The sequence below is a fragment of the Microbacterium sp. genome (assembly GCF_031178445.1).
Classification (GTDB): Bacteria; Actinomycetota; Actinomycetes; order Actinomycetales; family Microbacteriaceae; genus Microbacterium.
Map to the genome: position 1 here is coordinate 446,580 of NZ_JAPSIY010000001.1, position 166,639 is coordinate 613,218.

Sequence of the window (166,639 nt, forward strand, 5' to 3'; positions counted from 1 at the left end):
CCGTGTGCATGCGGGTCGCCTTGGTGCGCTTGATCAGCGGCGAGCCGTGCTTGGCGGTGGCCTTCCAGTCGATGTCGCGCACCTGGTCGCCGTACTCGTACGGGCGCAGGTCCTCGAAGTCGAGGCTGCGGCCGCGCAGCAGCGACGCGTATGCGCCGTCGAGCGCGTGCATCGACTTCTGTGACGAGCGGATGAAGAGTCGGCTCTTCACCTGTGTGACGAGACTGGGCATGTTCGCGGGGGTTATGGGGTGGGCACCGAGGCGAAGATCTGGTCGATGATCTCCTCGCTTCGGATCCCCTCGGCATCTGCCTCGAAGGTGAGCAGCACGCGGTGGCGCAGCACCAGGTGGCGCAGCGAGCGGACGTCCTCGGGCAGCACATGGGTGCGCCCGTTCAACAGGGCGAGTGCCCGCGACGCCTGCAGGAAGGCGATGCTCGCCCGAGGGCTGGCCCCGTATTTGATGAAGCGGGCGCGCTCTTCGCCGATGTACGGTGCGGGGTTGCGGGTGACATAGGCGAGCTGCACGATGTAGTTGCGGATCGCCGGGTCGACGTACACCCGCGAGGCGATGTCCTGCAGGTGCTGCACGTCTTCGAGGCTGATGGCGCCCGGCACGTGGCGGTCGGGATTGAGCACGCCGGAGTCGATGCGGTTCAGGATCTCGAACTCCTCGGCGGGGCTCGGGTACTCCACGATCTCCTTGAGCAGGAAGCGGTCCATCTGCGCCTCGGGCAGTTCGTAGGTGCCCTCCTGCTCGATCGGGTTCTGCGTGGCGATGACGAGGAAGGGCTTCGGCAGGTGGTGCACCTCGCCGCCGATGGTCGTCTGACGCTCCTGCATCGCCTCGAGCATGGCCGACTGGGTCTTGGCGCTGGAGCGGTTGATCTCGTCGAGCAGCACGAAGTTGGCGTGCACGGGGCCGAGCACGGTGCGGAACGTACCCGACGCGGCGTCGTAGATCTGGTTGCCGGTGATGTCGCTGGGCAGTAGATCGGGGGTGCACTGGATGCGTTTGAAGCTCGCCTTGACCGTGTCGGCGAGGGTGGAGGCCGCGGTCGTTTTCGCCAGGCCCGGCACGGACTCGAGCAGGATGTGGCCGCCGGCGATCAGCGCGACGAGCAGACTGGTGCGCAGCCGCTCCTGGCCGACCATCTTGGTCGAGTAGGAGTCGGAGATGATCTTGAGGATGCGCTGCGCCTGGGCGAGATCGTCGCGGGTGAGCGGGTCCTTCGTGTCGCCGGAGAGTGCGGCCGGGTGCGCTGGAGCGGATGCGGCAACCGTCGGAGCGGGTGCCGCAGGCGCCTGCAGTCCTGGTGCGGGCGGCGGAGGCGGCGCCGAGGGTGCGGAACCGGGAACCGGGAAATCGGACATCGCTCTCCTCTTCGTCGGGGGATCGACGCCGTCCGCAGATCCCCCCGCTACAGGGTAACGGGCGCAGTGCTGGTGCAGCCGAGGGTGCTGGACGCCGTCGCACGATTCAGATCGAGTCGCGGGGTGCCTCGATCGCGGCGCCGTTCGTGCCGTCGGAGTATGTCGCGCGGACCATCGGGTCGGACAGGTCGAGGAGGTCACCGCCGATGTTGAGCGACGCGTGCCCGTCACCGCCGAACGTCACCGAGCCCGCGGAGCGGCCGCCGTAGGTGACGGATGCCGTGGCGCCGGGCTCGCCTGACAGGGAGAGCGTGTAGCTCGAGAGCAGTCTCACGCCGAGCAGGCTGAGTGCGTAGTTCGCGGTGAGGCCGGTGAAGCGGAGCGGGGCCGGAGTCGCCGTAGGCGGCGGAGGCGCCGGCGCGGGTGCGGGCGCGGAGGGGGAGGGAGCGGGGGTGTCAGGCGACGAGGGGCTGGATGGGCCGGGAACAGCAGAGCCGCGCGGGGGCGCTGCCCCATTCGTGACCGGCACAGACCCGCCCGGGTCCTGCCTCAGCGGCGGCACCGCGTCGGATGTCTCATCCGAACGCTCCTGGCGCGGGGGAGCGAGGCCCTCCCCATCGTCGATGATCGGCGCCTCGTCGGCATCCACGCGCCGCTCGGGCACGCGAAGTCCCTCGGCTCGGCTGCCCGCTTCCCCCGTCAGGGACGCAGCGGACACCGGACCGCTCGATGCCGGCTCGGAGGTGCCGGCCGCGCTCGGAGACCGGTGATCTGCGGATGTGCCGGCCAGTAGCCCAGCGGTCACCGACACCACGCCGATCACGGCCACTGTGGTGAACCCGGCGATCAGCCGGCCGCGGTGCACGGGCGGGGCGCTCGCCGCATGGGCGACGGGCGCCGCGGCGGGCAGGCCCCCGCTCGGCTGTGGATGCCTGCGCAGCGCGGGAGGAGGCGCATCCCACAGGCTCGAGGGCACCTTGAGCGGCTCGTGCGTCACTTCGGCTCACCCCCGGTCGGCAGCTCACCGGGCGGCGAGGCCTCTATCCAGTATGAACCGTGCACCCGAATCGCGGGAGCGCGCGGATGCTCGCGTGCGTCAGGCCGTCACGACCGCCGGCTGCACGGAGTCGACGGATGCCGCGCGCTTGCGCGCGACCCACACGACGGCGGCTCCGACGACGAGGATGACGGCGGCGATGCCGATGACGTACCCGGTCACGCCGAGGTAGCCGCCCGGCGTGGTGTGCGGGTTGAGGAACGGATACGGATACCAGTACGGAGTGCCGAGGGCAGGGGAGATGATCAGGTTCGCACGGACGAGGGTGTACACCGCCCAGGCGATCGGGAACGCCGCGACGACGAGCACAGTGCTCCAGGTCAGCATCCGCCGCTTCGGCGCGAGCAGCACGTCCGCGAGCAGGAACAGCGGGATCACGACGTGCAGCACCTCGTTCGACCATCCCACGGTCGAACCCTGCGGCAGCTCGATGCCGCGCAGCAGCACGTTGTAGACGATGCCGGTGACGATCATGTACGTCGCGACGCAGGTGAGCGTGACGGCGAGCCAGCGAGGCTCGCGAGCCGCATCCTTTCCCTTCGTCCACGCCCAGATCGCGCCGATGGCGAGCGCGACGGCCGCCCCCAGGTTCGAAAGGACGGTGAAGAAGCTGAAGAAGTTCACACCCACCGTCGGCAGATGCGCACCCCACGGGGTCGTCGCGTGGAGCGCGACCTCGAACGTGCGAGCGAGCTGGGCAATGAGCGCGGCGAATCCGAGCACGGATGCCGCGAGCCGGGCGTAGGGCCACCAGATGTTCATGCTGCCTCCGGTGGTCACAATAACGGAGCGGGTGCCGATCGTGGGGAGTGGTCTGTCCGGTCGCCGGCAGCATCCCGTCGGCCACCGTGGCGGGTTTCCGACAATGCCGTTCACCCGCCGCTCCGAATCCTTGTCGCTTCGAGCACGCGACTGGTGACATATGCGAAGCGGCTCGCCGACGAGGGCGGGCCCTCATCCCCAGGAGGAATTCGTGACCTATTCACGCCTGCGCGTGGCTCTGGGCGCAACCGCGAGTATGGTGCTGGCCAGCTGTCTGCTGGTCGCGCCTGCCGCGATGGCCGTTCAGAGCAGCAACGCACAACCCAGCCCCATCGCCGAGAAGGTGCTCGCCGCCAAGGGCTCGAAGGCCCCCGCGATGACGCGGGATCTCGAGAACACACAACGCAAGGGCAAGCCGGCCGACGTCGTCAGAGCCCACATGTCGGCGAACGCCTCCGTCTACAACATCGACGGCGCCGAGCTGAAGGAGCTCGACACGACCGCGTCGGCGGATGGCAGGGGACAGGCGGTCAGATTCCAGCAGGTGCACAAGGGCGTGCCGGTGTACGGGGCACAGTACGTGGCGCACACCGAGGGCGACGCGTCGGCGCGCACGGTCGAGAGCGTCACGGGTCGCGTCTTCTCCGAGCTCTCGCTCGAGACCGAGCCGGCTGTCAGCGAGGCCGATGCTCGCAACCGCCTGTGGACCGACAAGACGGTCGCCCGCATCGCCGAGCCCACGATCACCGAGCACGGCCTGACCATCCTGCCCATGGGGAAGGGCGCGCTGGCATGGCACTTCGAGGTGACCGGCGTCGACGACGCGGGCAACCCCGTGCGCCAGACCGTGATGATGGATGCCTCCGTGGGCGCCGTGCTGCTCTCGTTCAACCAGCTGCACACGGCCGAGGGCGTGGAGGGCACGGGCGTGACGTTCGACGGCGACGAGGTACCTCTGGCGATCAGCGCGACGGACGACGGCCGCTTCGAGCTGCGCGACCGCAGCCGGTCGATGTACGCCGAGACGGGCGGTGAGATCCACACGCTCGACGCACTCGGAGGCGACTACCGCGACTACTCCGGAGCCATGCCCGAGGGGACCGTGCTGTTCAGCTCCGACACCGAGCGCTTCGAGGGCACGGCGACGAGCCTCGGAGCGGTCGACGCGCACCTGAACGCGGGCGTCGTCTACGAGTACTTCCTCGAGCAGTTCGACCGCGACGGCGTCGACGGCAAGGGCGGCACCATGCTGTCGGTCGTGAACGTCACGATGAACGGCAGGGAGTACCCCAACGCCTTCTGGGACGGCACCAAGATGGTGTACGGCTCGAACAAGGGCGTGCCGTTCGCGAAGGCGCTCGATGTGGTCGGTCACGAGATGAGCCACGCGATCACCGAGCACAGCGCCAACCTGCTGTACATCAACCAGAGCGGTGCCCTCAACGAGGCGATCTCGGACTACTTCGGCAACGCCATGGAGGTCGACGCCGCCGGCATCTCGATGGACGATCCGCGCGCGGGGCTGATCGGCGAGAACCTCTGCGCTGCGGGAACGGCACCCGAGGAGTGCGCGATCCGCGACATGAACGACGGTCGCGTGGCCGGCGAGGACTACGAGCTGCTGTCGGTCGACTACGACAACGGCGGGGTGCACTACAACTCCACCATCGTCGGGGGCGCGTTGTGGAACATCCGCGAGCACCTCGACCCCGCTGTCGCCGACCGGCTGATGTACACGGCGCTCACCGAGTACCTGACACCGCTGTCGGACTTCACCGACATGCGTGTCGCCGTCGAGCTGGCCGCCAAGCGGGCGAAGCTGTCGGACGCCGACCGCGAGGCGATCGCCGCGGCCTTCGACGAGCACGGCATCTTCGCCGACTGGGAGGCCACGGCGCACCCGGAGGACGCCGACCTGCTGCTGCAGGGATCGATCTCGGCGTACGAGGGCTATGCCGCGCACGATGACATCGCGGCCGTGACCAGCGGTGACCGCTGGGCGACGTCGGAGCTCGACCTCGAGGGCTTCTTCGCCGGCGCACCGGCGTACTCGCTGATCGTCGGCGGCTACGGGCCCGGAAAGCCCCGCACCATTCACACGGAGGGGGCCTGGGACATCCAGCCGGCGCTCTCGGGAGACCGCCTGCTCTGGACGCGAGTCGACGGCGAGTCGATGCAGGTCGTCGAGCAGGTCGGCAACGGAGTCGGCAAGACGCGCGTGGTGTCCACCAACCCCGGCGAGAGCTTCCAGCCGTCCGTCGACGGCGCATCCGCTGCCTGGCTGTCGAAGCTCGACGGCGAGACGGACGTGTGGGTCAGTCGCGACGGCGCAGAGCCCGTCAACCTGACTCCCGAGGAAGGTACCGATGCGTCGCAGGTGGAGATCGACGGCGACATCGTCGCCTGGATCAGCGGTTCCGACATCGTGCGTGTCGATCTGGCGACGAACGAGCGCACCGCGACCCGCGCCCAGGCGAACATCTTCGCCTCCGTGAACGCCCTCGAACTGACGAATGACGGCCTGTTCTGGCGTTCCGCCGGCCTGTTCGGCGATTCGGTGTTCTACACGTCGCACGAGATGGAGAAGCCGCGCAAGCTGCCGCTCGGTTCGATCTATGGGGCGCAGTACGACGTGAACGACGACTACCTGGTCTTCAACTCGACCACGGCGTGGGCGAGCCTGTCCCGCCCGCAGGGCGAGGCGGACGCGCACAAGCTGAAGATCGCGCCGATCGCCGACGTGCTCGCCGGTACGGGCGTCTTCGAGCGGGTGTCGTGCAGTGCCGGATCGCAGATCTCGCCGTCGTTCGGCGAGGGAGAGCGGCTCGTGTACCTGAGCACCTCACAGGCCCGCACCGACCTGGTGACCCGCGAGGAGCCGGTCGGCACCTGCTGATCGTTCTTCGACAGGATGCCCCCGTCGCCGTATGGCGGCGGGGGCATCCCGCGTTCCGCCGTGTAGCCACCGGTCCGTCAGACCCAGCCGAGTCGCACCGCGGCGGCGCCGAGCTGGATCCGGGTCGAGACGCCGGCCCGCTCCATGAGCTCCGCGACCCGCCGCTGCACCGTGCGTACCGAGACGCCCAACTGGTTGGACACCGCACCATCCGTCATCCCGAGCAGCAGCAGCCGGAGCAGATCGTTGTCGGCGGCGTCGTCTTCGTCGGTCGACGCATCGAGCAGGGATGTCGCCGCTCGCCAACTCTGCTCGAACGCAGAGATCACCAGGTCCAGCAGGCCACTCGGATGCACGAGCAGAGCCCCGGACACGCTGCGCTCGCCGTTGGACCGCAGAGGAAGCAGTGCCAGCTCGCGGTCGACCATGATGAGGCGGGTCGGCAGGCTCGGCAGGACGCGCACTTCCTCGCCCTGCTCGTGTGCCAGCCGTGCGGTGTCGAAGAAGCCCGGGCGCTCCATCACGCCTGTCTCCACGATCGTGCGGTAGCGCACGCCGCGGGCGAGTGCCCGCTCCTCGTGGATGTTGTGCGGCGACGCCATCAGGATCGGCTCGGTGAGCACGAACACCTCGACGCTCTCGTCCGCGGCATCCTGCAGCTGTCCGATGCGTTGGCGCACCGCATCCCCGCCGAGCACCATGTCGAGCACGTCGGGGGCGTGGCGTGACGTCGCTCCCTCGCGATACAGGGCGCTGAGCTGGTCGAGCGCGTCGTGTGCGAGCGAGAGGCGGCGCTCCTGCTCCGCCAGGCGAGGGCGCAGCACCAGCGCCGGCGGCGATGCGACGAGGCGGGCCTGGTCGGACACGCTTCGGGCGGCGAATCCGCTGCTCTCGAGGCCGTCGAGGATGCGCTCCACGTGCGCGCCCGGCAATCCCGACATCCTCGCGAGCTCGGCGGCATCGGCCGAAGGCATCGTGAGCAGCATCCGGTAGATGCTCACATGAGGGTCATCGAGACCGACGTCCTCGAGCATCTGGATCCTTCCGCGGGCGTTCTCGGCACCGGGCGTACGCGGGCGCGGGATGGCATCGATGGGGTTCTCCGCTGTCATCCGCTGCGAGCGGCCTGCCCGGTGGCACCAACGCTACTCATCTACGGACGGGCCGTGCAATCGCCTGCCCGCGGCGGGCGGCGCCCGGCTCGAGGGGTCCGGAAGGGCCCTCCGATAGGATGGTCTCGCCCGATCGGGCCAGCTCATCGGCCGGTGCAAACCCGGCGAACAGCGGCAGTACCAGGGGGTTCACCCATGCCAGGAATCGTGATCGTCGGCGTCCAGTGGGGCGATGAGGGCAAGGGCAAGGCGACAGACCTGCTCGGCGACCGCACCGACTGGGTCGTCAAGTTCAACGGCGGCAACAACGCCGGACACACCGTCGTCGTCGGCGACGAGAAGTACGCGCTGCACCTGCTCCCCTCCGGCATCCTGACACCGGGCGTCACGCCTGTCATCGGCAACGGCGTCGTCATCGATCTCGAGGTGCTCTTCGACGAGCTCGAAGCCCTCTCCGCCCGCGGCGTCGACGTCTCCAAGCTCAAGGTCAGCGCGAACGCGCACATCATCACCCAGTACCACCGCACGCTCGACAAGGTCACGGAGCGCTTCCTGGGCAAACGCAACATCGGCACGACCGGCCGTGGCATCGGCCCGGCGTACGCCGACAAGATCAACCGCGTCGGCATCCGGGTGCAGGATCTGTTCGACGAGAACATCCTGCGCCAGAAGGTCGAGGGCGCGCTCGACCAGAAGAACCATCTGCTGGTGAAGGTGTTCAACCGCCGCTCCATCACCTGTGACGAGATCGTGGAGGAGCTGCTGTCGTACGCCGAGCGGCTGCGCCCGATGGTGGCGGACACCGGCCACCTTCTCGACGAGGCGCTGCAGCGCGGCGAGGTCGTCGTCTTCGAAGGCGGCCAGGCCACGATGCTCGACGTCGACCACGGCACCTACCCGTTCGTGACCTCGTCGTCGGCGACCGCCGGCGGAGCATCCACCGGTTCGGGAGTCGGCCCCGGCCGCCTCGACCGCATCGTCGGCATCGTGAAGGCGTACACCACCCGAGTCGGCTCTGGGCCCTTCCCCACCGAGCTGCTCGACGAGCAGGGAGAGTGGCTGCGCAAGACCGGCTTCGAATACGGCACCACGACCGGGCGCGTGCGCCGCACGGGCTGGTACGACGCGCCGATCACCCGCTACGCGACGCGTGTGAACGGCATCACCGACCTGGTGCTCACCAAGCTCGACATCCTGACCGGCCTCGAGCAGATCCCGGTGTGCGTGGCGTACGACGTCGACGGGAAGCGCTTCGACGAGGTGCCGGTGAACCAGACCGAGTTCCATCACGCCAAGCCGATCTACGAGTACTTCCCCGGGTGGTCGGATGACATCTCCACCGCCCGCACCTTCGAGGACCTCCCGCAGAACGCGCAGGACTACGTGCTGGCGCTGGAGGGGATGAGCAACACGCGCATCTCGGTGGTCGGCGTCGGTCCCGAGCGCGACGAGGTCATCGTCCGGCACGGCCTGCTGGACTGACCGGGGCGGTCGTGACGCGGTTCTGGGTCGGCGGCTACGGCGCCGACATGGAGGGGCACGCCGACGGCATCGGCTTCCTCTCGGCCGACGCCGGGCGGGGACCGTCGAGCCTGGCGCACCGCGGCCTCGCCGTCCGGGCGGCGTCGCCGTCATGGCTGGTGAACCACCCGACCCTCGACGTCGTCTACGCAGCACTGGAGGGCGAGGGCGTCGTGCAGGCTTTCGCGCGCTCGGGTGAGGAGACGCTGCGCCCCCTCGCACCGCCGGTCGCCGCCGGGGAGTCGGTGTGTCACGTGGCGGTCTCGGCCGACGGCCGGATGCTGATCGCCAGCTGCTACGGCGATGGGAAGGTGCTGCGCTTCGGCCTCGACGGTGCAGGACGCCTCATGGAGCCCGCCGCCGACAAGGCCGCCGCCCTGCGCGCTGCGCTGTTCGGCGACGCCGGCGACGCGGCTCGGGAACCTGCTTCGGCCGACAGGCGGACAGCATCCGACCCGTACCCGACGCCCGCGGGAGAGGAGGCCAGAGCCTCGCATGCGCACTCGGCCGTCTTCCTCCCCGACGGGCGCATCGCGACGACGGATCTGGGGTTCGATCTGGTGCGCATCTGGCGCCGCGATGCGACCCTCGACCACGAGGTGGTGCTGCCCCGCGGCACGGGACCCCGGCACATGGTGCTGCATCCCAGCGGTCATCTGCATGTCGTGACCGAGTACTCCTGCGAGGTGTTCACCCTCGCAGCCGGGCCGGACGGGCACTGGGGTCTCGTCGCCGGGACCGGGGTCGGGGCGATGACGGATGCGGATGCCGCCGCCGAGCTGGCGGTCTCCCGTGACGGGCAGACGCTGTACACGGCGCTGCGCGGCAGCAACACGATCGCGGCCCTGCGGGTGCGCGGTGCCGGCGATGTCGTCGAGCCGCTGGCGCTGGCCGATTCCGGCGTGGACTGGCCGCGTCATCACCTCGTGCATGAGGGGGTGCTGCTGGTCGCAGGGCAGAAGTCGAGCACGATCTCCGCCATCGACCTCGACGAACGGACGGGTGCGCCGCGCGGCATCCGGCACCGCGCCTCCGTGCCGAGCCCCACCGTCATCATTCCTGCGCGCTGAGCCGCCCCGCTCGCAGGCCGCGCCGGGGGACACGACTCCCCGTCGCACGCCCGGCGTAGGCTCGGCGGCATGACCGACGAATACGACCTCATCGTGCTGGGCGGCGGACCTGTGGGCGAGAACGTGGCCGACAGGGCCGTGCAGGGCGGGCTGACTGCCGTGATCGTGGAGAGCGAGCTCGTCGGCGGCGAATGCACCTACTGGGCGTGCATGCCGTCGAAGGCGCTGCTGCGCTCGCCGCAGGCGCTTCGCGCCGCACGCGCCGTGAAGGGCGTCACCGGCGGCGCGCTGGATGCCGCGGCGGTGCTCTCGCGCCGCGACTCCTTCGCCGCCGACTGGTCGGATGCCGGTCAGGTCGACTGGCTGCGCAGCGCAGGGATCGACCTGGTGCGCGGGCACGGGCGGCTCACCGCCGAGCGCGAGGTCACCGTCGCGACCGGCGGAGACGTGCGAGTGCTGCGCGCTCGCCACGCGGTCGCGATCAGCACCGGGTCGGATGCGGCGATGCCCCCCATCCCCGGCCTGGCCGACGCCGCGCCGTGGACGAGCCGCGAGGCCACGTCAGCGCAGGAAGTGCCACAGTCACTGGCGATCATCGGCGGAGGCGTCGTCGCGGTCGAGATGGCCACCGCGTACGCCGGCCTGGGCTCGAAGGTCACCGTGATCGCGCGCAGCGGCCTGCTCGGCGGCATGGAGCCCTTCGCGGGCGAGCGTGTGGTCGACGGTCTGCGCGAGCTCGGCGTCGACGTGCAGCTGAACACCGGCACCCGGTCAGTGCAGCGTGACGACGCCGGAGTGCATGTGACGACGGACGACGGCGAACGCATCACCGCTGCCGAGGTGCTCGTCGCGACGGGACGCCGCCCGCGCAGCGGCGATATCGGCGTCGAGGTCGCCGGCCTCGAGCCGGGCAGGCCGATCGCCGTCGACGACACGCTCCGCGTGCCCGGCACCGACTGGCTGTACGCGGTGGGCGACGTCAACGGCCGTGTGCTGCTCACACATCAGGGCAAATACCAGGCGCGCGCCGCCGGAGACGTGATCGCCGCGCGGTCGCGGGGCGAGGTGATCGCGGACCAGCCGTGGGGCCGGCACGTCGCGACTGCGGATCACGCCGCGGTTCCGCAGGTCGTGTTCTCCGAGCCCGAGGTCGTGTCGGTGGGATACACCGCGGATGCGGCCCGCGCCGACGGCCGTGCGATCGAGGTCGTCGACTACGACCTCGGGGCCGTGGCCGGCTCGGGGCTGCACCGTGACGACTATCGGGGTCAGGCCCGCATGATCGTCGACACCGAGCGCGAGGTGCTGCTCGGCGCGACGTTCGTCGGGCCGGACGTCGCCGAGCTGCTGCACGCCGCCACGATCGCGGTGACCGGCGAGGTGCCCATCAGCCGGCTGTGGCACGCGGTGCCGTCGTATCCCACCATGAGCGAAGTCTGGCTGCGGCTGCTCGAGGCCTACGGTCGCCAATCCGCTTGAGCATCGGCGCCGAACCCCTGTCGAACCGTTCGCCATGTCGGATGGTTCCCTTACGCTCGTAGAGACGCCAGGAGGTACGTGCATGAGAGCTGTACTCGCAGGAACCGTGATCGCCGAGGCCGACGACGCCGAGACGATCATGATCGAAGGCAACCACTACTTCCCGCCCTCCGCGGTGCGGGAAGGCGTGCTGGTCGACAGTCCCACGCCGTACACCTGCCCGTGGAAGGGCGTGTGCCAGTACTACTCGGTCGTGCTCGACGGTGCGTCGCACGCCGACTACGCGTGGGCGTACCCCGACCCCAAGCCGTCCGCGATCGACCGGGTCGGCCGCGACTTCTCGGGCTATGTGGCATTCGACCCGCGCGTGCGGGTGGGTGCGTGATCCGCGCCGCGCGATGATCGAGTTCTCCTCCGTATCCAAGCGCTTCCCCGACGGCACCGTCGCCGTCGAGGACTTCAGCCTGGTGCTTCCTTCGCACAAGACGACGGTGCTCGTCGGCTCGTCGGGGTCCGGCAAGACCACGCTGCTGCGCATGATCAACCGGATGGTCGAGCCGACCACGGGCGACGTGACGATCGACGGCGAGAGCGTGCGCGGCCGCGACCCCGTGGCCCTGCGACGCAGCATCGGCTACGTCATGCAGAACTCCGGCCTGATGCCGCACTTCACCGTGATCGACAACGTGTCGACCGTGCTGCGGCTCGCCGGCGTGGGCCGCCGCAAGGCGCACGGCCGCGCCCGCGAGCTCCTCGACACGGTCGGGCTCGACCAATCGCTCGCCGACCGCTATCCCAGCCAGCTCTCGGGAGGCCAGCAGCAACGCGTCGGCGTGGCCCGCGGCCTCGCGGCCGACCCGAACATCCTGCTCATGGACGAGCCGTTCGGCGCCGTCGATCCGATCGTGCGGGCCGATCTGCAGCAGGAGCTCATCCGCCTGCAGTCCGAGCTCGGCAAGACCGTGGTCTTCGTCACGCACGACATCGACGAGGCCTTCCTGCTCGGCGACCAGGTGGTCATCCTCGACCGGAGCGCACGGATGGTGCAGGTCGGCACCCCGAGCGAGATCATCGAGAACCCGGCAGACGACTTCGTCTCGGCGTTCATCGGCGCCGAGCGAGGGAGACGCGCGCTCAGCCTGAAGCGCACGCCGCGAGGCACGGTCGTGGTCGACTCCGAGGGGCGCACGCAGGGCGTGCTCTCCGGTGCGGATGCCGAGGTCGAGGAGCTGACGTGACCTGGGTCGTCGAGAACCTCGACCTCATCTTCCGGCTGACGCTCGTGCACCTGCGGCAGAGCGCCGTGCCGATCCTGCTCGGGCTCGTGCTGTCCATTCCACTGGGCTGGGTCGCCTGGCGTTACAGACTTGTGCGCGGTCCGGTCATCGTGCTCACCGGACTGCTCTACACGATCCCCTCCCTCGCCCTGCTGATCCTGCTGCCGGCGGCGCTGGGGTACTCGGCGATCAGCGAGCCCAACCTGGTGATCGCGCTGACCATCTACGCCGTGGCCATCCTGGTGCGCGCGGTGGCCGACGGACTCGATTCGGTCGACTCCGGCGTGAGGCAGGCGGCGACGGCCATGGGATACGCCGCCCCTCGACGGTTCTTCACCGTCGAGCTGCCCTTGGCCGGTCCTGTGATCCTCGCCGGACTCCGAGTCGCCGCCGTGAGCACCATCTCGCTCGCCACGGTCGGCATCCTCATCGGCGTGGAGAACCTCGGTTACCTGTTCACGAACGGGCTGCAGCGCCGTATCGTTCCCGAGGTACTCGCCGGCGTCGTCGCCGTGGTCGTCATGGCGCTGATCGTCGATGCGCTCCTGGTGCTGGCGGGCCGGATGCTGATGCCGTGGACGAGGGCGCGTGCAGGCCTGAACGGTCGATCACAGGGCGCGACCGAGCAGACCGCACCGGTCCTGAGAGCGGCCGCATGAATCTCTTCGCCGAAGCACTCGCCTGGCTGTTCTCTCCCGAGCGGCTGCACGGACCGTACGCGCTGCAGACCCTGCTCGGCCAGCATCTGCTCTACACGCTGATCTCAGTGGCGGTCGCCGCGGCGATCGCCCTGCCCGCCGGCTGGCTCATCGGCCACACCGGCAAGGGGCGCGAGGTCGCGGTCGCGATCTCGGGCGCGGCGCGGGCGGTGCCCTCCTTCGGTCTGCTCGTGCTGCTGGTGCTCGTGCTCGGTGTGGTGCGCACCCCGCTTGCCGCCGTCATCACCTTCGTGCTCCTGGCCATTCCGTCGCTGCTCGCCGGCGCGTACACGGGCCTCGAGGCCATCGACCGCCGCGTCATCGACGCGGCGAGGGCGATGGGCATGACCGAGTGGCAGATCTTCCTCAAGGTCGAGCTTCCGCTCGGGCTGCCTCTGCTCATCGGCGGCATCCGCTCCGCACTGCTGCAGGTGATCGCCACCGTCACGATCGGCGCATACGTGAATCTCGGTGGTCTGGGATGGCCCATCATCCAGGGCATCCCGCTGCGCCGCTTCGACCAGGTGCTCGGTGGTGCGATCCTCGTCGCTCTGCTCGCCCTGATCGTCGATCTGCTTCTCGCACTCGCCCAACGAGCTGCTGTGCAGTCGGGCGTGCGCGTGCAGCAGCATCCATCCGTCCGCGAGGGAGCGCGCGCCGTCCGGCGTGCGGCATCCGCCTCCGCCTGACGGACACGCGACCTGAACTACGAGACCCGAAACCCAAAGAGAGGCCCCTCATGATCACAGCACGGAAGAACCGGATCGCCCTCACCGCAGGGTTCGTCCTCACAGCGACGCTGGCGCTCGCCGGCTGCGGCAGCTCGAACCCGCTCGACGAGCCCGGCGGCCAGGGCGGCGAAGGCGGCGAGCAGGGCGGCGGCGACACGATCGTCGTCGGCTCGCAGGCGTACTACTCCAACGAGATCATCGCCGAGATCTACGCGCAGGCACTCGAGAACGCCGGGTTCACGGTCGAGAAGCAGTTCAACGTCGGCCAGCGTGACGCATACATGCCCGAAGTCGAGTCGGGCGCGATCGATCTGTTCCCCGAGTACACCGGCAACCTGCTGGAGTACCTCGACAAGGACGCCACCGCCACCAGCCCCGAGGATGTGTACACCGCGTTGCAGGAGGCGCTGCCTGAGGGTCTCACCGCGCTCGACTACGCCGAGGCGAGCGATCAGGACACGTACACGGTGCTGAAGTCGTTCGCGGAGGAGAACGGCCTCACCTCGATTGCCGACCTGGCGAAGCTCGACGAGCCCGCGACCCTCGGAGGTGCACCCGAGCTCGAGCAGCGCCCGTACGGACCGGGTGGCGCCAAGGACATCTACGGCGTCGACCTCGGCTTCTCGGCGACGGCTCAGAGCACTCTCGAGTCGCTCCTCGCCGGCGAGATCCAGGTCGCCGACATCTACACGGCCGACCCGGCGTTCCAGACCGAGGACATCGTCGCGCTCGAGGACCCGAAGAACATGATCCTCGCCTCGAACGTGGTGCCGATCGCCTCGAGCGACGTCGCCGAAGACATCGCCGACGTGATCAACGCGGTCAGCGCGGCACTGGGCGCCGACGACCTGGTCGCCATGAACGTGCAGAGCACGGTCGACCAGAAGTCGGCGGACGACATCGCCACGCAGTGGCTGAAGGACAACGACCTGCTCTGATGCGGTCGCAGCCCGCCGGGGCGCTCAGACCCGGGCGTCCTGGCGGGGCAGCCACAGCCGGTTGATGATGATGAGGATCGACGCCGTCACCGGCACGGCGACCAGTGCGCCGAGCAGGCCGAGCAGCGTGCCGCCAGCCAGTGCGCCGATCACGACCAGAGGGCCCGGCACCGAGACCGCCTTGTTCATCACCCGCGGGGTGAGGAAGTACGCCTCGACCTGCATGTAGACCAGGTAGATCACCGCGAACAGCAGCGCGTGCATCGGGTCGGCGAACAGGGCGATCAGCGAGCCGATCGCCCAGAACAGCACTGATCCGACCAGTGGGATCAGCGTGATGAGGAACGCGACCGTGGCCATCAGCGGCGGGAACGGCAGCTGCAGCGCCAGGTACAGCACGAGCGTGACGATGGCGTTCGCGAACGCCAGGATCACCATTCCCTGCACGTATCCGCCGACCGAGTCGGTGATCTGGTCGGTGATCTCGCGTGCCCGGCCGCGGTCGCGCGCGGGGGCGAACCGCAGCAGGGCGGTCTTGATGGTCGGCAGCCCGGCCACGAAGTAGAGCGTGAGCACCAGCACGACGATGAAGCCGGAGATGCCGGCTGCGATGGACGAGCCGACCTGCAGCGCACCTCCGCCGATGGCCTGCCAGGTCTTCCCGTCGGTGAGGAAGTCCTGCGCGTCGGCGACCAGCTGCTCGAACTGGCTGCCGAACTGCCCTTCGAGGAACGCGTACACATCACTGCCCATGAAGTCGGTGATGAGTCCTGGCACCGACTTCACGAACGAGGTGATCTGCTCGACCACGACCGGCACGATCATCAGCAGCACGAGGGCGAGGGCCACGACGAGTCCGAGGATCACCGACAGCACGCTGACGCCGCGGGAGAGGCCGCGCCGCTCCAGGAAACGCACGGCCGGGTCGAGTCCCAGCGCGGCGAACAGTGCGAACGCGATGTAGATGAGCACGGTCGACAGGCTCGACAGCGTGATGGCGAGCAGGAACGCAGTGAGCCCGCCGATCGTCACCAGGAACCCGAACACGAAGGGCTTGTCGATACGCGTCCAGAACGACCTGCTCGGCGTGGGCGGCTCGGCGATCGACGCGATCGCCGAGGACTCGCGGTCGGCATCCAGGTGGCGCGCGCCGGAATCCGTCCTCAGATCCTCCAGCGTTTCGGACGTCTCGGACTGGTCAGTGCTCATGCGCAACACTCTATGGGCCGGGCGACGGCTATCGTCGAACTGTCCCGAATCGAGGAGGAGCATGTCCGACGACGCCGCCCGTTCCGAGCTGCTGCGCCTGCGGGCCAGCATCGACAACATCGACGCCGCGCTCATCTACATGCTGGCCGAGCGCTTCCGTGCCACCCAGCAGGTCGGCCGTCTGAAGGCGGAGCACAGCATGCCGGCGTCCGATCCCGGTCGTGAGGAGCAGCAGGTCGCTCGCCTGCGCGCGCTCGCCGAGGAGGCGCATCTCGATCCGGAGTTCGCCGAGAAGTGGTTCAACTTCGTCGTCGCCGAAGTGATCCGCCATCACACCGAGGCCGCCGGGGGGCGCTGACGGTTAAGCGCGTCTCGCCGCATGATTCGGCGGAGATCGCACGGTCTACCGGATGCGTCACGGCATCAGACTCCGGTAATCCGTGCCATCTCCGGCATTCCGTGCGCGGACGGCCGACAGCGAATGGTTCGCGGACCGTGGCTGAAATCTCTTGTGCCTGAAGCGGCCGGTCGGCTAGATTCACAGGCAACATATGGACGGATTCCTAACAAATTAGGTGTCACCCGAGGGCCACCCGTTCGCATCGACGTCGATTCGACGTGCCGGCCCGAAAGCACGACGTTGTGTGAAACGGAGAACCCGATGTCCTTTCCTGCCCGAACCGGCATCGCGCCGCCCGCCCGATCGAGAACGCGTGCAGCGATTGCTGCCGCCGTGTCGGCGGTGCTCGCTGTGACGTTCATCGCATCCCAAGCCCAGTCGTCCGAGGCTGCGGAGAGCATCGATCTCGCGCGCACCGGCACGGCGACGGCGAAGTCGACGTATCTTCACACCGGTGATCCGGCGGGTTACGCGCCCGCCAACGCGATCGACGGCGACGACACCACCCGCTGGGGTTCGCGCTACACCCGTACCAACCCTGCCGACACCTATGACCCGAGGAATGACTGGCTCCAGGTCGACTTGCCGACATCCGCGACGATTGAGCGCGTGGTCGTCAAGTGGGAGGCGGCTGCATCCGTCGACTACTTCGTGCAGGTCAGCACTGACGGGGGCGAATGGGTCACGGTCGCCAACCCGAAGGGCAGCGGCGCACGCACCGACGATGTCGCGGTGCAGCCCGATGGTCCGGTCGACGCCGTGCGCATCCTGAGCAACGACAACGCGACCAGATGGGGGCTGTCGGTCTTCACCTTCCAGATCTGGGGCAACGCTGTCGACGCCGATCAGCCCGCCGACCTGACCGAGGCGGACTCGAGGATCGCCGATGCACGCGCGCTGCTCGCCACCACGCCCGTCGGCACGGAGATCGGCTCAGCGCCGCAATCAGCGCACACCGATCTGCAGAACGCGCTGAACGCCGCAGAGGCGGCCCGGGAGTCCGCCGTGACACAGGCCGACGCGGACGCCATCGTCTCCGACCTCGACTCCGCCATCGCGACCTTCGAGCAGCTCGTCTCGGTCGTCAACGAGCCCGACCCCACGGATCCCGAGGTGACCTACCCGGATCCGGGTCGTGATGTCGCCAGCGACGGCATCGCGACAGCCAAGTCGACGTACCTCTTCACGGGCGACCCGGCCGGCTACTCGGCGTCCAACGCGATCGACGGCGACTCCCTGACTCGGTGGGGTTCGCGGTACACCCGCACGAACCCCACCGACAGTTATGACGCCACGAGCGACTGGCTGCAGGTGCAGCTCGCCGAGCCGACAGTCCTCCACCACGTCGTAGTCGTGTGGGAGGGCGCCGCATCCACCGACTACTTCATCCAGGGCAGCAGCGACGGAAGCACCTGGAAGACGCTCGCCAACCCCAAGGGAACAGGGGCGCGCACCGACGAGGTCATGATCACCGACACCGCGGCGTACTCCTACGTGCGCGTGCTCACCAACGGCAATGCCAGCAAGTGGGGCCTCTCCATCTTCAGCTTCGAGGTCTGGAACGGACCTGCGCCGATCGTGCCCGTGGACGCCTCCGCGATCGTTCCGACCCCCGTCACGCAGATCGATGTCGAGGCCGAGCCGTACGCCCTCGGCGCTGACGCACGCATCGCGGTCTCGGATGCCGCCCTCTCGACAGTGGCCGACATCCTGGCGGCGCAGCTTCGGCGCTCGACGGGATTCCAGCTGCCGATCGTGACGGGCTCGGCACGCGCAGGCGACATCGCCCTGGTGCTCGGAGACCCGGCGACGACCGCGGCAGCCGGCTTCCAGAAGGGGCAGGCGTACCGGCTCCGGGCGGACGCCGGCGGAGTCACCCTGACCGCATCGACTCCCCGTGGCGCGTTCAACGGAAGTCGTTCGCTGCTGCAGCTGCTGCCGCCGTTCGTGTTCTCCGCCGAGCCTGTGATCCAGGACTGGATCATTCCGGCGACAGAGGTCGAGGACTTCCCGCGCATCGCGCAGCGCGGTCTGATGATCGATCCGGCACGCTCCTTCGTGACGGTGGACGAGATGAAGAGCATCATCGACCGTCTCGCGCAGATCAAGGGCAACCGCCTGCACCTGCACCTCACGGATGACGAAGGATGGCGCCTCGAGATCCCCGGCTATCCGCGGCTCACGGAGTACGGCGCGACGTCGTCGTGGGCCGGCCCGTACTCCGATGGCAGACCGCGCTACTACTCGCTGGACGACTTCCGCGAGATCGTCAGGTACGCCAACGATCGCTTCATCGAGGTCATCCCCGAGATCGACATCCCCGGCCACAGCGATGCCGCCACCGCGTCGTACCCGGAGTTCGTCTGCGACGAGTTGGTCGATGAGTGGCAGCAGAAGCAGAACGGCATCCCGATCCGCGACCACCGTCGGAACGCGACGTTCATCCCGCTGTACACCACCAAGCCCGAGGTGATCGAGTTCCTCGGCACGGTCTTCGACACCCTCGATGAGGTGTCGACGAGTGACTACGTGCACATCGGTGCCGACGAGGTCGACACGAAGTACATCAGCAAGGCGGACTTCGGGGCGTTCATCCAGAAGATGGAGGCCATGCTGGCCGAGCGCGGCAAGAGGATGATCGGCTGGACGCCGGTGCCCGCGTATGCGCAGCTCGACTCCTCGGTGCATCAGTACTGGGCGGACCGGAAGAACGAGATCCCGACGCCGGCGCAGGACACGGGCAAGCGCTGGTACTCGCGCGACACGGAGGTGGTCGTGTCGCCGACCAATCACGCGTACCTGGACTATGGATTCGAGTCGAACTCGTGGAGCTGGAAAGGCACGCGCTGGACCACGCAGAACGCGTACAGCTGGGATCCGTCTTCGATCGTCGACGAGACCACCCGCGAGAACCAGAACAGCCTGCTCGGCCTGAAGGAGTCGCAGATCACAGCCGTGGAGGGAGCGTACTGGGGCGAGCGGGCCGCCGCCGGACTGCCGGCGATCGACTACCAGGTCTGGGTGCGCGAGACGGCCTTGAGCGAGAAGGGCTGGACGCCCAAGGAGAACGATGACTGGGAGACCTTCCGCTCGACCCTCGGAACGATGGGGTCTCGGTGGGCGGTGCAGGGGGTCAACTTCTACGCCGATCCCGCCGTCAGCTGGGCTCCGGCCGGTGCGGGTAAGAAGGTCGTGTCGGATGACCTCGTCATCGACGACGTGATCGGACTACTCTCGCACGCGGGTTCGGGGGTCGCGAACGTGACCGCTCAGATCGAGTGGGGTGACGGCACACAGAGCACGGCGACGCTGCGGGGAACGGATGCCGTGAAGCAGAAGGCGGCCGAGCTGACCTCGGTCAGCGGTCAGCACACCTACTCCGCCGCGGGTGTGTACCGGGGTTCCATCACCGCGAAGGTCGGCAGTAGCCAGCTGATGGTGCCGTTCATCGCAGAGGTCGGACCGCCGCCGTCGCTCGTGCTCTCAGCCGCCTCGGTGACAGTCGGGGACGATCTGACCATCACCGCGACGGGCCTCCGGGCATCGGAGTCGGTCACCGTCTCGCTGCAGCCGGGTGACGTGCACATCGGAAGTGCCGATGCCGACGCGTCGGGCGCGGCGACCCTCACGTGGGCGGTGCCGGCGACCACCCGGCCGGGCGATCACCAGGTCGTGCTGACCCGTGCGGACGGCTCGACGCTGACTGTGCCGGTGACGATTCTGGCCGCAGAGGAGCCTCCGGCCGACTGCTGGCGTCCTCCTGGCAAGGCGCACGGCTGGGGTGACGGCGTTCCCCAGGGCCTCGAGCGAGGCAGAGGACCGGCCACGCCTCCGCCGGGTTGGGTGCCCTGCACCTGAGCATCGACCGGCGCGGGTCGCTCCTGACGGGGCGGCCCGCGCCGATGCTCGTCACACGCACGCACGATCCGCCGGAGATCGCACGGTCTGCCGGATGCTTCACGGCATCCGATCCGGTAAACCGTGCGATCTCCGGCATCCTGGTCGGAGGCCGGTCGACAGAACCGCACGGATGATGCAATACTTTGAGTGTTCTCGACAAGAACGCTCAAAACAAAGCATTCAAGGAGCCTGAGATGACCGAAGCCGCCGGCGCGCACATGCGCGAAGAGCTGAACTCCCAGCCGCAGACCTGGGCCAGGGCGGCTGACATGCGGGCGGAGCAGGCGCTGCTTCCGGTCTCCGGTGCGCGTATCGCCGTCGTGGGCTGCGGCACGTCCTGGTTCATGGCTCAGTCCTACGCGAGCCTCCGCGAGGCCGCCGGCCACGGCGAGACCGACGCCTTCACCGCATCCGAGTTCCCGCTCGGCCGTGAGTACGACGCCATCGTCGCGCTCACGCGCTCGGGCACCACCACCGAGGTGCTCGAGCTGACCGAGCGGATCAAGGGGCGCACGCCCGTCGTCGCAGTCCTCGGCGATGACACGTCGCCCCTGGTCGACCTGGCCGACACGGTCATCGCTATGCCCTTCGCCGACGAGAAGTCGGTCGTGCAGACCCGCTTCGCCACCACGGCGCTCGCACTGTTCCGCGCCTCGCTCGGCGAGGACCTGACCGGCGCGATCACCGACGCGCAGGCGGTGCTCGACGGCACCGACGACGCTGAGCTTCAGGATGCCGAGCAGTACAGCTTCCTCGGCATGGGCTGGACCTTCGGCCTCGCCCACGAGGCGGCGCTCAAGATGCGCGAGTCGTCGCAGTCGTGGACCGAGTCGTACAGCTCGATGGAGTACCGTCACGGCCCGATCGCGATCGCCGCTCCCGGTCGCATCACCTGGCAGTTCGGCGCCGCCCCCGAGGGTCTCCGTTCGCAGGTGGAGGCCACCGGCGCGCGGTTCGTGCAGCACGACATCGATCCGCTGGCCGACCTGGTGCGTCTGCACCGCGTCGCCCTCGACCGTGCCGTGGGCAAGGGTCTCGACCCCGACCAGCCGCGCAACCTGACCCGCTCGGTCATCCTCGACGCCTGACGCCATGGCCGAGCACCGCGGGATCCCCGACGTCGTCACCGACGCATCCGGCGAACGGCTCGTTCATGCTGCCACGATCGGCGCCGGCGTGCCGGTGCTCGCCTTCGACGTGGGAGGCACCGACATCAAATCGGCGCTGTTCGACGCCGATGGCAACGCGCGCGGCCTTCGCCGCACACCCACGCCTCCCGGCGGCGCCGACAGCCCGACACGGCTGATCGATCGCCTGCAGGAGCTCGCGGGAGAGCTGCGAGCGCAGCATCCCGATGTCGTGCCGGAGGCCGTGGGTCTCGTCGTGCCCGGCATCGTCGACGCCGAGAACGGCCTGGGCGTGTTCAGCAGCAATCTGGGCTGGCGGGATGCTCCGCTGCGCGACCTGGCCGCCGAACGATTCGGTCTGCCGGTCGGATTCGATCATGACGTGCGCTCGGCGAGCTGGGCCGAACACGTGCTGGGCGGGGCACGCTCCTACGAGAACGCGGTCGTGCTGATCATCGGAACCGGCATCGCCGGCGCGCTGCTCGTCGACGGCCGGCCGTACACCGCGGGCGGCTATGCCGGCGAGATCGGCCATTCTCCGATCGGCGAGTGGCCCTGCCCGTGCGGTGCGCGCGGCTGCCTCGAGGCGATCGCCTCCGCCGGGGCCATCGCCCGCAGGTATACGGAGGCGACGGGAGAGCCGATCGACGGCGCCCGCGAGGTGATCGCCCGCGCCGCAGCGGGCGATACGACGGCGGCCGGCATCTGGGAGGACGCCCTCGAGGCGCTCACCCTCTCGATCGCACAGCTCACCGCGGTGATCGCGCCGGAGGCCGTCGTCATCGGCGGAGGGCTGTCGCGTGCAGGTGGTGCGCTCTTCGGCGAACTGCGCGAACGACTCACCGCGCGGCTGAGCTTCCACCGCATCCCTGCGCTGGTGCCGGCCGAGCTGTCCGGCAACGCCGGCATCCTGGGATCAGCCCTGCACGCGCGAGAGTCGGTTGGCGCCGCCGCATCCGGAGCGGGCGCATGATCGTCACCGTCACCCCCAACCCCGCGCTCGATCTCACGTGGCACGTCGAGAGGATCGTGCCGGGCGGTGTGCATCGCGCTGACTCCGGCCGCGCCCGCGCCGGAGGCAAGGGCCTGAACGTCGCCCGTGTCGCGCACGCCGAGGGCGCGCAGACCGTCGCCGTCGCAACGGTTGGCGGCGCCACCGGCGACGAGTTCGCCGCCGAGCTGCGCGAGTCGGGGATGCCGCACACCCTGGTGCCGGTCGCTGCAGCCACACGCCGCAGCATCGCGCTCGTCGACGAGAGCCTCGGCGACACCACCATCGTGAACGAGCGGGGCATCGCTCCGTCGCCGAAGGAGTGGGACGCCCTGCGGGATGCGGTGCGCGCCGCGCTCGCCGCCTCCGCCGGACGGAACGCCGGAAACGGTCCGACGAGTGGCGTGTCGGCCGGCGCCATGGATGCGGATGCGGGTGCGGGCGGGCGGGGTGACCGTCGCCCGAGCGTGCTCGTCGTCTCAGGCAGCCTCCCGCCCGGGACGCCAGAGGACGTGCTGCCCTCCCTCATCGCGCTGGGCCGCTCGGCCGGTGCGACGGTGATCGTCGACACATCGGGGCCCTCGCTCCTTCAGGCGGCGGATGCCGGAGCATCCGTGCTCAAGCCCAACGCCGCCGAACTGGCCGAAGCGACCGGCCTCGACGACCCCCTGGCCGGCGCGCGTGAACTGCTGCGTCGCGGCACCGAGCTCGTGCTGCTCTCGCGCGGCGCGGACGGGATGCTGGCTGTCACGTCGGCCGACGGCCATGCCACGTCGGCCGGCGAGGTGGAACCCGCCCTGCAGGTTCTCTCCGCCCGCCTGCCCGCTCCCCTCGCAGGCAACCCGACGGGCGCGGGCGATGCGGCCGTCGCCGCGTGTGCGGTGCTGCTCGAAGCCGGTGTCCGGGATCCGGAGACCATGCTGCGTCGCGCCACCGCATGGTCGGCGGCGGCGGTGCTCATGCCGCTGGCCGGCGACATCCATCCTTCGTGGACGGAGCTGGAAGACTCCGTCACCGTTCAGAAAGAGGACCCCCGATGACCCTCGCCTCCGCTCGCGACCTGATGCGCAGCGCCGCCGCCGCCGGCACCGGAATCGGCGCGTTCAACGTGATCCACCTCGAGACGGCCGAAGCCCTGGTCGCCGCGTCCGAGCGCGCGCAGCTGCCGGTGATCCTGCAGATCTCGCAGAACTGCGCGGACTACCACGGCGGCCTCGAGCCCATCGGCTGGGCCACGCTCGCCGTCGCCCGCCGCGCCGCCACTCCCGTCGCAGTGCATCTTGACCACGCCGAGCGGCCCGAACTGGTCGACGAGGCCATCGAGCTCGGGTTCGGCTCCGTCATGTTCGACGGCGGCAGGCTCGACTACGACGAGAACGTCGAGACCACGGCCGACGTGGCACGCCGTGCGCGTGCTGCCGGCGTGTACATCGAGGCCGAGCTCGGCGAGGTCGGCGGCAAGGACGGCGCCCATGCGCCTGGCGTGCGCACCGACCCAGACGAGGCGCGCGCCTTCGTCGAGGCGACCGGCGTGGACTCGCTGGCCGTCGCGGTGGGGTCATCGCACGCGATGCTCGACCGCTCGGCATCCCTCGACATCGAGCTGATCGGTCGCCTGCGTGATGCGCTGCGGGGCACCGGGCGCAACGGCGGCGACGTGCCGCTCGTGCTGCACGGCTCGTCCGGCGTGTCCGATGAGGTGATCGCGCAGGCGGTGCGCGCGGGCATGACGAAGATCAACGTCTCCACCCACCTGAACGGCTTCTTCACCCGCGCGATCCGCGAGACCCTCGCCGCGGATGAGAGGCTCGTCGACTCGCGCAAGTACATCAGGCCGGCGCGCGAGGCGGTGGCGGAAGAGGCGGCCAGGATGCTGCGCCTGTTCGCGCTCGACGCAGGCCAGAATTGATGCCGTGAACCGCGCCGCCCGCCTCACCGCCATCCTCGATCTCCTCGCAGAGCAGGGCGAGGTCAGCGTCGAGCAGCTCGTCGAGCGCTTCGGAGCATCCGCCGCGACGACCCGCCGCGACCTCGACAGCCTCGCCGAGCGGCGCCTGCTGACGCGCACGCACGGCGGCGCCGTCGCGCAGTCCGTGGCGTACGAGCTGCCCATCCGCTACAAGAGCCACCACGCGACCGGCGCGAAGGAGCGCATCGCCGCCGCGGCATCGGCGCTCGTCTCGCCGGGACAGGTCGTCGGCCTCTCGGGCGGTACGACCACGAACGCCATCGCGACCGCGCTCGCCGCCCGCGACGATCTGACAGGACTCGGACTGACCGTCGTCACGAACGCGGTGAACATCGCCGCCCAGCTGGCCATGCGTCCCGAGTTCAAGGTCGTCGTCACCGGCGGGGTCATCCATCCGCGCAGCTTCGAGCTGGTGGGGCCGTTCGTCGATCAGCTGCTCGGGGGCGTGCGGCTCGACATCGCCTTCATCGGCGTGAACGGGCTGGATGCCGCATCCGGCGCGAGCACCCACGACGAAGCCGAGGCCGCGGTGAACCGCATGATGGCCGAGCGCGCTGAGCGCGCCGTCGTGGTGGCCGACGCATCCAAACTCGGTCGCGCGGCGTTCGCGCACGTGGGAGGTCCGCAGCTCTTCCCCGTCGTGCTCACGGATGCCGGAGCTCCGGATGCTGCGCGCGCCGCACTCGTCGACGCCGGCTACGAGGTACGCGTCGCGGGCTGAGCCATCTGGCTTCCTCTTCCGGTCGCGATTCCGGGATGAGACGCGACCTGAAGGCGCGCCGACTGCCGGGGCGCGCCTGGGAATGCCTCGGGCCTGGACGCCTGTGGTAACGTTGCCACAATCCACGCAAGGTCAACGCACGAAGGAGTGCCCGCGTGACACAGCAGCCCATCGGCGTCGGAGTGGCCGGATTCTGGCACGTGCACGCCGACGACTACGCCCGCGACGCCACCGAGCATCCCGGCACCAGGGTCGCCGCCGCCTGGGACCCCGACCCGGCCCGCCGCCGGGACGGCGCCGACCGGCTGGGCGTCCCTGCCGCCGATGACCTCGACGCCCTGCTCGCCCATCCCGACGTCGAGGCCATCACGGTCACGACGGCGACGAACGAGCACACCGAGGTCATCGGCCGCGCACTCGCGGCAGGCATGCCGGTGTTCACCGAGAAGCTCCTCGCGCCCACCGTCGCGGAGTGCGAGGCGCTGATCGAAGCCTCACGGGTTCATGCCACACCGCTCGTCGTGTCGCTGCCGCGGCTGTCGGAGCCGCTTATGACCACCATCGCGCGGCTGGTCGACGACGGCGCCCTCGGCGAGCTGACCTACGTGCGTGTGCGGATGGCGCACGACGGCTGGCTCGGAGGCTGGCTTCCCGAGCGGTTCGCCGACCCGGCTGCGGCCATCGGCGGAGCGTTCGCCGACCTCGGCTGCCACCCCGCCTACCTCGTACAGCGCATGCTGGGGGCCACTCCCGAAGCGATCACCGCGGCTTACGGTCACATCACCGGACGCGCCGTCGAGGACAACGCCGTCGTCACCGCCCGCTACGAGAACGGCGCGGTCGGCGTCGCCGAGGCGAGCTTCACGACGACGCCTGGCGCGTTCGCCGTCGAGGTGCGCGGCACCGAGGGCTCGCTGTTGCACGGCTTCGGCCGCGACGAGCTGATCGCCAAGGGCGGGCGGTTCGGTACGGACTGGACACCGGTGCCGCTGGAGCCGGCCGCGCCGTCGCCGTTCGACCTCTGGGTGTCTGCCATCCGCGGAGAGGCTCACAACGCAGACACCTCCGCCAACCTGCAGGCGGCCCTCGATCTGACCAGATTCGTCGTCGCGGCGAACCTCGCCGCCGCCGAGGGGGCGGCGGTGCCCATCGACCAGGAAGGAACGCCATGACCTCGCAGACTCAGCCGGTGCGCATCGGCCTCATCGGAGCGGGCGGCATCGCCGGAGCGCACGTGGCCGGATACCGTCTCAACCCCGAATCGGTGGTCTTCGCCGCCATCGCCGATCCCGTGCGCGAGAACGCCGAGAAGCGTCGTGGCGATGACCCCGGGGTGCGCATCTACGACGACTACCGCGACATGATCGCAGCCGGTGGGTTGGACGCCGTGGACATCTGCCTGCCCCACCACCTGCACGCCGAGGCCGTGATCGCCGCGGCCGACGCCGGGCTGCACGTGCTGTGCGAGAAGCCCCTGTGCCTCACACAGGAGGAGGCCGCTGCCATCGACGCCGCGGTGCGCCGCAGCGGGATCACCGTGATGTGCGCGCACAACCAGCTCTTCCAGCCGGCGGTGGCCGCAGCCAGAGAGATGATCGAGAGCGGTGTGCTCGGCCGGGTGTACGAGGTGCGCACCACCGACAGCTTCTACAACGACTTCACTCCCGAGAGCATGGGCTGGCGTGCGGTCGCGGCGACCGCGGGAGGCGGAGAGCTGATCGACACCGGCTACCACCCCCTGTATCTGCTGCAGTACCTCGCCGGCGGAACGCCGGTTTCGGTGACGGCCATGCTGTCACGGCACCGGCTGGACTTCATGGAGGGCGAGGACTCGGCGCAGGTGCTGGTGCGCTACGACAACGGCGTGGTCGGTCACGTGACCACCAGCTGGGCCTACCAGCCGGCGGTCGGCACCGAGAAGTTCTCGCTCGTCGGCGAGAAGGGCTCGCTCAGCTCCGACGGCACGACCCTCGTCTCCCGCATCCGCGGCGAGGAGCCCGTGAGCGTGACGTTCGAGCCCGTGCACGAGTTCGCCGCCGAGATCGCCCACTTCGCCGAGAGCATCCGCCGCGGGACCAGGCCGATCCAGACGCACGAGGAGGGGATCGACGTGCTGGGCGTCATCCTGGCCGCGTACGAGTCGGAGCGTTCCGGCCGGATCGTCGACGTCGGGCGCGTCGCGGTCACCGACGTCCGGGAGGCCGTCCCGGATTCGCTGCCCGTCGGCTGAGCCGCATCCCGCACGCCGCGCACAGCACGGATGTGGGGCTCGTGACGCCCCGCGTCGCGCGGTCAGGCCGTTGCCGCGGGCAGCTGCGGCAGGGGCAGCGCGTCCAGGAGCAGCTGCGCCAGCGCTTCGCCCTGTTCGATCTGCGGCCACCGCCCCGATGGCAGGTCGACCAGTGTGACGTCGCGGATGCGGCGCAGTTCGCGGGCCGGATCGATGTCTGCGTCGATCCAGCGCCTGACGTCGTCGGAGTGGAACTGAGTGGCGACGACCGTGGCCGGAACCTCGAACCGGCGCTCGTCCGTCAGATGCTGCGGGGTGTCGATGCCACGCAGCCCCGCCGCGCGTCGGCGCCCACGCAGCGCGGCGAGTGCATCGTCCTGCTTCTCACCCTCGGCAGGTTCTGCCGGGGCGCCGTGCGGGTCGGCACGGAATCCGCTGAGCACGTGCGTGCCGTCGGCACTGGGGAACCCTCCGACGTGGAAAGCGCGAGCGACGCGATCGGGTCGCCGGTTGACCGCTGCGTGCACAAGTCCGCAAGCCTCAGCATGGCCGACGAGTGCCACGGCGCCGCCCATCTGATCGATCGTCCTGGCGATGTGCGCCACGTGGTCGGCCAGCATGAGACCCGTACGGTCGGACGCGCGCTCGGTCAGCCCGCGAAGTGTGAGCGGATGCGGCACGTGGCCCGCTGCGCGCAGCTTCGACGCCACCGTCTGCCAGGACGAACCGTCCAACCACAGCCCCGGCACCAGAATGACGTCCATCGCACCTCCTCAGGGCTGCCATCCTCTGCGCGGGCGGCGGCAGCAGACGAGGGGCTTGCCAGTTCTGCAGTCCTGTGCAGTTCGCCGGAAGGACGCGGGTGCGCTGCGGCGCCTCAGTCGCGGATGCCGGCGGCGATCGCGTCCTCGCAGCCCAGCAGGAGGACGCCGGCGCTCCAGGCATGCGAGAGGGTGAGCAGCATCCCCTTCGGCTGGAAGCACTCCGTCTGGTAGTACCGCTCGGTGACCATGCCCCGGTACGCGTTGAAGTCACCGTCGAATCGGGAGACGAACTGACGGAAGCAGGCGAGCGCCTCGACCGCCCGCTCGCGGTAGTGCGCATCGCCGGTCGCCTCGGCGAGCTGCAGCATCTCGCGAGTCATCACGAGCCCGTATGCATGCAGATGCTGGTTCGACGGCGATGCCTGGTCTGCGCCTCGGGTGCCGAAGTCGTAGACGCCGAGCATGGATGAGGGTGGGAACGAGACGTCGTAGCAGTAGCGGAAGCTCAGGGCGAAGTCGGCGGCGCGCCCGGCGAGGCCGAGCCAGACATCGTCCCGGGTGGCGCGGTACAGGGCCATGTACGCCATGACGGCGACGTAGCCGTCTTCGCTGCTCGGCGCCAGGTCGACGTCCTCGGGGGCGCCGTGCAGGTTCTCGTCGAGCACCGCGGCGGCGTAGCACTCGCCGGCGCGCTCGGCGGCGGCGAGGTAGCGCGGATCCCATTGGGCGGCCTCGGCGAGGGCGCCCACCCAGGCCAGGCCGGCGGTTCCCCGCCAGGAGAGCACCTCGCCGGTCTCGGCGTGGTGGATGCTGCCCAGCGCGCCGTCATCGCGCTGCCTGGCGACGACGGCGTCGAGGTTCGAGATGGCGATCTCGCGCCAGGCCTGATCGCCGGTGAGATCGACAGCGCGCACCAGGAACTGGGTCGCTTCGCCGAGCGTTCGACTGTGCAGACCGCGGCGATGATGCGTCCAGCTCTGCGTCCAGCCTCTGTTCCTATACCAGACGCCCCAGAGCGTGCCGCTGGGAGACAGCTCGGCGGTGCAGAAATCGATCACCCGGTGTGCCGCTGCCCGCAGGTTCTCGTCGTCGGTGCGCGCAGCATGACGCAGCATGGCGTAGGCCCACGGGATGCCTGAGACCCAGCCGACATGCATGGCCTGACGATCGACCGGCCGTCCATCCTGACCGGACACCTCTCGATCGAAGCCGGCTGTCTCGAGCAGCACGCCGGGATCGGGGTCGTAGTGCCAGCGCAGCAGTCCCTCCGCCGCCAGTGTCGCCGCCGTGGACACGTCGACCCAGGGTCGCAGCGGTGCCGCGGCAGAGTGCTCCGCATGGAGCTCGCGCAGCACTCGTGCGTAGTCGTGGCGGTCCGGCAGCAGCTCGATCACCCGCACCGGCAGCTCGACCGTCTCGCCCGGAGCGAAGCGGTGCCTCAGCACCTGGGCGCGTCGTGGCTCGGCGTCGCCGTAGTAGGTGACGGGGTGCTCGCGTGCCGGGAAAGTGGCGGACAGCACCGCCTGCTCGCCGTGCAGCGCGAAGCCGAGACCCGTCAGGCCGAGAGCGGTCTCGGGTGCCGTCGACAGTGCCGCACCGTGGCGACCGGCGCCCGGCCAGACCATGACGGCCGGGGAGGCGGCCCGATCGGAGCGGAAGTGCCACTCGTCGCTCACGAACGGGTCGTGCGGGCCATCGGCATCCACGGCGGCCTGGAAGCGCGGGAAGAGCCGATCGTTCTGGGCCGGCCGGTTCTCGCCGTAGAACAGGCCCGGGATCATCCACCACGGGTCGGATGCGCCCGGCAGGGTGATCGACACCCGCACGGCGGCATCCACGGGGGCCGGTCCGTCGAAGCGCACGCGCACGAGATGCCCGCCTGTACCGTCGTCGCGGATGTCGATGGCGAAGCCGGTCGGATCGGCGTCGAGCACTTCGGCCGTCGGACGCAGCTGCGGCCGCAGCCCGACTGCGTCGGCGTCCGTCACACCGGGCCGCCGTCCAGAGGCCACTCGAGCAGATCCACCTCGACGATCTCTTCCTGCGGATCGAGCGGAACCCGGAACGTGCGCACCTGATGCGGGCGGAAATCGGCTTCCAGCGTGCGGCCGGCGACGGGAATCGCGATCCGTGCCGACCCCTCGCGTCCATGGGTCTCGACGGCGCGGAGGATGAGATCGGCCGGACCGCTCTCGGGAGCATCCTCGCTGCCCTTCACCGCCGTGACCATGACCTGCCCGTCGCCGTCGTCGACGAAGCTGTGCTGCGGCGCCAGATCACCGGTGTGGAACGACTCCTGCTGTGCGCGCACCGGCGCGCCCAGCACGGCCGCCCGCCGGGTCGGCTGCGCACGGCGCCAGTCGCCGCCGTGCGGGATGAGCTCCAGGCCGAACCGCTGCACGCCCTGATCCTGAAAGGAGTACACGCCATCGGGATCGAGCAGTCGCGGGTCGTGCCAGGAATACACCGGGCTGCGCACCGCGGTGATCCCGATGCTCGGCGCGTCGTCGTGTGCATCGCCGGCCGGAGAGACGTCCCAGCCGTGCTTCGAGGTGCAGACGACGGTGAGCCCGGCCGGTCTGCCGTCCAGTTCGCCGGTCAGGTCGACCCAGGACTGCGCCGGTTCCTCGGCGCCGTCGACCGGTCGCTCGATCGTGCCATACGGGATCTCGTAGGTCGCCCGAGGGTCGTCGAGGCCCACCGGGAAGCGCAGCTTGAGCAGGTGCGCCTTCTCGCGCCAGTCGAGCGCGACGTCGACTCGTACGGCACTGGCGTCGTGGGCGAGCAGATACTCCTCCACCAGCGTGCTGCCTCCCCACGAACGCTCCACCCGAACCCGCGAGCGCAGCGGGCCGCGCTCGCGCACCACGATGCGGTCGAGTGTCATCGCCGCCCCCGGCCACGCGTAGGAGATCACACGATGGCCCCAGGTGTCGGTCGGATCATCGCAGATCGCCGTGCGCGCCGAGCCACGCGTGCCCTGCAGCGGATCGATGCCGGTGGACTTGTCGAGCAGCGAGACGAGATCGCCGGTGGCGGGATCAAGCTCGAGACGCAGGTGCTCGTTCTCGATCACCGTGCCGTCGTCGGACACCGCCAGCGACGACCGCGCAGGCAGCGCGGGACCGGGCAGCAGACGGTAGAGCGCGTACCCGAGCGCGGGGACGTCGGCGCGGAAGGTGACAGCGCCGCGGCTGCGGTCGCCGGTCGTCGCAGTCGACTGGGTGGCCTGAGACAGCACCGGCGCACCGGTGTGGTCGACCACGCGCACGCCGTGCGGCTGTGCCCCGTACTGCATGTCGACGTCGACTGCGACGGGCCACGGATGCGGATTGAACACGACCACCGGCTGCGTCGCCTCGTCCATCGGGATGTCGATGCGACGGGCGATGCGGTTGTGCGCGGCGGTGATGATGCGCTTGGAGATGGCGATCGCCTCGCCGAGTTGATCGCGCGCGTCGTCGTATGACGGTTCGATGGCCGAGCCCGGGAGGATGTCGTGGAACTGGTTGAACAGCACCTGCTTCCAAGCGCGCTCCAGGTCATCGCGGGGGTAGGTCTCGGCCCCCATGGCCACTTCGACCGCCGCCCAGCGCTCTGCCGACAGCACGGCATGCTGGGCCCGCCGCTGCCACGCCTTGATGCCGGAGTGGGCGGAGTAGCATCCGGGTGCGTGGTGCTGAAGGTCGTCACGACGCGTGGTGAGCCCGCCGAGGAACGCGTCCCCCCTCGCGAGCATCTCGTCGAAGTAGGCGCGCGGCGACGACATCGTCATCCTCCCGAAAGTGCCCATCCGGTCGTACCGGTGGATCGAATCGATGTTGGCCTTCGTGGGTCCGCCGCCGTGGTTGCCGACGCCGTAGAACACCATCATCTCGCCGAGTGAGCGGTCGAGCTGGCCGAGCGACTTCTCGGTCTGCCCTGCCACGTCGCCTGGCGGGCTGCAGTACTCGAACGGGATGCGGTACGCGAGCACCCTGGACCCGTCGGCCGACTCCCAGTGGAACAGGGTCTCGTCGAGATCCCCCTCGTGGGGTCCGGGGCGCAGGAAGCAATAGGAGTCCATCCGGTGCCCGCGCAGTATCTGCGGCAGGCTCGCGCTGTGCCCGAACGGGTCGACGTTCATCCCGACGGAGGCGATGCGGCCGAAGCGCGACTGCAGATAGCGCTGCCCGTACAGGCCCTGACGCGCGAAGGACTCGCCCATCGGCATATTGCAGTCCGGTTCGACCCACCACCCGCCGACGTTCACCCAGCGGCCTTCCTCGACGCGCTCGGCGATGCGCGCGAACAGCTCCGGGTCCTGCTCCTCGACCCACGACAGCAGCACGATCTGGTCGCAGGTGAAGATGAAGTCGGGGTACTCGTCCATGCGGTCCAGGGCGCTGGCGAACGTGGCGCGCGCCTCCTGGTACCCCTCCTGCCACGGCCACAGCCACACCGGATCCAGGTGAGCGTTGCCGATCATGTGCAGAGTGCGATCGGGCGTCGCCGCCGGCCGCGGAGCAGGGGTCATGTCGGCCGGCTGCGCGCCGGACGGCGCGTTCGAGACGGGTGCGCGGTCGTCGCGACTCACGGCAGGTCCTCTCCTGCGGCCCAGGCGTCCAGCATCTCGGACAGAGCGTGCAGAAGGAAGGTGTGGAGCTCTTGGATGCGCGGCGTCTCGCTGCTCGGGGCGAGAAGCACGTGATCGGCGAGCGCCAGGGAGGCACCGCCGTCGCCTCCGGCGAACAGGAGCGTCGTGGCACCGTTGGCGCGTGCGGCGGTCAGACCTCGCACGATGTTCGCCGAACGGCCGGAGGTGGTGAACGCCGCCACCACGTCGCCGGGGCGTGCGAGCGCCTCGACCTGGCGCGAGAAGACGTCCTCGAAGGAGTAGTCGTTGGCGATGCAGGTCGACACCGTCGCATCGGTGGTGAGCGTGACGGCGGGCAGCGGCCTGCGATCGCGCCGGTAATGGCCGATGAGCTCGCCCGTGAAGTGCTGGGCGTCGGCCGCACTGCCGCCGTTTCCGAAGGTGTACAGCGTGCCGCCGCGCTCGAAGGCGTCGATGAGCACGCCGCCGACGGCGCGCACGTCGTCGAGCAGCCCGGTCGCTTCTTCGGCGGTGCGGATGTGCGCCTCGAGTTGGGCGGTGAGCAGATCAGACAAGCGGGGCCTCCTTGGCCAGGTCGAGGGCGAGAGCGCCGGCACCGATCACGCACACCTCGTCGCCGAGACCGGCGAGCGAGACCTGGGCGCGTGCCGCGGGCGGCATGGCGGTCGTGCGCACGATCTCGCGCACGGGGTCGAGCAGCATGGCGCCGGAGCGGGTGACGCCTCCGCCGAGGATGACCACGTGCGGTTCGAAGACGTTGACGAGGTCGGTCACGGCCTGGCCGAGCAGAGCGGTCGTCTCGTGCCACACCTGTGTCGCCAGCGGGTCGCCGTCGGATGCCGCGCGCGAGACATGCTCGGCCCGCACCTCCGGCAGATCGCGCAGCACGGAGGGCTGGTCGCCGGCGGCGATCAGCTCGTTCGCCCGCGCGGCGATGTTGGTGCCGGAGGCGTACGCCTCGAGGCATCCGCGGCGGCCGCATTCGCAGAGCCGCCCTCCCGGGCGCACGGTGAGATGACCGAACTCGCCGCCGTTGCCGGCCGCTCCCCGGTGCAGCCTGCCGTCGATCACCGATCCGCCTCCGACGCCGGTGGAGAGCGTGAGGTACAGCGCGATGCCGGCACCGCGCGCGGCGCCGAAGCGGTGCTCGCCCAGCACGGCGGCGGTCGCGTCGTTCTCGACGACGGCGGGCACGCCGAACGCCTCGCTCGCCATGGCCACGATCGGCACGTCGATCCAGCCCGGCAGGTGCAGCGGATTGGTGAGCACCCCGGCATCCGCGTCGAGAGGCCCGCCGCAGCTGATGCCGACCGCCGTCGGCTCGCCGAGCCCGGCCGTGCGGATGCTGCGCCGGCCCATGTCGAAGAGGTGCGCGATGACGGCATCGGGGCCGCGGTGCTTGTCGGTGGGCTCGGTGAGCAGGCCGTGGCTTCGTCCGTCGGACGTCACGACCGCGACGGCGAGCTTCGTGCCGCCGATGTCCAGCGCGAGCACGGGCTGCTGCGTTGCCATTCTCTCCTCCGGCCTGCACGCTCGGCGTGCACATGTGACATCGTTCCCACATCATAGCAACGCAATCGCCCGTGACAAGAGGTGCGCTCGTGGCAAGGGGCGGCGGACGTCAACCGTGCGGCCAGCCGCGCAGCGTGGCTGTCGGCCGCGCGGGTACCCCGGTGGGGCCGCCTCCCCGGAAATCGCGGCGGCGTCGGTCAGGCTGGCGGGGCCGCGATCGACCCGCGGTCGAGGAACCGGGTCGGCAGCACCATGGTGCGCACCGGCGCATCCGGCATGTCGATGCGCTCGAGAAGCGCGCGAAGTGCGGTGGCGCCGAGGGAGCCGGCATCCTGCACGCGGGAGGATACCCCGGGTCGCACCATGCTCATCCACGGGGCGTCGTCGAAGCCGACCACGCTGACATCTTCGGGGATGCGCAGGCCGAGTTCCGCGGCCGCGCGCCACGTGCCCTCGGTGAGCACGTTGTTCGCCGCGAACACGGCGGTGGGCCGGTCGGGCAGGGAGAGGATGCGGCGCGCAGCGGCGGTCGCCTCTTCGGCATCCCAGCCGGCCTGTACGATCAGCGAGTCGTCGTAGCGCACCTTGCGGGCGGCCAGGGCGTCGAGATAGCCGCGCTGACGCTCCTCACCGGTGGTCCATTCGGTCTCGTCGATCAGCAGCGCGATGCGGCGGTGCCCGGCCGACAGCAGCCGTTCGGTCGTGTCGCGGGCGGCCGCGCGGTTGTCGACCACCACGGCATCCGTGCCCTCGGCGTCGAAGCGCCGGTCGACCTCGATCAGCGGCACGCCGATGCGGCTCAGATACTCGCTGAGCTGACCGGACACGGGAGTGGCGATCACGCCGGAGACGCGCGAGGCGACCAGCGCCTCCGCCGCGTCGAGCTCCCCCTCGCCGTCGCCGTGCAGATCGACCAGCACCAGCGTGCGGCCGTGCTTCTTGGCCTCCTCGCCGATGCCGGATGCGAGTTCGGCGTAGAAGACGTTGCGCAGGTCGGACACGAGCACGCCGACCGACCGGCTGGTGCGCTGCTTGAGGCTGCGGGCGGTCGCGTCGACGACGTAGCCGATCTCTTTCGCGACCGCACGCACGCGGTCGCGCACCTCGGGCGCCGCGTACCCGTTGCCCGAGAGCGCCCGCGAAGCCGTGGAGCGCGACACCCCGGCCGCTTCGGCGACTTCGCGGATCGTGGGTCGTGCCACCGGTGGGCGACGCTGATCGCTCATGCGCGTCGCTCCGCCGTGAGCGGGGAGTCTTCGATCTCGTGCACATCGACGAGTGCCTCGGCGTGCTGACCGAAGCGCACCTCACCCATCGTGACGTCGACCGCGATGCGCTGCCGGCGACCGGCGGACGCGGGGGTGACGGTCAGCTGCACGGAGGTCTCCTCTCTGACGTCGAGGTCGATGACGACCTCGCGCCGGGACGAGCGCCAGCCTATCGGCAAGACCGGCGCGAGCCGCACAGTGGCGGGCGAGGGCAGCGGGTTGCGCACGCGCACCACGTAGTCGAGCTCCTCGTCGACGACAGCGCGGCGGCGGTACGGGAGCAGACGCGCCGTCTGGCCGTCGGGCCCGATCACCAGATCGTCGAGCGGCAGCAGCCGCTCGTGCAGGTCGTCCACCAGTCTGGCCGACTCGGTGAGGTGGTCGAGGTAGTCCTCGTCGACCCAGCGCGGCTCCCAGTGCCCGCTGGCCATCAGGCCGGGCGCGATGCGCCGGTACAGGGCTGCGCTCTGCGCGTAGTCGCCCAGCCGGAACAGGTTCCGGTACTGGTAGTTCATGATGTCGCGCCGGCCTTCCCTGCCGCCCAGGCCCTCCTGCTGATCGCCGGTGAAGACCACCTTCGTGCCGTCGACCTCGAGCGAGTAGGCCACGGCGTAGAGGGTGTGGCCGGGCTGCGCGTGCGCGGTGAGCGTGTACTCGTTCCAGGTGAAGGGCTCCTCGAGCGGCAGCACGCGGTCCGCGACGATCGGGTCGTACCACTGGCAGGGGAGATCCTCGCGCCAGGGGTCGGCCATCGTCGGCGCGACGTTCTCCGGTATCCAGATCTCTGTGCCCTCGACGTCGCGCAGCAGCGGCATGCCGGCGATGTGGTCGTCGTGGTAGTGCGTGGGCAGTGCCACCGAGATGCGCGTCACCGCGTGGTCGCGACGCAGCGCCGGCAGCGACGCGAGCCACGGCCTCCTGGCCGCGCGTTCCTGCCCCGGAACCAGGCCCGTGGTCATGTCGTAGCCGTAGTCGATGACGAGCGCCTCGCCGGTCTCGGAGAGCAGGACGTAAGAGCACGACATCGACGTGCGATTGAGCAGCAGGTGCGGGGTGAGCGCCAGGAACGGATCGTCGAGCCTGGCCAGAAGATCCCACGGATACGAGCGGCGCGAGTCCACGTACTCCTGCATGATCGCGGCGAGCGACTCCAGGGCGCCCTGCGCGTCGTCCATGACGTCTCCGTGCGACGGCGCCAACCTGGTGACGCCCTCGCGCGCCAGCATCCGTGCGCTCAGCACCGTCATCGCCGGGCCCTCGTTCTGCGTGTACGACCACTGGGTCGCCGCGAGTGACCAGACCTTGCCCGGCGCGTAGATCAGGTCGCCCGAGAACGCGAGCAGCTCGCCGTCGCGTTCGAGCAGGTACGACACCGAGCCGATCGTGTGTCCGGGGGTCGGCAGCACCCGCAGGCGCACGCCCGCGAGTGTGAGCTCGCGATACTCGGGAACGGTCGCGTGCACCGGCACGGACGAGAGCAGTGAGAAGCGGTCCTGCCGCAGGTTGTAGTCGTTGTCGAGCTGCCGTCCGGTCCACATCTCCTCGACCCGGTCGAACAGTTCGCGCTCCACGGGCGGCACGTGGATGCGGGCGCCGTGCGCGACGGCCAGCGGCAGACCCTGAGCCTGGTCGCGGTGATGATGCGTCATCACCACGTCTGCGATGCGGCGGATGCCGAGGCGTTCGAGGTGCTGCAGTGCGAGGCCCGATCCGAAGTCGACGGCCACCGCATCACGCTCGCCCTCCGGCGCATCGGGATCGACGAGCAGGTAGACGTGGCAGGTGTCGGCGATACGCCACACGCCGCGCGCGACCTCGATGGCGGTCATGCCCGACCTGCGCGGTACTCGTCCCAGGTGCGTGCGATCTCGGCGAGATGCTCGACGTCGATCGGCTCCTCGTGGCGCATCTGCTCGAGGTAGTACAGCGCCGGCACGCCCAGTTTCGCCTGCGTACGCGCGTAGTCGAGCCACTCGTCGCGGTTCGGCATCGGCCATTGGTCGGTGTCGACCGGATGCTCGGGCAGCACCGCCGCGATGATCTCGTGCCTGGCCTTCAGCTGAGCGGCGACCGGCACGGGCCGCCCGTCGCGGTCGTGCTCGAGCACGTCGTTCGTGCGGATCATGTCGGCGATGTCGCCGAACGACGGATGCACGGTGTGGGTGATCACGAGCGCGTCGGGCTTGATGCGCGTCGCCGCGGCGTGCAGACGAGCGACCAGACGGTGCACGGCGGCTATCCCCCAGACGCCGTCGCTGTCGGGCGCGGAGCGGAGGGCAGCGCCGCTGGGGGTGCGCTGGGTGAAGTCGACCTTGAAGCCGTCGGCGTTCAGGCCGTCGGCCGAGAGCAGGCGTTCGACCATCCGGTCGAGCCGGGAGAGATAGGCGCGGCTCCCGGGATCGGCGGCGACAGGGCGTCCGGCGGCATCCGTGATGCACTCGCTGGGCGGCAGCCCCGCCGGATCCCATGCCTTCCACCACAGCAGCACCCGGCGCCCCTCGGCATGCCGGTCGGCGATCCACCCGCCCATGTCGGGCCAGGCGTCGGCATCGGGTTCCGCCGTGCCGTACTCGGCCTGCCAGCGATCGTCGATCACGATCGTCCCGGGGTCGAGCGACACCTCCGCCAGCCTCGTGAGGAACTCGTCGTAGATCTCCTGCCTGCAGAGGTCCGGTGCGGGCGCCCCTCCTCGCGCGACCTGTGCGCCCCACCCGCAGAAGATCGGTTCGAGCCACCACGGCCTGACCGTCTTGGTGGGAGACGGTGCGCAACCGGTGCGGACCAGGTCGTCGCGGTACTCCGCCAGCGCCGCCGCAGGTGAGGCCGTCGGACGCAGTACCAGTGCGGGTGATCGCCAGCGCCCGTCGACCGCCGTGTGCCCCTCATGGGCGAGTCGCACGAGGGCGCCGTCGTCCACGGGGTCGTAGCGCATCGTGGTGAAACGCAGCGTCTCCACCGGTCCGCGCAACCAGGCAGCGAGCCACGGTCCTTCCCCCGGCGTGAGGGGGTCGGTGACCGGTGCCCGGCCGAACGCGAGAGCGAGAGGGGGAGGGGAGAAGATGCCGTTGAGCCGCCCGGGATCGGCGTCGCCGACCACGCCCAGCGAGGCGGCCGACCAGACGGGCCGCACGAAAGCGACCGGCTCAGTGGGGCTCGGCACGTACAGCGAGTGCGCGTCGAAGCCCGAACGGAACGTGCCCGCGGCGCCGGTGGTCAGCACGCCGTCCCCGCCGAGCAGGGTGACATCGGTGATGTCGCCAACGCCTTCGGCCTCGAGCACGATCTCGATGGTGTCGGAGGTGCAGCGCAGTTCGAGCGTCCGCTCGCGCCAGGCCGTGGATTCGGTGCGCACTGTCACCACGATCGCATCGTCTTCGTTGCGCACCTCGGGTTCGGTGTGGCGCATGCTCTCGTCGCGGTTCTGCCGCGTGTGGATGCTGGAGAGCGCGCACAGCCGCATCCAGCGGGCGCCTTCGGTGTCGGACAGCTCGAAGTAGGGAGAGCGCGCCAGGCCCGTGCTTCCGGTCTTCCACGACAGTGAGTAGCTCGCCGCCTCGATGGTGCTCCGATGCGGTCCTGAGGTCAGTGAGGGCGTGGCGCTCATGCGGTCATTGTATGTGATAACGTTCCCACGTGCTCGAAGACGACACCGCCTTCCCCATGCTCCCCCGTCCGCGCAGCATCGACATCCGCTTGGGACGGCATCCGCTCGTCGAAGTGCTCGGCGCCCTCGCCGAGATACGCGATGCGGACGTACCGGCGGAGGCCTATCGCCTCGACGTCCGCGACGGACGTGCCGAGACGCACGCCTCGGACGACAGAGGGTTCCGGTACGCGCGGACGACTCTCGAGGAACTCGCCGCCGTGCACGGCGGCTCGGTGCCGGACGTCACCGTCGACGACCGCCCGGCGCTCGCCAGGCGCGGCATCATCGAGGGGTTCTACGGTGAGCCGTGGTCGCATGACGAGCGAATGGCGGCGCTGCGGCTGGCGGGGCGCCTGAAACTCAACTCCTACGTCTACGCACCCAAGGACGACCCGTACCATCGCGTCCGCTGGCGCGAGCCGTACCCCGACGATGAGCTCGCGCTGCTCGCCGAACTCGCCGGCGAGGGGGCGAGGCACGGTGTCGATGTGGTGGTCGCGCTGCACCCGGCGGGGTCGATGGTGTTCTCGGATGACGCCGAGCACCGACTGCTCGCCTCGAAGGCCCGCCAGCTGCTCGACGCCGGTGTGCCCGACGTCGCGCTGCTGTTCGACGACGTGCCGCCGAAGCCGGTGCACGACAAGGACAGGGAGCGGTTCGGGGAGGACGGACGCGCACTCGGCGAGGCGCATGCGCTGACCGTGCGCCGGTTCGGCCAGGCTCTCGCCGGCCTGCGAGCGGCATCCGACCTGCTCGTGGTGCCGATGGACTACGCCGGCGTCGCCGACTCGGACTATCGCTCCGCCTTCGCCGCGGGACTGCCCGACGAAGCGCTGGTGTGGTGGACCGGACGCGACATCGTGGTGGGGGAGGTCAGCAGAGACGACATCGACGCGGCGGCGGAGGTGTTCGGTGACCGGCTGCTGCTGTGGGACAACTTCCCCGTGAACGACTTCGACCGCGGCAGGGCGTTCCTCGGGCCCCTGCAGGGGCGCACCTCTGACGTGGAGGGCTCCGCCCTGCGCGGGGCGTGGTCGAACCCGATGGTCGAGTACGCTCCCGGCGGGTTCGGCATCGCCGCCTTCGCCGACTGGGCGTGGAACCCGCAGGGCTACGAACCGGCACGCGCCGCCCGGGCCGCGCTCCGGATCATCGGCGGCGACCTGGCACCGCAGATCGGCCCACTGGTGCAGGCGCTGTCATCGTGGCCGCCCTCCGCGCCGATGGACGCAGAGCTGGGACGGCTGGCCGATGAGGCGCTCGCCGGATCCGCCGATGCCGCGGGTGACCTGCGCGTCCGGCTGGAGCGCCTGCAGGGTCTCGGCGATGTCGCGACCGATCAGGAACCGGCTCGCTCGCTCGCGCCGTGGCTGCGCGCGGCGGCCGACATGGGCTCGGCGGGTCTCGCGGCTCTGGATGTGCAGCAGGGGCGCCAAGGCGCCGCTGTCGCCTCGGTCGAGGCTGCACTGGCGAGAGCCGAGGAGCACAAGGCCAAGGTCGCCGTCGACGTCGTCCCCCGCTTCGCGCGCGCCGTCGCGGGGCTCGCAGACCGCGCCGGCGAGGCCGGCCCCGGCTGACCGCCCGTTCAGCGCAGGGCGGAGACGAACGCGTCGGCGCCGGTCTCGGGCGACGTCATCGCGCGGGGATCGTCGCCGGCCCCGGCGGCCATCGAGGCCTGCGCCAGCACGATGGCGTCGGTATCGCCTGCCTGTGCGACGGCGTCGGCGATGAGCGCGTCATGACGTGCCTGATCCCCGGCTGCTCTGGCGGCGGCGGCGCCTGCGACGACCAGCGAGGAGATGTCGATATCGAGCCCGGAGCGCCGTGCACGGGCTTCGACCAGCCTCGTCGTCGGTCCGAGCGTCGCCTCGAGCGTCGCGAGCACGAGGATCCTGCCCGCACCGGCGCCCGCACGCTGCACAGCAGCCTCCGCCATCGCCGCATCGACGCGCGTGAGCGGCACTCCCGCCGCCTCGGCCGCCTCGACGGCAGCCTCGCCGATGGACGAGCAGGTGACCAGCACGGCGGCGGCACCCGCATCGCGCAGACCAGCGAGGTGGCCATGCAGTGTGGAGCGCACATCGTCTGTCACGCCGCCCGCGACGACGCGCGAGAGCAGTGAGGCGTCGGCGGTGTGCACGATATCGAGGTCGCCGCGGCGGGCGAGCAGGAGCTGATCGAACACCGGGACCAGTGCGGGCACGGTGTGCAGCACACCGACGCGCAGAGTCATGCCGATCCTCCGTCGCCACCGGCGTAGCCAGGGCCGGATGCCGATTCACGCCACGGTCGTGCGTGCTCGTCGACGATGTCGCCGAGGGCCTTCAGCCGGTCGACAGATCGGCGGCGCAACTCGCCGCGCAGATCCTTCTCGCCGACCACGTCGCTCCACAGCGCCCGTCCCGCCAGGAAGCCGCTGGCGCCCTCGATGCACGCCGCGCGCACCGCATCGGCGAACCGCTCGCGCTCGACCCCCTGCGACAACACGACCCACGGCCCGAGCATGCACTCGTTCAGCGCCGCGCTCGCAAGACGCTGGTCCTTCTCGTCGCCGGAACCGGCGAGCGGTACCTGCGCCTTGTACAGGTCGGGCCGAAGCGCCGACAGCTCGCGTGCCGCCTCGCGGATCGCGGCGTCCGCATCGAAGCCCTGCTCGCCCGGCGCGGCGCGCACGACCGGTTCGAGCACCGAGAGCACCCCGCGGCTGCGGGCCTCCTCGATGAACCGGGCCGCCAGGCGGACGCGCTCCTCGCGGCGAGTGTCGCGACGCCAGATCAGCAGCAGTTTCAGTGCGTCGACCTGATCGGGGATGCCTGACAGCGCCTCATCGTCGATGTCGGTGTCCCCGACGGGGCCGCCGTCGACCTGGTCGAGGGCGTCGACGGCGAGGATGAGGCCGGTCGGCTCGGCAAGAGCGGCGCGCACCTCGTCGAAGCCGTACGTCCGGTCGGCCAGGAACGCGGAGGCGTGGGGTCCCAGCGTCTCGGCGACGGCGACCTTGAAGTCGATGAGCACCTCGTCGGCCGGCCTGCCGTGACCGGCCTGATCGAACATGTGCCGCAGGCTCTCCCGCTGGTCCATGGCGACCATGGCGAAGGCGCCGGTCGGTCGGGCGAGGGCGTCGAGCGTTGTCATCGTTCTCCTTGAGGTGTGCGTGCCGTGCGGGTTGAGAGCTGATCGTGCACGGCGGCGAGGAACCGGTCGTGCGCCTCGTCGAGGCCGGGTGCGGCGGAGGGCGCTACGGCGCTGGAGGGGAGGGTCGCATCCGGCGACGCGACGTGCTCGCGCACTGCGGCGAGCAGCGCGGCACCGGCGGCGACCGGTTCGTCGTGGGCCACGAGCCGGACGGGGAGCCCGGTCGCTGCGGTCAGCGCCGGCCACGCCGGGATGCGGTGGGCCAGGGAGCCGAGCAGCACCAGCGACGTGCACGGCCCTCCGGCGAGCTCGTCGGCGGTCTCGCGCATCCAGCGAGCGTGCGAGACGAGCGACTGCAGCAGTCCCCGGGCGAGAGCGTCGTCCTCTCCGACTCCGAGCACCTGCAGTTCGGCGTCGGCATCGGGGCGAGGGCACTGGCGGCCGGCCGGATAGGGCAGCACCGTCACCGGGCTGGTGCTCCAGTCGGCGGGATCCTGTTCCGAGAGCAGCGCGATGGTGCCGGGATGCCGCGATTCCCAGAGCGCCAGCAGCGCACCACACGAGCGGCTGCCGCCGAGCACCGTGACGGCGGCGCCGTCGACGGTGCGCGACACCGCAAATCCCGCCGCCACCGCCCCCGCACGATCGACATCGGCTGCCACCCTGACCACGGCCTCGGCGGTGCCGAGCGAGTCGGCCGCGTCGCCGGGCACACGGGCGCCGGCAGCCCACGCGCCGACCGCGTGATCGTGTCCGGCGATGTGCAGGGGGATGCCGGGACGCAGCCCGAAGGTCGCGGCGGCGCCGGTCGTGAACCCGACTCGCCGGCCGGGCGCCCGCAACGCCGGGAGCACGTGCAGCGGGATGCCGAGATCCGTCAGGAGCCCTTCGTCCCACCGGTCGCCGTCGGCACCGGCCAGCATGGTGCGCGCCGCGAGCGTGTGGTCCACTGCCCGCACGCCGGTGAGAGCGTGCCCGATCAGGTCGGCGGCGCCCGACCAGTGGCGCAGAGCGCGGAGCGCTTCGGGCTGCGCGGTCGCCAGCGCGATGAGCGCGACGGCGGCGGGTTTGGTGGTGGCGGGAACTCCGGTCCGAGCGGGCAGCCCAGGGCGCAGAGTGAGCAGGTGATCGAGGTGCGCACGGTCGACGGCGCGATCCCATCGCAGCATCCCGGTCAGCGGTGTGCCGTAGGCGGCGAGGGCGGTGCCGCTCTCGGCCATGGAGGCGACGCCGATCGCGGCGATCGGCGACCCGGCCCGCGCGCCGCAGGAGCGCGTCACCTCGGCTGCGCCGGCGAGCAGTTGGTGCGGATCGGACGATGTCGGGCGGCGCTCGACGTGCACGACGCGCACGCCGTCGGTCACGTCGACGAGGGCGGCCTTCGTCGACGTGCTTCCGATGTCCAGACCGAGGACGAGCGTCACGCCGCCAAGTTTGTTACATTTTGAACAGAAAGTGCAAGTGTGTCCGAAATTCGACATCTGGGAGTGGCCATGCGGTACACGGATGCACCCGAGCGCCGCGCGCAGCTCGAGCGCCAGGTCGAGACCGAGGGCTATGTCTCCTCTGCCGTCGCCGCGGCGCGGCTGGGCGTATCGGAGATGACGGTGCGCCGCGATCTGCGGATGCTCGAGGAGCGGGGACTGGTGCGCAGGGTGGCCGGCGGCGCGACCACCGCATCCACCGGAGCGCCGTTCGAGAATCGCAGCGCCGTCGGCGCCGCACAGAAGCGCGCGATCGCCGAACTCGCTGCCGAGGAGGCGTCGACCGCACGCACCATCGCCCTCGACGCGGGCACCACGGTCGCTGCGACCCTTCCTCTGCTGCCGGAGGCGACGATCGTGACGCACTCCCAGCCCGTCATCGACGAGCTGGCCCGTTCCGCCTCGCCGCGGCTCATAGCGGCGGGCGGGCATTACCAGCCAGATACCCGCAGCTTCGCCGGCCCTCTGACCGAGCAGCTCCTGCGCGGCGTGCGCTGTGATCTCGCACTGCTGTCGGCGACCGCCGTCGGCGTCGACGGGCTCTGGGGTGCCAACGCCCTCGACGCCGCCATAAAGCGCGTGCTGGCCGAGCAGTCGACGCGCGTCGTGCTGCTCGCCGATGCCGGGAAGCTCGGCGCATCCGCCCCCGTGCGCATCATGGGCATCGAAGCGATCGACGTGCTCATCACCGATGCGCGCGTCGGTTCCGCCGCATTGGCGCCGTTCCGTGATGCGGGCGTCGAGGTGAGGGTCGCAGGATGAGCACGCCACTCGGCATCATCGCCGACGATCTCACCGGCGCCTGCGATGTGGCGGCCGGGCTCAGTGCGATGGGGGTGTCGTCCGAGATCCGACTGGGTGTGCCCGACGCCGACGACCGGCCGCGGGCCGAGTGCGTCGTCGTCGCGCTCAAGTCGCGAACGGCGCCTGCGTCGGCTGCGGCGGCCGAGAGCGTCTCGGCGGCGAAGGTGCTGCGGGGCTGGGGAGCCGGTCTGATCTATCAGAAGTACTGTTCGACTTTCGACTCCACCGACGGCGGGAACATCGGTCCCGTCGCCGATGCCCTGCTCGACCGGATGCCGCAGGGTGCGATCTCGGTCGGCACCCCTGCCACCCCGCCGGTCGGCCGCACGATGCACAGGGGGCACCTGTTCGTCGGAGATCGGCTGCTGTCGGAGTCCTCGCTGGCGCGGCATCCGCTCACGCCTATGCACGACCCCGATCTGGTGCGCGTGCTGGCGCGCCAGACGCGGCACCGGGTGGGGCTCGTCCCGATCGAGGACGTGCGCGCCGGCAGCGCCGCGATCGTAGCGGCCGTCGACGCGCTGCGCAGAGAAGGCGTGCGCCACGTGCTCGTCGACGCCGTGCTGGATGACGACCTCGACGCCCTGGCGGCGGCGCTCGCCGTCTTCCCGGACGTGCTCGCGGGCGGAGCAGCCGGCCTGATCACGGCCATCGCCCGCTCGCTCGCGCCCGCGCACCCCGCGCCACCGCATCCCGCCCCGCAGGGGGCGCCCTGATCCTGTCGGGAAGTGCCTCGGAGCGCACCCGTCAGCAGGTGGCAGCGCACCGCGGAGCGCGTTTCGCGCTGGACGTCGACAGGCTCATGACCGACGCCGAAACGGTCACCTCGGAGGCGCTCGCGTTCCTCGAAGCCGAGACCGGGGCCGACACCGTGCCGCTCATCACGGCGACAGCCGGCCCTGACGACGTCGCGCGCGTTCAGCGCCGCTGGGGTCGTGCGCGATCGGCCGACGTCGTCGAGACCGCCCTCTCCCGGATCGCGATCGTGGCGGTGGAGCGTCACGGTGTCCGCAGGATCCTGGTAGCGGGAGGGGAGTCCTCGGGCGCGGTGGTCGCGGCGCTCGGCGTGAACTCACTTCGGGTGCGTCGCGTCGCCGCACCCGGCGTCGCATGGACCACCGGCGTCGACGACGCGGGTCGCGTTCTGGATCTGTGCCTGAAGTCGGGCAACTTCGGCGACGCCGACTTCTTCGCCGCGGCCTGGAAGGAGCCGGAATGAGCGCGGACGAACTGGTCGCCGCCTGCCGGGCGCTCGCCGCAGCTGGACTCTCGCCGGGCAGCTCGGGCAACGTCAGCATCCGTGACGGCGACCGCATCGTCATCACGCCGACCGGATCGTCGCTGCGCCGGGTGACGACCGCCGATCTCGCAGTGCTCGACGCTGACGGCATCCATGTCTCAGGACCCGCGCCGACGAAGGAGTGGGCGATGCACGTCGCCGCCTACCGTGCGCGGCCCGAGGCGGGTGCGGTCGCGCACCTGCATTCGCACGCGGCGACCGCCGTGTCGTGCCTGCCTGTCGGAGACGGCGACGACCCGCTGCCGCACTACACGCCTTACCGGATGCGGATGCTGGGCAGTGTCTCGCTCGTCGGTTACGCCCCTCCGGGCTCCGACGCGCTCGCCGCGGCCGTCGGAGAGCGCGCGCGGCACAGTGCCTGCATGCTCCTCGCGAACCACGGCAGCGTCGTGTGCGCGCCCGACGCGCTGCGCGCAGTCGATCTGTGCGAAGAGCTCGAGGCGGCGGCCGAGTTGACGCTCACGCTGCACGGGCGCGGCGCGCGCACTCTCGACCCGACGGCGTGGGGCTGACCGGCCCCTCAGACCGAGAGCACAGCACCCGCGTCGCGCAGACGATCCTGCAGCTGTGACACATCCACGTCCTGCACCGCGGCGTCCCGTCTCGCAGCCGACGCCGCGGCCGTGCCGGCGGCCTGCCCGAGCATCTGGTACTGCGGCTCCATCCTGATCGACGAGAACGCGACGTGTGATGCCGAGACGCAGACGGCGGCCAGCACGTTCACACACTCGTCGCGTCGCGGGGTCAGCGCACCGTAGCCGATGCCGTAGACGGGGACGCGAACCGAGAGGTACCCCTCCGTGACCACCATCGCGATGGGGTCGGGATGCTCGTGAACCCAGCGCCAGGTGCGCTGCACCTCGCGGATGTCGAGATGGTACGAGCCGAGGGCGATCACATCGTGCGGGATGCGGCCCGCGCGCAGATCGTGCTCCGTGAGCACTGTGTCGGCGACCATGCGGCGCGCCTCGCGTACGTAGAGCTGATGCGGCAGGTGGCCGGTGTCGGTGAACTCGTCGGCGGGCAGACCCCAGCGCTGCATGCCGTGGCGGATGCTCGCGGGGACGCCGGGATCGTTGGACAGGAACCACAGGAGATCCTCGGCGTGGTGCAGATGATGCAGGCGGATCCGCTCGCGGCCGGCGGCGTCGGCCAGCGGATACTCCCAGGCGCTGCCGTCGAGGACGCTCAGAGAGAACGGCCCGAGGGAGTTGCCGTCGGCCTTTCCGCCGGGAAGGTTGGGTTCGAGTCCGATGTAGCGGCCGGCGGGATGCACGTCTCCCCGCCGCTGCGCATCCGCGAAGATGCGGCGGCCGAGCTCCCAGTGCTCGTCGTCGTACCCGTCGCGGCGGCGGAACGGGATGCGGTCGGCCGCCTGCGAGAGGCACACCCGATAGCCGTACGACATCACCCCGCCGTCGCCTTCGCCGACGTCGGCCATAGGGCCCGGCTTGATCTGCGGCAGCAGCCGACCCGCCACCAGCCCGCGCGGGTCGTCGCGGAACGGTGAGATCCATGGCGGTGTCGCATGCCTTCCCGGTGCGATCTCCTGCCGGCCGGCGAAGAGCTCGCCGTGCAGCGTGCGCGGTTCCCGCCCGACGGTGCAGGTGACCCCCGCGGCCGCGAGCAGGTCGCCCTCGTATCCGCCGTCCACGAACACCCCGGCCTCCACCCTGGTGCCGTCCGACAGCGCGATCGCGCCGATCCGCTCGCCCCGCTTCTCCACCGAACAGAGTCCGGCGTGCAGCAGCACATCGACGCCGGCATCCTCGAGAAGCCCGCGCAGGATCTGCTCGGCGACGTGCGGCTCAGGGCCCGCGAAGTGCCCCACGGCGACGCCGTAGTGCCGGGCCACGGCGGCGCGGAACTCGGCGGCCATGCCCCCCAGTGCCCGTACGTCTCCGACGTCGGTGTAGCCGAGGCCGCCACTGGTCATGCCCCCGACGTGGCCGCCCGGTTCGATGAGCGCCGTGCGCGCACCGGCCCGCGCGGCGGCCAGCGCCGCACAGACACCGGCGGAGGTCGCGCCGTACACGGCGACGTCGACCGAGATCATCGCATCCTCGCCGTAGGTGTCCGCCGCCCGGCTTGCACGCGTCGCACTGCGGGCGCAAGGCCCGCCCGCAACCGTGGATGCCGTCCTAGGCTCTGCGCGTGGGGCAGGGGCGCGATGTGTGCGCCGCGAGAGGGCGGTTGCATCCGGGTGCTGTCGCCCCGTATAGTCACAGCCATGTGGTAACGATGCCACACTTCGACGGGAGCTGCGTGATGAGACACACGAACCGCCTGATCCCCTGGCGAACCGAGATGCTGCCATGAGCGTGACGACGACGCCGGAGGCGCTCGCCCCTGCGCAGCAGGAGGTCACGCAGACGCGCCGGTGGTTCCGCCGCGGCCCACGGCCCGTCCGGGACCGCTACAACAAGCGCGAGGCGATCGCCGGCTACCTCTTCATCACCCCGTGGATCATCGGATTCCTGGTGTTCACCGCAGGGGCGATGATCTACAGCCTCTACATCTCGTTCAGCAACTACAACCTGGCGACGAACACCGCCCGCCCGGTCGGTATAGACAACTACGCGCGGCTCTTCGAGGACCCGCGCGTCATGGTCTCATTGGGCAACACGCTGTTCTACGTCGTCATGGCCGTGCCGTTCGAGATCGTCTTCGCGCTCTTCCTCGCGATGCTGCTGAACCGCGTCGGCCGTGGGGCGGGCGTCTTCCGCACTCTCTACTACCTGCCGAAGATGACACCGGCCGTTGCGACCGCCGCGGTCTTCTTCATGCTTCTCAACGGCAACACAGGCGTGATCAACGAGTTCCTGAGGCTGTTCGGCATCGCGGGACCGCAATGGCTGGTCGACCCGGCCTGGGTCAAGCCCAGCATCGTGATCATGACGCTGTGGACGGTCGCAGGCACCATGGTGATCTTCCTCGCGGCGCTCAAGAACGTGCCGGTCGAACTGTACGAGGTCGCCTCGCTCGACGGGGCGGGCGCGGTGCGCAAGTTCTTCTCGATCACGCTGCCGATGATCTCGGGGGCGATGTTCTTCAACGTCATCGTGCTCTCGATCGCGGCCTTCCAGATCTTCGACCAGGCGTACCTGCTGTTCTGGCGAGATCAGAGCAACTCCTCACCAGAGGCGTCGCTGTTCTACGCCATCTATCTGTTCCAACAGGCGTTCCGCCAGTTCAACTTCGGCTTCGCGGCGGCCATGGCATGGCTGCTGTTCGTGATCATCATGCTCATCACGGTGATCCAGGTGAAGTTCGGCAACCGCTTCGTCTACTACGAGGGAGACCGCTGATGTCGGCACCGCTGCAGCACGCGCCCCGTCCGCGCCACCGCGAGAGCCGCGAGCTCGAGACGGTTCTCGTCACCGTGCCGAAGAGGTCTCGCTGGCGCCGCAACCTCGCGCAGCCGCGCAGCTTCGCGTCGCGCATCGTGCTCACGCTGGTGCTGATCGTGTTCGGACTGCTCTTCCTCTACCCGTTCGTGTGGCTCATCGCCGCGAGCCTCAAGCCGCGCGGCGAGGTGTTCGACAACGCGCTGTTCCCGAAGACGATCGTCTTCGAGAACTACGTCGAAGTGTGGAACCAGCTGCCGCTGATGAGCTGGCTGTGGAACAGCGTGGCGATCGCCGTCCTCGCCGCGACCGCAGTCGCCGTCTCGAGCTCGGTCGTCGCATTCGGATTCGCGTACTTCAAGTTCCCCGGGCGCGGTCTGCTGTTCGGTTTGGTGCTGGCGACGATGATGCTGCCAGGAGCCGTGACGATGATCCCGATCTATCTGATCTGGAAGGAGACCGGGCTGCTCGGCACGTGGGTGCCGCTGTGGGGCATGAACCTCTTCGGCTCCGCGTTCTACATCTTCCTGCAACGGCAGTTCTTCCTCGGTCTGCCACGGGAGCTCTTCGAAGCCGCTCGGCTGGACGGCGCGAGCTACTGGGGACTGTTCTGGCGGATCGCGATGCCGCTGTCGATCCCGTCGTTCGTGATCGTCTTCCTGTTCGAGTTCCAGGCCAGCTGGAACAACCTGTACGCCGCGCTCATCTACCTGAACGCGGGATCGATCGACGACTTCACCGCTCCGCTGGGTATCGCGTATGCCATGACCAAGTACAGCCCGACGGCCGGCGGCCACGGCGACTATCAGTACGTCATGGTGGCATCGCTCATCGTCACCCTGCCCATGCTCATCCTCTTCGCCTTCGGGCAGCGATATTTCATCGAGGGTGTCGCGACGCAGGGCCGCAAGGGATGACCCGCATGGGATCGATTCCACAAATGAACATCACGAAGCAGTAAATTCCGCGGCAAAGGCATTGCCCCTCCAAAACAAGTCGCCTACCGTGATGTGGGAAGGTTCCCATATTCGGGAAGGTTCCCCGATGACGGGATGCGGACCGGCGGAGGCGATGGAGCCGCCCAATCGAAAGGGAAAGAGATGCGCAAGCGCATTCTGGGAATCGCCGCAGTGATCGCGGCATCCGCTGTGGTGCTGACCGGTTGCGGCGGCGGCGGAGACGACCCTGCCGCCGACGTGGACTTCGGAGCCGAGCCCACTGGGACGCTCAAGGCGTGGGGTTTCGAGAACGCCGACGACGTCGGCCAGTCGCGACTGGACTACGCGGAAGAGCAGCTGGGCGACCTCGAGATCGAACTCGACGCCACCGCGTTCGACGCGCAGAAGTTCACCACCCGTATCGCGAGCGGCGATGTGCCCGACGTGGTGCAGATGGACAGGCGCTATGTGACCACCTATGCGGCGCAGGGGCTGATCATGCCGCTCGACCAGTGCTTCGCAGACCAGGACGTCTCGCCCCGCGACCACTGGTATCCGTTCGTGGTCGATGACGTGACCTACGACGACCAGATCTGGGCGGTGCCGCAGTTCTACCAGCCGCCGGCGATCATGGTGAACAAGAAGGTGCTCGACGAGGCTGGGGTCACCGCCGACCAGATCGACACGTCCAAGCCGGAGGTGCTGCTCGAGGCGATCGGCAAGATGTACCAGGAGTCCGGCGGCGTGCCGACGCGACTCGGCTTCGACCCGCAGGCGACGGGCCAGAGCGGCCTGTGGATCCTCGGCATGGGCGGGCAGCTCAACGATGAGGACGGTGCGCCGACGCTCGACGACCCGAGCAACATCGCCGGCATCGAGATGCTCAAGCAGATCACCGACGCCCAGGGCGGCTTCGCCAAGGTGAAGAGCTTCACCGACTCCTTCGACACCTTCGGCGACAACAACCAGTACGTCGCCGAACAGGTCGGCGCACAGGTGAACGCGCAGTGGTACCCGAACGTGCTCTCGCCGTACATGGATCAGATCGAGCTCGAGGCGGTGCCGTTCCGCGGCGCAGACGGCGAGCCCTTCTCCGTGGCGTCCGGAACGTCGTTCGTCGTGCCGGTCGGCGCGGAGAACCCGGCAGCGGCCTGCGCCTGGATGATCAACCTCACCTCCGACGAGGCCTGGATGGCGGCGGGCGAGGCGCGCGCTGCGACGCGTGAGGCGGACGGCGGCGTGAACACCGGCCTCTTCACCGGCTCACCGGCCGCCGACAAGGCGATCCGCGACGAGTGGGTCGTCGAGAGCGGCAACGCCGGTTTCGACCAGGTGATCTCGGCGTACTACGACGTCGTCGACTACGGGCAGTCGTTCGGATCCTCGCCTGCAGGCCAGGAGATCCAGAACGAACTGAACAACGCCATCACCGCGGCGCTGCTCGGCGACAAGACGCCCGAAGAGGCGCTCGCCGACGCGCAGCAGGCGGCGATGCGCGCCTACGAGAACATCACCGCAGGCTGATCGATCAGGGGGCGAGCCGGTGAGGGGCCCGGCTCGCCCTCTTCTTTCCGCAGACCGTAGATCGTCGACCTTCGAAACGGATGCTGATCCGCGATGCCGATTCGCCAGATCCTTCTCCTCGGCCACACCCATCACGACGTCGGATACACGAACAGCCCGCGCCTGATCGACGGTATGCACGCACGGATCGTCGACCACGTGCTGGACCTCGTCCGACAGCATCCGCCGGACGGTCCCGACGGCTTCAGGTGGACCTTCGAGGCCGCCAGGCCCGTGCTGCGCTTCCTGCGCACGGCGACCGCCGAGCAGAAGGCGCAGCTGGCCGCGCTCGTGCAGGCGGGCGCGCTGTCGGTCACCGGCGGCTTCCTCAACATGACGCAGCTGCCCAGCGCGTTCGAGTTCGACGCGGCGTACCGGCTGCTCGACGGCATCCGCGAGATCGGCATCCCGATCCGCACCCAGCAGCATGGCGACGTGAACGGCCTGTCGTGGGGCGCCGTGGATCAGATGGCGGATGCCGGCATCGAACGGCTGCTGATGGCGCTCAACCCCGACCACGGACGAGCCCCCTTCCGCCAGCCGAGCGGTTTCCGATGGGAGGGGCCGTCGGGGCGAAGCGTGTTCGTGTGGCTGTCGACGCACTACGGATTCGGCGAGGAGTGGGGCATCGTCGACGGCGACACCGTCCTCGCCGACGAACGCATCGCGGAGTTCGTGCGGGAACTGGACGGACGTGACGACTACCCGTGGAGCACGGCGATCGTGCACGCCGGCAACGACAACCGCTGGCCGACCGCGCGGTTCCTCGACATCGTACGGGCGTGGAACGAACGGCATCCCGATCTTCCGATGCGCACCGCGACCGTCGATGAGGCGCTCGACGAGATCCAGGCCGAGGATGCCGAGGTACCCGTCGTGCGAGGCGAGTGGGCCGACTGGTGGTCGCACGGGCACGGCTCCACCGCGCGTGAGGTCGCGGTGTATCGGGAGGCGCGCAGCTTCGCCCGCGCCGCGCAGAGCTCGCTCTCCCTGGCACGGCTCGCCGGGGATCGCGCCCTGCCCCGGTTCGACGTGCTCGGCTACCGTCGTGGGCCGGTGCGGCACCGTTCGGCCGCTGAGATAGAGGAGGTGCTCTCGCACGTCGACGAACAGCTGCTGCTGTACGGGGAGCACACCTGGGGCAGCTGGGAGACGTACTCCAAACCGCACTCCACCTTCAGCCACTCGCACCACAACGCCAAGTCCGCCTTCGCGTACGACGCGTACGACCACGCCCGCGACGTCGCGATCGAAGGCTGGTTCCGGTACGTGCACGCGGCGGACGCCGCGCACACAGGAGCCGAGGGCATCGTGGTCGTCAATCCGACCGAGCACGCTCGCCACGAGACGGTGGACGTCGAGGTCGGCGGCGCGCGCCGCGCCAGGGTCGCGGCACAGGTCGAGGCATTCGGCATCGCCGTGCTGCCGGTGCCGGAGCCGGCCGACGACGCGGTCGCCAACGGCGTGATCCGTGCCGGCCAGTACCTGATCGAGGTCGATCCGGCCCGCGGCGGTGTCGTCTCGATGATCGACACGCGAGAGGGGCGCGAGCTGGTCGACGCGGATGCGGACGTGCCGCTCGGCGCGATCATCGACGAGCAGGTCGAGCCCGGCTCTCGGCATCCGATGGTCACCATCTCGCCCAAGCTCTTCCATCCCGACCATCCGGGGCCCGCGTTTCTTCGACGGATCGCCACCGGCGACGGAGACGTGCTGGTGCGCAGGGGCGACGGCGTCACCGAGATCCGCTGGCAGAGCGCCGCCCCCGGCGTCCCGCACATCGAGACGACCATCGTCGTGACGGACGGCAGCGCTGACGTCGACCTCGACGTGCGGCTCAGCAAACCCGAGCGATTCGAGCCCGAGAGCGTGTTCGTGTCGTTCCCGTTCTCCGTCGCGGACCCCGACTTCCTCGTCGAGACGGCGGGCGCCGTGTTCGCCGCGGGGCGGGAGCAGCTGCCCGACACGAGCCGCGACTGGTACTCGATCCAGCACGCTGTGGGCGTCTCCGGCGGTGACGGCGGCATCCTGTGGGGATCGGCAGACGCCCCCCTCGTGCAGTTGGGCGGTTTCCACACCGGCAAGTGGGCGCGGGAACTCGACGCTCCTGCCGGCCACGTGCACAGCTGGCTGGCGAACAACCTGCACTTCACGAACTTCCAGGCCAGGCAGGAGATCACGCGGCGGTTCCGGTACCGATTCCGGCCGGTCGCCGCGGTGACGCCGGCCGATGTGCGCCGCTTCGGGCGGGACCTGCTCGAACCACTGCAGGTACGCCATGTCGCATCTGCGCCGTCGACGATCGCGCCGCCGCTCACGATCGAGCCGGCCGAGCCCGTGCTCGCCGAACTGCGGCCCACACCGGAAGGAGTGCGGGTGCGCCTGCGGAACATCACCGATATGGCCGTCGAGGCGCACGTGACCGCGCCAGGGCAGCCCGCCCGCTCGGTCGTCGTCCCCGCGCAGCGGGTGGCCGACCTGACGCTGTCGACGCCATGACATCGCAGCGCGCCGTGGATCGCCGCTCGTCGTGCCGTGAGCGGGGTGCATCGGCGTGAGCATCCCGCGGCCTCCCACCGCGTCGCCGTTGCGTCTGCTGCTGTGGCAGGCGGGGCGGCAGCCGCTGACCCTGATCGGCGGCGTGGTGTTCGGGGTGCTCTGGATGCTGTGCCAGGTGGTGTGGCCGTACCTTCTGGGCGGAGCCGTGGACGGCGGGTTGGATGCCGGTCTTCGTGGAGTCGTGCCCTGGTGCGCCGGGCTGCTGGTGGTCGCCGTCGCCCAGGCGCTGTTCGCCGTGCTTCGCCATCGGATGGCGGTCTCGAACTGGCTGAGGTCGTCGCTGGGGGTCTCGCGACTGGTCGGCTACCACAGCGCAGAGACCGGCACGGCGATCGCCACCGAGACCTCGGCCGGCGAGGTCGCCTCGACCGTCGCCAACGACGCGCTGCGGGTGGGCGAGATGTTCGACGTGACCGCCCGCTTCTCGGGCGGGGTCGTCGCCTACGCCGCGGTCGGCGTGGTGACCATGCTCACCTCTCCCGCACTCGGGCTGTTCGTGCTGATCGGCATGCCGGTGCTCGTGGCCGTGCTGACCCTGTTCGTGCGCCCGCTCGCCAGGCGCCAGGCGGCATGGCGCGCCGAACAGGGTGCGCTCACCGAGTTGGCTGCTGACACCGTCGTGGGGCTCAGGGTTCTGCGCGGCATCGGCGGCGAAGAGCAGTTCGTACGGCGCTACGCCGAGCGATCGTCGGCGCTGCGCGGCAAGGCCGTGGATGTCGCCAGGCTCGGATCATGGCTCGACGGTCTGCAGATCCTGCTGCCGGGCCTGTTCGTGGCGGTGGTGGTCTGGTTCGGCGCGCGGCTCGTGCTGTCCGGCGAGATCACCCCGGGTCAGCTGGTGACCTTCTACGGCTATTCGGTGTTCCTCATCGTGCCGCTGCGCACGACGGTGGAGGCGAGCCAGGCCTTCGCCCGCGGGTTCGTGGCCACCTCGCGAGTGCTCGAGGTGCTGCGGGTGCAGCGTGCGGTGAGCGATCCCGAGCATCCTCAGCCGGCTCCGGGGCTTGGCGCCGATCTCGTGGACGTCGCATCCGGCGTGGTGGTCGCGCCCGGCCGGCTCACCGCGCTGGTGGGCGAGGACGCCGATGAGTCGGCACGCATCGCCACGCGGCTCGGCCGGTTCGACGACCGTGAGCAGTCCCCGGTGCTGTGGGGCGGCATCGACCTGCGGCGCATCCCGGTGCGGGAGCTGCGTCGACGGATCGTCGTGAGTGATGCCACCCCGCACATCTTCACCGGCCGTCTTCGGGACAGCCTCTACACCCCTGGCATCCGGGGCCCGGAGCGCTCCGCCTCGCCGTCGGCGCGCCGTTCGCGCATCGATCATGCGCTCGGCGTGGCTGCCGCCGGCGACGCGGTCGACGCCCTCCCCGCAGGGCTCGAGCAACACGTCCCCGAGAGGGCGTCGGTGCTCTCGGGCGGCCAGCGACAGCGGCTGAGCCTGGCGCGCGCCCTACTCACGGATGCGGAGGTGCTCGTGCTCATCGAGCCGACCAGCGCCCTCGACGCCAACACCGAAGCGATCATCGCAGCCCGCCTCGCTCGCGCCCGCGAACGCCGCACGACCGTCGTCGTGACGGCGAGCCCGCTGCTGCTCGATCACGCCGACGTGGTACACGTGCTGCACGACGGAGAGGTGATCGGCTCCGGCACGCACGAGGAGCTGCTGCGCCGCACGGATGCTGTCGGCGCCCGCTACCGTCGCGTCGTCGCGCGCACCACCAGCAGCGCGGAGCCGGGCGCGGGCGACGACCTCGAAGCGGCGTGGACCGGCTCCATCGAGACACTGTGGACGCAAGCCACCGAGACCGGAGCCATTCCGGTGATCAGGCGGGACGACGAGGATGTCTGAAGCAGCGCTGCCGGTCGCCGACGGAGCCACGGTGCGACGGATCGGCGTCGACCTCGTGCGCACCCACCGGGGCGAGCTGTCCCTGGTGGTGGGACTGCACGCCGCCGCGGCGTTGTCGGGTCTGGTCGCGCCGTGGGTGATCGGCCGGATGATCGACGGGCTCTCCTCAGGCGGCATCGACCTCGCAGGAGTCGACCTGCTGCTTCTGCTGCTCGCCCTCGCGGTGGCGGTGCAGGCCATCGCCACGCGCTTCGCGCAGTTCGCCTCGCTGCGCCTGGGCGAGTCGGTCTTCGCGCGGCTGCGTGAGGACTTCCTGGCGACGGTGACGGCCCTGCCCCTCTCGGTCGTCGAGCGCGCCGGCACCGGCGATCTGCTCTCGCGCACCACGAGCGACATCGACGCGGTGGCGCAGACCGTGCGATTCGGCGTGCCCCGTCTGATGGTGACCGGCATGACGATCCTGCTCACGCTGGGCGCGGCGTTCCTGACGAACCCGCTGGTCGCGGTCGGCATGCTGGCGGCCGTTCCGCTTATCGTGCTGAGCACCCGCTGGTACCTGCGGCGCTCGGGCCCGGGCTATCGCCGCCAGCTCGCCTCGTACGGCCGAATGGTGGGAGTCATCAACGAGACGGTCGAGGGCGCTCGCACGATCGATGCGCTCGCGCTCGCACCGGTGCAGCGACTCAAGATCGATCGCGCGCTGGCGGAGCGGAGCGCGGCGGAGCGGTACACGCTCGGCCTGCGCAGCATCTGGTACCCGCTGACGACGCTCGGCTTCCTGCTGCCGGTCATCGTCGTGCTGCTGTGGGGCGGGTACCTGCTCGACAGCGGCCTCGCCGCGTTGGGGGCTGTGACGACGATCGCCCTCTACGCCATGCAGCTCACCGGCCCTGTGGAGGAGCTGGTCAACTGGATGGACCGGCTGCAGGTGGGCACCACGGCGCTCGCGCGCATCGTCGGCGTCGACCTGGTCCCCTCCGACCGTCCCGGCGCCGACGCGCGGCCTCAGGGCGAGCAGCTGACCGCCCGCGGCATCCGCTTCGCCTACCGCGAAGGCGCAGACGTGCTGCGCGGCGTCGACCTCGTCCCCGAGGTGGGCGAGCGTGTCGCGATCGTGGGCCCGTCGGGATCGGGCAAGTCGACGCTCGCCCGACTGCTCACCGGCGTGAACGCGCCGAGGGAGGGCACGGTGGAGCTCGGCGGGGTCGACGTGATGCGCATCCCGCTGGCCGATCTGCGCAGGCACGTCGCGCTGGTGACGCAGGAGCACCACGTCTTCGTCGGGACGCTGGCCGACAACCTGCGCCTGGCGGCGCCCGCTGCTCGTGACGGGGAGCTCGAGGAGGCGCTGTCGGTGGTGGGGGCGCTGCGCTGGATCCGTTCGATGCCGCACGGAATGGAGACGCTCGTCGGATCGGGAGGGGTGGTCCTGACCCCGGCGCAGGCGCAGCAGCTCGCGCTCGCGCGGCTGGTGCTGCTCGACCCGCACACGCTGGTGCTCGACGAGGCCACCTCGTTGCTCGATCCGCGTGCGGCGAGGGGCTTGGAGCAGTCACTCGATCGCGTGCTCGCGGGGCGAACGGTGATAGCGATCGCGCACCGGCTGCACACCGCGCGCGATGCCGACCGCATCATCGTCATGCGGGACGGCGAGATCGTGGAGTCCGGGTCGCACGAGGAGCTGGTCGCCCTCGACGGCGAGTACGCCGCGCTGTGGCGATCGTGGCAGGCCGAGCCCGGCGGTGATGGCTGAGCGGATCAGCCCTCACCGCCGGGACTGTCGAGCAGCAGCGGCGGCGATCAGCCGAACGCGCCCAGGCTGTCGACCAGCGGCGCCTCGGCGGTGACGGGCCCGAGGTCGGAGGCCGGTAGTCCGCCGGACCGCACGATCTGGGCGTAATGCAGCGCGCTGTCCTTCACGATGCGCTCGCCAGAGCGGAAGTCGACGTAGACCAGCCCGAAACGCGGCCGGTACCCGAGCGCCCATTCGAAGTTGTCGAGCAGCGACCAATGCGTGTAGCCGACGAGGGGCACGCCGGCTGCGAGCGCCTCGGCCATCGCAGCGACGTGTGCACGCAGATATCGGGTGCGGCGCACATCGTGCACGCGGCCGTCGTGGGTGGGCGAGTCGCCGTAGATCGCTCCGTTCTCGGTGATCATCAGCGGCACGCCCGGGTAGTCGCGATGCAGTCGCAGGAGAAGGTCGCGCAGCGCGTTCGGCACGATCTCGGTTCCTTCGTCTGTGCGGTCGACCTCGCCTGTGGACCCGACCACCTGCCACGGGAAGGGCCGATCGGGGCCGGTCTCTGCCGCGGCCATCACGCGGTGCGTGTAGAAGTTCAGCGCGAGGAAGTCGCTGCGCTCGCCGATGGCGGCCTCATCGCCTTCGCGGATGATGTCGTCGAGCGAGCCGCCCAAGGCACGCTCCCAGTGCTCCTGCATGTCGTCGGGGTAGCCGCCGGCCAGCAGCGGGTCGAGGAACCAGCGGTTCACGTAGCCGTCCGAGCCGTGTGCCGCGGCGGCATCCTCGGGACTGTCACTCGCCGGTACGCACGGAAGCAGGTTGAGCGCGGCGCCGATGCGCCCCTTCGTCGTGGAGCGCATGGCATCGACTGCGGCCCCGTGACCGAGCAGCACGTGATGCCCGGCTGCGACGGCGGCGTGCAGGTCGCGGATGCCGGGGGCGTGCAGTCCGAGCTGGTAGCCGAGCAGCTGGATGATCCACGGCTCGTTCTGCGTGATCCACCGGTCGACCCGATCTCCGAGCCTGGCGGATGCGGCTGCCGCGTACTCCGCGAAGGCGCCGACGCTCTCCCGCCCGGCCCAGCCGCGATGCGCCATGAGCGCCTCGGGCATGTCCCAGTGGTTCAGCGTGACGATCGGCTCGATCCCTTTCTCCCGAAGGGCGTCGACGATGCGCTCGTAGTGGTCGAGCCCGCGTTCGTTCGGTCGTCCTCGCCCGTCGGGCATGATGCGCGACCAGGCGAGCGAGAACCGATACGCGCGCAGGCCGAGGTCGGCCAGAATCTCGATGTCCTCCTGCCAGCGGCGGTAGGAGTCGCAGGCGATGCGCGCGTCGCCGCCGCCCTCGATGGCGCCGGGCTGCTCGGCGAACGAGTCCCAGATGGAGCGCCCCCGCCCGTCGACGTCGAGTGATCCCTCGATCTGGTACGCGCTGGTCGCCGCGCCCCAGAGGAAGTCGGCGGGGAAGGGTGTCGTGGTCACGACATCGAGTCTGCCGCAAATGTGGGATCGTTGCCACACCGGTTTCCCCTGCCCCGCCGTCGCCGCCGCCGTCGGCCGGCGACCTGCATGCGGGTCAGCCGCGGGTGACCGGCTGCTGAAGCTCGGTGACCCAGTCCGCCTGGTCGTCGGACACGGCGCGCACGTACAGCTCTCGGCAGGGGGCGGACGGTACGAACCCGCGCGCGATGATCTCTTCGTGCAACGCCATCCAGCTGCGCTGGATCGTGTCCATCGAACCGAGATGCACGCCGCAGATCGCAGTTTCGGACGCGGGGAGCTCGACAATCTCGACACCCTGAACGGCGGGCCCGGAGTACTCGTAGCCGACTGTGAGATGCATGCCGTGCTCGCCGGACGCGTACTGGGCGATCGGGGTGGACAACGATGCGCCTACGGCGTCGAGCGCCTCGGCGACGTCGTCGAACGACGGGCCGACGATCGGTGCGATCTCGGCCTGCTCCGACACGACCGCGGTACGCGCGGCGAGGCGCACTGCAGGCAGGGGCTTCTGGACGATCTCGATGCGGGACATGTGATTCTCCTTCTGGATGAGATGGAGCCGCCGTTCCACGTCGACGAGTCGCGCGGCCGCGATCCGGTGCTCGCGCTCGACCTCGGCGCGACGCTCCTGCAGCAGTACGGTCAGCCGCCCCGCGTCGATCCCGTTGTCCAGCATCGAGGCGACGTCGTCCAGCCCGAACCCGAGCTGACGAAGCGCGACGATCCTGTGCAGCCTGTCGAGCTGCGCAGGATCGTACGAGCGGTAGCCGCTGAACTCGTCCACATGGGCGGGCACGAGCAGCCCGGCGGTGTCCCAATGCCGCAGCATCCGATGGGTCACCTGGCCGATCTGCGCGAAGGCTCCGATGGACAGCATGTATCCGTTCTCCCGCCTCACACCGTGTCAGAGTCAAGTATCGTCCGCCGATGCCGCCCTCGCGCCCCCCGCAGGCCGCACTCACCTCGGCGGACGCGACGGCGGCCCGAGCCGCAGGGCCCGGGCCGCCGATGGCGTGAGGATGCTCAGCCGAGCACGATCCGCTTCGAGTGGCCGTGACCGTCGAGCTCGAACTCCAGGGTGAGTGGCGACGACGAGACGACGCGTACCCCGGCATCCGCCTCGACAACCGACGCGCCTGCGGCGTCGGGCAGCGTGACGCGGGCGACCGGCTGCGTGCGGCTCGGGTCCGACAGGGCAACGGTGGTGCGCCCGGCATCCGTGCGCACCGCGAGCGAGCACGCGCCCGAGACCGAGACGCCTTGCGCCTCGCCTGCGGCGAAGAAGTTGGCCAGCGTCAGCCCTTCACCCGCCACTCGGATCATCTGGGCGGTCGCGTTGTTCGCGACCACCTCGACGGTGGGAGCATCCGACTCGGTGAAAGTCACCGAGTGATCGACGTTCGGCAGCACCATGTACGCGTACCCGCCGCCGGCCGGATCGGTGCCGTGGTGGTGCGTGAGCGTGACGTAGTCGCGCTTCTTCGGCTCGTCGGTGCCGCCGGTGTCCGATCCGGAGTTGATCGTCTTCCAGTCGCCGGTGCGACGTACGACGCGGACGTCGATGTCGCCGCTGACGTTCTCGCCCTTCAGGAACACGTACCCGCCGTGGCCCATGATGTGCACGTTGCGGGAGACCTTCACCGCTCCACTGGCCTCGGTGAGCACGCGGTTGCGGTTGTCGGTGCGCACCCTGGGCACGCTCCCCTGGGCGAACGAGCGGTTGTCGATCGTGGTGAAGACGTCGTGGCCGGATGCGGAGGCGATCGCCGCGCCGAGGCACACGACCTTGTCGTCGAGGAAGAACCACGACTTGCGCGCGCTGAGCGTCCTGTTGTGGTTGAGGTGGTCCATGCCCTGGATGCCCCAGCGGTCGTCGAGGGCGAGCCCGCCGCCGAACGCCTGGAACGCCCGGGGGATGCCGGTGCCGTCGGTGGCGCCGTTCGCGCGCGGCTCGGCGGTGACGGTGGTGCCGGGCAGGCGGTATGGGTCGATCGTCGGCCAGAAGTCGGCGCTGAACTGAGCCGGGTCGGTCGGCGTGTAGAAGAACGTCAGGCCGTCGCCCTGGTACCAGCCGACGTTGTTCTCGCGGTTGCCCCATTCGTACCGGCCGATGCGCTTCGACGAGATGTTCACCACGGCGCTGAAGTCCGGGCGGTGATGCACCAGGCGGTCCTGGTCGCCGAACGCCTTGGTGTACACGGGTGCGGCCGCGGGCTCGACGGCGTCGTCGCCGAGGATCGACGTCACCAGCAGCGACTTCGCGACGGTCTGCGACGGCAGTCCGTACTGCTTCTCGCTGCTGCGCAGCAGCCAGCCCTTCACGAGCGAGAGGTAGCGTGTGCGATACGGCTCGCCTGCGCCCTGCGCGAGCAGCAGGATCGCCGTCATGGCCCCGGCCCCGTCGACGTAGTCGGGCGCAGCCTGTCGCGACACGGCACGGCCGCGCACGGTGTCCATCATGCGACCGTTCCAGATGAAGGGCGCGTACGCCCCCTCGACGGCGTCGAGGATCACCGACTTGTTCGGGTCGACGACGTCCCATTCGCTGCCGCCGAGCAGACCGAGGATCTCGGCGATGCCGCCGAGCGTGACCACGCCGTAGGTGCCGACGTATGGAAGGTAGCCGTGCTGCACGAACGAGCCGTCGGTGTAGAAGCCGTCTCCGCTGGTGACGTAGCCGAAGACGCTGTTGCGTCCGCCCCGCACGGTGTCGCTGAGCGCGTCGCGGGCGAGTGCGATCTCGTCGGGCCGGTTGTCGAGGATGCCGCGCAGCGCGCACGACAGCGACTTGTCGGTGCGGTTGGCGCCGGTCTCGGCGAAGCTGGTGCCGCGACCGCGCCAGTTCGGGTTGGGCGTGAACCAGCGCGCCGCGGCGAGCAGCGCGGTGCGCACCTCGGCGGGCACGACCTCGTGCAGCAGGATGAGGATGTCGGCGGCCTTGCGGGGAACTCCGATCTCCCAGAACCACCAGTTGCCGACCGCTGATCGGCCGGCCCGATAGACGTCGGTGCTGAGATAGCGGAGGGCGTCGGCGAGATCCGCGGCGAGTGCGCTGTCTCCGTACTGTGCGCAGCCGGCCGTCGAGTAGGCGAGTGCGAGGTCGAAGACCCGGTTGAAGGTCACGCCCATGTTGCCCGAGAGGGTCGTTCCGCTCACTCCGGCGAGCGGGAGATCCGGCCAGATGCCGGGGGCTGCGGCGGGGCGCACCATCGCCTGCCAGCTGGCTGCGGCCTTCGCGCTCATGTCTTCGAGCATGCCGGCGAGCTCCGGGACGGATGCCGCGCTGCCATCGCCGGCCAGCATGATGCGGCGGCGGGCGACCAGTGATCCGAGCGGATCGTCAGCTGTCGCGCTGAACGCCGACGCGCCGCCGGTGCTGGCGGCGGCGGATTCGGCGGTGAGGGTGATCAAAGCTCCCGCGCCCAGCAGGGCGAAGAAGGAGCGGCGATCGACTTCGAGGGGGGACATCATCGGCCTCCTGTCGTTGAGGGGTGTGGAGGCCCACGGTATACGTTTTCCGCTTGGAATAGTAGAGGGGATGAACAAATCACCCCGAGGAACTCGCGGCAGGACCGGCGGGTGGAGAGGCAAACGCCGGCTCTCAGCCGTAGATGTCGTTCGCCTCCAGCTGCACCGGCTCGGTGCTGTCGGCGAGATTGCCCTGTGCGTAGCTCGAGAAGACGGTCTGGCCTTCGTACGTGACGGTCGTCGTGAAGTCGTAGCCCGTTCGGCCGAACGGCCCCGGATACGAGATGGCCGTCGGGGTGAGCTTCCACGCCACCGGCAACACGTTCATGCCGGACCGGAGGGCGTTCGCCGGAATGGCGCTCACCTGCGGCATCGCGACCGCAGCGGCGACCACCGGGACCGACCACGCGGCTCCCTGTACGAAGGATCGCCGGGAGATTCCGGACGTCGGCCCGATCGCGGCATCCCCCTGGTGCATGGCGCCAACGTAGCACAGGCCGCGCAGGCGCCCCGCGGGTCAGCGCAGCGGCGCCGGCGCCTCTGCCACCTCGAACTGCCTGGCGTGCGCGGCCCAGCCCGCCTCGGCGGGCAGCAAGCGCAGCGGCCGGTTGATCGCGGCCAGCAGCACGGCGACCAGGCACAGGGCGCCGCAGAACAGGATCGTCGCCGTGCGCCCGGCGAGTGACAGTCCGAATCCTGCGATCAGCGGAGCCAGAGGCATCGCTCCCATGCCCAGCACTCCCGCCGCGCTGTTCGCCCGCCCGAGCAGATGGGTGGGCGTCGCCACCATGAAGTAGCCCATCATGCCGGCGTTGAGTGCGGGCAGCAGGAACACCGCAGCGCCGAACACCAGTGCGATGGCCCACGGCTCGTGCACAGCCGACAGGGCGAGCACTCCGGCCGCAGCGACGCAGAGCCCCGTGATGGTGAGCACACCAGCGCCGATCCGCGTCACGACGCGGGGTGCGAACAGCGCGCCGACGAGCATGACGGCGCCGATCGCGGCCGAGATCAGGCCGATCGTGAGCTCGGAGTGGCCGTTCTGCTGCAGGGCGTAGATGACGGTCGTGCTGCCGGCGTTGAAGCCCAGGTTCACGATGGTGATGATCGCCAGCACCCCGCCGAGATCGGGGCGCGCGAACAGCCAGGCGAAGCCTTCACGCATCTCTCGAAGCGCGCTCGTCCTGCGAGCGGATGCCGGATGTCCGGCCGTGGCCGATGCCTCCGTCGCGGCCGGGCCGCCGGCGTCGCCACCGCGACCGGGCACGGCGTCGGCGATGGACTCGCGGGGCATCCGCCCCCGCAGCATCCACGCGGTGACCGCCGCCAGCGCATACGCGAGCGTCATGACGGCCCCGACGAGCCACGCTCCCGCGGCGAGCAGAAGCCCACCCAGCGGACCGCCGGCGAGCTGCAGGGCGGCGTCGCGCCCCTGGTTCGCTGCCTGTGCCCGGCCCATCATCTCGTCGGGGACGATCTCCTTGATGGCGCTCTCGCTCGCCGGTTCGAAGACGCCGGCGCGCCCGGCGAGGAGCACCTCCACCACCAGCAGGGTGGCGAAGGTGAGCGCATCGGCGAGCGAGAGCATCGCGAAACCGATCGACAGCGCCGTCGCGATCCCCGCCCCGAGGAGCATCATCGCGATGCGGCTGTGCCGGTCGGCGAGCACGCCGCCGTAGAGGGTCATCACCAGCCGCACCGCCATGCCGACCCCGCCGATCACGCCGGCCTGAGCCGGTGAGTCCGTCACGAACAGGGCCACCAGGGGGATGGCGAAGGCGAAGAGAGCCGTGCCGAGACCCTTCGCGGTGTCGCTGATCAGCCACAGGACGTAGCGCCGGTTGCTCCAGATGCGAGGGGAGGTCGTCATGTCGCTCACACTATATGCGCAAGATTGATTGCGCAACTATAGTCGCGCAATGATTGTGGGTAGTATTCGACGCATGGCAGAGGAGGCGGGCGGCTCGCACAGCGGCACGCAGGTGATGACCTCGGCGATGCTGAAGGCCGTCGCCAATCCGCTGCGCCGGCGCATCACGACCGCACTCATTCGCCGGGGCCACGCCAGGGCTGCGGATCTCGCGGCCGAGCTCGAGGTGCCGGCGAACACCCTCAGCTTCCACCTCCGCTCGCTGGCGAAGGCCGGGCTGATCGAAGAGGCGCCGGAGCACGCGCGCGATCGCCGCGATCGCGTCTGGAAGACGGCGGAGATCCACGCCCTCGAACTGGGCAGCCCCGAGCATCCCATGGAGGACGAGGTCGCCGGCGTCGCGTTCATGCGACTCATCGCCGAGGAGCACAACGACCTCATCGGCCGGCTCATGCCCTGGTCGCTGGAGTACACGCAAGGGCGCGACCCCGTGATGCGCGGCACGTTCCAGCAGCGGCACGTGCGCCTTACGCGAGCGGAGTTCGAGCAGGTGCTGGAACGCATCGCCCAGGTGTTCATCGAGGCCGAGCAGGCGCATGACGACGACGCACCAGACTCGCATCATTGGCAGGTCGACCTCGTCGCCGCCGACGACACGATCTGAGGCCTCCGCCGACCAGGTCCGCAACGCGGCGGATCCCGCCCGCAGACGCCGCAAGGCCGGCCGCGCAGGGGCGACCGGCCTTCCGGCGGAGCGTGCTTACGGCGTCGCGCGCCGGAACACGAGGAACGAGATCGCGGACAGCGCGAGGATCCCCACCAGCCCCCACAGTGCGAGCCCGAGTGCTCCGAGATCCGCGAATCCGGCCCACACCCGGTCCCAGAGCTCCAGTCGGGTGACGATGAACACCAGCCCCACGAGCGCGAGCCCGATGCCGAGCCCGACCACGGTGATGATCACCGGGCCCCACCGCTTGTACACCGTCGCGCCGGCGAAGCCGATCACGAAGAAGAACAGCGCCAGGGTGAAGTAGACGATGAAGGCACCAACGGGCCCCGTCTCCCAGATCCACGGCAGGTGGAAGACGTAGCCGTTGACGCCGTAGCCGTCGGTCAGCATCTCGATGCCGGCGCCGATCAGGAACAGCACTCCCATGAACGCGCTGCCCAGCATCGCCGACAGCATGGTGCCGATGAAGAACTCCCTCCGGGTGATGCTGATCGCCTGCGAGAAGGGGAAGGTGAGCGTCATCGCCGACATCCCGACGGCGAAGAACACCCAGAGCGGTGCCTGCCCGCCGCCACCGTACTTCGGCGTGTCCACCGGGATCATCGCGTAGATCAGAACCGAGACCAGGGTGGCGCTCGCGAGCACGATGAGCGGAACCCAGATGAAGGTGGCGCGGTTGATCAGCTGCAGCCTGACCACGTTCAGTGTGCGTCGCATCAGCGGACCTCCTCGGCAGCTGTGGTGATGGATTCGGCGGATGCCGCCTGCATCGCGTTCTGCGTGAGGCGGACGATGAGCTGCTGCAGCGACACCGACGCGAGGTCGAGGTCCGCAGCGGCAAGGCCGGCCTTGTCGGCATCGGTGAGGTGACCGAGCACGGTGACGGATGCCACGCGGCCGAGTGCTTCACGGTGGATGATCTCGCGACCGGCGGCCCATGCTTCGACCTTCGCGGCGTCGCCGACGATCGTCGAGGCGCGGCCGCGCACGGCGTCGGTGTCCTCGTCGAGCAGGATCCGGCCCCTGTCGATCACGATGACCTTCTCGATGAGGTTCGACACCTCGTCGATCAGGTGCGACGACAGGATGATCGTGCGCGGATGCTGGGCGTAGTCCTCGAGGAGGCGGTCGTAGAAGATCTGCCGTGCCACGGCGTCGAGCCCCAGGTAGGGCTCATCGAAGAATGTGATCTCGGCCCGGGAAGCGAGGCCGATGATCACTCCCACCGCCGAGAGCTGACCGCGCGAGAGCTTCTTGATCGTCGTCTTGAGCGGCAATTGGAAGTCATCGATCAGCCGCTCGGCGAGCTTCTGATCCCAGTTGTCGAAGAACAGCCTGGCCGCCCGCAGGGCGTGCGTCGGTGTGGCGTCGTCGGGGTACTTCTGGCTCTCTCGCACGAAGCAGATGCGGCTGAGGACCCTCGAGTTCTCGTAGGGGTTCTCGCCGAAGACCAGCGCCTGGCCGGAGGTCGCGAAGTTCTGCGCCGTGAGGATGGACATCAGCGTCGTCTTGCCTGCGCCGTTGCGGCCGAGCAGCCCGTAGATGGTGTCCTTCTCGATCGACAGTGAGACGTTGTCGAGGGCGAGCTTGTCCTTGTAGCGCTTGCTCAGGTTCCGAACCTCGATGACGGAGGTCATGCGCGGCTCCCTTCTGTGGATGCTGTACGTTCCGCATGCTGCGTGCGCTCGTGCAGCAGTGCGGTGAGGTCTTCTGCGCCCAGACCCAGCGTGCGGGCCTCGGCGATGAGTGGGTCGATGAACCGTTCGGCGAACGCCGTGCGCCGCTCGCCGAGCAGGATGTCGCGGGCGCCGCCGGCGACGAACATGCCGATGCCGCGGCGCTTGATCAGGACGCCCTTGTCGACGAGCATGGCGACACCTTTCGCGGCCGTGGCCGGGTTGATGCGGTGGAATGCGGCGAGCTCGTTGGTCGAAGGGGCCTGAGCATCCTCGACGAGACTGCCGTCGAGAATGGATTCCTCGATCGCCTCGGCGATCTGCAGGAACAGGGGCCTGCCTTCTTCGATCACGTCGCCTCCGGTTAGGTGGTTAGCTACTCAACTAAGTAACCACCTAACCGGGATGGTGTCAACCCCAGGTTCACGCCGCCCTCCATCAGATCGCGATTCTTCCCGGAGAACCGGTAGCAAAGCGGGATGGGCGATCTGAACGTCAGTCCGGCCCGTGAGTCGCGGCTCCCGGGCGCTGACGACCCGCTCAGCTCATCGAGAAGTCGTACCACTCGGGTACGGGGCGATCAGGGAACGCCTGCCGCCAGAGATCGGACATGCTCAGCTCGCCCTCGCGGATGTCGGGCACTTCGAAGCGCTGCTCGAGCAGGCGCCCGGCGGCTTCCCGGTCGCCGGCGTCGAGCGCCGCGCGGATCGCGAGCACCCGCACGCGCCCGCGCTCCTGCACAGCCGAGGGCAGCGACGTGACCAGACCGCGGGCGTCCTCGGCGCGCCCTGCGCGCAGCAGCTCGGCACCCAGCTCGAGCACGATCGGCACGGAATCCGGCGCCAGTGCGAGCGCGTCCACCAGGTGTGCGATACCGGTATCCGCGTCGCCCTCGCCGATCCGAACCAGGCCGAGGCCGCGCAACGCCCACGGCGAACGTCGCTGCCGCAGGGATGCCTCGTAGCGCGAGCCGGCCGCGGCGAGGTCGCCGCGGGCATGGGCGATGACTGCTCGGTGGAGGTGGGTCAGCCAGCTGGCCGGCGCCTCGGCGAGCAGCCGCTCCCAGCGCTCGCCCGCGACGTAGGACTGGGGTGCGTCGAGCCCGGCGTCCTCTCCCGTGCTGCCGTCGAGCAGCGCCGTCCAGTACGGCCCGGCGCCGGGAGCGTCCCGGTCGAAGCGCACACTGGGCAGGGTGTCGAACGATGCGCCGCTGCGCGCGGCGAGCTCCGCCTCGAGCGCTCCCCACGGCGATCCCGTGTGCAGCATCCGGGCCGGCTCGGCATCCTTCAGGGAGCCCAGGCGCGTGCCGGCCGTTGCCGCATCCGCAGCCTTCAGCACGGCGTCGCCGACGACGGCGACGGCCTCGTTCCACTCCGCATCGCGGGCGTCGTGGTCGATGTGCAGGGGAAGGAACGTCTCGCGCCATTCCCAGGTCGCCCCGCCTGGCATCCGCAGGTGCTCATACTGCGTCGTCGTCAACCCCGCCTGGATCTCGAAGTAGGCGCCGGTCGCCCCGCCCAGCCAGTCGCACCAGTGCCGCCCGCCCGTGGTGTCGCCCCAGACGAACAGCTTGCGCCCGACGAGCGGGGCGGTGGAGACATGCGCGAGGCCGGAGCCATCGGGTTCGAGTGCGGCGATCCACGGCCTCAGCGGGGTGCCGGCCGCCCGCGCCGCAGCAGGAAGGTCGTAGAACCAGTCGGCGGCGGCGGGGGCGGATGCCGGGCGGCTGACGTCGGGGTCGGCGGCGTCGACGTACTGCAGCGTTCCGTCGTAGCCGGTGCGGTAGGCGTGCGTCGCCGGCGCGTACACCCGCGAGCCCGGAGTCTGGGCGACGGCGATGTTCGTCCACCAGTACATGCCGGTCTCATGCGGGTGCGGATTGCGGACGCGCACCTGCACGTGCAGTGCTGCGACTCGGTCGTCCAGCGTGGCGTCGATCTGCACGATCAGCCCGCGCACCCGCTCGTACTCCCACATGCGCAGCACCGGCTCCCCGTCGGGTGCGGTCAGCTCGGCCGCATAGAGCGGGTCGCAGGTGAGCGGCCAGTGCCCGCGCATGCCGATGTTCCACTCCACGCCTCCGGAGAACCAGGCGTTCCGCAGCGCGAGGTTCGCCGGCTGGAAGATCGCGTTGCGGTACACCAGATCGCGCCCGGTCGTCTTGTCGAGCAGGCGCATGAGCCGCCCGCCCAGATCGAGCGCGAACTCGGCGCGCAGCAGTTCGTTCTCGAGCACGGCGACGCGCATCGGCGCTTCGGTGCGCTTGCGCGAGTAGCCGTCCTGCAGAAGGTACGGATGAATGGACGTGACCTGCCCGTACCGCAGGTTCGCCGCGATCTCCTCGGGCAGGCCGTCGGTTCCGGCCTCGTACGGAGCCTGCGGCATCGACGTCACCGCGGGAAGCGGATTCGGCGCCCCGACGGGAGCGGTGGGCAGAGTGCGCTGGGCGATCGTCAGTGAAGCGGCCATGATGATGCCCACAGTAACGATTCCGTGGCCGCAGCAACCGTGCCCCGGGATCGTTCCGGTCGCACTCCGTGTCGCTTCCCGGTCGGGACAGCGGCGCAAAGTGCGACCGGAGTGGGCCGCAGCGTTCAGCCGCGCAGATCGCGGCGCGACAGGGCCAGGGCGGATGCCGCCGCGAGAGCGACTGCGATGCCCCACACCAGCAGCAGCCCGCCCACATCCACGCCATCACGCAGGGGCGGCTGGTGGTACACCCACGCGAACGGCGACAGGGCGTTCAACCACTCGACGTCTTCCGACTGCTTCGCCACGGCCTGGAACACGTAACCGAGCACTGCGACAGCGGCAGCCGCCCCGGTCGCCCACGCCCGCCGCCCGGTGAGCGCACCGGCGAGCAGACCGGCCGCGGCGCTGAAGTAGGCCAGCCCCGTGAGCGCGAGTGCGGCACCGACGATGTGCGGCGGATGGATGCCGAGCTGCGCGGGGTCGTTCAGGGCGAACACGAGCGCGCCCGAGAACGCGCCCAGCCAAAGCAGCCTCACCAGAACCGAGAGGGCGGCTTCGAGCGCGTACTGCGCCCGCCCGATGCCGTGAGCGAGGTCGAGTTCGAGCCGCCCCGACTCCTCTGCCCCTGCGATCGCCGCCGAGCCCCACAGCACCGCCGCGATGGAGAGCAGCAGGAATCCCATCAGGCCGAAGAAGGTGCTCTGGGCGTACCCCGCGCCCGAGGCGATCTGGTCGTAGCCGAGGGTATCGACGAGCTCCTTCGGCAGCACCTTGATGACGTCTTCGAGCTGCCCGCTGGCCCCGAAGCTGGGGTACAGCGGCAGGTAGAGGAACAGTACGGCGGCGATGCCGAGGCTCCAGCCGATCAGGCTGCGCCATGACTCGCGGATGCTGCGCCGGAACACCGGCAGGATGCGGTTCATCGTGCATCTCCCTCGTCTTCGTGCGAACGTGTCGTCGTCTCGTTGCCGTACAGTCGCAGCACGCTCTCCTCGAGGTCGGGCTCTTCGATGGTGAGATCCTGCACGGTGAACCGGGCAAGGGCCTTCACCAGCGGATCGATCCCGCCCTCGACGGTGGCGCTGAGTCGCACTGCGCCGTCGGATGCGGTGAGCTCCAGCCCTTCCACGCCGGGAACGTTCTCGAGCACGGCGCGCGCCTGCGCGGCATCCGCCTGTTCGATCCCCGCCCGCACCCGCCGCACCGACCCCAGCCGCAGCGAGCTGACGTCGCCGTCGGCGACGATGCGTCCGTTCGCGAGCACGGCCACCTCGTCGGCGGTCTGCTGGATCTCGCTGAGCACGTGCGAACTGAGCAGAACGGTCTGCCCGGCATCGCGCGCCTCGCGCACCATGGTGAGGAACACGCGCTGAACGAGCGGGTCGAGGCCGCTGGTCGGCTCGTCGAGGATGAGCAGCTCCGGACGGTGCATGAACGCCTGGATCAGGCCCAGCTTCTGCTTGTTGCCCTTTGACAGGCTGCGGACGGGTCGCGAGAGGTCGACTCCGAGGCGCTCGGCGAGCTCCGCGGTGTATCCGCGGGCGACCGGCCCGGAGACACCCGCGTAGAACGACAGCATGCGGTGTCCCGTGATCCGGCCCTCCAGCCGCAGCTCGCCGGGAACGTACCCGATGCGCCGGCGCAGCCGCGCGCCGCCGTGCCGCGGATCCTCGCCGAGCACCCGCACCGCGCCCGAGGTCGGCCGGATGACGTCGACCAGCGTGCGCAGCGTGGTCGTCTTACCGGCGCCGTTCGGGCCGATCAGGCCGTAGACGGTGCCCGGCTTCACGTGCATGTCGAGGCTGTGCACCGCCGTGCGGCGGCCGTACCTCTTGTGCAGACCGGTGATGTCGATGACGGAGTTCATTCCGTTCCTCCTTCGGTGCTTTCGTCCTGCGTGGAAGCGATCGCCTGCCGCGCGCCGTCGAGGAACGCAGAGCTCGAGTAGATGCCGTGGGTGAGCAGCTCCAGTGTCGGCAGGGTGCTGCGCAGCATCCCGGCGGTGCTGAGCTGGTCGTGACCGAGCGATCGGCTCACCTGGGTGCGCATCATCACCGGAGCGAGACCGAGCATCACCATGAGCATCACCGTCATCTCAGGGTCGCTCATCTCGACGAGCAGGCCGGCGTTGCGCTGCTCCTCGAGCACGTCACGGGTCAGCTGCACGATCGAGTCGAACAGCCGGTCGGCCGCCGGCGAGCTCTCGGCGAGCATGCGTCCGAGGTAGTCGACATAGGGTCCGTAGCGTTCGACATCGTTCAGGGCGGCGCGGATGCGGTCGGCCGTCGGTGCCTCGATCAGCTCGTGCTTGTCGTCGATGAACACGGCGACGACGTAATCGTCGCAGGCGGCGCGCAGCGCGTTCTTGTCACCGAAGTGGTGCACGATCAGGGCCGCGCTCACACCGGCATCGGCGGCGATGGTGCGCAGGCTGGTGGCGTCGAAGCCGTGTTCGGCGAAGGCGCGGATCGCGGCGTCGCGGATACGGGCTCGCGCAGTGAGGTCATCAGATGCTGAACGCATGTACAGCAGACTAAACGCATGTTCAGTCGGTCGTCAAGCGCAGCGGAAGTATCGTGAGCGGGTGGCCGATTTCGACTTCAGCAGGCTGCGGCGGTCTCCCGACGTGGAGGCGCCGAACCTGCAGGCGTGGGATGCCACCGACGAACTCCTCGTCGGGTACGCACTGGCCGCCGGCATCGCCGGTGACCGGATCGCGGTCATCGGCGACGAGTACGGTGCGATCACTCTCGCACTCGCGGATGCCGGGGTGCGCGGCATCCGCGTGCACCAGGACCTCGTGACCGGCCGGCGGGCGCTGGCGAACAACGCCGCCGCACTCGGTCTCGACGGCTTCGCCGCGCACGAACTCGGACCCGCCCTGCTCGACGGGGTCTCGCTGGTGCTGCTCCAGCTGCCCAAGGCGCTCGCCGAACTCGAGGAGATGGCCGACGCCGTGGCCCGCTGGGCGGCGCCGGATGCCGTGCTGGTCTGCGGCGGCCGCGTCAAGCACATGACGCTGAGCCAGAACGAGGCGCTCGCCGCATGCTTCGGCTCCGTGCAGCCGCAGCGCGCCGAGCGCAAATCCCGCCTGGTGATCGCCTCGGGGCCGCTGCCCGTCCCGCCCGAGCCGCCCTACCCGGTCAGCATCCGCCACCCGCTGCCCGGCGAGAAATCACGTTTCGCATCGGAAACCACGTCCGGTGTGGTTTCCCGTGTCGAAAGCGGCTTCTCGAGGACGGATGCGGCGGGGCTCACGCTGTGCGCACACGGCGGCGCGTTCGCCGGGGCGCGCCTCGACATCGGCACGCGCGTGCTGCTCGAGGCGATGGCGAAGCTCGTCGCACCGCCGGAGCCCACCGTCGTCGACCTCGGATGCGGCACCGGCGCGCTCGCCGCCTCGTTCGCCCTCGCGCATCCGGATGCCGATGTCATCGCAACCGACCGCTCCGCTGCGGCGGTGCGCTCCGCCATGGCGACGATGGCCGCCAACGGCCTTGCCGACCGGGTGCGCGTGACGCTGGACGACGCCGGGTCGGAGCTGCCGGACGGCGAGGCCGATCTGATCCTGCTCAACCCGCCGTTCCACCTCGGGGCGAGCGTGCACGAGGGCGCCGGACGACGTCTGATCAGCGCCTCGGCGCGCCTGCTCCGACCGGGCGGTGAGGTGTGGACCGTCTTCAACTCGCACCTCGATCACCGGCGTGCCCTGAGCCGCGATGTCGGGCCCACCGAGCAAGTGGTGCGCACACCGAGATTCACCGTCACCCGCAGCATCCGCCGGGATCCACCCTTTTAGAGAAGGCCAGGTGAGAGAACGATTCGGTAACGAGGATTTGCCTCCGGATCAGCCATTCGTTAGCGTGGACAGGTGGCCGAGAGGCCTCAAGACCAGTCCGCGGCCGCGTCCTTCTTTCGACCCGAGCTGTACACGAAGAGGCGTGGGCGTACGGTCGATGTTCTTTGCGGGGATCCGAAATCCCCGCCCGTGCCGTCAGTACAGCGTGTGTCGAAACGGCCTTGTGACCATCACCCGGGCGTAACCGAAGCAGGCCACCTGCCCGAGGTGAGCCGTCGGGGGAAACGTGTCCGAAATCGCTCTTGAAGCGCGCAATCTTTACAAGGTCTTCGGTCGAAATCCGCAGCAGGCGGTCAAGCGGCTCAAGTCCGGCGAGACCCGGAACGAGGTGCTCGACGCCGGCACCGCCGCAGTGATCGACGCGAGCTTCACCGTGAACCGCGGTGAGATCTTCGTCATCATGGGACTGTCCGGATCCGGCAAGTCCACCATCATCCGCATGCTGAACGGTCTGCACGACGCGTCCGACGGCACGATCACCATCGCCGGAGATCAGATCACCGGCATCCCCGCCGGGCGACTGCGCGAGCTGCGCCGCGACCGCGTATCGATGGTCTTCCAGCACTTCGCGCTGCTGCCGCACCGCACGGTCGCCGCGAACGTCGCCTACCCGCTCGAACTGAAGGGCATGGCCAAGGCCGAGCGCCTGCAGAAGGCCGAAGAGATCCTCGCCCTGGTCGGTCTCGACGGCTGGGGGGACAAGCTGCCCAGCGAACTCTCCGGCGGCATGCAGCAGCGTGTCGGCATCGCCCGCGCTCTCGCGGCCGATACCGACATCCTGCTGATGGACGAGGCTTTCAGCGCCCTCGACCCGCTGATCCGCCGTGAGATGCAGGAGCAGCTCGTCGAGTTGCAGGCCAAGCTGCAGAAGACCATCGTCTTCATCACGCACGACCTGAACGAGGCCATGTTCCTCGGCGACCGCATCGCGGTGATGCGGGACGGCCGCATCGTGCAGATCGGCACGCCCGAGGACATCCTCACCGACCCGGCCAACGACTACGTCGAGCAGTTCGTGCAGGACGTCGATCGCGCGCGCGTGCTCACCGCTGCAAACGTCATGGAGCGTCCGCGCCCCGTCGTCGCCGACAACGCCGGCCCGCGCACGGCTCTGCGCCAGATGCGCGACTCGTACATGTCGGCGACGTACGTCGTCGGTCGCGACCGGCACCTCGTCGGCATCGTCACCGACCGCGACGCCGTCAAGCTGGTGCGCAAGGGGGAGACGTCGTTGGCGTCGATCCTGAAGCCCGTGCCGCAGAGCGTCGACGAGGACGAGGTGCTGATGAACCTGTTCATCCCCTCGGTCGAGTCGCCGCTGCCGCTGGCCGTTACCGATGCCGAGGGACGCCTGACCGGCGTCATCCCGCGCGTCACTCTGCTCGCCGCCCTTGGCCCCGGCCCCGGCGCCACCGGTGAGCTGACGATTCCCATGCAGCCGATGCCCGCGACGATGATCGACGAGGTCCTCGCCGAGGCGCAGAACGCGGTGAATGCCGCGGCTGCCACTGACACCACGGCATCCGCTGGTGAGAACGCCGAGGAGGTGCGTTGATGGAAGGTTTCCGTATTCCCATCGGTGAATGGGGCAAGTTCGTCGTCGACTGGATTCGCGACAACCTCGACTGGCTGACCGACGCGATCTCCGCCTTCGTCGGCTTCCTGGCGAACGGGCTCGCTGATCTGCTGGCCGCGCCGTCGGCGCCGGTGATGATCATCGTGTTCGCCCTGATCGCCTGGCTGGTGCGCTCCTGGCAGCTGGCCGTTGGAACCGTGCTGATGTTCACGATCACCCTCGGCGTCGACCAGTGGGACACGGCGATGCAGACTCTCGCGCTCGTGCTGATAGCGACGCTGGTCACGGTCGTCATAGCCGTGCCCCTGGGGATCTGGGCGGCGCGCAACAACACGGTCAGCACGGTGATCAAACCCGTGCTCGATCTCATGCAGACCATGCCGTCGCTGGTGTACCTGATCCCCGTGATCATCTTCTTCAGCCTCGGTTTCGTGCCGGGAGTGATCGCGACCGTGATCTTCTCGCTGCCGCCGGGCGTGCGTCTCACCGAGCTCGGCATCCGCGGAGTCGATGCCGAGACCGTCGAGGCGGGGCACGCGTTCGGCGCGAAGCCGGGTCAGATCCTGCGCGGCATCCAGCTGCCCCTGGCCACGCCCACCATCATGGCCGGCGTCAACCAGGTGATCATGCTCGCCCTTTCCATGGCCGTCATCGCCGGCATGGCCGGTGCACCGGGCCTGGGCAAGGAGGTGGTCGCCGCGCTCGCGACCATCAACGTCGCACAGGGCATCGAGGCGGGCCTGGGAGTGGTGTTCATCGCCGTGTTCCTCGACCGCGTCACCGCGGCTCTGGGTAACCCCGCGAGCTCCCCGTCTTCGCTGCTGGGCATCCTGCAGCGCCGACGCGACGACGCCCGTCGTGCGTCGGCAGCGGCATCCGCATCGCCTGCGACCTCTGCGCAGACTGCCGCACCCGCGTCGGCGGGTGCATCCGTTCTCGCCCCTTGAACCACCCTGTACAGCACAGCAACCCATACGGAACGCGTGAGACATACGTGAAGAAAGAAGGAAGCACCATGAAGAAGAGGCACCTGACAAGCATCATCGCGCTCGGCGCGGCGGCATCCCTGGCTCTCACCGGCTGCGCGGGCGGCGACGCCGGCAACGGCGGCAACGGCGGCGACGACAAGGGAACGATCACGATGGGCTTCCTGCCCGCGTGGACCGACGGGCTCAGCACCGCCTACCTGCTCGCCGACCAACTCGAGAAGCTCGGCTACACGGTCGAGATGGAAGAGGTCGTCGATGCAGGGCCGCTGTACACCGCCCTCGCGCAGGGTGACATCGACATGTACCCGTCCGCCTGGTCCGAGGTGACGCACGCCTCTTACATGGAGGAGTACGGCGACGACATCGAAGATCTCGGCACCTACTACGAGGGCGCTGTGCTCACCCTCGCCGTGCCGGAGTACCTCGACGAGATCAACTCCATCGAGGACCTCAAGGGCAACGCCGACATGTTCGGCGGCAAGATCATCGGCATCGAGCCGGGCGCCGGGCTGACGAAGCAGACGCAGGAGACGGCCATGCCGGAGTACGGCCTGGACGACTACGAGCTGGTCACCTCGTCGACCGGCGGCATGCTCGCCGAGCTCGACACGGCGGTCGCCGCCGAAGAGCCGATCGTCGTGACGCTGTGGCGTCCGTTCTGGGCGAACGACGCCTGGCCGCTGAAGGACCTGGAAGACCCGAAGGGCGCCATGGGCGAGTCCGAGGCGCTGCACTTCCTGGGCAAGAGCGGCTTCGCCGAAGAGTTCCCCGAGGCGGCGGAGCTGATCGAGAAGATCAAGCTGAACGATGAGCAGTACGGTGCCCTCGAGAGCCTCGTGACCTCTGACGAGTACGAGGACAAGTCGGCTGAGGCCGTCGACAAGTGGCTCGACGAGAACGCCGACCAGCTCGACTGGGTGGTCAGCGAGTAAGACGCGCCCGCGCCCGCTTCGTCGGGTGGACTTTGCGCTGATGGGCGGAGCCTTCGCTGAGAAAGCTCCGCCCATCACTGCGTTCTCCGCCCATCAGCGTGTGCGGGAGGCGGGTCGTGCTCAGGGCTCGGCGGTGACCAGGGGATCCGGTGTACGGCGGGTGATCACGCCGTCGGCCTCGGTCGGGAAGCCGTTGCGCACCCAGTACTCGTAGCCGCCGAGCAGCTCGCGCACATCCAGTCCCGCCGCCAGCAGCGTGCGGGCGGTGGCAGTGGCGCCGTTGCACCCAGGCCCCCAGCCGTACACGATGAGCATGCGGTCCCGTGGGAGCGTGTCGAGCTGAGACTCGACGGCGGTCTTGGGCAGATGCAGGGCCCCGGCGATGTGGCCGTGCTCCCAGGACTCGAGTCGTCGAGTGTCGACGAGGATCGCGGCATCCGCTTCGACGGCCTGCGCGGCGGCGACCACGTCGATCTCGTAGGCGAGGCGAGCGTCGACGTAGGCGAGGCGCGCGTCGACGAACGCGCGCCTGGCTTCGAGTTCGCTCATGACCGGTCGCCGGAGCCGAGCAGCCCGGCCAGCAGCGGCAGCTGCGCAGGGTCTTCCAGGGCGGAGCCGACAGCGACGACGCGAGCACCCGCGCTCAGATACTCCCCGGCGTTGGCGGCACTCATGCCGCCGGTGGTGACGAATCGGGCCTGCGGGAAAGGCCCCCGCATGGCCGTGAGCCACTGCGTGCCCAGCACGGAGGCGGGGAAGGCCTTCAGCCAGGTGAGCCCGGCCTTCATGGCCAGCTGCACCTCGCTCGCCGTGGCGACGCCCGGGATGCTGAGCAGCCCCGCGTCGTGCGAGGCGCGAACGACCTCGAGGTCGAGCCCTGGGCTGACCGTGAAGGCAGCACCGGCGGACGCCGCCTGCGCGACGTGCTCGGCGGAGACCACGGTGCCGGCGCCGACGATCTTCCCGCGCTCCTTACCGGCGGCGGCGACCACGCGCAGCGCCTCGATGTCCTCCTCCGTCTGGATGGGCAGCTCGACCACGTCGATGCCGAGATCCCACGCGGTGATCGACACCGCGAGACTCCTCTCCGCGCCCATGCCGCGCAGGATCGCCATCAGCGGCGCACCGCCGAACAGCTGCTCGAAACCTGAATTGTCCATGAGAATCCCTTTCCCTGTACCGGGCATCGTCAGCGCCCGGCGTCCGTCGTGACGATGCCGACCACATCATCGGTGGACTGCAGCACGAGGTGGGCCCGCCGGTGGCCGCCCTGCAGCCGTTCCCGAGCCGCGGATCCCGCGAGCTTCTCGGCGAGCCACCCTGCTGCGAAGGCGTCACCGGCGCCGACGGCCTCGACCACCTCGGTCGGGATCGCCGGCACGAAGGTCGTGCCATCGGCCGAGAACTCCGTGGCCCCGACGTCGCCGTCCTTCACGACCAGATGGGCGGGCGCCGGGATCAGTGCGCGCACGTCGTCAGGGTTGCCGCATCCCCACAGCGTCTGCGCCTCGTCGAGACCGACGAAGACGATGTCGGACCGATTCGCCAGTTCGAGCAGCACGGGCGCGGCGATCGGCGCTTCCCACAGCGCGGCACGGTGGTTCACGTCGAAGCTCAGCGATCCCGCACCCGCAGACGTCACCCGGTCGATGACCGCATCGATCATCGCGGCGCAGACTGGTGACAGGGCGGGGGTGATTCCGGAGATGTGGACGATCGCGGCATCCTCGAGCGGCACGTGGGCGACGCTCTCGGGGCTCATACGCGACGCCGCGGACCCTGCCCGGTAGTAGTGCACGCCGTGGCCGGGGTCCTTGAAGTACACGCCGGTGGGCGCGTGCGAGTTGAAGGCGACCCAGCGCGTGTCCACGCCCAGGTCCTTCACCGCGCGGTTCACGCGACGCCCGAGCACGTCGTCGCCGAGCGCGCTGACCCAGGCGGTGCGGTGACCGAGGGATGCCACGTGGGCGGCGACGTTCGATTCGGCGCCGCCGATGGTCAGCCGGACGTCGTCGGCCTCTGCGAGACGCGTCGCGTCGTGCGGGGTGATGAGCACCATCGTCTCGCCGAGTGCGATGAGTGCGGGGGTGGCATCCTGATTCGTGATGTCCATGATCGTGGGCTCGACGGGCTTCGACTCGGAGGCCTAGCGTCGTGCTCTCGCCTCCTCGAGGTAGCTGTATGCGGTCACCCGTGAGATCCCGAGTCGCTTCGCGATCGCCTCGACGGACTTGCGCATCTGCGTCGCGCCGCGCTGGTCGAGGCGCTCGAGGACGGCGATCTTGTCGTCGCGGGACATGTTCTCGACCGGTCGGCCGATCTCGTGGATGGCATCGCTGATCATCGAATCCATGACCGCCACGAGGTCGGTCCCGAAGTGCTCCTTGGGCGCGTTCGCCGACGGTGCGCCCGACGGCAGAAGCGCGGCGAGTACGTTGCGGGCCTGCTGGAGCGGGCTGAGGTCGACGTTGATGCACAGGGAAGCGATGATGTCGCCGGACGAGTTGTGGAAGTACACCGAGGAGCAGCGCAGCTCGCGTCCGTCGCTCGTGTATCCGGTGTAGCCGAACGCGTCGTGGTTTCCGCGGCGATCTTTCATCACGTCCAGGCCGAGCGACGTGGAGGGGCCGCCGACCGCGCGCCCGGTGACGTGGCCGTTCTCGATGGCCATGATCGTGTGTCCGAGGTCGATGTCGGCGCCGTCGAGGTTGTGCAGCACCACCTCGGTCGTGGGCCCTGCAGCCGTCGCGAGGGCCCGCATCACGGGTCGGTACAGGCGCAGCACCTCCTCGGCGCTCTCGTACGTCTGCCGTGCGACCTCATCGGCGAGTGCCTCTGCTGCGGTACTGATCGTCATCGCTCACCCCACTGAACAAAAAATTCGACAGATAGACAGAATGTCTATTTCACTGCTAGCTTAGCGTCACCCAACACGAGACGTCGAGGCCGCGCAGTCCGCGAGGCCCGCATTCACCCAGCAAGGAGGCTCGGATGACCACTGTGTCCGCATCGCGCGGTCTGTCGCCCAAACAGCGAAAGACGGTCGCCGGCGGGGCCATCGGCACGCTGATCGAGTACTACGACTACTACCTGTACGGCCTCGCCTCGGCGGCGGTGTTCCCCGCGGTGTTCTTCTCTTCGAACGACCCCGTGATCGCGCAGCTGTCGTCGTTCGCGACCTTCGCCGTCGGATTCTTCCTTCGGCCCGTCGGCGGCATCATCTGGGGCATCATCGGCGACCGCGTCGGCCGCAAGGTCGTGCTGATGAGCACCGTCGTCGGCATGGGGCTCGCCACCACCGGCATCGGCCTCATCCCCTCTGACCAGGCCATCGGGATCGCCGCGCCGCTGCTGCTGCTGTTCTTCCGCCTCTGCCAGGGCTTCTTCGTCGGCGGTGAGATGGGTGGCGCCGCGACGATGGTCGTCGAGGCCGCCCCGATCGGCCGCAAGGGCATGTACGGCGCGTTCCTGATCAGCGGCGCCGGCGTCGCCAATGTCGTCTCGGGCGGTCTGATGGCCGGCCTCGGCCTGGTGCCCGGCTCGTGGTTCATCGAGTGGGGATGGCGCATTCCCTTCGTGTTCTCGATGGTGCTCGCAATCGCCGCGGTGATCCTGCGTCGCCACCTCGAGGAGTCCGAGGAGTTCACCGAGACGCAGACGCTGCTCATCTCCTCCACCGGGAAGAAGCACAACCCGCTCGTCGAGGCGTTCCGTCACCCGAAGAACACGATCCTCGGCATCCTGATCGGCCTTCCGCAGTCGATCGCCGGCTACGTGATCCTCACCTACGGTCTCAGCTTCATGGTGTCGAACAAGAGCCTTCCCGCGTGGATGGGCTTCGCCGGCACGATGATCGTCGGTCTGCTGCAGATCGTCGTCGCGCCGCTGTGGGGTCACATCTCCGACCGGATCGGCCGTCGCACGGTGTACATCATCGGATGCATCGGCTTCGCGGCCATGGTGTACCCGGCGTTCGCGCTGTTCACGACCGGCAACATGTGGCTGATCTGGGTCGGTCAGATCCTCGGCTTCGTGGTGTTCGGCGTCGCGATGCAGGCGACGCTCGCCACGATGCTCGCCGAGATGTTCGACCCAGAGGCGCGCACGACCGGCGTCAACATCGGCTACCAGATCTCCAACACCCTCGGCGGCGGCCTCGCACCGATCATCTGCGTGGCCCTGGTCGCTGCAGCCGGTGGAGCGTTCTGGCCCGTGGTGGTCTATGCCGCGGTCATCGCGATCGTCGGCGTCATCGCCACGATGCTGGCATCCATCCGACCCGACGTCGAGGGCGCCGGTCGCCTGCACGAGCTGCGCGTCGAGTCGGCCGTCAAGACGAACGCCTGAGAGGGAGCAACCAGAATGGTTCACGTGGACGACACTCTGCTGACAGCGCGCGACAAGGGATTGCCCGCCCGCGCCGCGGGCATGACCGCGGCGGAGTTCCTCGCGACCGGTCCGCGCCTGGACGAATTCTGGACTCCTCTCATCGCGCTCGACGACGCCGCCATGGACGCCAACGTCGCGACCATGGCGGCGTGGTGCGCCGATCGAGACTTCGAGATCATGCCGCACGGCAAGACGACCATGGCGCCCGCGCTCTGGAAACGTCAGACCGACGCCGGCGCGACGGGCATCACCCTCGCGACGATGGGCCAGGTGCGCACCGGGCGTGACCTCGGTCTCGACTCGATCATGCTCGCCAACGCCGCTGTGGACCCGCGGTCGCTCGCCTGGCTTGCAGGCGAGCTGACCGACCCCGCATTCCGGTTCGTCAGCTGGGCAGATTCCCTTTCGACCGTGGAGGCGATGGAGCAGGGCCTGCTCGCCGCGGGCGCGTCGCGCCCAGCGGACGTCTGCGTGGAACTCGGCGCCGCGGGCGGGCGCACCGGTGCGCGGTCGATCGCCGAGGCCGTCCGCGTCGCGGAGCGCATCGCCGCTTCCCCCGTGCTCCGAATCGCCGGCGTCTCGGGGTACGAGGGCAGCCTCGCTCACGACCGCTCGCCCGCAGGCGTCGCGGCCGTGCGGTCGTACCTCGAAGCGCAGATCGAATTGCACGCGAAGCTCGCCCCGCTGTACGACGACGGCGAGGTCTTCGTGACCGCCGGCGGCAGCGCGTACTTCGACATCGTCGCCGATGTCTGGGCGGGCGCAGCGCGCGACGGGCGCACGCGCTTCACGCTGCGCTCGGGCGCGTACATCGTGCATGACGACGGCTTCTACCGCGGTATCTCGCCGTTCGACGAGGGCGGCGCGCACGGGGGCACCCAGGACGATTCGCCGCGCTTCGTCAACGCCATGCACGGGTTCGCTCGTGTGGTGTCGAGCCCCGAGCCCGGCCTGGCGCTCGTCGACGGCGGAAAGCGCGACCTGCCGTACGACGAGGGGATGCCCATCCCGCGGGCGTGGCGGCAGGAGTCGTCCGAGCAGTGGCAGCCCCTGCATGGGCAGGTGTCGGCGATGAACGATCAGCACTCGTACGTGCGCTCGGAGCAGCATCTGCCGATCGCATCGGTCGTGCGCCTCGGGCTGTCGCACCCGTGCACCGCATTCGACAAGTGGCGCATTCTGCCGGTGGTCGAATCGGTCGAATCCGATCTGGTCGTCGACCTGGTCCGCACCTGGTTCTGAGGAGAGCGATGAGCACTCGCACTGTGCTGCGCGGTGGATCGGTGGTCTCCGCGGAGGGTCCCGTCCGCGCCGACGTCGCGATCGAAGGCGGCGAAGTGACGCGGGTCGGGCGAGTCGATCCGCAGCCCGATGATGCGGTGCTGGACGTCTCCGACCGCTTCGTGCTGCCGGGTCTCATCGATGTGCACTCCCACGCCGACGGCCTGCTCGGCGACCCCGACGTCACGCGGACCCTGCTGCGTCAAGGCGTCACGACGGTGATCACCGGTCAGGACGGCGTCTCCTACGCCCCTGGCGACGGCTCCTACGCGGCAGAGTACTTCGCGGCGATCAACGGCCCGCATCCGACGTACCGAGGAGGCGGCGTCGCCGACTATCTCGCCGCCGTCAACGGCACGTCGCCGCTGAACGCCGGCTACCTGATTCCGGCCGGCACCGTCCGCTTCGAGGTCTGTGGGAGGCATGACGGGCCCGCGACGGAGGACGAGCGCCGGCGCATGGCGTTCGTCGTGGAGCGCGGCATGGACGACGGCGCGCTCGGCATCTCGAGCGGACTCGACTATGTGCCCGGCATCTTCCAGGATGCGGCCGAGATCGCCGCGCTGTGTGCGCCAGTCGCCAGGGCCGGGGGTGTCTACGTCACCCACATGCGCGGAGGCTACGAGTCGAACACCGCCGCCGGCATCGCCGAGGTGGCCGACATCTCACGCCGGGCTGAAGGCGACACCGGATCAGGGCTGGCGGTGCACATCTCGCACTTCCACGCCGATGCCGACATCGTGCTGGCGCAGCTCGCCGCGCTGGAGGCCGCCGGAGTGGATGCGACCTTCGACGCCTACCCGTACATCCGGGGCTGCACGCTGCTCGGCATGCCGCTGCTGCCGCCTGAGGTCTCGATGCTGCCGAGGGCGGAGGCCGTCGCCGTGATCGCTGACCCCGCTCGTCGCGCCGAGCTGCGCGAGGCGTGTGCGGGCAGGGCGACGCGGAGCGCCAGCCTCGGCCCGGACTGGCCCGACATGATCACGCTCGCCCACATCGCCGCACCCGAGCTGGCATGGGCGCACGGGCTGACACTGCGTGCGGCCGCCGAGCGTGCGGGGTCCTCGCCCGCCGACTTCGCGCTGGATGCGCTTGCCGCATCCGGTCTGGAGTGCAGCGCTGTCATGGCCGTGCGCAGCCCTCGGCCCAGCACCGAGCTCGCTCGCATCTTCTCCCACCCCGCCCACACCGGCGGATCCGACGGCATCTTCATCGGGGCGCACCCGCACCCGAGGGCCGCCGGCACCTTCGCCCGCTACCTCCGCGAGTACGTGCGGGACCTCGGCACGTGGAGCTGGCCCGACGCCGTGCACCACCTGTCGGCGCTGCCGGCGCGCCGGTTCGGGCTGGGGCGCCGCGGCGCCGTCGAGACAGGATTCGTCGCCGACCTGGTCGTCGTCGACCCGTCGACGGTGGCCGACACCGCCACGTACGAGAACCCGCGCACAGCCGCCGTCGGCATCGACGACGTCTTCGTCGGCGGCATCCGCGTTCTCGCCGAGGGCGAACCGACGGGGGCTCTGCCCGGCAGGGGACTGCGCCGCGCCGCGGACAGTCGCACGTGATTCGTCCCCCGATGGGGATCAGACCTGTTGTCAACAGAAAGGAAAGCAACATGCCGAAGACCGGTTTCCACACCGAGGGCGTGCCCGCGCCCGCTGGCCCCTACAGCCACGGGGTGGTCGCGAACGGATTCCTGTACACGGCGGGATTCGGCCCGCAGGACGCGGCGAACGACAACGCCATCGCCGACAACGTGGGCGACCAGACGCGCCAGGTTCTGCGCAACATCCAGAAGGTGCTCGCCGTGCACGGTCTGACGATGGATGACGTCGTCAAGTCGACGGTGCACCTGCAGGACCTCAGCGACTTCGCCGAGTTCAACACGGCGTACGAGGAGTTCTTCACAGCGCCCTACCCGGTGCGCACCACGGTGGGCTCGCAGCTGGCGAACATCCTCGTCGAGATCGACGTGGTCGCCGCCCTTCCTCAGAGCTGACCCGCCCCACTGCATCCCGGGGGCCGACACGCCGCCTGTCGGACGAAACACCGTGTTTCGTCCGACATCCGGCGCGTCGGCCCCCGGTCTGTCGTACGAAGAGGGCGCTGCGACTGCGGCATCCGGAGTCCGCGCCCGCGCGGCATCCGACTGTCAAGTCCCCCTCGGCGGTTCGAAGCCCGACGTATCGTGTCGGCATGGACGGGTTCGCCGCAGTGGACTACGGCTTCGCCCGCGAGGTTCTGCAGCGGGGCATCGCGGCGCTGTTCTTCGTCGCGTTCCTGTCGACGCTGAACCAGTTCCGCCCGCTGCTCGGCGAGCGGGGCCTGCTGCCCGCGCCGCAGCTTCTCGACTGGGCGACGTCGTCGAAGGACAGGATCCGGATGCTGCGCCCCACGCTCTTCACGCGCATCCGCTACTCCGATCGCAGGCTGGCTGCACTGTGCTGGGCCGAAATGGTCGTCGCGATCGTGCTCGTGGCTGGCATCCCGCAGCTGGGGCCGCCCTGGGTTCCGATGGTCTGCTTCCTGCTGCTGTGGGGCGGCTACATGTCGATCACGAGCATCGGGCAGACCTTCTACGGTTTCGGCTGGGAGATGCTGCTGCTCGAGGCCGGCTTCATCGCGGCGTTCCTCGGCTCGGCAGATCAGCCGCCGCCCGCCGTCGTGATCGTGCTGTTCTGGTGGCTGCTGTTCCGGCTGGAATTCGGCGCCGGGATGATCAAGATCCGCGGCGGCCGCGAATGGCGCGATCTCACCGCGCTGATGTACCACCATGAAACGCAGCCCATGCCGGGTCCGCTCAGTCGTCAGGCGCACCTGCTGCCCGGGTGGTTCCATCGGGGCGAGGTGCTCGGCAATCATTTCGCGCAGCTGGTGGTGCCGTTCCTCCTGTTCGCACCGATCCTGTCGTTCTGGGTTCCCGGCCCGGTGCCCGAGATCATCGGCACGACGGCTGCCGCGATCGTGATCCTCACGCAGCTGTGGCTGGTCGTCACCGGCAACTTCGCGTGGCTGAACTGGGCCACGATCGTGATCGGCTTCTCGGCGGTGGGGCTGCCGGGAACGCTGGTCGGACGAGACGCGGCAGGTGCGTGGCGCGGCATCCCGCTGTACTGGATCGTCGTCACCTCGGCCGTCGGCATCCTGTTCGTGGTTCTGAGCTGGCCGGCGCTGCGCAATCTCTTCGCCAGCCGTCAGCTGATGAACGCGAGCTTCAACCGGTGGCAGCTGGCGAACGCGTACGGCGCGTTCGGCACCGTGACGAAGAGGCGCATCGAGTACGTGGTCGAGGGCACCATGGATGCCGATCCGTCGTCGGCGCGCTGGTCGGAGTACGAGTTCCGGGGCAAACCGGGTGACGTGCGGCGCGTGCCCCGCCAGTTCGCGCCGTACCATCTGCGGCTGGACTGGCTGATGTGGTTCCTGCCGCTCGGGCACTCGATCGACGACTGGTTCACGATGTTCCTGGTGCGGCTGCTCGAGGCCGACCGACCGACCCTGCGGATGCTGCGCCGAGACCCGTTCGCCGGTCACGCACCGCGGTGGGTGCGGGTGATCTCGTATCGCTACCGGTTCACCACGCGCGCCGAGCACCGCGAGACCGGTGCCGTCTGGACCCGCGATCGCAGACGCGTACTGGTGCGCCCGATCAGCCTGCGCGGCCGCTGAGCGGTGCGGTCCCGCAACACTGGCGGGCGTCGGCACTTCTGAAGGACGATCTCGGCCGCAGCATCCTTCAGATGTGGCATCCGCCCTCGAACCCGGATGCCGTCCGTCAGAGCATCACCGGTCGCCCGGCGGCCAGCGACGCGTAGGCGGCATCGACCAGGGCCACCGCGGCGACGCCGTCCTCGGGCGTCACCCTGGCGTCCCCGCCCGTGCGGACCGCATCAAGGAAGTCGGCCAGCTGAGCCCCGTAGGGATCGGTCTCGGATGCCGGGGGCAGATACCCCTCACGCACGACGCCCAGGTCGGCGGTGTCGAATCGCAGTGAGCCAATGGCGCCGGTCACCTCGGCGGTGGAGCGGAACGGCGTGCCGGGCTCGAACCAGTCGGCGCGCACATGGCTGATCGCCCCGTTCGCGTGCGTGAGAGTGACGTGTGCCGACACCGGCGGCTCGACGATGCCGTCGACGGCGGGCGGGTCCTGTGTCGCTGACACCTCCACCACGGGGCCGGCCAACCACAGCGCCTGGTCGAGGTCATGGATCATCAGGTCACGGATGAGCCCTCCGCCGGCATCCTGAGCGTAGAACCAGGCCGACGCCGGTGCCGCGACGGTTCGACGGAAGGTGAGCTCCAGCAGCGCGCCGATCGAATCGATCCGTTCCTGCAGTCGCCGGTAGCCCTCGAAGTAGCGCACCACGTGCGCGGGGAAGAGCCGCACCCCGGCATCCGCCGCGGCCTGCAGCATCCGTTCGGCCTCCGACGCCGTGACCGCGAGGGGCTTCTCGCAGACGACATGGCGTCCGGCGATGAACGCGCGGCGGGCGATGTCGAGGTGGGTCCTCGTGGGACTGACGATGTCGACGATCTCGCATCCGTCGATCAGGGCGTCGAGCTCGTCGACCACGCGGATGCCGTAGCGCCCGGCGAGCTCCTCCGCGCCGGTGCGACGCAGGATGCCGACCTCCGCACCGAGCGCCAGCCACCCGGCGACGTGCAGCGGGGCGATGCCTCCTGCGCCGACGATGCCGACTCGAGCGGCCGCGGTGATCTCCATGAGCCGAGCCTACGACCGCCGGGGTCGGGCCGCGACGGTGGTGCGCAACGCCACGGGCGTGCCAGCATCGCCCTATGGACGACGCGACGTTGCAGGTGGGTGCCGCCGTGCGCGCGGTCGACGTGCCGCCGGGCACGCGGATGTCGGGATATGCGGCGCGCACGTCGGGCTCCACCGGTGTGCACGATGCGATGACCGTGCGCGCGATCGTGCTCGAGCGCGTCGCGCTCGTGACGGTGGACTGCTGCGTTCTGCACGAGAGCACCTGCGTCGCTGTCCGTGCGGCGGCGATCGCTCACGGCGCCGTCGATGACGTCGTGGTGCACGCGACACACACGCACTCCGGGCCGTGCGTCGGCTCTGGTCGAGCCGGCGTCGATGAGGCGCGCGTGCGGGCTGAGGTCGAGCTGGCGATCCCGGATGCCGTGGCAGCGGCGGCGGCGCGACAGCTGCCCTGCACAATGGGCTTCGCGGAAGCGTTCGGCACCGGGGTCGCCAGGAACCGTCGCCACCCCGGTCGCGACATCGACCCGCCGGTGCAGGTGATCGGTTTCGATCATCGCGGGCGCCGCGTCGCGACCCTCGTCTCATACGCGTGCCATCCCGTGGTGCTGGATGCGGCGAACACACTCATCAGCGGCGACTTCGCAGCTCCCCTGCGGGATCAGGTCGAGCAGGCTTTCCCCGGCAGCGTCTGCGTCTACGCCACAGGGCCGGCGGGCGACGTCAATCCCGGCGACTTCAGCCCGGAATCGTCCTACGTCACGGGAGCGGAGGGCCACACGCTCGCGGATGCCGCGCACATCGGCGGCATCCTGGCCGGTGCGGCAGTCGCCGCACCGGTTCACCGCATCGACGCGTCGGATGCGGAGATCGCCGCCACCGGCGTGACGCTCGAGCTGGAAGCGGCGGGCGACATCGTCGGCGACGTGCGCGCCTGGAGGGAGGAACTGGCCGGGGGAACCGGCAGGGAGGCGCTGCTGAACGAGTGGCTGCGCTGGGCGCAGACGCGACCGCTGGCCGCGGACTGGACCGGACGCGTGTCGGTCATCGCGGCCGGTGACCTGCGGATCGTATGCCTGCCGAATGAGCCGTTCCTCGCCGCATCCGCTCACCTCCGGCCGCATCACGACGGGCCCATGATGGTGCTCGGATACTGCGACGGAGTCGCCGGGTACCTGCCCGATGCCGCCGAGTACGCACACGGCGGGTACGAGGTGGCAGACGCCCATCGCTACTACGGCATGCCGGCGCCGTTCGCCGGCGGTTCGCTGGAACGGGTCACGGATACCGCCGCCGCCCTGCTGACCGGGATGTCACGCTGAGACGATGGCGCTCAACTGGTCCGGTGACAGCCGCGACGCCATCAGCTGCAGCATCGTGGCCTCCGGAGTCTGCACCGGGTACCCGCTGCCGAAAACCCAGCGTCCCGGTTCCGCCGCGAGGCGGTCCGCGACCCCTGTGGGTCCGTTCACGTGCCACAGATCCAGGCGGACGGATGGCGGCACGTTGTCACCCAGATGTCGTGCCAGCTCCTGCCAATCGAGCCAGTTCAGCCCGCTCAGCAGGAGGGGATGCTCCGGACGCGCGCGCACGAGGTCGGCGATGTGGTGCAGCTCGAGGTCGCGAGCTGGAGAGCGCGGATGCCGCACGCGCGCGTCATCCATCCGCGCGATCAGCTGCACAGGCAGCATCCGCTCAGCGCACTCGTCGATGACGACGGCGACCTCGGCGACGGGGTAGCCGTGGAGGCCGGGTGCGACACGGATGCCGCCGGCGCCGGCATCCGCCGCCCACGCCAGCTCTTCGCGCCAACCAGGCTCGCTGGGATCGATCACAGCCATCACTCGGAACAAGGGGTCGCCTGCGCAGGCGGCGAGCGCGGCCTCGTTGCCCGTGCGTGTATCGAACCCGAACAGCGCGGCGAGGTGGGATACCCAGATGCGGTGCAAGCCGTGCCGCGCGGCGTAGCGCCGAAGGTCGTCCGCATCGGCGGCCGCCGTCAGCCGGTACGGCCAGAGGCCCAGGTGGCAGGTGACATCCGTCGCGGCGAGTCCGGCGAAGCCGTCGAGCAGCGCTCGGGCACGGGCGGTCATGCCGCGACCTCTGCGAGCCACCGCGACATGGTGCCGCCGAAGACGCGATCCGAGACGTCCGCATCCAGCCCTGCGCCGAGCACCTTCCCCACGTTTGCGGCGAGGTCGACGTGATGCAGGTCGGAGCCGAACACCACACGGTCTGCACCCAGCCGCTCCACGGCCAGGGCGACCTCACCGGTCCCGATGATCGTGCCCGACGTGTCCACGGCGACGTTCGGCACGTCGCGCACCGTATTGATCGCCGATTCCGCCTGCCCGCCGAGATGGGCCATCACGAAGCGCACCTCGGGGTGGCGTCGGGCTGCCGCGGCGATGTGCTCGGCCGTGGACTCGTACGGAAACCGCCCCACCGTCTTACGCCAGGCATGAGCCAGCACGATGAGGCGCCGCTCGGCGGCGTATTCGAGGATCGGGTCGCACAACGGGTCATCGGCCAGGGTGGCGATCCAGAGCTTGATGCCGACCATGCCCTCATCCTCGACATTGCGACGCAGGTCGTCGAGGCTGTCCCTGCCGTAACGGGGATTGACGTAGCAGTAGCCGCGCAGACGATCCGGGTGCCTTCGCAGCTCGGCCACCAGCGCACGGTTCATGGCGCGCACCTCGTCGAGGCCGGGGTGGGCGATGAACGCGCCGATGTTGCTGCACAGGAACAGTCCGATGCCCAAGTCGTCCCCCTGCCGGAAGACATCCGGATCGAAGCGTCCGGCGTCGAGGTGGGTGTGCGCGTCGATGCCGGTCACGCCGCGACCTCGCTCAGCGCAGCGTGCACGCGCTGCAGCGTCTCGTCGATGTCGGCATCCGTGTGAGCGGCGTTGACGTACACGACTCGGTAGAACGACAGCCCGTGGCGGAAGGATGCTCGCAGGAACGACTGCAGCAGCCGGTCGTCGCCGCTCACGAACTGCGGGCACGTCGGGTGCCCCTCGAGGCGGATGGCGGCGCCCGCCGCGGCGAACGCCGCATTCATCCCGTCCTGCAGACGGGTGCCCGCGGAGTGCAGGCGCTCGATGACGCTCTCGTCGCGCATCGCCGTCATGGTCGCGGTCGCCGCCGCCAGCGACAGCGTCTCACCGCCATAGGTCGACGAGACCACGACCTCGCCCCTGTCGAGCACGGAGAGCACCTCGCGCCGGCCGCAGTACACAGACAGCGGCATCCCGTTGGCGACGCCCTTGCCGAACACGGCGAGGTCGGGCAGCACGCCGGTGAACTCGGCCATGCCGCCCAGCGCCACGCGGAATCCGGTGACCATCTCGTCGTAGCCGAGCAGGGCACCGTGCTCATCAGCCAGGGCGCGCAGGTGCAGGTAGACGTCCGTGGCCCCCGGCAGGCGCGGATAGTCGGCCGCGACGAGGATGAGGGCGATCTCCGAGCCGTGCTCGGCGAAGACCGCCTCGAGCGCGTCGCGGTCGCCCCAGTCGACGGCATGGTGCAGCGCGGCGAGGGCCGACGGCACCCCGGGGACCTCGGCCGAGGTGGCGCCGGGCAGCACGCGTGCGCCGGCGGCCAGGGAGTTCAGCCAGCCGTTGTACCCGATCTGGACGATTCGGTCGCGGCCCGTGTGCGCCCTGGCGATGCGGATCAGCGCGGCGAGCGCCTCGCCCCCCGTCTTCAGGAAGCGCGCGGCCTCGGCGCCCGGCACGAGAGAGCAGAAGAGCTCGGCGGTGGACGTCTCCAGCGGATGCGGGTGCCCGAACAGGATGCCGTCATCAAGCTGCGCCCGGATGGCGGAGTCGACCCTGGGGTCCGCGTAGCCCAGCGTCACGGGGCCGAGCGCACAGCGGTAGTCGATGAACTCCCTGCCGCGGTCGTCCCACACGCGGCTCCCGCGTCCTCTGACGATCACCTCGGGCTCGTCAGGCAGCAGCACCGGAGCCTTGGAGTTCGTGCTCGAACCGACCGGCATCACCGCCAGGGCGCGGTCGCGCCATCCGGCATCCTGCAGCTGCACTTCGAGACCTCCTCCTGCGCTGGGCGTTTCACGCCAGCGCGACCACCTCACCGCCGCGCGCGGCCGATGCCTGCGCGGCCTTGACGATCTCCACGGTCCTGATACCGACGCCGGCGTCCGGCTGCGGCTGCCGCCCCGCACGCACGGCCTCGATGAACTCGTCGATCAGCAGTCCGTCGAGGTCGGCGCCCACCGGGTCCCATGTCTCGCCCGCCATGTCGTGCCCGGCGATGCCCTTCGCGAAGGGGCTGACCGTCACGGTGCCCCGCTCGGCGGTGACCTGCAGGGTGAGCCCGCCCCAGGTGGCGGAGCTCATCGGCCAGCTCCACGAGCAGTCGATGGTCGCGATGACGCCGCTCGGGTACTGCAGCGTCACCAGGCCGCCGGTTTCGACGGCGAGCTCGCGGTCGGCGTGCAGGAACGCGTTCGAGACGGCACGGACGGAGGCGGCGCGCTCGCCGAGCAGTTCATCGAGCAGGTCGGCGCAGTGCACCACATGATCGACGAGAGCTCCGCCGCCTGCCAGCTCGGGGTCGGTGAACCATGCGCGATCCTGCGGCAGCTTGCCGTTGTTGACGCCCGTGACGCCGAGGATGCTGCCGAGCCGGCCGCTGCGGAGCTCGGCGAACGCGTCCCTCACCGCGGGGGAGAACCGCACCGGGTAGGCGACCATGAGGACGACGCCCGCGCGCTCGCACGCGTCTCGCATGGCGATCGCGTCCTCGACGGTGGTGGCCAGAGGCTTCTCACACAGCACATGCGCTCCGACCGCCGCGGCGCTTTCGACGAGTTCGCGATGACGCGCGTTCTCCGCGGCGATCACCACGGCATCCGGCCCCCAGGCCAAGGCCTCTGCGTACGTGTCGACGTACTCGACTCCCAGCTCGGCGGCCAGCTCCGCCCCGCGGGGTGCGTCGTCGGGAGCGGACGCCCCGTCGGGGTCGGTGGCGATGAGCTCGACGCCCGGCATGGACTTCAGCGCGTGCACGTAGCTGAGAGCGTGGGTGTGCGCGAAGGAGAGCACGGCGACGCGCACGGGGGCGGGCGTGATCATGCGGCGGCCTCCTCGGTCTCGAGTTCGAAGACGATCGGCGCACCGGAGGCGATCGACGCGTACGCGGCCTCGGCGACGGTGACCGCGGCGATGCCGTCTTCGGGCGTGACGAGGGCGTCGCCGCCGTCGCGCATCGCCCGAACGAAGTCGGCGATCTCGGCGTAGTACGGACTCTCCTGCGGCGACATGGGCGGCAGGTAGTCCTCGGCTCCGGCGTCGAGCACCGAATCGACGTGCATGGTCCTGTCCTCAGCGCTGTCGTAGCGCAATCGGCCCGCGGAGCCGGCCACCTCGATGCTGGTGCGGAACGGCATGCCCTCGGCGGCCCACGTGCCGTGCACGTGACTGATCACCCCGTTCCGGTGCGTGAGTACCACGTGAGCGGTGACCGGCACCGGCACTCGATCGTCGACGGTCGGCGGGTTCTGCACGGCGTACACGGATGCGACGGGCCCGGCGAACCAGAGCGCCTGATCGATGTCGTGGATCATCAGGTCGCGGATGATGCCGCCGCCCGTGCTCTCGGCGAAGAACCAGGGGGAAGCGGGTGCGGAGCCGGCACGGCTGAAGCGCTGCACGGCCGTCGTGCCGACCCGGCCGGACTCGATGCCCGCCTTGATCCGCTGGTATTCGCCCATGTAGCGCACCACGTGCGCGGGGAACAGCCTGACGCCCTCTTCCGCAGCCGCCGCGGCCACGCGTTCGGCGGCAGCTGCTGTGCTGGCCAGCGGCTTCTCGCAGATCACGTCGCGGCCGCGCGCGATCGCCCGAAGCGCGAAGTCGGCGTGCGTGCTGCTGGGCGTGACGATGTCGACGACGTCCACGAGCTCGATGAGGGCATCGACGTCACCGACCACCTCGAAGCCGTACTCCTTCGCGATCTCTTCGGCACCGGCCAGCGAGGTCACGAAGCCGGTGGCGCCGAGGGCACGCCATGCATCGGCGTGCACCTGCGAGATCCCTCCCGCGCCGATGAGTCCGACCTTCAGAGCGCTCACGGATTCTCCTACCTGGATTCAGCGCCGACGATGACGTCGGCGGGCAACGGGGTGATCGGGGGGACGGGCATTCCGCCCAGACCGTAGATGGCGGAGGCATGGCGCCGGAACGCGAACACGAGCGCGCCGTGCGAAGCCGCCTCCGCGCCGAGACGGGCCTCGACCAGCGGCACCGAGAAGGGGAGGCCGATGTGTGCGGCGAGCGCAGCCCGCAGCGGATCGAGGAACTGCTCGTGCGCGGCGGAGAGGCCGCCGCCGATGACGACCATCGCCGGGTCGACGGTGAGCACGAGGGTGGCGATGCCGCGCGCGAGCTGGTCGACGAAATCGCCGAGTTCCGCGGATGCACTCGCGTCACCCGCGCGGGCCAGGCCGAAGACCTCCTCGGCGGTCTGACCGCTGCGCCACGTGAGCTGGCCCGTCTGGGTCACGAGACCGGGGAAGGCGAGGCGACCGATGTCGCCGGCCGCATTGTGGATGCCCCGACGCGGCCGGCCGCCGATGATGAGGCCCATGGCGATGCGGTTTCCGACCGACAGATAGAGCACGTCGTCGACGAGCTGCGCCACGCCGAGGTGGTGCTCGGCCACCGCGGCGAGGCGAACGCCGTTGTCGACGGAGACCGGGCATCCGAATGCGGCCTGCAGCTGCGCGCCGATGTCGATGCCCGACCATTCCGGGATGACGACAGAGGTCACGACGCGGCCGGAGTCATCCACGATGCCGGGGAGGGAGACGCCGATCGCCCTGACGCGCGAAGCGGGGATGGCGGCGCCCGCGTGAGCCGTGCGGATGTGCTCGATGACGTCGTTGAGCTTCTCAGCTCCGTCCCGCGCCTGCGCGACTCCGGCGAAGCTCTCGTGCCGCACGACGTCGCCGGCGAGGTCGGCGACGACCACGCGAACCGACGCCACCCCGACGTCGACACCGACGACGTAGCCCGATGCGCTGTCGAACGAGAAGCGGCGTGCCGGCCGGCCCGCGCCGCGTCCGGCGGACGCGGGGGCGTCGACGATCAGCCCGTTCTCGCTCAGCGCCCCGACAGCGTTCTCCACGGAGGTGCGGGAGAGTTCGAGGGTCTGCGCGATCTCGTTGACCGTGGCCGAACCGCGGTCTCGCACGTGGAGGGCGACGCGTACGGCGATGGGCAGATTTCCACGGTTCACGCGCGGACCTCCTTTCGTCATCGATGAGCGTGCGACAAAATTAGCACACGGTGCTCGTGGAATCTCCTGCCTGTTTTCACGGGTAGAGCAGTGAGTTCCCGCAAACTCAAGCGAACTTCGCCAAGGTTGCACTTGACTAATTATCCCAAGGCACTGTCATAATAGCTTCACCCTGAGCAAAGGAGCATCATGCGTGTCAAGAGATTCGCCGGCCTGATCGCCGGTCTCGCAGCAGTCGCCCTCGTGGCAGGCTGCTCCGCCGGCGGCGGCACCGCCGGAGGAGACCAGAAGGTCACGGTCTGGCTCTATCCCGTCATGGCCGACGAGGCGCAGCACAAGGCGTTCTGGGACGAGACGATCGCCGATTTCGAGAAGGCCAACGAAGGCATCACCGTCGAGTACGAGATCTTCCCGTGGGCCAACCGCGACGAGAGCCTGCAGACCGCGATCGCGGCGAACAAGGGACCCGACCTCGTCTACCTCATTCCCGACCAGCTCGTCGCCTACGAGAAGTCGATCGAGCCGATGGACGACTACCTCAGCGAAGAGCACAAGTCCCAGCTGCTCGAGAACGTCGCCTCGTCGGTCACGCTCGAGCCCGGCCTGATGGGCGCCCCGATGCTGACCAGCGCGCAGCCGCTGATCTGCAACGCCGCAGCCTTCGAGGCCGCAGGCGTCACCGAGTACCCCGAGACCTGGGACGACGCTCGCGAGCTCGCGCCGAAGTTCACCGAGGCCGGCATGCAGCTGTTCAACTACACGGCATCCGCCGAGGCCACGCTCAACATGACGTTCTACCCCCTGCTGTGGCAGGCCGGCGGCGCGGTGTACGACGACAGCGGCGCCGTGGCGTTCAACAGCGACGCGGGCGTCGAGGCTCTGACGTTCCTCACCGAGCTCGCCGAGGCCGGCGCGCTCGACCCCGACACGCTCACCTCGCTGCCTCCGATCGAGCAGACCGGCATCGCACAGGGCAAGACCGCGTGCACCTGGGTCAACGCCACGGCCGAGCTCACCGACATCTGGGGCGAGGAGAACGTGAAGGTTCTCCCTCCGCTCACCAACGAGGAGACCATCGCCTACGGCACCGTCGGTTCGCTGTCGATGCTGAAGGGCTCCAAGGTGAAGGATGCGGCGGGCAAGTTCGCCGAGTACGCCACCAGCGCCGAGGTGCTCAAGCCCTACCTCACCGAGGCCGGCTTCTTCTCGGCCCTCGACGTCGAGCCCATCAACACCCCCGACTCGCTGATGGGCCAGGTCGAGCAGTACGTCCCGGTGACCACGGTGGGTGAACTCGCGCCGAGTTCGCGCGCGCTGATGGGTGTGCTGTCGCCCGAGATCCAGGCCGCTCTGCTGGGTCAGAAGACGCCGGAGCAGGCGCTCGAAGACGCGGCGAAGGCCGCCGAGCCGCTCCTGAAGTAACCGGCAGGGGCGCGCGGAGAGATCCGCGCGCCCCTCACCCGACCCGAGGTGACGAGATGACGACAGCCCCACCGATGATGGCGCCGCCCGTGACGCCGTCCGAGCCCGAGAAGCCGCGCACGAGCCTCTCCACCCGCGTGCTCGCCCGCCGCGAAGCGCGCATCGCTTTGCTCTTCGTGCTCCCCGCGTTCCTGCTCTTCCTCGCCTTCCGGTTCGGCCCGACCATCGTCGGGGTGGCGCTGAGCTTCTTCGACTACGACATCTCGGGGGAGATCGGCTGGCGTGGACTCGACCACTTCCAGCGCCTCGTCGCCGACCCGCTCTTCTGGCGCGCGTTGAGCACCACCCTCCTCTACACCGTGTTCGCCGTGCCCATCTCGCTGGTGCTCTCCACAGTGATGGCGCTGGGTGTGCGCCGCGCCTTCCGCGGCTCGCGGTTCTTCCGCTCGATCTTCTTCCTCCCGGTCATCACCTCGCTCGTGCTCGCCGGTGCGATCTTCGTCTGGATCTTCTCGAACTCCGGACCGTGGTCGCAGCTGATGAGCCCGCTGGGGCTGGGCGGATCGTGGCTGGCGAGCACCGTGCTCGTCGTCCCCGCGATCATCATCGTCGGCGTGTGGTCGCGCTTCGGCTACGGGATGATGATCATGATCGCGGCCATGCAGGACATCCCTCGTGAGCTCGAGGAGGCGGCACTGATGGACGGCGCCAACTCCTGGCAGCGGTTCCGCTGGGTGATCCTGCCGCACCTGCGCCCGACCGTATTCTTCCTCGCCGTCATCGAGACGACTGCGGCCTTCCAGGTGTTCGACGTCATCTACGTGATGACCCAGGGCGGGCCGGCGAACGCCAGCTACTCCCTCGTCTACCTCGTCTACGACCAGGGTTTCAAGTACTTCGAGTACGGGTACGCCGCAGCGGCCGGCGTGGCGCTGTTCATCATGACCCTCGTCGTCGCGCTCATCCAGCGCCTGGTGATCGGAAAGCAGAAATGACCGCGCTCGCCTCTACGACGCCCCGCGTGAAGCACCGCTCCTTCAAGGCGCTCGAACCGACCAGAGGCGGGCTCGTGCTGCGCTGGATCTGGCTGAGCCTCGCGGCGATCTTCAGCTTCTTCCCGTTCTACGCGATGGTCGTGCTGAGCCTGAAACCAGGAGCGGCGGTCAACTTCCCGGCCTCGCTGCTGCCGTGGGGCGACATGTCGTTCGCCTCCTACGAGCAGGTGCTCAGCGGGCAGAACATCCTGCTCTGGCTGTTCAACACCCTTGTGTACTCACTGGTCTCGGTCGTCGCCGTGCTCTTCCTGTCGGCGATGGCGGGCTACGCCTTCGCCAAGAAGCGCTTCGCGGGCAAGGAGGTCATCTTCTGGTCGTTCCTGTCGATGGTCATGGTGCCGTTCCACGTCACGCTGATCCCCACGTTCCTGCTGATCGCGAACCTGGGCGGCGTCGACGAGTACTGGGGCCTCATCCTGCCGACGCTCGCGAACGCGCAGGCGGTCTTCCTGATGCGCCAGTTCATCCAGGGGCTGCCGGATGAGCTCTTCGAAGCGGCGCGCATCGACGGTGCCGGCGAGTTCCGCATCTTCCTGCGCATCGTGCTGCCGCTGTGCAAGCCGGTGCTCGCGACCCTCGGCATCTTCGTGTTCCTCTGGCACTGGAACGACTTCCTCTGGCCGCTGATCATCGCGAAGTCGAACGACATGTTCACGCTCACCGTCGGCATCTCGTCCCTGCAGCAGCAGGAGGTGCCGCTGAGCGTGATGCTCGCCGGCTCCGTCGTCGCCCTGCTTCCCATCTTCATGGCGTACCTGATCGCGCAGCGCTACGTCCAGGAAGGCGTAACAGGCTCTGGAATCAAGGGCTGAAAGGAATATGTACAACGTGTCACCGCTGAGATTCACCTCGGAGGAGGAGCTCGAGAGAGCCCTCGCCACCCCCAGCGACGCCCTCGTCGCCGATTTCGCGAAGGGCACCGGCGATCTCGTCATCCTGGGCGCCGGCGGCAAGATGGGGCCGACACTCGCGATGCTCGCACGTGCGGCGATGGATGCCGCCGGACGCAGCGCGGACGCCGTGTACGCGGTCTCGCGCTTCGGCGACGCGGCGATCCGCGAGCGCCTTCAGACCGCCGGGGTCGAGGTGGTTCCGTTCGATCTGATCGAGAACGACGACTTCTCGGCGCTGCCGGATGCTCCGAACGTGGTCTTCATGGTGGGTGCGAAGTTCGGCGCCGCGACCAGCCCTTCGTGGGCGTGGGAGGTCAACGCGGCGCTGCCCGACCGGGTCGCACGACGCTACCGCGACAGCGCGATCGCCGTGCTGTCGACAGGAAACGTCTACCCGTTCCTGCCTGCCTCCTCCGGCGGAGCGTCGGAGGATGTCACGCCCGCTCCGATCGGCGAGTACGCGCAGTCGTGCCTGGGCCGGGAGCGCGTGTTCGAGTTCGGCGCCCAGGAGCGCGGAACGAAGGTGTCGATCATCCGCCTGAACTACGCCGTCGATCTGCGCTACGGCGTTCTCGCCGACATCGGAAGCGCCGTGTTCGCGGGTGAGCCGGTGTCGCTCGCGACCGCCAATGTCAACATCGTCTGGCAGGGATACGCCAACGAGGTGGTGCTTCGCAGCCTGCTGCACGCCTCGCCTGATGTCTTCACCATCAACCTCACCGGTCCTGAGCTGCTCAGCGTCGAATCCATCGCGCGCCGCTTCGGCACGCTGCTCGAGCGAGAGGTCACCCTCGTCGACGAGCCGCAGCCGACCGCGCTGCTCAGCGACGCCCGCCGCTGCATGGCGCTGTTCGGCTACCCGTCCGTGCCCGCCGAGACGCTGATCGAATGGCAGGCGGGCTGGATGCAGGCAGAGCTGCCGATGACGGCGAAGCCCACCAAGTGGGCCGTGCGCGACGGGAAGTTCTGATGTCCGCTGTTCCCGCTCTGCGCCCGGAGGCGGCGCAGACGCTCGCTCACGGTGCGGTGATCCCCGCGCATCCGCTGGCGCTCACTCCCGAGCGCACCCTCGACGAGCGTCGTCAGCGTGCGCTCACCCGCTACTATCTCGAGGCGGGCGCCGGAGGCATCGCCGTCGGCGTGCACACTACGCAGTTCGAGATCCGCGACCCGGAGCACGCGCTGTTCGAGCCGGTGCTCGCGCTCGCCGCCGAGGAGATGAACCAGCGCGCCGGCGCCCACGTCGTGCGGATCGCGGGCGTGGCCGGCGGCACCGCGCAGGCGGTGTCCGAAGCCGAGCTCGCCCGCGACCTCGGCTACGACGCCGTGCTCGTCAGCCCACGGGTCTCGGGCGCCGACGATCGGGCGCTGCTCGATCGCGCACGCGCGGTCGGCGAGGTGCTGCCGATCGTGGGGTTCTACCTGCAGACCGCGATCGGCGGTCCGGTGCTCGGCCGCGAGTTCTGGCGGGAGTTCGCCTCGATCCCCGCGGTGGTGGCCGTGAAGGCCGCACCGTTCGACCGCTATCGCACACTCGAACTCGTACGTGGGGTCGCCGCATCCGGTCGCGCCGACGAGATCGCGCTCTACACCGGCAACGACGACGCCATCGTCGCCGACCTGCTCTCGGAGTTCCACGTGGAATCGCCCGACGGGCCGCGCACCCTGCGGTTCGTCGGAGGCCTTCTCGGCCAGTGGGCTGTGGGCACGCGCGCCGCGGTCTCGCTGCTCGACGATGCGCATCGTGCCGCGGCAGGAGACCTGGAGGCGTACCAGCGGCTGGGACGACTGGCGTCCGACATGGTCGACGTCAATCAGGCGGTGTTCGACCCTGGCAACGACTTCCACGGTGTCATCGCCGGCGTGCACGAGATGCTGCGCCAGCAGGGTCTGCTGCAGGGCACCTGGTGCCTCGACCCTCGCGAGTCGCTCTCGCCGGGCCAGGCCGAGGAGATCGAGCGCGTGCGTCGGGCCTATCCCGAGCTGAACGACGACGCGTTCATCGCCGACAACGTGGAGTCGTGGTTGCGATGAGCGCCCCCAGCATCGTCGCGGTCGTCTCGGAGGGGCTGTTCGACGAGTTCTTCTCGGCGGAGGACGCCGCTCGTCTGGCGAGCGCCGCGGCCGCGCTCGGCGGCGGCTTCGTCCGGTGCGACCGGCTGGAGGACGTCGAGGACCTCGGCGAGGCTGTGATCCTCGTCACCAGCTGGGGCCTGGGTCCGCTCGACGCACCGCGCCTCGATCGGATGCCGAGGCTGCGCCTGGTCGCGCACACCGGCGCGACGATCAAGCCGTTCGTCACGGATGAGCTGTACGACCGCGGCATCCGCGTCACTCAGGCGGGCGCCGGCATGGCGCGTTCGGTGGCCGAGGTCTCGCTCACCTTCACACTCGCCCTGCTGCACCGCGTGCCGACCATGCACCACCGTATGCGTGCAGGCGGCTGGTACGACGCGCAGAGCGCCGGGGTGCAGCATGAGATCCTGAACGCCCCGATCGCCGTCATCGGCGCCTCCCGAACCGGCCGCGCCTACCTCGCCCTCATCCGCGCGCTCGGGGCGCAGCCGCTGCTGGTCGATCCCACGGTCGACGAGCAGACGGCCCACGAGCTCGGTGCCGAGCTGACGACGTTGGACGACGCTCTGAGCCGCGCCCTGATCGTCGCCGTGCACGCGCCCACGCTGCCCGAGACCCGCCACATGATCGGCCCTCGCGAGCTGGCTCTCATGCCAGACGGTGCGGGGCTGGTCAACACGGCCCGGTCGTGGCTCGTCGATGAGACCGCGCTGCTGGAGGAGGTCTCGACGGGCCGCATCTCCGCCGCGATCGACGTGTTCGACGAGGAGCCGCTGGCGGCGGACAGCCGCTTCCGCTCACTGCCCGACGTGCTGCTCACGCCGCACCGGGCGGCGGGAACCCGAGAAGGGCGGCTGAGTCTCGGCCGCATCGTGGCAGGCGAGATCGAGTCCTATCTCGCCGACGGCACGCTGGAGCACGCCATCTCGCGCGACCAGCTGTCGACGATGGCATGAGCATCCGTCCGGTGCGCGTGGCGTTCGCGGGCCTCGCGCACTCGCACCCTTTCAGCGACGCCGGCAGCGTGCAGGCGCTCGGCGGACAGGTGGTCGCCGTCCACGACTCCGACGCCGCCGCCGCCGCGGGCTTCGCCGAGCGGTTCGGTGGAGTCGTCGCCGGATCGCCGTCCGCCCTGCTGAGAGCCGGCGCGGACGTGATCGTCGCCACCCCCCGACCGCACGAGACCGGTGCCCTGCTGGACGCGATCGCCGCGGCGGATGCCGCCGTGCCGGTGTTCTTCAACAAGGTCGTCGCCGCAGGCGAAGCGCAGTTCGACGCGTGGGAAACCGCGCTGGCGAAGACGCGCACACCGATCGGCACCGCGTCGGTGCTGCGCTTCGCGCCCGCCCTGGCGCTGTTCGCCGAGGAGCTCGCCGGCGAGGAGGTGGTCGGCGTCAGGGTGCACGCACAGCACGACAACACGGGCTTCCAGCTGGCGGAGAGGGCGTGGCAGGACGACCCGGCCGCCGGCGGCGGAACACTGGTGACCGTCGGCGTACACGCCTGGGAGATGATCGACCGCGTGCTGCCGGGGGCGGTGTTCCAGGCGCGACCGGGATGGACACGCCGTCTCGACGGATCCACGACCCGCTCTGAGGACGCCGCAGGAGTCGAGGGCCTGCTGCAGCTGCCCGGTGGCGACCGCACGGTCGCGGCGCAGGTGCTCGTCACCGGGGTGCCGGGCCCGGACCGCTATGTGGTGGATGCCGTGACCGCAGGCGGCCTGCGCACGCTCGAGCTGGCCCTCGACGACCCGCTCGAGACCCTGGGATTCCGGGGGCTCATCCGCGCACTGCTCGCGGCGGCTCGGCACGGCGGGGTTCCGGCGCCGTGGGCAGAGGCCAGGATCGTCGTGCGCAACAGCATCCACGCGGCTGCGGCCGCCCGGTCGGGGACGGTGCGACCGTGAGCGCTGCTTCCGGGCTGGACGCCGAAGAGGCGCGGATCCGTGCCGCTCGTCAGCAGGACACCAGTGCCCTCGTCGACCTCTGGGCGACCGTGTTCACGCCGCCGCTGCAGCCCGATCAATGGTTGATCGACGATCAGCGCGAAGCGCACACGCTGGTCGCCGTCGACGAGCACGGCGTCTGCGGGTCGATCTACGGGCTGCCCAAGCGGCTGCGCGAGAGCGACGGAGCGGTGGCAGCCGTGCACTGCATCGGGAGCGTCGCCGTCGCCCCCCGCGCGCGCGGACGAGGACTGGCGCGCCGCCTCGTCGCGGCTTCGCTGGCGGCCGCCGCCGCTGCTGACTGGGCGCTGCTGTTCACCGGCACGCCCGATGTGTACCGCTCGAGCGGGTTCGAGACGTTCGGGATGCAGCGTTCCCTGACCGGACCGTGGGCGGCAGGTGACGCGGCCGGTGGTCTGCCGGAGGTGGTGCGAGCGTCCATGCGGCGCGGCTGCCTCGCCGAGGTGCGCCGGGTGTACGAGCGCTCCCGTTCGGGGACCGTGCTCACCCCGGTGCGCGATGACGGTGACTGGGCGATGGCCGAGGTGCGCTTCGCCGGCGCCCGGCTGTACCTCTGCCGAACGGGCGGCGAAGTGCTCGGCTATGCCGTCGCTCGCACGATCCCGACGCCGGGCGGCCCCACCGGCGTCATCGATGAGGTCGCCGTGGACCCTGGCTCGCCGGGCAGCGTGTGGACCGCATTGTTCGACGCGATCACCGCGGACTGGGCGTGGGCGGGAGTCGCCGAGTGCGACATCGCTGCGCCCGTGGCCGACGACGCGTCGCCACAGACACTAGCCCTGTCCGCGTTCGCCCCGGATGCCGTGCGGGTACGCGATGACACCGGCATGACCCGGCGGCTGCGCCGGACGCCGCGCATCGACGGCATCCGGCACTTCACGGCAGGTGACTACTTCTGAGCGATCGCTCGAAGCCCAGAACTGGGGACTGGGATACCCATAGGACGCGGACGGCGCTGGCCCGACGCGCTGATCGCGGCGAAGACGCCGCAAGGAGGATGACGATGTCGCATCACGAGATCACGAGCCCCACGACGGCGCAGGTGCGCAGCCGGCGAATGGTGCTGGCCGGCTTCACCGCGGCCGCCATCGGCGGGGTCGCGGCGGTCGCCGCACCCGCCGGAGCGCAGGCAGCGGGACCGGTGGCGCCGCTGAAGGCGACGGCCACCGACTCCGTCGCCGCCGCATCCGATGCTTCCGCGCTGGAGACGCTCAACGCCGCCGCGGGCGACCTGGCGCAGACCGCGGGTCGCGCCGCAGCGGGCGACGGTGGCGGGGGGCTGTACCGCTTCGTCAAGAAGGACGCGCCGAAGCCGAACGGAGGCACGGTGCTGCCCGGTAAGGGCGGCAGTTGGCTGCTCGTGCACTCCGGCGTGGTCGACTTCCGCGTGTTCGGGGTGTTCGGGCCCGAGCAGAACGCCGATGACGCGCTGGACGCCATGGTCGGCGACCCGGCGATCACCCGCATCGAGGCGTACACCGACCTGAACTTCGTGCGCAGGCACAAGTTCCGCCGCTCGAACATCGCCTTCGACTTCACCGGCCACCTGATGACGACGGAGGGGATCGAAGGGGCGCCGAGGAACGACCCCTTCGCGGCCGTGATGTTCTTCCAGGGCGAGGTGACGGATGCCGTGCACGAGGCGACGCTCGGCGAGGTCGTACCGGACAACGCCGACGTCTTCCCTGTCGCAGACTCGTCGTTCTTCACTGTGGGCGAGTGGTACGCCGCCGAGGTGAACGCTCTCTCCGGTCGCTGGGAGCGCGAACTGCAGCGTCTGGTGCAGGTCACGCAGATCGTCGACGGCACGCACATCCGGGTGAACTATCTGAACGGCTGGACGCTCGGCAAGGACCGCGTCATGACCTGGCGCCACGTCAAGCCCGTGCAGGACGTGTCGGTGTCGAACCTGCGCTTCCTCGGCAAAGGCACGGACGAGATCACGGGTTCACACCCGCTGGCGTTCGAGTACGCGGTGCGGTGCGACGTCGATCACATCGACGGCACAGGCACCTTCTGGCCTCTCATCCAGCGACGGTGGAACACGTACTTCTCCACCGTGGACTGCAACCTCACCAACCCCACGTCCGTGACGTGGGGAGGAGCCGGCTATCTCACCCAGCAGATCTACTGCCTGTACGGGTACGTCGCCAACTGCCACACGTCCAACGCGCGGCACCTGAACGATTGGACGGCGAGCGCCTACTGCCTGGTGGAGAACTGCCACGGCGACGGAGACGACCAGGGACCGTTCGTCACCCACGGACAGTACGAGCACGACCTGACCTACATCGGCAACTCGGGACTGATGACCTTCGCCAACTCGGGCGCCGCCTGGGGCTCGGCGGCCAAGCGGATCACCGTGCGCAAGCACGTTTGCTCGTGGTTCGTCGCGCGCGTGAAGGTCACCGACCTCACCCTCGAGGACGTGCAGGTGATCGGCAAGAAGTCGCTCGCAGGATCCGGGATGCTGTGGATCAATGCCGACGGCGCGCAGCTGCGAGGATGCACGGCGTCCGACACCCTCATCATCTCGCAGGCCTCGGATGTGTCGTCGCGCCCGAATGTCATCTCCGACTCGCACTTCACCTTCGTCGCTCCGGGCGAGCTCACCAACGCGACCGTGAAGACTCCGGTCACGTTCGTCGACACGGTGCTGCAGGGCGTGGGAGGGATGAAGATCAACGGCCCGGCGCCGGTGACGTTCCGCGGGTCCACGCTGACGGCCGCGGAGGGTGCGGATCCGGTCTCGCTCGCAGCGCAGAAGGTGCGGTTCGACGGATCGACGCTATCGGGCGTGCGCCTGGTGGCGGCAGGAGGCGACGGGCAGCAGCTCGACATCGTCGGCACCGAGGTGGCCGGGGTGAAGGGCGCCGCCGTTTCGCGCAAGGGCGACGGCCGGCGCGATGTCGCGCTGGTGAACAGCGTCTTCGCGGGCGCCGACGGCGTGCATGTGCAGCTGGACGGGGGCGTCAACCACTATCGTGCGGTCGGCACCCGCTTCGAGGGCGGTTCGATCGACCTGCGGCCCGAGGCTTTCGGCAAGGGCTCGACCCTGCTGCACTCGTCCAACGTCGAGATCGGCGTCGACCGCACGGCCATGCCTGAGGAGGCCGACAACATCGTGATCGCCGCCAACGCGATCGCCTGATCCTCGCGCTGGCGCCATCTCGATCGGCCGAGACCCCGTGCTGCAACCGACACCCCGTGCTGTGGGTACCCGCAGCACGGGGCCTCGGCGGGTGGGGTGCCGGCGGGCGGTGGGATGCCGGCGGGTGGTGGGTGCCGGCGGGTCAGGCCTCGTTCGCGGCGAGCGGTGCGATGCGCTCGAAGGCACGCCGCACATGCTCGGCGATGACGTCGCGTGCAGCATCCGGGTCGCCGCTGGCGATCGCGTCGAGGATCTGCCGGTGACTGCGCACGTGCTCGGCCTGCTCGGCCGCGGGCAGCGCGGCATTGGCGGCGCTGATGAAGCCGCTGATGCGCCCGCGCAGCTGAGCGCTCAGCTCGGTGAGGAATCGGTGTTCGCTCAGCTCGGCCAGCGCTTCGTGGAACGCGCGGTCGTGTCGCAGCACCTCGGCCATGTCGCCGACCTCGGCGGCTTCCATGGCCTCGATGATGCCCTGCAGGCGAGCGGCCGACTCGGCGGTCCAGCGTTCCTGCACGCGGATCGCCATGAACTGCTCGAGGACGATGCGCAGACTCGCGATCTCCTCCAGGTCGAGGGCGGTCAGGGCGGCGACCCTGGCGCCGCGCCGTGGCTCGCGGGTGATCAGGCGCTCCTCGGCGAGGCGTGTGAGTGCCTCGCGCACGGGAATGTGGCTCACGCCGAGCTGCGCGGCCAGTTTGCGCTCGACCAGTCGCTCGCCAGGGGCGAGCTCGCCGGAGTGGATCGCCGATCGCAACTCATCGGTGACCTGCTCGGCGATGTTCTGGTCGGTCACGCTGCGCATCGTGGTGTCCCTTCGGAGATGCCACGACTCGGGCACCTGATCCCTGCTCGACGATGCTATGGCATCCGCGCAGCGGGTGGACAAATCCAAGGATCTGCTAGATGCTATAGCAAGTGCGGAGCGGATGCCCCGAGCGACGACAGCGGATGACGAGGGAGTTGTCATGGTCAACGGGTACGAAGACACGGCCGCCGACATCGGCGCCACAGCGATGAAGAAGGCGATCTGGAGGCTCGGACCGTTCCTCGGTCTGCTGTACCTCGTCGCGTACATCGACCGGAACAATGCCGGCTTCGCCAAGCTCGAGATGACCCAGGCGCTGCAGATCACCGAGGCGGCGTTCGGTTTCGCCGCCGGCATCTTCTTCATCGGCTACCTGCTCTTCGAGGTGCCCAGCAATCTGCTGCTGGAGAAGTTCGGTGCGCGCAAGTGGATCGCCCGCATCATGATCTCCTGGGGTCTCGTGGCGGCCCTCACCGCGTTCGTGCAGGACAGCACGCAGTTCGCGATCGCCCGCTTCATCCTCGGAATCGCCGAGGCGGGATTCTTCCCCGGGGTGCTGCTCTACCTGACGCTGTGGTTCCCGCGGCAATACCGCACGCAGGTGCTCGCCGTGTTCGTGCTCTCCAACCCGGTCGCCAACGCCGTCGCCGCCCCGTTGTCAGGATGGATGCTCGAACTGCACGGCATGTGGGGGCTCGACGGCTGGCAACTGGTCTTCCTGCTGCAGGGACTGCCCGCGGTGCTGCTCGCGTTCGTCGTCTGGTTCTGGCTTCCCGACCGCCCGCAGGACGCACGCTGGCTGAACAGCGCCGAGCAGCGGTGGATCACCGACACGCTTGCCGCTGAGACCGCGCAGACCGAGCAGCGGCACGGTCGCATGCGCCTGCGCGAGGTGTTCAGCAATGGGCGACTTTGGACGCTGATCGTGCTGTTCTTCGGCGTCGTCTTCGGCGCGTACGGGTTGGGCATGTGGCTGCCGACGATCGTGCAGGCCATGGGCGACTTCTCCAATTCGACCACCGGCTGGCTCGTGGCCCTGCCCAACCTCTGCGCCGCGCTCGTGATGCTGCCCTGGGAGCGGGCGGCGCGCAGACAGGGCAACATCCCGCTGCAGATCGGCATCACACTCACAGTGACGGCGCTGTCGCTGATCGCGGCCGTGGCCGCGCAGGCAACACCGGTGCTAGCGCTCGCCGCGCTGTGCGTCGGGATGTCGGCGCTCTTCTCGACGACGCCGCTGTTCTGGAGCCTGCCGCCGATGATCCTCACAGGCACGGCCGCCGCCGCAGGGCTGGCGTTCATCAACTCGGTCGGCAATCTCGCAGGCTTCGCGGGTCCGTATGCGATCGGCTGGATCAGCCAGACGACCGGATCGGCCGTCTGGGGGCTGCTCCTCGTCGCCGGGCTCACGGTGCTCGGCGCCGTCGTCGCGTTCATCCTCAGTCGCAAGAGTGACTTTGCCGCCGCAGCTGACGTCGAAGCGGCCGTGGCGGAGGTCCGCTGATGGCCGAGGCCCGTGGCTGGCGCGTCCGCCTGTCGCCTTTCAGGACCGCCGTGTCCGAGAGGGCCGATCATGACCGATGACTTCAACGACGACGTCGTCGCGGGCGGCGAGAGAGAGCCCACGTCCGTCCGATCCGGCACTCGGCGGGCGCTGATGACGGGACTGACGGCGGCTGCGCTTGGCGGCGCTGCGGCGCTGGTGAGCGCGAGCCCCGCTCAGGCGGCGGGCGCGGGGTGGAACGTGATCCGGGTTGAGTCCGTCGCGGACCTGGCGAGACTCCGGGCCCGCGACGGCGACGTAGCGGTGGCTGCGGGATATCACCGGCCGGGCGACGCAGGGCTGCTGGTCTACGCGGGCGCCGACGGCGGCACCTCGAAGCCCGATGGCGGCACGGTCGTCGAGGGGAAGGCCGGCAGTGCCTGGATGCTGCAGCACGACGGCGTCGTCGACTTCCGGGCGTTCGGCATCCGCGGTCCGAAGGAGCCGGCCGACGACGCGCTCGCCGCGATGGTGGCCGACCCAGCCATCCGCCGGATCGAAGCGCACACCGATCTGCTCTTCCAGCGGCGGCATCGCTTCACCCGCTCGCATCTCGAGATCGATTTCGGCGGTAACCTCGTAGTCACGGACGGGATCGAGAAGAACAGCTCGAACAACCCCTTCGGAGCGGTCATGTTCTTCACGGGAGTCTCGGCGGACGTCACCGTCCAGTACGCGCTGACCGAGGAATGGCCGGAGCTGACCGATGCGGTCGCGGTGCCGGATGCGGAGAAGTTCCCGCTCGGCTCCTGGTGGGCGCTCCAGTGTGATCCCGTCTCCGGGGGCGGGCGCGACGAGCGCGAGCTGCAGCGTTTCGTCAAGGTGACGCAGAAGGTCGACCGGCACCGCATCCGCGTCGACTATCTCAACGGCTGGCCGCTGCAGAAGGGGCGCACGCTCACGTGGCGGCGGATGGATCCCGTCGTCGGCGTGCGCATCTCGAACATGCGCTTTCAGGGTGCAGGACCGTTCGATGGACCGACAGACGGCTCGTTCCCCGATCCGCGCGAGCTGACGGGTTCGCACCCCATAGCGTTCGAGTACGCGGTGCGCTGCGACGTCGCCGATGTGCATGCGAGCCGCACCTGGTGGCCGGTGGTGATGCGCCGGTGGAACACGCATTTCTCGACGGAGCGCTGCTCGGTCGAGAACCCGCCGACGGTCTTCTACGGCGGGGCCGGGTACCTGACCCAGCAGATCTACTGCCTGTACGGCAGGGTGAGCGACTGCACCTCGTCGAACGCCCGTCACCTCAACGATCTGACCGCCAGCGCATACTGCATGGTGGAGAACTGCCACGGCGACGGAGACGACGAGGGCGGAAACCCCTTCACCACGCACGGTCAGTACGAGCACGACATCACGTTCATCGGATGCTCCGGCCTGATGGACATCGCCAACTCCGGCGCGCAGTGGGGGACGTCGGCGAAGCGCATCACCGTGCGCGATCACGTGTGCTCGTGGTTCGTCGCGGGCACGAAGATCACGGACCTCACCCTCGAGAACGTGCGCGTCATCGGGCGATCGACCTTCGATCCGCAGGCGACGATGACGATCAACGCCGACGGCGCCCAGCTTCGCGGCTGCACGGCCGGTCTTCTCGCAGTCGGCCAGCGCAGCGCGCGCTCATCGCGCCCGACGACGATCGAGGACTGCACGTTCGCCCTCCCCGTCGAACAGGTCCTGGTGCAGACACCGGTCACGGCGCCGATCGCCTTCGTGCGGTGCTCCATCTCGGGTCTCGACGGCACGAAGCTGCGCGGCTCCGGTGAGGTGCGGTTCGTGGATTGCCGGCTGAGCGGGCCCGCCGACGGCAAGCCCGTCGAGCTGGGCTCGTCGAGCGTGACATTCCGTGGCGGTTCGCTGCGGGACGTCGAGCTCACCGCCACGGCCGTCAGGAACCAGGTGGTGGTGATGGACGGCGTCGATCTCGCGACCGAGCGCAGCGAAGGAGCCATGCTGACCCGCGGATCCGCCGAGGGCGTCGTGACCTGGCGGCTGGCGGGTCTGCACTCCGCTGCCCCGAAGGGTGCGGCGCACATCCACATCGGCCACGGCACCAACCACGCGCGAATCAGCGATGCGCAGTTCGTCGGGGGCAGTCTGAGGCTGGCGGACGGTTTCGCAGGGAACTCCACTCTGCTCTATACGTCTTCGGTCGAGCGCGCGGTCACGCGCGAACTGCCCGAGCAGAGTGATGGAGTGCTGCTGGGGCCGACGCTGTCCACGGCCTGATCGACGCATGGGGCCGATGCAGTGACCGGGGAAGGCAGAAACATGAGGAGTCAGGAGGTACATCGGTGAGCAGTTCCGCGTCCGCGACGCGCCTCGGCGACCGCATCCGCGTGCCGCGCACGAGTGCACGCATCGGAGTCGCCCGACGTGACATCACGCCGCCGGTCGGCATCCGGGCGAAGAACTGGGGGCCGGCCGACTGGGAGCGCTCGGAGGGCGCGCACCGCCCCTTCCAGCTCACCGCGCTCGCGATCGTCTCCGACCATGACCGCCCTCGGCTGCTGCTCGCCGTCGACGGCACGTGGTGGCGTAGGGTCGCAGACGAACAGGCGGTGCGAGGCTCGATCCTTGACGCGCTCGGACTCGATGCCGATCAGCTCATGCTCTCGTTGTCGCACACCCACGCAGGGGCCGTGCTGTGCGCGGCCGACGCCCATCTGCCCGGCGGCGAGCTCATACCCGGCTACCTCAAGGCGCTGGCCGCCGCCGGCGTGGAAGCGGGACGCGAAGCGATCGAGCGCGCGCGACCCGGTCTCATCGAGTGGACCTCCGGACGCTGCACTCTCGCGGCGGACCGCGAACTCGACCTCGACGGCCGCGCGCTGGTCGGCTACAACCCGGCCGCATCCGCTGACGACACCGTCCTGATCGGCAGGGTCAGTGTCGATGGCTCTGTGGCGGCGACGCTCGTGAACTATGCGTGCCATCCCACGACGCTGGCCTGGCAGTCGCGCAGGGTCTCGCCCGACTACGTCGGTGCGATGCGCGAGACCGTCGAAGCCGCGACCGATGCACCCTGCCTCTTCGTGCAGGGAGCATCCGGAGAGCTCGCCCCCCGCGAGCAGTACACCGGCGACGTGCGCGTCGCCGACAGGCACGGCCGCTCGCTCGGGCACGCAGTGCTCGCCGCGCTCGACGCCCTGCCGCTCCCCGGCGAGGAGCTGACCCTCGACGGCGTAGTGGAATCCGGTGCGCCGCTCGCGATCTGGGCGGGGCGAGCCGCGGAAGGCGGCGCCGGCGCCGGCGGAACGGTCACCACGGTCGAACTGCCGCTGCGTGATCTGCCGAGCCTCGATGAGCTCGCCGAGGCGTGGAAGGACATCGATCCGCGCTCCCGTGACGAGCGTCTGGGCCGGGCGCGGAATCTGCGCGAGGGCTACATCGCCGGACCTGCCGTTCGGCATCCGGTCTGGGCGTGGCGGCTGGGCGATGCCGTCATCCTGGGTCACCCGGGCGAGGCGTACTCGCGTCTGCAGACCACGCTGCGTGCGCGGTTCCCGGGTGTCCCGATCGTGGTCATGAACCTCACCAACGGCCCGGGCTTCGTCTACCTGCCCACCCGTGAGGCATACGAGCGGGGTGCGTATCAGGCATGGCAGACGCCGCTCGCAGCGGGCGCACTGGAGCTGCTCGAAGAGCACGCCTGCCGTGTCGTCGCCGATCTGCTGGCTGAACACACCGGCCGCTAGACTTGCTATAGCAAAGTTCCTCGCGTTCAAGGAGACCCATGACCGTTCACACCCCCGTCGCCGTCGTCACCGGAGGCTCGGCAGGAATCGGCTGGGAGATCGGTCAGCGCCTCGCCGCCGACGGCTACCGCGTCGTCGCCGCCGACCGTGTGCCTGGATTCACCACGGGCGAGAACCCCGCCGGCATCCTCTGGCGAGAGCTCGACGTGACCGACCACGACGGCGTCGACCGGATCTTCGGCGAGATCGAGGCCGAGGTCGGGCCGATCGACGTGCTCGTCAACAACGCCGGCATCCAGCGCCACCGCGGCCTGGAGGACCTCACCTGGGACGAGTGGTCGACGGTCGTCGACGTCAACCTGCACGGCGTGTTCTCGTGCCTGCAGGCCGCGGGCAGGAGGATGCTCACCCGCGGCGACGGTCGCATCGTGAACATCTCCTCCATCTCATCCCGCGGTTCCGCAGGTCGCGCGCCGTACGCGACGACGAAGGCGGCCGTGATCGGGCTGACCTCCACCGCCGGTGCCGAATGGGCTTCTCGCGGCGTGCGCGTCAACGCCGTCGCACCCGGCTACGTCGACACCGGCGTCTTCCGCCAGGGCGTGGAGGCCGGCACCCTCAGCCTCGACACGATCCTCTCCCGCATCCCCGCGAAGCGCCTCGCCGACGCCTCGGAGATCGCTGCCGCCGTGAGCTTCCTCGTCTCCGACCAGTCGCGCTACATGAACGGGCAGACGCTGTACGTCGACGGCGGCTTCATGGTCGACTACGGCGTGCCCCTCGCGAAGAAGCCGGCATGACCTCGATCGCGCGCGTCGACACCGCCACGGCGGTTCTTCCGCTGCCCGCACCGCTGCAGCTCGGCGCGATGACCGTCACCCGGCGGGAGTACGCCGCCGTGCGAGTGACGGCGGACGACGGCACTCAGGGGGTCGCGTACTGCCTCTCGCGGGAGGCGCCCATGGCCGAGATCGTCGATCGGCTCGTCGCCGGTCATGCGGTCGGTGCGGATGCCGACGAGCCGGCGGGCGCGTGGGAGCGGATGCTGCGCGGCAGCGCCATCGTCGGACGGGTCGGGCTCGTGCGGCGCGCGATCGGCCTGGTCGACATCGCCCTGTGGGACATCGCCGCACGCCGCGCCGGCGCACCGCTGTGGCGGTTCCTCGGCACCGGCGACGTCGCACGCGAGTCGATGCTCGTCGCCGCCTACCCCACGCCGGATCGGGCGCCGCGCGATGTCGCCGACGAGGTGCTCGCGCAGGCGAGCGGGTGGACGAACGTGAAGATCTCCAGGCTTCCTGACCCTGCGTACATGCGCGAGCTGATCGGTGTGCTGAACGCGGAGCTTCCCGCCTCTGCCGGATTGGTCGTCGACGCCGGATTCGGGTGGCGGGATGCGGATGCCGCCATCGCGGAGATCGCGCAGTGGGGCGAGCCGCGGCTGGCGTGGCTGGAGGATCCGCTGCTGCCCGAGGACGCAGTCGGCGTCGCCGCGATCAAGGCGGCGACCGGACTCCCTGTGTCGGTGGGCGACGAGGTCACCGACCCGGCAGTGCTGAGGGCGTTGGTGGAGGTGGGCGGAGTCGACGCCCTCCGCCTGGATGTCGTCGCGATCGGCGGCATCACCCCGGCCCGCGAGATGATCGCGTGGGCCGCGGAGCGCGCCGTGCCCGTATCCGGCCACGTGTACCCCGAGGTCACCGCGCATCTCGGCATCGGTGTGGAGACCTTCGCGCGCGGCATGAACCCGTACGACCCCGCGCCGTCGTTCGTCGTCGGCGGGCCCCGGTTCGAAGACCGGGTGCGTCCGGCGGATGCCGCGGGGCTCGGGTTCGGGCTGGATCCGGCCGTCTTCGATTTCGAGAGGAACTGACATGGGTGTATCGGGCTCGACGGCGGCATCCGCAATCCCGGCGCGCAGCGTGGTGGTCACCGGCAGCGGCAAGGGAATCGGACGCGCGATCGCGGAGCGGCTCACCGCCGACGGGTGGATCGTGGTGGGTCTCGAGCGGTCGCCGGGATCGGGAAGCCTCGAGTCCGGCGCGGTCGCCGATCTGGTGCTCGGCGATGCCTCCGACCGGGAGACGCACGCCGCAGCGGCGCGGAAGGCGCGATCGCTCGCACCGCTCGGCGGCTGGGTGAACAACGCGGGCATCACCAAGCAGACACCACTGCATGAGCTGGATGAGAACCTGGTGCGCGAGATCGTCGGGATCAACGGCTTCGGCTACATCTGGGGCTGCTCGGTCGCTGTGTCCGCGTTCCTCGATCAGGGGACGCCTGGAGCCATCGTGAACATCGGCTCCATCCACGGCCGGGCCAGCTTCCTCGACCACGGTGCGTACGAGTTCACCAAGGGCGGCATCGACGCGCTCAGCCGCAGTGTCGCGGTCAGCTACGGAGCCCGCGGCATCCGGGCCAACACCGTCGCGCCGGGCGGGGTGCGCACGCCGCACCTTGAGGCGCAGATGGCCGCATCGCCCGACCCGGCCGAGGCCGAGCGCGCGCTCGCTGAGGGGCCGCCGATGGGCCGCATCGCGCGTGCCGCGGAGGTCGCGGCGGTGACCGCATTCCTGCTCTCCGACGAGGCGCCCTATCTCAGCGGCCAGTCCATCGCCGTGGACGGCGCGTGGACCGCATCGTTCGGAGACGTCGCCCGACGCTGACCTGCCTGTACGACCGAAGCCGGACGGCTGAGCTTTCCGGATCCGGCGCCTTACGCTGCGCTCGCGCCGGATCACGACGATTCCTCGATGGCAACCCCCTATCCGAACCCGCGACCCAGGGGGAGGGTCGCCTCATGAGTCACCATCCAGATGACATCAAGCAACCCCTCGACCACCTGCCGCCGCGGGAAGAGCGCGACAAGGCGGTCGAGATCGAAGAGCCGCATTACCCCGGAGCCGACGATCCCTCCGGGTCCTCAGCGGTCAGCCCGGCGACGGCCGCGGAGCCCGACGCCCCGGGGCGGCACGGCCTGGCCAAGCCGCCGACGAGCGGGGCCTGACCCGACGACGTTGGAGGCGAGGGTCTCAGGCCTTGAGCATCGAGGCGCGGGAGATGAGACCGTCGACGACGTCGAACGTGGCGATCGTCTCGGTGGCGACACCGGCGTTGATCACCTGCTCCTGCGCGACCACCCAACGGCTGCCGAACAGCACGCTGGTGTCGATGACGCATGTCAGCTGGGGGTTCTGCAGGCGCGGCTCGTAGAACGCGCGGATCGCCTCGGCCCCGACGATCGGCTCGGGGGTCACACCGGTGATCACGGCATCCGGCGCATACGTCGCGACGAACGCGTCGAGGTCATGCGCGTTGAACGCGTCGAGCTGGGCCTGCACCGTGTCCAGGGCACTGCGGGTGGTCTCAGTCAATGCGAACTCCTCCGTTGACGTCGTAGGTGGCGCCGGTGATGAATCGGGCGCGGTCGGATGCCAGTGACGCGATGATCCACGCGACATCCGCCGGCTGCCCGAAGTCGCCGAGGGGGATGCCGGCCTCGAGCTTCGCACGGCCCTCGGTCGAGAGCTGGTCCGTGATGGCGCTGGCGACGGGTCCCGGCGTGACTGCGTTCACCCGGATGCCCTCGGATGCCAGGTGGCGCGCGAAGCTGCGCGTGATGGCGAGCAGTGCACCCTTGCTGGCGGCGTAATGCATGCCGGTCTGCAACGCGCCGACCTGTCCAGCGATCGAGGCGACGTTGACGACGGAGCGGTCGCCCTCGGCGGCGCGGAGCAGCGGCAGCGCCGCGCGAGTGAGCAGGAACGTGCCGCGGGCGTTGGTCTCAAGAACGAGGTCCCACTCGTCGATGCCGATGTCGTCGTAGCCGGTGTACGGGCATACGCCCCCGTTGTTCACGAGCACGTGCAGCGATCCCCACTCCTGGGTGATCTCGTCGACGAGTGAGGTGATCGACGCGGGGTCGCGCAGGTCCAGGCGTGAGACGCGCGCGTCAGGGGCACCTGCCTCGATGCATTCCTCGGCGACTCGCGCGGCTTCAGCCTGCCGTCCGGTGTACGTGATCCACACCGCTGCGCCGGAGCGGGCGAGTTCGAGTGCGGCGGCCGTTCCGATGCCGGAACTGGCACCGGTGATGAGAGCGCGGCGAACAGTCATGAGGAAACGCTATAGCAGATTGACGATGGGGCCAATACGAGCACGCCATTCTGCTAGATGCTATAGCATCTGATTCATGTCTTCTCCCCGCATCCTCATCACCGACTGCGATCTGCCCGGTGACGCCGCCGAGCGCACCCTGCGCGCCGCCGGCCTCAGCGTCGACCGCGCTCGCGACGCGGAGCTCGAGACACTCGCCGCGCTCGGCGCCGAGGCGGAAGCGCTCATCGTGCAATGGCGCCGCATCGACGCCGAGGTGATGGACCGCCTGCCCAACCTGAAGATCATCAGCCGCCTCGGCATCGGCTACGACATGATCGACGTCGCCGCGGCCACCGAACGCGGCATCGCCGTGGCGAACACCCCGAGCTACTGCGTCGAAGAGGTCGCCGCGCACACGATCGCGATGATCATGACCCAGGCGCGTGGCCTGCCCGCCTACGACGCGTCCCTGCGCGCGGGCGAATGGACGCCGGTTGCCGCGCGACCCATGGCTGTGCGCCCCTCACGCACGACGGTGTCGGTGCTCGGCTTCGGCCGGATCGGGTCGCTCGTGGCGAGAGGTTGCAGGGCACTCGGCTTCCGCGTGCTGGTGGCCGACCCGTACGCGCCGGCGCAGGCGATCGCGGATGCCGGCTGCGAGCCGGTCGCGATCGACGAGGCGATAGCCGCCGCCGACATCCTCACGCTGCACGTGCCGCTCACCGACGACACCCGCCACCTGATCGATGCAGCCTCGATCGGCACCATGAAAAAGGGTGTTGTGATCGTGAACACGTGTCGTGGCCCTCTCATCGACGAGGCCGCGCTCGTCGACGCGCTGCGCAGCGGTCGCGTCGGGGCGGCCGCGCTCGATGTCTACGAGGTCGAGCCGCTCGCCGCGGACGCCGCGCTGCGCGACGCGCCGAACGTGCTGCTGACCCCGCACGCCGCCTGGTACTCGCCCGAGGCGCTGGAGGACCTGCCGGTGCACGCGGCCGAGAACGTCATCGGCTTCCTCGCCGGTGAGCGGGTCGCCGCCATCGTCAACCCGGGCTACGCGGGCTGAGCGCTTCCCTCACCCGGCGAACGCGGCCACCGGCAGTCCTCGGATGCCGAGGGGCACCGAGAACACCGAGCCGGCCTGTGTGCCATGGTCTGGTGGCAGACCCTGGGCCGATGTCGTGATGTAGAGCGTGCTCAGGTCGTCGCCGCCGAAGGTGCAGGCGCTCACCTGGGGTACGGGCAGCTCGATGTGCTCGATCACGGCGCCGGTGTCGTCGTAGCCCTGCACCGCGGAGCCGCCCCAGAGGGCGACCCACACGGTGCCGTCCGCGGCGACCGTGAGGCCGTCTGGCATCCCGTCGTCGGGGTGGATGTCGGCGAGCACGCGTCTGTTCTCGAGTTCCCCGTCGGCGACGTCGAACACGTCGATCCGCCCCAGGGCGGTGTCGACGTAGTAGGCGCGCTCGCCGTCACCCGTGAATCCGATGCCGTTCGACGAGGTCACATCGGTCAGCACCGTGGTGACGCCCAGGTCGGCACCGACCCTGAGCACCCTGGCGGCTTCGCGTGTGGCGCCGTAGGCCATCGAGCCGGTGAGCAGTCGCCCCGCCGTGTCGCAGCATCCGTCGTTCATGCGCAACGCCGGGTCGTCGAGGAGACGGACGACAGGTCTGGCCTCGCCGTCGGCATCATCGGCGAGGTACAGGGTGCGCGCTCCCACGGCCACGAACCCGCCGTTCATGCGAGGCCGCACGAACGCGAGATACTCATCGTCGACGTGCTGTCGTGCGATGCCGTCCTCGCGCAGGGTCAGCAGGTCTCCGGCCTCGCCGTCGACCCAGCGCAGTCCGCGCCACGTCGTGCTCCATACCGGCGCCTCAGCGTGGTGGGCGACCGGTCCGGTGATGTTCTCGGCGATCACGCCGGGCTGTCGTTCGGCTTGAGCCTGAGCGGCTCGGGCTGGGGCTGCGGCTGGGGAGCCGGCGCTCCGGCCGTGTCAGAGGCGGACGGGGTGTCGGATGCGGGCGCGTGAGGGGCCGCATCCGCGCCGGTCGTGAGCTCGCCCGCCACCTTCTTCTCGAGCACGTCGACCGCGTCGTCTGAGAGCACGATCAGCCCATCGAGCTCGTCGCGAACCCGCTTATAGGCGACCTGGCGCTCTGCCCGCGTCGCCGATTCGTCGAGCGCGACCTTCAGCATGTGCTGTGCGCGGTCGAGTCGCTTGCGCTCGTCCTCGCTGAAATTCGAGTCGCGCAGGCGCCTGGCGTCGCGCTCGGCGACCTCGAAAGCGACGGCGTAGTTGCCGACGGCATCCAGGTACTCGGTTATCTGCTGCTCGCTGACCTTCGCGTCGGCCGAAGACGGGCGAAGCGCGTCGGCTGTCTTCTTCGCACGCAGGAAGGCCGCGGTGAGTGGCTGGCGCCCATCGCTCATGGCGGGAAAGGCGATCAGCTTCGCCACATCGAGCTCGTAGTCGAGCCAGCGGGCGGTGACCTCATCGTGCTCGGCCATCAGGCGTCCCAACAGCTCGTTCGACGGGACGGATGCTGTCGAATCGATCACCTGCGGCGATCCCGGCTTGCGCCTCCTGCCGCCGTTGAGCGCCCTGGCTTCGATCTCCGCCGCCTTCAGCTCGGCCTTCAGGCGCAGCGTCTCGAGGCGCCGCTCATGCCGGCGCTTCGAGGCGCGCTCCCACGACTTCGCGACGCCGCCGGCGACGCCCATGAGTGGGAACACCAGCCACCAGTACTGCCCGACGAACTGGCCCAGGTCCCGCAGGATCTCTTCCATGATGTGATCAGCCTAATCAGTGGGCTGCGATTCGTCGCGGGCTCCTGCGCCCGACAATCGGCGACGCCGGCTCAGACGGCGACCGCGATGCGCTGACCCAGATCGCCGATCACCCGCGACGGCGCCGACGTGAACCCGAGGGCACCGGCGAGCTCGAGCGCCAGCACCGCGTGGCCTGCCTCGTTCGGGTGGAACGGGTCGTTCAGCAGGCCCCAGGCGATGCCGCCTGGGCGCCCCGCGCCCAGCTCTGCGAAGCGGGCGAACTGGTCGACGAGGATGGTCTGCTCCTCGGCGGCGACATCGCGCACGGCCTGCGCGAAGTCGGCGATGCGAGCGCGCTCGGGCGAGTTGGCGATGTCGATCGCGGGCTGGGTCATGAGCACCGGAATCGCGCCCTGCGCGCGGACCCTGCTGACGAACTCCGTGACGGAGGCCGCGAACTCCGACGGTTCGATCACCGGGAACACTCCGGCGTCCGAGCAGTCGTTGGTGCCGATCATCAGTGAGACGACGTGCGGCTGCCAGGCGGCGACCCGCCGATCGAAGTCCTCGAGGAGCATCACGGCGCGCCACCCGCTGATGGCCGTGTTGACGACGACGTCCTGCACGCGGCCGAGGTCGCCGCGGATCAGCTCGTGCAGATGCTCGACGTAGCTGCGTCCGCCGTGCGTGTGCACGAGCCCATGGGTGATGGAGTCGCCGGTGAACACCCAGTTCAGCGGAGTGCCTCCTTCGAGGAGGGCACGGAGGCGGGTCAGGTCGGCGGTCATCGGTCTCCTGTCGGCAGGCTGGCGAGGGCGCGTGCGGCGACCTCTTCGGGGCGAGCGTCCGCATCGATCGTGGCGCCCGCTTCATCCTGGCTCAGCGGCTCGAGGGAGTCCAACTGGGACTGCAACAGGGCGGCCGGCATGAAGTGCCCGTCACGTTCGGCCGCCCGCTCCATCAACTCGGCGGCATCCACGTGCAGGTGCACGAAGAACGCCTCGGGAGCGTGCCGCCGCAGCACGTCGCGGTATGCGCGCTTGAGGGCGGAGCAGGCGACGACCGTGCCCGGCTCGAGTGCGGCGCCGACCCGATCCAGCCACGGCCAGCGGTCGGCGTCCTCGAGAGGGATTCCTGCGCTCATCTTGGTGACGTTCGCCTCGCCGTGGAGGTCGTCCGCGTCGACGAAACGCGCGCCGGTGAGGCGTGCGAGTTCGATGCCGATCGTCGTCTTGCCCACGGCCGACACTCCCATCACGACGATCGGGCGCAGTGGGTCGGTCATGCGTCCATCCTGCCCGGGCTCTGCCGCTGTCGTCAGAGGGCTCGCGGTCACCAGTCGTGCACGGTGCCGTCGAGAAGACGGTTGTAAGGCAGGTACGCCTGCTCGTAGGGGTATCGGCCTGCCTCGTCGACGTCGAGTTCCACCCCCAGGCCGGCCTGGTCGCCGGGGTGGAGGTAGCCGTCGGTCCAGGTGAAGGACTGCTGGAACACCTGGTCGGTGCGTGCGCCGTGCTGCATGTACTCCTGGATGCCGAAATTGTGGATCGCAAGACCCAGGTGCATCGCCGCCGCCATGCCGACCGGCGAGATGTCGGTGGGACCGTGCATTCCGGACTTGATCTGGTACATCGCCGCGTAATCGAGAGTCTTCTTGAGCGGGCTGATGCCGCCCATGTGGGTCACGGCGCCTCGCACGTAGTCGATCAGCTGTTCGCGGATGATGTCCTTGAAGTCCCACACCGTGTTGAAGATCTCGCCGATCGCGAGCGGAGTCGTGGTGTGCTGTCGCACGAGGCGCAGCGCCTCCTGGTTCTCGGCCGGGGTGCAATCCTCCAGCCAGAACAGGTCGTACGGCTCGAGATCCTTGCCCAGGCGAGCGGCCTGGATCGGCGTCATGCGGTGGTGGCCGTCGTGCAGCAGGGGGATGTCGGGGCCGAACTCGTTGCGCACGGCTTCGAACACGCCGGGCAGGTGGTTGAGGTAGGCCCGGGTGTCCCAGTCCTCTTCGACCGGCTTCGTGCCGCGCCGCGCCGGCTCGTGGTCGTACCGCACCGTGGCGTCGCCCAGATCGGCGCCCTGCGCTGCGATTCCGTAGATCGCCTTCAGCGTCGGCACACCGGTCTGCACGCGAATCGCCTTGTACCCCTGTTCCTGGTGCGCGCGGATCGAGTCGAACAGCTCCGGCAGCTCTTTGCCGGAGGCGTGGCCGTAGGCCATCAGCCCGTTGCGCGTTGCTCCGCCGAGCAGCTGGTACACCGGCATGCCGGCCGCCTTGCCCTTGATGTCCCACAGGGCCATGTCGACGGCGGCGATCGCCGCCATGGTGACCGGTCCTCGACGCCAGTACGCGCCGCGGTAGAGGAACTGCCAGGTGTCCTCGATGCGCGAGGCATCGGCGCCGATGAGCAGCGGCACGACGTGCTCGGAGAGGTAGGCGACGACAGCCAGTTCCCGCCCGTTCAGCGTGGCGTCGCCGAGGCCGGTGTGGCCTTCACGGGTGGTGATCTTCAAGGTCACGAAGTTGCGGTCAGGGCTCGTCACGATGACTTCGGCCTTGTCGATGATCATGGGTCTCCCGGGTCCGCGAAGTGAGTGGCGCCGGCCAAGCGGGCGCGCTTCATGGAATCACTGCCATACCAGTTTCGTCAAGCTATCGTGACCGTATGCCTCCGACCGAGACCGCCGCGCGGCCGTCCGCGCGCCAGATCGCGTACGTACGGATACGCGACGACATCATCCGCGGGCGGTTCGCCCCGGGGGCCCTGCTCTCCGAGAACGAGCTCGCCGCGGCGCTCGGGATCAGCCGCCAGCCGGTGCGCGAGGCGCTCCTGCTGATCGCACAGGAGGGGCTTGTCGAGGTCAGGCCGCAGAGCGGTACCTACGTCACGCGCATCGACCCCGACCGCGTACGCGAGGCGCAGTTCATCCGCGAGGCGATCGAGCTCGCATCGCTGGCGGCGAGCGAGCCCCTGGCAGGCCAGGGGGAGCGGATGCTGCGCGCCAGCATCCGTCGACAGCGCCGCGCACGTGATCGGGAGGCCTTCTACCCGCTCGACGAGGAGTTCCACCGCGCTCTTCTGGGGCTGGCAGGCCACGCCAACGCCTGGTCGGCGGTCAGCGCGGCGAAGGGGCACCTCGACCGCGCGCGCTACGTCGGCATGAGTGCGACCCGCGGCGTGCAGGACTACGTCGACGACCACGAGCGCGTCGTCGACGCTCTCGCGGCCGGCGAGCGCGATGCGGCTATCTCGGCGCTGGGCGAGCACCTGCGGTTCGTCTTCGCCGACCTGGATGCCGTGAGGGCACAGCATCCGGAGCTGTTCGAAGGCGCGGCGCCCGCCGCGCGCACCGGCCGGGCCGCCCGACGGTAGGAACCATGTCGCGACTGCCTGCCCGCACCCTGCCTGCGCCTCGCCCCGAGCCCGAGGACTTCGACGCCTTCTGGGGGCGCCTGGCTGCCCGAGCGCGCTCGGTCGAGCCGCAGACGCTCCGCTCGCCGGGTGGACTGGACGGTGCCGAGGTGGTGCGGTTCACGTCGCTGGACCGGTTACGCCTGGGAGGGTGGCTCGTGCTGCCCGAAGGGGAGATCTCATGCGCCGTCATCGCGGCGCATGGGTACGGCGGGAGAGGCGCCCTCGATGCGCGCTGGGCGCCCGCGGGCGCTGCGGTCTTCTATCCGGTAGCTCGCGGGCTGCCGGCCCTGTCTGGGGTGGATGGGATCCCAGGGTCTTCGAGGGAGCACGTCCTGCACGGGATCGGCGCGCGCGAGACGTATGTGCACGGTGGATGCGCCGCCGACGTGTGGTGCGCCGTGACCGCGCTGGAGGAGGTGCTGGGCACGGCGCTCGGGGAGTCACGCGGCGGGCTGCGCCTGGGCTACTTCGGCCCCAGCTTCGGCGGCGGCATCGGTGCTATGGCGGTGCCGTGGGACGACCGCATCGACGCGGCATCACTTTACGTGCCCAGCTTCGGCGCGCATGCAGCACGGCTCGCTGAGCCGTGTGTCGGCAGCGGGGCGGCCGTCGCGAGCTGGGTCAGCATGCACCCGGAAGCGTGGGCTGTGCTCGACTACTTCGACGCGGCCACAGCGGCACGTCGCCTTCGAGTCCCGACGATCGTGGCCCCGGCCGCAGATGATCCGTCGGTGCCGCCCGTCGGGCAGCAGTCGATCGCGGATGCGGTGCCGGCCGAGCACCGCATCGTGATGCCGATGACGGCAGGTCATCGGCCCTATGCAGGCGAGGTCCAGGAGATGGAGGCCTACGCCCGAGCCACACGGGATCTGTTCGCCGGATCCTGAGCCTGCGCGCATCGGGTCTTGTCTCTTGGCGCTGACACTGGCTAACATGGCTCCCAAACCACACTGCAACCGATTGCAATATGGACCACCGCCTGATAGATCGTGTTCCGCGACCCCTGGAGCACGGCAGTCGGCACGAGCGGCGCATCGATGAGGATGTGCCTGAGGAACGGAGACCTCATGATGCGCTCCAGAGCGCTGCCCATTCGTTTGATCGCCGTGATCGCGGCGGCCGCGCTGCTCGGCACCGGCGCGCAGTCGGCCTATGCCGCGGAACCCCCGATCGAACCGGTGAACCTCCTGACCAACGCGAGCTTCGAGGAAGGTGCTGACCCGTCGGACGCTCCCGGATGGTCGCCGTTGTGGAACAGGACGGGGGTCTCTTCGTTCTCCGAGGAGCGCGCGAGCCACGGGACGCGCAGTCTGCGCCTGTTCCGCGATGACAATGTGCTGAACGGCGGCCTCGTCGCGGACTCGGTTCCGATCGAGCCCGGTCAGACCTACGAGTTCAGCTTCGATCAGTTTCTCGTATCCGGCGGCCCGATCAGTGCCACGGTGTACTTCGACGATGCCGACGGCGATGTGATCGAGCAGCCCTACGAGCTGCTGCGCACGACGACCGGCGCCTGGGAGCGCGCGACGGCCCGGTTCGAGGCACCGGAGGGTGCGGCGGCGGCGCGTCCGCTGCTGTACGTGTCGTCAGGCGTCATGATCGACGCTTACCTCGACGACGCGTTCTTCGGGCTGGCGTCCGAGACCCCGGAGGAACCCGACCTCTCGCCGGTCGAGAAGATCCTCATCCAGGATGAGAGGTTCGAGCACCTCGGCACTCCGGTGACCAGCCAGATTCCCAGCCAGGCCGCACAGGGCGTCGAAGACGGCAGGCATGTCTCCTACCAGGTGTTCAAGGGCAATCCCCAGAGCGGCTACCCGGCGACCTTCGCCGTGACCGACGTGGCGACCGGCGCGCAAGTCTCCACCTGCGTGCTCGGCGAGGCCGAGAACGCGCGGAATCTGAACATCGCCGACGACGGCCGCGTCTACTGGGGCACGTATCACGACTCCAAGCTGTGGCGCTACGACCCCGCTTCCGGCGAATGCGAGGATCTCGGGCGGTTCAGCGATCAGAAGGACTCGACCTTCGGCATGTCGCCCGGGCCCGAAGGCTCGATGTACATCGGCTCATACCCGGATGCGCGCCTGTACCTCGTGAACCCGCAGACCGACGAGGTCGAGTTCCTGCGGAACATGGGCCCGGGCATCGACTACATCCACTCGATCGCGTACCACGCCGGTACCGACACGGTGTACGTCGGGACCGGCGTGCTCGCCCCGCAGATCTGGAAGATCACCGACGGAGGACGAGGCGAGCAGACGCTGATCGCGGATGACGCCATGGTGCCGGGGTTGAGCGATGAGGGCGCCAACACCGTCAGCCGAATGGACATCGTCGGCGACCGGATCATCGCGCAGGTGCGCCTGCGTATGCTCGTCCTCGACCTCGACGGCGGTGTCGTCCACTGGGACCGGGATCAGACCCGGTTCTTCTTCGGCCACCACGCCATCGTCGGCGCCCAGCAGAACCAGGCGATCTTCTCCAGCGGCGGCGGTGACCTCATGGTCTACGACACCAGCACGAACTCCTTCGCGTCTACGGGTATCAACATCGGTGGCTACCTTTCGAACGGCGTCGTCGACGCGTCAGGCGGCAGTCCGCTGCTGTACGGCACATCCGCTTCCGGTGTGTTCGTCGCCGACCTCGCTAACGGCGCGCTCCTGTCCGACAACCCGGTGGAGTTCGCGCAGCCGACCCTGATCCAGAAGCTCTTCACCGGCCCCGACGACACCGTCTGGGCATCGGGTTACATGATCGGACTGGCGAAGGTCGATAAGGCGGGCCAGAATCACGGCCCGACAATGCAGCGCGGCCAGTACGAGTCCGCGGCTGTGCGCGACGGAAAGCTGTACTTCGGTGCCTATGGAGAGGCGCGCTTCGACGTGCTCGACCCGGCGACCTATGACCCGGCCGAACCCGGTACGGTGCCGACGCTGTTCACCGGCGTGGACCAGGGCCAGGACCGCCCCTTCGGGCTGGCGTACAACCCCGATCGAGACGAGATGTACATGGGTTCGGTTGCGACTTACGGTCAGACCCAGGGAGGCCTCGCGATCTGGGAGGGCGCGACCGGGAAGCACGAGTGGCTGACAACCGGCATCGGTCAGGACGAGAACATCGTCTCGGTGGCCTACAACCCGGTGGATGAGTTGGTCTATCTCGGCAGCACCGTCGACGGTGGGCTGGGTTCCGCTCAAAGCGGTCACACGGCAGGGAAGCTGATCGTGTTCGATCCTGCGACCCGCACCGTCGTGAAGGCGATAGATCCGGCCGGTGAGGAGCGAGAGGGCGTCACCGGCCTGATGGTCGACCCCGACGGGATCGTGTGGGGCGTCGCGGAGGATGTCCTGTTCGCTTACGACCCGGCGACCGAGACCTCGGAGGTGAAGGGCGTCGTGGGCGGCCGCTACACGGCGGGAACCACGTACTGGGCCTACGGCACCGTGTCGCGATCGAACGCGGACGGACGCATCTACGTCACCGCCGGCTACCGGTTCAGCGTGCATGACCCGGAGACGAGTGTGACGACTCGCATCGCGAACGGGCTGCAGTGGAGCGCAGTAGACTCGGCCGGAGACGTCTATCTCAGTGCCGGTGCGAACCTGTTCCGATATGACGTCGAAGGCGTCGCATGCACCCAGACACTGTCCGGTGCTGTTGAACACGGAGTCCTCGTGGAAGACGGCGAAGCCGTCTGCCTCGACGGTGCGCGCGTCGACGACGGTGTGAAGGTCGAGGCTGGCGGCGCGTTGATCGTCGAGGGCTCTGACATCCGCGGCGGACTGACCTCGGTGGATGCCCGCGCGATCGAGGTGCGGAACTCCTCCATCCGCGGCGCCATGTCCGTCACGGGGACTCCGGGTGCGTTCGTGCTGTCAGGTAATGAGGTGCGCGGCGCCGTGACCTGCAGTGAGAACGCGGGCGCGCCGGACGACGAAGGCGAGGCGAACCTCGTGTCAGGTGCGCTGAAGGGGCAGTGCGCCGACCTCTGAATGCAGCATGCGGACACCGGGCGGAGAGCATCTCTCCGGCCCGGTGTTCGTCGTCAGGCGCTGCGCGCGAGCCGGGCGCGCAGCCAGTCGATCATGGTCGCGAGCACGTCTTCGGGCAGCGGATGGCCGCCCCCGTGCCGCAGGATCTCGACGCGCGAGCCGGCGCTCGTCGCTGAGCGGACGAGTTCTTCGTTGTGCTCGCCGTCGGCCGCGCCGCCGCCGGCGTACAGAATCGGCCGGGGCGAGACGAGCCGCAGGACCTCGTCGAGATCGCGGTCTGCAGGCACTCGTGAACCGAGGTACCACGTGTCACTCCAGTTCGAATGAGCGAAGCCGAGGCCGGGTTCGTGCGAGACGGCGGCGCGGATGCGGGGGTCCAATGCGGCGGCGAACAGGGCCAGCTTGCCACCAAGTGAGTGGCCGAACACTCCGATACGTGCGCTGTCCACCTCATCGAGCTGCTCAAGCGCGTCGATTGAGAGGAGCAGGTCCGCCACGCTGCGACCGAGGCCGGTGACATGCGGATGCCGTTCCAGATGGTGGAGTGCGGCCGGGCCGTAACGCTCATGCAGGTCCAGGGATGCCGCCGGTCTTGCGGCGGCCTCTGCCCACCACGGCACCGCGAGCACCCCGAGGCCGGCGGCTGCGATCTCACGAGCGAACGCCCGGGTCGGGCGCGCGCCGACGTCTGGGTAGAGCCGGCTCACATGCCCGAGCAGGGACTCGACGTCGTAGAATGGCACGATCACGACTGCGGACGGGGCGGCCGAGCCGGGCAGGAGCAGCACACCCTCGAGTCGCGCGCCATAGCTCTGCAGTTCGAGCACGATCCGGCGGCCGAGCGCACCGTCGCCGCGCTCGGTCACACGCCACGCGGCGTCCTCAGGCCGGTGCGCCCCGATCAGGTCAATCCACTCCCTGCGCAATATGGGCGCGTATTCATCGGCAGGTTCGCTCATGCGATGCGTTCGACGTCGAAATCCACGGTGAAAAGATACGACCATGGCCAGCGCACATTCGCGACGCGTACGCCGCGCAGCGACCTCGTGCGTGACGCCCATGCAGTCAGGTCACCTGCCACCCGTCCGGCGAGAAACGGGAGTTCATCCAGCGGCGGGTCGGTGAGACCGCGCGCGGCGAGCTCTTCCTGCAGCTGCACGCGCAAAGCAGGGAGATAGTGGCCGTCCTTGATGATCTTCGTGATCAGGAACCGGCCCCGCTCGTCGGCGGCACGATCGCTCGGATCGAGCAGGAAACTCACGCCTGCGGCGAGCGTCGTGCCAAGGGTGTTTCCCGCGGTGTTCCAGCCGCCGTAGGCTACCAGCCCCTGTAGCGCGCCCAGACGATCGAGCGCTTCGACGAGGGTGGGATCGGAACCGTTCGCGTAGCGGAGATCGGCGACGGCTACCCGGCGGCCGGAGTCGAGCAGCGACGCAGTCTCGGCGGCGACGCGCTCGCTCGCCGCCGAGCTGTCCTGGTCGATCGGCCCGCCCGTCCAGTCGCCGGGGATTTCCGCAGGGGCGTGTACAACCAGCACGAGATCGGCATCGTCGACCGTGAAGACGCGCTCGCCGCCCAGCGCGCGTATCTGTCTGTCGATGCCCTGATCGACCGGCACGTCCTCATACGGCGCGACTCGCTGCAGGCCGGCTGTGTCTGGGCATGCGACGAGGATTCGCGGCACCACCCCACGGGCGCGGGAGACAACTCGCGAGACCAGCACGCTCGGCACCTCGTCCGCGCCAGGATAGAGCAGCGCGCTCGTCTCGAGTCGCTGATTCCAGGCGCTGAGCGTGCTGCGGTCCGAAGCCGGCAGGCCTCGCGGCGCAGTGTCATCGGAGGTGATCATGAGGTCGACGACCACTCCGTCGGCTGCGAGCTCGAGCGCCGCCAGATTCACCGAGTGATTGCGCAGGCGCCGACGGATCAGATCGTGGCGGTACTCGGCAGGCACTGCGGCGAGCGCGGCGTCCACCTCCTCGCCAGAGGCCTCTCCGCGGTCGTGCCGGTCCCACGCCTGCGACAGCTCGAACATACGCCGGCCGTGGGTCCCCCAGTACTCCGGCTCCTGTCGGCTGCGGGTCGCGTTGTCGTAGTGCGGGAGCCGGGTGACCACCTGATAGGCCGAGACCGGGGCGCGTAGTTCGCGCAGCACGCCGAGGCGCGGGATGGCGTCGCCGATGCGATCGGGTGTGAGCCGGGACGGGATGAGGCCGCCGTGCACGAGCAGGTCGAGGGACACGACGTGGGCGTCGACGGTGCCATCGATCTCGCGCAGCCACGCGGCGAGCCCAGCGGTGTCGGCGGGCTCCCGAAAACGAGGCATGAGTTCAGCGGGGGGCTGCAGCACCTCTGCGCCGCTGCAGTTGCCGATCCACTTGGCGTAACCGGCGGTGTTCGGGCGCTCATCGGGCGCCAAGACCGAGATACACAGGGGACGCGGGGCTTGTGCGCTCATGGTGGTAACGCTAGCCTGCAAGTGCAACCGATTGCAAGACTCGGCTGTGCTGTTCCTAGGCAACGTCGCCCATCACAGGAGAAGCCCATGATCGTTCGTACCCCTAAGGCGGTCAGCCTGCTCGCAGCCGTCCTCGTCGCCGCAGCCGTCGGGAGTCCCCTGCAGGCGGACTCCCCGGCCGCGGCCTCTGACGCGAACCTGCTCGCGAACGCGAGCTTCGAGACAGGGGCCTCTCTGGCCGAGCTCGACGGCTGGTCGCCCTGGTCCACTCGCAGCAGCGACTACTTCGCCGTGTCGACATCGACGGTCGGCGACGGCGCACAGAGCCTGCGCGTCAACGACGCCTCCGCAAGCTACGGCGGCGGGATGATCAGTGCTCCGATGCCGGTCACCGAGCGGACCACGTATGAGATCAACCTCGAGACGTACAGGGCCGACGGGCACTTCAGCGTGTGGACGTATTTCGAAGACGCCACGGGAACCCGCCTGGCATCGAGCTGGCAGACGGTGCACACCAACGAGGACACCTGGGAGCGGGTCTTCCTGGACTTCGACGCACCCAACAGAGCGACCCATGCGCGGGTGATGATCTACTCGGGCAACGCGCCGACCGTGGACGCGTACGTGGACGACGTCTACTTCGGTCTTCCCGGTCAATCCGGCCATGTGCGGCCCGTGCCGCCGTCGGTCCCGGAGCAGGTCGTCGCGAATGATCCGAACCTCGACTACACGGGCACGCCCGTGGGCAGTCGAATCACGAAGAACGCGGTCATCGCTCAGGAGGGTGGCGTCTGGATGAGCTATGGCGTCTTCAAGGGTGTCGAGTCCACCGGCTATCCGGCGACTCTGGTGGTCGCGCGACTGGACGACGGATCGATCGTGCGCACGGTGCCGCTGCCCGGATCAGACTTCGCCCAGGAGATCCGGCGTTCGAGCGACGGCAGGATCTACATCGCCACGACAGGCGAGTACGCCCTCTGGGTCTACGACCCCGCGACGACGAAGGCCCGCAGGATCGGTGTCGTCAACCCCACGACCCCGTCCGACGGATACGCCTGGTCGATGGCCGCCGGGCACGACGGGCAGATGTACATCGGCACGTATCCGAAAGGACTGCTCTACCGCTATGACCCGGCCACCGATGCGATCGAGAACCTCGGTGCCGTCGACTCGAGCCAGGCCTACATCCACGGTCTCGCGTTCGATGCCGTGCGCGGCAACCTGTACGTCGGCGCCGGCGGCAGCAGCGCGCAGATCTGGAAGGTGTCGCCCGACGGCACGAAGACGCCGCTGCTGAGCGAGCAGGCCGCGCCGGGGTCCACTGCGGAGTCCTTCGCTTCGACGTTCACCTTCGTCGACGACCGTCTGTTCGCGCGCATCTCGAATCAGCTGATCGTGATCGGAGCCGACGACCAGGTGCAGTACTGGAGGGGTGAAGGCCCAGAGATGCACGGCTACTGGGTGACCCCGCGTCCTGATCAGCCTGGCCGCTACATCTACGTGTTCGGTCGCACCTTCTGGGAGTACGATGCGACCACCGGCGCTCGCCGCGATCTCGGGATCGAGGCGAACGGTTACCTCAACGATGGACGCTGGGTGCAGTCGACCGAGTCGGGCTGGGAGGGCTGGACGCTCGTCGCCGCGACGAGCAACGGCGTTGTCCGGATGAACCCGTCCAAGGGTGTCTCGGAAGGGCACGGCATCGTGTATGCGACCCCGACGAGCGTGCAGCGCCTGTTCCACGGCCCCGACTCGATGTACGCATCGGGCTATATGGTCGGTCTCGCACCGTTCGACGAGGAGACGGGGGTCGCCGGCGACTCCCTGCAGTCGGGACAGTATGAGAGTTCGGTCAATCGGAACGGCAAGTTGCTGCTCGGCGCATACGGCTACGCGAAGCTCATGGAGTACGACCCCGCCACCGGCTCCATGAGACAGATCTACTCGCAGCAGGACCGCGGGCAGGACCGTCCGTTCGGCCTGGCCTACGACCCGGCCACTGACAGCACATACATGGGCAGCGTGGCGCACTACGGTCACAACCAGGGCGCGCTCACCCGGTATGACTTCGCCACCGGCATGCTCACGACCTACACGACCGAGATCGTCCAGGATCAGTCGGTGGTGAGCGTGCTGGCGCACGACGGGCTGATCTATCTCGGCACCACCGTCGACGGCGCGCTGGGCGCACCGGCATCGGGGCAGATACAGGGGCGCTTCATCGTGTGGGATCCGAAGACGGAGAAGGTGGTCCATGACTTCGTTCCGGTCGAGGGGGACGAGGGGATCACGGGACTGGTCGCCGGACCCGACGGTCTGATCTGGGGTGTGTCCGAAGACACCGTCTTCAAGTACGACCCGGTGACGGGCGAGATCGTCTACTCCGAGAAGCTGCTGCGTCATCGCTACGGCACCGGCACGGTGTGGGCCTGGGCGAACCTCACTGTCGGCGCCGACGGCGACGTGTACGGCACCAACCGCTTCTCGTTCTTCCGCATCGACGCCGAGACGATGACCAGGACGGACATCGTGCCCGCGGCCGTGACGGGCTCGCCGATGATGAACGCGGTGGCGGATGCCGACGGGGACGTCTTCTTCTCGCACGGTCCGTACGTGTTCCGCTACGACGTGACCCCCGCGGAGCCAGCCTGCACGCAGCAACTCGACCAGGTCTCCGACACGCTGGTCGTGGCGGAGGGGGAGGTCGTCTGCGGCGTCGGCGCGACGATCCGCGGCAGCGTCACCGTGGCCGAGGGCGGGGTGCTGCGACTCGAGCGGAGTACTCTGCGCGGAGGCCTCAGTGCCGACAGCGCGGCAGCGGTCAGCATTCTGGGGACGCACATCTCTGGGGCGGTTGCGGTCACGAACGCGAAGGGGCCGGTCGTCTTCTCCGGCAACGAGGTGCGCGGGTCGATGTCCTGCGTCGGGAACGCGGAAGGGGTCGACGATCTCGAGGAGCCCAACGCCGTCACCGGGCAGATCGGCGGCTGCGCGCTGAGGTGACCCTGGCGACGAGAGGGGCGGTCGCATCGCCGCCCCCTCTCACCGGTCGGCGATGAGCGGGAGCGCGCCGTCGCATGCCGTCGTCGACACCTCGGGCAGCGCGCCGAAGCTGCGATTCCTGGGTGTGTGCGGCTTCCACGCGGGCCAGTCGCGGTCACCTCAGCGGACGAACGCGATCAACGCGGCGTGCATCGCGTTGGCAAGCGCCTGCGGTGCGTCTGCCCCGAGTGCCGCCAAGGCCCGCGGTCGATCGACACCGTCGAACCAGAGCGGGATGTCGACGGTGTGATTCGACTGACCGCGCGATGGAACAGATGCTGGGCCGGCTCCGTGGCGAGCAGCGTGAGCATCGCGCCGCCGTCGGCGGAGTGACCGCCGATCGTCACTCGATCCGGATCACCACCGAACGCCGCGATGTTGCGTCGCACCCATTCCAGCCCGTCGGTCTGCTCGTCGGCCGGCGAGCCGGACGTGAACCCGCCGCCGTGTATCCAGACCAGCACAGGCAGCCGGGCGCCAACGCGCGGTGTGCGCACGTTCAAGTGGAGCAGGCTGTCCGCTGGATGCGGTGCACGTGCCTCAGTGGCATCCCGCACCCTCGCCAGGCGAGCGGCGGTTTGGGGACGGCGAAGCGCAGGTCGCCGCGCGGATCACCTGCGTACGGATGCCGACGAGACGGTGTCCTGCGATCCGTCTCGTTCGCGACGGGATCCGCTCAGCAGCCCGGACGCCGTCCGGACGACCGCGCCGACGTCGGCGGGCGCCACCATGCGCCCTACTTCAGCCCCGACATCATCACTCCGCGGACGAAGTACCGCTGGAAGAAGATGAACACGAGAAAGGTCGGTACGAAGCTGATCACGGCAGCCGCCATGATCGTCGCAAGCGGCACCTGCTCCTCCTGCAGTGTGTTCAGCCCGACGGTGAGGACGTGGTTCTCGGCGGACTGCTGCGAGATCATCGGCCACAGGAAGTCGTTCCAGTGGGCGAGGAAGACGAAGGTCGCCAGCGTCGCCATGATCGGTTTGGTCTGCGGCAGGATGATCGACCAGTAGATGCGGAACTCGCCCGCGCCGTCGATCTTCGCGGCGTCGAGCAGTTCATCGGGGATGCCGTGGATGAACTGGCGCATCAGGAACATCGCAGACGTGTTGGCGAGGGTCGGCACGAGCATGCCCCACATCGTGTTCAGGCCCCCCAGATCTCCGACCAGGATGTACTGCGGGATGATCGTGAGGTGGTAAGGGATCATCAGCATCGCCACGAGCACCCAGAAGATCATCTCGCGACCGAGGAATCGCTTCTTGGCGAAGGCGTAACCGGCCATCGAGGCGAACAGCAGCACGAAGAAGGTCGAGACGATCGAGTAGATCGCCGAGTTCACGGCCCAGCGCGGGATGTTCCGACTGCTCAGCGTATCGGCGAATGCGTCGAAGGAGATCGACGTCGGGAACAGCGACTGCGGCATCTGGATCGGCTGCCCGGGCTGCAGGGAGATGATCACCATCGCGTAGAACGGGAACGCGGTGAGCACGGCGATCACGATGAGCAGCAGGTGCATCGGCAGAAGCCTGCGCGTCGTGCGCAGAGCGTGCGGACGGCGGCTCAGCTGTCTGGTGCGTTCGGAGCTCACGGGCAGGACGGTTGCAGCGGTCTCGGACATCATTCGCTCTTTCCCACGAGTCGGCGCTGGATAAGGGAGAGCGCCAGAGTAATGATCAGCAGCACCACCCCGACAGCGCTGGCGTAGCCGAAGTCGAAATAGCCGAAGCCCTGGTCGTAGATCATGAAGGTCAGGGTGTAGCTGCCGCGAGCCGGGCCGCCGCCGGTCATCACGAAGATCGTGTCGAATGTCTGGAGCGACTTGATGGTCTCGATGATCAGCACGAAGAACAGTGCCGGCTTCAGATTGGGCAGTGTGATGTGCCAGAACTTGCGCCATCCGTTCGCGCCGTCGAGTGATGCCGCCTCGTAGTACTCCTGCGGGATGGCGAGCATGCCGGCCAGCAGAATGAGCATGTTGTATCCGAAGCTGCTCCACACACTGAGGATCGCCAGCGTCGGCAGCACCCAGAACCGATCGGTCAGCCACCCGATGGGTTCCAGGCCGATGGCCTCGAGCAGCGCGTTGATGGGGCCCGCGCCGGAGAAGATCCACATGAACACGAGGGCGATCAGCACGCTCGACGTCACCGTCGGGAGGAAGAAGATCGAGCGGTAAACCGCCATCCCTCGCATGACGCGGTTGCAGAGCTGGGCCATCGCGAGGGACACGATCATGGCCATCGGCATCTGGATCGCGGCGAAGATCATGGTGACCGACAGCGCATCCCAGAAGATCGGGTCCTGGAACAGGCGCACGAAATGGTCGAGGCCGATGAATGTGAAAGTGCGTCGCAGCGTGTAATCGCCGAACGCGAGCACGATGCCGTAGAGCGCCGGCCAGATGCGGAAGACGGCGAACAGGAGCACCATCGGCCCGATGAAGATGTAGGCGGAGATCGCCTCCTTCGACTGCCACCAGGGGCGACGGCGACGGATCGGTGCGGCAGCCGGCGGTTCCGGTGTGCTCACCGGCGGAGCGGGGAGTGTGGTGCTTACGGTCATGAATGCCCCTTAGTCGGCCAGGCCCCGGGTGCGATCGCCCCGGGGCCTGGCCTGTCGTGAGTGGTCAGAGGATCCGATTCACTTCGTCGGCTGCGTCGTCCAGTGCTTTCTGGGGTTCGGCGCCCTCAAGCAGCACGCGCTGGATGTGCGGCTTGATGAGGTCGATGATCTCCCGCGCCTTCGGGTGGGCGACGCCGGTGCGGACAAACGGGATGGCTTCCTCGCCCGCGGCCATGATCGGATCGTCTCCGTACAACTCCCCGGTGTCGGTCCGCGGCGAGAAGTACTGAGCCTCGGGCAGCAGCTCCTTCATGAAGCCGGCGTCGGTGAGGTACCTGACCCATGCCTTCGCAGCGTCGGGCACGTCCGTCGTGTTGAAGATCGACCACGCTCCCACGGTGCCGGACGCGGCCTGCTCCGCATCCTTCATGGTGGGGACTGTCTGGATGACGTCCGCTCCATGCAGATCGCGGTTGGCTACGACGCTGCCGCCGCCGTTGTACGCGACCTTGCCGAGCCCCTGCTGAGACTGCTCGAAGGGCGGGATCGTGGCGATCTCCTCGCGCGGGATCCAGTCGTTGTCCGCCATCTCCTTGATGAAGGTGAGCGCCTTCACGCCCTCGGGGCCGTTGAACGCGGCCTCGGTCATGTCCTTGTTGAGGACCTCACCGCCTGCCTGCCATAGGTAGGTGTAGAAAGTGCTGTTCAGGGTGGCAGTGCCGTAGTAGTTCGTGACGTAGCCGCCCGCCTCCTTGACCGCCGGCGCGATCTCGCGGAGCTCGTCCCAGGTCGTCGGGCAGGCGGCAGCGGCAGCAGCTTCGAGCACCGTGGTGTTGCAGAAGTCGGTTCCGACGGTCACCAGCTGTGGAGCACCGTACAGCGTGCCGTCGTAGGTCATCGCGTCGAGTGCGGAGTCGTGGAAGGCATCCCAGTCGTCGCGCAGGTCGTCGAGTGGGAGCAGGAGGTCCTCGTCCGCGTACTTCGGGATGAAGTCCGGATTGAAGTACACGACATCCGGTTCGTTTCCGCCCGAGATGGCGGTCACGAGGGACTCCTCGCGGCCCGCGAACGCCTGCATCTGAAGGTCGATCTTCACGTCCGGGTAGGTCTTGTTGAAGTTCTCGATGTGCGGCTGCCACCAGCTGGCTTCCTTGACGCCGCCGAGGGGGTACGGCCAGAAGGTCACGGTCCCCGAGACCTCGTCCGGATCCGTGGCGCCGGCCGGGTCGCCGCCCGTTCCGCTGCATCCGGTGAGAAGCAGCACGGTGCTCATCGCGACGGCACCTGCTGCGGCTGTGGCCTTGTGTCTCATGATCCCTCCATCGGGTTCGGGCTAACGTCCGATCACATGCGTCACTGCCTATCTGCAATCGGTTGCAGTCAACGTAACCGTCACCATGTGCACGTGTCAAGAACCAACCTGTTGGATCGCGGAAACTCAGCTCAAGCGCTCGTAGTTGTGCGGGGTCACTTCGGCGAGAAGGGATTGCCCGCGAAGGAAGCGTTGGACTTCGTCCACCACCGAACGACCCTGTGCGAAGCGCGCCTGCACGGTGCCGCCCGCGATGTGCGGCGTGAGAAGCACGTTCTCCAATCCGAAGAGCGGTGACGTCGAGGGCAAGGGCTCGGTGATGTAGACGTCGAGTGCGGCGGAGATGCGTCCGTCGACGAGTTCGGCGATCAGAGCCTGTTCGTCGGTGACCTCCGCGCGAGCAGTGTTGATGAGCACGCCGCCGTCGCGCAGCAGCGCGAGCTGACGGCGGCCGATCATTCCGGCGGTCGACGGCGTGCTCGGCGCATGCACCGCAAGCACATCGCTCTCGGCGCACAGGTCGTCGAGCGACCGCAGTTCGATGCCCAGCTCCGTTGCGTCCGCCGCGGTGGCGTACGGATCATGGATTCCGATGCGCGACACCCCGAGACCTTGAATCATCCGCAGGTAATGGCGGCCGACGCGGCTGAGCGAAACGATCCCGATCCGCTGCGCAGCGATGCTCTGGCCCAGAATGCCCGTCCCGCCCTCCCGCCAGGAGCGCGTCGCCTGGAAGCGCCGATCGTGGAGAGTGAGGTTTCTCAGCAGCGCGAGGGTCATGGTCACAGCCATCTCTGCGACGGCTTCGGCCATCGCATCGGACCCGCCCTGCGCGAGCCGCATCTCGTGGCCGAGCGTCTCACGCGGGAACAGAGTCCGCACGGAACCCGCGCTGTGCACGGCGAGCCGTAGCCTGGAGCCGCGAACGACCCCTGGGTCGAACGGCTGCGTGCTCCATGATGTGATCAGCACGTCGAAGTCGTCGCCGATCTCGGCTGGAAGTGGCACGGTGCCCGATGCATCGGCGGGTGGACGTACGACCTCTCCGAGCGCCTCGAGCCGTGCGATGCTGTCGCGATCGTAGAGCCGGGAGAAGTCCTTATCGCCGATGGCGACGCAGATCCGAACGGTCACGGGTACTCAGCTCTCTCGTACGACGGTTCCCGCCACGACGACGCGGTCGATGTGCACGCCGTCCTCGATGCGCACGTCGACCCGGTCGCCTCCAGGGGCTGATCGACGGCCGATCCCCAGCATCCTCGCGGGGTTGTGGGAGGTCATCGTCACCAGGTCGTCTTCCGTGAACGGAAGGCGGGGGTGCGCCCATTCGACGCAGGCGCGCAGCGACGAGCCGGATCCGGCGAGCAGCCCCGTGCCGTCGAGCGACAGTCGGCCGCCGTGGCTGACAGTGACGCGGCCGCCGACGGGGGTGCGGTACGACCCCGGAGGAGATCCGGCCAGAGCCGCCGAGTCCGAGACCAGAATGCTGCGCTCGACGCCCTTCGATCGGATCATGGCCGTGAGCGCGTCGGCTGGCAGGTGATGGCCGTCGGCGATGAACATCGCGGTCAGCCGGTCCGCGGCGAGTTGCGTCCACAGGTGATTCGGGTGACGGGGAAGGGTTGAATGGATGCCGTTCCCCAGATGCGTAGAGAGCACTGCGCCGGCGTTCCAGGCCGCGTCCACCTGGTCCGGGGTCGGTGCGCAATGCCCGATCGACACGCGGATGCCGCGGGACGTCGCGTGGGAGATGTAGTCAATCGCGCCGGTGCGCTCGGGCGCGAGGGTCACGATGCGAATCAGACCTTCGGCGGCACGTTGCCACTGGTCGAGTTCGACGGTCGAGGGATCCCGCAGGTGCGCGACGTCGTGGGCGCCCCGAGGTCCGTCCTCGGCACTGATCGACGGCCCCTCGACGTGCACGCCGGCGATCGAGTGCGCGATGAGCGGATCCGTCCTGCGTGCCTGCGCGATCATCGCCAGCACGTGCAGGATCTTCTCCTCGGAGGCGGTGATCACGGTCGGGAGATACGTCGTCACTCCCTCGGCCCACAGTTCGCGGGTCAGCGCGATCAGGGTGTCGGCGGTGACGTCGTCGGAATTCACATCCAGTCCCCGGAAGCCGTTAACCTGCAGATCGATGAACCCCGGCCAGGAACGCACGCTCATAGCTGGAGAGTAGTGTCCAGGCGTTCGGAATCGCGATCCAGTGCGGACGCGGCATCGGCATCGAGGAACCACGTGACATCTGCATGCGTGCGGAGGAAGCTGGCGGGGCTGGAGGCGTCGATGGGCCCGTTCAGCGCCCGGGCGACCGCCGCCGCCTTATGCGATCCGATCACGCTGCAGACCAGAGAGCGTCCGGAGAGGAGCGCGGGAACCGTGAGCGACAGTGCATGAGTCGGCACCTCCTCGATCCTCTCGAAGAGGCCTTCGTCGACCTGCTGGCGGCGCGAGGCGGCGTCGAGCGATACGACGCGCACCGTCTCGGCATCGTCCGGGTCGGCGTCCCCGGGCTCATTGAACGCGATGTGCCCGTTTACGCCGATCCCGAGGCAGACCAGATCGATCGGCGCCTCACCGATCAGTCCTGCGTAACGAGCGGCCTCGGACGCGAGCCCACCATCGGTGCGGATGCGCTCAAGGCCGGCTTGCGCCTGCTCCGGCAGCCTCCGCTGGAGCCAGAGCCCGAAGCAGCTGGGATGGTCGGCGGGCAAATCGAGGTACTCGTCCATATGGAAGGAGCGGACCCGGCTCCAGTCCAGCTCGGGCTCGATCGCGAGGTGCGCGAGCATCGCATCCTGAGACGGTGCGCTCGCGAAGACCACCCGCGCCAGCCCTCTCGCCCTGATCGCGTCGCGGATGACGTCGGCGGCGCGGCGCGCGGCATCGCATCCCGCCGCTGTTGCGGAGGCGGCGCTGCGGACTCGGGGGTTGGCCGAGGGGATCTTGTCCATGTAGGCTCCTGTTGCAATCGGTTGCAAGTTACACTACGAGAACATCGCCGCCGAGGTCAACGCCGATCGGTCGTCACGAAGGAGTCGCATGACGCAGAACGCGCGCCACCAACTCGAGCAGGTCGTGCTGCCGTTCTGGGTGAGTCAAGGGATCGACGAAGATCATGGTGGATTCCACACCTGCTTTGACAACCGTGGATCCCGCCGTGTCACCGATGACAAGTACACCTGGTCGCAGGGTCGCTTCGTATGGCTGCTGGCTCGAGCGGCCGAGTTCAGTACCCGAGGTCTGCTCGACGTCCGCGGCGTGGATTCCGCGCGAATGCTCGGTTGGGCAGAGCGGGGCGCTGCCTTCCTGCGCGACAACGCGCTGCTCACAGACGGCACGTGCGCCTTCGCGCTCAGCCGCGACGGCGCGAAGCAGGTCGCCGACCAGCCCGCGCGCAGCGTATACGCAGACCTGTTCGCCGCGATGGGTCTCGCGGAACTGGCCCGGGTCTCCGGCGACGGGAGCTGGCTCGTGCCGGCGCGCCGAATCGTCGACCGCGCTGCCGAGGACATCCGCCGACTCCAGGCCCCGACTCCGCCCTACACGATCCCTGTGGGGCACGGTGCATTCGGGCCGCACCTCATCCTGCTCAACACCCTGGCCGTGCTGACCGCCGCCGAGCGGAGCGCGACGCTCGAGAGCACACGCGACGAAGAGCTCGCTCGAGAGCTCGACGCGGTGATGTCGTTCCGCACGGACGACGGCGTCTTCGATGAGATGCCGCGACTCGACGGCACGGATGGCGACGATCTGATCACCCGTCACAGAGTGCCGGGGCATGCGCTCGAGGCTATCTGGATCGCGCTCGACGCCATCACCCTGCTCGGGGGAGACGCCGAGGCGCATCGCCGACGGGCGCTCGACTCCGTCCCGGTGCTCTGCGAGCTGGGCTGGGACCACGATCACGGCGGAATGCTGCGCTACGTCGATCGTGACGGCGGGGCGCCCTGGGGCGAGAAGGGTGATTCGGCGTATGAGAGACTCGTGCGCCGCACATGGGACACGAAGCTGTGGTGGGTGCACTCCGAGGCGGCGGCGGTCACCGCGATCGCCGCACGCCGGCACGGACGTTCGGACAGCGCGCCGTGGCACGAGCGCATCTGGGATTACACTCTCTCGACCTTCCCCGGTGGTGATGAGGGCGCCGAGTGGGTGCAGATCCGCAATCGGGACGGCAGTCCCCGCGACGAGGTCGTCGCCCTGCCTGTGAAGGACCCGTTCCACATCGCCCGCAACCTGATGCAGCTGATCGAGCTGAGCGACGCAGGTCAAGGAAGGAACACGCATGCATGACGTATCCCCCTCGCAGACGGCGTCCGTCCCCCGGCTGCGTCCGGCGGCTGCCGCGACGCTCGCCGCGGGGGCAGTCATCCCCGCCCACCCGCTCGCGCTCGACGCCGCGCGCCGTCTCGATGAACGTCGGCAGCGGGCGCTCACCCGGTACTACATGGCGGCCGGTGCCGGCGGCATCGCCGTAGGGGTGCACACCACGCAGTTCGAGATCCGCGCGCCCGAGCACGGTCTCTTCGAGCCGGTGCTGGCGCTCGCCGCAGAGGAGATGGATGCCGCGGCCTCCGCCGACCTGGTGCGCATCGCGGGTGTCGTCGGCGAGACCCCGCAGGCGGTCGCCGAGGCGGCACTCGCTCGATCCCTGGGGTACGACGCGGTGCTGCTGAGCCCGCGGGTCCCCGGCGCGGATCCCGCCTATCTGCTTGAGCGGGCGAAAGCCGTGGGCGAGGTGCTGCCCGTGGTCGGCTTCTACCTGCAGCAGGCAATCGGCGGGCCCGTACTCGATCGGAGCTTCTGGCGCGAGTTCGCCGCCATCCCGTCCGTCGTCGCCGTCAAGGCCGCTCCGTTCGACCGGTACTCGACGCTCGAACTCGTGCGTGGGATCGCCGAGTCCGGCCGGGCCGGCGACGTCGCCCTGTACACCGGCAACGATGACGCGATCATCGCCGATCTGCTCGCCGAGCATCATGTCAGCACGCCGGGCGGCCCGCGCACCCTCCGATTCTCGGGCGGCCTGCTGGGGCAATGGGCCGTCGGCACCAGGGCGGCGGTCGGGCTGCTGACGGCCGCGCACCGCGCTGCCGCCGGCGACCTGGATGCGCATCGGGCCCTTTCGGTGACGGCGGTCGACCTGCTTGACGTCAACCAGGCCGTCTTCGATCCGGCCAACGGATTCCGCGGCGTCATCGCGGGCGTGCACGAGGTGTTGCGCCAGCAGGGGCTCCTCAAAGGGGTTTGGTGCCTCGACCCGGATGAGAGCCTGTCACCAGGCCAGTCGGAGGAGATCCGAAGAGTGCGGGCGGCATACCCCGAGCTTCACGACGACGATTTCGTCGCCGAACACCGCGACGCCTGGCTGCGGTGATGAACGCGGCTGCACCGGTCGCTCAAGCCGGCTCGGCGCATTCGGTCGCCGGAGTGGGCGTCGATCGCGTGCGCCCACGCGTTCTCCGGTGAGGAGCATGCGCGGCGCACCGTCCGCTGGAGGCCGGTGTCAGGCGACCCGGCCGGTGGACTGCCGGGGCACGAACAGTCCTTCGAGGCGTGACGGTGTGGCCTCGTCGCCCGTGGTGGCAGCGCGCAGCGTGGCCATGGCCACATGGGCGAGGCGCTCGTTCGGGGTGGAGACCGTGCTGAGCGTCGGCGTGAGCACCCGCGCGAGAAGTACGTCGTCGCATCCGATCACCGATCGGTCGCCCGGCACTCGGCACCCGGCCTCGACGAGGCCGGCGACCACTCCGCACGCCGTCAGGTCGTCGAACGCGAACGCTGCGGTCGTATCGGTGGCGAGCAGCTTCTCCGCCGCCTCGCGGCCACCCTCGTACGAGGCGTCGAACGGCCCGAGTTCGGTGAGCTCGACATCCGCTCCGGCCGCCCACATGCGGATCGCCATGCGGCGCTGGTCGGCGGCCCATGAGCCGACGGTACCCGCGAGTAGAGCGATGCGCCGATGCCCGAGATCGTGCACGTGGTCGCCTGCGGCGTGCAGAGCGCTGGTCATGTCGCAGACCACCGAGGCGACGCCCTCGATCTCTCGATTCAGCACCACCGTCGGCGTCGATCCGATCGCCTCGCGCAGCACTTCGTCCGTGGCGAGCGGGGAGGCCAGAAGGATTCCGTCGACCTGAGAGCGCAGCCGGGCGATGAGCGACGGCTCGGCAGCTGCAGCGCCCTCCGCGTCGACGAGAATCACGGTTGCCTCCTCGGCGGCGGCTTGGATCGCGCGCACCAGGGGCGGGAAGAACGGGTTGGTGATGTCGGGGACGAGAAGGCCGACGGCGCCGGTGCTGCCGGTTGCGAGCCGCCGAGCCGTGCGGTTCGGCTGGAAGCCGAGACGCTCTGCCGTCTCCAGAACCCGCTGCCGCACATCGGCCTTGACGAGTTCGGGGCGGCTGAACGCCCGCGACACCGTGGAGGCGTGCACGCCGAGTTCCTCGGCGATCGAGTAGATCGTCACCTTCGTCATGAGGAACCCCTCCGGGCCCGGCGCCGTGCCGGGCTGCCCTGAGGACGACTGGTTAGTCGTCCCACATCAACTCCTATACTGCACCCGACGCACCACGCTCTGATCCTCCGCCAGTTGCGGCGAGATCACGTGGATGAGCGCGCGGACCGGATCCGGGGAACCGACGGCCTCCGCGATCCTCGCCGCCGCGGCGTCCTCGAGTGCACGACCCGCACGCAGCTCTGCACGGACGAATCGCACCCAGGCTGCGAGCACTGTGGTGGCAGCATCGCCGTCGCCGCCCGCTGCCCGCTCCCGGATGAGGACGTCGACGACGCGATTGCGCAGCTTGACGCTGCCGTCTGCCGCTATCTGGCGCAGCGAGTGGGCGATGGCTGAGTTCGCGAACCGAGCCTCGAGGTCGCGTCGGTACTCTCGCGTGTGCAGCGCCGGATGCTCTGCAAGCCCGTGCTCGTCCATGTCCCACAGGGCGTGCATCTGCGCGCGGCACTCGGGGTCGGCGACAGCCTGGGCTACGGTGTCGTGGCCCCGCAGGATCCCCGAGTATGCGAGCAGGGAATGGGCACCGTTCAGCATCCAGAGTTTGCGGCGCTCGAAGGGCTCGATGTCGTCGACGAACAGCGCACCGGCGAGCTCCCACGCAGGCCGGACGCCGCGCACGCGACCGGAGAGCACCCAGCTGCGGAACGGCTCCGTGACCACCGGAGTCGCATCGTCGTTCCTGTGGGCGTGCGCGAGCGCCGCGACCTCCTCGGCGCTGACGTGTGGGGTGATGCGGTCGACCGACGTTCCGACCACGTCGACCGTCTCGTCGATCCACGCCGTGTCCGACCCCGCCAGCGACGCGAGATCACGTAGCAGCGACGTCGTCGTCGGGCCATTCGATGCCAGGTTGTCGCACGGGATGACGGCGACCGTGCCCGCTCCCGCGAGGTGGCGCGCACGAAGGGCGCAGAGCAGCCGCGCCGGCACAGTGCGCAGGGCAGGGCCCTCCCCCGGCTCCAGCGCCGGGCCGAGGGTGACCGCATCGGCTGCGATCTCCGCGTCCTGTTCGTCCAGGTGGCCGTCGGCACCGAGGTGGTAGCCCTTCTCGGTGATCGTGAGCGTCACGACTGCGACCTCGGGGCGCCGCAGGAGCGTTCGCAGGGCCTCAAGATCCGTGCCGTCGTGCGCCTCGACGATGGATTCGACGACTTGCGTCTCTTCACCCTGGTCGCTGCGCACGACGAGCGTGTACAGGCAGTCCTGGGACACGAGCACCTCAGCGGCGCCGGCGCTGCGTCCGGTGAACGCCGCGATCCCCCAGCCGGGTTCGGAGACCGCGGTGTACCACGCCTGGTGGGCGCGATGAAACGCGCCCAGGCCCAGGTGAACCATGCGTACTGGTGGCCGCGGATGACGGCGGCGAAGGCCGATGAGATCGCTGGGCACAGCCAGCACTCTACCCGCGTGGACTCAGGCGCTGCAACTGGTTGCAGCACTCGAGCCTGCACAGCAGAAGCGTGCGCCACTCTTCCGCGAGCCCATTGCTCGGATCGCGTCGCCCGCGCGAAGTGTCCTCCGAGGACTGCCAGCGCAGGCAATCGGTCTCGCCACACCCGATGCCCTGGAGCGCTGCCGCCGGGCGATCACCGACAGCGCCGGCTTCACGAAGACCTCCGGGTTCATCGACGACTCCCGCGCGTTCTGCTCCATACGGCGTGGCGCGACATGGTTCGTCGCGCCGACTCCGCATACCCTCGCGTCGGCGGGGGCGAGCACCGCATCGAGGGGCCATGTTCGCCAGCGGCGGCAGGCGGACATGGCCCCTCGTCCTCGAGGATCAGCGGACGTAGCGCTCCACGGGCGACGTGTTCCAGGCGTCGTCGACGGCGCGGTACTCCAGTGAAGCATGGCGCTTCACGAGCAGCTTCTCGCCTGCGTACTCCCGCCACTCCCCGCCATCGATGCGGTAGTCGATCCGCGGCTCCGCGTCGGCATCGTCGGTCGCCTCCAGCCACACCGCGGCGCCATTGGTCGTGGCGGCGTCTCCTGTACGCGCCAGGACGACGGGAGGCGTGACATCCTCCGGCAGGTCATAACGCACCAGGTGGGTTCCTGAGCCGACCACGTAGAGGTCGCCGTGCCGGTCCTGAGCGAGCTCGTGGACGTTGTTGACGCCGTCGCCACGTCCACTGCCCCTGCCGTACAACGTGGTGACCGTGCCCGTCTGGGTGTCGATCACGGCCAGGCGGTGCGCGAGCGACGCGAACAGCCGTCCGTGGTTGAACAGCAGCCGGTGATCGTCGCCGTAGCGGTCGATCGGAACGCTGGTGTCGACCGGGATGGTCCGAACGGTCTCACCACGGGCGAGATCGAACTCGAAGACGGTCCTTCCGTCCGCGATCCCCCACAGGCGACCGTCGTCGCCGATGGCCAGGCCGGAGATCGTCTTGGCGCCGGGTACCGGCGCCAGCGACCAGCGCAGCTCCTCGGTGACCGGATCCCAGGCGAAGAGCATCGCTTCATCGGTGACCGGATCGATCCCGTAGCCGCCCTCGACGGACGTGCCGCCGTACAGCAGTCCGGAATGCTCGATGAGCGAGACCGGCGTCTGATCCCGGACGACGTGGCGGTGCACCTCGTGTGTCCCGGCATCGGGCTGCCAGAGCGTGATCGCGCCGCCGTGCCGGCCACCAGTGGGAACCGAGGCGACGGCTACCGTTCCCGGGAGTGATTCGAGCTCGACCAGTGCCTGCGGTCTGCTCTGCTCATCGCCGATCTCGAGCGGTGGCTTCGGATTGGTCGAGCTCCACGGTCGGGCAGGGTCGTACAGGTAGAGGGAACCCTGCGGGTAGCGCCCGAAGACGAGGCGGTCGCCGAACGTGCCGTAGCCCTCCACCTGGCTGGTGCCGCTGAGCAGCTGGAAGGTGCCGGTGTCAGGGTTGTACCTGCTCATCCCCGGCGGGCTGAGGAACGCACCGGCGTAGATGTCGCCTGCGGAGTCGGTGCCCAAGCTGGTCAGCGGCGCTCCGGCGCCCATCAGCGGCGGTACGGCGTAGAAGCCCTTTCCGGTCTGCAAGTTCCAGCCGTAGGTGCGTCCTTCGTTCCAGTAGGTCAGGCTCAAGAAGGGCCCGGTGCCGTCGTAGTCGATCCACCCCCACGACTCCGGGGTGGCGTTCGGCCGCTTCCCGGTGCCGGTCAAGGTGCCCGTCGACAGCGAGTACTTCTTGATCTCCGTGCCCTGACGCAGGTACACGGCATCCGCGTCGTTCGGGTCGATCGGCGACACGCGCGCGTTGGCGCCGGTGATCTCCTTCACCCACTCGCCGGTCGCAAGGTCGCGGACGTACATGTTCGACGAGCTCACGAACAGCTGGGAGTCGCGGATGTCGAGAGCGCTCACCGCGGTTCCGGTGTGGCTTGCCGGCATCTCGATCTCGGTGAAGACGCCGGAAGCACGGTCGTACGATGCCAGCTTGCCGTTCGGCTGGGTCCCCACGATGACGGTGTCACCGTGCGGGGCGATCGAGCCGATGTACTGCTCCCCCGCGAGCGCGGGACCGTGGTCGGTGAGGGTGTACGTCTTCGGGTCGAGCGAGTACAGGCTGCCGCTGGGGTACGTGCCGAACCACACGGTGTCGTCGGGGCCGACGGCGCTCGACCAGACCCGTTCATCGCGAGGGACTGCTCCGAGGTAGTCGAGCTGTGCCGTGCCGGGAACGTAGCGGTAGAGGTGTCCGCCGTCGGAGGCGCCGAAATAGACGGTGCCGTCGTTCGGGGACTGCGAGAAAGTCCGCTGAGTCTCCTTGCCATGAGGGACGCGGGTCTGGAACACGGCCTCGTTCGTGCGCATGTCGACCACGGTGAACTCGGCGTTGAGGTTCTCGTTCCCGGAGACCACGAAGTAGCTGAGCGGCGTTCCGTCCGGGGCGCTCCCGATGCCGGACGCAAGGGGCTGCACCTTGTGCACCGGCTCCCCGAGGTCTGTGATCGGGTCGGCGGCCGTGGACGCGGTGGCGGCCGCCCCGAGCGTCGATGTTCCGAACGCGCACAGCAGCGCGCTCAGGCAGCAGAGCGCTGCCAACGATGTTCGTCGTCTGTTCAAGGGGGACTCCTTCGTCCGATCGCGTGGGTGAGCAACCCTAGGGTTGTGCTACGGTAGCACCCATGCAGGGGGCGGTCAACGACGGTCCGGACGTCGCGACCGGGGCAGCATCCGTCGTGGACATCGGCGTGGATGTCGGCCAGTCCGGCGTCCGCGCACGAGTGCGCGGACCGGCGCAAACGCAAGACCTTCGTCTCCCCGGCGGGCATCACCGCAGGGCGATGGGCGACCTCGCCGCCGCGCTGCGGAGGATCGCGCCTGGCCGAGTGGATCGACTGGCCATCGGCGCCACCGGCGTGCACGGCCACGCAGATCGCTTCGACGTGTCGCCGCTGATCGAGCGGCTTCGCCCCGCTCAGGTGATCGTGACCGACGATGCCGTGACGGCCTACCTCGGCGCGCTGGGGTCGTGCGCGGGAACCGTCGCCGCCGTCGGCACCGGCATCGTCGTGCTCGCTCGTGCAGCGGACGGGAGGATGCACCGGCTCGGAGGGCACGGGCTCGACATCGACGACCGCGGTTCGGGCGCATGGATCGGTCGGAGTGCGCTGCAGTCTGCGATCGACCAACATGAGGGAGTGCGGAGGGACGCAGGCAGCATCGAGGAGCTCTGTCGTGCCCAGCTCGGCGGACTCCACGACCTGCCGTGGCGGGCGTCCGACCCGGAGTGGTCCTCGACGCTCGCGACATTGTGCGCTCCGCTCACCGCGCTCGCCGCCGCCGGTGACGCTGCGGCGCAGGCCATCATGGCCGAGGCGGGTGAACAGATCGGCATCCGCATCGCCGCCGCCATGATGCGCGCCGGACACGACCGCGAGCAGCCTGTAGCGCTGACCGGGGGAGTCGCCGCAGCCCTGCCGCACCTCGAACCCGGCCTCCGCCGCAGCCTTCCGGCCGGCGTACGCATCGTCGCCCCCGCCGGCGATCCGCTCGACGGAGCGATGAGGCTGCTCGACGCAGCGACGATGCCGTACGAGTCGCCCCTGGTGGCCCGCATCCACGGCGGAGCCGGCTCGCCGCCGGCGGGAGCACTCGTGCAGGAGGAGAGATGAACCCAGTCGACGCCCTGATGGGCGGTCTGATCGTCAGCTGTCAGGCGCCGGTGGGCAGCCCGCTGCGCCACCCGCGGACCATGGCGCAGATGGCGGCGTCGGCAGAGCGCCACGGTGCCGTCGGTGTGCGCGTCGAAGGAGCCGCCGACATCGCCGCTGTGTCGGCATGCGTGGCCCTGCCCGTCCTCGGCATCCGCAAGGCGCACCGACCAGGTAGTGACGTGTTCATCACCGCGACCCGCGCGGACGTGGATCTCGTCCACGACGCCGGTGCAGGCTTCATCGCCCTCGACGCGACCGCCCGAAGCCGGCCCGGCGGTGAGCGACTGGCGGACGTCGTCGCGCACGCGCATGCGCTCGGACTCGGGGTGGTCGGCGACCTCGCCGCGGTATCCGACGCCGAGCCTGCCCGCGACTCCGGCGTGGACGCGCTCGCCACCACCCTCATCGCCGCCTCCGACCAGGATGTCCGCCCCGGTGGCCCCAACATCCGCGCGATCGAGCGCATCCGCGAGCTCGACCTGGGCCTCCCTCTTGTTGCTGAGGGCCGCTTCGCCACGGCATCCGATCTCGATCTCGCTCGGGGGGCGGGTGCGGCATCCGTCGTGATGGGACGCGCGCTCACCGACGTCGACGCCCTGATCCGCGATGCGGCGTCGCACCTCAGGAGCGCGTCGCAGCGGTAGGCTCCGGAGCACCATGCCGCCCAAGTATCAACAGATCCTCCGCGAGCTCTCCCAGCGCGTGGACGCGATGGATCCCGGTGATGCGCTGCCCCCCGAGGAAGAGCTCGCGCGGGAGTTCCAAGTGTCGCCCATGACTGTCCGCCGCGCGCTGACCATCCTGCTCGAGGCGAAGCGCGTGGTGGGCGTGCGAGGCAAGGGCACGTTCGTGGCGCCACGTCCGATGCGCCGGCTCATGACCCTGAGTTCATTCAGCGAGACGATGCGGGCGACCGGCCGAACGCCCCGGTCGGAGGTGATCTCGGCGTCGACGGTGGCCGCCACACCGGAAGCGGCGGAGCTGCTGCACATCTCGGCGGGTGACCAGGTGCACCGGCTGCGTCGTCTTCGTTTCGGCGACGACACGCCTGTCGCGGTGGACCGTACCCTGCTACCGGCGGCGCGCTACCCCGGCCTGCTCGATCAGGATCTCACCGGATCGCTCTATGCGCTGCTGCGCCGGAGGTACCGGGTCGAGGTCCGCCGCGCTGTCTCCGACATCTCGGCGGTGCTGCCGGAGGCCGAGGATCGGGCGCGTCTCGGCCTGAGCCAGGTCGTGCCCTGCCTGGGGGTGCGGGCGATCGCCATGGACGAGGAGGGCCGCGTCGTGGAGTTGACCGATTCGACGTATCGGGGCGACCTCTATACGTTGCGCGTCGAGCACTCGCCCCTCGGCTGATCGCTGGTCGGGTCCCTCACCCGAGGTGGTCGCCCGCCATCCGCGCCAGTGCTTCGCCCACGACGGCCGCGCCGCCGCCGCGGGCAGCCGCGCGTCGCTGCAACTCTGACCCGGTGCCGCGGGTGAGCATCGCATCCAGCCAGGCGCGCACCGCATGCGCCTCCTCGTCCGAGGCGAACGCCTCCCGTACGTGCGCGAACAGCGCCGCCACCGCGGCCCGCGCTGACACGAGCCGCTCGGTCACGGGGTCGACCAGCTGGCCGCCGAGCCCCCACCGGCTGGCGCGCCATGAAGCCAGTCGCAGCAGTGCGGTGGTCGTGCACGACGGGGCGACGCCGTGTCGCCATTCGCCTGCGGCGGTCTCCACGAGGGCGCGGGCCATCACGGCCAGGCACGCGGAATCGCGAGGGTCGAAGCAGACGTCGCTGATGCGGATCTCGACCGTCGGTGCGTGCGTCGACAGGCGGGCGTCGAAGTAGATCATCCCGTGGTCCAGCGGAACTCCGCTCGCCAGTGCGTCCGCGACGGCAGCGGCGTAGCCCTGCGCGCTTCCGAAGAGGTCGTATGCTCCCGCGCACGGCCACCGGCTCCATGCCTGATACCGGAAGCTCGCGAATCCGGAGTCGACGCCGTGCCAGAACGGCGAGTTGGCGCTGAGCGCGAGCAGCACCGGCAGCCAGGGGCGGATGCGGTCCAGCACGGCCACGCCCTCATCACCCGAGGCGACCGTGACGTGGACGTGCAGTCCACAGGTCAGTTGTTCATCCATCGTCAGGCCGAAGCGGTTCCGCATCCGCTCGTACCGGGGCGACCGCATGAGGTGAGGTTCGCAGGATGCGTGCGGGGTGGCGAGCGCCACGGCACGTGCTCCCACCTGCTGGGCGAGGTCATCGGCCGACCGCCGGCCCTCGACCACGGCGCCGAGCACCTCGGCGAACGTCGTCACAGGCGCGCTGACGATCTCGATCTGCTCGCGCTTCACCTCAGGCTCGAGGCGCGACCCGCAGGGGAGGACCAGGGCGCCCGCGCGCAGGATGCTGCCGGCCAGCGGCTGCGGCGCGAACGTCTCGGCATCGACGAGCAGCAGCTCCTCCTCGACGCCGATCTGGCGCATGCCGGGGACGTGATCGGCCGCGGGCGCATCGCGGGCCGGCTCCGCGTCGAGACCAATCGTCATGATCCGCCTGCCGACAGCTTCCCGATCTCGTGCCACAGATGGGCGATCGATGCCGCCCCGTTCCTCAGCATCCGCAGGTCGACGCTCTCGTCGTCTGCATGCCAGCTGTCTTCGGGCAGCCCCGTGCCGATGAACAGCACCGGCGCCTGGAACCGCTCCGACAGCAGGACGGCCGGACCGCCGCCCGCGTTGCCCATGCGACCGCGCACCGGCATGCCATGTCCGTGGGCCAGGGCGCGCTCGAGCGCGTCGAGCAGGGGACCTTCGGGGGTCCCCGCCGGCTCCTGCCCCTGAGGCACCTGCACCTCGAGCTCGTACTCCGCCTCGGCGGGCATCTCCGTCGCCACGAACGCCTGCAGCTGCTCGGCGACCACGTCCAGACGCTGGCCGGGGGCCATGCGGATGCTCAGCGTCGCGCTCGCCTCTGCGGGGATGACCGACCGTTCGATGCCGGTCGGGTCGCCGGCGATAAGCGAGATCACCTCGATTGAGGGACGCGCCCAGAGGCGCTCTTTGACCGTGTAACCCTCCTCGCCGACGATGACACGCGTTCGACTGCGCTCGAGCCAGTCGGCGTCGTCATAGGGCAGGGCATCGAACTCGCGGCGCCGCTGCTCGGTGAGAGGGGTGACGTCGTCGTAGAAACCCGCGATGCGCAGGCGGCCGGAGGAGTCGTACAGCCTTCCCAGAACCTGAGCCAGCGCCAGCGCGGGGTTCAGGGTGGCGCCCGAGGCCAGCCCGCTGTGTACGTCCTGCTCCGGACCGGTCACGGTCAGTGAGGCGTTGACGATGCCGCGCATCGAGGTCACGGGCGCCGGAGCATCCACCCGCCACTGGAGGGTGTCGGAGAAGACGATGGCGTCGCACGCCAGGTCGGCGGCGTGGTCGTCGAGCAGCGCGGCGAGGTTCGGCGAGGCGATCTCCTCCTCGCCTTCGACGAGGAACTTCACGTTGACCGCCGGGCGGTCGGCCCCGATCGCCGCCAGGTGTGCGCGTACTCCCCACAGGTGAGCCATCACCTGGCCCTTGGCGTCGGAGGCGCCGCGGCCGTAGAGCCGGCCGCCGCGCACGATCGGCGTGAACGGCTCGGTCTGCTGCCACTGCTCGGCCTTGGCGTGACGAACGTCGTGATGGCTGTAGACGAGCACGGTCGGCGCGCCGGGGTCGGCCGCACGCATCTCGCCGAGCACCGCCATCGCGTCGCCGGTCTTCACGACGGATGCCGCTATGCCGATCTCGCGCATCTCCGCCGCCAGCCAGTTCGCCGACCGGGCGACCTCCACCTGACGCTCCGGATCGGCGGCGACCGAGGGGATGCGCACCCATTCGCTCAGCCGCTCGATGATCTGCGGCGCATGCTCATCGAGGAAACGCGCGATCGCGTCGTGGTCGTGGTCGTGGTCGCGGTCGCTGCGGCTGAGCCCCCCGAGTGTCATGTCCAGAGCATGGAGGTGCCGGAGAGCGAGCGCAGGGGGATTGACTGCGGACTCGGGCGAACGCTAGTGAGCCCGGACGGTGTTCGATCTCACCGACCGAGCTTCTCGGCGCAGGCCACGCACAGCTCGGCGAACGGCCGCGCTTCCAGCCGCCCGGCGGGTATCGGCGCCCCGCAGCGGACGCAGACGCCGTACGTGCCGGCATCCCACCGTGAAAGAGCCTCGTCGAACCGGCGGACCTCATCCGCGGCGGCATCCGAAAGGGCCGACAGACGCGACCACTCCGACGAAAGGGTCACGCCCTCGGGGTCGTGCTCGTCGTCGTCATTGCTGCCCTGCCGGTCGTGCACGAGCTCGGCGAGGACGGATGCCGCCGATTCGGCCCTCGCGACGGCATCCGCACGCATCCGCTCGAGCCGGCCGCGGCCGATGGTGGATCGTCCCATCGACCCACCATAGGTCGGGCCACCGACGGCGCCAGAGGCCTTGCCACTCGGTGAGTCGTGCGTGACGATGGGTCGAAACCGTCGAAACCGACGAAACGAGGAGACGCGATGCAGCTTGCCATGATCGGACTCGGACGGATGGGCGCCAACATCGTGCGCCGGCTGTTGCGCGATGGGCACGAGTGCGTCGTCTACGACGTGAACCAGGATGCGGTGGCGGCCCTCGCAGCGGAGGGCGCGATCGCTGCCGAGAGCATGGCCGATCTGGCGTCGAAGCTCACCGCTCCGCGCACGGTGTGGATGATGGTGCCCGCCGGCCTCACCGGTCAGGTGGCCGACGAGGCAGCCGGGGTGCTCGAGGCGGGTGACATCCTGATCGACGGCGGCAACTCGAACTATCGAGACGACTTACGTCGCGCGGCGGCGATGCGCCAGAAGGGCATCGAGTACGTCGACATCGGCACCAGCGGCGGAGTGTTCGGCCTCGAGCGCGGCTACTGCCTCATGGTGGGCGGTTCGGATGCCGCGGTGCGACACATCGAGCCGGTGCTGCGCACCATCGCGCCCGGCGTCGGTGAGATCGAGCGCACGCCGGGACGCACGGGAGAGCTGGCGCCGGAGGAACAGGGCTACCTGCACTGCGGCCCGTCGGGTTCCGGACACTTCGTGAAGATGGTGCACAACGGCATCGAGTACGGCATCATGGCCGCACTCGCCGAGGGGCTCAACCTGCTCGCGAATGCCGACGCCGGCGTGCGCGAGGCCGAGCATTCCGCCGAGGTCGCCCCGCTGGAGGAGCCTGAGTTCTACCAGTTCGACATCGACACCGCCGCCGTCTCGGAGCTGTGGCGACGCGGATCGGTCATCTCGTCGTGGCTGCTCGACCTGACCGCCGCCGCGCTGCACGAGAACCCCACGCTCGACGGTCTCGCCGGTCGCGTGTCGGACTCTGGCGAGGGCCGCTGGACGGTCAAGGCGGCCGTCGATGTCGGCGTCCCCGTGCCCGTGCTGGCGGCCTCGCTCTTCGAACGCTTCGCCTCGCGCGATGAGGACCAGTTCGCCAACCAGGTGCTCTCGGCCATGCGGCTGCAGTTCGGCGGCCACAAGGAGCTGCCGGCCGGCGACATGCTCGAGGCGGGCGGTCGCAAGTCCGACTCCCGCTGAGTTCGCGGCACCGATCGCTCGATGGGCGGCGGCAGTCCGGCGTCGACTGCTGGCAGACTTGCCGACGTGACTGACCTGCTCCCTTTCCTCCTCGGTGTGTCGGCGCTCGGCGCGGCCGTCGCCGGTGGCGTCTTCTTCGCGTTCTCCGGCTTCGTGATGCACGGGCTCAACCGGCTTTCCGCCTCGGAGGCGGCGAGGGCCATGCGCGCGGTCAACGTCACCGCCGAGCGTCCTCCGCTGATGATCGAACTGTTCGGCACCGCGCTGGTCGGTGTGGCCGTCGCGGTGATGGCTCTCGTGCGGGGTTCGGATGCGGTGTGGTGGACGTGCGCGGCGGCAGCGCTCTACCTCGTCGCCGTGATCGGCGTCACCGCGACGGCCAACGTTCCTCGCAACAACGCTCTCGCCGCTGCGGCAGAGCATCCTGACGCCCTGGCGAGAGCGTGGAACGACTATCACCCGGGGTGGACGAGGTGGAACCACGTACGCGCGGCGGGCGGGATGGCCGCGGCGGCGCTCTTCATCGTCGCCCTCGCATTCGCCGTGTGACCGCCTTCGGCCGTTCGAGGCGACGCGCTCGCACGAGCCCCGGTCACCCGCTGTTCAACCAGCGTTCCTTTCGCGGTACGGCGGTCTCGTAATTCCGCGTCACCTTCGGGAGTTGGAATACCGGTGTTCTCGCAATGACGAGACATCCGCTCCCGAAAGGTCATCATGCGCCGCAACACCCTGCCCGTCGTCGGCCTCCTCGGCGTCGCCGCCCTCGCCATCACCGGCTGCCAGGGGCCCTCAGCCGAGGCCGCCCCCGCCGACCCCGACGCCCCGATCACCATCGCCACCCTCCCGGTCGGCGAAGACCCCACGGCCGAGAACCCGACCGAGGTGTTCGCCGAGCTGTTCGAAGAGGCCACAGGCCGCAAGGTCGAGGTCACCGACGTGCCCGACTACCTCAGCGTGGTCGAGGCGATCCGCGCCGACCACGTCGACATCGGCATCATGAGCGGCTTCCCCTCCGCGCTGGCCGTCAACACCGGCGAGGTCGACCCGCTGGTCGCCTTCGAGGGCGATGACAAGCCGGTCTCCACCTGCGTCGTGCTCGACGAGTCCCCGGTGCAGGAGGTCGAGGATCTCGAGGGCAAGACGGTCGCCTTCGCCGATCAGGCGTCCAGCTCGGGCTACTTCATGCCGGTCTACATGCTGCACGAGGCCGGCCTCGAGCAGGGCGAGGACTACGAGGCCATCTTCGCCGGCGGTCACGAGGGCTCCTTCGCCGCTCTCGCGCAGGGGCAGGTGGATGCCGCGTGCACCGCGATCATGCTCACCGAACTCGGCAAGCCCATGTTCCCGTTCGAGGAGGGGGAGTGGCGCGCGGTGGGCGAGAGCCCGTCGATGGCGGTGCAGGGCACGGTGCTCGGTCGTCAGTCGCTCGACGAGGACACCCGCAAGGTGATCGCCGACGGCATCGCGAAGGTCTTCTCGCCTGAGAACGCCGAGCGCCTCGGCGCCATGGGCGCCTTCGCCGAGCTCGGTCAGACGGTCGCCCCCGACCCCTCGCTGTACGCCTCGTTCGCGGAGATCGCCGGCGTCGCGGGCGTCGAGCTGAAGGACCTCAAGTGACCGCGGTGAAGGTCGCGGGGGCGGATGCCGCAGCATCCGCCCCCGCGGGCCGCACGGCGGCCGACCGCACCAGTACCGCCGAACTGCGGCAGTCGCTGCCGCTGGTCACAGTTCGCGGGCTGAAGGTCGCGTACGACCAGCACACCGTGCTCGACGGGGTCGACCTCGATCTGTTCCCCGGCGAGATGGTCGCCCTGCTGGGAGCATCCGGATCGGGAAAGTCCACGCTCATGCGCAGCCTCACCGGCTTCGCCCCGGTCGCGTCGGGCTCGGTGCGCGTCGCCGGGCACGACGTCACGAATCTGCGTCGCGGCGAACTGCGCACCCTGCGCTCGCACGTCGGGCAGGTGTTCCAGCAGTTCAACCTCATCCCGCGGCTGAGCGTGCTCACCAATGTGCTCACCGGTGCCCTCCACGGCGCCGGACCGGTGAACCTGGTCGGCGGTTTCACGAGTGCGCACCGCAAGCGTGCGCTCGAGCTGCTGGATCGCGTCGGAATCGCGCACAAGGCCACCGTTCCCGCCCGTTCGCTCTCGGGCGGCCAGCAGCAGCGCGTCGCGATCGCGAGAGCCCTCATGCAGCAGCCGCGTGTGATCCTCGCCGACGAGCCGGTCGCCTCGCTCGACCCCAGGCTCGCCGACTCCGTGCTCGAGCTGCTGCGCGGGATCGCCACCCAGGACGGCATCCCGGTGCTGGTCAGCCTGCACGTGCTGCCACTCGCCCTCGCCCACAGCGACCGGATCGTCGGCCTCCGGCACGGCGAGATGATCGTCTCCGACGCCACGTCGCGCCTGGACGCCGCCGCCCTCGCACCGCTCTACGAGAACGAGGAGCAGCCCGATGAGCATTGACGCACCCTCCCGACCCGCCCGCACGTCGACCTCCGAGCTGAGCGCCGCCGAGCGGCACCGTCTCGAGAGCGCCTTCCGCATCCCGCGCGCCCGCTTCCTGCTCGGCATCCCGGTGGCGCTGCTGATCCTGTTCTGGTCGTTCGACGGGGCCGGCTTCGACTTCGTCAAGCTCGGCGAGGGCGCCGTCAACATGGGCGAGTTCCTCTCGCGACTGTTCCCGCCCGACTTCTCGAAGATCGGCACCATCCTCGCTCTGCTGCTCGAGACCTTCCAGATGGCCGTCGTCGGCACGGTGCTCGGAGCCGTGCTGTCGCTGTTGGTCGCGTTCGCAGCGTCGTCGAACATCGCGCCGAAATGGCTGTACTACCCGACGCGCTGGGTGATGAACATCATCCGCTCGGTTCCCGACCTCGTCTTCGCGCTGATGTTCGTCTCGGCCGTGGGGCTCGGTCCGTTCGCCGGCATCCTGGCGATGACCCTGGGGTCGATCGGGTCGATCGGCAAGATCTTCGCCGAGGCCATGGAGCAGGTCGACCGCGGTCCCGTCGTCGCGATGGAGGCGGTCGGCGCGTCGAAGCGCCAGGTCATCCAGTACGGCGTGCTGCCGCAGGCCGCGCCGCTGCTGACCTCGTACACCCTGCTGCTCTTCGAGGGCAACGTACGCGGCGCCACGATCCTCGGCCTGGTCGGCGCGGGCGGAATCGGCCTCGAGCTCACCACCGCCATGCGCATGTACGACTACGGCCACCTCAGCGCCATCATCATCTGCATCATCGTGCTCGTCACGCTGATCGACCAGGGCAGCGCCCTCATCCGAAGGAGAATCACATGACGATCATCGAAGACACCCCCGCGCTCGTCCTGAGCGCACCGGTCAACCTGCGCGATCTGGGCGGCATTCCGATCGCCGGCGGAGTGCTGCGTGAGGGCCTCGCGATCCGCGCCGATGACCTCGCCTATGTGCCGGTCGACGTCGCCGAGCAGCTGGTGACCGATGGGCTGACTGCGATCATCGACCTTCGCTCGCCGCTGGAGGTCGCAGTGACAGGGCGCGGCGCGCTCGCGGAGCATCCGATCGCGTACCACCACCTGCCGCTCATCGCCGACGTCTCCCGTTCGATGGAAGACGGCCCCTCCCTCAGCCACGAGGCCATGGGCCGTATGTACCTGCGCATGGTCGAGGTCGCAGCGCCTCAGCTGGTCACCGCCCTGAACGTGATCGCCTACACCCCCGGCGCCGCCGCCTTCCACTGCGCCGCGGGCCGCGACCGCACCGGCGTGCTCGCCGCGATGCTGCTGCTGGCTCTCGGCGCCGCCGACGACGACATCGTCGACGACTATGCCCGCACCGGCGACAACATGGTCGCGATCATGCAGCGCACGGCGCCGGCGATGGGGGCGATGTGGAAGGCGCTCGGATTCGACGCCTCCGCGCTCGAGAAGTCGTCGTCACTGCTGGAGGGGTCGATGGAGGTCTCGATGCGGATCCTGCTCGACACTCTGCGCGAGAGGCACGGCGACCCGCTGTCGCCGCTGCGAGCGGCAGGACTCTCCGACGACACCGTTGCTCGCCTGCGAGCGCGAGCGCTCGCAGCATGACGACCCTTCTCGCGGAGGCCGGGACCGTGCGACGGCGCGGGCCCGGCCGCCCGCGCGACGAGGAGATCGACGGGCAGATCATCGCGGCGACGCTCGCCACCATCGACGCCGGCGAGGAGGTGACGGTCAACAGGGTCGTCGCCCGCAGCGGTGTGAGCCGCGCGGCGCTGTACCGCCGCTGGCCCTCGCTGACCCTGCTGATCGCGCAGGCGCTCGACGTGGGTCGTGAGGTGCCGCCCGAGTACCCCGACGACGTCGACCTGCGCGAGGCGGTGCTGGCCGGCCTCGGGATGCTTCCCGGCATGGTGGCGGTCTCGGCGCCGGGGTACTCGGAGGAGCGGTTCCGTCAGCGGATCCGCCTGGTGATGGCCGACAGGGCGCTGCAGAAGGCGTACTGGGCCTCGCACGTCTCGCGCCGCCGCGTGCCGCTCGAGAACGCGCTGCGCCGGGGCATCGCCCGCGGTGAGCTGCGCGCCGACCTCGATGTCGAAGCCTGCTTCGACGCACTTGCGGGAGCCGTGTACTACCAGCTCGTGGTGCGCGGCGATCATATCTGCGATCCGTCCACCGTCGAGCGGGTGCGGGAGGCGTTCGACGTCGTCTGGCGGGGGATGACAACCCGGCGATGACGTCAGCCGGTGCGTTCCTTCGCGCCGAACCGCTGCCCTCCCAGCACCCCGAGCAGTCGGAGCTTCTCCTCGTCCTCGCTGCGCGGCGACGCGGTCAGCACGAGCAGGGCCTGACCGCGGTCTTCGGTGAACAGCACCTGGCAGTCGACCTCGATCGCCCCCACCTCCGGGTGGATCAGCGTCTTGTGGTCGGCGAAGCGCTGAGCGACCTCCTGCCGATCCCAGAGTTCGCGGAACTCAGCGCTGTGACGAAGCAGCTCGGCCACCAGCGTGCCCGCCGGCGAATTCCGCCCCATGGCGCCGAGCGCGGCACGCAGTCCGGATACCTGCGCGCGGCTGTTACGTGCGTGGTCGTCCCGGGGATAGTGGGCTCGTGCCTGTGCGGGATGCATGAACCAGCGGTAGGGCTCATAGCGGTCCAGCCCGGTGAGACCCACATTGTCGCCCAGAAGCGCAGCGGCGAGCGGGTTCTGCACCAACGTCTCGCCGAGGCTCGAGATGATCAGGGCGGGCGTATCGCTCAAGCGGTCGAACACGCGCTGCAGCGCAGGGGCGACGTGGTGCGACGAACCGATGCGATCGGGAACCGCATGCCCCGCGACGCGATACAGATAGTCGCGCTCGTCGGAAGTCAGGCGCAGCGCCCGCGCCAGCGAGGCGAGCAGCTGAACACTCGGCTGCGGACCCCGCTGCTGCTCGAGCCGGGTGTAGTAGTCGGTCGACATCAACGCGAGCTGCGCGACGTCCTCTCGCCGCAACCCGGGAACCCGACGACGGGCACCCTCGGGCAGCCCGACGTCCTCAGGGCGCAGCTGCTCGCGATGGCGCCGCAGGAACACAGCCAGAGCTTCACGGTCCATTCCTCCATCATGCGCGCAGGCGCACGTCTCAACCAGGGACCGCCGATCCCCCGACAAGGGCTCTCTGCCGGCGAACGCCAGGGCACAACACACTCGGAGCATGCGAATCAACGGAAACACCATCTTCATCCCTGGTGCCACCAGCGGAATCGGTCTGGCTCTCGCCGTGCGCCTGCACGAGGCGGGCAACCGCGTGATCGTCGGCGGTCGCCGCGTCGAGCTGCTCGAGTCGATCGCCGCACAGCATCCGGGTATCGACACCGTCAGGATCGATACGGCGGATGCCGCGTCCATCGCCAGCGCTTCGGCCGAGGTGATCGCCCGCCACCCTGATCTCAACGTGCTGATCCCGATGGCGGGCATCATGCGCGCCGAGGACTGGACCGCGCCCGGGTTCGTCGAAACAGCCGAGGTCACCGTGACGACGAACCTGCTGGGGCCGATCCGGCTGATCGCGGCTTTCGCCGCGCACCTGCTCGCGCAGCCGGAGTCGACCATCATGACCGTCTCGTCGGGGCTCGCCTTCGCGCCGCTGCGTTTCACCCCGACCTACAACGCGACCAAGGCCGCGATCCACCAGCTCAGCGAGTCGCTGCGGCTGCAGTACGCAGGGACGAACCTGAGCGTGGTCGAGCTCGTGCCGCCGTCGGTGCAGACCGACCTGATGCCGGGGCACGCCGACGATCCTTCGGCCATGCCCCTCGACGAGTACATCGACGAGACGATGGCGATCCTGACCGAGCAGCCCGACGTCACCGAGGTTCAGGTCGAGCGGGTGAAGTTCCTGCGTTACGGCGAGGTCCGCGGCGATCAGTCGCAGGTCATCGCCGTGCTGAACGGTCTGGCTGCGCCCACGCGCTGACGGTCTGTGCATCTCCGCAGACGGACTGCCGTACTCGGGAGGAGGATTCTCGCGGATCCTCCTCCCGCGCATGCTTCTCTTGCCGAGGCTGAGCGCTCACTCCAGCCACTCGGTGACGAACCGATCGTTCGAGTGCACGTGCGTCGCCTCGTACGTGCCACCGTCGAGCACTTCGAAGCGGTGCGCGGCGAGCGCGGGCACGACGAGAACCTGACCGCCCGCGCCGATGACCTGCTCACCCTCGACGGTGAACAGGGCGCGTCCGCGGTGAATGATGAATGTCTCGACGTACGGATGTCGGTGCAGGCGCGGGCCTGTGCCGGGAGACGAGTTGTACTCGCGGATGACGCTGATCGGTGAGCCGATCAGGTATCCCTCGATTGTCGCGTCGAGGGCGACGTCGACGGGCTGGATCATGGTGCCTCCGTTCTCGCCCGAGGGTACGCCGCCGGCGACTAGCGGGCCAGAGGATCACGGGCGAAGCGACGGCGGACTGCCGACTGCCGCGGATGCAAGGCCGGCCGTGCGTGAACGAGCACCGTCGAGAATCAGTCGTGCCGCCGCGGGCAGGTCGTCCGCGATGTGATATCTCTGCTCGGTATCACCCACCGGAGGACGCTTCGCCGCCGGCTCGGCTCCCGTGAGCACCAGCACGGGAGTCGCGCCACAGGTGAGAGCCGCTTCCACATCGGTCCAGCGATCCCCGACCATCCAGCTTGATTCGATGTCGATTCGCAGCTCGGCTGCGGCTCGCAGAAGCATGGCGGGGCTCGGCTTTGCCTCGTCGTCTCCGGACCATTCCGGTGCGATGGCGCGCTCACCCGCCTGCGGACTCGTGTAGATCGCATCTACCACCGCACCCTCCGCAGCGAGCAGGAGGGACATGCGGTCGTTCACTTCCTCAACCACCGCCGGGGTCGCATACCCCAGCCCGATGCAGGACTGATTCGTGATCACGACGACGCGATATCCCGCCTCGCGAAGCTTCCGGATGGCTCCCGCCGCACCGGGTATGAGCTCCATCGCTTCGGGCCCGGCGGTGTAAGACGCGAGAGTGTTGATGCATCCGTCACGATCGAGGAAGATCGCGGGCTTCATCGGCACGCTCGTCCTGATGTCGACCTGCTCCCAGGTCGTCCGTCCGGACTGCGGGTCGAGGTCGAACAGGCGGTAAGGATGCGGACTCTCGGTCAGTGCCGGCGTGACACTCAGCAGCGCGCCGCCGTGCTGCGCGGGTTTGACGCCGACGTGATAATGGCCGGACAAGACCAGACGTACAATCGTCGACTCTGATATCCGCCGCAGCAGCTCATGGCCTTCGAGATAGGTGTGCGGATACTCCTCGTCGAGCACCGGCGAGATCACGTAATGCTGAAGATGCACTTGCGGCAGGGGTCCGGGTTCCGCGAGAACTTGGTCGAATCGATGACGCTCGGCGAGTATGCGCTGGGGACGGTTGTGGTGCACTTCACGGTCCCAGAAGCTGACGAAGCGGACTCCGCCCACATCGCGAATGGGGGCGCCATCGCCGAGCTCCTCTGCCACGAGGCGGTGCGAGTCGTGGTTTCCCGGCAGCGCGATCCAGGGCAGTCCGGTGCCATCGAGAATCCGGCGCACGAGGCGATAATCGGCGCGCGCGGCCGCCCAGAGGGGCTCGTCCGCCTCCGCGTCGCGTTCCGGCCCGAACAGATACATCGGGACGTCGACGAGGTCGCCGGTGAGCACGATGACATCGGCCCCGCGCGTCTTGGCGTCGGCGGCGGCGTCTGCGAGCAGTTCAGCCGCCTCTCTGCTGCGACGGCGAGGGATGGCGGAGCTACCCGGCAGGTGGTGGCGCAGGTGCGGGTCGGTGATGTGGGCGATTCTCATTCAGGCATCGATTCTCGTTACGAGATCGGCGCCGACGTCATCGCGGACGCCGGCGCCGATCAGGGTGGGGTCACTTCTGCAGCGGACGGCGCGCGTGCGCCCAGGCGTACCAGAATCCGCCGCCCGCGACCGTGTTCCCGTACACGGCGACGTCATGGATGGCGACGGAGGCGCTTTGGCCGACGACACCGATGACCGGGCGGTCCGTTCCGCTTTGGAGGCTTATGTCGTTTCCGATGATGTCGACTGTCTCCAGAGGGTTGGGCGAGACGGTCTTCACATAGATCCCACCGCGGCAGTCGGTGAGGAGGTTCTCACGGATGACGATGCGAGAGGCGTTCATCGCGAGGATGGCGTCCCACTTCGACTGCTCGATGGTGTTCCGTTCGATCCAGATGTCCGTATACACCTGCTGAGGCGCGGACGAGTGCGACCCGGCAAACTTCGCCCAGCCAGGCTGGGTCGCTGATGGACCGCAGTGGTTGCGGACGATTCTGATGTCCTGAGCAGGCGCCTTGTCGCCGAGCCCTGCCCACTTGTTGCTGTCCCACGGCATATCGAACTGCACGGCCTCGCCGTTCCAAAGTCCTGTGGTGGGATTCTCGATCCATCCCTCGAACCGGCTCTCCTTGACGATCGCCGTCTTCACGGCATTGAACTCGAGCGCGTGCCACCACTTGACGTTGCGGATGGTGACTCCCACCACCTCGACGTCGTGAGTGTGCTGAAAGGCCATGGCGTCCATAGGGGGAGCCGCGGTGGCGCGCAGCGCCTCATCGCCGCTGGAGTCGCGCAGGTAATGCGCGGTCGGATCCCAGGTGCCGCCTTCGACCCTGATGTTGCCAGGGGCACTGTACAGCCCGGTCTCGTCTGATGGCACCTGGTTCATGAGCAGTGTGGGCTTCGTGATCTGATCCACGGCGTACGACTGAATCTCGTCGGGATACGTCGGTGTCGGCGAATGCCAGCTGGCGCGGTCCGCCTTGTAGGTCGCCGGAACAAGCGGGAAGTCACACGTGAAAGTCGCGCCGTGCGCGCGCAGAGCAGTGTTCGGCCCGATGACGAGAGTGCGAAGGAGCACATGCGTTCCCTCGGGCGCGACCACGATCGAACGCCCTGCCTCGTCCTTCTCGAATCCGCCGCCGCCGCGCGCAGCCCGGTTCAGCTGTTGCCGGAGCTTCGTCAATGGCGCTGATTCGGCGTCGACGACGGGGTTGAGTCCTCCGCTCATCGGTACGGCCGCCTGTGCGGCCTGGGGGCGTTGCGCCAGCTGGGTACCCATCGCCAGGGCGCCGCCCAATCCGGCGGCCATGACGGTCCTGCGGCTGATCTGTTTCATGCTGATTCTCTCCTTTGATTGTCGAAGCGGACTGCGTGGGATTGATCAGGATCTGAGGTCGATGGAACATCCACGACGGTTGCCGACAGGCGGGACTCCTCAGCAGCGAACACGCTGAGATGGCTGGCGAGAGTCTCATCGGCCCCGCTGCGGATCAGCGAGGGATCACCGGCAGCTACGGCCCCTACGAAGGCGGCGATCAGCCCGGCATCCCCTCCACCGTGGCCCCCTCCCGCATCGTGAGCGCCAGCTGCGGCGGTGTCGATTCGCTCGCGTAGGCCGGTGGCGAATTCGTATACCTCCACGGTCCGCCCGTCGCCATCGAGACTGCCGTGGGTGCCGAACAGCTGCGTGCGACGGCCCGCATGCTCCGAGAACGCAGTCATCGTGAACGAACCTGCCGTTCCGTCATCGAACTGGAGCGAAACAACCTGATGATCCACAACGTCGTTGTCACAGTGGTAGACGCATCTGCCATAGGGCCCGTTCACAAGGGCCTCGATCACGTCGGCACGTGACCCGCCCTCGGTGACCACGCTGGCCGGCCACGAGAGAACGCCCCCGTTGTCGAGCGGATCCAGGTAGATCTTCTTGGCTGAGTACGGGCAGTCGGGCTCGATGACGCATGACAGGCAGCGAGGTCCAGCCTTCGCCGGCGCCTGATCTGAGCGGAAATGGGCGCGTCCGCCGAAGCTCGCGACAGATGCGATCCTCTTTCCGGTCACGTAAGTGATCCAGTCGATGTCATGGCTGCTCTTGGCCAGCAGCATCGGCGACGATTCGGCGGTGTTGCGCCAGTTGCCTCGCACGTAACTGTGAGCAGCGTGCCACCAGCCGACCGGTTCGAGGTGATGCACCGTGATGATCCGCCCGATGCGACCGGACCTGACCACGTCTCGGACCGCGTCCGTGTACGGCGTGTAGCGCATGACATGTCCGACCGCGAACAGGATGCCCGACTGGCGGACGGCTTCCACGATGCGCTCGCATTCTTCGCGAGTCACTCCGAGTGGCTTCTCCGCAAGCAGCGCGAGCCCGGCATCCGCTACCGCCAGGCAGGGCTCGACGTGGTCGCGATCCTGAGTCGTGACGAGCACAGCATCCGCTTCGATGACGCCATGCCGGATGGCTGACATGAGTTCCCGCCAGTCGTCGAACTCCGCAACGGAGCCGAAGCCATCTCGGATCCGCTCGCGAGCGCCCGCGGCAGGATCCGCGACGGCGACGAGCGTCGCCCTGTCCTGATGCTCGCGCACCCAGGACAGATATGCCGAGCCGCGGTTACCCGCTCCCAGAACCGCCAGTCGCACGGGCTGACGCGTGCCGTCAGCCCAGCTCATCGTCGATCGCCGTCATCATCTTGTCGGCCGCCTCGTCCACCGTGAGCCTGCCGTAAAGCAAGTCGAGGATGTCGCGGTCGAAGATGCCCTGAATGTTGCCAGAGCCCACAGGGGACGGGCCAGGCGTCTGCACCGTCAGATCGGCTTCGAGGTCTGTCACGAACTCGAGCACGTGTGCGTCGACGTCCTTGAGGTCGGACGAGATCTGCTCCACAAGGGAGGTGTTCGGCGGCACGCCCATCGTCATGCCGACGGCCTCGACGCCCGCTGGGTCGTTGAGCATGAAGTTCACGAACTCCGCGGCCGCCGCCTGCTCCTCGGATGAAGAGCTCGCGCCGATCGAGTAGAACTCAGAGCCTCGGTAGTACATGCCAGCGTCGGTGGCGGCTCCCGTCTCGGAGGGGATGCGCATCAACCGCATGTTCGCATCGGCAACAGCAGCCTGCTCACCGAGGGAGTTCGAGTACGTCCAGTTCAGGGCCAGCTTCCCTGTCGCCCACAGGCTGGCTGCCACCGGCAGGCCCGCGCTCTCAGAGACCTGATCCGCGGTCATCCCGCCGTGCTCGCCGACCTTCTGGATGTGCTCGAGAAAGGAGACCAGTGTGTCCCGCGAGAATCCGGGGCCCGTGCCGTCTTCGTTGTACATGGTCTCTCCGGCCTGATGCACCCACGGCTTGAACGCCTCCACCTTCGCGCCGTAGTCGGCACCGGCGATGCCGAGCGCATCCGACACGGCTTCAGAGGCCTGATAGAAGTCGTCCCATGTCCAGCTGGTGTCGTCTGGAAGCTCGACGCCGGCCTCTTCGAACAGATCGAGGTTCGCCGCGAGGACGAAGGAGTTGAGCCCCGCCGGTATGGCGTAGAGCGTCGAGTCGTCGGCGCGTCCGAGTTCGACGATCTTCTCATCGAACGGGGCCAGGTCCAGCGCGTCCAGAGTCTCGAGATCGGCCAGCGCGCCGCGATCTCCGTACTCGAGAATGTAGCGCTCGGACATGTGGATGACGTCGGGGGCATCGCCGCCGGCCGTCATCGTGGCGAGCTTGTCCCAGTAGCCGTCCCACGGGCTCGACTCGCCCTCCACCTTGATGTCGGGATGCGACGCCTCGAAGGACTCGATCGCGGCGAAGATCGCCGCGTCTTTCTCTGGGCTCCCCCACCAGGCGTATTCGATGACGGTGGGGGAGCTGCCGTCGGCGCCCGAGGCCGTGCCTTGGCATGCCGTAAGCGCGGTGACGGACGCGATCGCGATCGTCGCCGCCGTCAAAGGTCGGGTGATGCTCTTCATGAGGTGAGTCCTTTCGGATGTCGTGTTCTGAGTGAGGGGGAAGCGGATGGCGTGGAGGCGGACTCGTACAGCGGTCATTTACCGCCGGTGGTCGCGATACCTCGCACGAGATACCGCTGACCGACGAGGAAGACGAAGAAGATGGGCAGGAGCGACACCACCGACATGGCGAACAGCGCGCCCCATGAAGACGCCGATCCGGAGCTGGCGCTGGTATCCACGAGGCTTCGCAGCGCGACTTGGACGGTGTAGGAATCGGGGTCCGTGAGGAGGATCAGTGGGCCCAAGAAGTCGTTCCAGGTCCATATGAAGGTGAAGATCGCTGTCGTCGCGAGGGCGGGAACCATCAGTGGCAGGATGACGCTCACGAAGATCCGTACCGGGCCGGCACCATCGATCGTCGCCGCTTCATCGAGTTCCCGCGGCAGACCGCGGATGAACTGCACCATGAGGAAGACGAAGAACGTGTCTGTCGCCAGCAGCTTGGGGACGATCAGCGGAAGGGGCGTGCTGATCCAGTCCAGTCCAGCGAACAGGATGTACTGGGGAACCAGCAGAACATGCACCGGCAGCATGATGGTGAGCAGCATGATCGCGAAGAACAGCCGGCTCCCGCGGAACCGAAGTCGGGCGAAGGCGTACGCGGCCATGCTGCACGAGACGAGATTGCCGACGATGGCGCCGATCGTGATGATCGTCGAGTTGATCAGGTAATGCCCGAACGGATGCCGCAGCGCATTCCAGCCCTGAGCGTAGTTGTCCAGCGAGAGCCCCCCGCCTGAGAGGGGACTTCCTGCGAAGATCGCCGACTCGTCGCGCAGCGAACTCAGCAGCATCCACAGCACTGGGTAGAGCATGATCACGGCGGCGCCGATGAGCGCGACGTGCTTGAGGATCCGCATGGCGGTCGAGCGCTTCGGATCAGTCATCGTAGAACACCCAGAACTTCGAGACGAGGAAATTGAGCAGAGTGAACAGCGCGATGATCAGCAGCAGCACCCACGCCATCGCCGACGCGTAACCCATGTCGAAATCGCCGAAGCCCTGCATATAGAGGTACAGCGTGTAGAAGAGCGTTGAATCGGATGGTCCTCCCCGCCCTCCGGAGATGATGAAGGCCTGGGTGAAGGACTGGAACGCGCCGATGAGCTGCAGCACCAGGTTGAAGAAGATGATCGGTGAGAGCAGCGGGAGCGTGATGCTCCAGAAGCGTCGGAGCCTGCCGGCGCCGTCCACCTCCGCCGCCTCGTAGAACATGCTCGGGATCTGCCGCAGGCCTGCGAGGAAGATCACCATGGGCGCACCGAAAGTCCACACGTTCAGGATGATGAGCGTGCCGAGGGCGGTGTCAGGGTTTGCGATCCAACTGGGTCCCTCTATGCCGAGCGGCTTGAGGATCACGCTGTTGATCAGGCCGTCCGCGCCGAACACCTGCCGCCAGAGCACGGCGATCGCGACCGAGCCGCCGAGCAGTGACGGCAGGTAGAACGCCGATCGGTACAGCGCCAGCCCTCGCATGCCGCGGTCGAGGGCGATGGCGATGAGCAGCGCCGCCGCCAGCTGAAGCGGTACCGAGACGATCACGTAGCGGAAGGTGACGAGCAGGGCCTGATGGAAGCGGGGGTCGCGGAACAGCCGCTCGTAGTTGCTCGCACCTATCCACTCGGGCGCGGTGAGGAAGTCGTAGTCGGTGAACGACAGGTAGAGAGAGGCGATCATGGGCCCGAGCGTGATCGCGATCAGACCGAGCATCCACGGGGACAGGAAGAGATATCCGGCGCGCTGCTCGGATCTCTGGAGCGCTGTCAGTGGCCTCCGGTCGGTGCGGTTCGTCTTCGTACTTCGGAGCTTGGCCAATTCATTGATCGCGGTCACGCGGTCTTCCTTCTCGCCCGCAGGCGCGTGGTCGTGGCATCGGTTCTCGAACAGCGCTGGTCAAGGTCGGCACGGGTGAATTTAGCCTCGCCCGGGAAACAGATGCTGAACCGTACGTTATCGATAAAGTAACTTGCATCGGCGAGCCTACTCACGGGCCGTGCTCAGGCACAAGACCCGATTCGCAGGCCGTCTGTATCATGTACTTGCAAGGGCGGTCTCGCCGAGCGCAGGCTTTCGGCGGCATGAACAAGGAGGGCGTCATCGACTCTCC

The 166,639-nt window shown here is 69.2% G+C and carries 146 protein-coding genes and 1 pseudogene (1 of these 147 running past the window's edge); 74 read left to right on the forward strand and 73 right to left on the reverse strand.

Translation table 11 applies throughout. The annotated features are described in order from the left end of the window. The 4 genes from RIN43_RS02145 to RIN43_RS02160 form a co-directional block, all read right to left on the reverse strand. Window positions 1-211, reverse strand: the 5' portion of a protein-coding gene (locus RIN43_RS02145; protein WP_309127219.1) for a DUF58 domain-containing protein. The gene continues 653 nt to the left of window position 1, outside the view; only the first 211 of its 864 coding nucleotides appear in the window; its start codon is at window positions 209-211; its stop codon lies off the left edge, out of view. A 32-nt stretch (window positions 212-243) separates the two neighbouring features. Continuing rightward, entirely contained in the window at window positions 244-1,374 is a 1,131-nt protein-coding gene (locus RIN43_RS02150; protein WP_309127220.1) for a MoxR family ATPase, read from the reverse strand. A 106-nt stretch (window positions 1,375-1,480) separates the two neighbouring features. Beyond that, window positions 1,481-2,371, reverse strand: a complete 891-nt coding sequence (locus tag RIN43_RS02155) for a hypothetical protein (protein ID WP_309127221.1) — start codon at window positions 2,369-2,371, stop codon at window positions 1,481-1,483. A 99-nt stretch (window positions 2,372-2,470) separates the two neighbouring features. Further along, window positions 2,471-3,193 (reverse strand): Pr6Pr family membrane protein, encoded by a 723-nt coding sequence (locus RIN43_RS02160; protein WP_309127222.1) that lies wholly within the window; start codon window positions 3,191-3,193, stop codon window positions 2,471-2,473. 211 nt (window positions 3,194-3,404) lie between these two features. Between RIN43_RS02160 and RIN43_RS02165 the strand changes: the two genes are divergently transcribed. Next, window positions 3,405-6,089, forward strand: coding sequence for a M4 family metallopeptidase (locus tag RIN43_RS02165; RefSeq protein WP_309127223.1), 2,685 nt, complete (start codon window positions 3,405-3,407; stop codon window positions 6,087-6,089). Between the two features lie 77 nt (window positions 6,090-6,166). Here the strand turns inward: RIN43_RS02165 and RIN43_RS02170 are convergent, their stop codons facing one another. Next, window positions 6,167-7,123 (reverse strand): helix-turn-helix domain-containing protein, encoded by a 957-nt coding sequence (locus tag RIN43_RS02170; protein WP_309127224.1) that lies wholly within the window; start codon window positions 7,121-7,123, stop codon window positions 6,167-6,169. A gap of 273 nt (window positions 7,124-7,396) precedes the next feature. Between RIN43_RS02170 and RIN43_RS02175 the strand changes: the two genes are divergently transcribed. From RIN43_RS02175 to RIN43_RS02210, 8 genes are all read left to right on the forward strand, one after another. Then, entirely contained in the window at window positions 7,397-8,683 is a 1,287-nt protein-coding gene (locus tag RIN43_RS02175) for an adenylosuccinate synthase (RefSeq protein WP_309127225.1), read from the forward strand. Between the two features lie 11 nt (window positions 8,684-8,694). Next, window positions 8,695-9,792: a beta-propeller fold lactonase family protein gene (locus RIN43_RS02180; RefSeq protein WP_309127226.1), complete on the forward strand. Its 1,098-nt coding sequence runs from the start codon at window positions 8,695-8,697 to the stop codon at window positions 9,790-9,792. A 69-nt stretch (window positions 9,793-9,861) separates the two neighbouring features. Continuing rightward, window positions 9,862-11,271 (forward strand): NAD(P)/FAD-dependent oxidoreductase, encoded by a 1,410-nt coding sequence (locus tag RIN43_RS02185; RefSeq protein WP_309127227.1) that lies wholly within the window; start codon window positions 9,862-9,864, stop codon window positions 11,269-11,271. An 82-nt stretch (window positions 11,272-11,353) separates the two neighbouring features. Then, complete coding sequence (locus RIN43_RS02190) at window positions 11,354-11,656, forward strand: DUF427 domain-containing protein (protein WP_309127228.1); 303 nt, start codon at window positions 11,354-11,356, stop codon at window positions 11,654-11,656. Between the two features lie 13 nt (window positions 11,657-11,669). Continuing rightward, entirely contained in the window at window positions 11,670-12,509 is an 840-nt protein-coding gene (locus tag RIN43_RS02195; RefSeq protein WP_309127229.1) for an ATP-binding cassette domain-containing protein, read from the forward strand. Beyond that, the gene (locus tag RIN43_RS02200) at window positions 12,506-13,207 is read left to right on the forward strand and encodes an ABC transporter permease subunit (RefSeq protein WP_309127230.1); all 702 of its coding nucleotides are present in this window, start codon (window positions 12,506-12,508) and stop codon (window positions 13,205-13,207) included. Before RIN43_RS02195 ends, RIN43_RS02200 begins: the two co-directional genes overlap by 4 nt. After that, complete coding sequence (locus RIN43_RS02205) at window positions 13,204-13,935, forward strand: ABC transporter permease subunit (RefSeq protein ID WP_309127231.1); 732 nt, start codon at window positions 13,204-13,206, stop codon at window positions 13,933-13,935. The genes RIN43_RS02200 and RIN43_RS02205 overlap by 4 nt, the downstream gene beginning before the upstream one ends. 50 nt (window positions 13,936-13,985) lie before the next feature. Beyond that, entirely contained in the window at window positions 13,986-14,915 is a 930-nt protein-coding gene (locus RIN43_RS02210) for an ABC transporter substrate-binding protein (protein WP_309127232.1), read from the forward strand. Window positions 14,916-14,939: 24 nt separating this feature from the next. On the opposite strand, the gene RIN43_RS02215 is transcribed toward RIN43_RS02210, so the two are convergent. Continuing rightward, entirely contained in the window at window positions 14,940-16,124 is a 1,185-nt protein-coding gene (locus tag RIN43_RS02215) for an AI-2E family transporter (RefSeq protein WP_309127233.1), read from the reverse strand. A gap of 61 nt (window positions 16,125-16,185) precedes the next feature. Here RIN43_RS02215 and RIN43_RS02220 point away from each other — a divergent pair, with 61 nt between their 5' ends. From RIN43_RS02220 to RIN43_RS02260, 9 genes are all read left to right on the forward strand, one after another. Beyond that, window positions 16,186-16,482: a chorismate mutase gene (locus tag RIN43_RS02220; protein ID WP_309127234.1), complete on the forward strand. Its 297-nt coding sequence runs from the start codon at window positions 16,186-16,188 to the stop codon at window positions 16,480-16,482. Window positions 16,483-16,785: 303 nt separating this feature from the next. Then, window positions 16,786-20,382, forward strand: a complete 3,597-nt coding sequence (locus tag RIN43_RS02225) for a family 20 glycosylhydrolase (protein WP_309127235.1) — start codon at window positions 16,786-16,788, stop codon at window positions 20,380-20,382. 236 nt (window positions 20,383-20,618) lie between these two features. Then, the gene (locus RIN43_RS02230) at window positions 20,619-21,512 is read left to right on the forward strand and encodes an SIS domain-containing protein (RefSeq protein WP_309127236.1); all 894 of its coding nucleotides are present in this window, start codon (window positions 20,619-20,621) and stop codon (window positions 21,510-21,512) included. 4 nt (window positions 21,513-21,516) lie between these two features. Further along, a complete protein-coding gene (locus tag RIN43_RS02235) occupies window positions 21,517-22,524 on the forward strand; it encodes an ROK family protein (RefSeq protein ID WP_309127237.1) in 1,008 nt (335 codons plus the stop codon). After that, window positions 22,521-23,582, forward strand: coding sequence for a PfkB family carbohydrate kinase (locus RIN43_RS02240; protein ID WP_309127238.1), 1,062 nt, complete (start codon window positions 22,521-22,523; stop codon window positions 23,580-23,582). Before RIN43_RS02235 ends, RIN43_RS02240 begins: the two co-directional genes overlap by 4 nt. Next, window positions 23,579-24,451, forward strand: a complete 873-nt coding sequence (locus RIN43_RS02245; protein ID WP_309127239.1) for a class II fructose-bisphosphate aldolase — start codon at window positions 23,579-23,581, stop codon at window positions 24,449-24,451. Before RIN43_RS02240 ends, RIN43_RS02245 begins: the two co-directional genes overlap by 4 nt. 4 nt (window positions 24,452-24,455) lie before the next feature. Further along, window positions 24,456-25,232 carry a DeoR/GlpR family DNA-binding transcription regulator gene (locus RIN43_RS02250; RefSeq protein WP_309127240.1) on the forward strand — a complete coding sequence of 259 codons (777 nt, stop codon included), beginning with the start codon at window positions 24,456-24,458 and terminating at the stop codon, window positions 25,230-25,232. 155 nt (window positions 25,233-25,387) lie between these two features. After that, on the forward strand, window positions 25,388-26,404 hold the full coding sequence (locus RIN43_RS02255) for a Gfo/Idh/MocA family oxidoreductase (protein WP_309127241.1): 1,017 nt from the start codon (window positions 25,388-25,390) through the stop codon (window positions 26,402-26,404). Further along, window positions 26,401-27,462, forward strand: a complete 1,062-nt coding sequence (locus RIN43_RS02260; protein WP_309127242.1) for a Gfo/Idh/MocA family oxidoreductase — start codon at window positions 26,401-26,403, stop codon at window positions 27,460-27,462. The genes RIN43_RS02255 and RIN43_RS02260 overlap by 4 nt, the downstream gene beginning before the upstream one ends. Before the next feature lie 62 nt (window positions 27,463-27,524). Here the strand turns inward: RIN43_RS02260 and RIN43_RS02265 are convergent, their stop codons facing one another. From RIN43_RS02265 to RIN43_RS02300, 8 genes are all read right to left on the reverse strand, one after another. Further along, the gene (locus tag RIN43_RS02265) at window positions 27,525-28,226 is read right to left on the reverse strand and encodes an alpha/beta hydrolase (protein WP_309127243.1); all 702 of its coding nucleotides are present in this window, start codon (window positions 28,224-28,226) and stop codon (window positions 27,525-27,527) included. Between the two features lie 113 nt (window positions 28,227-28,339). After that, window positions 28,340-30,214 (reverse strand): hypothetical protein, encoded by a 1,875-nt coding sequence (locus RIN43_RS02270; RefSeq protein ID WP_309127244.1) that lies wholly within the window; start codon window positions 30,212-30,214, stop codon window positions 28,340-28,342. After that, window positions 30,211-32,802 carry a glycoside hydrolase family 38 C-terminal domain-containing protein gene (locus RIN43_RS02275; protein ID WP_309127245.1) on the reverse strand — a complete coding sequence of 864 codons (2,592 nt, stop codon included), beginning with the start codon at window positions 32,800-32,802 and terminating at the stop codon, window positions 30,211-30,213. Before RIN43_RS02275 ends, RIN43_RS02270 begins: the two co-directional genes overlap by 4 nt. Next, window positions 32,799-33,377 (reverse strand): SIS domain-containing protein, encoded by a 579-nt coding sequence (locus RIN43_RS02280; protein ID WP_309127246.1) that lies wholly within the window; start codon window positions 33,375-33,377, stop codon window positions 32,799-32,801. Before RIN43_RS02280 ends, RIN43_RS02275 begins: the two co-directional genes overlap by 4 nt. Continuing rightward, on the reverse strand, window positions 33,370-34,335 hold the full coding sequence (locus RIN43_RS02285) for an ROK family protein (RefSeq protein WP_309127247.1): 966 nt from the start codon (window positions 34,333-34,335) through the stop codon (window positions 33,370-33,372). Before RIN43_RS02285 ends, RIN43_RS02280 begins: the two co-directional genes overlap by 8 nt. Before the next feature lie 197 nt (window positions 34,336-34,532). Continuing rightward, a complete protein-coding gene (locus RIN43_RS02290; RefSeq protein ID WP_309127248.1) occupies window positions 34,533-35,561 on the reverse strand; it encodes a LacI family DNA-binding transcriptional regulator in 1,029 nt (342 codons plus the stop codon). After that, window positions 35,558-37,432 (reverse strand): MBL fold metallo-hydrolase, encoded by a 1,875-nt coding sequence (locus RIN43_RS02295; protein WP_309127249.1) that lies wholly within the window; start codon window positions 37,430-37,432, stop codon window positions 35,558-35,560. Before RIN43_RS02295 ends, RIN43_RS02290 begins: the two co-directional genes overlap by 4 nt. Next, on the reverse strand, window positions 37,429-39,207 hold the full coding sequence (locus RIN43_RS02300; RefSeq protein ID WP_309127250.1) for a hypothetical protein: 1,779 nt from the start codon (window positions 39,205-39,207) through the stop codon (window positions 37,429-37,431). The genes RIN43_RS02295 and RIN43_RS02300 overlap by 4 nt, the downstream gene beginning before the upstream one ends. A gap of 29 nt (window positions 39,208-39,236) precedes the next feature. Here RIN43_RS02300 and RIN43_RS02305 point away from each other — a divergent pair, with 29 nt between their 5' ends. Next, the gene (locus RIN43_RS02305; protein ID WP_309127251.1) at window positions 39,237-40,826 is read left to right on the forward strand and encodes a beta-N-acetylglucosaminidase domain-containing protein; all 1,590 of its coding nucleotides are present in this window, start codon (window positions 39,237-39,239) and stop codon (window positions 40,824-40,826) included. A gap of 8 nt (window positions 40,827-40,834) precedes the next feature. On the opposite strand, the gene RIN43_RS02310 is transcribed toward RIN43_RS02305, so the two are convergent. Genes RIN43_RS02310 through RIN43_RS02320 form a run of 3 tightly spaced genes read right to left on the reverse strand, consistent with a single transcriptional unit; the run spans window position 40,835 to window position 43,808 of the window. Continuing rightward, window positions 40,835-41,482, reverse strand: coding sequence for an aspartate/glutamate racemase family protein (locus RIN43_RS02310; protein ID WP_309127252.1), 648 nt, complete (start codon window positions 41,480-41,482; stop codon window positions 40,835-40,837). After that, window positions 41,479-42,384, reverse strand: coding sequence for a hypothetical protein (locus RIN43_RS02315; RefSeq protein WP_309127253.1), 906 nt, complete (start codon window positions 42,382-42,384; stop codon window positions 41,479-41,481). The genes RIN43_RS02310 and RIN43_RS02315 overlap by 4 nt, the downstream gene beginning before the upstream one ends. Then, entirely contained in the window at window positions 42,381-43,808 is a 1,428-nt protein-coding gene (locus RIN43_RS02320) for an FGGY family carbohydrate kinase (protein WP_309127254.1), read from the reverse strand. The genes RIN43_RS02315 and RIN43_RS02320 overlap by 4 nt, the downstream gene beginning before the upstream one ends. Before the next feature lie 39 nt (window positions 43,809-43,847). On the opposite strand from RIN43_RS02320, the gene RIN43_RS02325 reads away from it, so the two are divergent. The 4 genes from RIN43_RS02325 to RIN43_RS02340 are packed head-to-tail and all read left to right on the forward strand — an operon-like array spanning window position 43,848 to window position 46,484. Further along, on the forward strand, window positions 43,848-44,630 hold the full coding sequence (locus RIN43_RS02325) for a DeoR/GlpR family DNA-binding transcription regulator (protein WP_309127255.1): 783 nt from the start codon (window positions 43,848-43,850) through the stop codon (window positions 44,628-44,630). After that, window positions 44,627-45,388: a four-carbon acid sugar kinase family protein gene (locus RIN43_RS02330; protein ID WP_309127256.1), complete on the forward strand. Its 762-nt coding sequence runs from the start codon at window positions 44,627-44,629 to the stop codon at window positions 45,386-45,388. Before RIN43_RS02325 ends, RIN43_RS02330 begins: the two co-directional genes overlap by 4 nt. Before the next feature lie 38 nt (window positions 45,389-45,426). Further along, window positions 45,427-45,891 carry a nucleotide-binding domain containing protein gene (locus tag RIN43_RS02335; protein WP_309127257.1) on the forward strand — a complete coding sequence of 155 codons (465 nt, stop codon included), beginning with the start codon at window positions 45,427-45,429 and terminating at the stop codon, window positions 45,889-45,891. Then, window positions 45,888-46,484, forward strand: coding sequence for a class II aldolase/adducin family protein (locus tag RIN43_RS02340; protein WP_309127258.1), 597 nt, complete (start codon window positions 45,888-45,890; stop codon window positions 46,482-46,484). Before RIN43_RS02335 ends, RIN43_RS02340 begins: the two co-directional genes overlap by 4 nt. Window positions 46,485-46,492: 8 nt before the next feature. On the opposite strand, the gene RIN43_RS02345 is transcribed toward RIN43_RS02340, so the two are convergent. Further along, complete coding sequence (locus RIN43_RS02345; RefSeq protein WP_309127259.1) at window positions 46,493-48,028, reverse strand: FAD-dependent oxidoreductase; 1,536 nt, start codon at window positions 48,026-48,028, stop codon at window positions 46,493-46,495. Window positions 48,029-48,287: 259 nt separating this feature from the next. Here RIN43_RS02345 and RIN43_RS02350 point away from each other — a divergent pair, with 259 nt between their 5' ends. The 6 genes from RIN43_RS02350 to RIN43_RS02375 all read left to right on the forward strand — a co-directional run bounded on the left by RIN43_RS02350 (window position 48,288) and on the right by RIN43_RS02375 (window position 57,984). Next, the gene (locus tag RIN43_RS02350) at window positions 48,288-49,280 is read left to right on the forward strand and encodes a sugar ABC transporter permease (protein WP_309127260.1); all 993 of its coding nucleotides are present in this window, start codon (window positions 48,288-48,290) and stop codon (window positions 49,278-49,280) included. Continuing rightward, window positions 49,280-50,236, forward strand: a complete 957-nt coding sequence (locus RIN43_RS02355) for a carbohydrate ABC transporter permease (RefSeq protein ID WP_309127261.1) — start codon at window positions 49,280-49,282, stop codon at window positions 50,234-50,236. Before RIN43_RS02350 ends, RIN43_RS02355 begins: the two co-directional genes overlap by 1 nt. Window positions 50,237-50,419: 183 nt before the next feature. Continuing rightward, entirely contained in the window at window positions 50,420-51,781 is a 1,362-nt protein-coding gene (locus tag RIN43_RS02360) for an extracellular solute-binding protein (protein ID WP_309127262.1), read from the forward strand. Window positions 51,782-51,874: 93 nt separating this feature from the next. Next, a complete protein-coding gene (locus RIN43_RS02365) occupies window positions 51,875-54,319 on the forward strand; it encodes a hypothetical protein (protein WP_309127263.1) in 2,445 nt (814 codons plus the stop codon). Between the two features lie 55 nt (window positions 54,320-54,374). After that, window positions 54,375-56,231 carry an ABC transporter ATP-binding protein gene (locus tag RIN43_RS02370; RefSeq protein ID WP_309127264.1) on the forward strand — a complete coding sequence of 619 codons (1,857 nt, stop codon included), beginning with the start codon at window positions 54,375-54,377 and terminating at the stop codon, window positions 56,229-56,231. Continuing rightward, entirely contained in the window at window positions 56,224-57,984 is a 1,761-nt protein-coding gene (locus RIN43_RS02375) for an ABC transporter ATP-binding protein (RefSeq protein ID WP_309127265.1), read from the forward strand. Before RIN43_RS02370 ends, RIN43_RS02375 begins: the two co-directional genes overlap by 8 nt. 47 nt (window positions 57,985-58,031) lie before the next feature. On the opposite strand, the gene RIN43_RS02380 is transcribed toward RIN43_RS02375, so the two are convergent. The 5 genes from RIN43_RS02380 to RIN43_RS02400 all read right to left on the reverse strand — a co-directional run bounded on the left by RIN43_RS02380 (window position 58,032) and on the right by RIN43_RS02400 (window position 64,815). Next, complete coding sequence (locus tag RIN43_RS02380) at window positions 58,032-59,456, reverse strand: GH1 family beta-glucosidase (protein WP_309127266.1); 1,425 nt, start codon at window positions 59,454-59,456, stop codon at window positions 58,032-58,034. 94 nt (window positions 59,457-59,550) lie between these two features. Continuing rightward, entirely contained in the window at window positions 59,551-60,354 is an 804-nt protein-coding gene (locus tag RIN43_RS02385; RefSeq protein WP_309127267.1) for a MerR family transcriptional regulator, read from the reverse strand. 146 nt (window positions 60,355-60,500) lie between these two features. Then, a complete protein-coding gene (locus tag RIN43_RS02390) occupies window positions 60,501-62,945 on the reverse strand; it encodes a polysaccharide lyase 8 family protein (RefSeq protein WP_309127268.1) in 2,445 nt (814 codons plus the stop codon). A 133-nt stretch (window positions 62,946-63,078) separates the two neighbouring features. Beyond that, on the reverse strand, window positions 63,079-63,423 hold the full coding sequence (locus RIN43_RS02395; RefSeq protein WP_309127269.1) for a hypothetical protein: 345 nt from the start codon (window positions 63,421-63,423) through the stop codon (window positions 63,079-63,081). A gap of 39 nt (window positions 63,424-63,462) precedes the next feature. Further along, window positions 63,463-64,815, reverse strand: coding sequence for an MFS transporter (locus RIN43_RS02400; RefSeq protein WP_309127270.1), 1,353 nt, complete (start codon window positions 64,813-64,815; stop codon window positions 63,463-63,465). A gap of 73 nt (window positions 64,816-64,888) precedes the next feature. Here RIN43_RS02400 and RIN43_RS02405 point away from each other — a divergent pair, with 73 nt between their 5' ends. Continuing rightward, window positions 64,889-65,479, forward strand: a complete 591-nt coding sequence (locus RIN43_RS02405; protein ID WP_309127271.1) for a helix-turn-helix domain-containing protein — start codon at window positions 64,889-64,891, stop codon at window positions 65,477-65,479. 96 nt (window positions 65,480-65,575) lie between these two features. Here the strand turns inward: RIN43_RS02405 and RIN43_RS02410 are convergent, their stop codons facing one another. From RIN43_RS02410 to RIN43_RS02440, 7 genes are all read right to left on the reverse strand, one after another. Further along, window positions 65,576-66,262, reverse strand: coding sequence for a hypothetical protein (locus tag RIN43_RS02410; RefSeq protein ID WP_309127272.1), 687 nt, complete (start codon window positions 66,260-66,262; stop codon window positions 65,576-65,578). Continuing rightward, the gene (locus RIN43_RS02415; protein WP_309127273.1) at window positions 66,262-67,182 is read right to left on the reverse strand and encodes an ABC transporter ATP-binding protein; all 921 of its coding nucleotides are present in this window, start codon (window positions 67,180-67,182) and stop codon (window positions 66,262-66,264) included. The genes RIN43_RS02410 and RIN43_RS02415 overlap by 1 nt, the downstream gene beginning before the upstream one ends. After that, window positions 67,179-67,574, reverse strand: coding sequence for a GntR family transcriptional regulator (locus RIN43_RS02420; protein WP_309127274.1), 396 nt, complete (start codon window positions 67,572-67,574; stop codon window positions 67,179-67,181). Before RIN43_RS02420 ends, RIN43_RS02415 begins: the two co-directional genes overlap by 4 nt. Window positions 67,575-67,761: 187 nt before the next feature. Then, on the reverse strand, window positions 67,762-69,690 hold the full coding sequence (locus tag RIN43_RS02425) for a DUF5107 domain-containing protein (RefSeq protein ID WP_309127275.1): 1,929 nt from the start codon (window positions 69,688-69,690) through the stop codon (window positions 67,762-67,764). 125 nt (window positions 69,691-69,815) lie between these two features. Further along, the gene (locus RIN43_RS02430; protein WP_309127276.1) at window positions 69,816-70,616 is read right to left on the reverse strand and encodes an ABC transporter permease subunit; all 801 of its coding nucleotides are present in this window, start codon (window positions 70,614-70,616) and stop codon (window positions 69,816-69,818) included. After that, entirely contained in the window at window positions 70,613-71,560 is a 948-nt protein-coding gene (locus RIN43_RS02435; RefSeq protein ID WP_309127277.1) for an ABC transporter ATP-binding protein, read from the reverse strand. The genes RIN43_RS02430 and RIN43_RS02435 overlap by 4 nt, the downstream gene beginning before the upstream one ends. Beyond that, entirely contained in the window at window positions 71,557-72,216 is a 660-nt protein-coding gene (locus tag RIN43_RS02440; protein WP_309127278.1) for a TetR family transcriptional regulator, read from the reverse strand. Before RIN43_RS02440 ends, RIN43_RS02435 begins: the two co-directional genes overlap by 4 nt. Before the next feature lie 61 nt (window positions 72,217-72,277). On the opposite strand from RIN43_RS02440, the gene RIN43_RS02445 reads away from it, so the two are divergent. The 4 genes from RIN43_RS02445 to RIN43_RS02460 all read left to right on the forward strand — a co-directional run bounded on the left by RIN43_RS02445 (window position 72,278) and on the right by RIN43_RS02460 (window position 77,049). Next, window positions 72,278-73,492: a methyltransferase gene (locus RIN43_RS02445; RefSeq protein ID WP_309127279.1), complete on the forward strand. Its 1,215-nt coding sequence runs from the start codon at window positions 72,278-72,280 to the stop codon at window positions 73,490-73,492. A 286-nt stretch (window positions 73,493-73,778) separates the two neighbouring features. Further along, window positions 73,779-75,107: a glycine betaine/L-proline ABC transporter ATP-binding protein gene (locus tag RIN43_RS02450; protein WP_309127280.1), complete on the forward strand. Its 1,329-nt coding sequence runs from the start codon at window positions 73,779-73,781 to the stop codon at window positions 75,105-75,107. Beyond that, window positions 75,107-76,075, forward strand: a complete 969-nt coding sequence (locus RIN43_RS02455) for a proline/glycine betaine ABC transporter permease (protein WP_309127281.1) — start codon at window positions 75,107-75,109, stop codon at window positions 76,073-76,075. Before RIN43_RS02450 ends, RIN43_RS02455 begins: the two co-directional genes overlap by 1 nt. Window positions 76,076-76,143: 68 nt before the next feature. Then, window positions 76,144-77,049: a glycine betaine ABC transporter substrate-binding protein gene (locus RIN43_RS02460; RefSeq protein ID WP_309127282.1), complete on the forward strand. Its 906-nt coding sequence runs from the start codon at window positions 76,144-76,146 to the stop codon at window positions 77,047-77,049. Window positions 77,050-77,169: 120 nt separating this feature from the next. On the opposite strand, the gene RIN43_RS02465 is transcribed toward RIN43_RS02460, so the two are convergent. From RIN43_RS02465 to RIN43_RS02480, 4 genes are read right to left on the reverse strand one after another with little or no spacing between them, the layout of a single operon-like run. Then, window positions 77,170-77,598 (reverse strand): rhodanese-like domain-containing protein, encoded by a 429-nt coding sequence (locus tag RIN43_RS02465; protein ID WP_309127283.1) that lies wholly within the window; start codon window positions 77,596-77,598, stop codon window positions 77,170-77,172. Beyond that, entirely contained in the window at window positions 77,595-78,209 is a 615-nt protein-coding gene (locus RIN43_RS02470; protein WP_309127284.1) for a bifunctional 4-hydroxy-2-oxoglutarate aldolase/2-dehydro-3-deoxy-phosphogluconate aldolase, read from the reverse strand. Before RIN43_RS02470 ends, RIN43_RS02465 begins: the two co-directional genes overlap by 4 nt. Window positions 78,210-78,238: 29 nt before the next feature. Further along, window positions 78,239-79,162 (reverse strand): sugar kinase, encoded by a 924-nt coding sequence (locus tag RIN43_RS02475; RefSeq protein ID WP_309127285.1) that lies wholly within the window; start codon window positions 79,160-79,162, stop codon window positions 78,239-78,241. 33 nt (window positions 79,163-79,195) lie between these two features. Next, window positions 79,196-79,906 (reverse strand): helix-turn-helix transcriptional regulator, encoded by a 711-nt coding sequence (locus tag RIN43_RS02480; protein WP_309127286.1) that lies wholly within the window; start codon window positions 79,904-79,906, stop codon window positions 79,196-79,198. A 134-nt stretch (window positions 79,907-80,040) separates the two neighbouring features. Between RIN43_RS02480 and RIN43_RS02485 the strand changes: the two genes are divergently transcribed. The 5 genes from RIN43_RS02485 to RIN43_RS02505 all read left to right on the forward strand — a co-directional run bounded on the left by RIN43_RS02485 (window position 80,041) and on the right by RIN43_RS02505 (window position 86,388). Next, window positions 80,041-81,396: an MFS transporter gene (locus RIN43_RS02485; protein WP_309127287.1), complete on the forward strand. Its 1,356-nt coding sequence runs from the start codon at window positions 80,041-80,043 to the stop codon at window positions 81,394-81,396. Between the two features lie 15 nt (window positions 81,397-81,411). Beyond that, window positions 81,412-82,680, forward strand: a complete 1,269-nt coding sequence (locus tag RIN43_RS02490) for an amino acid aldolase (protein WP_375163694.1) — start codon at window positions 81,412-81,414, stop codon at window positions 82,678-82,680. A gap of 8 nt (window positions 82,681-82,688) precedes the next feature. Next, window positions 82,689-84,284 carry an amidohydrolase family protein gene (locus RIN43_RS02495; RefSeq protein WP_309127289.1) on the forward strand — a complete coding sequence of 532 codons (1,596 nt, stop codon included), beginning with the start codon at window positions 82,689-82,691 and terminating at the stop codon, window positions 84,282-84,284. Between the two features lie 50 nt (window positions 84,285-84,334). Further along, complete coding sequence (locus RIN43_RS02500; protein ID WP_309127290.1) at window positions 84,335-84,718, forward strand: RidA family protein; 384 nt, start codon at window positions 84,335-84,337, stop codon at window positions 84,716-84,718. Between the two features lie 197 nt (window positions 84,719-84,915). After that, a complete protein-coding gene (locus RIN43_RS02505; RefSeq protein WP_309127291.1) occupies window positions 84,916-86,388 on the forward strand; it encodes a lipase maturation factor family protein in 1,473 nt (490 codons plus the stop codon). A 106-nt stretch (window positions 86,389-86,494) separates the two neighbouring features. Here the strand turns inward: RIN43_RS02505 and RIN43_RS02510 are convergent, their stop codons facing one another. Further along, complete coding sequence (locus RIN43_RS02510; protein WP_309127292.1) at window positions 86,495-87,442, reverse strand: Gfo/Idh/MocA family oxidoreductase; 948 nt, start codon at window positions 87,440-87,442, stop codon at window positions 86,495-86,497. A 74-nt stretch (window positions 87,443-87,516) separates the two neighbouring features. Between RIN43_RS02510 and RIN43_RS02515 the strand changes: the two genes are divergently transcribed. Further along, window positions 87,517-88,767, forward strand: a complete 1,251-nt coding sequence (locus RIN43_RS02515; RefSeq protein WP_309127293.1) for a hypothetical protein — start codon at window positions 87,517-87,519, stop codon at window positions 88,765-88,767. Here RIN43_RS02515 and RIN43_RS02520 read toward each other — a convergent pair. Genes RIN43_RS02520 through RIN43_RS02545 form a run of 6 tightly spaced genes read right to left on the reverse strand, consistent with a single transcriptional unit; the run spans window position 88,759 to window position 94,713 of the window. Then, a complete protein-coding gene (locus tag RIN43_RS02520) occupies window positions 88,759-89,538 on the reverse strand; it encodes a hypothetical protein (RefSeq protein WP_309127294.1) in 780 nt (259 codons plus the stop codon). The two genes, RIN43_RS02515 and RIN43_RS02520, sit on opposite strands and share 9 nt — an antisense overlap. Beyond that, window positions 89,535-90,284, reverse strand: a complete 750-nt coding sequence (locus RIN43_RS02525) for an amidohydrolase family protein (RefSeq protein WP_309127295.1) — start codon at window positions 90,282-90,284, stop codon at window positions 89,535-89,537. The genes RIN43_RS02520 and RIN43_RS02525 overlap by 4 nt, the downstream gene beginning before the upstream one ends. Beyond that, entirely contained in the window at window positions 90,281-91,495 is a 1,215-nt protein-coding gene (locus RIN43_RS02530) for an aminotransferase class III-fold pyridoxal phosphate-dependent enzyme (protein WP_309127296.1), read from the reverse strand. The genes RIN43_RS02525 and RIN43_RS02530 overlap by 4 nt, the downstream gene beginning before the upstream one ends. Window positions 91,496-91,523: 28 nt before the next feature. Then, window positions 91,524-92,549, reverse strand: coding sequence for a Gfo/Idh/MocA family oxidoreductase (locus RIN43_RS02535; protein ID WP_309127297.1), 1,026 nt, complete (start codon window positions 92,547-92,549; stop codon window positions 91,524-91,526). Continuing rightward, window positions 92,546-93,547: a Gfo/Idh/MocA family oxidoreductase gene (locus RIN43_RS02540; protein WP_309127298.1), complete on the reverse strand. Its 1,002-nt coding sequence runs from the start codon at window positions 93,545-93,547 to the stop codon at window positions 92,546-92,548. The genes RIN43_RS02535 and RIN43_RS02540 overlap by 4 nt, the downstream gene beginning before the upstream one ends. Before the next feature lie 8 nt (window positions 93,548-93,555). After that, the gene (locus RIN43_RS02545) at window positions 93,556-94,713 is read right to left on the reverse strand and encodes an ROK family transcriptional regulator (RefSeq protein ID WP_309127299.1); all 1,158 of its coding nucleotides are present in this window, start codon (window positions 94,711-94,713) and stop codon (window positions 93,556-93,558) included. A 189-nt stretch (window positions 94,714-94,902) separates the two neighbouring features. Here RIN43_RS02545 and RIN43_RS02550 point away from each other — a divergent pair, with 189 nt between their 5' ends. The 9 genes from RIN43_RS02550 to RIN43_RS02590 all read left to right on the forward strand — a co-directional run bounded on the left by RIN43_RS02550 (window position 94,903) and on the right by RIN43_RS02590 (window position 105,279). After that, a complete protein-coding gene (locus RIN43_RS02550; RefSeq protein WP_309127300.1) occupies window positions 94,903-96,135 on the forward strand; it encodes a sugar ABC transporter substrate-binding protein in 1,233 nt (410 codons plus the stop codon). Window positions 96,136-96,191: 56 nt separating this feature from the next. Then, window positions 96,192-97,130 (forward strand): sugar ABC transporter permease, encoded by a 939-nt coding sequence (locus RIN43_RS02555; RefSeq protein WP_309127301.1) that lies wholly within the window; start codon window positions 96,192-96,194, stop codon window positions 97,128-97,130. Continuing rightward, the gene (locus RIN43_RS02560; protein ID WP_309127302.1) at window positions 97,127-98,002 is read left to right on the forward strand and encodes a carbohydrate ABC transporter permease; all 876 of its coding nucleotides are present in this window, start codon (window positions 97,127-97,129) and stop codon (window positions 98,000-98,002) included. Before RIN43_RS02555 ends, RIN43_RS02560 begins: the two co-directional genes overlap by 4 nt. A gap of 16 nt (window positions 98,003-98,018) precedes the next feature. Continuing rightward, entirely contained in the window at window positions 98,019-99,053 is a 1,035-nt protein-coding gene (locus tag RIN43_RS02565; RefSeq protein ID WP_375163695.1) for an NAD-dependent epimerase/dehydratase family protein, read from the forward strand. Further along, the gene (locus tag RIN43_RS02570; RefSeq protein WP_309127304.1) at window positions 99,053-100,117 is read left to right on the forward strand and encodes a dihydrodipicolinate synthase family protein; all 1,065 of its coding nucleotides are present in this window, start codon (window positions 99,053-99,055) and stop codon (window positions 100,115-100,117) included. Before RIN43_RS02565 ends, RIN43_RS02570 begins: the two co-directional genes overlap by 1 nt. Then, window positions 100,114-101,115, forward strand: a complete 1,002-nt coding sequence (locus tag RIN43_RS02575; protein WP_309127305.1) for a hydroxyacid dehydrogenase — start codon at window positions 100,114-100,116, stop codon at window positions 101,113-101,115. Before RIN43_RS02570 ends, RIN43_RS02575 begins: the two co-directional genes overlap by 4 nt. After that, window positions 101,112-102,068, forward strand: a complete 957-nt coding sequence (locus RIN43_RS02580) for a hypothetical protein (RefSeq protein WP_309127306.1) — start codon at window positions 101,112-101,114, stop codon at window positions 102,066-102,068. The genes RIN43_RS02575 and RIN43_RS02580 overlap by 4 nt, the downstream gene beginning before the upstream one ends. Beyond that, the gene (locus RIN43_RS02585; RefSeq protein ID WP_309127307.1) at window positions 102,065-103,027 is read left to right on the forward strand and encodes a GNAT family N-acetyltransferase; all 963 of its coding nucleotides are present in this window, start codon (window positions 102,065-102,067) and stop codon (window positions 103,025-103,027) included. The genes RIN43_RS02580 and RIN43_RS02585 overlap by 4 nt, the downstream gene beginning before the upstream one ends. Window positions 103,028-103,131: 104 nt before the next feature. Next, window positions 103,132-105,279, forward strand: a complete 2,148-nt coding sequence (locus tag RIN43_RS02590) for a peptidase C14 (RefSeq protein WP_309127308.1) — start codon at window positions 103,132-103,134, stop codon at window positions 105,277-105,279. A gap of 142 nt (window positions 105,280-105,421) precedes the next feature. Here the strand turns inward: RIN43_RS02590 and RIN43_RS02595 are convergent, their stop codons facing one another. Next, a complete protein-coding gene (locus RIN43_RS02595) occupies window positions 105,422-106,081 on the reverse strand; it encodes a GntR family transcriptional regulator (protein WP_309127309.1) in 660 nt (219 codons plus the stop codon). 163 nt (window positions 106,082-106,244) lie between these two features. On the opposite strand from RIN43_RS02595, the gene RIN43_RS02600 reads away from it, so the two are divergent. The 7 genes from RIN43_RS02600 to RIN43_RS02630 all read left to right on the forward strand — a co-directional run bounded on the left by RIN43_RS02600 (window position 106,245) and on the right by RIN43_RS02630 (window position 114,338). Next, window positions 106,245-107,588 carry an MFS transporter gene (locus tag RIN43_RS02600; protein ID WP_309127310.1) on the forward strand — a complete coding sequence of 448 codons (1,344 nt, stop codon included), beginning with the start codon at window positions 106,245-106,247 and terminating at the stop codon, window positions 107,586-107,588. A 69-nt stretch (window positions 107,589-107,657) separates the two neighbouring features. Then, window positions 107,658-109,862: a peptidase C14 gene (locus RIN43_RS02605; protein WP_309127311.1), complete on the forward strand. Its 2,205-nt coding sequence runs from the start codon at window positions 107,658-107,660 to the stop codon at window positions 109,860-109,862. Between the two features lie 65 nt (window positions 109,863-109,927). Next, window positions 109,928-111,331: a hypothetical protein gene (locus RIN43_RS02610; RefSeq protein ID WP_309127312.1), complete on the forward strand. Its 1,404-nt coding sequence runs from the start codon at window positions 109,928-109,930 to the stop codon at window positions 111,329-111,331. Between the two features lie 38 nt (window positions 111,332-111,369). Continuing rightward, the gene (locus tag RIN43_RS02615; protein WP_309127313.1) at window positions 111,370-112,131 is read left to right on the forward strand and encodes an SDR family oxidoreductase; all 762 of its coding nucleotides are present in this window, start codon (window positions 111,370-111,372) and stop codon (window positions 112,129-112,131) included. Continuing rightward, window positions 112,128-113,204 (forward strand): enolase C-terminal domain-like protein, encoded by a 1,077-nt coding sequence (locus RIN43_RS02620; protein WP_309127314.1) that lies wholly within the window; start codon window positions 112,128-112,130, stop codon window positions 113,202-113,204. The genes RIN43_RS02615 and RIN43_RS02620 overlap by 4 nt, the downstream gene beginning before the upstream one ends. 1 nt (window position 113,205) lies before the next feature. Beyond that, window positions 113,206-113,997 (forward strand): SDR family oxidoreductase, encoded by a 792-nt coding sequence (locus tag RIN43_RS02625; RefSeq protein WP_309127315.1) that lies wholly within the window; start codon window positions 113,206-113,208, stop codon window positions 113,995-113,997. 134 nt (window positions 113,998-114,131) lie between these two features. Continuing rightward, window positions 114,132-114,338 (forward strand): hypothetical protein, encoded by a 207-nt coding sequence (locus RIN43_RS02630; protein WP_309127316.1) that lies wholly within the window; start codon window positions 114,132-114,134, stop codon window positions 114,336-114,338. Between the two features lie 25 nt (window positions 114,339-114,363). Here RIN43_RS02630 and RIN43_RS02635 read toward each other — a convergent pair whose 3' ends face one another. Beyond that, window positions 114,364-114,705 (reverse strand): nuclear transport factor 2 family protein, encoded by a 342-nt coding sequence (locus tag RIN43_RS02635; protein ID WP_309127317.1) that lies wholly within the window; start codon window positions 114,703-114,705, stop codon window positions 114,364-114,366. Then, window positions 114,698-115,447 carry an SDR family oxidoreductase gene (locus RIN43_RS02640; RefSeq protein ID WP_309127318.1) on the reverse strand — a complete coding sequence of 250 codons (750 nt, stop codon included), beginning with the start codon at window positions 115,445-115,447 and terminating at the stop codon, window positions 114,698-114,700. The genes RIN43_RS02635 and RIN43_RS02640 overlap by 8 nt, the downstream gene beginning before the upstream one ends. A gap of 76 nt (window positions 115,448-115,523) precedes the next feature. On the opposite strand from RIN43_RS02640, the gene RIN43_RS02645 reads away from it, so the two are divergent. Next, window positions 115,524-116,495, forward strand: coding sequence for a C-terminal binding protein (locus RIN43_RS02645; protein WP_309127319.1), 972 nt, complete (start codon window positions 115,524-115,526; stop codon window positions 116,493-116,495). 9 nt (window positions 116,496-116,504) lie between these two features. On the opposite strand, the gene RIN43_RS02650 is transcribed toward RIN43_RS02645, so the two are convergent. From RIN43_RS02650 to manD, 5 genes are all read right to left on the reverse strand, one after another. Continuing rightward, window positions 116,505-117,353: an SMP-30/gluconolactonase/LRE family protein gene (locus RIN43_RS02650; RefSeq protein WP_309127320.1), complete on the reverse strand. Its 849-nt coding sequence runs from the start codon at window positions 117,351-117,353 to the stop codon at window positions 116,505-116,507. After that, a complete protein-coding gene (locus RIN43_RS02655; RefSeq protein ID WP_309127321.1) occupies window positions 117,350-118,222 on the reverse strand; it encodes a hypothetical protein in 873 nt (290 codons plus the stop codon). The genes RIN43_RS02650 and RIN43_RS02655 overlap by 4 nt, the downstream gene beginning before the upstream one ends. 71 nt (window positions 118,223-118,293) lie before the next feature. Then, window positions 118,294-118,992 (reverse strand): SGNH/GDSL hydrolase family protein, encoded by a 699-nt coding sequence (locus RIN43_RS02660; RefSeq protein ID WP_309127322.1) that lies wholly within the window; start codon window positions 118,990-118,992, stop codon window positions 118,294-118,296. Next, the gene (locus tag RIN43_RS02665) at window positions 118,989-119,489 is read right to left on the reverse strand and encodes a gluconokinase (protein WP_309127323.1); all 501 of its coding nucleotides are present in this window, start codon (window positions 119,487-119,489) and stop codon (window positions 118,989-118,991) included. Before RIN43_RS02665 ends, RIN43_RS02660 begins: the two co-directional genes overlap by 4 nt. A gap of 47 nt (window positions 119,490-119,536) precedes the next feature. Next, window positions 119,537-120,775 carry a D-mannonate dehydratase ManD gene (gene manD / locus RIN43_RS02670; RefSeq protein WP_309127324.1) on the reverse strand — a complete coding sequence of 413 codons (1,239 nt, stop codon included), beginning with the start codon at window positions 120,773-120,775 and terminating at the stop codon, window positions 119,537-119,539. Between the two features lie 95 nt (window positions 120,776-120,870). Here manD and RIN43_RS02675 point away from each other — a divergent pair, with 95 nt between their 5' ends. The 3 genes from RIN43_RS02675 to RIN43_RS02685 all read left to right on the forward strand — a co-directional run bounded on the left by RIN43_RS02675 (window position 120,871) and on the right by RIN43_RS02685 (window position 125,615). Further along, window positions 120,871-121,578 (forward strand): GntR family transcriptional regulator, encoded by a 708-nt coding sequence (locus tag RIN43_RS02675; RefSeq protein WP_309127325.1) that lies wholly within the window; start codon window positions 120,871-120,873, stop codon window positions 121,576-121,578. A 5-nt stretch (window positions 121,579-121,583) separates the two neighbouring features. After that, window positions 121,584-122,507, forward strand: coding sequence for an acetylxylan esterase (locus RIN43_RS02680; protein WP_309127326.1), 924 nt, complete (start codon window positions 121,584-121,586; stop codon window positions 122,505-122,507). 180 nt (window positions 122,508-122,687) lie between these two features. Further along, a complete protein-coding gene (locus RIN43_RS02685; RefSeq protein ID WP_309127327.1) occupies window positions 122,688-125,615 on the forward strand; it encodes a carbohydrate binding domain-containing protein in 2,928 nt (975 codons plus the stop codon). A gap of 53 nt (window positions 125,616-125,668) precedes the next feature. On the opposite strand, the gene RIN43_RS02690 is transcribed toward RIN43_RS02685, so the two are convergent. Together RIN43_RS02690 and RIN43_RS02695 are read right to left on the reverse strand one after the other, a co-directional pair. After that, complete coding sequence (locus RIN43_RS02690; RefSeq protein ID WP_309127328.1) at window positions 125,669-126,574, reverse strand: acetylxylan esterase; 906 nt, start codon at window positions 126,572-126,574, stop codon at window positions 125,669-125,671. Then, window positions 126,571-128,073, reverse strand: coding sequence for a DUF4127 family protein (locus tag RIN43_RS02695; RefSeq protein WP_309127329.1), 1,503 nt, complete (start codon window positions 128,071-128,073; stop codon window positions 126,571-126,573). The genes RIN43_RS02690 and RIN43_RS02695 overlap by 4 nt, the downstream gene beginning before the upstream one ends. An 87-nt stretch (window positions 128,074-128,160) precedes the next feature. Here RIN43_RS02695 and RIN43_RS02700 point away from each other — a divergent pair, with 87 nt between their 5' ends. Continuing rightward, window positions 128,161-131,076, forward strand: coding sequence for a carbohydrate binding domain-containing protein (locus tag RIN43_RS02700; RefSeq protein ID WP_309127330.1), 2,916 nt, complete (start codon window positions 128,161-128,163; stop codon window positions 131,074-131,076). Between the two features lie 176 nt (window positions 131,077-131,252). Here the strand turns inward: RIN43_RS02700 and RIN43_RS02705 are convergent, their stop codons facing one another. The 7 genes from RIN43_RS02705 to RIN43_RS02735 all read right to left on the reverse strand — a co-directional run bounded on the left by RIN43_RS02705 (window position 131,253) and on the right by RIN43_RS02735 (window position 137,952). Next, the gene (locus RIN43_RS02705) at window positions 131,253-131,612 is read right to left on the reverse strand and encodes a carboxylesterase family protein (protein ID WP_309127374.1); all 360 of its coding nucleotides are present in this window, start codon (window positions 131,610-131,612) and stop codon (window positions 131,253-131,255) included. Between the two features lie 239 nt (window positions 131,613-131,851). After that, entirely contained in the window at window positions 131,852-132,709 is an 858-nt protein-coding gene (locus RIN43_RS02710) for a carbohydrate ABC transporter permease (RefSeq protein ID WP_309127331.1), read from the reverse strand. A 29-nt stretch (window positions 132,710-132,738) separates the two neighbouring features. Continuing rightward, window positions 132,739-133,683, reverse strand: a complete 945-nt coding sequence (locus RIN43_RS02715; RefSeq protein ID WP_309127332.1) for a sugar ABC transporter permease — start codon at window positions 133,681-133,683, stop codon at window positions 132,739-132,741. Window positions 133,684-133,747: 64 nt separating this feature from the next. After that, complete coding sequence (locus tag RIN43_RS02720) at window positions 133,748-134,995, reverse strand: extracellular solute-binding protein (protein WP_309127333.1); 1,248 nt, start codon at window positions 134,993-134,995, stop codon at window positions 133,748-133,750. 126 nt (window positions 134,996-135,121) lie between these two features. Further along, window positions 135,122-136,129 carry a hydroxyacid dehydrogenase gene (locus RIN43_RS02725; protein WP_309127334.1) on the reverse strand — a complete coding sequence of 336 codons (1,008 nt, stop codon included), beginning with the start codon at window positions 136,127-136,129 and terminating at the stop codon, window positions 135,122-135,124. A 6-nt stretch (window positions 136,130-136,135) separates the two neighbouring features. After that, complete coding sequence (locus tag RIN43_RS02730; protein WP_309127335.1) at window positions 136,136-137,164, reverse strand: amidohydrolase family protein; 1,029 nt, start codon at window positions 137,162-137,164, stop codon at window positions 136,136-136,138. Further along, complete coding sequence (locus tag RIN43_RS02735; RefSeq protein WP_309127336.1) at window positions 137,161-137,952, reverse strand: 6-phosphogluconolactonase; 792 nt, start codon at window positions 137,950-137,952, stop codon at window positions 137,161-137,163. The genes RIN43_RS02730 and RIN43_RS02735 overlap by 4 nt, the downstream gene beginning before the upstream one ends. Window positions 137,953-138,040: 88 nt before the next feature. On the opposite strand from RIN43_RS02735, the gene RIN43_RS02740 reads away from it, so the two are divergent. Together RIN43_RS02740 and RIN43_RS02745 are read left to right on the forward strand one after the other, a co-directional pair. Then, the gene (locus RIN43_RS02740) at window positions 138,041-139,294 is read left to right on the forward strand and encodes an AGE family epimerase/isomerase (RefSeq protein ID WP_309127337.1); all 1,254 of its coding nucleotides are present in this window, start codon (window positions 138,041-138,043) and stop codon (window positions 139,292-139,294) included. After that, on the forward strand, window positions 139,287-140,375 hold the full coding sequence (locus RIN43_RS02745; RefSeq protein WP_309127338.1) for a dihydrodipicolinate synthase family protein: 1,089 nt from the start codon (window positions 139,287-139,289) through the stop codon (window positions 140,373-140,375). Before RIN43_RS02740 ends, RIN43_RS02745 begins: the two co-directional genes overlap by 8 nt. 129 nt (window positions 140,376-140,504) lie before the next feature. On the opposite strand, the gene RIN43_RS02750 is transcribed toward RIN43_RS02745, so the two are convergent. The 3 genes from RIN43_RS02750 to RIN43_RS02765 all read right to left on the reverse strand — a co-directional run bounded on the left by RIN43_RS02750 (window position 140,505) and on the right by RIN43_RS02765 (window position 145,563). Next, the gene (locus RIN43_RS02750; protein WP_309127339.1) at window positions 140,505-141,476 is read right to left on the reverse strand and encodes a LacI family DNA-binding transcriptional regulator; all 972 of its coding nucleotides are present in this window, start codon (window positions 141,474-141,476) and stop codon (window positions 140,505-140,507) included. A 66-nt stretch (window positions 141,477-141,542) separates the two neighbouring features. Continuing rightward, on the reverse strand, window positions 141,543-142,907 hold the full coding sequence (locus RIN43_RS02755) for a mannitol dehydrogenase family protein (RefSeq protein ID WP_309127340.1): 1,365 nt from the start codon (window positions 142,905-142,907) through the stop codon (window positions 141,543-141,545). A gap of 391 nt (window positions 142,908-143,298) precedes the next feature. Further along, window positions 143,299-145,563: a PQQ-binding-like beta-propeller repeat protein gene (locus RIN43_RS02765; RefSeq protein ID WP_309127341.1), complete on the reverse strand. Its 2,265-nt coding sequence runs from the start codon at window positions 145,561-145,563 to the stop codon at window positions 143,299-143,301. Window positions 145,564-145,625: 62 nt separating this feature from the next. Between RIN43_RS02765 and RIN43_RS02770 the strand changes: the two genes are divergently transcribed. Genes RIN43_RS02770 through RIN43_RS02780 form a run of 3 tightly spaced genes read left to right on the forward strand, consistent with a single transcriptional unit; the run spans window position 145,626 to window position 148,016 of the window. After that, the gene (locus tag RIN43_RS02770) at window positions 145,626-146,615 is read left to right on the forward strand and encodes a BadF/BadG/BcrA/BcrD ATPase family protein (protein ID WP_309127342.1); all 990 of its coding nucleotides are present in this window, start codon (window positions 145,626-145,628) and stop codon (window positions 146,613-146,615) included. Next, the gene (locus tag RIN43_RS02775) at window positions 146,612-147,301 is read left to right on the forward strand and encodes a putative N-acetylmannosamine-6-phosphate 2-epimerase (protein ID WP_309127343.1); all 690 of its coding nucleotides are present in this window, start codon (window positions 146,612-146,614) and stop codon (window positions 147,299-147,301) included. Before RIN43_RS02770 ends, RIN43_RS02775 begins: the two co-directional genes overlap by 4 nt. Window positions 147,302-147,314: 13 nt before the next feature. Beyond that, entirely contained in the window at window positions 147,315-148,016 is a 702-nt protein-coding gene (locus RIN43_RS02780; RefSeq protein WP_309127344.1) for a GntR family transcriptional regulator, read from the forward strand. A 16-nt stretch (window positions 148,017-148,032) separates the two neighbouring features. Here RIN43_RS02780 and RIN43_RS02785 read toward each other — a convergent pair whose 3' ends face one another. From RIN43_RS02785 to RIN43_RS02795, 3 genes are all read right to left on the reverse strand, one after another. Beyond that, window positions 148,033-149,193, reverse strand: coding sequence for a glutamate--cysteine ligase (locus tag RIN43_RS02785; RefSeq protein WP_309127345.1), 1,161 nt, complete (start codon window positions 149,191-149,193; stop codon window positions 148,033-148,035). Further along, window positions 149,190-150,629: a M20/M25/M40 family metallo-hydrolase gene (locus RIN43_RS02790; protein WP_309127346.1), complete on the reverse strand. Its 1,440-nt coding sequence runs from the start codon at window positions 150,627-150,629 to the stop codon at window positions 149,190-149,192. The genes RIN43_RS02785 and RIN43_RS02790 overlap by 4 nt, the downstream gene beginning before the upstream one ends. Before the next feature lie 89 nt (window positions 150,630-150,718). Beyond that, the gene (locus tag RIN43_RS02795; RefSeq protein ID WP_309127347.1) at window positions 150,719-151,075 is read right to left on the reverse strand and encodes a TraR/DksA family transcriptional regulator; all 357 of its coding nucleotides are present in this window, start codon (window positions 151,073-151,075) and stop codon (window positions 150,719-150,721) included. A 108-nt stretch (window positions 151,076-151,183) separates the two neighbouring features. On the opposite strand from RIN43_RS02795, the gene gnd reads away from it, so the two are divergent. From gnd to RIN43_RS02830, 7 genes are all read left to right on the forward strand, one after another. Then, window positions 151,184-152,239 (forward strand): phosphogluconate dehydrogenase (NAD(+)-dependent, decarboxylating), encoded by a 1,056-nt coding sequence (gene gnd / locus RIN43_RS02800; protein ID WP_309127348.1) that lies wholly within the window; start codon window positions 151,184-151,186, stop codon window positions 152,237-152,239. A gap of 66 nt (window positions 152,240-152,305) precedes the next feature. After that, window positions 152,306-152,788: an anthrone oxygenase family protein gene (locus RIN43_RS02805; RefSeq protein ID WP_309127349.1), complete on the forward strand. Its 483-nt coding sequence runs from the start codon at window positions 152,306-152,308 to the stop codon at window positions 152,786-152,788. 165 nt (window positions 152,789-152,953) lie between these two features. Further along, entirely contained in the window at window positions 152,954-153,856 is a 903-nt protein-coding gene (phnD, locus tag RIN43_RS02810; RefSeq protein WP_309127350.1) for a phosphate/phosphite/phosphonate ABC transporter substrate-binding protein, read from the forward strand. Beyond that, the gene (locus tag RIN43_RS02815) at window positions 153,853-154,707 is read left to right on the forward strand and encodes a phosphonate ABC transporter ATP-binding protein (RefSeq protein WP_309127351.1); all 855 of its coding nucleotides are present in this window, start codon (window positions 153,853-153,855) and stop codon (window positions 154,705-154,707) included. Before phnD ends, RIN43_RS02815 begins: the two co-directional genes overlap by 4 nt. Beyond that, a complete protein-coding gene (phnE, locus tag RIN43_RS02820; RefSeq protein WP_309127352.1) occupies window positions 154,697-155,539 on the forward strand; it encodes a phosphonate ABC transporter, permease protein PhnE in 843 nt (280 codons plus the stop codon). The genes RIN43_RS02815 and phnE overlap by 11 nt, the downstream gene beginning before the upstream one ends. Continuing rightward, entirely contained in the window at window positions 155,536-156,306 is a 771-nt protein-coding gene (locus RIN43_RS02825) for a tyrosine-protein phosphatase (protein ID WP_309127353.1), read from the forward strand. Before phnE ends, RIN43_RS02825 begins: the two co-directional genes overlap by 4 nt. Beyond that, a complete protein-coding gene (locus RIN43_RS02830; protein ID WP_309127354.1) occupies window positions 156,303-156,935 on the forward strand; it encodes a TetR/AcrR family transcriptional regulator C-terminal ligand-binding domain-containing protein in 633 nt (210 codons plus the stop codon). The genes RIN43_RS02825 and RIN43_RS02830 overlap by 4 nt, the downstream gene beginning before the upstream one ends. 2 nt (window positions 156,936-156,937) lie before the next feature. Here the strand turns inward: RIN43_RS02830 and RIN43_RS02835 are convergent, their stop codons facing one another. Further along, window positions 156,938-157,795 (reverse strand): helix-turn-helix transcriptional regulator, encoded by an 858-nt coding sequence (locus RIN43_RS02835; protein WP_309127355.1) that lies wholly within the window; start codon window positions 157,793-157,795, stop codon window positions 156,938-156,940. Between the two features lie 100 nt (window positions 157,796-157,895). Here RIN43_RS02835 and RIN43_RS02840 point away from each other — a divergent pair, with 100 nt between their 5' ends. Then, window positions 157,896-158,657, forward strand: a complete 762-nt coding sequence (locus RIN43_RS02840; protein WP_309127356.1) for an SDR family NAD(P)-dependent oxidoreductase — start codon at window positions 157,896-157,898, stop codon at window positions 158,655-158,657. Between the two features lie 96 nt (window positions 158,658-158,753). Here RIN43_RS02840 and RIN43_RS02845 read toward each other — a convergent pair whose 3' ends face one another. The 8 genes and pseudogenes from RIN43_RS02845 to RIN43_RS02880 form a co-directional block, all read right to left on the reverse strand. After that, window positions 158,754-159,074, reverse strand: a complete 321-nt coding sequence (locus RIN43_RS02845) for a cupin domain-containing protein (protein ID WP_309127357.1) — start codon at window positions 159,072-159,074, stop codon at window positions 158,754-158,756. Between the two features lie 54 nt (window positions 159,075-159,128). Continuing rightward, window positions 159,129-160,526, reverse strand: a complete 1,398-nt coding sequence (locus tag RIN43_RS02850) for an HAD-IIIA family hydrolase (RefSeq protein WP_309127358.1) — start codon at window positions 160,524-160,526, stop codon at window positions 159,129-159,131. A gap of 70 nt (window positions 160,527-160,596) precedes the next feature. Then, window positions 160,597-161,865 (reverse strand): right-handed parallel beta-helix repeat-containing protein, encoded by a 1,269-nt coding sequence (locus tag RIN43_RS02855; protein WP_309127359.1) that lies wholly within the window; start codon window positions 161,863-161,865, stop codon window positions 160,597-160,599. Next, a complete protein-coding gene (locus tag RIN43_RS02860; protein ID WP_309127360.1) occupies window positions 161,862-162,794 on the reverse strand; it encodes a Gfo/Idh/MocA family oxidoreductase in 933 nt (310 codons plus the stop codon). Before RIN43_RS02860 ends, RIN43_RS02855 begins: the two co-directional genes overlap by 4 nt. A 63-nt stretch (window positions 162,795-162,857) precedes the next feature. After that, window positions 162,858-163,205: pseudogene (locus RIN43_RS16235) on the reverse strand (Gfo/Idh/MocA family oxidoreductase); the annotation flags it as partial. Continuing rightward, on the reverse strand, window positions 163,192-164,490 hold the full coding sequence (locus tag RIN43_RS02870; RefSeq protein ID WP_309127362.1) for an extracellular solute-binding protein: 1,299 nt from the start codon (window positions 164,488-164,490) through the stop codon (window positions 163,192-163,194). The pseudogene RIN43_RS16235 and the gene RIN43_RS02870, both read right to left, overlap by 14 nt. A gap of 74 nt (window positions 164,491-164,564) precedes the next feature. Continuing rightward, window positions 164,565-165,419 (reverse strand): carbohydrate ABC transporter permease, encoded by an 855-nt coding sequence (locus tag RIN43_RS02875; RefSeq protein ID WP_309127363.1) that lies wholly within the window; start codon window positions 165,417-165,419, stop codon window positions 164,565-164,567. Continuing rightward, a complete protein-coding gene (locus tag RIN43_RS02880; protein WP_309127375.1) occupies window positions 165,412-166,299 on the reverse strand; it encodes a sugar ABC transporter permease in 888 nt (295 codons plus the stop codon). Before RIN43_RS02880 ends, RIN43_RS02875 begins: the two co-directional genes overlap by 8 nt. Between the last annotated feature and the right edge of the window lie 340 nt (window positions 166,300-166,639).

Excerpts from the sequence above, each read along its gene's own strand:
- RIN43_RS02285 (WP_309127247.1), bottom strand. The coding sequence starts at position 34,335 with ATGGCAACGCAGCAGCCCGTGCTCGCGCTGGACATCGGCGGCACGAAG.
- RIN43_RS02300 (WP_309127250.1), bottom strand. The coding sequence starts at position 39,207 with ATGAGCGCCACGCCCTCACTGACCTCAGGACCGCATCGGAGCACCATC.
- RIN43_RS02365 (WP_309127263.1), top strand. The coding sequence starts at position 51,875 with ATGCCGATTCGCCAGATCCTTCTCCTCGGCCACACCCATCACGACGTC.
- RIN43_RS02825 (WP_309127353.1), top strand. The coding sequence starts at position 155,536 with ATGACGATCATCGAAGACACCCCCGCGCTCGTCCTGAGCGCACCGGTC.
- RIN43_RS02595 (WP_309127309.1), bottom strand. The coding sequence starts at position 106,081 with ATGCGCAGCGTGACCGACCAGAACATCGCCGAGCAGGTCACCGATGAG.
- RIN43_RS02505 (WP_309127291.1), top strand. The coding sequence starts at position 84,916 with ATGGACGGGTTCGCCGCAGTGGACTACGGCTTCGCCCGCGAGGTTCTG.
- RIN43_RS02555 (WP_309127301.1), top strand. The coding sequence starts at position 96,192 with ATGACGACAGCCCCACCGATGATGGCGCCGCCCGTGACGCCGTCCGAG.
- RIN43_RS02655 (WP_309127321.1), bottom strand. The coding sequence starts at position 118,222 with ATGGAAGAGATCCTGCGGGACCTGGGCCAGTTCGTCGGGCAGTACTGG.
- RIN43_RS02225 (WP_309127235.1), top strand. The coding sequence starts at position 16,786 with ATGTCCTTTCCTGCCCGAACCGGCATCGCGCCGCCCGCCCGATCGAGA.
- RIN43_RS02625 (WP_309127315.1), top strand. The coding sequence starts at position 113,206 with ATGGGTGTATCGGGCTCGACGGCGGCATCCGCAATCCCGGCGCGCAGC.
- RIN43_RS02425 (WP_309127275.1), bottom strand. The coding sequence starts at position 69,690 with ATGGCCGCTTCACTGACGATCGCCCAGCGCACTCTGCCCACCGCTCCC.
- RIN43_RS02720 (WP_309127333.1), bottom strand. The coding sequence starts at position 134,995 with ATGAGACACAAGGCCACAGCCGCAGCAGGTGCCGTCGCGATGAGCACC.
- RIN43_RS02785 (WP_309127345.1), bottom strand. The coding sequence starts at position 149,193 with ATGACGATTGGTCTCGACGCGGAGCCGGCCCGCGATGCGCCCGCGGCC.
- phnD (WP_309127350.1), top strand. The coding sequence starts at position 152,954 with ATGCGCCGCAACACCCTGCCCGTCGTCGGCCTCCTCGGCGTCGCCGCC.
- RIN43_RS02675 (WP_309127325.1), top strand. The coding sequence starts at position 120,871 with ATGCCTCCGACCGAGACCGCCGCGCGGCCGTCCGCGCGCCAGATCGCG.
- RIN43_RS02570 (WP_309127304.1), top strand. The coding sequence starts at position 99,053 with ATGTCCGCTGTTCCCGCTCTGCGCCCGGAGGCGGCGCAGACGCTCGCT.
- RIN43_RS02235 (WP_309127237.1), top strand. The coding sequence starts at position 21,517 with ATGGCCGAGCACCGCGGGATCCCCGACGTCGTCACCGACGCATCCGGC.
- RIN43_RS02490 (WP_375163694.1), top strand. The coding sequence starts at position 81,412 with ATGGTTCACGTGGACGACACTCTGCTGACAGCGCGCGACAAGGGATTG.
- RIN43_RS02360 (WP_309127262.1), top strand. The coding sequence starts at position 50,420 with ATGCGCAAGCGCATTCTGGGAATCGCCGCAGTGATCGCGGCATCCGCT.
- RIN43_RS02850 (WP_309127358.1), bottom strand. The coding sequence starts at position 160,526 with ATGAGAATCGCCCACATCACCGACCCGCACCTGCGCCACCACCTGCCG.
- RIN43_RS02770 (WP_309127342.1), top strand. The coding sequence starts at position 145,626 with ATGCAGGGGGCGGTCAACGACGGTCCGGACGTCGCGACCGGGGCAGCA.
- RIN43_RS02395 (WP_309127269.1), bottom strand. The coding sequence starts at position 63,423 with ATGCACCAGGGGGATGCCGCGATCGGGCCGACGTCCGGAATCTCCCGG.
- RIN43_RS02615 (WP_309127313.1), top strand. The coding sequence starts at position 111,370 with ATGACCGTTCACACCCCCGTCGCCGTCGTCACCGGAGGCTCGGCAGGA.
- RIN43_RS02440 (WP_309127278.1), bottom strand. The coding sequence starts at position 72,216 with ATGCGTTCAGCATCTGATGACCTCACTGCGCGAGCCCGTATCCGCGAC.
- RIN43_RS02510 (WP_309127292.1), bottom strand. The coding sequence starts at position 87,442 with ATGGAGATCACCGCGGCCGCTCGAGTCGGCATCGTCGGCGCAGGAGGC.
- RIN43_RS02185 (WP_309127227.1), top strand. The coding sequence starts at position 9,862 with ATGACCGACGAATACGACCTCATCGTGCTGGGCGGCGGACCTGTGGGC.
- RIN43_RS02315 (WP_309127253.1), bottom strand. The coding sequence starts at position 42,384 with ATGACAACGCTCGACGCCCTCGCCCGACCGACCGGCGCCTTCGCCATG.
- RIN43_RS02245 (WP_309127239.1), top strand. The coding sequence starts at position 23,579 with ATGACCCTCGCCTCCGCTCGCGACCTGATGCGCAGCGCCGCCGCCGCC.
- RIN43_RS02750 (WP_309127339.1), bottom strand. The coding sequence starts at position 141,476 with ATGACGAAGGTGACGATCTACTCGATCGCCGAGGAACTCGGCGTGCAC.
- RIN43_RS02495 (WP_309127289.1), top strand. The coding sequence starts at position 82,689 with ATGAGCACTCGCACTGTGCTGCGCGGTGGATCGGTGGTCTCCGCGGAG.
- RIN43_RS02715 (WP_309127332.1), bottom strand. The coding sequence starts at position 133,683 with ATGACCGTAAGCACCACACTCCCCGCTCCGCCGGTGAGCACACCGGAA.
- RIN43_RS02375 (WP_309127265.1), top strand. The coding sequence starts at position 56,224 with ATGTCTGAAGCAGCGCTGCCGGTCGCCGACGGAGCCACGGTGCGACGG.
- RIN43_RS02740 (WP_309127337.1), top strand. The coding sequence starts at position 138,041 with ATGACGCAGAACGCGCGCCACCAACTCGAGCAGGTCGTGCTGCCGTTC.
- RIN43_RS02430 (WP_309127276.1), bottom strand. The coding sequence starts at position 70,616 with ATGAACCGCATCCTGCCGGTGTTCCGGCGCAGCATCCGCGAGTCATGG.
- RIN43_RS02475 (WP_309127285.1), bottom strand. The coding sequence starts at position 79,162 with ATGGACATCACGAATCAGGATGCCACCCCCGCACTCATCGCACTCGGC.
- RIN43_RS02240 (WP_309127238.1), top strand. The coding sequence starts at position 22,521 with ATGATCGTCACCGTCACCCCCAACCCCGCGCTCGATCTCACGTGGCAC.
- RIN43_RS02260 (WP_309127242.1), top strand. The coding sequence starts at position 26,401 with ATGACCTCGCAGACTCAGCCGGTGCGCATCGGCCTCATCGGAGCGGGC.
- RIN43_RS02735 (WP_309127336.1), bottom strand. The coding sequence starts at position 137,952 with ATGGACAAGATCCCCTCGGCCAACCCCCGAGTCCGCAGCGCCGCCTCC.
- RIN43_RS02230 (WP_309127236.1), top strand. The coding sequence starts at position 20,619 with ATGACCGAAGCCGCCGGCGCGCACATGCGCGAAGAGCTGAACTCCCAG.
- RIN43_RS02870 (WP_309127362.1), bottom strand. The coding sequence starts at position 164,490 with ATGAAGAGCATCACCCGACCTTTGACGGCGGCGACGATCGCGATCGCG.
- RIN43_RS02405 (WP_309127271.1), top strand. The coding sequence starts at position 64,889 with ATGGCAGAGGAGGCGGGCGGCTCGCACAGCGGCACGCAGGTGATGACC.
- RIN43_RS02265 (WP_309127243.1), bottom strand. The coding sequence starts at position 28,226 with ATGGACGTCATTCTGGTGCCGGGGCTGTGGTTGGACGGTTCGTCCTGG.
- manD (WP_309127324.1), bottom strand. The coding sequence starts at position 120,775 with ATGATCATCGACAAGGCCGAAGTCATCGTGACGAGCCCTGACCGCAAC.
- RIN43_RS02150 (WP_309127220.1), bottom strand. The coding sequence starts at position 1,374 with ATGTCCGATTTCCCGGTTCCCGGTTCCGCACCCTCGGCGCCGCCTCCG.
- RIN43_RS02345 (WP_309127259.1), bottom strand. The coding sequence starts at position 48,028 with ATGATCTCGGTCGACGTCGCCGTGTACGGCGCGACCTCCGCCGGTGTC.
- RIN43_RS02470 (WP_309127284.1), bottom strand. The coding sequence starts at position 78,209 with ATGGACAATTCAGGTTTCGAGCAGCTGTTCGGCGGTGCGCCGCTGATG.
- RIN43_RS02620 (WP_309127314.1), top strand. The coding sequence starts at position 112,128 with ATGACCTCGATCGCGCGCGTCGACACCGCCACGGCGGTTCTTCCGCTG.
- RIN43_RS02645 (WP_309127319.1), top strand. The coding sequence starts at position 115,524 with ATGTCTTCTCCCCGCATCCTCATCACCGACTGCGATCTGCCCGGTGAC.
- gnd (WP_309127348.1), top strand. The coding sequence starts at position 151,184 with ATGCAGCTTGCCATGATCGGACTCGGACGGATGGGCGCCAACATCGTG.
- RIN43_RS02775 (WP_309127343.1), top strand. The coding sequence starts at position 146,612 with ATGAACCCAGTCGACGCCCTGATGGGCGGTCTGATCGTCAGCTGTCAG.
- RIN43_RS02535 (WP_309127297.1), bottom strand. The coding sequence starts at position 92,549 with ATGATCACGCCCGCCCCCGTGCGCGTCGCCGTGCTCTCCTTCGCGCAC.
- RIN43_RS02460 (WP_309127282.1), top strand. The coding sequence starts at position 76,144 with ATGAAGAAGAGGCACCTGACAAGCATCATCGCGCTCGGCGCGGCGGCA.
- RIN43_RS02195 (WP_309127229.1), top strand. The coding sequence starts at position 11,670 with ATGATCGAGTTCTCCTCCGTATCCAAGCGCTTCCCCGACGGCACCGTC.
- RIN43_RS02875 (WP_309127363.1), bottom strand. The coding sequence starts at position 165,419 with ATGACTGATCCGAAGCGCTCGACCGCCATGCGGATCCTCAAGCACGTC.
- RIN43_RS02855 (WP_309127359.1), bottom strand. The coding sequence starts at position 161,865 with ATGAAACAGATCAGCCGCAGGACCGTCATGGCCGCCGGATTGGGCGGC.
- RIN43_RS02795 (WP_309127347.1), bottom strand. The coding sequence starts at position 151,075 with ATGGGACGATCCACCATCGGCCGCGGCCGGCTCGAGCGGATGCGTGCG.
- RIN43_RS02160 (WP_309127222.1), bottom strand. The coding sequence starts at position 3,193 with ATGAACATCTGGTGGCCCTACGCCCGGCTCGCGGCATCCGTGCTCGGA.
- RIN43_RS02730 (WP_309127335.1), bottom strand. The coding sequence starts at position 137,164 with ATGAGCGTGCGTTCCTGGCCGGGGTTCATCGATCTGCAGGTTAACGGC.
- RIN43_RS02330 (WP_309127256.1), top strand. The coding sequence starts at position 44,627 with ATGAGCACGCCACTCGGCATCATCGCCGACGATCTCACCGGCGCCTGC.
- RIN43_RS02630 (WP_309127316.1), top strand. The coding sequence starts at position 114,132 with ATGAGTCACCATCCAGATGACATCAAGCAACCCCTCGACCACCTGCCG.
- RIN43_RS02295 (WP_309127249.1), bottom strand. The coding sequence starts at position 37,432 with ATGACCGCCATCGAGGTCGCGCGCGGCGTGTGGCGTATCGCCGACACC.
- phnE (WP_309127352.1), top strand. The coding sequence starts at position 154,697 with ATGAGCATTGACGCACCCTCCCGACCCGCCCGCACGTCGACCTCCGAG.
- RIN43_RS02190 (WP_309127228.1), top strand. The coding sequence starts at position 11,354 with ATGAGAGCTGTACTCGCAGGAACCGTGATCGCCGAGGCCGACGACGCC.
- RIN43_RS02175 (WP_309127225.1), top strand. The coding sequence starts at position 7,397 with ATGCCAGGAATCGTGATCGTCGGCGTCCAGTGGGGCGATGAGGGCAAG.
- RIN43_RS02835 (WP_309127355.1), bottom strand. The coding sequence starts at position 157,795 with ATGGACCGTGAAGCTCTGGCTGTGTTCCTGCGGCGCCATCGCGAGCAG.
- RIN43_RS02465 (WP_309127283.1), bottom strand. The coding sequence starts at position 77,598 with ATGAGCGAACTCGAAGCCAGGCGCGCGTTCGTCGACGCGCGCCTCGCC.
- RIN43_RS02515 (WP_309127293.1), top strand. The coding sequence starts at position 87,517 with ATGGACGACGCGACGTTGCAGGTGGGTGCCGCCGTGCGCGCGGTCGAC.
- RIN43_RS02745 (WP_309127338.1), top strand. The coding sequence starts at position 139,287 with ATGCATGACGTATCCCCCTCGCAGACGGCGTCCGTCCCCCGGCTGCGT.
- RIN43_RS02840 (WP_309127356.1), top strand. The coding sequence starts at position 157,896 with ATGCGAATCAACGGAAACACCATCTTCATCCCTGGTGCCACCAGCGGA.
- RIN43_RS02695 (WP_309127329.1), bottom strand. The coding sequence starts at position 128,073 with ATGAGCGCACAAGCCCCGCGTCCCCTGTGTATCTCGGTCTTGGCGCCC.
- RIN43_RS02400 (WP_309127270.1), bottom strand. The coding sequence starts at position 64,815 with ATGACGACCTCCCCTCGCATCTGGAGCAACCGGCGCTACGTCCTGTGG.
- RIN43_RS02780 (WP_309127344.1), top strand. The coding sequence starts at position 147,315 with ATGCCGCCCAAGTATCAACAGATCCTCCGCGAGCTCTCCCAGCGCGTG.
- RIN43_RS02480 (WP_309127286.1), bottom strand. The coding sequence starts at position 79,906 with ATGACGATCAGTACCGCAGCAGAGGCACTCGCCGATGAGGTCGCACGG.
- RIN43_RS02350 (WP_309127260.1), top strand. The coding sequence starts at position 48,288 with ATGAGCGTGACGACGACGCCGGAGGCGCTCGCCCCTGCGCAGCAGGAG.
- RIN43_RS02210 (WP_309127232.1), top strand. The coding sequence starts at position 13,986 with ATGATCACAGCACGGAAGAACCGGATCGCCCTCACCGCAGGGTTCGTC.
- RIN43_RS02685 (WP_309127327.1), top strand. The coding sequence starts at position 122,688 with ATGATGCGCTCCAGAGCGCTGCCCATTCGTTTGATCGCCGTGATCGCG.
- RIN43_RS02790 (WP_309127346.1), bottom strand. The coding sequence starts at position 150,629 with ATGACACTCGGGGGGCTCAGCCGCAGCGACCGCGACCACGACCACGAC.
- RIN43_RS02660 (WP_309127322.1), bottom strand. The coding sequence starts at position 118,992 with ATGACCGCCGACCTGACCCGCCTCCGTGCCCTCCTCGAAGGAGGCACT.
- RIN43_RS02435 (WP_309127277.1), bottom strand. The coding sequence starts at position 71,560 with ATGAACTCCGTCATCGACATCACCGGTCTGCACAAGAGGTACGGCCGC.
- RIN43_RS02310 (WP_309127252.1), bottom strand. The coding sequence starts at position 41,482 with ATGACTCTGCGCGTCGGTGTGCTGCACACCGTGCCCGCACTGGTCCCG.
- RIN43_RS02580 (WP_309127306.1), top strand. The coding sequence starts at position 101,112 with ATGAGCATCCGTCCGGTGCGCGTGGCGTTCGCGGGCCTCGCGCACTCG.
- RIN43_RS02170 (WP_309127224.1), bottom strand. The coding sequence starts at position 7,123 with ATGCTCGAGGACGTCGGTCTCGATGACCCTCATGTGAGCATCTACCGG.
- RIN43_RS02385 (WP_309127267.1), bottom strand. The coding sequence starts at position 60,354 with ATGCTGTCCATCGGAGCCTTCGCGCAGATCGGCCAGGTGACCCATCGG.
- RIN43_RS02700 (WP_309127330.1), top strand. The coding sequence starts at position 128,161 with ATGATCGTTCGTACCCCTAAGGCGGTCAGCCTGCTCGCAGCCGTCCTC.
- RIN43_RS02520 (WP_309127294.1), bottom strand. The coding sequence starts at position 89,538 with ATGACCGCCCGTGCCCGAGCGCTGCTCGACGGCTTCGCCGGACTCGCC.
- RIN43_RS02485 (WP_309127287.1), top strand. The coding sequence starts at position 80,041 with ATGACCACTGTGTCCGCATCGCGCGGTCTGTCGCCCAAACAGCGAAAG.
- RIN43_RS02205 (WP_309127231.1), top strand. The coding sequence starts at position 13,204 with ATGAATCTCTTCGCCGAAGCACTCGCCTGGCTGTTCTCTCCCGAGCGG.
- RIN43_RS02290 (WP_309127248.1), bottom strand. The coding sequence starts at position 35,561 with ATGAGCGATCAGCGTCGCCCACCGGTGGCACGACCCACGATCCGCGAA.
- RIN43_RS02500 (WP_309127290.1), top strand. The coding sequence starts at position 84,335 with ATGCCGAAGACCGGTTTCCACACCGAGGGCGTGCCCGCGCCCGCTGGC.
- RIN43_RS02560 (WP_309127302.1), top strand. The coding sequence starts at position 97,127 with ATGACCGCGCTCGCCTCTACGACGCCCCGCGTGAAGCACCGCTCCTTC.
- RIN43_RS02860 (WP_309127360.1), bottom strand. The coding sequence starts at position 162,794 with ATGCGCTACACGCCGTACACGGACGCGGTCCGAGACGTGGTCAGGTCC.
- RIN43_RS02220 (WP_309127234.1), top strand. The coding sequence starts at position 16,186 with ATGTCCGACGACGCCGCCCGTTCCGAGCTGCTGCGCCTGCGGGCCAGC.
- RIN43_RS02845 (WP_309127357.1), bottom strand. The coding sequence starts at position 159,074 with ATGATCCAGCCCGTCGACGTCGCCCTCGACGCGACAATCGAGGGATAC.
- RIN43_RS02665 (WP_309127323.1), bottom strand. The coding sequence starts at position 119,489 with ATGACCGACCCACTGCGCCCGATCGTCGTGATGGGAGTGTCGGCCGTG.
- RIN43_RS02830 (WP_309127354.1), top strand. The coding sequence starts at position 156,303 with ATGACGACCCTTCTCGCGGAGGCCGGGACCGTGCGACGGCGCGGGCCC.
- RIN43_RS02455 (WP_309127281.1), top strand. The coding sequence starts at position 75,107 with ATGGAAGGTTTCCGTATTCCCATCGGTGAATGGGGCAAGTTCGTCGTC.
- RIN43_RS02410 (WP_309127272.1), bottom strand. The coding sequence starts at position 66,262 with ATGCGACGCACACTGAACGTGGTCAGGCTGCAGCTGATCAACCGCGCC.
- RIN43_RS02690 (WP_309127328.1), bottom strand. The coding sequence starts at position 126,574 with ATGAGCGAACCTGCCGATGAATACGCGCCCATATTGCGCAGGGAGTGG.
- RIN43_RS02215 (WP_309127233.1), bottom strand. The coding sequence starts at position 16,124 with ATGAGCACTGACCAGTCCGAGACGTCCGAAACGCTGGAGGATCTGAGG.
- RIN43_RS02390 (WP_309127268.1), bottom strand. The coding sequence starts at position 62,945 with ATGTCCCCCCTCGAAGTCGATCGCCGCTCCTTCTTCGCCCTGCTGGGC.
- RIN43_RS02550 (WP_309127300.1), top strand. The coding sequence starts at position 94,903 with ATGCGTGTCAAGAGATTCGCCGGCCTGATCGCCGGTCTCGCAGCAGTC.
- RIN43_RS02605 (WP_309127311.1), top strand. The coding sequence starts at position 107,658 with ATGACCGATGACTTCAACGACGACGTCGTCGCGGGCGGCGAGAGAGAG.
- RIN43_RS02600 (WP_309127310.1), top strand. The coding sequence starts at position 106,245 with ATGGTCAACGGGTACGAAGACACGGCCGCCGACATCGGCGCCACAGCG.
- RIN43_RS02590 (WP_309127308.1), top strand. The coding sequence starts at position 103,132 with ATGTCGCATCACGAGATCACGAGCCCCACGACGGCGCAGGTGCGCAGC.
- RIN43_RS02355 (WP_309127261.1), top strand. The coding sequence starts at position 49,280 with ATGTCGGCACCGCTGCAGCACGCGCCCCGTCCGCGCCACCGCGAGAGC.
- RIN43_RS02340 (WP_309127258.1), top strand. The coding sequence starts at position 45,888 with ATGAGCGCGGACGAACTGGTCGCCGCCTGCCGGGCGCTCGCCGCAGCT.
- RIN43_RS02680 (WP_309127326.1), top strand. The coding sequence starts at position 121,584 with ATGTCGCGACTGCCTGCCCGCACCCTGCCTGCGCCTCGCCCCGAGCCC.
- RIN43_RS02640 (WP_309127318.1), bottom strand. The coding sequence starts at position 115,447 with ATGACTGTTCGCCGCGCTCTCATCACCGGTGCCAGTTCCGGCATCGGA.
- RIN43_RS02575 (WP_309127305.1), top strand. The coding sequence starts at position 100,114 with ATGAGCGCCCCCAGCATCGTCGCGGTCGTCTCGGAGGGGCTGTTCGAC.
- RIN43_RS02415 (WP_309127273.1), bottom strand. The coding sequence starts at position 67,182 with ATGACCTCCGTCATCGAGGTTCGGAACCTGAGCAAGCGCTACAAGGAC.